This is a genomic window from Sedimentibacter sp. zth1, from assembly GCF_017352195.1.
GTDB lineage: Bacteria > Bacillota > Clostridia > Tissierellales > Sedimentibacteraceae > UBA1535.
On the sequence record NZ_CP071445.1, the window covers coordinates 173,015 to 403,700 of the forward strand.

Annotated in this window: 216 protein-coding genes, 1 tRNA gene, 1 other RNA gene, 1 pseudogene, 1 riboswitch and 2 other annotated features (2 of these 222 cut by a window edge); of the genes and pseudogenes, 183 read left to right on the plus strand and 36 right to left on the minus strand. The window is 29.3% G+C overall.

Going from position 1 to position 230,686, the window contains the following annotated elements:
• The 11 genes from zupT to JYG23_RS00950 form a co-directional block, all read left to right on the plus strand.
• Positions 1 to 650: the 3' portion of a zinc transporter ZupT gene (gene zupT / locus JYG23_RS00900; RefSeq protein WP_207236587.1), read on the plus strand. Its footprint begins 142 nt before the window's first position; 650 of the gene's 792 nt are visible here — the last part of the coding sequence; its start codon lies beyond the left edge, outside the window; the stop codon is at positions 648 to 650.
• A gap of 33 nt (positions 651 to 683) precedes the next feature.
• Positions 684 to 2,075: a sigma-54-dependent Fis family transcriptional regulator gene (locus JYG23_RS00905; protein ID WP_207236588.1), complete on the plus strand. Its 1,392-nt coding sequence runs from the start codon at positions 684 to 686 to the stop codon at positions 2,073 to 2,075.
• A 228-nt stretch (positions 2,076 to 2,303) separates the two neighbouring features.
• Positions 2,304 to 3,362, plus strand: coding sequence for a 2,4-diaminopentanoate dehydrogenase (gene ord, locus JYG23_RS00910; RefSeq protein WP_207236589.1), 1,059 nt, complete (start codon positions 2,304 to 2,306; stop codon positions 3,360 to 3,362).
• Between the two features lie 56 nt (positions 3,363 to 3,418).
• Positions 3,419 to 3,724, plus strand: a complete 306-nt coding sequence (gene ortA, locus JYG23_RS00915; protein ID WP_207236590.1) for a 2-amino-4-oxopentanoate thiolase subunit OrtA — start codon at positions 3,419 to 3,421, stop codon at positions 3,722 to 3,724.
• Positions 3,714 to 5,126, plus strand: a complete 1,413-nt coding sequence (ortB, locus tag JYG23_RS00920) for a 2-amino-4-oxopentanoate thiolase subunit OrtB (protein WP_371818614.1) — start codon at positions 3,714 to 3,716, stop codon at positions 5,124 to 5,126. Before ortA ends, ortB begins: the two co-directional genes overlap by 11 nt.
• 70 nt (positions 5,127 to 5,196) lie before the next feature.
• The gene (locus JYG23_RS00925) at positions 5,197 to 5,547 is read left to right on the plus strand and encodes an ornithine aminomutase subunit alpha (RefSeq protein ID WP_207236591.1); all 351 of its coding nucleotides are present in this window, start codon (positions 5,197 to 5,199) and stop codon (positions 5,545 to 5,547) included.
• An 18-nt stretch (positions 5,548 to 5,565) separates the two neighbouring features.
• A complete protein-coding gene (gene oraE / locus JYG23_RS00930) occupies positions 5,566 to 7,761 on the plus strand; it encodes a D-ornithine 4,5-aminomutase subunit OraE (protein WP_207236592.1) in 2,196 nt (731 codons plus the stop codon).
• Entirely contained in the window at positions 7,761 to 9,113 is a 1,353-nt protein-coding gene (locus JYG23_RS00935; RefSeq protein WP_207236593.1) for a GlmL-related ornithine degradation protein, read from the plus strand. The genes oraE and JYG23_RS00935 overlap by 1 nt, the downstream gene beginning before the upstream one ends.
• Before the next feature lie 89 nt (positions 9,114 to 9,202).
• A complete protein-coding gene (gene orr / locus JYG23_RS00940; protein ID WP_207236594.1) occupies positions 9,203 to 10,276 on the plus strand; it encodes an ornithine racemase Orr in 1,074 nt (357 codons plus the stop codon).
• A gap of 28 nt (positions 10,277 to 10,304) precedes the next feature.
• The gene (locus tag JYG23_RS00945; protein WP_207236595.1) at positions 10,305 to 10,775 is read left to right on the plus strand and encodes an HAD family hydrolase; all 471 of its coding nucleotides are present in this window, start codon (positions 10,305 to 10,307) and stop codon (positions 10,773 to 10,775) included.
• Between the two features lie 92 nt (positions 10,776 to 10,867).
• On the plus strand, positions 10,868 to 11,611 hold the full coding sequence (locus tag JYG23_RS00950; protein WP_207236596.1) for a peptidylprolyl isomerase: 744 nt from the start codon (positions 10,868 to 10,870) through the stop codon (positions 11,609 to 11,611).
• Positions 11,612 to 11,740: 129 nt separating this feature from the next.
• Here JYG23_RS00950 and JYG23_RS00955 read toward each other — a convergent pair whose 3' ends face one another.
• Complete coding sequence (locus tag JYG23_RS00955; protein ID WP_242631602.1) at positions 11,741 to 12,538, minus strand: LysR family transcriptional regulator; 798 nt, start codon at positions 12,536 to 12,538, stop codon at positions 11,741 to 11,743.
• A 151-nt stretch (positions 12,539 to 12,689) separates the two neighbouring features.
• Here JYG23_RS00955 and JYG23_RS00960 point away from each other — a divergent pair, with 151 nt between their 5' ends.
• The gene (locus JYG23_RS00960) at positions 12,690 to 13,736 is read left to right on the plus strand and encodes a YeiH family protein (RefSeq protein ID WP_242631603.1); all 1,047 of its coding nucleotides are present in this window, start codon (positions 12,690 to 12,692) and stop codon (positions 13,734 to 13,736) included.
• 99 nt (positions 13,737 to 13,835) lie between these two features.
• Here the strand turns inward: JYG23_RS00960 and ychF are convergent, their stop codons facing one another.
• Positions 13,836 to 14,927, minus strand: coding sequence for a redox-regulated ATPase YchF (gene ychF / locus JYG23_RS00965; protein ID WP_207236598.1), 1,092 nt, complete (start codon positions 14,925 to 14,927; stop codon positions 13,836 to 13,838).
• A 101-nt stretch (positions 14,928 to 15,028) separates the two neighbouring features.
• Positions 15,029 to 15,397 carry a metal-dependent transcriptional regulator gene (locus tag JYG23_RS00970; protein WP_207236599.1) on the minus strand — a complete coding sequence of 123 codons (369 nt, stop codon included), beginning with the start codon at positions 15,395 to 15,397 and terminating at the stop codon, positions 15,029 to 15,031.
• A gap of 179 nt (positions 15,398 to 15,576) precedes the next feature.
• Between JYG23_RS00970 and JYG23_RS00975 the strand changes: the two genes are divergently transcribed.
• Entirely contained in the window at positions 15,577 to 16,752 is a 1,176-nt protein-coding gene (locus JYG23_RS00975; protein ID WP_207236600.1) for an amidohydrolase, read from the plus strand.
• 748 nt (positions 16,753 to 17,500) lie between these two features.
• Here JYG23_RS00975 and JYG23_RS00980 read toward each other — a convergent pair.
• Complete coding sequence (locus JYG23_RS00980; protein ID WP_242631604.1) at positions 17,501 to 18,520, minus strand: IS30 family transposase; 1,020 nt, start codon at positions 18,518 to 18,520, stop codon at positions 17,501 to 17,503.
• Positions 18,521 to 18,670: 150 nt separating this feature from the next.
• On the minus strand, positions 18,671 to 18,820 hold the full coding sequence (locus JYG23_RS14730; RefSeq protein WP_242631605.1) for a helix-turn-helix domain-containing protein: 150 nt from the start codon (positions 18,818 to 18,820) through the stop codon (positions 18,671 to 18,673).
• Positions 18,821 to 19,912: 1,092 nt separating this feature from the next.
• On the opposite strand from JYG23_RS14730, the gene JYG23_RS00985 reads away from it, so the two are divergent.
• The 14 genes from JYG23_RS00985 (at position 19,913) to JYG23_RS01050 (ending at position 38,379) form a co-directional block, all read left to right on the plus strand.
• On the plus strand, positions 19,913 to 21,178 hold the full coding sequence (locus JYG23_RS00985) for an S-layer homology domain-containing protein (RefSeq protein ID WP_207236601.1): 1,266 nt from the start codon (positions 19,913 to 19,915) through the stop codon (positions 21,176 to 21,178).
• A gap of 13 nt (positions 21,179 to 21,191) precedes the next feature.
• Positions 21,192 to 26,351 carry an Athe_2463 domain-containing protein gene (locus JYG23_RS00990; protein ID WP_207236602.1) on the plus strand — a complete coding sequence of 1,720 codons (5,160 nt, stop codon included), beginning with the start codon at positions 21,192 to 21,194 and terminating at the stop codon, positions 26,349 to 26,351.
• Positions 26,352 to 26,459: 108 nt separating this feature from the next.
• On the plus strand, positions 26,460 to 26,741 hold the full coding sequence (locus JYG23_RS00995; RefSeq protein ID WP_207236603.1) for an autorepressor SdpR family transcription factor: 282 nt from the start codon (positions 26,460 to 26,462) through the stop codon (positions 26,739 to 26,741).
• Positions 26,722 to 27,363: an SdpI family protein gene (locus JYG23_RS01000; protein ID WP_242631606.1), complete on the plus strand. Its 642-nt coding sequence runs from the start codon at positions 26,722 to 26,724 to the stop codon at positions 27,361 to 27,363. Before JYG23_RS00995 ends, JYG23_RS01000 begins: the two co-directional genes overlap by 20 nt.
• A gap of 31 nt (positions 27,364 to 27,394) precedes the next feature.
• Positions 27,395 to 28,108: an ABC transporter ATP-binding protein gene (locus JYG23_RS01005; protein ID WP_207236604.1), complete on the plus strand. Its 714-nt coding sequence runs from the start codon at positions 27,395 to 27,397 to the stop codon at positions 28,106 to 28,108.
• Complete coding sequence (locus JYG23_RS01010) at positions 28,101 to 29,705, plus strand: hypothetical protein (protein ID WP_207236605.1); 1,605 nt, start codon at positions 28,101 to 28,103, stop codon at positions 29,703 to 29,705. The genes JYG23_RS01005 and JYG23_RS01010 overlap by 8 nt, the downstream gene beginning before the upstream one ends.
• Positions 29,706 to 29,732: 27 nt before the next feature.
• A complete protein-coding gene (aroF, locus tag JYG23_RS01015) occupies positions 29,733 to 30,746 on the plus strand; it encodes a 3-deoxy-7-phosphoheptulonate synthase (RefSeq protein ID WP_207236606.1) in 1,014 nt (337 codons plus the stop codon).
• 1,367 nt (positions 30,747 to 32,113) lie between these two features.
• The gene (locus JYG23_RS01020; RefSeq protein WP_207236607.1) at positions 32,114 to 32,650 is read left to right on the plus strand and encodes a hypothetical protein; all 537 of its coding nucleotides are present in this window, start codon (positions 32,114 to 32,116) and stop codon (positions 32,648 to 32,650) included.
• 350 nt (positions 32,651 to 33,000) lie between these two features.
• A complete protein-coding gene (locus JYG23_RS01025; RefSeq protein WP_207236608.1) occupies positions 33,001 to 33,411 on the plus strand; it encodes a hypothetical protein in 411 nt (136 codons plus the stop codon).
• A 29-nt stretch (positions 33,412 to 33,440) separates the two neighbouring features.
• A complete protein-coding gene (locus tag JYG23_RS01030; RefSeq protein ID WP_207236609.1) occupies positions 33,441 to 34,436 on the plus strand; it encodes a type II toxin-antitoxin system antitoxin SocA domain-containing protein in 996 nt (331 codons plus the stop codon).
• Between the two features lie 798 nt (positions 34,437 to 35,234).
• On the plus strand, positions 35,235 to 35,429 hold the full coding sequence (locus JYG23_RS01035; RefSeq protein WP_207236610.1) for a hypothetical protein: 195 nt from the start codon (positions 35,235 to 35,237) through the stop codon (positions 35,427 to 35,429).
• 28 nt (positions 35,430 to 35,457) lie between these two features.
• A complete protein-coding gene (locus JYG23_RS01040; RefSeq protein WP_207236611.1) occupies positions 35,458 to 36,156 on the plus strand; it encodes a hypothetical protein in 699 nt (232 codons plus the stop codon).
• 135 nt (positions 36,157 to 36,291) lie between these two features.
• Complete coding sequence (locus tag JYG23_RS01045; protein WP_207236612.1) at positions 36,292 to 37,527, plus strand: serpin family protein; 1,236 nt, start codon at positions 36,292 to 36,294, stop codon at positions 37,525 to 37,527.
• Between the two features lie 306 nt (positions 37,528 to 37,833).
• Positions 37,834 to 38,379, plus strand: a complete 546-nt coding sequence (locus JYG23_RS01050; RefSeq protein WP_207236613.1) for a phosphoribosyltransferase family protein — start codon at positions 37,834 to 37,836, stop codon at positions 38,377 to 38,379.
• A gap of 154 nt (positions 38,380 to 38,533) precedes the next feature.
• On the opposite strand, the gene JYG23_RS01055 is transcribed toward JYG23_RS01050, so the two are convergent.
• A complete protein-coding gene (locus JYG23_RS01055; RefSeq protein WP_207236614.1) occupies positions 38,534 to 40,492 on the minus strand; it encodes a translation factor GTPase family protein in 1,959 nt (652 codons plus the stop codon).
• Positions 40,493 to 40,718: 226 nt separating this feature from the next.
• Between JYG23_RS01055 and JYG23_RS01060 the strand changes: the two genes are divergently transcribed.
• From JYG23_RS01060 to JYG23_RS01100, 9 genes are all read left to right on the plus strand, one after another.
• Positions 40,719 to 41,975 (plus strand): serpin family protein, encoded by a 1,257-nt coding sequence (locus JYG23_RS01060; protein WP_207236615.1) that lies wholly within the window; start codon positions 40,719 to 40,721, stop codon positions 41,973 to 41,975.
• A 167-nt stretch (positions 41,976 to 42,142) separates the two neighbouring features.
• Positions 42,143 to 43,423, plus strand: coding sequence for a serpin family protein (locus JYG23_RS01065; RefSeq protein ID WP_207236616.1), 1,281 nt, complete (start codon positions 42,143 to 42,145; stop codon positions 43,421 to 43,423).
• A 182-nt stretch (positions 43,424 to 43,605) separates the two neighbouring features.
• Positions 43,606 to 44,664, plus strand: coding sequence for a 3-dehydroquinate synthase (gene aroB, locus JYG23_RS01070; protein WP_207236617.1), 1,059 nt, complete (start codon positions 43,606 to 43,608; stop codon positions 44,662 to 44,664).
• A gap of 8 nt (positions 44,665 to 44,672) precedes the next feature.
• On the plus strand, positions 44,673 to 45,938 hold the full coding sequence (aroA, locus tag JYG23_RS01075) for a 3-phosphoshikimate 1-carboxyvinyltransferase (RefSeq protein ID WP_207236618.1): 1,266 nt from the start codon (positions 44,673 to 44,675) through the stop codon (positions 45,936 to 45,938).
• Positions 45,916 to 46,998 (plus strand): chorismate synthase, encoded by a 1,083-nt coding sequence (gene aroC / locus JYG23_RS01080; RefSeq protein ID WP_207236619.1) that lies wholly within the window; start codon positions 45,916 to 45,918, stop codon positions 46,996 to 46,998. Before aroA ends, aroC begins: the two co-directional genes overlap by 23 nt.
• A 53-nt stretch (positions 46,999 to 47,051) precedes the next feature.
• Positions 47,052 to 47,873, plus strand: coding sequence for a shikimate dehydrogenase (gene aroE, locus JYG23_RS01085; RefSeq protein ID WP_207236620.1), 822 nt, complete (start codon positions 47,052 to 47,054; stop codon positions 47,871 to 47,873).
• The gene (locus tag JYG23_RS01090; RefSeq protein ID WP_242631607.1) at positions 47,866 to 48,372 is read left to right on the plus strand and encodes a shikimate kinase; all 507 of its coding nucleotides are present in this window, start codon (positions 47,866 to 47,868) and stop codon (positions 48,370 to 48,372) included. The genes aroE and JYG23_RS01090 overlap by 8 nt, the downstream gene beginning before the upstream one ends.
• A complete protein-coding gene (gene aroQ, locus JYG23_RS01095) occupies positions 48,369 to 48,797 on the plus strand; it encodes a type II 3-dehydroquinate dehydratase (RefSeq protein ID WP_207236621.1) in 429 nt (142 codons plus the stop codon). Before JYG23_RS01090 ends, aroQ begins: the two co-directional genes overlap by 4 nt.
• Before the next feature lie 32 nt (positions 48,798 to 48,829).
• Entirely contained in the window at positions 48,830 to 48,973 is a 144-nt protein-coding gene (locus JYG23_RS01100) for a hypothetical protein (protein WP_207236622.1), read from the plus strand.
• A gap of 17 nt (positions 48,974 to 48,990) precedes the next feature.
• Here JYG23_RS01100 and JYG23_RS14970 read toward each other — a convergent pair whose 3' ends face one another.
• From JYG23_RS14970 to fliD, 5 genes are all read right to left on the minus strand, one after another.
• Positions 48,991 to 49,116, minus strand: coding sequence for a hypothetical protein (locus tag JYG23_RS14970; protein WP_256440276.1), 126 nt, complete (start codon positions 49,114 to 49,116; stop codon positions 48,991 to 48,993).
• 273 nt (positions 49,117 to 49,389) lie between these two features.
• Positions 49,390 to 51,090: an ABC transporter ATP-binding protein gene (locus JYG23_RS01105; RefSeq protein WP_207236623.1), complete on the minus strand. Its 1,701-nt coding sequence runs from the start codon at positions 51,088 to 51,090 to the stop codon at positions 49,390 to 49,392.
• Complete coding sequence (locus JYG23_RS01110) at positions 51,087 to 52,817, minus strand: ABC transporter ATP-binding protein (protein ID WP_207236624.1); 1,731 nt, start codon at positions 52,815 to 52,817, stop codon at positions 51,087 to 51,089. The genes JYG23_RS01105 and JYG23_RS01110 overlap by 4 nt, the downstream gene beginning before the upstream one ends.
• A 27-nt stretch (positions 52,818 to 52,844) precedes the next feature.
• Positions 52,845 to 53,525 (minus strand): TetR/AcrR family transcriptional regulator, encoded by a 681-nt coding sequence (locus JYG23_RS01115; RefSeq protein WP_207236625.1) that lies wholly within the window; start codon positions 53,523 to 53,525, stop codon positions 52,845 to 52,847.
• A 158-nt stretch (positions 53,526 to 53,683) separates the two neighbouring features.
• Positions 53,684 to 54,985 carry a flagellar filament capping protein FliD gene (fliD, locus tag JYG23_RS01120; protein WP_207236626.1) on the minus strand — a complete coding sequence of 434 codons (1,302 nt, stop codon included), beginning with the start codon at positions 54,983 to 54,985 and terminating at the stop codon, positions 53,684 to 53,686.
• A 136-nt stretch (positions 54,986 to 55,121) separates the two neighbouring features.
• On the opposite strand from fliD, the gene JYG23_RS01125 reads away from it, so the two are divergent.
• The 10 genes from JYG23_RS01125 to pnuC all read left to right on the plus strand — a co-directional run bounded on the left by JYG23_RS01125 (position 55,122) and on the right by pnuC (position 66,496).
• Positions 55,122 to 55,790 (plus strand): single-stranded DNA-binding protein, encoded by a 669-nt coding sequence (locus JYG23_RS01125; protein ID WP_207236627.1) that lies wholly within the window; start codon positions 55,122 to 55,124, stop codon positions 55,788 to 55,790.
• A 256-nt stretch (positions 55,791 to 56,046) separates the two neighbouring features.
• Positions 56,047 to 56,763, plus strand: coding sequence for a DNA alkylation repair protein (locus tag JYG23_RS01130; RefSeq protein ID WP_207236628.1), 717 nt, complete (start codon positions 56,047 to 56,049; stop codon positions 56,761 to 56,763).
• 760 nt (positions 56,764 to 57,523) lie between these two features.
• Complete coding sequence (locus JYG23_RS01135) at positions 57,524 to 57,973, plus strand: 8-oxo-dGTP diphosphatase (protein ID WP_207236629.1); 450 nt, start codon at positions 57,524 to 57,526, stop codon at positions 57,971 to 57,973.
• A gap of 113 nt (positions 57,974 to 58,086) precedes the next feature.
• Positions 58,087 to 58,476 (plus strand): hypothetical protein, encoded by a 390-nt coding sequence (locus tag JYG23_RS01140; protein ID WP_207236630.1) that lies wholly within the window; start codon positions 58,087 to 58,089, stop codon positions 58,474 to 58,476.
• Positions 58,477 to 58,526: 50 nt separating this feature from the next.
• Entirely contained in the window at positions 58,527 to 58,940 is a 414-nt protein-coding gene (locus tag JYG23_RS01145; RefSeq protein WP_207236631.1) for an NUDIX hydrolase, read from the plus strand.
• Between the two features lie 243 nt (positions 58,941 to 59,183).
• Positions 59,184 to 60,572, plus strand: a complete 1,389-nt coding sequence (locus JYG23_RS01150) for an O-antigen ligase (protein ID WP_207236632.1) — start codon at positions 59,184 to 59,186, stop codon at positions 60,570 to 60,572.
• The gene (locus JYG23_RS01155; protein WP_207236633.1) at positions 60,538 to 63,768 is read left to right on the plus strand and encodes an S-layer homology domain-containing protein; all 3,231 of its coding nucleotides are present in this window, start codon (positions 60,538 to 60,540) and stop codon (positions 63,766 to 63,768) included. The genes JYG23_RS01150 and JYG23_RS01155 overlap by 35 nt, the downstream gene beginning before the upstream one ends.
• Before the next feature lie 242 nt (positions 63,769 to 64,010).
• Positions 64,011 to 64,748, plus strand: a complete 738-nt coding sequence (locus JYG23_RS01160) for a hypothetical protein (RefSeq protein ID WP_207236634.1) — start codon at positions 64,011 to 64,013, stop codon at positions 64,746 to 64,748.
• 170 nt (positions 64,749 to 64,918) lie between these two features.
• Positions 64,919 to 65,557, plus strand: a complete 639-nt coding sequence (locus JYG23_RS01165; RefSeq protein ID WP_207236635.1) for an HPP family protein — start codon at positions 64,919 to 64,921, stop codon at positions 65,555 to 65,557.
• A 177-nt stretch (positions 65,558 to 65,734) separates the two neighbouring features.
• Positions 65,735 to 66,496: a nicotinamide riboside transporter PnuC gene (pnuC, locus tag JYG23_RS01170; protein ID WP_207236636.1), complete on the plus strand. Its 762-nt coding sequence runs from the start codon at positions 65,735 to 65,737 to the stop codon at positions 66,494 to 66,496.
• A 60-nt stretch (positions 66,497 to 66,556) separates the two neighbouring features.
• Here pnuC and JYG23_RS01175 read toward each other — a convergent pair whose 3' ends face one another.
• Positions 66,557 to 66,712, minus strand: coding sequence for a hypothetical protein (locus tag JYG23_RS01175; protein WP_207236637.1), 156 nt, complete (start codon positions 66,710 to 66,712; stop codon positions 66,557 to 66,559).
• Positions 66,713 to 66,890: 178 nt separating this feature from the next.
• Here JYG23_RS01175 and JYG23_RS01180 point away from each other — a divergent pair, with 178 nt between their 5' ends.
• The 3 genes from JYG23_RS01180 to JYG23_RS01190 all read left to right on the plus strand — a co-directional run bounded on the left by JYG23_RS01180 (position 66,891) and on the right by JYG23_RS01190 (position 70,182).
• Positions 66,891 to 67,499, plus strand: coding sequence for a class I SAM-dependent methyltransferase (locus JYG23_RS01180; RefSeq protein WP_207236638.1), 609 nt, complete (start codon positions 66,891 to 66,893; stop codon positions 67,497 to 67,499).
• Positions 67,500 to 67,721: 222 nt separating this feature from the next.
• Positions 67,722 to 68,510, plus strand: coding sequence for a bifunctional 2-polyprenyl-6-hydroxyphenol methylase/3-demethylubiquinol 3-O-methyltransferase UbiG (locus JYG23_RS01185; protein WP_207236639.1), 789 nt, complete (start codon positions 67,722 to 67,724; stop codon positions 68,508 to 68,510).
• Positions 68,511 to 68,562: 52 nt separating this feature from the next.
• Positions 68,563 to 70,182 (plus strand): hypothetical protein, encoded by a 1,620-nt coding sequence (locus JYG23_RS01190; RefSeq protein ID WP_207236640.1) that lies wholly within the window; start codon positions 68,563 to 68,565, stop codon positions 70,180 to 70,182.
• Positions 70,183 to 70,382: 200 nt separating this feature from the next.
• Here JYG23_RS01190 and JYG23_RS01195 read toward each other — a convergent pair whose 3' ends face one another.
• Entirely contained in the window at positions 70,383 to 71,387 is a 1,005-nt protein-coding gene (locus JYG23_RS01195) for an ABC transporter substrate-binding protein (protein ID WP_207236641.1), read from the minus strand.
• 166 nt (positions 71,388 to 71,553) lie between these two features.
• On the opposite strand from JYG23_RS01195, the gene JYG23_RS01200 reads away from it, so the two are divergent.
• From JYG23_RS01200 to JYG23_RS01210, 3 genes are all read left to right on the plus strand, one after another.
• A complete protein-coding gene (locus tag JYG23_RS01200; protein ID WP_207236642.1) occupies positions 71,554 to 72,204 on the plus strand; it encodes a GntR family transcriptional regulator in 651 nt (216 codons plus the stop codon).
• A gap of 110 nt (positions 72,205 to 72,314) precedes the next feature.
• A complete protein-coding gene (locus JYG23_RS01205) occupies positions 72,315 to 73,445 on the plus strand; it encodes an ABC transporter ATP-binding protein (protein WP_207236643.1) in 1,131 nt (376 codons plus the stop codon).
• A 68-nt stretch (positions 73,446 to 73,513) separates the two neighbouring features.
• On the plus strand, positions 73,514 to 75,034 hold the full coding sequence (locus JYG23_RS01210) for a glycine betaine ABC transporter substrate-binding protein (protein ID WP_207237910.1): 1,521 nt from the start codon (positions 73,514 to 73,516) through the stop codon (positions 75,032 to 75,034).
• A 109-nt stretch (positions 75,035 to 75,143) separates the two neighbouring features.
• Here JYG23_RS01210 and JYG23_RS01215 read toward each other — a convergent pair whose 3' ends face one another.
• The gene (locus JYG23_RS01215) at positions 75,144 to 75,419 is read right to left on the minus strand and encodes a hypothetical protein (RefSeq protein ID WP_242631608.1); all 276 of its coding nucleotides are present in this window, start codon (positions 75,417 to 75,419) and stop codon (positions 75,144 to 75,146) included.
• Between the two features lie 176 nt (positions 75,420 to 75,595).
• Here JYG23_RS01215 and JYG23_RS01220 point away from each other — a divergent pair, with 176 nt between their 5' ends.
• Positions 75,596 to 75,793, plus strand: coding sequence for a DUF378 domain-containing protein (locus JYG23_RS01220; RefSeq protein WP_207236644.1), 198 nt, complete (start codon positions 75,596 to 75,598; stop codon positions 75,791 to 75,793).
• Positions 75,794 to 75,888: 95 nt separating this feature from the next.
• On the opposite strand, the gene JYG23_RS01225 is transcribed toward JYG23_RS01220, so the two are convergent.
• The 9 genes from JYG23_RS01225 to hflK (JYG23_RS01265) form a co-directional block, all read right to left on the minus strand.
• A complete protein-coding gene (locus JYG23_RS01225) occupies positions 75,889 to 77,226 on the minus strand; it encodes a TldD/PmbA family protein (RefSeq protein WP_207236645.1) in 1,338 nt (445 codons plus the stop codon).
• A 2-nt stretch (positions 77,227 to 77,228) separates the two neighbouring features.
• Positions 77,229 to 78,614, minus strand: a complete 1,386-nt coding sequence (locus tag JYG23_RS01230) for a TldD/PmbA family protein (RefSeq protein ID WP_207236646.1) — start codon at positions 78,612 to 78,614, stop codon at positions 77,229 to 77,231.
• A gap of 57 nt (positions 78,615 to 78,671) precedes the next feature.
• Positions 78,672 to 78,965, minus strand: a complete 294-nt coding sequence (locus tag JYG23_RS01235; protein WP_207236647.1) for a hypothetical protein — start codon at positions 78,963 to 78,965, stop codon at positions 78,672 to 78,674.
• A gap of 10 nt (positions 78,966 to 78,975) precedes the next feature.
• Positions 78,976 to 79,200: a DUF3343 domain-containing protein gene (locus JYG23_RS01240; RefSeq protein WP_207236648.1), complete on the minus strand. Its 225-nt coding sequence runs from the start codon at positions 79,198 to 79,200 to the stop codon at positions 78,976 to 78,978.
• 27 nt (positions 79,201 to 79,227) lie between these two features.
• Positions 79,228 to 79,734 (minus strand): hypothetical protein, encoded by a 507-nt coding sequence (locus tag JYG23_RS01245; RefSeq protein ID WP_207236649.1) that lies wholly within the window; start codon positions 79,732 to 79,734, stop codon positions 79,228 to 79,230.
• A gap of 71 nt (positions 79,735 to 79,805) precedes the next feature.
• Positions 79,806 to 81,707, minus strand: a complete 1,902-nt coding sequence (locus JYG23_RS01250; protein ID WP_207236650.1) for a cation-translocating P-type ATPase — start codon at positions 81,705 to 81,707, stop codon at positions 79,806 to 79,808.
• Positions 81,708 to 81,715: 8 nt separating this feature from the next.
• Positions 81,716 to 82,669 carry a protease modulator HflK gene (hflK, locus tag JYG23_RS01255; RefSeq protein WP_207236651.1) on the minus strand — a complete coding sequence of 318 codons (954 nt, stop codon included), beginning with the start codon at positions 82,667 to 82,669 and terminating at the stop codon, positions 81,716 to 81,718.
• Between the two features lie 8 nt (positions 82,670 to 82,677).
• Positions 82,678 to 83,556, minus strand: a complete 879-nt coding sequence (gene hflC / locus JYG23_RS01260) for a protease modulator HflC (protein ID WP_207236652.1) — start codon at positions 83,554 to 83,556, stop codon at positions 82,678 to 82,680.
• A 19-nt stretch (positions 83,557 to 83,575) separates the two neighbouring features.
• Positions 83,576 to 85,708 carry a protease modulator HflK gene (gene hflK, locus JYG23_RS01265; protein WP_207236653.1) on the minus strand — a complete coding sequence of 711 codons (2,133 nt, stop codon included), beginning with the start codon at positions 85,706 to 85,708 and terminating at the stop codon, positions 83,576 to 83,578.
• 537 nt (positions 85,709 to 86,245) lie between these two features.
• On the opposite strand from hflK (JYG23_RS01265), the gene JYG23_RS01270 reads away from it, so the two are divergent.
• The 11 genes from JYG23_RS01270 (at position 86,246) to JYG23_RS01320 (ending at position 98,173) form a co-directional block, all read left to right on the plus strand.
• Positions 86,246 to 88,144, plus strand: a complete 1,899-nt coding sequence (locus JYG23_RS01270; RefSeq protein WP_207236654.1) for an LTA synthase family protein — start codon at positions 86,246 to 86,248, stop codon at positions 88,142 to 88,144.
• A 39-nt stretch (positions 88,145 to 88,183) separates the two neighbouring features.
• Positions 88,184 to 90,343, plus strand: a complete 2,160-nt coding sequence (locus JYG23_RS01275; RefSeq protein ID WP_207236655.1) for a DUF5693 family protein — start codon at positions 88,184 to 88,186, stop codon at positions 90,341 to 90,343.
• Positions 90,340 to 91,395, plus strand: a complete 1,056-nt coding sequence (gene csaB / locus JYG23_RS01280; RefSeq protein ID WP_207236656.1) for a polysaccharide pyruvyl transferase CsaB — start codon at positions 90,340 to 90,342, stop codon at positions 91,393 to 91,395. Before JYG23_RS01275 ends, csaB begins: the two co-directional genes overlap by 4 nt.
• A 10-nt stretch (positions 91,396 to 91,405) precedes the next feature.
• The gene (locus JYG23_RS01285) at positions 91,406 to 92,173 is read left to right on the plus strand and encodes a WecB/TagA/CpsF family glycosyltransferase (RefSeq protein WP_207236657.1); all 768 of its coding nucleotides are present in this window, start codon (positions 91,406 to 91,408) and stop codon (positions 92,171 to 92,173) included.
• A 29-nt stretch (positions 92,174 to 92,202) separates the two neighbouring features.
• Positions 92,203 to 92,850, plus strand: a complete 648-nt coding sequence (gene fsa / locus JYG23_RS01290; RefSeq protein ID WP_207236658.1) for a fructose-6-phosphate aldolase — start codon at positions 92,203 to 92,205, stop codon at positions 92,848 to 92,850.
• Between the two features lie 24 nt (positions 92,851 to 92,874).
• The gene (locus JYG23_RS01295) at positions 92,875 to 93,687 is read left to right on the plus strand and encodes a transketolase (RefSeq protein WP_207236659.1); all 813 of its coding nucleotides are present in this window, start codon (positions 92,875 to 92,877) and stop codon (positions 93,685 to 93,687) included.
• The gene (locus JYG23_RS01300; RefSeq protein WP_371818619.1) at positions 93,687 to 94,616 is read left to right on the plus strand and encodes a transketolase family protein; all 930 of its coding nucleotides are present in this window, start codon (positions 93,687 to 93,689) and stop codon (positions 94,614 to 94,616) included. Before JYG23_RS01295 ends, JYG23_RS01300 begins: the two co-directional genes overlap by 1 nt.
• A 146-nt stretch (positions 94,617 to 94,762) precedes the next feature.
• Positions 94,763 to 95,197 carry a protease complex subunit PrcB family protein gene (locus JYG23_RS01305; RefSeq protein ID WP_207236660.1) on the plus strand — a complete coding sequence of 145 codons (435 nt, stop codon included), beginning with the start codon at positions 94,763 to 94,765 and terminating at the stop codon, positions 95,195 to 95,197.
• Positions 95,198 to 95,451: 254 nt separating this feature from the next.
• Complete coding sequence (gene ftsE / locus JYG23_RS01310) at positions 95,452 to 96,138, plus strand: cell division ATP-binding protein FtsE (protein ID WP_207236661.1); 687 nt, start codon at positions 95,452 to 95,454, stop codon at positions 96,136 to 96,138.
• Entirely contained in the window at positions 96,128 to 97,030 is a 903-nt protein-coding gene (gene ftsX, locus JYG23_RS01315) for a permease-like cell division protein FtsX (RefSeq protein WP_207236662.1), read from the plus strand. The genes ftsE and ftsX overlap by 11 nt, the downstream gene beginning before the upstream one ends.
• Before the next feature lie 9 nt (positions 97,031 to 97,039).
• Entirely contained in the window at positions 97,040 to 98,173 is a 1,134-nt protein-coding gene (locus JYG23_RS01320) for a murein hydrolase activator EnvC (RefSeq protein ID WP_207236663.1), read from the plus strand.
• Between the two features lie 74 nt (positions 98,174 to 98,247).
• On the opposite strand, the gene JYG23_RS01325 is transcribed toward JYG23_RS01320, so the two are convergent.
• Positions 98,248 to 99,798, minus strand: coding sequence for an ATP-dependent metallopeptidase FtsH/Yme1/Tma family protein (locus JYG23_RS01325; RefSeq protein ID WP_207236664.1), 1,551 nt, complete (start codon positions 99,796 to 99,798; stop codon positions 98,248 to 98,250).
• A gap of 159 nt (positions 99,799 to 99,957) precedes the next feature.
• Positions 99,958 to 100,084: a sequence feature (ribosomal protein L20 leader region), on the plus strand.
• Here JYG23_RS01325 and infC point away from each other — a divergent pair.
• The 42 genes from infC (at position 100,069) to JYG23_RS01535 (ending at position 143,427) form a co-directional block, all read left to right on the plus strand.
• Positions 100,069 to 100,605: a translation initiation factor IF-3 gene (gene infC, locus JYG23_RS01330; RefSeq protein ID WP_207237913.1), complete on the plus strand. Its 537-nt coding sequence runs from the start codon at positions 100,069 to 100,071 to the stop codon at positions 100,603 to 100,605. Its footprint overlaps the feature before it by 16 nt.
• Before the next feature lie 20 nt (positions 100,606 to 100,625).
• The gene (rpmI, locus tag JYG23_RS01335; RefSeq protein WP_207236665.1) at positions 100,626 to 100,820 is read left to right on the plus strand and encodes a 50S ribosomal protein L35; all 195 of its coding nucleotides are present in this window, start codon (positions 100,626 to 100,628) and stop codon (positions 100,818 to 100,820) included.
• A 27-nt stretch (positions 100,821 to 100,847) separates the two neighbouring features.
• Entirely contained in the window at positions 100,848 to 101,192 is a 345-nt protein-coding gene (gene rplT, locus JYG23_RS01340) for a 50S ribosomal protein L20 (RefSeq protein ID WP_207236666.1), read from the plus strand.
• Between the two features lie 341 nt (positions 101,193 to 101,533).
• A complete protein-coding gene (locus tag JYG23_RS01345; RefSeq protein ID WP_207236667.1) occupies positions 101,534 to 102,895 on the plus strand; it encodes a TrkH family potassium uptake protein in 1,362 nt (453 codons plus the stop codon).
• A gap of 13 nt (positions 102,896 to 102,908) precedes the next feature.
• A complete protein-coding gene (locus tag JYG23_RS01350) occupies positions 102,909 to 103,568 on the plus strand; it encodes a TrkA family potassium uptake protein (protein WP_207236668.1) in 660 nt (219 codons plus the stop codon).
• Between the two features lie 48 nt (positions 103,569 to 103,616).
• Positions 103,617 to 104,357, plus strand: a complete 741-nt coding sequence (locus JYG23_RS01355; protein ID WP_207236669.1) for an RNA methyltransferase — start codon at positions 103,617 to 103,619, stop codon at positions 104,355 to 104,357.
• Positions 104,358 to 104,447: 90 nt separating this feature from the next.
• Positions 104,448 to 104,664: a binding site (T-box leader), on the plus strand.
• Between the two features lie 84 nt (positions 104,665 to 104,748).
• Positions 104,749 to 105,771, plus strand: coding sequence for a phenylalanine--tRNA ligase subunit alpha (gene pheS, locus JYG23_RS01360; RefSeq protein ID WP_207236670.1), 1,023 nt, complete (start codon positions 104,749 to 104,751; stop codon positions 105,769 to 105,771).
• 12 nt (positions 105,772 to 105,783) lie between these two features.
• Positions 105,784 to 108,174 carry a phenylalanine--tRNA ligase subunit beta gene (gene pheT, locus JYG23_RS01365; protein ID WP_207236671.1) on the plus strand — a complete coding sequence of 797 codons (2,391 nt, stop codon included), beginning with the start codon at positions 105,784 to 105,786 and terminating at the stop codon, positions 108,172 to 108,174.
• A gap of 11 nt (positions 108,175 to 108,185) precedes the next feature.
• On the plus strand, positions 108,186 to 108,938 hold the full coding sequence (lgt, locus tag JYG23_RS01370) for a prolipoprotein diacylglyceryl transferase (protein WP_207236672.1): 753 nt from the start codon (positions 108,186 to 108,188) through the stop codon (positions 108,936 to 108,938).
• Positions 108,939 to 109,075: 137 nt separating this feature from the next.
• Positions 109,076 to 109,513, plus strand: coding sequence for a division/cell wall cluster transcriptional repressor MraZ (gene mraZ, locus JYG23_RS01375; RefSeq protein WP_207236673.1), 438 nt, complete (start codon positions 109,076 to 109,078; stop codon positions 109,511 to 109,513).
• A gap of 9 nt (positions 109,514 to 109,522) precedes the next feature.
• On the plus strand, positions 109,523 to 110,452 hold the full coding sequence (gene rsmH / locus JYG23_RS01380; RefSeq protein WP_207236674.1) for a 16S rRNA (cytosine(1402)-N(4))-methyltransferase RsmH: 930 nt from the start codon (positions 109,523 to 109,525) through the stop codon (positions 110,450 to 110,452).
• 9 nt (positions 110,453 to 110,461) lie between these two features.
• On the plus strand, positions 110,462 to 110,926 hold the full coding sequence (locus JYG23_RS01385) for a cell division protein FtsL (RefSeq protein WP_207236675.1): 465 nt from the start codon (positions 110,462 to 110,464) through the stop codon (positions 110,924 to 110,926).
• A 9-nt stretch (positions 110,927 to 110,935) separates the two neighbouring features.
• Entirely contained in the window at positions 110,936 to 113,068 is a 2,133-nt protein-coding gene (locus JYG23_RS01390) for a penicillin-binding transpeptidase domain-containing protein (protein ID WP_207236676.1), read from the plus strand.
• Between the two features lie 130 nt (positions 113,069 to 113,198).
• Complete coding sequence (locus tag JYG23_RS01395) at positions 113,199 to 114,683, plus strand: UDP-N-acetylmuramoyl-L-alanyl-D-glutamate--2,6-diaminopimelate ligase (protein ID WP_207236677.1); 1,485 nt, start codon at positions 113,199 to 113,201, stop codon at positions 114,681 to 114,683.
• Positions 114,684 to 114,702: 19 nt separating this feature from the next.
• Positions 114,703 to 115,680, plus strand: coding sequence for a phospho-N-acetylmuramoyl-pentapeptide-transferase (gene mraY / locus JYG23_RS01400; RefSeq protein ID WP_207236678.1), 978 nt, complete (start codon positions 114,703 to 114,705; stop codon positions 115,678 to 115,680).
• 59 nt (positions 115,681 to 115,739) lie between these two features.
• Positions 115,740 to 117,101, plus strand: coding sequence for a UDP-N-acetylmuramoyl-L-alanine--D-glutamate ligase (gene murD, locus JYG23_RS01405; protein ID WP_242631609.1), 1,362 nt, complete (start codon positions 115,740 to 115,742; stop codon positions 117,099 to 117,101).
• Positions 117,079 to 118,194 (plus strand): putative lipid II flippase FtsW, encoded by a 1,116-nt coding sequence (gene ftsW, locus JYG23_RS01410; RefSeq protein WP_207236679.1) that lies wholly within the window; start codon positions 117,079 to 117,081, stop codon positions 118,192 to 118,194. Before murD ends, ftsW begins: the two co-directional genes overlap by 23 nt.
• Before the next feature lie 23 nt (positions 118,195 to 118,217).
• Entirely contained in the window at positions 118,218 to 119,330 is a 1,113-nt protein-coding gene (murG, locus tag JYG23_RS01415) for an undecaprenyldiphospho-muramoylpentapeptide beta-N-acetylglucosaminyltransferase (protein WP_207236680.1), read from the plus strand.
• 69 nt (positions 119,331 to 119,399) lie between these two features.
• The gene (gene murA, locus JYG23_RS01420) at positions 119,400 to 120,662 is read left to right on the plus strand and encodes a UDP-N-acetylglucosamine 1-carboxyvinyltransferase (RefSeq protein ID WP_207236681.1); all 1,263 of its coding nucleotides are present in this window, start codon (positions 119,400 to 119,402) and stop codon (positions 120,660 to 120,662) included.
• 37 nt (positions 120,663 to 120,699) lie between these two features.
• Entirely contained in the window at positions 120,700 to 121,488 is a 789-nt protein-coding gene (locus JYG23_RS01425; protein WP_207236682.1) for a cell division protein FtsQ/DivIB, read from the plus strand.
• 1 nt (position 121,489) lies between these two features.
• Entirely contained in the window at positions 121,490 to 122,221 is a 732-nt protein-coding gene (locus JYG23_RS01430; protein WP_207236683.1) for a DUF881 domain-containing protein, read from the plus strand.
• 8 nt (positions 122,222 to 122,229) lie between these two features.
• Positions 122,230 to 122,973, plus strand: coding sequence for a DUF881 domain-containing protein (locus JYG23_RS01435; protein ID WP_207236684.1), 744 nt, complete (start codon positions 122,230 to 122,232; stop codon positions 122,971 to 122,973).
• On the plus strand, positions 122,974 to 123,318 hold the full coding sequence (locus JYG23_RS01440) for a DUF1290 domain-containing protein (RefSeq protein WP_207236685.1): 345 nt from the start codon (positions 122,974 to 122,976) through the stop codon (positions 123,316 to 123,318).
• Between the two features lie 69 nt (positions 123,319 to 123,387).
• Entirely contained in the window at positions 123,388 to 124,467 is a 1,080-nt protein-coding gene (gene ftsZ / locus JYG23_RS01445) for a cell division protein FtsZ (protein WP_207236686.1), read from the plus strand.
• A 142-nt stretch (positions 124,468 to 124,609) separates the two neighbouring features.
• Positions 124,610 to 126,208, plus strand: coding sequence for an ABC-F family ATP-binding cassette domain-containing protein (locus JYG23_RS01450; protein WP_207236687.1), 1,599 nt, complete (start codon positions 124,610 to 124,612; stop codon positions 126,206 to 126,208).
• Positions 126,209 to 126,306: 98 nt separating this feature from the next.
• Positions 126,307 to 126,858: a helix-turn-helix transcriptional regulator gene (locus JYG23_RS01455; RefSeq protein ID WP_207236688.1), complete on the plus strand. Its 552-nt coding sequence runs from the start codon at positions 126,307 to 126,309 to the stop codon at positions 126,856 to 126,858.
• A 71-nt stretch (positions 126,859 to 126,929) separates the two neighbouring features.
• Complete coding sequence (locus tag JYG23_RS01460) at positions 126,930 to 127,103, plus strand: hypothetical protein (protein ID WP_207236689.1); 174 nt, start codon at positions 126,930 to 126,932, stop codon at positions 127,101 to 127,103.
• 222 nt (positions 127,104 to 127,325) lie between these two features.
• A complete protein-coding gene (locus JYG23_RS01465) occupies positions 127,326 to 127,988 on the plus strand; it encodes a GntR family transcriptional regulator (protein WP_207236690.1) in 663 nt (220 codons plus the stop codon).
• A gap of 169 nt (positions 127,989 to 128,157) precedes the next feature.
• Complete coding sequence (locus JYG23_RS01470; RefSeq protein WP_207236691.1) at positions 128,158 to 129,894, plus strand: peptide ABC transporter substrate-binding protein; 1,737 nt, start codon at positions 128,158 to 128,160, stop codon at positions 129,892 to 129,894.
• A gap of 107 nt (positions 129,895 to 130,001) precedes the next feature.
• Positions 130,002 to 130,940, plus strand: a complete 939-nt coding sequence (locus JYG23_RS01475; protein WP_207236692.1) for an ABC transporter permease — start codon at positions 130,002 to 130,004, stop codon at positions 130,938 to 130,940.
• Positions 130,941 to 130,944: 4 nt separating this feature from the next.
• Complete coding sequence (locus JYG23_RS01480) at positions 130,945 to 131,874, plus strand: ABC transporter permease (protein WP_207236693.1); 930 nt, start codon at positions 130,945 to 130,947, stop codon at positions 131,872 to 131,874.
• Positions 131,875 to 131,881: 7 nt separating this feature from the next.
• Entirely contained in the window at positions 131,882 to 132,901 is a 1,020-nt protein-coding gene (locus JYG23_RS01485; protein ID WP_207236694.1) for an ABC transporter ATP-binding protein, read from the plus strand.
• 1 nt (position 132,902) lies between these two features.
• The gene (locus JYG23_RS01490; protein WP_207236695.1) at positions 132,903 to 133,868 is read left to right on the plus strand and encodes an ABC transporter ATP-binding protein; all 966 of its coding nucleotides are present in this window, start codon (positions 132,903 to 132,905) and stop codon (positions 133,866 to 133,868) included.
• An 89-nt stretch (positions 133,869 to 133,957) separates the two neighbouring features.
• Positions 133,958 to 135,061, plus strand: a complete 1,104-nt coding sequence (locus tag JYG23_RS01495; protein WP_207236696.1) for a serine hydrolase — start codon at positions 133,958 to 133,960, stop codon at positions 135,059 to 135,061.
• Between the two features lie 30 nt (positions 135,062 to 135,091).
• A complete protein-coding gene (locus JYG23_RS01500; RefSeq protein WP_207236697.1) occupies positions 135,092 to 136,471 on the plus strand; it encodes a TldD/PmbA family protein in 1,380 nt (459 codons plus the stop codon).
• The gene (locus JYG23_RS01505; protein ID WP_207236698.1) at positions 136,471 to 137,799 is read left to right on the plus strand and encodes a TldD/PmbA family protein; all 1,329 of its coding nucleotides are present in this window, start codon (positions 136,471 to 136,473) and stop codon (positions 137,797 to 137,799) included. The genes JYG23_RS01500 and JYG23_RS01505 overlap by 1 nt, the downstream gene beginning before the upstream one ends.
• A gap of 78 nt (positions 137,800 to 137,877) precedes the next feature.
• Positions 137,878 to 138,786, plus strand: coding sequence for a hypothetical protein (locus tag JYG23_RS01510; protein ID WP_207236699.1), 909 nt, complete (start codon positions 137,878 to 137,880; stop codon positions 138,784 to 138,786).
• Positions 138,787 to 138,908: 122 nt separating this feature from the next.
• Entirely contained in the window at positions 138,909 to 139,487 is a 579-nt protein-coding gene (gene pduL / locus JYG23_RS01515) for a phosphate propanoyltransferase (protein ID WP_207236700.1), read from the plus strand.
• 89 nt (positions 139,488 to 139,576) lie between these two features.
• Positions 139,577 to 140,485, plus strand: coding sequence for a bifunctional enoyl-CoA hydratase/phosphate acetyltransferase (locus JYG23_RS01520; protein ID WP_207236701.1), 909 nt, complete (start codon positions 139,577 to 139,579; stop codon positions 140,483 to 140,485).
• 7 nt (positions 140,486 to 140,492) lie between these two features.
• Complete coding sequence (gene buk, locus JYG23_RS01525; protein ID WP_207237915.1) at positions 140,493 to 141,560, plus strand: butyrate kinase; 1,068 nt, start codon at positions 140,493 to 140,495, stop codon at positions 141,558 to 141,560.
• 57 nt (positions 141,561 to 141,617) lie between these two features.
• Entirely contained in the window at positions 141,618 to 142,961 is a 1,344-nt protein-coding gene (locus JYG23_RS01530) for a GHKL domain-containing protein (protein ID WP_207236702.1), read from the plus strand.
• 34 nt (positions 142,962 to 142,995) lie between these two features.
• Positions 142,996 to 143,427 (plus strand): Lrp/AsnC family transcriptional regulator, encoded by a 432-nt coding sequence (locus JYG23_RS01535; protein ID WP_207236703.1) that lies wholly within the window; start codon positions 142,996 to 142,998, stop codon positions 143,425 to 143,427.
• Positions 143,428 to 143,474: 47 nt separating this feature from the next.
• Here JYG23_RS01535 and JYG23_RS01540 read toward each other — a convergent pair whose 3' ends face one another.
• Positions 143,475 to 144,701, minus strand: a complete 1,227-nt coding sequence (locus JYG23_RS01540) for a DHHW family protein (protein ID WP_207236704.1) — start codon at positions 144,699 to 144,701, stop codon at positions 143,475 to 143,477.
• Positions 144,702 to 144,712: 11 nt separating this feature from the next.
• A complete protein-coding gene (locus JYG23_RS01545; protein ID WP_207236705.1) occupies positions 144,713 to 146,137 on the minus strand; it encodes an MBOAT family protein in 1,425 nt (474 codons plus the stop codon).
• 156 nt (positions 146,138 to 146,293) lie between these two features.
• Here JYG23_RS01545 and JYG23_RS01550 point away from each other — a divergent pair, with 156 nt between their 5' ends.
• The gene (locus JYG23_RS01550; RefSeq protein ID WP_207236706.1) at positions 146,294 to 146,605 is read left to right on the plus strand and encodes a DUF1540 domain-containing protein; all 312 of its coding nucleotides are present in this window, start codon (positions 146,294 to 146,296) and stop codon (positions 146,603 to 146,605) included.
• A 10-nt stretch (positions 146,606 to 146,615) separates the two neighbouring features.
• Here the strand turns inward: JYG23_RS01550 and JYG23_RS01555 are convergent, their stop codons facing one another.
• The gene (locus tag JYG23_RS01555) at positions 146,616 to 147,047 is read right to left on the minus strand and encodes a DUF3842 family protein (RefSeq protein ID WP_207236707.1); all 432 of its coding nucleotides are present in this window, start codon (positions 147,045 to 147,047) and stop codon (positions 146,616 to 146,618) included.
• A 198-nt stretch (positions 147,048 to 147,245) separates the two neighbouring features.
• Between JYG23_RS01555 and JYG23_RS01560 the strand changes: the two genes are divergently transcribed.
• From JYG23_RS01560 to JYG23_RS01625, 14 genes are all read left to right on the plus strand, one after another.
• On the plus strand, positions 147,246 to 148,880 hold the full coding sequence (locus JYG23_RS01560) for a SulP family inorganic anion transporter (protein WP_207237916.1): 1,635 nt from the start codon (positions 147,246 to 147,248) through the stop codon (positions 148,878 to 148,880).
• A 169-nt stretch (positions 148,881 to 149,049) separates the two neighbouring features.
• Complete coding sequence (locus tag JYG23_RS01565; RefSeq protein ID WP_207236708.1) at positions 149,050 to 149,586, plus strand: ECF transporter S component; 537 nt, start codon at positions 149,050 to 149,052, stop codon at positions 149,584 to 149,586.
• A gap of 129 nt (positions 149,587 to 149,715) precedes the next feature.
• Positions 149,716 to 151,515 carry a YgiQ family radical SAM protein gene (locus JYG23_RS01570; protein ID WP_207236709.1) on the plus strand — a complete coding sequence of 600 codons (1,800 nt, stop codon included), beginning with the start codon at positions 149,716 to 149,718 and terminating at the stop codon, positions 151,513 to 151,515.
• 90 nt (positions 151,516 to 151,605) lie between these two features.
• Positions 151,606 to 152,883 carry a CapA family protein gene (locus JYG23_RS01575; RefSeq protein WP_207236710.1) on the plus strand — a complete coding sequence of 426 codons (1,278 nt, stop codon included), beginning with the start codon at positions 151,606 to 151,608 and terminating at the stop codon, positions 152,881 to 152,883.
• A 21-nt stretch (positions 152,884 to 152,904) separates the two neighbouring features.
• Complete coding sequence (cdaA, locus tag JYG23_RS01580) at positions 152,905 to 153,732, plus strand: diadenylate cyclase CdaA (RefSeq protein WP_207236711.1); 828 nt, start codon at positions 152,905 to 152,907, stop codon at positions 153,730 to 153,732.
• Positions 153,716 to 155,053 (plus strand): YbbR-like domain-containing protein, encoded by a 1,338-nt coding sequence (locus JYG23_RS01585; protein WP_207236712.1) that lies wholly within the window; start codon positions 153,716 to 153,718, stop codon positions 155,051 to 155,053. The genes cdaA and JYG23_RS01585 overlap by 17 nt, the downstream gene beginning before the upstream one ends.
• 23 nt (positions 155,054 to 155,076) lie before the next feature.
• The gene (locus JYG23_RS01590) at positions 155,077 to 156,492 is read left to right on the plus strand and encodes a sigma-54-dependent Fis family transcriptional regulator (protein ID WP_207236713.1); all 1,416 of its coding nucleotides are present in this window, start codon (positions 155,077 to 155,079) and stop codon (positions 156,490 to 156,492) included.
• A gap of 154 nt (positions 156,493 to 156,646) precedes the next feature.
• Positions 156,647 to 157,543 carry a phosphate butyryltransferase gene (locus tag JYG23_RS01595; RefSeq protein ID WP_207236714.1) on the plus strand — a complete coding sequence of 299 codons (897 nt, stop codon included), beginning with the start codon at positions 156,647 to 156,649 and terminating at the stop codon, positions 157,541 to 157,543.
• Between the two features lie 56 nt (positions 157,544 to 157,599).
• Positions 157,600 to 158,673 (plus strand): butyrate kinase, encoded by a 1,074-nt coding sequence (gene buk / locus JYG23_RS01600; protein ID WP_207236715.1) that lies wholly within the window; start codon positions 157,600 to 157,602, stop codon positions 158,671 to 158,673.
• A 40-nt stretch (positions 158,674 to 158,713) separates the two neighbouring features.
• On the plus strand, positions 158,714 to 159,388 hold the full coding sequence (locus JYG23_RS01605; protein WP_242631610.1) for an ATP-binding protein: 675 nt from the start codon (positions 158,714 to 158,716) through the stop codon (positions 159,386 to 159,388).
• 224 nt (positions 159,389 to 159,612) lie between these two features.
• Positions 159,613 to 159,828, plus strand: coding sequence for a ferredoxin family protein (locus JYG23_RS01610; RefSeq protein ID WP_207236717.1), 216 nt, complete (start codon positions 159,613 to 159,615; stop codon positions 159,826 to 159,828).
• Positions 159,829 to 159,846: 18 nt separating this feature from the next.
• Complete coding sequence (locus tag JYG23_RS01615) at positions 159,847 to 160,908, plus strand: 3-methyl-2-oxobutanoate dehydrogenase subunit VorB (protein ID WP_207236718.1); 1,062 nt, start codon at positions 159,847 to 159,849, stop codon at positions 160,906 to 160,908.
• Positions 160,908 to 161,654 carry a thiamine pyrophosphate-dependent enzyme gene (locus JYG23_RS01620; protein ID WP_207236719.1) on the plus strand — a complete coding sequence of 249 codons (747 nt, stop codon included), beginning with the start codon at positions 160,908 to 160,910 and terminating at the stop codon, positions 161,652 to 161,654. Before JYG23_RS01615 ends, JYG23_RS01620 begins: the two co-directional genes overlap by 1 nt.
• Position 161,655: 1 nt before the next feature.
• A complete protein-coding gene (locus JYG23_RS01625) occupies positions 161,656 to 162,198 on the plus strand; it encodes a 2-oxoacid:acceptor oxidoreductase family protein (RefSeq protein WP_207236720.1) in 543 nt (180 codons plus the stop codon).
• A gap of 250 nt (positions 162,199 to 162,448) precedes the next feature.
• Here JYG23_RS01625 and JYG23_RS01630 read toward each other — a convergent pair whose 3' ends face one another.
• Entirely contained in the window at positions 162,449 to 163,615 is a 1,167-nt protein-coding gene (locus tag JYG23_RS01630) for a cation:proton antiporter (protein ID WP_207236721.1), read from the minus strand.
• Positions 163,616 to 163,832: 217 nt separating this feature from the next.
• On the opposite strand from JYG23_RS01630, the gene JYG23_RS01635 reads away from it, so the two are divergent.
• From JYG23_RS01635 to JYG23_RS01645, 3 genes are all read left to right on the plus strand, one after another.
• Positions 163,833 to 163,919 (plus strand) — tRNA-Leu (locus JYG23_RS01635).
• Between the two features lie 256 nt (positions 163,920 to 164,175).
• Positions 164,176 to 165,681 carry a DUF1846 domain-containing protein gene (locus tag JYG23_RS01640; RefSeq protein WP_207236722.1) on the plus strand — a complete coding sequence of 502 codons (1,506 nt, stop codon included), beginning with the start codon at positions 164,176 to 164,178 and terminating at the stop codon, positions 165,679 to 165,681.
• A 96-nt stretch (positions 165,682 to 165,777) separates the two neighbouring features.
• Complete coding sequence (locus JYG23_RS01645) at positions 165,778 to 166,212, plus strand: methylglyoxal synthase (RefSeq protein WP_207236723.1); 435 nt, start codon at positions 165,778 to 165,780, stop codon at positions 166,210 to 166,212.
• A gap of 39 nt (positions 166,213 to 166,251) precedes the next feature.
• Here JYG23_RS01645 and JYG23_RS01650 read toward each other — a convergent pair whose 3' ends face one another.
• Positions 166,252 to 166,542, minus strand: coding sequence for a hypothetical protein (locus tag JYG23_RS01650; RefSeq protein WP_207236724.1), 291 nt, complete (start codon positions 166,540 to 166,542; stop codon positions 166,252 to 166,254).
• 159 nt (positions 166,543 to 166,701) lie between these two features.
• Here JYG23_RS01650 and JYG23_RS01655 point away from each other — a divergent pair, with 159 nt between their 5' ends.
• The 39 genes and pseudogenes from JYG23_RS01655 to JYG23_RS14740 all read left to right on the plus strand — a co-directional run.
• Positions 166,702 to 166,911 (plus strand): hypothetical protein, encoded by a 210-nt coding sequence (locus tag JYG23_RS01655; protein ID WP_207236725.1) that lies wholly within the window; start codon positions 166,702 to 166,704, stop codon positions 166,909 to 166,911.
• A 222-nt stretch (positions 166,912 to 167,133) separates the two neighbouring features.
• Positions 167,134 to 167,475 carry a DRTGG domain-containing protein gene (locus tag JYG23_RS01660; protein ID WP_207236726.1) on the plus strand — a complete coding sequence of 114 codons (342 nt, stop codon included), beginning with the start codon at positions 167,134 to 167,136 and terminating at the stop codon, positions 167,473 to 167,475.
• 1 nt (position 167,476) lies between these two features.
• Positions 167,477 to 167,905, plus strand: coding sequence for an ATP-binding protein (locus tag JYG23_RS01665; protein WP_207236727.1), 429 nt, complete (start codon positions 167,477 to 167,479; stop codon positions 167,903 to 167,905).
• Positions 167,906 to 167,939: 34 nt separating this feature from the next.
• The gene (locus JYG23_RS01670; protein ID WP_207236728.1) at positions 167,940 to 169,202 is read left to right on the plus strand and encodes a [Fe-Fe] hydrogenase large subunit C-terminal domain-containing protein; all 1,263 of its coding nucleotides are present in this window, start codon (positions 167,940 to 167,942) and stop codon (positions 169,200 to 169,202) included.
• On the plus strand, positions 169,199 to 169,531 hold the full coding sequence (locus JYG23_RS01675; RefSeq protein ID WP_207236729.1) for a DRTGG domain-containing protein: 333 nt from the start codon (positions 169,199 to 169,201) through the stop codon (positions 169,529 to 169,531). Before JYG23_RS01670 ends, JYG23_RS01675 begins: the two co-directional genes overlap by 4 nt.
• Entirely contained in the window at positions 169,528 to 170,232 is a 705-nt protein-coding gene (locus JYG23_RS01680; RefSeq protein WP_207236730.1) for a PHP domain-containing protein, read from the plus strand. The genes JYG23_RS01675 and JYG23_RS01680 overlap by 4 nt, the downstream gene beginning before the upstream one ends.
• Positions 170,233 to 170,288: 56 nt before the next feature.
• Positions 170,289 to 170,846, plus strand: a complete 558-nt coding sequence (locus JYG23_RS01685) for an ATP-binding protein (RefSeq protein ID WP_207236731.1) — start codon at positions 170,289 to 170,291, stop codon at positions 170,844 to 170,846.
• Positions 170,847 to 170,902: 56 nt separating this feature from the next.
• Positions 170,903 to 172,237: an electron transport complex subunit RsxC gene (rsxC, locus tag JYG23_RS01690; RefSeq protein WP_207237917.1), complete on the plus strand. Its 1,335-nt coding sequence runs from the start codon at positions 170,903 to 170,905 to the stop codon at positions 172,235 to 172,237.
• An 11-nt stretch (positions 172,238 to 172,248) separates the two neighbouring features.
• Positions 172,249 to 173,193: an RnfABCDGE type electron transport complex subunit D gene (locus JYG23_RS01695; protein WP_207236732.1), complete on the plus strand. Its 945-nt coding sequence runs from the start codon at positions 172,249 to 172,251 to the stop codon at positions 173,191 to 173,193.
• Entirely contained in the window at positions 173,193 to 173,783 is a 591-nt protein-coding gene (locus tag JYG23_RS01700; protein WP_207236733.1) for an RnfABCDGE type electron transport complex subunit G, read from the plus strand. Before JYG23_RS01695 ends, JYG23_RS01700 begins: the two co-directional genes overlap by 1 nt.
• Positions 173,784 to 173,815: 32 nt before the next feature.
• Complete coding sequence (rsxE, locus tag JYG23_RS01705; protein WP_207236734.1) at positions 173,816 to 174,415, plus strand: electron transport complex subunit RsxE; 600 nt, start codon at positions 173,816 to 173,818, stop codon at positions 174,413 to 174,415.
• Between the two features lie 15 nt (positions 174,416 to 174,430).
• Positions 174,431 to 175,006 carry an electron transport complex subunit RsxA gene (gene rsxA / locus JYG23_RS01710; RefSeq protein WP_207236735.1) on the plus strand — a complete coding sequence of 192 codons (576 nt, stop codon included), beginning with the start codon at positions 174,431 to 174,433 and terminating at the stop codon, positions 175,004 to 175,006.
• 18 nt (positions 175,007 to 175,024) lie between these two features.
• Positions 175,025 to 176,002: an RnfABCDGE type electron transport complex subunit B gene (locus JYG23_RS01715; protein ID WP_207237918.1), complete on the plus strand. Its 978-nt coding sequence runs from the start codon at positions 175,025 to 175,027 to the stop codon at positions 176,000 to 176,002.
• A 250-nt stretch (positions 176,003 to 176,252) separates the two neighbouring features.
• A complete protein-coding gene (locus JYG23_RS01720) occupies positions 176,253 to 176,501 on the plus strand; it encodes a DUF4321 domain-containing protein (RefSeq protein WP_207236736.1) in 249 nt (82 codons plus the stop codon).
• 60 nt (positions 176,502 to 176,561) lie between these two features.
• On the plus strand, positions 176,562 to 177,248 hold the full coding sequence (radC, locus tag JYG23_RS01725; protein ID WP_207236737.1) for a DNA repair protein RadC: 687 nt from the start codon (positions 176,562 to 176,564) through the stop codon (positions 177,246 to 177,248).
• A gap of 34 nt (positions 177,249 to 177,282) precedes the next feature.
• Positions 177,283 to 178,299, plus strand: a complete 1,017-nt coding sequence (locus JYG23_RS01730) for a rod shape-determining protein (protein WP_305848856.1) — start codon at positions 177,283 to 177,285, stop codon at positions 178,297 to 178,299.
• Positions 178,300 to 178,318: 19 nt separating this feature from the next.
• A complete protein-coding gene (gene mreC / locus JYG23_RS01735) occupies positions 178,319 to 179,161 on the plus strand; it encodes a rod shape-determining protein MreC (RefSeq protein ID WP_207236738.1) in 843 nt (280 codons plus the stop codon).
• A 4-nt stretch (positions 179,162 to 179,165) separates the two neighbouring features.
• The gene (mreD, locus tag JYG23_RS01740; protein WP_207236739.1) at positions 179,166 to 179,681 is read left to right on the plus strand and encodes a rod shape-determining protein MreD; all 516 of its coding nucleotides are present in this window, start codon (positions 179,166 to 179,168) and stop codon (positions 179,679 to 179,681) included.
• A 52-nt stretch (positions 179,682 to 179,733) separates the two neighbouring features.
• Positions 179,734 to 182,943 carry a penicillin-binding transpeptidase domain-containing protein gene (locus JYG23_RS01745; RefSeq protein WP_207236740.1) on the plus strand — a complete coding sequence of 1,070 codons (3,210 nt, stop codon included), beginning with the start codon at positions 179,734 to 179,736 and terminating at the stop codon, positions 182,941 to 182,943.
• Positions 182,944 to 182,977: 34 nt separating this feature from the next.
• Entirely contained in the window at positions 182,978 to 183,682 is a 705-nt protein-coding gene (locus tag JYG23_RS01750) for an AAA family ATPase (RefSeq protein ID WP_207236741.1), read from the plus strand.
• A 19-nt stretch (positions 183,683 to 183,701) separates the two neighbouring features.
• A complete protein-coding gene (locus JYG23_RS01755; protein ID WP_207236742.1) occupies positions 183,702 to 184,733 on the plus strand; it encodes an FAD:protein FMN transferase in 1,032 nt (343 codons plus the stop codon).
• 94 nt (positions 184,734 to 184,827) lie between these two features.
• Positions 184,828 to 185,460: a M23 family metallopeptidase gene (locus JYG23_RS01760; protein WP_207236743.1), complete on the plus strand. Its 633-nt coding sequence runs from the start codon at positions 184,828 to 184,830 to the stop codon at positions 185,458 to 185,460.
• 2 nt (positions 185,461 to 185,462) lie between these two features.
• Entirely contained in the window at positions 185,463 to 185,996 is a 534-nt protein-coding gene (locus tag JYG23_RS01765; protein ID WP_207236744.1) for a M50 family metallopeptidase, read from the plus strand.
• A gap of 10 nt (positions 185,997 to 186,006) precedes the next feature.
• Entirely contained in the window at positions 186,007 to 187,098 is a 1,092-nt protein-coding gene (gene queG, locus JYG23_RS01770) for a tRNA epoxyqueuosine(34) reductase QueG (protein ID WP_207236745.1), read from the plus strand.
• Positions 187,091 to 187,714, plus strand: a complete 624-nt coding sequence (gene nth, locus JYG23_RS01775; RefSeq protein WP_207236746.1) for an endonuclease III — start codon at positions 187,091 to 187,093, stop codon at positions 187,712 to 187,714. Before queG ends, nth begins: the two co-directional genes overlap by 8 nt.
• A 41-nt stretch (positions 187,715 to 187,755) precedes the next feature.
• Complete coding sequence (locus JYG23_RS01780; RefSeq protein ID WP_207236747.1) at positions 187,756 to 188,310, plus strand: methylated-DNA--[protein]-cysteine S-methyltransferase; 555 nt, start codon at positions 187,756 to 187,758, stop codon at positions 188,308 to 188,310.
• Positions 188,311 to 188,352: 42 nt separating this feature from the next.
• Complete coding sequence (gene trmL, locus JYG23_RS01785; protein WP_207236748.1) at positions 188,353 to 188,823, plus strand: tRNA (uridine(34)/cytosine(34)/5-carboxymethylaminomethyluridine(34)-2'-O)-methyltransferase TrmL; 471 nt, start codon at positions 188,353 to 188,355, stop codon at positions 188,821 to 188,823.
• A gap of 15 nt (positions 188,824 to 188,838) precedes the next feature.
• Positions 188,839 to 190,449, plus strand: coding sequence for a Na/Pi cotransporter family protein (locus tag JYG23_RS01790; protein WP_207236749.1), 1,611 nt, complete (start codon positions 188,839 to 188,841; stop codon positions 190,447 to 190,449).
• A 74-nt stretch (positions 190,450 to 190,523) separates the two neighbouring features.
• Positions 190,524 to 190,625: riboswitch (glycine riboswitch) on the plus strand.
• Positions 190,591 to 191,154 (plus strand): GrdX family protein, encoded by a 564-nt coding sequence (locus JYG23_RS14735; protein ID WP_242631611.1) that lies wholly within the window; start codon positions 190,591 to 190,593, stop codon positions 191,152 to 191,154. (Overlaps the previous riboswitch by 35 nt.)
• Before the next feature lie 71 nt (positions 191,155 to 191,225).
• The gene (locus tag JYG23_RS01800; RefSeq protein ID WP_207236750.1) at positions 191,226 to 192,506 is read left to right on the plus strand and encodes a glycine/sarcosine/betaine reductase component B subunit; all 1,281 of its coding nucleotides are present in this window, start codon (positions 191,226 to 191,228) and stop codon (positions 192,504 to 192,506) included.
• Positions 192,507 to 192,524: 18 nt separating this feature from the next.
• Complete coding sequence (grdB, locus tag JYG23_RS01805) at positions 192,525 to 193,829, plus strand: glycine reductase complex selenoprotein B (RefSeq protein ID WP_207236751.1); 1,305 nt, start codon at positions 192,525 to 192,527, stop codon at positions 193,827 to 193,829.
• Positions 193,830 to 193,856: 27 nt separating this feature from the next.
• Positions 193,857 to 194,792, plus strand: coding sequence for a thioredoxin-disulfide reductase (trxB, locus tag JYG23_RS01810; RefSeq protein ID WP_207236752.1), 936 nt, complete (start codon positions 193,857 to 193,859; stop codon positions 194,790 to 194,792).
• Positions 194,793 to 194,807: 15 nt separating this feature from the next.
• Complete coding sequence (locus JYG23_RS01815) at positions 194,808 to 195,125, plus strand: co-chaperone YbbN (RefSeq protein ID WP_207236753.1); 318 nt, start codon at positions 194,808 to 194,810, stop codon at positions 195,123 to 195,125.
• Between the two features lie 78 nt (positions 195,126 to 195,203).
• Positions 195,204 to 195,677 (plus strand): glycine/sarcosine/betaine reductase complex selenoprotein A, encoded by a 474-nt coding sequence (gene grdA / locus JYG23_RS01820; RefSeq protein WP_207236754.1) that lies wholly within the window; start codon positions 195,204 to 195,206, stop codon positions 195,675 to 195,677.
• 93 nt (positions 195,678 to 195,770) lie between these two features.
• The gene (gene grdC, locus JYG23_RS01825) at positions 195,771 to 197,300 is read left to right on the plus strand and encodes a glycine/sarcosine/betaine reductase complex component C subunit beta (RefSeq protein ID WP_207236755.1); all 1,530 of its coding nucleotides are present in this window, start codon (positions 195,771 to 195,773) and stop codon (positions 197,298 to 197,300) included.
• 11 nt (positions 197,301 to 197,311) lie between these two features.
• Complete coding sequence (gene grdD, locus JYG23_RS01830) at positions 197,312 to 198,484, plus strand: glycine/sarcosine/betaine reductase complex component C subunit alpha (protein WP_207236756.1); 1,173 nt, start codon at positions 197,312 to 197,314, stop codon at positions 198,482 to 198,484.
• Between the two features lie 192 nt (positions 198,485 to 198,676).
• A complete protein-coding gene (gene rpoN, locus JYG23_RS01835; protein WP_242631612.1) occupies positions 198,677 to 200,122 on the plus strand; it encodes an RNA polymerase factor sigma-54 in 1,446 nt (481 codons plus the stop codon).
• Between the two features lie 369 nt (positions 200,123 to 200,491).
• Positions 200,492 to 201,493, plus strand: a complete 1,002-nt coding sequence (gene gap, locus JYG23_RS01840; RefSeq protein ID WP_207236757.1) for a type I glyceraldehyde-3-phosphate dehydrogenase — start codon at positions 200,492 to 200,494, stop codon at positions 201,491 to 201,493.
• A 63-nt stretch (positions 201,494 to 201,556) separates the two neighbouring features.
• A pseudogene (locus JYG23_RS14740) lies at positions 201,557 to 201,798 on the plus strand (IS3 family transposase); the annotation flags it as partial.
• A gap of 583 nt (positions 201,799 to 202,381) precedes the next feature.
• Here JYG23_RS14740 and JYG23_RS01845 read toward each other — a convergent pair.
• A complete protein-coding gene (locus tag JYG23_RS01845) occupies positions 202,382 to 202,813 on the minus strand; it encodes a hypothetical protein (protein WP_207236758.1) in 432 nt (143 codons plus the stop codon).
• 214 nt (positions 202,814 to 203,027) lie between these two features.
• Here JYG23_RS01845 and JYG23_RS01850 point away from each other — a divergent pair, with 214 nt between their 5' ends.
• Entirely contained in the window at positions 203,028 to 203,744 is a 717-nt protein-coding gene (locus JYG23_RS01850; RefSeq protein WP_207236759.1) for a hypothetical protein, read from the plus strand.
• Positions 203,745 to 203,801: 57 nt separating this feature from the next.
• Here JYG23_RS01850 and JYG23_RS01855 read toward each other — a convergent pair whose 3' ends face one another.
• From JYG23_RS01855 to JYG23_RS01865, 3 genes are read right to left on the minus strand one after another with little or no spacing between them, the layout of a single operon-like run.
• Positions 203,802 to 204,320, minus strand: coding sequence for a hypothetical protein (locus JYG23_RS01855; protein WP_207236760.1), 519 nt, complete (start codon positions 204,318 to 204,320; stop codon positions 203,802 to 203,804).
• Between the two features lie 16 nt (positions 204,321 to 204,336).
• A complete protein-coding gene (locus JYG23_RS01860) occupies positions 204,337 to 204,492 on the minus strand; it encodes a hypothetical protein (RefSeq protein ID WP_207236761.1) in 156 nt (51 codons plus the stop codon).
• Between the two features lie 7 nt (positions 204,493 to 204,499).
• Positions 204,500 to 204,799 (minus strand): hypothetical protein, encoded by a 300-nt coding sequence (locus tag JYG23_RS01865; protein WP_207237922.1) that lies wholly within the window; start codon positions 204,797 to 204,799, stop codon positions 204,500 to 204,502.
• Between the two features lie 326 nt (positions 204,800 to 205,125).
• Between JYG23_RS01865 and JYG23_RS01870 the strand changes: the two genes are divergently transcribed.
• Complete coding sequence (locus tag JYG23_RS01870) at positions 205,126 to 206,142, plus strand: hypothetical protein (RefSeq protein ID WP_207236762.1); 1,017 nt, start codon at positions 205,126 to 205,128, stop codon at positions 206,140 to 206,142.
• Positions 206,143 to 206,173: 31 nt separating this feature from the next.
• On the opposite strand, the gene JYG23_RS01875 is transcribed toward JYG23_RS01870, so the two are convergent.
• Positions 206,174 to 206,887 carry a hypothetical protein gene (locus JYG23_RS01875; protein WP_207236763.1) on the minus strand — a complete coding sequence of 238 codons (714 nt, stop codon included), beginning with the start codon at positions 206,885 to 206,887 and terminating at the stop codon, positions 206,174 to 206,176.
• Positions 206,888 to 207,162: 275 nt separating this feature from the next.
• On the opposite strand from JYG23_RS01875, the gene JYG23_RS01880 reads away from it, so the two are divergent.
• The 17 genes from JYG23_RS01880 (at position 207,163) to JYG23_RS01955 (ending at position 227,468) form a co-directional block, all read left to right on the plus strand.
• Entirely contained in the window at positions 207,163 to 208,194 is a 1,032-nt protein-coding gene (locus tag JYG23_RS01880) for a sugar-binding transcriptional regulator (protein WP_207236764.1), read from the plus strand.
• 18 nt (positions 208,195 to 208,212) lie between these two features.
• Positions 208,213 to 209,220, plus strand: a complete 1,008-nt coding sequence (gap, locus tag JYG23_RS01885; protein ID WP_207236765.1) for a type I glyceraldehyde-3-phosphate dehydrogenase — start codon at positions 208,213 to 208,215, stop codon at positions 209,218 to 209,220.
• A 141-nt stretch (positions 209,221 to 209,361) separates the two neighbouring features.
• On the plus strand, positions 209,362 to 210,555 hold the full coding sequence (gene pgk, locus JYG23_RS01890) for a phosphoglycerate kinase (RefSeq protein WP_207236766.1): 1,194 nt from the start codon (positions 209,362 to 209,364) through the stop codon (positions 210,553 to 210,555).
• Between the two features lie 15 nt (positions 210,556 to 210,570).
• On the plus strand, positions 210,571 to 211,323 hold the full coding sequence (gene tpiA, locus JYG23_RS01895; protein WP_207236767.1) for a triose-phosphate isomerase: 753 nt from the start codon (positions 210,571 to 210,573) through the stop codon (positions 211,321 to 211,323).
• An 11-nt stretch (positions 211,324 to 211,334) separates the two neighbouring features.
• Entirely contained in the window at positions 211,335 to 212,870 is a 1,536-nt protein-coding gene (gene gpmI / locus JYG23_RS01900) for a 2,3-bisphosphoglycerate-independent phosphoglycerate mutase (protein ID WP_207236768.1), read from the plus strand.
• Positions 212,871 to 212,904: 34 nt separating this feature from the next.
• On the plus strand, positions 212,905 to 214,197 hold the full coding sequence (gene eno / locus JYG23_RS01905) for a phosphopyruvate hydratase (RefSeq protein WP_207236769.1): 1,293 nt from the start codon (positions 212,905 to 212,907) through the stop codon (positions 214,195 to 214,197).
• 146 nt (positions 214,198 to 214,343) lie between these two features.
• The gene (gene secG / locus JYG23_RS01910) at positions 214,344 to 214,577 is read left to right on the plus strand and encodes a preprotein translocase subunit SecG (RefSeq protein WP_207236770.1); all 234 of its coding nucleotides are present in this window, start codon (positions 214,344 to 214,346) and stop codon (positions 214,575 to 214,577) included.
• A 109-nt stretch (positions 214,578 to 214,686) separates the two neighbouring features.
• Positions 214,687 to 216,738, plus strand: a complete 2,052-nt coding sequence (locus JYG23_RS01915; RefSeq protein WP_207236771.1) for a sodium-translocating pyrophosphatase — start codon at positions 214,687 to 214,689, stop codon at positions 216,736 to 216,738.
• A gap of 278 nt (positions 216,739 to 217,016) precedes the next feature.
• The gene (locus tag JYG23_RS01920; RefSeq protein WP_207236772.1) at positions 217,017 to 217,787 is read left to right on the plus strand and encodes an alpha/beta fold hydrolase; all 771 of its coding nucleotides are present in this window, start codon (positions 217,017 to 217,019) and stop codon (positions 217,785 to 217,787) included.
• Between the two features lie 21 nt (positions 217,788 to 217,808).
• Positions 217,809 to 219,449: a UDP-N-acetylmuramoyl-tripeptide--D-alanyl-D-alanine ligase gene (murF, locus tag JYG23_RS01925; RefSeq protein ID WP_207236773.1), complete on the plus strand. Its 1,641-nt coding sequence runs from the start codon at positions 217,809 to 217,811 to the stop codon at positions 219,447 to 219,449.
• A 27-nt stretch (positions 219,450 to 219,476) separates the two neighbouring features.
• The gene (locus JYG23_RS01930; protein WP_207236774.1) at positions 219,477 to 220,634 is read left to right on the plus strand and encodes a D-alanine--D-alanine ligase family protein; all 1,158 of its coding nucleotides are present in this window, start codon (positions 219,477 to 219,479) and stop codon (positions 220,632 to 220,634) included.
• 27 nt (positions 220,635 to 220,661) lie between these two features.
• A complete protein-coding gene (gene rnr, locus JYG23_RS01935; RefSeq protein ID WP_207236775.1) occupies positions 220,662 to 222,788 on the plus strand; it encodes a ribonuclease R in 2,127 nt (708 codons plus the stop codon).
• Positions 222,789 to 222,964: 176 nt separating this feature from the next.
• A complete protein-coding gene (smpB, locus tag JYG23_RS01940; RefSeq protein ID WP_207236776.1) occupies positions 222,965 to 223,414 on the plus strand; it encodes an SsrA-binding protein SmpB in 450 nt (149 codons plus the stop codon).
• 11 nt (positions 223,415 to 223,425) lie between these two features.
• Positions 223,426 to 223,780: a transfer-messenger RNA gene (gene ssrA, locus JYG23_RS01945) on the plus strand.
• Positions 223,781 to 224,824: 1,044 nt separating this feature from the next.
• On the plus strand, positions 224,825 to 225,754 hold the full coding sequence (locus tag JYG23_RS01950) for an aspartyl protease family protein (protein WP_207236777.1): 930 nt from the start codon (positions 224,825 to 224,827) through the stop codon (positions 225,752 to 225,754).
• Between the two features lie 450 nt (positions 225,755 to 226,204).
• Positions 226,205 to 226,330 (plus strand): hypothetical protein, encoded by a 126-nt coding sequence (locus JYG23_RS14975; protein WP_256440282.1) that lies wholly within the window; start codon positions 226,205 to 226,207, stop codon positions 226,328 to 226,330.
• 40 nt (positions 226,331 to 226,370) lie between these two features.
• Positions 226,371 to 227,468 carry a DUF5050 domain-containing protein gene (locus tag JYG23_RS01955; protein WP_207236778.1) on the plus strand — a complete coding sequence of 366 codons (1,098 nt, stop codon included), beginning with the start codon at positions 226,371 to 226,373 and terminating at the stop codon, positions 227,466 to 227,468.
• A gap of 511 nt (positions 227,469 to 227,979) precedes the next feature.
• On the opposite strand, the gene JYG23_RS01960 is transcribed toward JYG23_RS01955, so the two are convergent.
• Positions 227,980 to 229,134, minus strand: coding sequence for a helix-turn-helix domain-containing protein (locus JYG23_RS01960; RefSeq protein ID WP_207236779.1), 1,155 nt, complete (start codon positions 229,132 to 229,134; stop codon positions 227,980 to 227,982).
• Positions 229,135 to 229,271: 137 nt separating this feature from the next.
• Entirely contained in the window at positions 229,272 to 230,129 is an 858-nt protein-coding gene (locus tag JYG23_RS01965; RefSeq protein WP_207236780.1) for an SH3 domain-containing protein, read from the minus strand.
• Positions 230,130 to 230,501: 372 nt separating this feature from the next.
• Here JYG23_RS01965 and JYG23_RS01970 point away from each other — a divergent pair, with 372 nt between their 5' ends.
• Positions 230,502 to 230,686 carry the 5' portion of a pyridoxamine 5'-phosphate oxidase family protein gene (locus JYG23_RS01970; RefSeq protein WP_207236781.1) on the plus strand. The gene runs 217 nt beyond the window's last position, so only the first 185 of its 402 coding nucleotides appear in the window; the start codon lies at positions 230,502 to 230,504; its stop codon lies off the right edge, out of view.

The window sequence follows — 230,686 nt, forward strand, 5'->3', positions numbered from 1 at the left end:
TTATGATTTGTGTATCATTTGTACAAATATTTCCTGAATCGGTTAACAATTTCAAATCTCACTATGGTCCTAAAATAGGATTACAGTTTGCAATGCTCATTTTTTTTCTTGGAATGCTTTTTTGTGCAATAATTGATAAAATTATACCAGAAAATAATTTTAGCCTTTTAAAAAACACAAAAGACATAAATAGTTTAAAACTATATAGAGCAGGAATTATTTCAACAATAGCAATTATCCTTCATAATTTTCCAGAAGGGGTAGCAACATTTATGTCAGCTATGGATAGTCCTAAGCTTGCGATACCAATAACATTTGCAATTGCAATGCACAATATACCAGAGGGAATAACGGTTGCTTCTCCGATTTATTATGCTACGGGTAGTAAAAGAAAAGCTGTAGTGTTTTCTTTTGTTTCAGGCTTATCTGAGCCATTTGGAGCAGTATGTGCATATGCAATATTGGAAAAATTTATGAGCCAAAAACTATTTGGTATTGTCTTTGGTTTAGTTTCGGGTATTATGATATATATATCTTTTAGAAACTTATTGCCTTTGGCATATAAATATGACAAAAGTGATAAAACTGTACTGTATGGACTGATTTTAGGTATTGCTATAATGTTAACTAGTCTTGTAATGTTTGCCTAGCTTTGGTATAATTAGTTATCAGGTGGTGATGTTATGAAAAGTAAGGATTACGTATCAATCATGCAAAATATTTTGCACCTTGTAGATGATGGTGTTCATGTAATTGATAAAAATTGTAATAGTATTATATATAATGAATTTATGGCTAATTTAGAGAAAATGGACGTAAAGGATGTATTAAATAAACCATTTACACAAGTTTTTAAGAATTTAGATGAAAATGATAGCACACTACTTAAGGCATTACATCATAATAAAAGTACCATAAAAAAAATTCAAACATATTCAAATAAGGATGGTAAGGAAATTACGACAATCAATACAACTATTCCGATATTTAGTGGAGATGATGTTATTGCAGCAATTGAGGTTTCTAAGAACATCACAGAAATTAAAGAAATGTCAAATACAATTTTAGATCTTAGGAAAGAAATAGTACAACCAAGTGAAGTTAAAAATTCAAAAATTAGAAAATATAGATTTAGAAATTTAATTGGGAAAAGTAGCAATTTTAAGCAAATTATTGATATTGCCAAAAAAGCCTCTAAAAGTAGTGCTTCAGTTTTTATTTATGGTGAAACGGGTACAGGTAAGGAGCTTATAGCACAAAGTATTCACTTTGATGGAATTAGGCAAAACAAACCATTTTTAGCACAGAATTGTGCTGCATTGCCCGAAAGCTTGCTAGAGGGCATTTTATTTGGAACTTCAAAGGGAGGTTTTACTGGTGCTATTGATAGGGTTGGACTTTTTGAACAAGCTAATGGAGGAACATTATTGCTTGACGAGATTAATTCAATGCCATATGAGCTTCAAGCAAAACTTTTAAGAGTATTGCAGGAAAATTATATTAGACGTGTTGGAGGAACAAGGGATATTCCAATCGATGTAAGAATTATAGCTACAGTTAATGAAAAAGCTGATTCTTTAATAAAACAAGGAAAATTAAGAAAAGATTTATATTATAGAATTAATATTATTCCTATTAATGTTCCACCTCTTAGAGAAAGAAAAGAAGATATTTTGCTGCTTGCTGATAGATTTATTGATAAGTATAATAGTAGGTATAATAAAAATATTTGGATGTTATCAGAAAATGCAAAAGAAAAGCTAATGAAATATGAATATCCAGGCAATGTAAGAGAACTTGAAAATATCATAATGGGTGCTATGTCAATGATTGATGATGAAAATGTTATTAGTGATAAGCATATTTTGATAGATGATGTTAATAATAAGACTAGTAATAAACATGATTTTTATGATATTGGAGTTACACAATATTTAGAGGATATAGAAAAAGAAATAATAATCAATACGATGAGAATATATAAAAATAATATAAGTAAAACTGCAGAACATTTAAAAATTAAAAGACAAACATTACAGCACAAATTAAAAAAATACAGTATTTTAGATAAATAGTGCAAATAAATTTGCAGTTGTATGCAAACTTATTTGCATTTTTTTTGAAAATTGTCAAAAAAATTATAATGTAATTAATAAATTTTAAAAATAATAAAAAAAATATTGTTGAAATTAATGGAAAAAATACAATAAAAACGAATAAAAGAAACGTTTTCACAAAAATGGCACAAAAATTGCTTGTAATATAATTATAAAAGTAAATGGAAAACTATAAGGAGGAATATTATGAAAAATGTAAAAGTAATTATTTGGGGACTGGGTGCTATGGGCACAGGAATGGCAAGAATGTTATTAACAAAAAAAGGTGTTGATATAGTAGGTGGTATAGATATAGGTCAAAAGTTAGGAAAAAGTATATATGAAATAGTTGGAGTTGATAGAGGAGACAGGGAAGAAGTTATCGTAGGAACAAGAGATGAAGTTATAACTGAAAAATCAGCTGATGTTGTATTATTATGCACTGACTCTTTTACTGCAAAAGCTTTTGATAAAATTAAATTTGTTCTTGAGAAAAAAATCAATGTTATTACAACAGCAGAACAAATGGCTTACCCAAAAGCTCAAGAACCGGAGATTACTAAACAAATGGACGAAATAGCTAAGGCAAATGGTGTTTCTGTATTGGGGACTGGTATTAATCCAGGTCTTATAATGGATTTATTGGTAGTAATTATGACAGGTTGTATGCAAAATGTTGAACACGTATTGTCTAGAAGAGTTAATAGTTTATCTCCATTTGGACCTGCTGTTATGGAAGAACAAGGCATTGGACTTAGCGTTGAAGAATTTAATGAATTGAAATCAAATGGTAAACTTGCAGGACACGTTGGATTCCACGAGTCAATCAATATGATAGCAGATGCTATAGGTTGGAAGGTTGATAAAATAGAACAAGATATGGAACCTATTGTAACACAAGTAGATAGAAAAGCACCTTATGGATTTGCAAAAGCGGGAGATGTTGCAGGTGTTGCTATGAAGGGTTGTGGTTATGTAAATGGAGAAAAACTAATTGAGATGGACCATCCACAACAAATAGAGCCTGAACAAGTTGGAGTTAATACTGGTGACTATGTTATTATAAAAGGTACTCCAAGTATCAATATGGTTAATTCACCAGAGGTAGAAGGTGGTATTGGAACTATAGCAATGGTTGTTAACATGATACCTCAAATTATCAATTCAAGACCAGGTGTTCAAACAATGTTAACATTGCCTGTTCCTAGAGCAATCATGGGAGATATGAAAGAATTAATTTTTGAAGATTGTAAAATAGTTAAATAAATAATTAGGACAAAAATAAATTAATAATAATTTAATAGAATAGGAAGTGACTTATTATGGTTAAAAAAGGAGAATGGGTCTTAATACATAATATTGTATTGACCAGCGAAGAAAGAGCACCTCAAGTACCAGAAGACACTAAAAAAGTTCCTTTAGAATTATGGGTAAAAGGTTATTTATTAGATGATGCGGAAATTGGTGATAACGTAACTGTTTTAACTAGAACAAAAAGAGTAGTAAAAGGTAAATTGTTGGAAGTTAATCCTTATTACAAACACAATTTTGGTAAATTTGTTCCTGAATTACTTAAAATAGGTGACCAAGTTAGAGAGATTGTCTTTGGAGGTGAGAATGTTGAATAAAGATTTAAGTTATGAATCAGTTATGAATAGAAAATCAGAAATAATGAAAAAAGCTGTAGGTATTGATTATAATGATTTTGAAAGCGGTACAATAGCATTTGATTATGAAAGTATGATGAGAGAAACAGGTTATAGTCTTGAAGAAATGCAAAAAATTCAACAAAGCTCTAGTGTTGGTAACACTCCAATTATTGAACTTAAAAATTTGACTAAGCTTGCACGAAAGGTATCGAATGAAGGAAAAGGAGCTAGAATATTTATAAAAGATGAGGCTGCAAATCCTTCTGGAAGCTTTAAGGCTAGACGTGCTGCAACAGCTATATATCATGCAAAAAGATTGGGATATAAAGGTGTTATAGCTGCAACAAGTGGAAACTATGGCGCAGCTGTTGCCCAACAAGCTGCAATGCAAGGATTAAAATGTATTATTGTTCAAGAATGCTATGATTCTAAAGGTGTTGGTCAACCGGAAATTATAGAAAAAGCAAGAAAGTGCGAAGCTTTAGGAGCTGAAGTTATTCAATTAACAGTAGGACCAGAATTGTTCTATACATTCTTGTTATTGTTAGAAGAAACAGGCTATTTCAATGCTTCGTTGTATACACCATTTGGTATTGCTGGAGTTGAAACATTGGGATATGAAATATCAATGCAATTTAGAGAAAAATATGGAAAAGATCCAGATGTAGTAGTATGTACGAATGCAGGCGGTGGAAATTTAACTGGAACAGCAAGAGGACTTAAAAAGGCAGGCTCAACATCTAAGGTAGTAGGTGCCAGCGTTAATCTAAAAGGGTTACATATGGCTTCTGATAGTCAGTTCAATAAAAAATCATTTACAACCGGTCATACTGGATTTGGTATTCCTTTTGCGACATGGCCTGATAGATCAGATGTACCACGTTCAGCAGCAAGACCATTAAGATATATGGATAGATATGTTACTATCAATCAAGGTGAGGTATTTTATATTACAGAAACATTAGCAAGCTTAGAAGGACTTGAAAAAGGTCCAGCAGGCAATACTGCACTTGCAGCTGCATTCTATTTGTCTCAAGAAATGGATCAAGACCAAATGATAGTAGTTCAAGAAACAGAATATACAGGAGCAGGCAAACATCTTCAACCACAGTTATCATTTGCAAGAGAAAATGGTATAGAAATATTTTTTGGAAATCCTCGTGATGAGGTTCCAGGTAAAAATATTATATTTCCTTCTCATCCATCACTTATAAAAGCAGTTGATATTGATATAGATAAGCTTAGAGTTTCTCATATTAAAAATGCTTTAGCTGCTTATAATATAAAACCAACAGAGATTAGTGATACTGACATTGAATTTTTGGCAGTAGAAATAAATAAAGATACTGACTATGTTAAAAATATTTTAATGATGTTATAATACTAATAATTTTATGAAATGATGATAAGAGTGGGTACGCTCACTCTTGTTTTTTAAATATGGAGGAAATATGAAAAGAGAAGATGATTTTGAACAAAGAAGGCAACATATAGCTAATTTAACAGATGAAGAATTAGAAAAGAAATTTTGGGATTTAGCTGAACAAGTAATTGATCCACTTATAGAATTAGGAAAGAAAAATACTACTCCTGCCGTTGAGAGAAGTGTACTTTTGAGAATGGGTTTCTCAAGCCTTGAAGTTAAACCAATAGTTGAAGGGGTTATGAATAAAGGTTTGATGGGAAAAGGAGCTGGAAATATAGTTTGGAGATTATCTAAAAAATTAGGTATATCAGTTAGAGAAGCAGGACTTGCACTTTCACAAGGAAAATACTGGGACGAAGTAGATTTGTTATTTTAAATTAAAGGGAGGTAAATTATGAAGCTTAATCCTAACGAGAAGATAGATATTAAGGAATTATTAAAAGATTTAGATAAATATGAACCAAGAAGAAGAGGCTGGCATTGGAGAGAAGGTCAATTTGAACCAAGAGTAGTAGGTGATTTTGAATATCATGAAATATCAGAGGGGTTGAAAAATTATATTCCTCTTCCTGGTAGTAGAGGATTTAACTATATAGACCCTCAACCGGATTGCGTTATAACAACAGAAATAGCATCTGGTAGATTTGAAGATGATATAAGGCGTATGAGAATGGCTGCTTGGCATGGTGCTGACCATATAATGGTTATTAGAACTGCAGGCCAATCTCATATTGATTCATTACTTGAAGGTACTAATCAAGGTATTGGTGGTATCATGGTTACTAGAAAACAAGTTAGAGCAAGTAGGAAGGCTATTGATATGATAGAGGATGAAGTAGGTCGCCCTATTAATTTCCACTCATATATTTCTGGTGTTGCAGGTCCAGATATAGCAGTTATGTTTGCTGAAGAGGGAGTTAATGGTGCTCACCAAGATCCTCAATATAATATACTTTATAGAAACATAAATATGATTAGAAGTTTTGTTGATGCTTGCGAAGCTAAAAAAGTTATGGTATGGGCCGATATGCTTCAAATAGATGGTGCACACAATGCTAATGCTACAGCTATGAAGGCTTGGAAGGTAAGACCAGAACTTATGGTACAACATGCTATAAACAGTATGTTTTCAAGAAAAGTTGGTATGAAACCATCTAATATCGCACTTTCAACAGTTCCACCAACTGCTCCACCAGCACCTTGTATGAGACTGGATTTACCGTATGCAGTTGCACTAAGAGATTTGTTTAAAGATTATAAAATGAGAGCACAACAAAACACAAAATATATGGAATCTGATATGAGAGAAGCTACAGTTACTCATACACTTAATCTTGTTATTTCAAGACTTACAAGTGCTGATATTCAATCAACTATTACTCCTGATGAAGGTAGAAACGTTCCATGGCATTATAATAATATAGCGGCATTAAGTACTGCTAAGCAAGCACTTAATGGCTTGGATGGATTCAGAGAAATGGTTAAAATAGATAGAGATGGCGTTCTTGGAAAAGATGTTAGAGAGCTAAAAGAAAGAGCAGTTCTATTTATGGAAGAGATTCTTGAAGTTGGTGGATATTTCAATGCTGTTGAACAAGGTTTCTTTGTTGATAGTGGATATTATCCAGAAAGAAATGGTGACGGTATTACAAGAGAAATTAACGGTGGTATTGGTGTAGGATATGTTTATGAAAGAGATGAAGATTATTTTGCTCCTGTATCTGTTCATTTTGGGTACAACAATATTCCTAAAGAGTTTTCAAATGCTAGTGAGGCTATAGGTGGAGATACTTTTGAAGACCATTCAAAAATCATATATATAGATGAGTTAGATGAAACAGATAATGTAAATGTAAGGTTAGAGGAAGCTGAAAAATACTATAATACTAATATTGTTAAGCCTGAGGTTGAATGGAGGGCTGATGGTATAGTTTGTACAACATTATTCCTTCCACTAGATGAAAGAACTGCTGAATTTGCAGCAATCAAATGTGGTGAAAAAATGGGACTTGAGGATGTTACAGTTGTTCACAAACAAGGGCTACATCCATGTGAAGGTACAATAGTAGAAATAAAAGGTAAAGTTAAATTTGATATTGATGTTAATGATTTAATTATACCAGAAAAAATACCAGTTATGTCATCAGCAGATATAAGAGAGGATATAGATAAAAAATCTATGTTTGTTGTAGCTGCAACAGTAGGTGAAGATGAACATTCAGTTGGACTTAAAGAAACTCTTGATATTAAACATGGCGGAATTGAAGGATTTGGTATCAAATATTCATACCTTGGAACATCATGTCCTGTTGAAAAACTTGTTGATGCTGCTATTGAAACTAATGCAGATGCAATACTTGCAAGTACAATAATTACGCATGATGACGTTCATATCAAAAACATGAAGAAAATTAATGATTTGTGTATTGAAAAAGGTATTAGAGATAAGGTAATTTTAATTTGTGGTGGAACTCAAGTTACAAATGAAATTGCAATAGAAGCTGGTATGGATGCTGGATTTGGTAGAGGTTCACATGGTATTGATGTAGCAAGTTATTTAGTTAAAAAAAGAAGGGAAATGAATAATTAATGCATATTAACGTATTGGTAGCTGAAATTGGAAGTACCACTACAGTAGTAAATGCATTTGATGGTATAGGTACACCTTGTCCAAAATTTATTGGGCAAGGTCAAGCACCTACTTCAGTTGTTGAAGGTGATGTAACTGTTGGTTTAAATGGTGCTATACAAGATTTAACAAGAAATCTCGACATCAAAGAATTAACATGGGATGACATGTTAGCTACGAGTAGTGCTGCTGGTGGATTGAAAATGACTGTACATGGTTTAGTTTACGATATGACGGTTAGAGCTGCAAAAGAAGCTGCTTTAGGTGCTGGAGGTATAATCAAAATGGTTACATCAGGTAGACTAAGGAAATTGGATTTAAAAAAGATACAAGAGATAAATCCTAACATAATTTTAGTTGCTGGTGGAGTTGATTATGGTGAAAGGGAAACTGCGATCAATAATATAGAAATGATTTTATCTATGGGTTTAAAAACACCAATTATTTATGCTGGAAATATTGAAAATCAAGAAGAAATAAAACTCATGTGTGAAGAAGCAGATGTGAAACTATATATAGTAGAAAATGTTTATCCGAAAATTGATACACTTGTTGTAGAGCCTACAAGAAAGGTAATCCAAGAAGCATTTGAGGAACATATTATACATGCACCAGGGATGACAAAAGTTAGAGACTTAGTAAAAGGACCTATTATTCCAACACCTGGAGCGGTAATGGAATCTGCAAAACTTTTAAAAGAAGATTTAGGAGACTTGGTTATATTTGATGTTGGCGGAGCTACTACAGATGTTCACTCAGTAACAATTGGTTCTGATGAGATAAACAGAATACTTATAAGTCCTGAACCTGTTGCTAAAAGAACTGTTGAAGGTGATTTAGGCGTTTATGTAAATGCAAACCATGTTATAGATAAAATAGGAATTAACAATTTAAAAATTGATTTTCCAGATATTGATAAAATAATAGAAAACTATAAGCCTATTCCAGATAGTGATAGAGAAAGAGAATTTGTTGAAAGACTTACAGAAGAAGCAGTTTTAACTTCTTTAGACAGACATGCTGGGAAATTAAGAAATTTGTATAGTACTTCAGGTAAAAAAACTGTTGCTGAAGGAAAGGATTTAACTAGTATAAAATATATTATTGGTACTGGTGGAGCATTGACTAGACTGCCACATAGAGAACAAATTTTAAAAAAAATTACTGAAGTCAGCAATAAGCTATCACTTAGTCCTACAAACAATGCCAAAATTTTGATAGACAACGATTATATATTTGCATCACTTGGTGTATTATCAAAAAAATATCCAATAGATGCTTTGAATTTAATGAAGCAAAGCTTACAAATTTAATAATTTTAACACAGGACTTCTTTATTTATAAGTTCTGTGTTGTGTTTTTGTAAAATGTTTAAGGAATTAAGTTTTGAAGGAGGGAAAATATGTATCCAAGATTATTGATTGACTTAAATAAAATCGAGCATAATCTTGAAATTATAACAGATAAGGTCACAAATGCCGGTTGTTCAATTATGATAGTTACAAAGGTTGTATGTGCAGATGAAAAGATAGCAAGAATTGTAGATAAAAACGAAAAGGTAGAATTTTTTGCTGATTCAAGAATAGAAAATTTAGAGAGCTATCAATATAGCAATAAGCAAAAAGTTTTGCTTAGGCTTCCAATGATAAGTGATGTTGAAAGAGTTGTAAAATATTCTGATATCAGTTTAAATTCAGAGCTTGAGATAATAAAATGTTTGAATATCGAAGCTAAAAAACAAAACAAAACTCACAAGATTATCTTGATGATAGATTTAGGAGATTTGAGAGAAGGCTTATATTATACAGATAAAAAAGAAATATTTAGAACTGTAGAAGAAATAATAAAACTTGAAAGCATTGAATTATATGGCTTAGGGGTAAACCTTTCTTGTTATGGTGCGGTAATTCCACAAGTTGATAATTTAAATGTTTTAGTTGGTATTGCTCAAGAAATCGAAGATAAATTCAATATGAAATTTAAAATGATTTCAGGTGGAAATTCAAGTTCCTTGTATTTAATTGACAAGAAATTATTGCCTAGAGGTATAAGTAATTTAAGAATTGGAGAGGCTTTCTTTTTAGCAAACGAAACAGCTTATTCAAATAAAATTGAAAATATGCATGATGATACGTTAATTCTTCAAGCGGAAATTATTGAGCTAAAAGAAAAACCTTCTATTCCAGTTGGTGAAATAGGTGTTGACGCATTTGGTAAAAAGCCACATTATGAAGATAGAGGAATAATTAAAAGAGCGATACTTGCAATTGGAAAGCAAGACATAGATATAGAAAGTATTGTTCCACTTGATTGTGATATAGACGTTTTAGGTGCAAGCTCAGACCATATGATATTGGATGTATCCAAGTCTAAAACTCAATATAAGCTTGGTGATATTATTAGCTTTAAATTAGGTTATATGGGTACACTAAGAGCTTTCACGAGTAAGTACATTGATAAACAATATATAGATTAACAATATACAAATAAATCTTGGAGGAAATATGATTAAAGTTCAAATATTTGGTCGAGAAACATTAACTATTGAGAATATAGTATTTGATTTTAACGGTACAATAGCAGTAGATGGACAAATTCCTAAAAAAATTAGAGAGAAACTTATTGAATTATCTCAAATGGTCAATATTTATGTTGCTACAGCAGATACCTATGGTAATGCGAAAAAACAATGTGATATGTTTGGATTAGACGTAATGCTTTTAACAAAGGGTGAAACAAGAATTGCTAAAAGAGAATTTGTTAAAAAATTAGGTTACGAACATACTGTTTCTTTGGGCAATGGATATAATGATGAAGAAATGCTTGAAAATACTAAGTTATCAATAGGTATTTTATCAGAAGAGGGTATTTATGCGCCATTATTAGCCAAATGTGATGTAGTGGTTAACAGTATAGAAAATGCCATAGATTTATTTTTAAAACCAAATAGATTAGTGGCAATATTAAGAGATTAGAAACTAAAAATACTAATAATATAAAAATAGCTTTGCAATTTGCATATTATTTGATATACTTATAAGGATAAAATATGTTTAAGGAGACAAATATGGAAAATAAAGTATTAGCAGTAGTTAATGGTAGAGAGATTAAGCAGTCAGATGTAGCTTTATTATATCAAAATCTTGGACCAAATGCAGCACAATATCAAGGGGAAAAAGGATATAAGCAATTAGTTGATCAATTAGTATTAGAAGAAATGTTATATTCTGATGCTAAAGAAAGCAACTTAGATCAAGAAGAAGGTTATCAAGTAGCTCTTGAACAATTGAAAAAATCATTATTAGCACAATATCTAGTTGGTAAAATAATGTCAGATATTAAAATTACTGAAGATGAAGCAAAAGAATATTATGAAAAAAATAAATCTACATTTGTAAATGGAGAAATGGTTAAAGCAAGTCATATATTAGTTAAAACAGTTGAAGAGGCTAATGATATATTAAAAGAAATAAATGAAGGTTTAACATTTGCAGATGCAGCTAAAAAATATTCAAGCTGTCCTTCTAAAGAAGCTGGTGGTAGTTTAGGTCAATTTGGAAAAGGTCAAATGGTTCCTGAATTTGAAAGTGCAGTATTTGCTATGAAAGTTGGAGAAGTAAGTGAACCTGTAAAAACTCAATTTGGCTTCCATATTATTAAATTAGATGAAAAAGAAGAACAAAAAGAACTATCATTTGACGAAGCTAAAACAGAAATTGAAAATAAATTAAAATATGAAAAACAAAACAAAGTATATACAGAAAAACAAAATGCTTTAAAAGAAAAATATACAGTAGAATATAAATTATAAATTTCTCATATTATGTGGGGAATAGTAAGAAAGTTTATGCTTTCTTGCAGAGTGGCACAGGATATTTTGGTATCCTGTGTTTTCTCTGTTTTATAGAAGTTTTTTCTATATGATTACATCGCTTTTATTTCAAAATAATGTGATGTATTTTTCTGCATTTGTATTTTTAAGATATACATAGTTAAATTCACGAGTAATGTTGTTATCACCAATTGTAAAAAATGACAGCTCATTGTCACTGTTTGCGACAGCTTCATACACAAACGAAATACTTTTTTCACTAAGCACAAGTTCTTTAATTAATTGAAAATTGCTGATGCAGATTTGCTTTTTGAAACAATCTAAAGTAAAATTGTGCTCAAAAAGAATTTGCTCAAAAATTGCTCTTGTTCCTGAACCCTCCTCTCGGACAATTATTGTTTCTTTAAACAATTCTTCAAAGGGGATGTTTTTATGTGCGAAAGGATGCGTTTTACTGCAAATACCAACAAAAGGTTCATTGCGATATAAAATATAATTATATTTCTGTTTATCAAAGAACCCCTCTATAAGTGCAAAATCAAGTTTGTTATGTTCAAGTAAATATAATAAATTCTCGGTATTATCTACAATTAAAGACAATGTATAGCTATCATTTTGAAAGAAACGTTTAACTTGTTCAGTGATTACATATTCACCAATGGTTTTTGTTGCACCTACACGCAATTCAGTTAGTGGTTTGCTAATAATCTCTTTTTTTAATATATTTTCGCTATATTTAGCAGAACGTGCATAAGATTCAAGTTTATATGCTGCTTTTGTTTTTTGTAGCTTTTTGCCGTTATAATTAAACAACTTACATTTATATTCATTCTCTAAAAAATGAATGTGTTGTGTTACTGCTGGTTGTGTCATATGCAGAAATTCTGCTGCTTTACGGTAATTCATTGTGTCGCACAGTTGTAGGAATGTATAAATTCTGTAATCTAACATATTTCCTCCGATAAATTATACTTATCAATAAATAACTATTGATTATTAGATTTTATCACAAAGCCATGATAAAATCAATGTACACAATATAAATGGAGGAATTATAATGATTAAAGAAAGCATGTTCAGTAAAATTGTAAAATTAATACCAGGAATTATTATTTCGTTGTTAATAGCACTAATAGCAAAGTACATAGAGGACTTATTGCCAATTCATCTTATTGGTGCATCTGTAATTGCACTTTTCATTGGTATGATTATCAATAGTTTTAGACAACCAAATCAAGTTATTAAACCGGGTTTGAAATTCACATCGAAAAAAATATTAAAATTTGCCATTGTTTTGCTTGGTGCATCATTAAGCATTGGCACAGTTTTAACGATAGGAAAAATGTCTATGATGGTTATGTGTTTCACTCTTTTAACTTGTTTTGGTGGTGGGTATGTGATTGGTCGTTTATTTGGGCTAAACTGGAAATTATCAAATTTGATTTCTGCGGGCACAGGTATTTGTGGTGGTTCTGCAATTGCTGCTATTGCACCTGTTATTGAAGCAGAGGATAAGGATATAGCTTATGCCATGTCAGCCACTTTTTTGTTTGATATGGTAATGATAGTTCTATTTCCTATTATGGGTAAATGGTTAGGACTTTCTGATATGGCCTATGGTCTTTGGGCTGGAACAGCCGTTAACGATACATCTAGTGTTGTAGCTGCTGGTTATGCGTTTAGCGAAGCGGCAGGAGATTTTGCAACTATGGTAAAGTTAACTCGTACACTAGCAATTATTCCTGTAGTTTTAATTTTTTCAATTATCAATGCTCGATTGAAGAAAAAAGAAGCACTTGCTTCAGGTAGTAATAAAAATACTGATGTAAAAGTAAATTTTGTATCTGTGTTTCCATGGTTTATTTTAGGATTTATAGTATTGGCAATTGTCAATAGTTTTGGGGTTATTCCTACTGTGATTTCAAGTACGGCAAAAGAACTTAGTAAGTTTCTAATGATTGCAGCGCTTGCAGCTATTGGTTTAAATACAAGTTTTAAAGAAATGCGAAAATCAGGAGTAGCACCAATGTTTCATGGATTTATTATATCCGCTTTAGTTGTAATTGTTGCGATTACTGTAGAGTATTTTATGGGTATTGTATAACTTTAAACAGATAAATTGTATCATCAAAAAAATCGCCTTGCTAGTTGTTTAGCAAGGCGTAAATTACATATATTAGTTTAAATACTGTATAGCTAGTTGTTACACATTAAATCTGAAAAGGACTACATCGCCATCTTGCATAACATAATCTTTGCCTTCAAGTTTTGTCAAACCTTTTTCTTTAACTATAACTTGTGATTTATATTCTTGTAAAGCTTCAAATGAAGTTACCTCAGCTCTAATAAAACCTCTTTCAATATCACTGTGTATTTTACCAGCAGCTTGTGGAGCTTTTGTTCCTTTTTTTATTGTCCAAGCTCTTGTTTCATCAGGTCCTGTAGTTAAAAAGCTTATAAGTCCTAATAAATGATAGCTAGCTCTTATTAGTTTATCAAGTCCTGATTCTTTAAGTCCTAATTCTTTTAAAAATTCAAGTTTTTCTTCTCTTTCAAGTTCACTAACTTCGGCTTCTATTTGACCACATACTACAATTACATCAGAATTACAACTTGCAGCATAATCTTCAACTACCTTAACATAAGGACATTCTTCAGGGTTAGTTATAAAATCTTCAGAAACATTTGCTGCATAGAGTACTGGCTTTGCAGTAATTAAGTTAAATGTTCTTAGAAGTTTAACTTCATCATCTGTGTATTCTAATGATCTTGCAGGTTGTTCTTTTTCTAATGATTCTAATACTCTTTGTGCTAGATTAAGTTCTCTAACTAAAGACTTATCATTTTTAGCTACTTTTGTTAATCTTTCAACTCTCTTTGATAATACTTCTAAATCTGCTAATATAAGTTCAAGTTCAATAATTTGTATATCTCTTAGTGGGTCAACAGTTCCCTCAACGTGAACGACATTTTCATCATCGAAACATCTAACAACGTGAACAACTGCCTCAACCTCTCTTATATGTGATAAAAATTTATTTCCTAAGCCTTCGCCTTTACTTGCACCTTTTACTAAGCCTGCAATATCAAAAAATTCAATAGCGGTAGGCGTATTCTTTTTCGACTTACTCATTTCTGCTAAAAAGTCTAATCTTTTATCTGGTACACTTACTACACCGATGTTTGGCTCTATTGTACAAAATGGATAGTTTGCAGATTCTGCTCCAGCAGATGTTATTGCATTAAACAATGTGCTTTTGCCAACGTTTGGCAATCCTACTATACCTAATTTCATCTATATTTTCCTCTCAATTTAGTTCATTAATTACCTAAAATATTATATATCATTAACATAAAAAAATCAAGTTATGCAAAAGACTTGATTTTCTATTAAAACTATTTGTTATTGTTATAATAATTTTTTATACATTTAAAGCTTTCTTCGCTTATATCATGTTCAATTTTACATGCATCTTCTTTTGCAATTTGTTCATTAACACCAAGTAAAACTAAAAATTTAGTTATATAGGTATGCTTATCATAAATATTGCTTGCTATTTCCATTCCTTTACTTGTTAGTTTTATAAATCCATCACTATCAACAGTTATGCACTCGTTTTCTCTTAATTTTTTCATAGCAATACTGACGCTTGGTTTAGAGTATCCAGATTCATTAACTATATCAATCGAGCGAACTTGCCCAAGCTTTTTACTTAATACAAGAATTGTTTCTAGATAATCTTCTGAAGATTCGTATATATTCATAATTACCTCCTTTGGTATTAATACTTTATTTTATCTACTGAATATTATTAAAAAGTTTAGTCTATTGATATTAGTATAGCATAAAATACAAATAATTCAATTATTAAAAGAGCATTTAATTGACATTTTTTTATAATATAGTTATAATTTTATATAAACAGACTTAGGAGGTAATTAATATGTTAATTATTAAAAATGCTGACTTGATAAATATGTCTGATATTTGTCACGAAAATAAAGACATTTTAATTGAAGACAGCAAAATTAAGGAAATAGGAAACATTGATGTAAGTAAGTATGAAAATGCTAAAGTTATTGATGCAAAAGGGAAATTAGTAACACCGGGTTTGGTTGATCCTCATTGTCACGTAGGACTATTTCAAGATATAGTAGGTGATGCAGGAAGTGATGGAAATGAAATGACAAGCCCGATAGTTCCAGAGGTTAGAGGTATTGATTCTGTTAAACCTCATGATCCGTCATTTGAACATGCTCTAAATAGTGGTGTAACTACAGTTGTTACAGGCCCTGGAAGTGGAGAAATTATTGGTGGAACATTCTGTGCATTGAAAACGTATGGTAAAACAATATTTGATATGGTTTTAAAAGAAGAAGTAGCAATGAAAATGGCTCTAGGAGAAAATCCTAAAAGAGTATTTGGTAGTCAGAATAAAGCTCCTTCAACACGTATGGGCAATGCAGCTTCTATGAGAGAAGCATTATTTAAAGCTAAAGAATACTATGAAAAGAAAAAAGAATATGAAAAACAGGTTGCATCAGGAAAAGAAGATGCTAAAAAACCGGAATTTAGCATGAAGTGGGAGTCATTATCAAGAGTATTTGATGGTATGATAGTAAAAATACATGCTCATCAAGAGGATGACATTACTACTGCTTTGAGAATTATTGAAGAATTTAAACTAAATGCGACTATAGACCATTGTACATCTGGTTGGAAAATTCCAGAGGTATTGAAAGAAAGAAATCAAAAAGTAATAATTGGACCTACATTTGGTACAAAAACTAAAATAGAATTAAAAGATAAGTCATTTGAAGCTGGCAGAGTAATGTATGAAAACGGAATTATGTTTGGCATTATGACAGACCATCCTGTTGTTCCACTTGAAAACACAACAACTCAAGCTGGTTTGTTTGTAAAAAATGGTTTACCATGGATAGAAGCATTGAAAGCATTAACAATCAATGCTGCAAAAGTAACAGGCATTGATGACAGAGTAGGAAGTATAGAGGTAGGCAAGGATGCTGATATAGTAATATGGTCAGGCGATCCATTCCACTATATGTCAAAAGCTGAAACAGTAGTATTAAATGGAAAAGTAGTAGTAGAAAATTAAATATACATAAAAAAGCAACAATTTAAAAATGTTGCTTTTTTTTATATAGCTAGTCTTGTGTGGTTGAATTAATAGTGTTATAGCTAGTTTTTGTAGTTATTGTTACAGCTAGTCAGTGAGGTCTTGCTATAGTCCGCCTTTGTGAGCATTTATTTGCAAGTTATACTACGATGCCCTTAATAAATGAAGAATAATTTTCTTTTCTCAGCTATGTTACGCATAGAGAATTGTAACTGCAGTTTCGTTCGCAAAAGTCAAATGCGTAGGATAAGTTTTTACAGCTAGGCTAAATTGACTTAGAACGCTTACTCCACTTTGTACAATTCTTTCTATGCTCCACAATGCTTCGACAGTGAAATTATTCTTTTTAGCTATAAAGCTAGTCTTGCGTTTGTCAATTTAATAATGTTGTAGCTAGTCTTTGAGGGTATTTTACAGCTAGTCTGTGAGGTCTTGCTACAGTCAGCCTTTGAAAGTATTTGTTTGCAAGCTATCCTATGATGTCATAAAAAAGGAAGACGTTGAATGAAAAAGTAAATTCCGCCTTTGCAGGAATGTGTATTTTGCACAACTAAATTCCGCTTTTTCACTTCACAAATGATAAAGACAAGCGTATAATCATAGATAACACATGGTAACAATATACTTTTTTGCATAGCAAACAAGCACCTGGATAATTTAGTGCACGACTAAATTCCACCTGCTGTAATGTTTTTTATGCATGGTTATTTAGCCTGTGCTATGTATTTTATTTTAGTAATGTAGGCTTTAAGACTACATTATCAGGAGCAATTTCCTGAAGTGATAATTTTTTATGTAAGGAATTATCAAGTAGCATTTGGGACAGTTGAAATGGAGTGCTTCCATTTAGACTGTCCCTTGCTGTACTATTGATATTATTAATCATTAGAGTAATATCATTCTTATTATACATGTCAAATGATCTACCTTTTGGTACAATAAAACGAATATACTCATGATTTTTTTCTATCATTCCTTTTTGCCATGAACAGTTGGAATCACAATAAAATACATTAGTTAGTTTATCTTTATTCTGTCCGTATTCTATAGATTTTGGATCTTGAAACTCACTTCCGTTATCAGTTAATATCACAGGAAAAAGCCTTTTGAAGACCTTGACTCCAAGTCTTTGAACTAACATACTAAACACATTATTAACGCACTGCTGCGTTTTATTATCCATTAAAAAGGCAAGCATAAATGTTGATTTCCTAAAGAGTAAGGTAAGAAGTACCTTGCCACCTTTTTGACCTTCTACAGTATCCATTTCAACAACAGAAATCTCAGGACTATTTTCTAAAAATTTATTGAAATCATCATACGTTCTACCAATTCTGTAGTTTCTGCTAATATTTCTTGAATTTGTACCTGATTTTCGTGGTTTGTATTTAACTTTCCTTGGAAGATCAATATTTTTAGCAGAAAATAGCTGCCTATCAATATATTTATATAATGTTCTTCTTGAACAGCATATATCTGTTTTATGATTAGCGTAAATATGCGAAAGAGACTGTCCCTTCTTAATTAAAGGAGATATTAAGGTATCAAGCTTTTGTATATCTTCAGGCATTTGATTAATACCTTCCCTTGAAGAACTAAGCAACTCATGATAGCAGTCATCAGAATATTTAGCTACATAAATCCATCTTTCATATGTGCAGCTACCTAAGCTTTTGCAGTTGTTGCAGACATAAGGAGCTTTATTAAGCTTTCCACATGTCTTTGGTTTGTAATCTTTACAAATCATCCTACAATTAATATATTTACTACAGTTTTTACATAAATCATTACAATTAGCTTTGCTACATAAATGTTTAATGTTACACTCCTTAGAATTATCACACTTTATGATTCTTGAAGTGTCTTTTCTTAACTTAATTGTTCTATGTTTTCTTACTTATTTTGAGATAGTTGTTGGGTCTTTATGTAGCTGATTTGCAATAGATTTAAAGGATTTACCTTCATTTAATGATTGTTCAATAATTATACGTTCACTTAAAGTTAGATGTTTTTGATTGTTTTTCATGATTAACCTCTTTATTTGCACAGGTAAACAACCAATTACATTATACTTCTATTTTTCTTTGTGCACTACTAAATTCCACTTATATTTTTGGGTGGAATTTAGTAGTGCATTGTGGAATTTACTATTTCATTTTACTTAAAGAAGAAAGAATAATTTTCTTTGCTCAGCTATGTTCCGCATAGAGAAATGTAACTGCAGTTTCGTTCGCAAAAGTCAAATGCGTGGGACAAGTTTTAAAGCTAGTCTAGATTGACTTAAAACGCTCACTCTGCTTTGTACAATTCTTTCTATGCTCCACAATGCTTCGACAGTGAAATTATTCTTTTTTGATATTTAGCTAGTCTTGCGTTGGTCGATTTAATAGGGTTATTGCTAGTCTTTGAAGTTTTTGTTAAATCCAGTCTCTGAGGGTTTGTTACAGTCAACCTCTGAGGTCTTCTTACAGTCAGTTTTTGTAGTTCTTGTTACAGCCAGCCTTTGGGTGCATTTATTTGCAAGTTATACTATGATGTCCTTAAAGAAGAAAGAATAATTTTCTTTACTCAGCTATGTTGCGCATAGAGAATTGTAACTGCAGTTTTGTTCGCAAAAGTCAAATGCGTGGGACAAGTTTTTAAAGCTAGTCTAAATTGACTTAGAACGCTCACTCCACTTTGTACAATTCTTTCTATGCTTCACAATGCTTCGACAGTGAAATTATTCTTTTTTGATATTTAGCTAGTCTTGCGTTGGTCGATTTAATAGTGTTGCTGCCGGTCTATGAGGTCTTGTTACAACTAGCCTCTGTCGTCTTGTTATAGCTAGAATGTTATAGTTGAAATAATAGTTTTTACAGTTATTCTTTGAAATATAGAAGTATAGGTGACCGTTTATAATGTGAAAATAATAAAACAAAATTACAAAAGTATGTATTCAAATACGTGTAAACTTTATGTTTGCAAACAAACTCATAATATGTTAAAATATGTAAAAAAAGCATGGAAATGTAATTCTTGGTACTTACCTATCAATTTTGCTTTTATATTCAATATAATAAAATAATTCAAATTAAAATCTAAAATTAATTCAAATATTTAAATTCAATTTAATAGTAAAAATAAGAGGGGTGCAAAAATGAAAAAGATATTAGTATTTATATTTGCTATAGCACTTGTTTTAGCAAATATGTGTATAGCTTATGGTGATGAAGAAGTAAATGAAGAAATAAAAGATTTGCAGTTTAGCGATGTAAAGGAAACAGATTGGTTTTACTCAAATGTAAAAGAAATGGTAGAAAAAGGAATAGTAAACGGGTATGGGGACGGCACTTTTCAATCTAGAAAAGCTGTAAAAGCCGATGAATTTATAAAAATGGTACTAGTAGCTTTTAACTATGATGTACCTGAAACAGATAGTACATATTGGGCTGATGGATTTATTCAAAAAGCTGAAGAACTAAAGATAGCTGATAAGACCTTTATAAATGACTACAGATATAATCTGACAAGAGAACAAGCTGCGAGAATAATAGTTAATACACTATATCTTAAAGAAAGTCATCCATCTAATAGTTATAATGAATATATTAAAAATGCTATATATGACTATCATTTAATAGCTGATAAATATAAGCAAGATATGATAGATTGCTATGCACTAGGTATAATGCAAGGTAACGATAAAGGCAAAATGAAACCCCAAGATACAATAACTAGAGCAGAAGCAACAACAGTAATACTTAGAATGATGAATAAGGATAGGAGATTGTCCGTTGATTTTGGCGAAACTAAGTCAATAGTAGTTAGAGATGGTTGGGGTGGTAATTATACCGTAGTAGCTCCTATGTATAATGGTAAACCTGTAAATGAGATTATAGAAATTGCAGAAGTTTTTAAAACAAATTCTTCTAAAGGTGCTGAAGATATAGGAGCGGGTGATGTTTCGATTTGTGTAGAAGGATATGAAACTATTGAGAGAATGGATTATGTTAGAGAAAGTAATGACAGCGGAGATCCTACTTGGGAAGATATTATAATGGGTACAAATTGGCTTGATTGGACTTTTACTACAGATTTAGTACAATTATCAGGAAAGTTCTACCCATATGACTTTACTACTTGGAATAAGACAGCTTTTATTGAAGATGAAACATATTTATTTAACAATGATAAGTGGGGAGAATATTTCTTGACTTACTACAAAGAACCATTTGAAAAAACTTTTAAAATTTTGTTTGAAGATGATTTTGATGAAGCTTGGAAGTATTTTGTTACTGCTTTAAATTATACAGGAAAAGAGTCAAAGGTTGTAGAGAAAGAAATAAATAGTAGATGGTTCTTTATAGCCTATGGAAATGATGGTATGCAAATGAGAATTTCATTAAAAGATGCTTGGAAATAAAGAGGTGTTATAGTTGAAAATACAGATTAATAAAACTGTATCAATAGCATTGATACTAACAATGCTATTGTCAAGTTTGATTTATGCTTTTGGAGTAGAATATGCAAATAAAGACACAGTGCCTTTTGGGTATCCTGTAGTAAATAAGGATAAGCTTAGATTTAATTTAACGTTATATAATGAAAAAGGTATAATATGCTATGGAACATATTCTAATGTACCAGGTAATCAATTTAAAAAGGGTACAGTAAAAGATACAAATTTGATCAATGGAACAGTTACAAAGAACGAGGGATATTATGAACAAGGTGGTTTAAAAGGTGAATACCGCTATCATGGATATGATGTTAATGGAAACCTATATACGAATATAAATTTCCCTGTTGATGAGGCAATGACAATGTCTCCAACAAGATATAACTGGGTGTACAGGATTTGGGAGCCTGGGAATCCATACTATAATGCTAATAGATTACGTAAATCAGGAGAATGGTTTAAAAGGGCGACTGATACATATAAACCAGCTTATACTACGAAAGTAAGAGAGCAAATAAAGTCAATCGCACCATTTGGTATGGATGATAGCAGAAGTACCTCTACTAACAAAGACATGTATAATTATGCCCATGTATTATCTTTATCAAATGAAAATACAGTTGGAGAGATAAGAATGGACCATGTTGCTAGTAACGGAAAGCTATGGTATGCCAATTTTTCAACTCCTAGAAAAGTTGTTCCAAAGAAAACCGATGAAGAATTAGTAAGCGTTATAGCTGAATTTGATGAAAGTACATTAAATATAGCTAATTTCGATAGTTTAAAAGATGGTGATGATGTTACTCTTAATGTAAGAATGGATGCAGCATTAATAGATAATAAGTTGTACGATAAAGTAGACGAAGATGTGCTGTTTGATGATGATGCATTAAGACAAATAGTAAATAATAGAAAAGATATAAAAGGTTGGGTTTATACAATACATAATGATATAACAGGAAAAAGCGAATCCTTTGATGTGACAGATAAAAACCCTAAAACAGCATATATGTTTAACATAACTATACCTTATTCTAAACTTAAAAACAGGATAGATTTTGAAACCAAAGAGGTTACAATAAAACTTACAGGAACTGCTAAAGTAATTTTTGATACTGATGTACCGTTACAAGACGATGATGTAATAGATGAAAAACTACGTTTTACTGGTAAGGATGAAGTAGAGAAAATTATACCTGAAGAAATACCTGAAGTTGAAATTCCGTTATATATTGATATAGATGCTCCATATTATATGCTAGATACTGAAAAATTTAAATTATATGATAATACGGATTTGGTGAATGGCGAGGAAAGAACTACTAAACTAAATGGAAGGCTATTGACGGGATATGAAGAACAACAGTTTTTAAATGGAGAGTGGTTGTTCCCACTAACAGGAAGAGATGAAATATATAACTATGAAATAACCTATATAAGTCCAAATGGGGTAACAAGTATATATAGTTCATTTGTAAAAGTTTATACAACAAAGCCTAAAACTCAAGTATTTGTTACAGGTAAACAAAAGGAGAATAGACTACTAACTGCAATAAATGATACTAGGTCTGTAAATACAAGCTACCTATTAGCACGCTCTACAATTACTCCAATTAATTTTGATGTAATGGGAGAGGCTATATATATAGGAAGTAAAGATGATAATTCAATTGAATTTATTTCAAAATCATATGAAACAGACATTAATGTGAATTTACAGGTATTATGTACTGTTAATCCTAGATATATTGAGAGGGATGATATTCCTAATAGTTACCATATAAGTAATGATTACACATATTGGTTACAAGTAGTACCAGATTATGAGCCTGCTGTGCTATGTAACATATGGAACTTTGTATTAACAAGAAACGAACAGCTTAGTATGACTTATGAGGCAGTATCTACAGATGGCGATAAAATAACAGTTGATACATATAAGTTGTATTACGATGAGGATAATGATGATATAGCAGAGAAATTAATTAAAAGTGGTAGTAGTAGTGAATTAGCCTCGTATACACCAACAAAATTAGGTACATATAAAATAGTATTTTATGTTGAAGAGACATTTGGTGATGGAGAACAAACACTTGAACAATTTATAACTGAGGCAGATAAAAAAACTAAAACATTAGAAAGAAATTTCTATGTAGATAATCTTGCTCCAAGTACTGAAATATATGTTGATGTTCCATTTGATTATCCGGAGGTAGATTTAATTGTTTTAAATGACGAGAATATTGCTAGAGAATTAAATAATGATATTGTTTCAACCAGAGTTAATTTTATGAATAACCTAATAAGAAAAAGCTTAAATCCAAGTGTTCAGATTTGGGATTTACATACATATATCTATGAACAAGGAGCAAGTTCAAGTAAACACACAGGTGGAAGTTATCCGCCAAGTAATATCTCTTACTCTAGCAATGGTTATAGTGGAACTTTAAGTAGGTATCGTGTAGTTAATAATGACTATCAAAAAGATATGGGTGAATATGTAACTAAAACAGAAACAAGAACAGAAACAGCTAGTCGTTCGCAATCTGGTAAAGTAATGTTGCCAAAAACAACCGATGGTAATAGGACCCCAACGTCTATTAGTTATAATAGTGGTGGATTTGTAGGAACGCTTAGTAGAAGTGGAGGTATAGCAAATTATAGTTCTACAGCTATAATGGACAATGGAACGTATCTAGGATATTCATATTCTTTTACTCAATATTATAGTGGAACAGTGAGAAAAACTACTCAAGTATGGGTGTCAGATTGGCAATGGTTTGATGATTACACAGGTTATTATAGTGGTACTATATATAAACCAGTTAAACAACAATTTAAACCGACCTATAGAGATACAAGTAATAAATATTTAATTTATTTTGCTAATGACAGAGTTAATAATTTAACTGATTATCAGACAATAATGAATTTAGCAGATAGTAAAGTAATAGTAATAGGAAATAGTACAGTTCGAAATGATACTAGAATAAAAAAAGATTTATTTATTGATAGTACAAAAGATTTACAGACAATACAACAAGAAATAATTGAATATATAAGTAATGACAATCCACAAGAAAGAGGTATCGTTGTATTAAAAGATGAAGTATTTAATGTCAGTTTTGCTGATGTAGACCTAGAAGGAGATGCGATTGTCCTTGATGGCTTTCAAGTAGTACATAACCAAAACTACTTTGATAATCCAATGGGACAAGAGGTTAATACGAGAATAGTATTTGATGAAAATGCATTTAATTTAAGTACATTGCCAAATAAGTTAACAAAGTCAGGTGAATACACATTTTACAGACGAGTTAAAGATAATCCAGCTGAAAAGCCGAGTGAAAGTGAGATATCAAATATAGCAGAAATTAAAATATATGTTCACAGAAAACCTATAGCAAAAGCAAAGCTTGATTGGACTTTCAATAATACAAATGGTACTTATAAAACTACATGGGTAGATAAATCATATGATCCTGATATGCAATATAAAGATCCAGAGGGTACAAAAGGTATAAGGGAAAGAAAAATCAAATATCATGAAGTAGGAGCAACAGAATGGATTTACGAAATACCAGACAATTTAAAACCTGCAAAATATGAGCTTGAATATATAGTTAAGGATAATTTTGGAGTATGGAGTGATCCGTTCATAATGAATTTTGAATTACCGACAATACCTCCTGCACAATTAGAAGCTAAACTAAAAACAGAACTTTCACAGTTTAGTTTAAACGGAGTGCCGGCAAGTGAAAATCTAATAGCATATGACATGCATACACGTTATCCATTTGATTTAAAACTTGAATTAACCTTGATGAAAGGCAGTAAAGAAATTGCACCAACAAAATCAGTAATTTATTCAACAAGTACAGCTACAAAAACAAACCAAGACATAAATTGGAATGATATAAAATACAACATTCCTGCAACACTCAAAAGTGATGATTATTCAATGAGAATAAGAGCTGTTGATACTGCAGTACCAACAAGATACAAAGATATATTTTTCAATGTCAAAGTTAAAACACCAATAAATTTGCAACCAATGTTACAAGGTAAAACAAAAGATATAAAAATTACAGCAGATAAAAATTACTCAATAACAGCAACAACAACCAAGTATGTAAATAAATCATATACAAATTCAAACGTAAAAGTAACTATGTTTAATGGAACACCATATGCAAAAACATATACTCTAAATGGTGTATATAATAATTGGAACTTGATTACTTCTACATCATCAGCAGCACCAGACGGAAATTACACAGCAAAATATGTAGCTACACTTCCAAGTGGGGAACAGCAAACAAAATATATAACTTATCAATATATTCACAATACTCCACCAGTAATTGATGATAGTGAAATAAAAGCAAATATCAATGATTCATACATATATGAAAATGATGATGTTTCGTTTTTACTTAAATTCCATGATGAAGACCTTACAAAATTAAATATAAAGGTTGAATTGTATAAACAGTCTGACTTAGTGCATCCATTCAAAATTATCTTAAAAGATGTTAATCCCAACGGTACAAGCTATGATGATTACAATATAAACTTAATAGATGACATACCTTTAGGAGACTATAGACTTGTTACAACAATAACTGATGATTATGGAGAAACTGCAGTTGCTACAAAAGATTTTACAGCACATGATTTATGGATAGAAGGACATGTAAAACATGCACCAAAATGGGACGAAAACAGAAGCATATACAATGAAAAATATCCAGATAAATTTAGGGATGACAATACATATTGGAATGGTGAAGCACTAATGACAAGTGCAGAGACAACAACAATCAATGAAAAAAGTTCAGTAGTATGTGAGCGTGTATCAGTAGAAATTATAAATGATGATAGACCGATAGATAAAAAATACAAGCAATGGCTTGGTGCAGATAATATAACTAACGAAGAGTGGAACTTAAGCTATTGGGATGAAGAATGGGTAAATGATAACGGTTATGTAATAATAAAATGGGGAAGTGATAAAAAACAAGAATTAACATTAAGATTTACAGCATACTTCAATAATGACTGGGTTGAAGCAAGCGATGTAAAGATATATATTGACAATCGTGATGATTTTTGGCAACTTCATAGATCGTGGTAGAAAACATATACCTATTTAGAAAAAAATCTAAATAGGTATTGACATATTTAATAAAAAGTTGCATAATCTATTTAGAAAGAATTCTAAATAGAAATACGAGGTGATTTGGTGGGATTTCCAGAAACATTTAAGGCGTTATCAGTTCCGATTAGAAGAGAAATCCTGGTAATGCTTAAGAAAGGTAAGATGTCTGCTGGAGAAATTGGTCAGAAGTTTGATATGACAGGTGCAACAATTTCATATCATTTATCTCAATTAAAAAAAGCAGGACTTATTTTTGAAACAAAGTATAAAAATTATATATATTATGAAATTAATGTTTCAGTATTTGAAGAAATTATGCTGTGGTTTTCACAATTTGGAGGTAATAATGATGAAGAAAAAGATTGATTTTACACTTATTATATCAACAATACTTTGCTTGTCGCCAATAATTTTAGGGATAACCTTATATGATAGGTTACCAGATAGTGTAGCAATACATTTTAATGTAAACAATGAGCCAGATAATTATGTTTCAAAAAGCTTTGCAGTATTTGCTTTACCAGCACTTATGGCTGCTTTAAACATTATTGTTAATATTTTTTTAGACAATGACCCTAAAAAAGCTCACTTTTCAACTAGAATGAGAAATTTATTTAAATGGTTCATTCCAGTTTTAACAATACTTTTAGAGTCCATGACATTGTTTATTGCTATTGGTGTGAAAATTGAGTTAAGTTTGTATGTACCATTATTTGTTAGCATCATATTTATAGTTATAGGTAATTATCTACCAAAGATAAAACAAAATTATACTATGGGTATAAAATTGCCTTGGACATTGCATAGTGAAGAAAATTGGAATAAAACACATCACTTAGCTGGATATTTGTGGATGATTGGTGGGGTTCTTATGGTTATCAGTTGCTTCATTGGTAATATTAGTTTTCCAATTTCAATTATAGTAATATTAATGTTAGTTATAATACCTATAATTTACTCATATGTGCTTTATAAAAAAGGAATTTAGAAGAAATATATATATAACAAGGAGGAGTAAAATGTTAAAAATTAATAATTTCACGAAAATGTATTCTAAGAATGTTAAAGTAGTTAATAACTTGACATTACACATTGAAAAAGGAGATATCTTTGGTTTTATTGGTCATAATGGTGCTGGTAAAACAACGACTATTAAATCAGTAGTTGGAATACTTGACTTTGAAGAGGGAGAAATATTAATCAATGGTAAGTCGATAAAAAAACATCCTATTGAATGTAAAAAAGAAATTGCATTTATACCAGACAATCCTGATATTTATCCATTTATGACAGGTATAAAATACCTAAATTTTATAGCAGATATATTTGATATTGATTCTGAATTAAGAGAGCAAAGAATAAAAAAATATGCTGATGCTTTTGAAATTACAAGTGATTTAGGAAGCCCTATTGCATCTTATTCACATGGTATGAAACAAAAACTTGCAATTATTTCTGCATTAATTCATGAACCTAAGCTTTTGATTTTAGATGAACCATTTGTTGGATTAGACCCTAAAGCTTCACATACCTTAAAAGAGTACATGAAGGAAATGTGTTCAAAGGGTTCTGCAATATTTTTCTCAACTCATGTATTAGAGGTAGCTGAAAAGCTTTGTAATAAAGTTGCTATAATTAAAAAAGGATCTTTAATGGCTACAGGAAGTATGGAAAAGGTTAAAGGTGATAGCTCACTTGAAGAAATATTTTTGGAGTTGATTGAAAATGAGTAAATTTTTATTATTATTAAAGGTTAATTTGACATCAATATTGAATCCATCTAAAATAGTTAAAAATGAGTATTCTAAGGATAAAAAAAGTGGATTATCCTCAAAACTATTAGTAGTAATTTTAGCTGGATGTTTGTTGTTTTCATGTGCGACAAATATTATTTTAGTAGCTAAAACATTGGCTGAAATGAATATGATTGATTTAATTTTACCAATTGGTTTGATTGCAACATCATTTGTTATATTATTTGCTACTATTTATCAAGCTCAAAGCTATTTGTTTAATGTAAAAGATAAAGATTTTTTATTGTCAATACCAGTTTCTAAATATACACTAATGATAAGTAAAATTTCTACATTGTATATTGAGAGCTTATTGTTTTCATTGTTGATAGTTTTACCTTTGGGTTGTGTGTATACATACTATACTAGTTTTTCAGTAGAGTTTTGGATAATGTATATAGTTGAATGGTTGTTTATTCCAATGATTCCTTTGATTATATCAGTGATTATTGGGTATTTGCTTGGTTTAATAAGTAATAAATTTAAACATAAAAATTTAGTAACTATAGTTATTAGCATTGGGTTGATATTACTGATTATGTATTCATCTTTCAATATGGAAGGCTTTATGAATTATATAACTGAGAATGTAAAATCAATACAGGAAATGTTTTTTAAATTGTACTTTCCATCACAATTTTTCTATAATTCATTAGTTAATTTTGAGATTTTAGATTTATTAAAATTTGTTTTAATATCTTTATTGCCTGCAATATTATTTACATACGTATTGTCATTACGCTATTTTAAAATATTGTCTAAATTTTCTGAATCATCAGCTAAGTCGAATTATACAATGAAGAAGTTAAAAAAATCTAATATTATTACAGCTTTGTATAAAAAAGAGATAAAAAGGTATTTGTCATCATATATATATGTGCTGAATACAAGTATTGGAATGATTATGTTACTTGCAATATCATTTATTTTGCTTTTTAGCGGTGGAGAAGTCTTAGAAAAAATGATTGAGATACCAGGTATAAGTGAAATTCTACCTATGTTTTCAATAGCTGCAATGTGTTTAATGGTATCAATGTCATCAACAACTTGTAGCAGTATTTCAACTGAAGGAAATAATTTGTGGATAGCTAAATCGTTGCCAATGGATATTAGTAATATATTTATATCAAAAATACTTGTAAATTTAACCATGATATTGCCAGCCTTATACTTAAGTATATTATTCTTTGTATTTAGTGTTGAATATACTGTAATTCAACTTGTTATAGCATTTGTTTTACCTACTATACTTGCTATACTTGTTTCAGTATTTGGATTGATGGTTAATTTAAAATATCCGCGTACGGATGCTTCGGATGTGGTTATTGTAAAGCAAAGTGCTAGTGTGTTTATAAGTATGATTGGTAGTATGTTATTAATGGTGGGATTTATTGCTTTGTATTTAGTCAAAGTTTCAGATTTAATTTCTTTTGAGTTTTACGCACTAATTCTTGGTTTAGTCTTGTGTTTGGCTACAGTTGCGTGTATAATCATTATAAATACTAAAGGGAAAGAAAAATTTCTTGAATTGCAATGATTAAGTTAACGTTACTGGAGGACTATAATGATAGTCGTATTAAAAAACAATGCTACAGATGTAGACGTAAATGAAATAAAAGATAAAATAACAAAATTAGGTTGTGATGTACATGAATCAAGGGGAAGTGATTATCACTTCCTAGTTTTGGTTGGAGATACAAATAGTATTGATGCAAGTTCGCTTACAATTTATGAATGTGTTGAAAAAATAATATTTGATAAAGAACCATATAAAAAATCTAATAGATTATATCACCCAGATGATACAATAGTAAAAATTGGTGATAAAAAAATTGGTGATAAAAAGCTTGCTATAATTGCAGGACCTTGTTCTGTTGAAAGTAAAGAACAGCTACTGTCCGTTGCGGAGAGCGTAAAAATGTCTGGGGCTGGATTTTTGAGAGGTGGAGCGTTTAAACCTAGAACATCACCATATAGCTTTCAAGGACTTGAGCTAGAAGGGCTTGATTTGCTTAAAATTGCTCGTGAAAAAACAGGTCTTCCAATTGTAACAGAGATAACATCAACTAATTATATTGATAGGTTTGTCGAAGAGGTTGATGTAATTCAGGTTGGGGCAAGAAATATGCAAAACTATGATTTGTTAAAGCAGCTTGGAAAAACTAATAAACCAATCCTTTTGAAAAGGGGATTTTCAGCAACTATAGAGGAACTTTTGATGTCAGCTGAGTATATTATGGCTGGAGGAAATGAAAATGTAATTCTTTGTGAAAGAGGAATTAGAACTTTTGAAAATTATACAAGGAATACACTTGATTTGAGTGCTATCCCTGTTATTAAGAAATTAAGTCATTTACCAGTTATAGTAGACCCAAGTCACTCAACAGGACTTTGGTGGCTAGTAGAGCCACTTGCAAAAGCAGCAATTGCTGTCGGAGCAGACGGACTTATTATTGAAGTTCATAATGATCCTGAGAATGCACTTTGTGATGGTGGTCAATCGATTAAGCCTAAAAGGTTTGATGAGCTTATGAAGACACTTTCTAAGCTTGCTGAAATAGAAAACAGAACAATTTAAAGCAACTATGTTTATGTAAGCCTCTGAGGTCATGGTAAAGCCAGACTGAAGAGGCTTTTTAATTAACAGCTAGTTCCTGAGGTTATGTTACAGTTAGTCTTTGAAGTTCTTGTTATAGCTAGTCTACGATGTCATGTTCAGTCAGTTACTATAGCTCATGTTATAGCCAGCCTCCGAAGTCATTTCTTATAGTCATTCTCCGAAGTTCTCAAAAGGAAGGAATAATTTTCTTTCTTTCGCTGTGTTGCGCATTGAGAATTATAACTGCAGTTCTGCTCGCAAAAGCCAAATGCGTGGATAAGTTTTTGAGGCAAGACTAAATTGGCTTAGAACGCTCGCTCCACTTTGTACAATTCTTTTAATGCTCCACAAGGCTTTGACAGTGAAATTATTCTTCTTGCTATTTAGCTAGTCTTGCGGTTGTCAATTTATTAGTGTTATTGCTAGGCTCTGTAGTTCGTGTTATAGCCATCCTCTGAGGTCATTCCTTATAGGTCACTCTCCGATGTCCTCAATAGGAAGGAATAATTTTCTTTCTTTCGCTGTGTTGCGCATTGAGAATTGTAACTGCAGTTCTGCTCACAAAAGCCAAATACGCGGGATAAGTTTTTGAAGCAAGACTAATTGGCTTAGAACGCTCGCTCCACTTTGTACAATTCTTTCAATGCTCCACAAGGTTTTGACAGTAAAATTATTCTTCATGCTATTTAGCTAGTCTCGCGGTTGTCAATTTTATTAGTGTTATTGCTAGGCTCTGTAGTTCGTGTTATAGCCATCCTCTGAGGTCATTCCTTATAGGTCACTCTCCGATGTCCTCAATAGGAAGGAATAATTTTCTTTCTTTCGCTGTGTTGCGCATTGAGAATTGTAACTGCAGTTTTGCTCGCAAAAGCCAAATGCGTGGATAAGTTTTTGAGGCAAGACTAAATTGGCTTAGAACGCTCGCTCCACTTTGTACAATTCTTTCAATGCTCCACAAGGCTTTGACAGTGAAATTATTCTTCATGCTATTTAGCTAGTCTTGCGTTTGTCAATTTTATTAGTGTTATTGCTAGGCTCTGTAGTCTTTGTTACAGCCAGTCTTTGAAGTCATTTTTTATATGTCATCCTCTGAGGTCTTCAAAAGGATTGAAACGTGGATAAATAATTATTCACACAAAATATTAGGGTATTATTTTGCAAATATAATTTATGAAAATAGGGTTGCTTAATTAAATTTAAATATGTGTGTATTACATATTGCAATTTTCATTTATATATAATTATGTTAAATATTTGAAATTGAATTTTATTTTCTGTATAATAAAATAAGTATGTAATGACATAAAATGAGAAGTTATTGATGAAAAATATTATAGGAGGTAGGAATGATAAACACAGAAAATCTTTTAACCTTTGTTGTACCGTATTATCAAAATAAAGACATAATGCATAATTTATCTCATATAGAAAGGGTACTTAAATATGTTAATAAATTATTAGAAGTGGGCAATTATAAAGTAGATAGAGATATTTTAACATATTCTGCATATTTCCATGGATTTATTTATAATAGTGAAGAATGTATAGTTGATTGGTTGAAAACACAGCAAATATCCAACGATATGATAGAAAGGATTATCAATATCGCATGGGAATCACAGAAAGATAAAATGGCAATAACACTTGAAGGCAAAATTCTTCATGACGCACATATGATTGAAGGAGGCAAAACCTATCTAATTGTAAAGTCTTTGATAACTGGTTCTGTTAGAGGACAAACATTAGAACAAACAATTAAGTATATAGAAGATAATGTATTAAGTAAGGGAATTTGTTATTTACCAGAAGCACAGAATGTTTATATTCAACAACAAGAATTTGCAAAAAGTTTTATCTGTGATCTAAAGGGAGGTTTAGATTAAGTAATCCTTGAGTATTTTTATAAAAATTTTTTTCTATAGTATTAAAATTGTTTATTAGTAAACATACTTTTATATATTTTAAATTATCATACAATAAATATTAATAAATGTAATATAACAAAATTAAAATTAGTAAAAACACTTATTTAAGAAGTGTTTTTTTAATGATTAAAATAAAATGAGATGTTGACTAACGGGATTTTTATTGCAAAAAATCAGAAAAAGTTGAATTAGAAATATTATAAAAAATAAATTTATATGAAAATTACAATTATTATGCACTAATTAGTGCATGATAATTGACAATAAGCATATAATAATGTATCATTGTATCGTAAAGGAGTGGTGCAATGAATCCTTATTATAACCATGAACATACTAAAGAAGAAGTTACTGCAATTTTGGGAAAAATTCAGGATTGTGTTAGAGAAGGACGATATATAATATCACAGAACGAAAATAGAAAGGAAAACATTGACTTAATTAATGAATATAACATCTCAACTAAAAAACAAAGTTCAATTTTGCTTGAGATTAAGCCAGAGGATTTTTGCTATTCGTTGCAAAATACCAATCTTGGATATGAACACGAAGTACTCTATGTTTTCGTTCCACAGGTAAAACTGTTCAATATCAACGATGAAGAAGAGATGGTTGACGTTTATACAAAATTCAATGTTATAGATAGAGTAAATGGCAATCGTGTTATTGTAATTTCTTTTCATAAACGAAACAAGCCAATTGATTATCTTTTTAGATAAGAAATTGGAATTTAAAAGGAGGGTTCACTATGAAAGATAATATGGTTTTCTGCGAAATATGTAGAGATGATGTATACTATAATGTCGAAGAACGAAAAATGGAAGGCACACTTAAGGGTGGTGTTTATGAATATACTGGTCGAGTAGCATATTGCGCTAAATGTGATGCAAATGTGTATATTCCGGAATTTCATGACAGTAATTTAAAAGCACTTTATGATGCCTATCGTGTTAAAAACGAAATCATTTCACTTGAGAAGATATTAGAGATACCTGAGAAATATGCAATCGGAAAAAGACCGCTGTCCTTACTGCTTGGTTGGGGTGAACATACCTTTTCACGTTACTGTGATGGAGATATGCCTACAAAGCAATATTCTGAAACATTACAGCGTATTTATGATGATCCACAATATTATGCAACGTTGTTGGAAGAAAACAAATCAAATCTAAAGACCGTATCTGCTTATGAGAAAAGCAAAAGAGCGACAGATGCTTTACTGAGAGTGTCTATTGATGCTGAATCTAAGATTGATTTGGTGATAGGATATTTATTAAATCAATGCGAGGACATTACACCTCTTGCGTTACAAAAAGCTTTGTACTACATTCAGGGCTTCTATTATGCATTCTACAATACGTTTTTCTTTAGTGAAGATTGTGAGGCATGGATGCACGGCCCGGTCTACAGAGAAATCTATAATCGATACTGTGGTTACCGTTTTAACCCGATTAAAAGCGCAGATAAATTTGATACATTGGTATTCTCTGCGTCTGAGAAAGCAGTGCTTGATAGTGTTGTGAGAAATCTTTGCTGTTACAGCGGAAAAGTTTTGGAAAGGTTCACGCATTCGGAGAATCCTTGGTTACAAACTCGTGGAAATCTACCCGTGGACACAGGTTTTAATAGAACGATTGATAAAGATTTAATTGGAAGTTACTTTGTTGCAGTAAAAGATAAATATGATATGCTTTCTCCTACTGACATCAAAGAATATGCGCAGACGATGTTTGAACAAATTTAATTGAAACTGACCTTTGGCTTTCCTGCTTATTTTGAAATTGTTAGTAAGTGGGAAAGTCAAGTAACACATATAGGAAGGAATAATTTTCTTTCTTCAGCTGTGTTACGCATTGAGAATTGTAACTGCAGTTTTGCTCGCAAAAGCCAAATGCGTAAGATAAGTTTCTAAAGCAAGACTAATTGGCTTAGAACGCTTGCTCCACTTTGTACAATTCTTTCAATGCTACACAAGGCTTTGAAAGTAAAATTATTCTTCTTTGCTATTTAGCTAGTCTTTCGGTTGTCAATTTTATTAGTGTTATAGCTAGTATCTGCAGTTTTTGTTATAGCTAGTCTTTACAGTCTTTGTTATTGCCAGTCTCTGTAGTTAATGTTACAGCTAGCTTCTGAAGTCATTCCTTATATTGTCACTCTTTGATGTCCTCAAAAGGAAGGAATAATTTTCTTTCTTTCGCTGTGTTGCGCATTGAGAATTGTAACTGCAGTTCTGCTCGCAAAAGCCAAAGGCGTGGATAAGTTTTTTAAGCAAGACTAAATTGGCTTAGAACGCTTGCTCCACTTTGTACAATTCTTGCAATGCTACACAAGGCTTTGAAAGTAAAATTATTCTTCTTTGCTATTTAGCTAGTCTTGCGTGTGTCGATTTATTAGTGGTATAATTATTTTACATTTTACAAATGCAAGAGATTCATAGTTGTGTATTGGAAATATGAGTTATATAATAACAATATTGTTAAATTAAAATTGTTAGAATTTGCAGATAGAAGATAATTATATTTAGATTTGCGAGGTAGTAGCTATGAAAATTTATATTCCTAAAACAGATAAATTAATATTACATCTTCTTTCAGTAGATGATGCGGAAGCAGTTTATGTTTGGGTGAGTGATGAGAGAGTAATTAAATATATGACTTATCTTAGTAATTTTGCATTTTTAGGTATAGAAAAATTTTACATAATAAGTGTTCTTTTATGTAACCAATTGTGCATATAATTTAAAGTTAAATAACTTTGGAGGGTTTATGAAGAAAAAGTATTTTATATTAATTTTTATATTAATTTTTGTATTATTTTTTATATTATTTACATTTAGAAACAAAGATAGTACTCAATTGAAATTTTCTTATGAAAACTATAAATATGAAGAACTTCCCTTATTTATCTATAATAATGATTCAAACAAAGCTAAGACTATATCGTCAGATGATATTAAACAAGTTTTTTATACAAAAAATGAACCTTCAGAATATTATAGTTATTTAATTGTTGATAATATAAAATATGATATAGGGTATGTAGGTTTTATCAATTTAGAAAAATCGGATTATGTACTTACAAAAACACAAATAATTAAAGATAATAATTCAATATATATATATTACATAAATGAAGGTGTAAATTATATTAAATCAATATACTTTCAAGTAATTAATAATAGACCAATTATACTAACAGAAATTGACAATGGGTTTGAATTTGAAAATGACGGAGAAGTTATGACATATAATTCAAATGGAGTTATATCTACTTCTTTTATTTACAAATGGGAAGATGATGGAATTGCTGTATGTGATTTAAACATTTTATTTGGAGCTGAGCACGTTCAATTTGAGCCTGAATCCAAAATAATAAGTGTTATAAAAAAAGTTGATTTTCAAAACCCTCAAAATAATAGAACTATAAAATATAGGCTTAAAGGGACTTCAATTTCTAATTATTAGAGAAATTAATTAAAAATTATTTTTTAGCTACTCCATAATTATTATTCGTAATTTTTCCAAAATTGGGGAACAATAAATTAAAACATACGTCTAAAATAGTAATAGATGTAAAATATTATTGAAAGGAAAAGTGATATGAAAAAAATAGTATGTATTATTATATTGATATTGTTAGGTGTAAATACTGTTGGTTGTGAGGATAGCAATGCTAAGACACTTGTCAAATATCCAGATAATACTAATATTGATTATGAAAGCGATGATGAATTTATTAAGTCAGCTAATGAATTTGCATGTAAAACTGCTTATGAGATACTTACTGATAATGTAAAAAATGAAAATATAAATTATTCTCCTATAAGTGTTTACTTTGCGTTGTCGCTTGCAGCTACGGGTGCCAACGACAGTTCAAAGGAGGAATTATTCGATTTATTGTGTATAAATGGTAAGGATAAAGATTATTTATCTGAGGAATGCTATAAATTGTTTAATAGTTTATATTTTGATAAAGGAAAGAGTAAATTAAAAATTGCAAATTCATTGTGGTTAAAAAATGGAATTGAGTTTAAGGATGAATTTATTATTAATGCAGTTGAAAAATTTTATGCTTCTTTATTCAATATAGATTTTAGCAGTAAAAAAGAACTAAAGAAGATGACTGAATGGGTTAGTGATAACACAAATAACCTTTTGAATCCGACATTTGAGCCTGATAAAGACAAAATATTAAGTATTATAAATACTATATATTTTTACGATACTTGGTTAGAGGAATTTAAAAAACAAGATAACACTAATGAAATATTTTATTTACCTAGTGGAGAAGAAAAAAATTGTGTATTTATGAATAAAAGTTTTTCTGATCATAAATATTATATAGGTGAAAACTATATCAGTTCATCTTTAGATTTTGAAAATTGCGGAAGCATTAAGTTTATTTTACCTAATGAAAATGTAGAAATAGCTGATTTGTTAGAATCAAATGATATTCTTAACAATATAATGAATCGTGAATTTATCGATAAAGCAACTGTGAATTTTAAATTACCTAAATTTCAGATAGAGAGTAAATTTGATATTAAAAAAACATTGCAGGATATGGGAGTAGAGAAGATATTTAATGAAGCTGATTTTTCTGATATGACAGATAAAGATATATTTATATCTGATATCAATCAGGGAACATACATATCTCTTGATGAAAAAGGTGTAGAGGCAGCTGCATATACAGAGATAGGAATGAAATTAACATCCGTTGATGATATAAAAATTATACAAATGACTCTTAACAGACCGTTTATTTATGTTCTAACAGCAAAAAATGGTACAATTCTATTTGTGGGTGTTTGCAGTGATCCTACTTTTCAATAACTAGATAAAAGTCCAAAGTAAAAATAAACTTTGGACTTTTGTTTTTACTCTCTTTTATCTGATGCAATATTTGATAACTTGCTCACTATCAATATCTTCATAACACTTGTGAGTTTAAAAAGATTTTAATTTTTTTAAATATTAGGATTCGAAATGTACATTACTTGAATCTCTTGGATTATAATTATAATAATGCATTAAAGCAGCCACAAATTTTACATAAGAATTTATATTGTAAAAATTTTGAAGCTACTATATAATTATCTTGAACATTAACAATACATAGCAAAAATTTAAGGAGATAGAATGAATTCTTATAAAATCAGTGTAGCGGGCGTAACACGTGAACTTCCAATTATACAGGTATCATCTGAACTGTCAATAGCGAGCTTTGTCATTTTAGGAGATTGTGAACTTGTTACAGCTGCAGCAATAGAACTTGAAAAGAAAATTCCCGAGGTTGACTACATATTAACTGCAGAAGCAAAAGGAATTCCAATAGCAAATGAAATATGCAGATTACGAAATATGCCTTATTACATAGTAGCAAGGAAAAGTATAAAACCATATATGGACAGTCCGATAGTAGAAGAAGTAATTTCAATAACGTCTCAGAAAAAGCAAATATTAGGTCTTGATGGTAAAGATGCAGATATAATTAGAGGTAAAAAAATAGTGATTCTAGATGATGTAATATCAACTGGAGAGTCATTATTGGCGATAGAACGTTTAGCAGAAAAAGCAGGTGCTAACATTGTTTGCCGTGCTGCAATTTTAGCAGAGGGTGATGCAAAAAATCGTGAAGATATTGTCTTCCTTGAAGCTTTACCCCTATTCCCAAACAACAAGTAATTTAAAAGTAAAAAGGATACATTTTTTATTTGTGTACCCTAAATTACTTACTTTATTATTCGGACATTAAAATAGCCCTTTGCCTTGTCAGGACAAGAACTTATTCAATTCTCACCTTAACTATTGACAAAGAGCCAATATTATTAATTCTAATCTATTCAACAGAAAAAGATTTACCGTTAGCACAGTATATTGAGTGAGATGTAAATTCTTTATCAGCTTTACTGTCATAGCCTATTTTTTCTATAATCTCTTTTGAGTTATGGCAAATGCCGTATCCTGAAAAACTAGAATTTAAAATAGCATTGCCTTTTGTAAGAGATAATAATTTGCTTGGATAATCTATAAATTCTGATACTGGAACATTGCCTACTATTGTAGTTTTATCTTTATTACAAGTTGGAGCTTCAAATGAACCACACATAGTAGTTATATCTGTCATAATTTTTCCGCTTAATTCATTTTGTACAGTTATACTAAAGCTATAGTAAGGTTCAAGAAGTATACTTTCTGTTTGCTCTATGGCTTTTCTGACTGCTCTGAATGTAGCTTCTTTAAAATCTCCGCTTGATGTATGTTTTATACTGTGTTTACCGTCAGTTAATTCTATTTCAATATCTGTCAGTTCTGAACCTGTTAAAACTCCTTTTTTACAAGCATATGGTATGACTCTTTCAACCATCTTTTGCCACCTAAGAGGTAATATATCTACATGGCACGAAGAACTAAAGCTGATGCCTGAATTTATTTTTGATGGTGTGATTTTTAAGGTAACCTCAGCAAAGTGTTTATAAGGTTCAAAATGCCCTATTGCTGAAGTTTCATCAAGTATAGTTTCCATATAAATAACCTCAGGCTTTTCGAAGTTTACTTCGACCTTAAATCTTTCGGCTATAACATCTTTCAGTATTTCAAGTTGAATAGTTCCCATAATATTAACATGAATTTCATTTAATTCCTTAATCCATGCAACATTTAATAGAGGGTCTTCATCAGTTAGAATTCTAAATATTTTATATATTTCATTATAATTATATTTTTCATCAAATACCACCTTTGATTTAAGAGTAGGGGTAAGAGAGTTTTCTGATACCATGCAGTCCCCAAAGCATTCACCGACATATGAGCTGTTAAGTCCTGGAATAGCACCGTATTCTCCTGCATACAGTTCATTTACCTGTTTAAAGTTGTTACCGTTATATATTCTTATTTGGTTTATTTTATCAATAGGCGTTTCATTAATACTTTTATGTTCTAGTGTATCCTTAACTTTGATTTTGCCGCTTATTACCTTTATATATGTTAGCTTTTGATAATTTTCATCATATCTTATTTTATATACAAACCCACTAAATTTTTTATTAGCTTCATATTTTGTACTTATGTACTCATCAATAAAGTCAAGTATTTCGTTAACTCCTATATTTCTCAATCCTACTCCGCAAAATACAGGGAAACTACTGCAGTTGTTTACTAATTTTTTTATACTATCATTTAATTCATCAGCTTTAATAGGTATTTCATTTAAAAATTTATCGAGTATATTATCATCAACATTAGCAAGTTGTTCTAATAATTCATCTTTATTGTCATTTTGACATAATACACATGAAATAGTATCAAAATTTATATCTTTATATTTAGGTTTTGTTATAGGAATTAAATTATCAGTTAAATTGTTTTTGATATCTTCAAAAACTTTTACATAATCTGTTCCAATTATATCAAGCTTGTTTATAAAAAAAAGTGTTGGTATGTTGTGTTTCTGAAGTAATCTCCATATTGTTTTTGTATGAGATGTTACTCCGCTTGCAGCTGATATTACTATAATACAACAGTCAAGCACCTGAATTGAACGTTCAAGTTCAGAAGAAAAATCAATGTGACCTGGTGTATCAATAATATGTAGTGTTGAATTTTTGTATTTTACATGTGCTTCTTCAGAAAATACAGTTATACCACGTTTTTTTTCAATATCATGATAATCTAAAAATGAACTTTTCTTGTCGACTCTTCCAGCTTCTTTTATAGTATTTGTATTATACAAAATTTGTTCAATCAATGTTGTTTTACCGGCATCAACGTGCGCAGCAACACCTATAGTTTTGTTCATGGCTTACTCCTGTAAATATTCTTTGGTTATAATTCTATCATACATTTGAATTAGCATAAAGATAAATAATCCAATATAATTAATAAATACTAAATCTAGCATTAAATTTTAAAATACTATTTATAACAATTGAAATGGTGTATAATGGAACAATAGTAAATAAAGTACGTCTATATAAGTAAAAGATAAAATAAAAAGGAGATGGGGCTTTGCCCTAAAAATAATTATGAAAAAAATAATGTGTTCAATTTTATTATTTGCGCTACTATTCAATTTTACTGCTTGTTCTAGTCAGTTAAGTAATAATGATGTAAGTAAGGTGAATTATCCATCACAAGGCGAATTAGAAAGATATAAAAACAAAGAATTCATAGATTGTATAAATAGCTTTTCAAGTAAAACTGCATATGAAATTTTTAATGATGAAGAATTTAAGTCAAAAAATATAAATTATTCTCCAATAAGTGTATATTTTGCAATGTCTTTATTGTGTACAGGTGCAAACAACCAAACTGAAAAAGAACTTTTAGATTTATTATGTTTAGAAGGAAAAGATAAAAATTACTTATCAGAAGAGTGTGCAAAGTTGTATAAAGGATTATATAGAGATAATGAAGAAGGTAAACTATTATTAGCAAATTCGTTATGGATGCAAAATAATATTGAATTTAAAAAAGAATATATAGAAAATTCAGAAAAATATTTTTACACTTCACTATATAACATTGATTTTGCTAATCAAAATGATGTAAATTTGATTAGCGAATGGATAAGTAATAATACCAATAATTTGTTAAAGCCTAAGTTTGAGTCTAACCCTGAAACTATTTTAGCTATTATTAATACAATATACTTTAATACGAGATGGAAATCTGAATTTAATAAAAAGAACAATTATAATGATGTTTTCAATATAACAGATGATGAAACAACAGATTGTGAATTTATGCATCAAAATTTTAATACTCATAGCTATTTAAAGGGAGAAGGTTATGTCAGTACTTGTTTATATCTTAATGAAGGAACTATGCATTTTATACTTCCAGATAAGAATGTTAAAGTTGATGATTTAATTAAGTCTGAAGATAAACTAAATTCTATGATGACAGATATTTTGAATAAGGACGAAAGAATATTTGCACAAGTTAATTTTGACATACCAAAATTTAAAATTAAAAGTGACATATATCTAAATGAAATTATAAAAAATTTAGGATGCGAATCTGTTTTTGTAAATTCAGATTTTTCTGATATGACAAATGGAATGGCATATGTATCTCTAATCAAACAGGGTAATTATTTAAGTGTAGATGAAGAAGGTGTAGAGGCAGCGGCTTATACAGCAGTGTGTGAAAATGGTTGTGCAATGCCTGCTGAAAATATATTTGATTTTAAGTTAGACAGACCATTTATTTATATTGTAACATCTGATAACGGAACAATATTATTTATGGGAATATGTAATAATCCATCTGTTGAATAAATTAATTAGATTAAAACGTTAAATACACTAGTAAATTCCACTTCTGTTTTGAGTGGAATTTTTTCTTGCAAAGCAAATTTAGTTTTGTATTTTAATTACTTAAAAATTATATATACCAAATATGCAAAATATGGTATAATGTGTATATAGAAGCTAGGAGGGGTAAAATGTTTAGAAAAATAGTAACAATATTATTAGTTTTAACCATGATTTTTTCTTTTTCTGGTTGTAAAAAGAATACTGGTACGTGCTTAATAAAAAAGGTTGAATATCCGCAATCAGTTGCATATGATGATAAAGATTTGAAAAATCAGATATTAGAAGAAAATAAGATAGATGAAGATTTTAAAAAATCATTAAATAGTTTCACAGCATTAACATCATCAATACTACTTAGCAGTAATTCTAAAAATGTAAGTTATTCACCTGTAAGTTTGTTTATGTCACTTTCACTTTTAAGTCAAGGAGCAAGTGTTGAGGTAAGAGATGAAATTTTAAATTCTATATTTTTAAGTCAAGAGAATAATGATTATATTTCTTCACAATGTTCTAAGCTCTACAGAACTTTATATACGGACAATAAAGTAGGAAAATTTCATATAGCTAATTCATTATGGCTCAATAAGTCTTATACTTATGATTATTATTTCATAAAAAATGCATTTGAAAACTATTATACTTCATCATATAATATTAATTTTGATGATATTGACCATCTTATAATTATGAGAGACTGGATAAAAGAAGCTTCTCATAATCTGCTAAGTAATACGGTCGCTAAAAAAAAGAGTCATATATTAACACAAATCAGTTCAATTTATGTTAAAGATGAATTTTTATATCAGTTTGATAAATCTAATACTGAAAAACATATATTTTATATGAATGATGGAGAAGAAATAGAACAAAAATTCATGAGTATATCTTTGCCATCTAGCAGTTATACAATAGGTGAAAGCTATGTAAGTACAGAGTTGCCGTTAAAAAATTTAGGAAGTATGTTAATTGTTTTACCTAATGAGGGTATTAGCACAAAAACTTTAATGACTGGTGCAGAAAATGTTAAAAATATTTTCTATTCTTCACAGGAAAATGTTGGACAAGTTAATTTGAAAATGCCACATTTTTCAATACCAAGTAAACTTCAGTTAGAAGAACTGTTGAGTTATATTGGAATTGAAAAAATGTTCAATACAACAGGTGGACTTGATGGTGTAAGTAATAGAGAAGCAAAAATGTCACTTGTAAGTCAGCATTCATGTGTTGAGGTAAATGAAAAGGGCATTAATACAAATTCAAAAACCAAATCTGATAAGGAACCTGTAAATAATGATAATACTAATGAAAATACAATAAATATTAATGTAAACAGACCTTTTATATATGCTATAAAAGCGAGTGATGGAACAATAATAAATATTGGTATTTGTAATTATCCTGGAGAGTAAACTTATCAAATGGGGACATATCTTTTTAGCAAACAATTAAGTCAGTTTGCAAAAGGGTATGTCCTTAAATTTTATTTGACTATTGAAATCTAAAATAATGTTATAAATTAATAAAAAATATGATAAAATAATATAAATTACTATTTATTAGTAATACATAAAGTTAAACAAAAGGAAAAACTATGAGGAATATAAAAATAAATTTAGATAAAAATTCATATGACATCATAATAAAAAAAAATTTGTTTGATGAAGTACCACTTTTTATCAAACAGGTTTATTCAGGTAAAAAAGTAATAGTTGTAACAGATAAAAATGTACAAAATATTTATGGAAAAATGCTCTATGAAAATTTATCTCAAAATGGGTTTGAGGTATATAATATAGTTCTTGAGCCAGGCGAAAAAAGCAAATCGTTTGATACACTTCAGTATATTTATACAAAATTGATAGAGTATAAAGTTACAAGAACGGATTTAATCATTGCTTTTGGAGGTGGAGTAGTAGGAGATATTGCTGGATTTAGTGCAAGCACCTATCTTAGAGGTATACCATTTGTTCAAATTCCAACAACACTCTTAGCACAGGTTGACAGTAGCATTGGCGGAAAGGTAGCAGTAGATTTACCACAGGGTAAAAATCTTGTAGGTAGTTTTTATAATCCTAAAATAGTCTTGATAGATACAAAACTGTTAAAAACTTTGCCACAAAGATTTATCAAAGACGGAATGGCAGAGGTTATTAAATATGCATGCATTTGTGATAATGGTTTTTTTCAATATCTTAATTCATTACATTTAAACAATTTACAAAATCATTTTGAAGAAATAGTATATACATGCTGTGATATAAAAAAAATATTTGTCGAACATGATGAGCGAGATAAAGGAAAAAGAATGATACTTAACTTTGGTCACACGATAGGTCATGCTATTGAGAGTTATTTTAATTATGAAACTTTCACACATGGCGAAGCTGTTGCAAAGGGAATGTATCAAATGACATTAGCAAGTGAAAGAATTGGTATAACAAAGCATGATACAGCACAAAATATAAAAAAAATATTAGAAATATTCGGACTGAATTGTGATTTTCCAACTATGGATAAACAAAAGGTTATTGATAAAATAAAATCAGACAAGAAAAATCTGTCTGGTATAATCAATATTATTCAACTAAAAGAGATAGGCAGTGCATTTATCAATAGTATAGGCTTTAATTCAATAGAAAAGTATTTATAGGAGTAATAATGGGAAAAATTTTAATCACACCTTCAAAATTATCTGGTGAAATATTAATTCCACCGTCAAAAAGTATAAGCCATAGAGCGATAATATGTGCTTCTCTTTGTAAAAAAAATAGAATAAGTATTGTAGATAATATTATTTTATCAGATGATATTAATTCTACAATCACTGGTATTGAAAATTTGGGTGTAAAAATTGAGAAATTAAAACAAGTTGATGATAGATATAAATTAATTATACAAAGAGAGAAAGATTTTATAGAGTTAGCTGATATTAATTGTTTAGAGTCAGGCTCTACACTTAGGTTTTTGATACCTATATCAACATTGTTTTCAAATAAAACTATTTTTGAGGGAAAGGGAAGACTGGCAGATAGATCACTTGATACTTATTATAAAATATTTGATAGGCAAGGTATAAGCTACTCTAATGTAGACGGTAGACTTCCATTGACTATAAAGGGTAGTTTGAAAAGTGGTGATTATTGTGTTGACAGTAATGTTAGTTCGCAATTTTTAACTGGTCTTTTGTTCACATTACCACTTTTAACAGGAGATTCAAAAATATATGTTTCAGGTAATCTTGAATCAAGAGGATACATTGACTTAACGATAGATACGTTAGATAAATTCGGTATAAAAGTTCAAAATGATAATTACAGTATTTTTAGTATTAATGGTAATCAAAAGTATCATAATTCAAATTTTATAGTTGAAAGTGATTATTCACAAGCAGCATTTTTCTTGATTGCAAATGAACTCGGAAGTAACATAGATGTGAAGGGACTTTTAGATACGTCAAAACAGGGTGACAAAAAAATAATCGAAATAATTAATGATATAAATAATTTGAAAACTGATTTATATGAGGTAGATGCATCTCAAATACCGGATTTAGTTCCTATTTTAGCAGTATATTTTTCTCTTCAAAATGGGCTTAAAACACATATAAAAAATGCAAAAAGATTAAGATTTAAAGAATCTGATAGACTTAATGCAATTGCAACACAGTTAAACTTACTTGGAGCGGATTTGACAGAGCTAGAGGATGGACTTATAATCAATGGTAAAGAAGCTTTAAAAGGTGGTTGCAGCGTAAGTAGCATAAATGACCATAGGATTGCTATGGCTTTAGCTATCGCAGCAACAAGATGTAATCAAGATATTGAATTAGATAGTTTCGAGGCAATAAATAAATCTTATCCAAACTTTTTTAATGATTACAGAGATATAGGAGGAATTTTTTATGAGCTCGATATGGGGAAATAAATTAAAGATTAGTATATTTGGTGAATCACATGGTACAGCTATAGGTGTGACAATTGATGGTTTTAAATCAGGTTTCGAGGTTGATTTTGAATATATCAATGAGCAAATGAAAAGACGTGCTCCAGGAAGAAATATTTTACAAACGTCAAGAAAAGAAGATGACGAGTATGAAATTTTGAGTGGAGTTTTCAATGGAATTACTACAGGGTCACCAATTTGTGCCATAATCCATAATAAAGACAGAAAATCAAAAGATTATGAAAAGATTAAGAACTTTCCCAGACCTAGCCATAGCGACTATCCAGCCTATGTAAAATATGATGGTTTCAATGATTACAGAGGTGGTGGACATTTTTCTGGAAGGCTTACAGCTCCTCTTGTATTTGCTGGGGCACTTTGTAAATCGTATCTTGAAAAAAAATATAATATTTTAATAGGAAGTCATATAAAAAAAGTGTACCATATTGAAGATGAAAAATTAACATTACAAAATATAAATGTAAATATGTTCAATAAGCTTAAATGTTTAGATTTTCCTACAATTAATGATGTAGCTTCTGAAAAAATGAAAAATGAGATACTTAAAGCTAAAGAAGAAAACAATAGTGTAGGTGGCGATGTTGAAGTATTTGTTTTAAATATGCCTGTAGGTATTGGTGAGCCAATGTTTGATTCTATTGAAAGCAGAATATCTCATATGATGTTTTCAATACCTGCAATTAAGGGAATAGAATTTGGAGATGGCTTCGATATTTCTAATTCAAAAGGATTTGATGCAAATGATAATTATTGTATGGAAAAGGATAAGATAATGACAAAATCTAATCACAATGGTGGTGTTTTAGGTGGATTATCAACATCTATGCCAATAATATTTAACACTGCTATAAAACCAACACCTTCAATTGCACAAGAACAAGATACAGTTGATTTATTGGCTAATAAAGATACAAGGCTATTGATTGAAGGTAGGCATGATCCATGTATTGTACAACGTGCTGTGCCTGTGATTGAATGTGCAACAGCAATTGTTTTACTAGATCTTCTATTGAACAAATAGCAATTAATTATAAATAAATATTTAAGAAAGGGATATGGTAGCAATACAGGAATATGAGCATTAAATTTGGTTTAATAGGTGAGAAGCTTGGACATACATATTCACCGTTAATACATAGTAAAATATTTGAATATTTGAATTTGAGCGCAACTTATGATACTTTAGAATATCAGAAATCGGAAGTTTCAAGCGTTATCACTAAACTTAATAACTTAAATTATAGAGGTGTTAATGTAACAATTCCATATAAAACTGAAATCATCCAATACCTTGATGATATAAGCAACGAAGCATCTAAAATAGGTGCGATAAACACAATTTCATTTAGAAATAATATTGCAATAGGTTATAATACAGATTATTTTGGATTTGAAATGCTATTAAAGTATAATCAAATTGATATTTCAAATAAAAAAGCATTAATTTTAGGAACTGGTGGTGTTTCGAGAGCAGTTCTACAATGTTTGCTTGATAATAATATTAAGGATATAGCTTTTGCATCTACTGATATCAAAAGTGCTAAAACAAAATATAATGATTATAAAATTTTATCATATAAACAGATTAAAGATATACACGACTTTGATATTTTGATAAATTGTACTCCTGTTGGAATGTACAAATTTAGTGATAGCATGGCAATTGACAAATGTTATATAAATAAATTCAAAATAGTTATTGACTTAATTTATAATCCTATAAGAACAACACTATTAAAAACAGCTGATGAATTCGAGATAAAAACTGCGAATGGTATGTATATGTTGATAGCTCAAGCAGTTAAAGCTGAGGAAATTTGGAACGATATAAAAATTGATAATAATATCATTGATAACATTAATGCTTTAATAACTAAGGAGATAAAAGGTGAATAAAAATATAGTTTTGATTGGCATGCCGGGTAGTGGTAAAAGTACGATTGGATATAGATTGTCAAAAATATTAGATGTTAATTTTGTTGATGTTGACAATTATATTGAAAAGAAAGAAAAAAATACAATAAGTGGTTTGTTTGAAAATGGTGAGAAATATTTCAGAAATATTGAAAGTAAGTGTATTGAGGAAATTAGTATATTGAATAATACTATTATTGCAACTGGGGGTGGAGCTGTAACAAATAAGGCTAACATGGTTTTACTAAAACAAAATTCTATCATAATATATATCAATAGAGATATTAAAACTATTATGTGTAGCATTGACGATAGTACAAGACCACTTTTAAAAAATAAAAAAGAAAAGCTATATGCTTTATATATTGAAAGAGAGCCACTTTATAAAAAGTATGGTGATTTTGAAGTAAAAAATGATAAAGATATTCAAAGTACAATAAATCAAATTTTAGAGATAATTAAAGAAGAGGAAATTATATGAGAGTATATGTTATAAATGGACCAAATCTTAATTTCTTAGGTATTAGAGAAAAAGATGTTTATGGTGAAAATTCATATGAAGCGTTATGCAATTACATAGAAAAAGAAGCAAAAAAACTTAACATAGAGGTTGAATGTTTTCAAAGTAATATAGAGGGTGAAATAATAAATTGTGTACAAGATGCATACCAAAATGCAGATGCAATAATAATCAATCCAGGCGCCTATACTCATTATAGTTATGCAATCATGGATGCAATTAAATCAGTTAATTTAAAAACAATTGAAGTACATTTGTCCAATATCTACAAAAGAGAAGAATTTAGACATAAATCAGTTACTGCAACAGTTTGTGTAGGACAAATTAGTGGCTTTGGATTTCTTGGATATAAACTAGCTTTAGAAGCTGTAGCAATGATAAATTAATAACAGATTTTCTTATCGAATAATTAGGTTGGATGAGAAAACATCCACAAGCAAAATATTTAAAACTTGAAATGCCATTCTTAGATTTTGTAGATAGAGGTTTTATAGTTGGACAAGGTAAGGAAGAAAGAATCTATTTCTTTACTGATAGAGGAAATGAATTTGTATTTAATTAAAGAATTTAATTTTAAAATTATTTGATTTTTTCCATGTTGTATTTTTCTATAAAATATTTGGAAATGTTTTCTTCTAAACTATAGTTTAAAGAATATATATTATTAAAATTATCATTAAATGTATCTAATTCTATTTGATTCAAATTTATAAATTCATTAGTTACTCTTTTTCTATTAAATGTACATTTTTACCGATAGCAATTAAACCTACTCTTTTACAAGGAAAAGAGTATTTTAAATTTTTATTAAAGATATTAAAAATTCATGATTTTTTCTTCTTTTATTATTAAATATCTCTATCCACAAAAGCACCATTTTTTTCAATCAATTACATTATAAACATTAGTAACGAGTATGTCAAAAGTTACAAACTAGACCGAGCGGTCAATAATTGTTTTAAAAAACACATGAAAGATTTAATTTATTTTTTGACTCTTTAAAAATCTAACTGCTTCTTCTAATGAAATATTTTCAACTAAAGATCCATTCTGTACCATGTTAATATGGTCTGCGATTTTTATTGTGGAAATACGATGAGTTACCACAATAGCTATTTTACCATTATCTGCAATTTTTCTTATGTTTTCAAGAAAGCGTTGCTCTGAAACACTATCAAGCGAAGCTGTCGGTTCATCCATAAGAATAACATCTGCATCCCTAAGTATAGCCCTTGCAATTGATACACGCTGACGTTGCCCACCAGACAACTTATTTCCGCGTTCTCCTACTTCACAATCCAAAATATTTTCTTGTGACAAAAACTCCGTTAGAGAAGCATCTTGCATTGCTCTTATAATCTGTTCTTCTTTTGCATCAGAATTGCCGAGTGAAATATTATATGTTAACGTTCCATCTATCAATTCATTATTTTCGGGCACATAAGCTACCATGTTTCGTAGCTTGTCCAATTCATAATCCTCAATATTTCGTCCTCTCAGTTTAATGTCCCCATGATATTCTACAATCTTAAGAATCGTTTTTAAGATACTGGATTTTCCACAACCACTTGCGCCTACTAAAGCAATAATCTCTCCTGGATGTACACACATATTTGCTTGACTTATAATTTGTTTATTATCGTAATTGATACTTAGGTTATTCAGCTCAAGCGTCCAATTTTCATTATCAATGAAGTCATTATGAGTACCGCTGTTTTCTAATGGAAGATCCATAAGTTCTTTTACTCTATTTAAGCCAATCATGTGATTTCCAATTGATGTAACAGCTACACCAAAAGAACTCGTAAAGCCAATTAGCGTTCCGCTCAGTTGTGCAATAAAAATCACATTTGGTAGATTTATCATATTTAAAGATGCCAATACACACGCAAATGGTAGAATCATAGTTGAACATATCATTGCAAAAACATTGCTTGTGAAAGCCTTTATCAATGTCAAGTGAATAAAGTGACTTTCATTTTCCTTTAATTTCATGGATGATTGATCTAAAAAACTGTTCATTTGTTCCTGTATTGACATCATTCTTATTGTCATCTTGCCTTGTAGGACTGAGTTGTTTGATTTGATAAAATCATCTCGTAACAACAGTTTTTCTTTCTCAATTCGTCTGAATCTTTTGACAAACAAAATATTAAGCCACGTTACGATAATAACAAGAAACGTTACAATAATACCAATTAGAAAATTTGTTACCATAATTGCAATACAATATCCTATTCCCATTACCAATGGAAACATGAAATTATACATATCTTTACTGATAATGGAAACTGCAGTTTCTACATCACGATTATAACGATTTGTGATTTCACCTGAATTAAATTTAAGGATATCTCCAATGTGGCTACCAGTTATTTTATCAAATAAATCATGCATTACGTTATTGTTTGTTAATATTGAAAATCGATTATAAATACATTTTGTAAAATAACACATTACCTCAGCACTAATCATTCCTAAAAACAATGCTCCTAAAATTACAAAAATATCTATTATTGTGGTATTTTCAATTAGTAATTTTGCAACAACCAATTTATTTGCCCATGCATATAGCAATCGGCAGATAAGTGTAAATATAGGAGGAAACAGTAGACCAATAACCCAGATAAAAGGGTGTTTCTTTACATAAGAAAAAATAAATCTTAACTTTTCTTTCAAGCTTGCTCACTCCCTTCTTTATATAATAGTTGTTCTAACAATTTCCTATAAACACAATTATTTTTCATTAAAGCATTATGATTATCAAAACCTATCACAATACCGTTTTCCATAACTAAAATCTTATCAAATAATTCTGGATTTGATAATCGGTGTATAATCATAATAATTGTTTTAGAAGTAGAATTATTCAAAAGGAGGTCCATAACATGATTTTGTAATGTAATATCAAGAGCAGAGGTTGGCTCATCAAGTAACATAACAGGCGAATTTTTTAGGAAAGCCCTTGCTAGATTAAGCCTTTGTATTTGACCTCTTGAAAATGATTTATTAATATTTTTGAAATTAGTGTCATATCCGTCTGGAAGGGACATTATAATGTCATGTATTTGCATTTTTTTGCAAATATGAATTACCTGTTCTTTTGAAATATTTAAGCATCCTACTGTAATATTGTTGTATATGGTATCTTCAAATAAAAATAGCTCTTGAGGAACTACAGATATTTTTTTAGCTAAAGTTGCAAGTGTTAACTTTTTCATGTCCTCTCCACAAAATGATAATTCACCATTTGAGGTTTTATATAATCCGCACAGCAATTTTAACATTGTCGTTTTTCCGCAACCGCTCATTCCAACAATAGCTATTTTCTCTCCCTCATGAATAGAAAAAGAAATATCTTTTAAGACATTCTCATTTTGATTGTAGGAGAATGATACCTGATTAAATTGATAAATGATGTTAGAAATAGATAGGTTATCAATTTTTTTCGTTTTTACAGACACTTGATTATTTTCTTCAATTACTGGAATTAATCGATCTTTTGCGGCACAACCATTACGATAACTGGTTGGTATGGTTTGAATAATATTAAGACCCTCACCAATCATATTTGCTAGAAGAGTCAACATAACCATATTGCCGAGTGATAGTTCTCCTTGTAAAACAAAAAATGAACCTGCCAGAAAAATCAACATAAAAGACAAATGACCAAGTGAACATCCAAAACAATGTACAAAATTGGTGCGATTTGCAGTTTTTTGCTTGATATTTGCATTTTGACTCAATAATTCATCATTTTGGTGAGCAAAATTTTTTTTAAGACAAAATGCCCTAACCACAATTGCAAAGTGAATTGCATTACTTAGTAACGTATTAATTTGTCCTCGTTTATCTTTTGATTGTTTATTTAGTCCATAAAGTTTTTTAGAAATTAACGTAGTAATTATTGCTATAATGGGTGCTATAGGAAACATTATCAGCATAAGTTTCCAATTGATTTTAAAACTTATCGCCAATGCAAGACCTACTTTAAGTGGAATATATCCAACTTGATAAACTGTATTTAGCCAATCCCTAATATCATCCATATCATTTGTTACAATGGATAAAACATCACCGTCTTTGAACATTTCAACTTTGCTATACTCCATATTACATATTGATTTGCTAACGTTATTTCGTAAACTGGTTAAAATGCAGTTTGTATATTTAAGCCTTAAATTTTCTGCAATAGCTTCAAAAAGTATGTAGGCAAGTAAAGATATAATAATAATCATAAAATAATGTGATATAGCACTAAATCCATATTTATATTCATTTATCATATTTGCGGTTAATGTAGTCAACACCAATTGACCCAAAGAAGCAATTGCACAGAAAAAGCCTACTATAAAAATTGATCCAACATATTTTTTACCATATATTTTTCGCAAAAATTTATTCATTAATATTTTCTCCTTTTAGATAACGAGTTAATCTATTAAATTAACATTTTTTACATAAGCGTGCATAATAGTGTCTAATGCAATATCTTTTGCGTTTTCTCGATCAATTGTAAAATCAGGAGCGGTTTGATAACGAATATTCATTGCCCACCATGATAAAATGCTTGAAACAAGGCTCATATGTTGTTTTAGCTGTTTTACTTGTCTTAAATAACCTCTTTGTGTATATAGAACAAAATAGTCATATAGTGTTTGAAATAAATCATGCATCACATGAGATACGACTTCAATAATATCTAGTGAAATATTGCATGATCCGCTAATATATACACCAGTTCCTACAGAAGAAATCTTATCAAAAATGCATGAAAGCATTTCTTTAAATGTCCAACATTCTTGATCTGGAACTGTAAGATTTTTGCGAAGTTCTTTAATAAAATTGTTCAACCGCAGTGAAATTAATCCGCAAATCTCTTCCTCATCCTGCTCATCAATCGGATAGGTTGGATTATCAAATCTATCTTGATAGCCAAAACCACATAAAATACCAAAATGATACATTGCTTTTTTACCTGTAAAAGTTTTATATACTGATCCAACGGAAATACCTAGTTTTTGTGCAACATCCTTTACTTGAGTTTCCTTATAACCCTTGCGGGCAAAAAGATCACTAATTGCAGTATAATACGATTCTAATATTTTTTGCATACTTATTTCTCCTAAACAAATATTAATTAATGAATGAACGGTTCATTCATTAATTAATATTATAACATATAATATTTTAGTGTCAACATTATTGAGAATATATTACTAAACTTATAGGTTAAATGACAAGCCTTCTTTTAAGGGGGTATAAATAATTTTTATATTATAAGGTTTAACAGTAAACCTATAGAATTATAATTCATCATTCCAAATTGTCCATTGCTATTATAAATACCCATAAGTTTCAACTTATTGAAAAAGCTATCATTAGATGCAAGATCATAAGGGTCTGTAGCTTTATTAGAAAATAAGGTGCTATTGATTAAATTTATTGATGGTTCTTTCAATGATTTAGATACATTTGTGTTAACAGTATTTGAAATACCAGAGGTGCTTCCAAAAATACTTTTAATTTCCTCAATATTTTTAGACACTGAAGTTTTTAACTTATTATTATCAATAATAATGCAACCCATATTGTCCATTGATAATCCAATGCTTTTAAGTTCTTTACAAAAATGTTCGGATATTTTTATATTATTAAGCTGTTTTTTTATACCAGTTCCTTTATCAATATTTTTGCTTAGAAATTTAATAGTATTGTTATAAGAATTTACAAATTCGTTTATTGAATTGATTACTTTTTTATCATCTACACCAGTAATTATTTTTGTTTTACCTTCATTATTTAGTGTAGCAGTAACGTTATAGCTGTCTATATCAACATTATTTGTGCTAGAATGGTGTAGAGTAGCTGATTTGTTATCACTGTTTTTTATAACACTAAACTCTGCATTTTGAGATGCTTGACTTTTTTTTGATAAATTAGTTGTTTCCATAAACTGTTGTGAGCCAGTTATTTCAAATTTTTCATTTTCACCTGTTTTATCTGATGCTATTTTTAAACATATTTTATTATAAATGTTTACTATTGATGAAAATACTCCTATGTTAGATTTGTTGATTTTTGAATCTATTTCTTTGAATATTTGCTTATTCGTTTTATTACTTACATCAATTTTGAATGTTGTAGATTTATCCTTAAAAGAAATTGTTAGTTCAATATTGTCTTCAAAAGTAGTTTCATTACTATTTAAAAGATTTGAAGTGTTAATTTGTTGTTTTGCAATTTTATTTACACTTATATTGTATATGGATTTTTCATTTTGTTTAAAAAAGCTTTCACTTTTTACTATTTGTTCATTTAATGAAAAAGTACTATAATCATTCCATAAATTATTTAATGACTCACTATTAAGCTTGTTAGAAAACCCTTTTAGTTTATTTAATGTACTTGAATATGAGTTAATAAAACTTGCATTGCTTTTATTATAAAGGGTATAGGTATCATTAATATTGTAGTAATTTTTTGTTAAATTAAAGTAGTTTGTTTTATAACTATTTGTAGAATAGATTTTATTATAATTATTATTATTACTTTTATTAATACGTTCTACCATTTTATTCACTCCTCAAAAATTATATCGGTATTTATACTATATAATTAAATAATTTGGAAAAAAATTATCATAATTTTTGAGATAATAGAATAATATACTATATACAATATACAAGTTATAGGGGGAAGAAATAAAAATGAACGATAAGCAAGTACAAGCAAATTACATTAGAGTTGTGGGAATAATTAATAGTGAAATGGAATTTAGTCATGAAGTGTTTGGAGAAAAGTTTTATGAATTTTATCTTGACGTACCAAGACTAAGTGAAACTACGGATTTGTTACCAGTTATTATATCAGAAAGATTGCTTAATGGTATCAGCATGGAAATTGGCAAGTACATATTGGTTGAAGGACAGTTTAGATCATATAATAGATATGAAGACAGTGCAAACAAACTATTGCTTAGAATATTTGTTAGAGATATTCAAGTACCAGATGATGAAAAAGTAGAAGAATTAAGAAAACGTCCAAACGAAGTTTTTCTAAATGGATTTTTATGCAAGGAAGCCAATTACCGAACTACTCCTTTCGGACGAGAAATTACAGATATGTTAATTGCAGTAAACCGCTCTTATAACAAATCAGACTATATTCCATGTATAGCTTGGGGACGTAATGCTAGGTATTGCGAAAATTTGGAGGTTGGCGATCATGTAAAGGTATGGGGAAGAATTCAAAGTCGTAAATATCAGAAAAAGCATTCTAATGATGAGTGCTTAACAAAAACAGCATATGAGATTTCCATAACAAAGTTAGAACATATCAAGACAGAAAACAATAGAAAAAAAGTTACCAATGAGTGAATAAATTAATTAAAAAGACCACACAAAATATTTTTCGAAAGATATTATGTTTGGTCTTTTTTAATTTTTTTGACTAAATAATGTTTATTTGATTTGAAATCAAGTTAATTACAAGTGTATACTAAAATATAAAAAAGTAGTATAATAATTAAAATTAATTATATGGGGGAATAAATCTATGATAAATAAAGTTGTTGGAAAATTGGAATTAAGTAAATTTATAGTAATGTTAGAAAAAGAAATGGTGTTTTAAAAAATGAGTGATAATACAAGTGATGTAGTTTTATGTGTAAGAAAAGAGTTAGAGGAATTAGCTGAAATTGATTATAAAAACTTTTCTTCATCTTTAATTCCAAACGTTGATAATTTGATGGGTGTTAGAATTCCAAATATTAGACTAGTAGCTAAAAAACTAAAAAAAAGTAGCAAGGACGTAGAAGAATATCTAAATTATTTTGATAATAAAGAAGAAAAATATTTTGAAGAAATAATGTTACAAGGTATACTTATTGGCATGTTAGATGAAGACATTAATGTTGTTATAAAAAGAATTCGTAAATTTGTGCCTAAAATAAACAATTGGTCTGTTTGTGATACGTTTTGCTGCGGTTTAAAAATAGTAAAAAAACACAGGACTTTTGTTTGGGAGTTTATAAAGCCTTATTTGCAATCAAAACATGCATATGATATTAGATTTGCAGTCGTTATAATGATTAATCACTATATGGTAGATAAATACATAGATAATATTCTGATAATTCTTGATAGCGTTAATCATGATGATTATTATGTCAAAATGTCAGTTGCTTGGGCAATTTCTATATGTTTTGTTAATGATTCAAGTAAAACAATGAAATTATTACACAGAAATCATCTAGATGATTTTACATACAATAAAGCATTACAAAAAATTAGAGAATCTCTAAGAGTAGATAAAGAAATAAAAGAAATAATAAAATCAATGAAAAGATAAACTTCATAAAAGTATCTTCCAAAATTATATATAATTGTTATTTATTAACATATTATAATAATAAAATATAAATTTTTACAGAAAAATTCAAAAATGATATAACTACTTAAATTTCAATGTAAAATGCATGTTTGCTATCATATGAAAAATATTTTAAAAGCCTTCAAGATAAGTCATCTCAATGCTTTGAAAGATTTCATGAAATTAAATAAAATTTTCCAAAAACGTCATGGTCTTTTGCGTGAAAATATTATATATTTATAACAACATAATACAAAATAAGACAAAGTAAATTATTAAATTCTAATTTGTCAAAATACATTTGCACTAGTTATATGGCAAAGACTTATTTGTTTCATAAAAATCTATTCTCAAAATGGGTTCGGTTTTTTTGTATATAATATTGTGGGGATATTACTTAGCACCTATCTTTAGGATTATTATGCTAAGGTATTTAATTTCATTTCTAAATGACAGCCTTGAATGCTTATAATAAGTGTAAATTTAACTTTATTTATGTAAATCAAAAAACGCAGTATGAAAAAATTAATACTGTGTTTTTTCTTGTATTATAATTTAAATTATTTAATGGTCTAATGATTATTTTGTGAATAATTGTTGATTTGGAACAACTGTTCTAATATAATATAATTATATTACTATTTGCTTCATTATTGGTTTACGCAAGATATCAGATAACATCTAGTCAAGCAATCAGTATATATAATTAAAATGACAAAAAAGAAAGAGAGTGATAGTCATGGAACAGGCAGTATTTACAAATATGTGTATGATTTATGATGATAAAGGAAATATATTAGTACAAGATAGATTAGATAAGAATTGGCCAGGAATAACTTTCCCAGGAGGGCATGTTGAGAATGGTGAATCGTTTGTTGAATCTACAATTCGGGAGGTAAGAGAGGAGACAGGTTTATCAATAAGCAATTTGCAACTATGTGGAATGAAACAATGGCAAACAGGAGAAGATGCTCGTTATGTGGTACTGTTTTTTAAAACAAATTGTTTTGAAGGAGAATTACAATCTTCTGAGGAAGGCAAAGTATTTTGGATAAAAGCTAATGAAATAAATAATTATAATCTTGCTAATGATTTTGATAAAATGTTTGAGATTTTTATAAATGAAAAAATAAGTGAGTTTTACTATTATAAAAATAATGAAAATACATATGACATAAAATTATTATAATTATTTACAAAAGAAAAAAAGGATTAATTAAATTAAAAGCTAATATTTTCATAAGAACATTTATATCAGTTACCAGCATATATTATATTAAATGAAATATAAGGGGTGAAAAAATGTCTGATGAAAATATGCAAATAAAAGAAATTTCCGTTTCAAGTCAAATCGACAGGCAAAACTTTATAGGAACTATTTTTGAAAATCCTAAAAAAGGAACTATGACTGTAACAAGAATATCAAAAGACGCAATTTATTTTATTAGTGGAAAATCTACGTTATCCTTATCATTGAATATTATTGACGAAACTTACAAAGCATTCAAAAGAAATTTATGTAGTTGCAATGATTTAAAGAGATATAAGCCTGATATTTATAGTTCAAAAGAAGGTGGAAATGATGAAAATTGTTTATTTTTCTTTCATGTGTTGAATGCATTAAACTTAATAAATGGTGATATAGGAGGAAAAGGCAAAAGAAAAAGTCCGTATTTTGCACATATCAAATAAACCAAAAATCATAATTTTAAAAAATAATATTAAATTTGACAGGAGAAAAAATGCAAGGATATAATTGTATTATAATTTACAGCAAAGATAAATCTAAGCTGTTATTTTGCAAAAGATTGAAGGATCCATACAAAGGTCTATATAATCTAGTTGGAGGCAAAATAGAGAAAAATGAAGATGGATTTATAGCAGCATATAGAGAACTTGAAGAAGAAACAGGAATAGCAAAAGAAGATGTAAACATAACTCACATGATGGACTTTGTTTATTACAATCAAGATTGTTATGTTGAAGTATATGTAGGGATTTTAAACAAAGAAATTATTTTAAAGCAAGAATTACACCCACTAATATGGCTTACTGAAAATGAAGATTTTTTTGACATGAATAAATTTGCAGGAGAAGGTAATATCGGGCATATGCTTGAGCAAGTTAAGCAATTTGGAATTGGTAAAATTATTTAATAAAAATTTTTTGGTATGATAAAAAATAAAGCGTGTTATAATTGCACACTTTATTTTTTCGGCTCTTTGTCAATAGTTTAGGTGAGAATTGAATAAATAATTATTAGTAATTTAACTAAATTTTACAACATTTAGACTTGTAAATAAACTAAATGATGGTATAATTGTAAAAGTGTATATGATATTTGTACTGGCTTTAGCAACAAGTAATAATGCTAAAGCAATTGGAGGAAAGTAGCTTTTATGATATTAAATGAAAAAAAAGATAAATGGTCAAATGTATTTGAAAAAATTACATCTATATATATTGTTCTAATGTTAACAATTTATTTACTCTATGTTGGTCATGAGGGGTACCAAAATATAACTAAAGTAAAATTTAATATGTTTTGTATTATCTCTTGCATATATTTATTATTAATTATATTACTATATGTTGAACTTTTATTTATTGGTCAAAAGAAGCTCTCTTCTTTATGGAGTAGTTTGAAAACTACGTCATGGACTCAAAAGCTGGTTTTAGTATTTTTTTTGTTTTCACTATTATCTGCAATTTTTTCTGATAATCATAGCGTTGCTTTCAAAGGTGGATCTCGTTTTGAAGGCTTATTAACTATTGCAATATATTGTATATGTTTTTTTGCTACATCAATATATGGTAAACCTGCTAAGTGGCAGATTTATATATTAGGTTTATCTATGACAATATTTTGTTGTATATCAATTATACAATTAATGGGCTATAATCCATTTTCATTATATCCTAAAGGATATAATTATTTTGATGGCAATGTTAAATATGCTGGTTTTTACATAAGTACAGTAGGTAATATTGATTTAGCATCTGCATTATTGTGTTTGACTACACCAATATTTTTAATTGGTGTTATTAGAATGTCTGAAAAAAGAAAATTTTTTTTGTTAGTTCCTTTAATATTGTGCATAATTGTCACTTTTGCTATAAAGGTTCAAGCAGGAATTTTGGGCGAAGTTGTTGGTTTAATACTAGTTATGCCCGTTGTATTACCAGTCAAAACTAAAATTAAAAAACTTTTATGTGTAGTTATACTTTTATTTATTATTTTAGGCATTTTTTTACTATGGAATTATGATTTTGAAGGAAATGAAACGCTGTTTGAGGCACATGAGCTGTTACATGGAAATTGGGAAGATGAATATGGTACAGGAAGAATATATATTTGGAAAAATGTTATTAATCTTATACCAGAAAAATTATTTTTGGGTGGTGGACCTGATACTTTATTAGATAGAATGGCCACACACTTTCAAAGATATGATGAAAAGCTAGACCTTACGATTTATGCGTTAGTTGACGTAGCACATAATGAGTATTTAAATATAATTGTTAACCAGGGTTTGTTTGCTCTAATATTTTACTTGTTAGCATTAGCTAGTTCAGCAATAAGATGGGTAAAAAACAGTACAAATATAGATGCTGCAATATGTGGTAGTGCAGTATTGTGTTATTGTATTCAAGCTTTTTTTGGAATTAGTATGTGCATAACCTCAATATTTTTCTGGTTAACGTTGGGCCTACTAGAAAAATCTATAAATGTAACTAGAAAGGAATATAAAAATGAAAAAAGAAGTAAAAAAGCTAGTATCTATTAATTTAGTACTATGCATGATGTTAGGAGCTGTATTTGCGCCTTTATTTACAATTAGTGTAGAAGCTACAGAGAATATTAACACTAGTGTATCTACATATAAAGATGTACTTATTGTAGATGGAAAGGAGTATGATGCTACAAAAAATCAAAGTGGTGATGGATGGGAGTATAATTATGATAATGATAGTTATGGATATTTAAGTTTAACTAATTATAATGGTGGTGCAATATATTGTCCTTACAGCCTTAGTATTGATGTGAATGGCAATGTTGAAATAACGTCATCAAATTCAGCTGGAATTGAAAGTTCGAAGGATGTTAGAATTTATAATGATAGTATAACCAAAAATCTTTATAGCGGTACATTTAAAATAAATGTAACTGGTGGTTTTCCTGCAATTAAAGCTGAAAATATACGTATATCAGGTCCTTTTGCAGCTACTTCAAAAGATTCAGCAGCTCTTATAGCTAATGATATCCAACTGAATAGATTTAGGCTATTCAAAATATTTGTTGGAAATACGGCTAGCGACTCTGTAGAGGGTGAATATACAAATCAATCATATATTTGTTGTGAACCAATAGAATTCAAATTGAATTTTATTGGAAATGGTGGAACAACATCTAATGGCGAAACTACAGTACCATATATTTTTAATGATTCTTATTCAGCATTAGTAGAATTAAATAACCATAGAAATTTATTTTCTAATAATGATAAAATTCAGGTAGGTTGGTCTAAAGATCAAAATAATTATGATCAAATAATTTTATTAACAAATAATTATCAATTTGAAGATAAAGATTACGAAGATGATTTGTATGCTGTATGGACTAACGATGACTTAAAAGCGGTTACATTATCAGGTTATATTGATAAATATCAAGGTGAGATAGATAAAGTTATTCCATATAGTACAAATGAAATTTGTTATCTACCAAATTCGCATAAGGCGGGATACAGATTCGAAGGTTGGCAGACAGAAGACGGAAAAAATATATATTTAGCTGATGATACTATAGAAGTTTTAGACAATATTAAATTAAAAGCGATATATACGCCATTAATAGCAGTTATTGATGGTAAGGAATATGATGCTAGTAAAAATTATGATAATAGAACATTAGGATGGAGTTATTATACTTCTAATGACGAAATTCATTTACATTTATATGACAACTATTCTGGTGGATTAATTTACATACCAGATAATGCAGAAATAAATTTTTTTGGAGTTACTAGTATTAGTGGTGTATCAAGTGAATCTGCAATATCGGCACAGGGATATATAAGTATTGATTCGTATAATAGCGTGGGGTGTACTATTACAGGAGGTACTAGTGCTTCAGCAATAAAAGCAGATGGTAAAATTACTATATCTGGTAGTTCAAAGACTGATCCAATTGTTATAATAGGTGGCGAAGGTAAGTCAGCATTAGAAAGTAAAAATAGTAATATATCTATTGACACTGATGTGTTTTGGGCAGGAAATGATAAAAACTCTGCTAGTTTATTAGGTGAATATACTAATGAGCATTATGTGAAAATTGCTGAACCAAATTACTCAATATATTTAAACGGAAATGCTAAAATTCCATATTTATCACCTACATCAAGAGGCGGGGAATCATATTTTGTAGGATGGAGAGCTGGCTCAGTATATGGCGAAACAAGATGGTTTTTACCAGGCGAGTCAGTTGATTTTTCTGAAAGCACAAAGCTAGATGCTCAATACTTTTCAAAAAATTTTGCTAAGACATTACGTTTAAATGGTAACGGTGGAATAACCGATAATGATTCTAAATGTTCAATATTCTTGGCACTAGCATCAGCACCAGATTTAAATGTATATCTAGGTGATACAGGTTATACTAAATCTGGGTATACTCTTACTGGATGGAATACAGCTAAAGATGAAAGTGGAATTTCATATACTGTAAATAGTTTTTTTAGATATTCGAATTTTATGCAAGACGAATACTTAGTGGATTTATTTGCACAATGGAAGAAAAATGAAACTCCAAGTATAGATGACGGTAACGAAACACCTAGTGTAGAAAATGGTGGTTCTATTAGTTCACCACAAACAAAATCAGAAGTGAAATTGGAAATAAAAACAAATGCAGATGGAAATAAAATTTTAGAAATAATTGCAACAGTAGATATGGATAATGATGGAAAATCAAATGTAATTATTGATAAAAGCGTAGCTGATAAAATAATAAAAGAAATTGAAAACAATAAAGTGGACCAAATCCTTTTAGTTCCAGAAATAAATAACAATGAACTTAATATAACTTTTACAATACCATCTGATGCAGCTAAAGTTATTGCAGAAAAAACAGGTGCTGACATTATCATAAAAACTGGTTTACTAGATGCTAAAATACCAAACACAGTATTGAATGATTCAAAGGAAGATATGTCAATATCAGTAATGAAAAATGATGACGGTAGTTATGTAATAGATAAGAGTTTTGATGATACATTAGATATTACTATATTTGATAAAGAAATAAATTCTAGTACAGTAGCAGTAATTTTAGGCTCCAATAGTACAGAGGAAATTATTAAAAAGTCTGTGACAAAAGATGGAAAAATTATCTTTATACTTTCGGATGATGCAAAAGTAGTTTTAAGAAATAATGAAAAAAAATATTCTGATGTTAATGAATCTAATCTTTATAAAACATCAATAGATTTTGTAGTTTCAAGAGAATTGTTTGGTGGAACAGGATTCGATAAATTTAGTCCTGATATATCGATGAATAGAGCTATGCTAGTAACTGTGCTACATAGATTAGAAAATATGCCTAAAGGCGGGGATTTGAAATTTGACGATGTGCCATTAAATGAATATTACAGTAATGCAGTAGCTTGGTCTACAAAAGAAGGTATAGTTAAAGGAAAAGGTAATGGTTTTGCTCCAAATGACGATGTAACAAGAGAGGAATTAGCAGTAATCTTATTTAATTATGCAAAAAGATATAAAATTGATACAATTCTAAATGTAGATTTAAACGAATTTAAAGATAGTAACAATATCTCAACATGGGCAAATGAAGCAATGCAATGGTCTATACAGACTGGTTTAATAGGTGGAAAAGGAAATAATATTTTAGATCCAAAAGGAAATGCTACAAGATTACAAGTTGCAATAATATTGCAAAGACTAATTGAAAAAGTAGTTCAATAGAAGTATTTAAGCTCCTTACTTTTAGTTAAGTAAGGAGCTTTTTTTGGCTCTTTGTAAATAGCTGGGGAGAGGATTTTAAAAATCCTTGATTTTACAAGGCAAAGAGCTATTTTGATGTTCAAATAATAAAGTGAAAATAGGGAAATTCAACAAATACAAATATTGACAATGATGGCATTTGAAATTATAATACTAAATATTGATAACTAATTAAAATAATATATAATAAGGAGAATGTAGCAATGGAAAATAATTCAATTAAGGTATCGAAAGCAGCGCTAATTCTATACATAATATTAGGTGCAATTGTGCTAGTTACGGTTTCAAGTTTTTTAACAGGTTATATAATAAATAAAAATAATGAAAAGTTAATTGCAGATATAGCTGTATCTACGATGAAAGATTTTAATGTTATACCGGGAGAAAAAGGAGAAACAGGACAACAAGGAATTAAAGGAGAAAAGGGAGATATCGGAGATCAGGGTCCAAAAGGAGAATCTGGTTCACAAGGTCTACAAGGAGAAACAGGAGAAACAGGGCAACAAGGAATTAAAGGAGAAAAGGGAGATGTTGGAGAGCAGGGTCCAAAAGGAGAGACTGGTTCACAAGGTCCACAAGGAGAAAAAGGAGAGACGGGACAACAAGGAATTAAGGGAGAAAAGGGAGATGTTGGAGAGCAGGGTCCAAAAGGAGAGATTGGTTTACAAGGTTTACAAGGTCCACAAGGTGCACAAGGTGAAGGATATACAGTATTTGAAGCAAGTAAAGCTAGTAGCTATGAAATAGGCTCGATTGTTTTTTTTGATAACATGGTATATATTGTAAAAAGCAAACCGTTGGATGGTTCAATGGAACCAGATAAAGATACTTATCATTATGTTAGTATATATGGTATGATAATGGATGTAAAAAAATTAGCATTTGAAGCAAAAGAAGAAGCATCTCGTGCTAACGATCGTATAGACAACATATGTGAATAAATCAGTTTAAAACTTATAACAGTTCGGATATGGAGTTTTGATTAAGAGGATAATGAAAAGAAATTCTCAATAGAAAAATTTGAAAATTTATGTTTATATTTGTAAAAAGTGTGTATATATAAGGATAGAAATAAAATTTATATTGCAAAAAATAAAGGGAAGGTGAAATTATGTTAGTAAAGGCAATAATGATTCCATTTAATCAACTAAGATGTCTTTCTGTTGATAACACATTGGAAGAAGCACTAATTATAATTGAAGAAAACAGACTTTTGTCTTTGCCTGTTGTTGATGGAAAACAATTTATTGGTGTTTTATCAAAAGAGAATTTATATGAAGAATACTTTAAGAACTATTGTGGACAATCTAAAATTGAATTTTTAAACAATAAAGTTAAGAATATGGTAAAAACAAAAATAATGACAATTAATCAAGAGCTACCAATACAGGACGCTGCTGCAATTTTCATTACTTCGAAATATCGATTTATTCCAATTATAGATAATACAAATAATTTATTAGGTATAGTAACTCATCAGTCTATATTTAAAGAATATCAAAAAATATTTGGAGATAGAGTAAATGAACTTACTATATACAATTGCAATTTTAAAGGAACTATTGCTAAAATGACTGATACAATTGCAAAAGCTGGTGGTAATATAAAAAATATTGTATTAATGGATTCAAATGTTATGAATTTGGAAGAAATTCACTTAAGCATTGATTGTAAAGATTTTGAAAAGGTTGTAAAAGCATTGAAGAAAAATAGTTTTAATGTTAGAACACCAAGAATAGATGATAAATAATTAGAATATAAAAGTAGTAAAAGCAGATACTTCATTTAAAGTATCTGCTTTTTAAATATTCGGTTTATTTTTTTTGATTTTTTGCATATATTATTTTTGTTATATAATATTATCTTGACAAATATGTTATATAGAATTAATATGTATAATTGTAAAATAAAGTTATAGGGGGACAACATGAAAAAAATAAAACAATTTCTAAAATTTTTTACATTATATGAAAAAATGTGGTTTTTAAGCATTGTTTTTTTATCAATTTTGTTTGCATTTATATTTCCTGAGGAAGAAACAAGAGGTATTAATGGTAAAATAATAATGGTGTTATATTTAGTTGATATATTTAGTAATGTAGCATGTGAGTTGTTGATTGCAAAGCAAAGTAAATGGAACTTTATAGTATCATTGCTTGTTGAGGTTACTGAAATTGCTATATGTATTATTTTAGCTTATAGGTTTGCAACTTTGGCAGTAACTTTGTTTTTCTGGATACCTATTGATATTATTAGTTTTATTACTTGGAACAGACATAAAGATACAGTTAATGAAGAATTAACTGTAGTAAGAAAGCTAAGCACTAAGCAAAGTATATTAGTTGTTTGCGGAATAGTGATATGGACTGTAGTAGTTGGATATTTACTAACAAAAATTGAAGTCGAGGGTATAATTTCTGATTATCCGCTTATAGAGCAAATTTGTTGCTACCTTGATGCATGTGCAAGTGCAGTAGGAATAGCAAATGGAGTGTTTATATTGCTAAGATACAGAGAACAATGGATAGCTTGGTATATATGTTCAGCTCTTGAAACAGCAATTAATATTATGGCTGGTCAATGGATATTATTAGTACTTAAAGCAGGATATTTTACCAATACAACATATGGATATATAAAATGGACTAAGTACATAGCAAAAAAAACAGTTGTGAAAAAATTGAATTAGTATTAAGTGTAAAGTGAATTTCAGCAAATGTTAAAAAATATAATAAAAATGTGCATCTGTTTAAATGATGCACATTTTTGTATTTACATAATAAGTAAGGGAGATATTATTTGATATTTTCATTGCTTCCTTTGCAAATTTGTTTACAAATACTTTGTCATAAGGTGCGCCTTCTTCTAATTCTGCTGTCATCATATCAAATTGTATATCAGCCAAGAATATTTTTGCCTTTCATGTCTTCAATTTCAAAGTCATCATTTTTTTCTCTGCCAACTATAAAAGAACCGTCTGTGACTAATAAATTAATTAAAAATTATTTACTAATTTTAGTAAAAATGTGATATAATTTAATTAGTTAGTCATAACTAACGTCAAAATTTAGGAGGTGATTCCATTGAATGATAATAAAAAGTGTTGGGATAGAAATGCTAAACATTATGATTTTGTAATTAAAAAAGATCAAAAATCCTATAAAAAAATATATGAATTGATTAGAAATAATGTTAATGATTTAGATGTTTTGGAAGTAGGAACAGGTACTGGAAATATTGCTGTAAATATAGCTGATAAAGCAAACAAAGTTATTGCAACTGATTTCTCAGAAGAAATGATAAAAACAGCACAGTTAAAAAGAAAGCCGGAAAATGTTAGTTTTGAAATTGCAGATGCAACTAAACTTCCTTACCAAAATAATAGCTTTGATGCGGTTATTATATCAAATTGTTTGCATATTATGCCTTATCCAGAAAAAGCACTTTTAGAAATTAAACGTGTTCTAAAAGAAGAAGGAACTTTATTTGCTCCGAATTTTTGTCACAAAGGAAGTTTGAAAGCAAAATTATTTTCCATAATGGGAATATTTACAGGTTTTAAAGCGTTTAAAGTATGGTCACCTGATGAATATAGAATGTTTTTGAATTCCAATGGATTTAATGTGATAAAACATGAAACGTTAAAATCTAGTTTTCCGATAGAAATGGTTATTTGTAAACAGTTGATTTAAATGTAAATATTTGGTATAATAGCTATTGAATATTTATTACTAATTAAGGAGGGTAAGAATTAATAGGAGTATTTGATAAAATGAAAGAATCTATGTTTTTGAAAGAAATAAGCAGTTCAGAAGAACAATTGGAGAAATTAAAACAAGTAGAACTAAAATTAATTGATAGACAAATTAGCTAGTATTTACAAAATATAATTAATAAATATTATGGGAGTAATTATGAATTTAGTAGAAGATTTTTATGATAATAAATATGATGAATGGTCAAGGCTTGACAGACACAGAATAGAATTTGAAATAACTAAGAAATACTTAGATAAATTTATTGTTGGAGATAATTTAGATATATTTGATATAGGTGGGGGACCTGGAAGGTATTCATTTTATTTATCAGATAAAGGTCACAATGTAACACTACTTGATTTATCGCAGCATAATATTGATATTGCTAAAGAAAAATCAAAAGAGTTAAATACAAATCTGGCTGGATATATAAAGGGAGATGCTTTAGAACTTGATGAACATAATAAAAAATATGATGTGGTTTTACTTATGGGACCTTTGTATCATTTAGTTAATAAAGCTGACAGACGAAAAGCTTTGAAGGGAGCTGTTAATTTATTAAAAGATGGAGGAATAATTGTAGCTTCATTTATATCTAACTATGCTCCAATTCAAGATAATTTTGCATACTTGAAGTTTGATAATGGTGAGGATGATGTTAGGGAACTATTAGGATATATTGAAAGCGGAGTAAATAATGTAGAAAGTGGTTTTACTACAGCATATTTTTCAAGTTCTGAAGAAGCTTTGAAGCTAATGGAGGAATATAACTTAAAACAGTTAGCATTTGCAGGAGTTGAAAATATTTTGGGTTGTAGGGAAAGAGATATCTTATTATTACCTGAAGAAGATATACAGAAATGGATAAGGGTTGGATTTGCACTAGGAGAGGATAAAAAGCTTCTCGGAGCTAGTCAGCATTATTTATATATAGGTAGAAAATAATGAATTAAGACAGTATACTTGATAATACTAGTATATGATTGGAGTTGATAATATGAAAAAACTACTACTCTTAATATTAATATTAGCCATAGCTGTGTTTGGAGGGTGTAATAAAGAAGATTTACCATACACTACTGAAAAAATTGAAGCACCAGAAGAATCTGAATCAAAATATGTCATGTATGACCCAATTGATAAGAGTGAAGACACAAGAGGAACTGATATGACTTTTGAATCATTTAAAACTTATAATATAACATACTGGTTTGACAGCACAGTTGAAATGGATAAAAGAGTAAAATATGTATCTGACACATATATGGTTATAAATTATTTAAGAGAAAAATATAATTTAACTGATATACCTGAGTACTACATAAGCCCTGATTTCTATAACCATATTGAAAAAGATGCTGTATACCTTAAATTAGATGAAGAAAGCAGTTGCATAGAAGAATTTATAATTCAGACCATGTTTAAATTAACAGATAAAAAATGTAACTATGGATTAATATATGGAATTTCAAAACAGCTAGAAAAGGAATTAAAAATTATTGATGATAAATCACAGGTTTTAGATAATTCTGAAATATTGACGTTTATAGAAAAGAACACAGAGGTTATGGATTTAACTTTGCCAGTATTTTTGACAGAATACTATAAAGAAGATGAAATAGAGAAATCAAGATACATAGCAAAAGAATTTGTAAACTATATAATTGAAAAGTATGGAGAGGACAAGCTTAAAGAGCTTCTATTAAGCTCATCAGAGTTAACACTTGACTTTGATAAGGAATATAAAAAATATTGTGATGAATGGTTAAAAAGTATAGGTTGCAATATAGCATTACAGGATGAAACATTGCCTGTAAGATATGAGATATATGGTGATGAGCATTATCCAATTGCAATAACAACAGAGTGGATGAAGTACTGTTTCCACCGTGGTTTTGAAGATGACAATACAGAAATCACAGGCTATGATGGAGCTTATATAGATGTAAAAGAATGTATACATACATTTGAAAAAGAAATGAAGGATGTAAGAGATTATTTACCTGTTGAATACACGAAAAAATATGTGGAAGGTTTAGTGTGTTATTTCGATAATAATTATGGAATTAGGTCAGAATACAATGCTTTTGAAGGTGTATTTTTGAAGCATATAGATAGTTTTGTACATGAGTATGCACATGTAGTATCGTTAGAACCAGTAGGTTATAGAGTGCCGAGCCTTTTTATGCGTGAAGGAATTGCACAATACTGTAAGTATAAGTTTGATATTTATTTTAAAAATACAGATATAAAATATCTTGAAAAATGTAAGAATTCAGATAATACAGATGCAAATAGGGTTTATGAAGTTTATAGTAAGTATCAAATAGATAATAATATTGGATATAATACATTTGATTCATATGAATTATTTTTTATAAGAGGCTATGAATATATTGGTCCAAAATTATTAGATGATGCTGATACTTATAATTATCTATTTTCACCGTTATTTGTAAATTACTTAATAAATCAGTCTGGAATAGATAAATTTATGACAGTATTTAATGATTATTCTAATACTTATTTCTATACCAATTATAAAAAATCATTTTCGAATATGAAGATTGAGTTTATAAATTATTTAAGAGAAAAATATAAAAATTATATGGAGTAAATTTATAGAAATTTCGCTGAATATGCACTTGAGAGTAAGCATTAACAATGAAAACATTGTAAGAATATAAATAACAACAATATAAACATCAGAATGTACAAAGTAAAAGCGCTTTAAATGATAAGTCATATATTAATTATACATTTAAAGTGCTTTTTAATTTTATTAAATTTTAAGTTATATATAAAACTAATATCTATCTATTTAGTATTTTTCATAGCTTCCTTTGCAAATTTGTCTACAAATACTTTGTCATAAGGTGCTCCTTCTTCTAATTCTCCTGCAGTTATTATAATATCTATCATTCTGTCATATCCGTCTTTACCTAAAATTAAATCAGGCTTCCAGGTGTCCTGATCTTTGTATCTTTGTACAACCTGAGTAAGGAGTTCTATATTGGAATCAGGAAATTGTGGAAGAATAGCTTCTGCAACTTCTTCCGCGGAATTGTTTTGTACCCAGATCATGCCTTTATATATTGCATTGGTAAAATTTTGAATTAGTTCTTCTTTTCCTTCAATGCTGCTAAGAAGTGTGCAGTAACATGTGTATGGAATATATCCTGCTTCTGCACCCAAAGAACCTACAATGTATCCTTTTTGTTCTGCCTCAAAATTTGAAGCCAATGGCTCGAAAAGAGTGGTATAGTCAGCCTCACCCGAAGCAAATGCTCCTGCCATCATATCAAATTGTATATCAGTTCTAACTGTTAAATCTACATTTGGTGTCAATCCATGCTGTTTAAGTACATATTCTAAAGTCATTAACGGCATTCCACCTTTTCTTCCGCCAAGAATAGTTTTGCCTTTCATGTCCTCAATTTTAAAGTCATCATTTTTTTCTCTACCAACTATAAAAGAACCGTCTCTTTGCGTGAGCTGTGCAAAGTTTACAACATAGTCTTCTTTGTCTTGCTTATAAACATATACACTAGCCTCTGGACCCATAAATGCAACATCTGCCTGATCACTTAGAAGGGCTGTCATACATTTATCTGCGCCACCACCGTTGATTAACTCTATTTCTATTTCATTATCTGTAAAAAAACCTTTTTCAATTGCTACATACTGAGGTGCATAAAAAACAGAATGAGTAACTTCTACTAATCTTACATTTTGTGTCATTCTGTTGTTTTGTTTATCACATCCACATGCAAGTATTAATACCATTATAACTGTTAAAAAAATAGCTAAAAACTTTTTCATTTTTACCTCCATATACAATAGTGTTTTTATTATATGCATTTATTAGATAAATTGTTACAAATTATAATTATCATACTTTAAATATATAATATTGTATTATTTATATTTATCCTATATACTAATTTCATAGACTATACAAATTTATTTGCAAAGGAAAGAATAATATATGGAAGATAAAACTAATAATAGAAGTAAAACTCAAATTCCGCGATATCAACAAATTGCAATTGAAATTGCCTCGCGAATTGCTAGTGAAGAATATCAGATAGGTGAAAAGGTCTACGCACGCTCAGCTATAGCAAGTCAATATGGTGTTTCATCAGAAACAGCAAGGCGTGCTATTTGTGTATTATGTGATCTGGGTATCGTTATATCAGAAAAAGGTAGTGGTGTCACAATTAAATCACATCAAAATGCGGTAACCTTTATTAAGCATTACAGGAAGCGTCAAACGATTGATAGTATAAAGGATAATTTAATGAAAAGTATTACTCGCCAGCAAAGTGAGATGAAGATACTAAATAATTGCTTATCAGATCTAATTACGGCATCAGAGCATTTTAGATCGATGAATCCATTTATGCCGTTTGAAACACGAATAACCTCTGAATGTATTTTTCTTAACAAAACCATTGCTGAAATTCAGTTTTGGGAATATACTGGAGCCACTGTACTTGCTATCCAAAGAGAAGATACTTTACTTAAATCTCCAGGTCCTCATGTTACACTATTAGAACATGATATTCTGTATTTTTTACCTCAGGAGGATTCTTCGCAGCGTGTTAAAAATTTTTTATATCCATTAAAAGTAAAATAAAATTATTAAGTTCTCGAAGCCAAAAACGGTTACGAGAACTTTTTTGTTGATTTGACAAAGTAACAACTTTATAATATAATAAGTTGTTACTTTGTAAGGAGGTATAGGAAATGATTAGATTTGAAGATGTTTCAAAAAGATACAAAAACAAACATGTCCTAACAGATATTAACTTCACAATTGAAAAAGGCAAGCTCGTAGCAATTATTGGAGAGAGTGGTTGTGGAAAAACTACATTACTTAAAATGATTAATCGCTTAATTAAGATTACAAGCGGTTCTATTTATATAGGGGGAAAAAATATTCAGTCTATTGATGAGGTTATGCTAAGAAGAAATATTGGATATGTTATTCAGCAAACTGGAATTTTTCCACATATGACTGTACGTCAAAACATCGAAATTATTCCCAAATTGCAAAATGTTGATCCTAAAAAAATAAATGAGAATACATTGAAACTGATGCAAATGGTAGGGCTTCACAGCGAAGAGTTTTTAGATTGTTATCCATCAGAACTAAGCGGAGGTCAACAGCAGCGAGTTGGGGTTGCTCGTGCTTTTGCAACTGATCCAGATATTATTTTGATGGATGAGCCATTCTCAGCGCTTGATCCTATTACAAGATCTGATTTGCAGGATGAACTGGTACAGTTGCAATCTAAGTTAAAGAAGACAATTGTTTTTGTTACTCATGATATGGACGAAGCAATTAAAATAGCGGACATGATTTGCATAATGAAGGATGGTGCAATTCTACAATACGATACTCCGGAGAATATACTGAAAAATCCGATTGATGATTTTGTTTCTGATTTTGTGGGTAAAAATAGAATTTGGTCTTCTCCTGAATATATGAAAATATCTGATATTATGATAGAAAGACCTATCACTGCTTTGAAGGATTTATCCATACTAAAGTGTATTGATAAAATGCGACAAAACAAGGTGGACAGCCTTTTAATTATTGATTCTGATGACCGAGCGCTACTGGGTGTGGTGAAAGCAAGACATATAAGAGCTGTCGAAGATAAGTCGCAAAGCGTAGAAAAGTTTATACGTACAGATTTTCCGGTATTATTACCTGAACAATGCATTTTAGATGCGTTGAAGATTGTAACAGAAAATCATACATCTACCGTGCCAGTCACAGATTCTGACAACCATCTAGTAGGTTTAGTTACACGTAGTAGCTTAGTTACAACTCTTAGTCAGCAATACTTTGATTATGAAGAGGAGGATTAATATTGAAATTTTTAGAACCTATAATTAAATTATTAGAATATTTTGCGGCTAACTATGAGCAGATTTTTATGCTTATTATACAACACATTAAATTGACTGCTATTTCAGTCGGATTAGCAGTTCTAATTGGTGTACCTTTTGGAATTTTGATTTCCTATTCCAGAAAAGCGAGTAAACCAATTTTATCTGTTGCTAATGTTATTCAGGCGATTCCAAGTATGGCGTTATTGGGATTTATGATTCCTATTCTCGGAATTGGTACATTGCCAGCAGTAGTTGCGGTTATTTTGTATTCCTTGCTTCCAATTATTAAAAACACCTATACTGGAATTGAAAATATCAACGCCCAGACTCTTGAATCTGCTAAGGGAATAGGTTTAACACGTTGGCAAGTTATTTCAAAGGTGCAGATACCATTGGCTCTGCCTGTTATAATGGCGGGGGTACGTATTGCCTCTGTTACTGCAGTTGGACTTATGACAATGGCCGCTTTTATTGGAGCAGGTGGTCTTGGATATCTTGTATTTTCGGGTATAAGAACAGTAAATAACTATCAGATTCTTGCAGGAGCTATACCAGCATGTTTATTGGCTTTGCTCGTTGATTTCTTGATAAGTTTGATTGAAAAGATGGTTACACCTATCAGTCTTCAAAAAGGGGACAATAATTTAAAAAAGAAAAAGCGCGCTATGCAAAAGATGATTCTGAGTGTTTCTGCATTAGCAGTTGTTGCTATTTTTATTTTTACCTCTATTGGTAATAAAGTGAGTAATTCTAGAACAATTTCAGTTGGGTCGAAAGATTATACTGAACAAGCGATACTCGGAAATATGGTTGCTGAGTTTATTGAGGCTAATACTGACATTGCAGTTGAAAGAAATATGGATTTAGGTGGAACACAAGTTTGTTTTTCAGCTTTAAGGGCTGGAGAGATAGATCTATATGTTGAGTATAGTGGAACGGCATACAGTGATACATTACAGCACCCTTCCAACAGCGATATGCAACAGGTGTACGATACGGTTAAAGATGAGTTTAAATCTCTCTACAATATAGAAGTATTAAAGCAAATGAGTTTTAATAATACGTATGTTTTAGCTGTAACACATGAGACAGCTGAAACATATCATCTGGAAAAGATAAGTGATTTTGCAAAGGTTGCGTCAAACTTAAAATCTGGAACTGATTTTGAATTTTCCAATCGTGAGGATGGATTACCAGGTTTACAAAAGGCATATGGTTTTAAAATGAGAGAAACCTTCACACTTGATGGTGCACCAAGATATACAGCGCTTATTAATAAAGAAGTAGATGTAATTGATGCCTTTTCAACTGATGGATTATTGAAAAAATTTGATTTGAAGGCGCTTAAAGATGATAAAAAATTCTTCCCTCCATATTATGCAATACCTATTATACGTTCTGAAGTTTTGAATGATTATCCTGAAATTGCGGTATTACTTGAAGAATTAGGACAAATATTGACAGATGAAGTTATGATGGAGCTTAATTATAAAGTAGACGAATTGCAACAAAACCCAAAAAGTGTAGCATTGGAATTTTTAAAATCAAAAGGAATGATTCCATAATATTTTAATAAAAAAACAGTAGCCCTGATGATTTTAGTATCATCAGGGCTACTGTCATAAATGAATTACAAACTTTTCTATTACATTACTTAATGCTGTCTATTTTTATTTAACAGCACATATCTTTGTCGCAATATTTGTTCATTAATACAACTAACAATAGGAAGAAGCATAATAAAGTGTCACAGCTAATACAACAATCAGAATTTTTAAATATGCAAACTAAAATTAAAAAGAAGAATAGAAGTGAACTATCAATATTAAAACAATTGTTACAACATAAATCTTCTATTATAGGGTTGCATTCAGGGTTGCATGCAGTTGCTTTTACAGTTTCATCTTGGGTTTCGTTGGATATGTTTCTATCACAAGGATTATATTTCATATGAATTTACCTCCTTAACCTTGCTTTTAAATTAGTATATTCAGTTATTTGTATTATGACACGATAAAAAATTAATCATTAAGTGAGTAAATAGAAAATAATTAATAAAAAATATGAATAATATAGTAAAAATTTGAAATAATAACTTTAGTTAATATGTATAGGAGGAATATTGAATGGATAAATTTGCACTTGTTCTAGTTATTATAGGAGCAATAAATTGGGGTCTTATTTCACTATTTCAATTTGATTTAGTGGCAGCTATATTTGGAGGTTCTGCAATGCTTTTGAGTAGAATTGTATATGGCGTAATTGGATTAGCAGGTTTATATTGTATAACACTTTTGTTTAATGAGTACGAAAAAACAAATTAGTTATTATCAAATTAAGTTTTCAAATCAAACGAGCACATAAATTATTATGTGCTCGTGGTTTATACTTTATTAACTATTTATGTTGTTTGTTACTATTATTCACCAGCAACAGCTAAACCTTTAAATTTGATAGAAGGACTTCCAATGTATGATTCACCAGGTAAACCAAATTTTAAATCATTAGCTATGTCTTCAATGCTTTTTATCATCTCAAAGAAATTGCCAGCAACAGTAATTTGTTCTACTGGATGCTTAATTGTACCATTTTCAATCAAATATCCAGATGCAGATAAAGAAAAATCTCCCGATATTGCATTAAGTCCAGCATGTAATCCATCAAGTCCAGTTATCAGCAAGCCTTCTTTAACACTATTCATTATATTTTCCAATGAATTATTACCATTTTCAATATAGAAATTAGAAGGACCTATCCTAGAACTACCAAGAGAGTTACCTGTTGTTTCAACATTATCTTTTTTAGCAGTTTTTAAATTATATAGATAGCTTTTTAATATTCCTTTGTCTATTAGTTTTTTATACGTACAAGCTGCACCTTCAGAGTCATATGATCTTGATGCAAGGCCACATTCCATAAATGGATCATCAACTATTGTTAACATGGAAGAAGCTATTTTTTTATTTAACTTGTCTTTAAGCAATGATAGATTTTTTTGAACATTTTCAGCTGAGAAAATAGATGTAAGTGAACTAAGCAAATCACCCATAGTTTCATTTTTAATGATAATTGGATAATTACCTGATTTAATACTTTTAGCACCAAGCATCGATAAAGCTTTTTTAACAGCTTCAGTAGCCATTTCTTCTGGGTCTAATTTTGAAAAATCTCTACCGCATGCAAAAGAATAGCTAGATTTTATTTGTTTTCCATCATTTGCAACAACACCTATGTAAGATAACACATAGTTACTTTTATTTTGTAAATTCAAACCTTTTGTGTTGGCAAGGATAGATTCTTCAGTCCCATCAATATACATACAATCTTGAACTTGAACAATTCTTTTGTCTAATGAGTATGCAATTTCTTCTGCTTTTTTTGCAAAGTTAATCTTGTCTATATCGGATACTTTTTCTGAATTTTCGTTATATGTATTAACACTTGTATAATTTTTGGAGCCTGCAAATATTTCAACCTCATCGCTTGAACTTATGATTTTTGCATTTTCTATAGCTTCATTTACAAGCATTTCAATAGATGTTTCATCAATTTTTTCTGTATATGAGTTACCTAATTTACCATTATATATTACTTTAAGAGATAGCTTGTTATTATCACTTAAACTGTAGTTATCAATTTCTTGCTTAAATATTCCTATGTCAAAAGAGGTATCACTATTATAGGATATTTCCATATCCTGAAGACCAAGTTGTTTTCCATATTGAAAAATTTTATCGATTAATATTTTCTTTTCCATAATTATTCCTCTCTTCCTCCTACAGTTATTTCTGAAACTCTAATAAGCGGCTGTCCAACATTTGTTGGTACACTACCACTTGATGAACCACACATACCTTGTCCATATGATAAATTATCAGATATCATATCTATTTTTTTAAGTATTTCGGTTCCTTTGCCAATAAGTGTAGCACCACGAACTGGAGTAGTTATTTTGCCATTTTCTACTAGATATCCTTCTAGTACTGAAAAGTTAAATTCACCTGTACTTGGGTTAACACTACCACCACCCATGTAACGAGCATAAATACCACGTTCAGTATTTGCAAACATATCTTCACGCTTAGAATTACCAGAAGCAATATATGTGTTAGTCATTCTAGAAGTAGGGGCAAACTTGTATGATTGTCTTCTTCCAGAACCAGTAGAGGCATGTCCCATACGTCTACCATTCAATCTATCAATCATATATCCTTTAAGTATACCGTTTTCTATTAATACATTTTTTTGAGAAGGAGTTCCTTCATCGTCTATATTTATTGAACCCCATTCATTTGGTAAAGTACCATCATCTATTGCAGTTACAACGTCTGATGCTATTTTTTCTCCAACTTTACCTGCAAATACAGATGTTCCTTTTGCAACACTTGTTGCTTCAAGGCTATGACCACATGCTTCATGGAATATTACTCCACCAAAACCGTTGTCTATAAGTACAGGAAATTTACCACTAGGACAGTAGGAAGCATTAACCATAGTTTTAGCTATACGTGATGCTTCTTTTCCTAATGCTTCTAAGTCATAATTTTCAATAAATTCAAATCCTCTCATAGCACCAGGTGCAAGATATCCGGTTTGCATTTCACCGTTTTTACTGGCTACTGAACTGACAACAATTCTATTTCTAACTCTTGTGTCTTCCTTCCATAATCCTTCAGAGTTTGCAACCATAATATGTTGGTTGTGGTCAAGGTGAGTTACAGAAACTTGGCTAATTACGTCATCATAATTTTTAGCAGCGTCATATACCTTTCTCATAGCTTCAACTTTTTTTAACTTAGAAACTTTATCTGGATATTTAAGGATTTTGTGATTGTTAATTACATCTGATTTTATTAAATTCAATGTTAAATCATTGTGGCAACCAATCATTGCTTGAGCGGCTTTTTTAGCTGTCTTAATAAGTGTTTCTCTATCAGATTTGTTCGTAAAAGCGTATACACTATTAAATCCTTTGTATATTCTAATACCTACACCATAATCTCTTCCTGAAATTGTATTTTCAACAATTCCACCAATTAGTGTTATTTGACTGTTTGTCCTATCTTCAACAAAAATTTCAGCGAAATCTCCGCTAGTAGACAATGCAGCGTTTAACACATCTTCAATAAGTTGTTTGCTTAACATAATTTTGCTCCTTTTGAATAATTTATGTAAAGTTTTATTACATACTAAATTATAAAGTTAGTTAGATTTTTTATGCTTTTTATCCGTTCCATCATCAACTAATTCTATTTCTAATTTATCAAAAAATACTTCGTCTACGAAATCATCTTTTTTAAAAGTTATTCTTTTAAACTCATCAAATTCTTGTGCATGCTTAGTAAGCCAAATAGGTGCACTAATGTCAAGTTTATAGTAAATTTGATTAAAGCATTTTTTTCTTTTTTCATTTAAGCTTATATTTTCATTGTTTTGTATATCTATTGAATCAATCATTTTATTATTTATGATTGTTTTAGCCCATAACCTATACATACATTACCACCTAATTATATTCGTAAACATTATCATAATTTACATTGTTATTTCTACATATTTTCATTATATTGTTTTTTATACTCATATCAAATTTTCCACACATGCCACAGCTTGTGCTTATTGACCTTGGTACAGGTATAATTTTTACTTCCATATTGTTTGTTTTCATAAGTTTTTCAAATTGCATAACAAACGTTATGGATTTAAATGTCATTAGACAATAGTTGTTCATTTATTTCTCCTAAGCTAAATATTAAAATTATTTCGTAACTATATAAGAACCTCTAACCATTAATATAGCATCGGTTTGTGCTAAAACACCACGACCGTCGTTACGTGGAACGATTATTAAGTGATTTTTTTGTATTTCTACGTCTTGTTTGATGTCTGAAGCCAATGTAACATCTGATAAACCACCAAGATCACTTGCAATTGCAGTTACTGTTCCAGCTCTAAGAATAATTTCAACTCCGGCACCAGCAATTAGCTTCTCACCAGCAGCTAAATTAACTACTTCCAATGTAGTAGTACTTTCATCAGAATTTTCTAATTTTTTATTAAGTTCATCAATTGTTGCTTGGTTTTCTTCAGTAGTCTTTTGTATTTCTTCAATTTTATCTAATTTGTACTGACTAACTAATTCATTAATTCTTTGATTTAAATAGCTTAAAACAATTATTGGATCGGTGTTATCTCCAGGGTCCGCACTTATTGGTAAACACAAAACTAAAGCAATTACAAGAACTAATAATATTATTTTTTTCAAATCTTTCCTCCAACTAATCTATTTTATAATATCTATTTTATAATAGAGCGTTCGTAAAAACAACATATAAATTATTTTATATCATTATCATTAATTATTCTACTACTATTTATTAGTACAATAAAAGCCCCTATATTGTGTAAAAATGCTCCGAAAATTGGTGTAACTATTCCTGCTCCAGCTAAAAAAATCATAATTAAACTGGTGGTAAAAGATAAAATAATATTTTGATAAATAATATTTTTAGTTTTTCTTGATAACTTTATTATAAAGGGTATATTATTTAAATTATTGTTCATTAAAGCTATATCTGAACTTTGAATGGCTGTATCTGAACCCATTGCACCCATAGCAATGCCAATATGTGCCTCAGACAATGCAAGAGCATCGTTTATACCATCACCAACTACTCCTACAATATAATTTTCCTTAGCTTCTTTTACAATAGATAATTTCTCCTCCGGCAATAGTTCACTATACATAATATCTGCACCAACTGCATTTTGGATTTTTTCTGCTGCTAGGTTATTATCGCCAGTTAATATACATGTCTTTTTTATTTCCAATTTTTTTAATTCTTGTATAGCTTCACTTGCTTCGTCTCTAGGAGTATCTTTAAATATGATACAACCTATTATATTTTTGTTTTTTATAACCCAATTTGTAGTTCCAGTAGATTCATATTCATCAGTTAAATCATAGCCCAATGACTTAATCCATCTATAATTGCCCAAAATAATTTCATTGTTGTTTTTAGTACCAATAACACCTTTCCCGATTATTTCATTGACTGTATAATCTTTATCAAAGTTTATATTTTTGCAAAGTTTAACAATAGATTTTGACACGGGATGCAATGAATTGTGTGCTACGCACGCTGCAATTGAAATAAGTTCATCAAATGTTTTTGCAGTTTGAAGATAATAACTATTTGCAAGCATGTCTCCATTTGTTATAGTACCTGTTTTGTCAAATACTATATAATTTACTTTTGATAAATACTCTACAAAAGATGAATTTTTTATTAGGATACCTTTTTTTGTGGCATTTGACAATGCAGCTATCATTGGAGCAGAGCTAATTAGCATATGACCACATGGACAGCTAACAACTAAAACTGCTATTGCTCTAGAAATATTTTGAGAAAAAATCCATACAATGATTGATACAACAATTGCTAGTGGAATATAGTATTTCATGAATTTATCAACTATGTGCGTTTCTGGTAATTTAATATTTTCACCATCTTCAAGTAGTTTAACTATCTTTTGAAACGAGGTATCTTCAAATTGTTTATTTACTTTTACTCTTATTACTCCTTGTATGTTTGTAGTACCTGCATAAACCTTATCTCCTACTACAACAGTTTTGGCAAGTGGTTCACCTGTTAAAGATTTTTCATCAATACTTGAAATTCCGTTAACAACTTCACCATCTATAGGCAAAGCCATACCTGGCATAATAACTATTACATCATCAATTTTCAATGATTTTGCATCAACATTATTTGTTTTACCATCTGTAAATAGTATAGCAGTAGATGATTGCATCTTTTTCAAACCTTCAATTGCTTCTCTGCCACCCATAATACTCTTTTCTTCTAAAAAGTGTACAAATGTCAATATTACAGGTATTAGTATTGCAACTGTATATTGATTATCTAAAATGGCAACAATTATGGCGATTGAAACAAGTATTTCCATTGAATGTTTCAGTTCTTTATCAATCAGTCCTTTGATTGCAGTAACAAAAATAGGTACACTTATAACTATTATTCCTAATATGTATATGAAACTTGTTACAACAGTTTGATCTTTAAATAATTTTGAATAAATTATTCCAGAAACTAAAAACATTAGGGCAAATAGCATACCGAGTATATCTTTCTTAAATTTTCTAATTTCTTTATTTGTCATATAATGTTTATCATAGTTTTTTAAAGAATCTCCAACCATGTTTTCTATATCTTTCATAACTCCTCCTAAGGCAATACTATAACTGGGGATTTACCATCTGGAACTATTATAGAAGTACCCATCTTGTCAAGTATTTTAATTACCCTTTGCCTGAAAACACTATTAATTACCGAGCTTTCATTTTTGGTATATTGTTGATATAATCCATTGAATTCTGCTATTTCTTTCTTTGCTTGTGATATTTTTTCAAATTGATTTGTTTTAGCTGTTTGTAAATAATTATTAGCATCTGCTTCAGATTTTAATATTGTAACCTCTCTATATTCCTTAGCATTTTGAATTAGAGTTTCTTTTTTAACTGAAGCATTATTTACTTGTTCAAAATACTCTTTTGCTTCAGCAGGAGGTATGATTTCAGTCAATTCAATATTTGTAACTGAAACTCCACAATCTAATTGGTGTAAAATCCTTTGCGTATTGTTGATTAAATCAGAAGACATTTGCGATTTGCCACTTGTCAAAACACTATCAATATCTAAGGATGATATTATTGATGTTAATTCACCACTTACAACGCCATCAATTAATTTATCTATATACTTATAATACAATGCATATCTAATTGGTTCATCTATAACATATTTTAATTTAGCATTTATAAATACGATATTTGAATCACCAGTTATTAAGTATCCATTACTTTTTATATCATCAGATATAGTTGCTCCATAAGAATAATGCGTTTTAATATTTTTTTCTTGTACAGTTTTAACTGGTACTTTTATTACTTCATCAATAAAAAAAGGTAAGGCAAAATGTAAACCTGGTTGTTTTATTTGTTGTTGTTGCGTTACACCTACTAATTTACCAAATCTTAAAACAACTGCTACTTCATTACTTTCAACTCTAAAAATACCTGAAAGCAAGATAAGCAAACATGCACCTGCTATAATCCATTTAAAATACTTTATTATATATACTATTATATTAGTAAAATTATCAAAATTTTTATTATCCATAACATCACCTAATTTAAATTTTCAATTATATCAAATGGAGAATCCTCTTGCCTCATTATGATAACTGTATTTGGATTCACTGAATTTTCAAGTGCTATCAGTTTTTTTAAGAATATAAATAGCTCTGAATTTTTATCATATGCTTCACCATAAAGTTGGGCAATTTGTTTCTCTGTTTCAGCATCTATTTGTGCTGCTTCTATTTGACCATTTGACAATATTTCTGCAGCATCAGCATTTGCTTGACCTTCTATTATAGCTGCATCTCTATTTCCTTCTGAAATAAATTTAGAAACATATTTTTGTCTATCGGCTATCATTTGGTCAAATACACTTTGAATATTTGCAGACGGTAATGCTAACCTTTTTATTTTTAATGTACTTATATTTATTCCATAGTTTTCTAATGCAGCAGTAGAAACTTGCTTTTCTATTTGCTTTGATATTTCATTTATTTTTATGCTTTCCAAATCTGTAGAAACCAAAGCAGATAATTTATAGTTTCCAAGTACACTGTTTTTTATATTTGCAACTAAATCATTCAAATGCTTTTGAGCGACAAAAGTATTTTCTACACTAGTATAATATTTTTCTGTATCACTAATATTCCATACTAAATATGTTTGTAAAATAATATTTATTTTATCATTAGTCAATGTTTCAGTAAATCCTGAATCCATATATTGATTTCTCTTGTCATATACAATAACTTTATCAATAGGTGCTGGTAATTTAAAATGCAATCCTGATTCTATATATATATCCTTTATTTCTCCAAATCTTGTTACAATCGCACATGAACCTTCTCTTACTGTAAATGTAAAACCAGTAACTATAACTATTAATATAAATAGAATTAAAAATATCCATTTTAGTTGTTTTTTCATTTTTATCTCCTTTTACATGTTATTCATTAAGTATAATTGGATTTTGTGAACCATATATATATCTGGACAAATCATCTCCTATATTGGGAGAAAACACATATACTTTTTTATTCTTAATAATTTTCTCATAAGTATTTAGATATTTGTTTAGCCTAAAGCTAGAAGGATTAATTTTGTACGCTTCTAATGCTGCATAGTACACAGCCATTTCTGTTGAGGCTTCTGTTACTCTTTCTTTTTGTTTTTTTTGTGCGTTAATAATTGATGTTTCACTAGCTTGTTTAGCCTCTATTATTATTTTTTCTGCTTCAGTTTCTGCTTTTGTTATAATTGCTTGTTTATCAATACTTGCATTGACAACTTTTTGGTATACATCAGCAATTTGAACTGGTGGATGTATACTTTCTATTATTACTTCATTAACTTTTAAACCAAGTTTGCTTTCTTTACTAAATTCAGACAATTCTTTCTGTAGAGACATTGATAAATTACTTCTATCTATAGTTAAAAATGTATCTAAAGTAGTATTAATAGTTCTATTCATTAATATTTCATATGCTTTTGCGTTTAACATTTCTTCAGGTTTTGAAAAATTTGTTAAATATGTGTATAAATCATCTATATAGTACATTAATTTAACATTGATGGATATTAACTCATTTCCGTTTCCCAAAAGCAAACTATATTCTCCTCCGTCATGTTGCTGTGTCCATAGAAAATCTGTTGATTCTGAGGATTCATATCCAATTTGCATGTTTTTAATTCGTTTCACATCGTAAATTTCCACTTTTTCTATGGGCCAAGGAAATTTAAAATGTAAACCCTCGTTTACAACAGAATCTTGTGAAATTTGTCCAAATCTATATACTATAGCATTTTGATATGGTTTTACGATAAACAATGATGTGGCTAATAAAATAGTTATGCATATGCCTATTGCAAATACTGGAATTGTTTTTGCTATGTACTTTAAGCTCCAAAGTGATTTTAGTGATATACTAGTGTAGCTTTGTATAACATCAAAGATATTTTCTTGAGTTTTTGAATTATTTGTTTGCAAGTTAATATCATGTCTATGTAAGAATGGTAAAATATTATAATTAAATTCTACCAATACATTTTTCTTTATTACTGATAAAACAAGTGATACAGTGAAAGAAAGTGTCAAATATGTTGCTATAATTGTAAAAATATAGGGTAATGCTTTTATAAAACTAATTTTCAACATAATATTTAATGATATTGTGACTGCTGTAATTAAACACATTACTCCGGAAATAAGCAATATATTTGAAATAAATGTATGTGCTTGCTCATCTTTTTTCTGAATAAAAATTTTTCTAATTACTAGCAATGCACAAGAAGAAATTAGTATAATAGAAACATGTGTGTATGAGTATGTAAAGTAACTTATGCTCCATTTTAACGGATAATCTATATAAAAATTTTTTATAAAATTCAAACTAACAAAAAATAATATTAACAAATATGCTATTACAATAATATTTTCTGCTTTTGATTTCTTGTCTGTATCAATATTTTGTTGCGTATCATCTTTTTCATATTGTATATTGTGCAAATTTGTAGCTACATCTTTAGCGTCGTTTTCGGTTTTAGTATCAATTGTTTTGGTTTTTTCTTCTATTTTTTCATCTGCAAAAATATCTTTCTCTTGTTTAGTAGCTTCGGTTTTTAATCTTGTAATTCTATCGATAAACTTAGTTATAATATTGTTAGTTTTATCTGTTTCATTAAAATTTTCTTCTTCGAATATACTACAATTATTTTTCTTTGCTTGTTCTTTACTCATATTGTCATGTGTATCTTTAGTTTTTATAGTCTCATAGTATTTTTTTTGATCTTTGCTATCTACATTAATTTTATTTTTACTATATTCATCATTTTTGTCATCTTCATCACCAAATAGTATTATATTTTTTAAATAAATGAAAAATGCTATTAATAAAAGCAATTTAAACATATAAAATAAAATACTTGATAATTGACTTAAAATTATTGATGTTCCACCATACAATGATATTATTTTAATAGTAGAAATAACAAAAGCTAAAATTATTATTGGAAGAAAATTAAGATTTCTAATTTTTTTATCTTTAGTTATTTCATTTTTATTATCATTTTCATTCTTCATAATTTATACCTTCACACCTTCTTTAAATATGTAAATATTATTGCTAGAATCATTGGGTTAGTACTCTCTAACTAAAATAATATAACATTATATAATATAAATGTCAATATAACTGATATATGCAAAAAAATTTTTAGTTAATAATATTCAGTTTTATATATCTAGATGTAATAAAACAAAAAATGTAGAATATTAGGGAAGATAGAATATGCTAAATGCAAAAGTAATAAAGATATGTATATATTGTTTAGCAGAGTAATGATATAATAGTATAAAAATATAAGTGTTAAGGTTACTAAAAAACAAAAATCTATCCATGCCCATAATATATATATATATAAATTAATTAGCTGAGGTATTTATAAAAATTAAATAAAACAAAAGTTTTTTTAATTGATTAAATCATTAGATTTATTAAAATCAATAATAATTCAACAAATAAATTTATTGATTTTTTAATGTTCGTATGGTAATGTATACTGTGTATATTTAGATATATTTACAAAAAAAGATGAATTCGAATGATTGGAGCGGGATATGAAAAAATTTAAACAGTTTATGATTAATAATAATTCTATTATTATAGATATTCTATATTATATTTACTTTATAATTTCAATTTGTGTAAAGGTATTTTATTTGCAATTTACTACAGGCTTAAGTATTAATAGTTCTTATTACCACGATATAAATGTAAATGCTATACGCGCAGCGATGTGTATTGTACTTATAATTTTTTCTTTGTTTTTCTTGATATTTAAGAAGAAAAGAAATGGTGCATTATTTGTAGTTAATATTATACTAAGTGTGTTGTTTTTAGCAGATACGTTGTATTTTAGATATTATCAATTACCTTTAAGTGTATCACTTCTATATCAACTAAAACTAATTAGTGATATTGGAGGTAGCACAGGAAGCTTATTTAAAATTAAAGATATTATATTTTTTATAGATTTACCTGTATATATAATTTTTGCATTAACAAAAAGAAAATTCAAGAAAAATTATCCTGTAAAAGTTATAAAAAGAAGATATGCCTTTGTAGCATCTATTATTATTTTTGCCGCTGCATCACTTATGTTTAATAATATTTATAAAAATGTTAATGTTTCATTGCATGCGTATGATAGAAACTATGCAGCAAAGGATTTAAGTATATTATATTATCATTACTATGATTTTAAAACATTTATGGATGATGAGATACAAAGAAAGAAGGCTGTGACTGATGAAGAAAAAGAAACAGTCACAAGTTATTTTAAAAATAAAAACAATGAAAAAATTAAAAATCCGTTGTACAATGGTATAGCAAAAGATAGAAATTTGATAATTGTTCAAGTTGAGGCATTGCAGAATTTTGTTATTGAAAAAACAATCAATGACCAAGAAATTACTCCATTTTTAAATGCTATGATAAACGATAAGGATACTATATATATGGATAATATTTACCATCAGGTTGCAGGTGGTAACACAGCAGATGCAGAGTTTTTGGTAAATAACTCCTTATATCCAGTTGGTTCGGGTGCTGTATACTTTAGATATCCAAATAATTTATATAATTCTTTACCAAAAGCCATGATAAAAAATGGTTACAAAACATATGCAGCACATGCTTATAAACCATCATTTTGGAACAGACAAAAATTCTATAGCAATGTTGGATTCGAAACGTTCTACCATTTATATTCATATGATTTAGATGAAATAATTGGTTGGGCTGTAAGTGATGAATCGTTTTTTAGACAAACACTAAATAAAATTAATATAGATGACAAGTTTTACTCTTTTAATGTAACACTAAGTAGCCATCATCCTTATGATGCTTTTATTGGTATGGATAACTTAGATGTTGGAGAATATCAAGGCAAACAGGTAGGAAATTATCTAAAGGGTGCAAGATATGATGATTATGCACTAGAAAAATTATTTGATATGTTAAAGGAAAAAGGATTATATGACAATTCTGTCATTGTAATTTACGGAGACCATTCAGCTATATTTGAAGATCAAGCTAGTGATTTAACTAAATTCTTAGATATAGAGTATAACGATTATAATTGGAAGAAAATTCAGCAAATACCTGTATTTATTCATGTTCCAGATAGTGATATAAACCAAAGAATATCTAATATTGGAGGTCAAATTGATATATTGCCAACAGTAAGCAATCTTTTAGGTATAGATATGCCTTATGCTTTAGGTAAGGATATGTTAAACCTACCAAATGGAGAGGGATACGCAGTATTGAGATATAGCTCAGTTATGACTGATAAATATATGTATTTGAACGAAACATCTACTGTTTATGATATGGAAACAGGAAAAGAGTTAAATAAAGACGAATATATTAATGATATTCGTAAAAAGTTAATTGACTTAAAGGTTTCAGACATAATAATTAATAAGGATTATTTTAGAAAAATTAACAAATAACAATTGACATTTTTTAAACATCGGTACTAAGGAGATATTATGAAGAAAATATTTAATTACAATAATTTTAATAAAGTTGCTATCATATTGATAGTTCTTAGCTTGGTAGTAGGTTTTTATACAGCTTTTCAAAGAATTTCTTTTGAAAGCAATTATAAAACTGTTGAAATTTCTATGGATTTTGAAGAAACGGAGAAGTTTGCAAATCAAACTGATTCAGACATAAAGTTTTGGTTAGACAAATTTAGTGAATTAGGGACAGAGTCAGTTGTTATTCAAGAGGAAACAATTAACTCACTTATAAAAGATGGAAAAAAAATTAAAACATATTTTGTGAGTGAATTGTCAAAAGATTTGAATTGGGAAGCTGATATGCCAACTAGACTAGTTCATGATATAGAAAATAATAAATTATCTGCTAATGATGTTATTGTTACTACAAAAGATAAAGAAGTTTTCGATTATATTGTAAAGGGATTGAAGTTGAGATATACATCGGAAATTTATGATGTTTATGAAGATAATGGTGTTAAATTTATTGTTCTTAAAGGAATTGTTGATGATGTATATTATAGTTCATCTGCAACTATATACAATGTTTTTGGTAAATCTGTTGCAAGTATTAAAAAAGTTGTAGATTCAAGACTTTTAAATATAGGTATTGGATATTCAGAAGAAAAAATTAATTTAGCAAAAGATAGTAACTTAGATGTTATTTTAAGACCGATAAATTATCCGAGATTTACTGGAAATCTAGTAGAGGCTTATCAATCGGAAAATGAAAAATACGGAATTATCCCAAGAGTATACTTAGCTTATGGTAAAGAAATTTTGGGATATCCTGAAAACACTGATGAATTTAAAGAATTTGTTAAAGAAAACAATATTAGCTCTGTTTTAGTTGAAACTGGAACTCAAAGAGAAAACTTAAAGCAAAAAGGGTTGAATGAGTTAGTTGAAGATACTAATTATGAAACTGTTAGAGCATTTACTATGTGGGACTGGATAAGACAAAAATATCAAGTCTATGGGTATAATGGAGCAGAAGAAATAGAAAATTCTCTTTACAGAGCTGTGACAGAAAGAAATATTAGATTTATATTGTTTAAACCGTTCTTTGAAGGTAGTAATAAGTATTTAACTGATGTTGATGAGTACGAAAGAACATTTAATTCATTATCAGATAGATTAGATGCTCATGACATGTCTTTTGGTAAAGCTAACCCTATAACTGATTTCCACGTTGGTAATTTAAGACTTGGAATATTGTGTGTCGGTGTTGCTTTAGCAAGTGTGTTCTTGTTTAATAGTGTTTTTAAAATCAAAAATTTATTTGGCAAAATATTATATTTACTAGCATTATGTTCTTTCTTTGCACCTTTTGTTTCAAGAAATTTATCATCAACTTTATTTGCTTTATTGGCAGCTATTGCATTTTCAGGGCTTGCAATATACTATTTTATGTCAATGATTAAAAAAATTAAAACAAGTAATAAAAACTTAGGCACTTTACAGGTTATACTAAAGTCTACTATTATTTTAGTTGTGACAAGTTTATTAAGTTTATTTGGTGCAATATTTATAGTTTCAATTTTAGCAGATGTAAAATATATGTTAGAGCTAGATATATTTAGAGGTGTAAAAGCGGCTCAATTGATGCCAATATTGATATTCTTATTGATTTTAATTATACAATTTATCAATAATAATTCTAAAAATAATAACTTAAGAAAAACACTAAGTCCAATTAAAAAGTTATTAGATGCTAATATAAAAGTCTATTATATCATATTGGCTGGAATATTGATGGTTATTGGTTATGTATACATTGCTAGAACAGGTCATGAAACTAATGTGCAACCATCTGAACTTGAGTTAATTATAAGAAACTTTTTAGAGAATGTGCTTATAGCAAGACCTAGAACCAAGGAATTTTTAATAGCATTTCCCGCTTTATTTGCTGCAGTATTTGCAGCGAACAAGAAAATTCCGTTTTTGACTGAAGTAAGTATGCTTTTAGCAGTTATTGGAACATCTTCAATAATTAATACATTCTGCCACATTAGAACGCCTTTATATCTTTCTATTGATAGAACATTTATTTCAATAGGTTTTGGTATAATTATTGGCTGTATTGCAATAATTATATTAAATGGTATTTATAAAATTTATACAAAGGTACAGGAGCGATTAAATTGAAAAATATACTGTTAGCAGGATATTATGGTTTTGGAAACTTAGGGGATGAAGCAATACTTGAAATGTTTTTAGAATTATTTAAGAATAGCAAAAACATTGATAAAGTTACCGTTTTATCTGGAAATGCAACAGAAACAAAAGATAAATATAACGTAAATGCAATTGGTAGATATGATATTGCTAGTGTGTTTTCAAATTTATTGAAATCAGATGTTCTAGTTTTTGGTGGCGGCAGTTTGCTGCAAGATGTAACTAGCAAAAGAAGTATCTATTATTACTTATCATTGATTGTTTTAGCTAAAATGCTAAGAAAAAAAGTTATATTGTTAAGTCAGGGAATTGGACCTATTCATGAGTCTAATTTCAAAAATGTTGGAAGAGTGTTAAAAAAGGCAGATATAATTACAGTTCGTGATTATAAATCTATAGAGATATTGGAAAGCATGAATGTTAAAAAAGAAAGAATAAAGTTTTCGGCAGACCCAGTTATTGATTTATGCTCTGAAAGTAAAATTTTTAAAACAAGTGGTAAGAAAAAGGTTTGTTTTTCACTTAGAAACTGGAAAGACCTAGATTTAAAAAATGATGTTTGCAATGTAGTTGAAAGATTATATAAAAATGATATCGAATGTACTTTTATATGTTTTCATCATAATATAGACTCTAAGCTTTTAGAGGAGTTAGAAGAAATATTAGGAGAAAAGGCAATATTTATTAAAAATAGATTATCCACAAAAAATGTATTAGATATAATTAAAAACATGGATGTACTTGTTGGAGTAAGATTGCATGCTTTGATATTAGCGGCATCAGCATTTGTACCATTTATTGCATTATCATACGATCCAAAGATTGATGAGTTCTTAAAATGCTTGGATTTAGAATCATTTACTGATATGAATCATGTAAACTCAATTGATAGCGATGCATTGTATGGTGAAATTATCAATAAAATTAACAATAAAGACGAAGAACAATTAAAGCTTGAAAAAAGTGTTAACGAATTAAGAAAAACATTGGATGTAAATGTTAAAATAATAGAAGATATTTAGTGGTGATGAGATGGATAAAATTAATATTATGGGTACTAGAATAAATAATATCAATATGGAAGAAGCAGTAAAAATGTGTGATGATACGATTGACAATAACGAGAAATTTATCATATATACACCGAATTCTGAAATTATAATGATTGCAAAAGATGATGATGAGTTTAGAAATTTACTAAATAATTCTGATATAAATATACCTGATGGTATAGGACTTATATATGCTTCTAAAATAAAAAAAATGCCTCTAAAAGAAAAAGTGGCAGGATATGATTTATCTTTTAACCTTATAAAATTAGCAAATAAGAAAAAATTAAAATTATATATAGTTGGTGGTAAACCAGGTGTAGCACAAAAGGCTGCTCAAAAGATAAATGAAAAGTACCCGAATGTTAATGTGGCTGGTACAAATGATGGATACTTTAAAGGAACACACTTAGGTATGCCAGGCCACGAAGAGGAAAAAAAAGTAATACAAGATATAAATTCTAAATCGCCAGATATATTATTTGTTGGATTCGGAGCTAAAAAGCAAGAGCAATGGATTGAGACAAATAAAGATAAAATAGATTGCAAAGTTTTTATAGGTAATGGTGGTACTATTGATGGTATAGCAGGAAATGTTAAAAGAGCACCTGATATTTTCATTAAGCTTGGTTTGGAATGGTTTTATAGATTAATGAAAGATCCATCTAGGATTAAAAGACAGATACTTTTACCTAAATTTATGTTAGCGGTTATGTTTGGCGGCAAAAATGTTGTAAAAGAATCAAAATAAATTAATTATAAATTATATTGGAGGACTTTATGAAACTATTTATTGATACAGCAAATATAGAAGATATTATAAAAGCAAATGATATGGGTATAATATGTGGAGTAACTACAAATCCTACGCTAATTGCAAAAGAGGGAAGAAATTTTCACGAAACAATAAAGGAAATAGCATCAATAGTAGATGGACCAATTAGTGCTGAGGTAATAGCTACTGAATCAGACAAAATGGTAGAAGAAGCGTTAGTATTAGCAGCGCTTCATAAAAATGTTATTGTAAAAATACCTATGACAGATGAAGGACTTAAAGCAGTAAAAATTCTTTCAGCTAAAAATATTAAAACAAATGTTACTCTTATATTTTCAGCAGCACAAGCTTTACTTGCAGCTAAAGCTGGAGCAACTTATGTTAGTCCATTTGCAGGACGTTTAGATGATATAGGATTTGATGGTATTAAATTAATTGAAGAAATAGTAAGTATATTTGAAAACTATAATGCTATTAATACTCAAATCATTGCTGCTAGTATCAGAAACCCTATACATGTAACACGTGCAGCTGAAGTTGGCTGTCATATAGCAACAGTACCATTTAAAATATTAAATCAAATGTTAATGCATCCTTTAACTGACAAGGGAATTCAACAATTTTTATCTGACTGGGAAAATAAATTTAATTAAATAAATACTATTTTGGAGGAAATTATGAGTTATACACAATTAGAAAACATAGCTACTAGTATTAGAAGAAGTATAGTTCAAATGGTACATGATGCATCAAGTGGACATCCAGGTGGTTCATTATCAGCTGTTGAAATTGTAACATATCTATACTTTAAAGAAATGAATATCAATACACCTGATGATGAAAACAGAGATAGATTTATACTATCAAAGGGTCATGCAGCACCTGTATTGTATTCGACGTTAGCTGAAAAAGGGTTTATAGATAAAGAATCTTTAAAAACACTTAGAAGAATTAATTCTAAGATGCAAGGTCACCCTGATATGAGAAAAGTTAGTGGAGTTGAAGTTTCAACAGGTTCATTAGGTCAAGGATTGTCAATTGGAAATGGTATGGCAATGGGATTTAAAATGGACAAAAAGCCTAACAGAGTATTTGTATTATTAGGTGATGGAGAGATACAAGAAGGCATGGTTTGGGAAGCAGCAATGTTTGCTGGACATAATAAACTAAACAATGTTACAGCTATTTTAGACCACAATGGTCTACAAATTGATGGTAAAAATGAAGATGTAGTAACTGTAGAGCCTTTAGATAAAAAATTTGAAGCTTTTGGATGGCATGTAATAAAAGTAGATGGACATGATTTTGTAGCTATTGAAAATGCTTTTGAAGAAAGAAAAAAAATAACTGATAAGCCTGTAATGATAATTGCACAAACAGTTAAAGGAAAAGGCGTATCATTTATGGAAAACAATCCAGGATGGCATGGTAAGGCTCCTAGTGATGAAGAATTACAAATTGCTTTAAATGAATTAGGAGGTACTAAATAATGGCTAAAGTAGCAACTAGACAAGCATATGGTGAAGCTCTGAAAATATTGGCAGAAAAAAATCCTAATATAGTAGTATTAGATGCTGACCTTTCAAAATCAACTAAGACAGCTGAATTTAAAAAGGTAGCACCTGAAAGATTTATAAATGTAGGTATTGCTGAACAAAATTTAATTGGTACAGCAGCCGGATTATCATTAAGTGGAAAAATACCTTTTGCAAGCTCATTTGCAATGTTTGCAGCTGGTAGAGCTTTTGAAATAGTTCGAAATACTGTTGCATATCCGAAATTAAATGTTAAAATTGCGGCTACACACGCAGGACTTACTGTTGGTGAAGACGGCGCGTCTCATCAAGCATTAGAGGATATAAGTATAATGAGAAGTATACCAAACATGGTAGTGTTAAATCCTGCTGATGGAGTTGAAGCTAAAAAAGCAGTTATTGCTGCAGCCGAATACCAAGGACCTGTTTATATAAGACTTGGTAGAGCTGCAGTTGAAGAAATATTTGATGATAGCTATGATTTCCAAATTGGCAAAGGTGTTGAATTAGTTAAAGGTGATGATGTAAGTATCATTGCTACAGGTATACTGCTTGAAAAAGCATTGAAAGCATCTGAAATATTAAAATTAGAAGGTATCAATGCAAGAGTAATTAATATTTCTACAATTAAGCCTATAGATGCACAATTAATAATCGATGCAGCAAAGGCAACAAAAAAAATAGTAACTTGTGAAGAACATAGTATTATAGGTGGACTAGGAAGTGCTGTTTTAGAAACTATTTCAGAAGAGTGTCCAGTTCCTGTTATTAGAGTAGGCGTGAAAGATACTTTTGGTGAATCTGGAAAGCCAAATGAATTATTAGAAAAATATGGTCTAACAGAAAATGATATAGTTAATGCAGTTAAGAAGTTATGTAAGTAATAAGAAGTATAAAGCTCATATACAAATTGAAAAACTTTGTATATGAGTTTTTTATTTTTGAAAATTGTACATAAATACCTTTAAATCGAATATAGATATTACTAGAATGTTAGTAGCATTACAAATAAATATTCGAGGGAGGATTTATGAAAAAAACTATTGGGATAGTTATAGTAATTGTTATAGTGATAGCACTCGTTTACTTCTTTATATTTTCAAAGGATAGACCGAAATCTATCGAATTTACACCTGTAGAAGAGGAAGATATTCCAGCACAAATAGCTGAGATACTTCCAAACTATAGAATGAAGGAAAAAGCTTTAGTATGTAAAGTAAATGATGAAATATATGTTGTAGTAACTAGGGGAGAAAAAGCTTCAGCAGGTTATGAAGTTGAAATTAAAAAAATATATTTAGAAAATGTTGATAATGAGATGACAGTTAGAGTTGTTGCAGAGTTTACTGACCCAAAACCAGGTGAAGTCCAGGCTCAAATATTGACATATCCTTATACAATTGTAAAGACAGAACTAGAAGAGTTACCAACAAAAGTTGTACTTGATAAGGAATACAAAAAATAGTGTACTTAATTCTTACAGAAAAATAAAACTATAGCTGTTTTAATATAGTTTTATTTTTTTGTAATTATATAAAATATTACTTTTTAATATATTTTTACGTTTTTTTTAATAATAAGGTAGAAAAAAATATTAAAATAAGGTAAAATAAATATAAAAGTAGAAAAAGTATTAATAATAAGTTTAAAAATGATATTAAGTAAAATTTTGGTGGTTGGTAAATTAATAATATATAATATTATAAGATGAGGTGTGGAATGTTTGAATTTATTGATGTTAGTAAGATATTTAAAAAAGAATTTCTTGCTATAAATAAGATAAATCTTAAAATTGAGCAAGGTGAATTTGTTTTTTTAGTTGGAAAGAGTGGAGCAGGAAAAAGTACATTAGTTAAATTGTTGTTGAAGGAAGAAAATCCAACAATGGGAACTATATTATATAAAAATGAGGATATAACGAAAATTAGAAGAAGAAACATATCAACGTATAGAAGAAACATAGGTTTTGTTTTTCAAGATTACAGATTGTTGCCCAAAATGACAGTTTATGAAAATGTTGCATTTGCAATGGAGATAATAGGTACAAGCCATAAAACAATTAGAAGAGAAATACCAACAGTTTTAAGCATGGTTGGACTTAGTGATAAATCCAAATCATATCCAGATGAATTGTCAGGTGGAGAAAAACAAAGAGTTGCAATTGCAAGAGCTGTAGTAAACAGACCAGAAATAATTATCGCAGATGAACCTACAGGAAATCTTGACCCTGAAACATCGCAGGAAATTATGAAGATATTTACAGAAATAAATAGAAGAGGAACGACTCTTATAATGGCAACACATGACAAAGATATTGTCAATAGGCTTCACAAGAGAGTTGTTGAGCTAAAGAAAGGTGCAATAATAAGAGATATCAAATCAGGAGGGTATGCAAATGAAGGCTAAAAAATTTAAATATATTATGAGACAAACCTTCCAAAGTATATGGAGAAACAAGCTTATGGGCATTGCATCAATAGGTTCGGTAACAGCTGTTTTGATAATACTTGGCTACATACTTATGATTGTATTAAATGTTAATAATGTTGCAATGGTTACAAAAGAGGAATTTGACCAAATTGTTGTATATATTAAAGATGAATCTACCGAAGATGAGATTAAAAAACTTGGAGAAGAACTAGAAAAAATAGATGGAGTCCTAACTACAGTATATAAGCCAAAGGAAGAAGCATTAGAAGAATTAAAGGGTGAATGGGGAGATGAGGCATCCCTTTTAGAGGATTTGAGAAGAAATCCCTTGCCAAATTCTTATATCATTCAAGTTAAGGATGTAATATATTCTGATTCTGTTATTTCAAAAGTTAAGCAGTTAGAAGGTATTGAGAGTACAAGATATTATCAAGAAGCAGTAAAAAGCTTAATATCTATTTCTAATATTCTTAAAAAAATAGGTGTTATTGTTACTTTAATACTTATTTTGATTAGTATATTTATTATTTCGAATACAGTCAAAATTACGGTTGTATTTAGAAGAAAAGAAATTGAGCTAATGCAATATATAGGAGCTACCAATGGGTATGTAAGAGGACCATTCTTAATTGAGGGTATAATATTAGGAATTCTAGGTTCTTTAATTGCAATAGGTATAATTGCTTTTAGTTACAATTACTTTACTGACTATATGACAAACTATTTCGCATTAGTATCAGGTTTTTCAAATTACATTATTAACTTTAATATGATTTTAAAAGATATTGTAATTATATTTTTGACTATTGGAACTGGCATAGGAACACTTGGCAGCTTGATATCACTTAAAAAATTCTTAAATGCATAGAGGTGGAAAATGAGATTTAAAAGAGCAGTTTCTTTAGCTTTAATTTCTGTATTTGTATTACTGTTATTCAATCCAATAGATGCAAATGCAAGTATTTCAAGCTTAGAACAGCAAATAAGAGAAAACAACCAAAAGAAACAAGAATTAGAGAAACAAAAGAAAGAGCTTAAAAATGAAAAAAATGAGACATTAAAAGAGATTAGGTCATTAGATATAGAAATTGACGGCCTAAATCTAGAGGTTGAAGGCTTGCAGCTTGAAATAGACGATTTAAGTAAAAAAATAGAAGATAATGGAGCATCTGTTATACAGCTTGGCAAAGAGATAGATGCTAATAACATAATATTGGAAAAGAGGCTTAGAGCTACATACAAGCAAGGCGGTACGGGATATTTAGAGCTTATATTAAAATCAGATAGCTTATCTGAAGCACTTACCAGAATTGATATGATACAATTAATTCTAAAAGATGATGTTGAGCTTCTAAAAAGCATTGAAGTGCAAAAAAGTAATGTAACCGCATTAAAGCTTCAACAAGAGGAAGAAAGAAAAGAAATTGAAACTATTAAACAAAATCTGTTGACTAAGCGAAATGAAATTTCTTCAGCACAAAACAAAAAAGAAAGTTATATGGTTAGTTTGGAGAGTAACATAAAGGAAATGGAAGCTCAAGAAGCAAGACTTGAACAGGTAAATGCAAAGTTTGAAAAACAAATTCAGAAACTTCAGCTTGAAATGGAGTATGCTGGTGGTGAAATGAGTTGGCCAGTACCTGGTCATTATAGAATTACATCACCTTTTGGAGGAAGACGTCACCCTTTATATGGCTATTGGTCTTTTCATAGAGGTATTGATATAGCTTGCTATTATAAGACAAATGTTGTAGCTGCTAACTCTGGAGTGGTAATGGTTGCTGGTTGGCACTATTCATATGGTAATTATGTAATCATAGACCATGGTGGTAAAATTTCTACTGTTTATGGTCATAACACAAAGCTTCTAGTTAAAGCTGGACAAAAGGTTACAAAAGGTCAGGTTATTGCACTTAGCGGTTCAACTGGAGAGTCAACAGGACCACATGTACACTTTGAGGTAAGAAAAAATGGAGCTGTAGTTGATCCAATGCCATATGTAAAAAAATAAACTATATAATAAATAATATAGCACACTATTGTTATGAAATAACAATTAGTGTGCTATTTAAATGTACTTATATTTTAATTTGCTTGTGCTTTGTGATTGAATTGGTCAAATATAGTATCTAACATTTTAGAATCAATTGTTTCATGTTTAAGTAAGTAGTTCGCTATATACTCTATTAGTGATTTATTGTTTTTTATTAAAATTAATGCTCTTGCATATAATTCTTTAGATAATTCAGTTGCTTCTTTTTTTATTGGTTCTGCAAAATATTTGAAAAGTTGTTCATCAACAAATACATTTTCTAATTCCTTGCTCATACCATAGCTGCAAATAATTTCATAGGTTATATTGGTTGCTTCTTTTAAATCACTTGAAGCGCCTGATGATATTTCCCCAATAAAAACTTCTTCAGATGCTCTGCCTGCCAAAAGTATAATAATTCTATTGTATAGTTCGTTTTTAGTGTATAAATATTTATCCTCAATAGGAAACTTTATAACATAACCTAATGCTTTATCTCTTGGAATAATTGATACTTTTTGAATTTTATCTATATCTAGTATTTTAGCTGCAATTGCATGACCAGCTTCATGGTATGCAACGGTTTTCTTCTCTATCTTGCTAATAGTTGGGTTTTTAATTTCTAACCCTGCTGCAATTTTTTCAATTGCAAACTCAAAATTTCCCTGTATAATTTTTTTGCTTTTATCTCTTATTGCTTTAAGAGCAGCTTCGTTTGCTATATTTGCAAGTTGTGCACCAGAAAATCCATGGGTTTTGTTGGCTATATCTGATAATGATACGTCTTTATCAAGTGGCTTGTTTTTAGTGTGAACTTCTAATATTTTTAATCTAGTGTTAAAATTTGGATTTCCAACATAAATTTTTCTGTCAAATCTTCCTGGTCTTAAAAGTGCTTCATCCAATAAGTCTAGTCTATTGGTTGCAGCTATAACTATTACATTATTTGAGTTATTAAATCCATCTAGTTCAACTAGAAGCTGATTCAAAGTTTGGTCTTTTTCATTGTTGCTTTCAGAGTTGCGCTTGCTGCCTAGAGCATCTATTTCATCAACAAAAATGATACTTGGAGATTCTTTTTTTGCCTTCTCAAATAGTGTTCTAACTCTTTTAGCTCCAACGCCTACGTATTTCTCAACAAACTCAGAACCACTTGCGTATATAAATGTAGCTTTTGCTTCACCTGCTATAGCTTTAGCAAGTATAGTTTTTCCAGTACCAGGCGGACCATGTAGTATAACACCACGAGGTACTTTTGCATCCATTGCTGTGTATTTTTTGTCGTCATTTAGGTAGTCAATTATGTCGTCAAAGTCTTCTTTTATTTCTTCCAACCCTGCAATATCATCAAAAGTAAATTTAGAAACTTCAATATCAGTTTTTTTCTTTTCGAAGTTATTGATAGAGACTGGTTGCTGATCAGAAATGTCGGTGTAATTATCATTACCTTTTTTTGATTTAAAGTAGTAACCTATCAGCATTATAGAATATACTAATAATGGTATAAATAATATTAGTGGTAATTCAAAAAATTTCGATAAAATAAATAAGATAATATTGTAGCAAACAAATATAAAAGATAGAAGGTAAAATCCTTTTTTCATTTTAGCTCCTTTTGATAATTATAGTATAATATTCTTTTATTTATAGAGTAAACAAAAATTGTTTAAATATTCTGTGTTTATTTTTACCGTTAAATGAAAAACTATTACAAAAATTAAAAATAATTATTGACAAGATAATATTGTTGCTATATAATTTAGTAGAGCAAGAAGAAGTGACCGCTTCTCACCTTACGACGTATTTATACTGTTAGTATGGTTATTCATAAAAGATACAAAAAAATTGTATGTTTGAGATAGCGGTGATAAGCTATCTTTTTTAATTATAGGAGGTGTATCTTTATTAAAGAACTTCAAATTAACGAACAGATTCGTGAAAAGGAAGTAAGAGTCATTGACTCGGAAGGAAATCAGTTAGGCGTGTTAAGTATTGATGAAGCATTAGACTTAGCTGATAAACAAAAGTTAGATTTAGTTAATATTTCACCTAATGCTAAACCACCTGTTTGTAGGATAATGAGCTATGGAAAATATAAATATGAATTAACTAAGAAAGAAAAAGAATCTAAAAAGAAACAAAAGGTAATTAATGTAAAAGAGATTAGATTAACTCCTAATATTGAAGAGCATGATTTATCAGTTAAAGCCAAGAATGCAACTAAGTTTTTAAAAGGCGGAAACAGAGTTAAAGTTTCTGTAAGATTTAGAGGAAGAGAAATGGGTTATTCAGAAATTGGTAGGAAAGTCTTAAAGAAATTTGCTGAAATAACAAGCGAGGTTTCAACTATAGATAAAATGCCTAAAATTGAAGGAAGAAATATGATAATGTTTTTAAATCCTAAAAATTAACACAATAAGGAGGAAGTGTAATGCCAAAGGTTAAAACTAACAGATCAGCAGCTAAAAGATTTACAAAAACAGGAAGTGGAAAATTCAAAAGATCTAAGTCAGGCTCAAATCACTTTACTGGAAAAAAAGAAAGTAACAGAATAAGAAATTTAAGAAAAAGTACTTTAGTATCTGATGCAGATACTCCAAAAATTAGAAAAATACTACCATACTAGTAGTTACCATAAAGGAGGAAATTAAAAATGGCAAGAGTAAAAAGAGCCGTTAACGCTAAAAAGAATCACCGTAAAATCCTAAAACTTGCTAAAGGATACTATGGTGCTAAAAGTAAACATTTTAAAATGGCAAATCAAGCTGTTATGAAATCATTAACTTATGCATATGTAGGAAGAAAATTAAAGAAGAGAGAATACAGACAATTGTGGATAGCAAGAATTAATGCTGCTACAAGAGCAAATGGTATTTCATATAGTAAATTCATATATGGATTAAAGCAAAATAATATAGAAATTAACAGAAAAATGCTTTCTGAAATGGCTATATATGATCCAGCAGGATTTACACAATTAGTAGAATTAGTAAAATAGATTTTTGATAAATTATTGAACAAGTAAACAAATGAAAGGCTGTAACTGAACAGTCTTTTTTTATTTTAGGGGCTATCACTCCTCTATATTTTGTTAATATATGTTTAGTAGCATAACAATATTACAGCTTTTTTGCTAAAATAAACATTAATTTAGTTTAATATTATTACAGTTTTAAAAAATATATTGAAAATTTTTTATAATATTGTATAATTGTATACATTAACATAAATTTTATATAAATTATATGTGTTTTGAATTGTTTACAATAAATATTAGGTAGTATAATATTTTGAATTAAATAAATATTATATTTCATTGATAAAAGTAGGTGAGTTAATATGAAAGTTAATAACGTTAATGGTAATCCTCTAAAAAATAATCCATCATTAATATTTATTATAGGTTTTATTGGGGTGGTTTTTATTGGAACAACCTTGTTAAATTTTCCATTTTCAAGTTTGAATGGTAGAAGTATAGGATTTACAGATGCTTTATTTACAGCAACGTCAGCTGTATGTGTTACAGGATTGACAGTTGTTACTACTGCAACACAATGGACAATTATTGGTAAGATAATTATTTTGTGTCTTATTCAAATAGGTGGGTTAGGTGTTATGACCTTATCAACACTTATAGCGTTTTTTTTAGGTAAAAAGATATCACTTAAAACGCGTTTGTTGATAAAAGAAGAAAGAAATACATATGAGCTTCAGGGTGTAGTTAGAGTAACTAAAAATGTTTTAATATATACATTTATCGTAGAATTTATTGGTGCTATATTGTTTTCATTTGTATTTTGTAAAGAATATGGGTTTATAAAAGGTATATGGTTTTCAATATTTCACTCAATATCATCATTCTGCAATGCTGGATTTGATATAGTTGGTAATACTAGCTTTATGAAATACGTAACTAATCCATTAATAAATTTTACAACTATTATCCTTATAGTTGTTGGAGGGTTAGGATTTTTCGTTTTTATAGAGATTATTAAAGTTAGAAAATTCAAGAAATTTAGTTTGCACTCGAAAATTGTTTTAATAATGACTGGTATATTGCTTTTATCTGGAACAATTTTGATTATGGTTTTAGAATATAACAATGCTAATACTATTGGCAATTTAGGATTTTTTGGCAAGTTACAGGCATCTCTATTCCAAAGTGTTGCAACAAGAACTGCAGGATACAGTACAATAGACATATCAGGTTTAAAGGATTCAACCTCGGTTATTATGTGTATATTGATGTTTATTGGGGGTTCTTCGGGTTCAACTGCAGGTGGTGTAAAGGTAACAACTATTGCAGTCGCTATTTTAGCAATGCATAGCACAATATATGGTAAAAAACATATAGATATATTTCAAAAACGCATTTCAAATTCTGTTATAATGAAAGCAATAGCAGTTATAGGTATAGCTTTTGGTGTAGTTACCGTTGTTTCCATAATACTTAGCATCACACAACATATACCCGCTATGTCCTATGTTGATGTATTGTTTGAATCTGTATCAGCATTTGGTACTGTTGGATTAACTAGAAATGTAACTCCTTATTTAAACTTTATAGGTAAAATACTTATAAGTGGTACAATGTTTATAGGTCGTTTAGGACCTTTAACAATAGCACTTGCAGTTGCATCTCGTCAAAATAGATTTGTTGGAAATATAGGTTACCCAGAAGGTAAAATAATAATAGGTTAGTGGAGGAAATTATATGAGACAATTTGTAGTTATTGGTTGCGGAAGATTTGGTGCTTCGGTTGCTAAAACATTATATAAATTAGGATATGATGTAATGGTGGTAGATAGTGACATAAATATTATACAAGAGATGTCAGAATACGTAACTCATGCTATTCAAGCAGATGCAGAAGATGAAAATTCTTTGAGAGCACTTGGTATTAGAAATTTTGATGTAGCTGTTATAACGATTGGTTCTAATGTTCAAGCATCTATTATGGCTACTCTGATCGTAAAAGAATTAGGAGTAAAAAAGGTAATTGCTAAAGCACAAAGTGAAATACATGGCAAGGTTTTATACAAAATAGGAGCTGATAAAGTAGTTTTTCCAGAAAGAGATATGGGTATAAGAGTAGCTCATAATTTAATTTCATCTAATATATTAGATGTTATAGAATTAATGCCAGATTACAGTATAATTGAAGTAATTGCATTGCAGGAATGGGAAGATAAAGCATTGATAGAATTAAAATTGCCTAATAGAATGGGTATAAGCATTATGGCTATAAAGACAGGCGATAAAATAAATGTAACACCATATGCAGAAGATGTTATTAAAAAAGGTGATGTATTAGTTTTACTCGGACATAATGATAATCTTAAGAAAATAGAGCAAAGTGAGACTAAAGAATAAATGTTAATAAAAAGCAGTTCTAATCAAAAAATAAAACTGATAAGAAGCTTGGAAACAAAAAAAAACAGAGATATCAATAGTGCTTATATTGTTGAAAGTATAAAGCTTATTAAAGAAGCAATAAATGAAAAAGTATTGTTTAAATTTGTACTTATCTCTGATAGTATAAAAGAAAAAAAAGATATAAAATATGTTGTGAATATATTAGAAAAAAGTAATATAGAATATTATTATGTTAAAAGTGATGTATTTAAAGATATTTCAAATACTGTTACATCTCAGGGCATAGTAGCTGTTGTAGATAAAAAGAAAATTGATATAAAAGATATACTCACAACAAACTTTTTAGTTTTTTGTGATAAGCTTCAGGATCCAGGAAACCTTGGTACTATAGTTAGAACTGCAGATGCCTTTGGACCATGTAGTGTTGTATTGTCACCATGCTGTGTTGATGCATATAATGCTAAAACAGTTAGAGCATGTGCAGGTGCAATTTATAGAGCAAATGTTTTTGAAATAAAGGACAGTGTTGAATTTTTAACAAAAATGAAAGCTAGTGGATATAAGGTCATTTCTACTGTAGTAGATTCTAATTTAGATTTTGATAATATAAAAGAATTAGAAAAGATTTGTCTTGTTATTGGGAATGAAGGCAATGGGGTATCAGATGAGGTTAAGCAATTGTCAGATTTAAAAATAACAATCAAAATGACTGGAAATACGGAATCTTTAAATGCTTCAATAGCAGCAGGTATTAGTATTTATGAAATAAGAAAAAAACTCTTGTAAAATTTATACACGTTTGATATAATATTTTTTATATATTAAACAAATAATTTTTTTGCGTAAATTTATATAAATATATATAACTAAAATATAATAAAGGCAATGAAAGAGAAAAGTAGATATTCCTATGCTTGTAGAGAGATTGTGTAATAGCTGAAAGCACTTTTAAGCTAATAATATCGAAGTTCACTCTTGAGCTGGTAGATTGAATTAGCAGTAAATTTACACGGTTAATATCGTTAATTAAATTGAGATTATCAATGAAATATTGTTGATAAATAAGAGTGGTACCGCGGACTTCGTCTCTTTACAGAGACGAAGTCATTTTATTTTTAGATATTATTTTGAATAGATAGCTATTCGTTATTTTAAATATTATAAAGGAGTTGTTAATATGAAAGAGAAATTATTGCAAGTAAAAAATGATGCTCTAGAGCAAATAAATAAGATTACAAACAATGATGATATTGAGAAAATTAGAGTTAAATTTTTAGGAAAAAAAGGTGAATTAACTTTGATTTTACGTTCTATGGGTGCTTTGTCAAAAGAGGAAAAACCTGTAGTGGGTAAATTGGCAAATGATGTTAGAAATATTATTGAAGAAAACATAGCAAAAATTAAAACTGATATAAACAACAAAATTAAGGAAGAAAAATTAAACAATGAAAAAGTTGATGTTACAATGCCTTCTAATTATTATCAAATAGGTAGAAGACACCCTTTGATGCAAACAAAAGAAGAATTGGAAAATTTATTCTTAAGTATGGGTTATGATGTTGTTGAAGGACCAGAAGTTGATACAGTGAAAAATAACTTCGATGATTTAAATGCACCTGAGGATCATCCATCAAGGGATATGTCAGATACTTTTTATTTAGCAGATGGGATAGTTTTGAGAACCCAAACATCTCCTGTACAAATAAGAATTATGAAAACGCAAAAACCACCTATTAAAATGGTTTCAGCTGGTAGAACATTTAGATTTGATGAGGTTGATGATACACATTCGCCTATGTTCCATCAAATGGAGTGCCTTGTTATAGATAAAGGAATTACAATGGCTAATCTTATAGATGCCATCAATCAATTCGTTAGGGAAATGTTTGGTGAAGAAATGAAAACTAGATTTAGACCTCATAATTTTCCGTTTACTGAGCCAAGTGCTGAGGTTGATGTATCTTGCTTAAAATGTAAAGGTAAAGGCTGTGAAGCTTGTAACGGAACGGGTTGGAGTATGGAATTGTTAGGCTGTGGTATGGTACACCCAAATGTGCTTAAAAATTGTGGTATAGATCCTGAAGTGTACAGTGGATTTGCATTTGGAATGGGTATTGATAGAGTTACAATGGTTAAATATGGATTGAACAACATTAGGCTTTTATATGAAAATGACGAAAGATTTTTAAAACAATTTTAGGAGGTAGAAATTATGTTAGCACCAATTAAGTGGATGAAAAATTATGTAAATATTGATTTAGATGCTAAGGATTTAGCGGATAAGATTACTTTAACAGGTTCTCATGTGGATTCAATAATTGATATAGAAAAAGATATAACAAATGTAGTAACAGGTAGAATAATTGATATTCAACAACACCCAAATGCAGATAAACTAATTGTAACAAAAATAGATATAGGTACTGAAATTGTACAAATAGTTACAGGAGCTAAAAATGTTAGTGTTGGTGACATAATTCCTGTATCTTTGATTGGAGCACATTTGCCAATTGGATTAAATATCAAACTTTCTAAATTAAGAGGTATTGAATCTCAAGGTATGATGTGTTCGTATGAAGAACTTGGGTTCGACGAGAAAGTTACGCCAAAAGGTGGAAACGATGGTATTATGATACTTGAAGAAAATACACCGATCGGTAAAGATATAAAAGATGTGCTTGGCATAAATGGTAAGGTTTTAGATATAGAAATAACATACAATAGACCTGACTGTTTAAATGTTACAGGTATGGCACGAGAAGTAGCTGCAACACTAAATGAAGAATTCCGTTTTCCAGAAATTAAAATACAAAATGAAGTTGATAATATTAATGACTATTTTGATAATGTAAAAATTGAAGCTGAAGAGTTGTGCGATAAATTTTGTGTTAGAGTTATTAAAAATATTAAAATAGGAAAATCCCCAATGTGGATGCAAAGGGCATTGATGGATGCAGGAATGAGACCTGTAAACAATATTGTAGATGTTACAAATTATGTAATGCTAGAATTAGGTCAACCATTGCATGCTTATGACTTAAATAAATTTGATGATAAAACAATAATTGCAAGGCGTGCTGAAAATGGTGAGATTTTGACAACACTTGATAATGTTAATAGAAAGCTTGACGAAAATATTTTGGTTATATCTAATACTAAAAGGCCAGTAGGTATTGCAGGAGTTATGGGTGGATTTGATACTGAAATAGATGAGAATACAACTATGATACTTTTAGAAAGTGCTTGCTTTAACAATAAATCAATTAGAGAGACTTCTAGAAAAATTGGTCTTCGTTCAGAAGCTAGTGCAAGAAACGAAAAAGTATTGCATTATAAAAATGCTGAAATAGCAAGTGTTAGAGCATGTCAATTAATTGAAATGATTGGTGCTGGAACTGTAGTTAAGGGATACTTAAATGCAGGAAAAGAAGAATATACACCAAGTAAGGTTTCTTTAAGACCAAGTAGAGTAAAAGAGATTCTTGGTGTTGAAATACCTGTGGATAAAATGATTGAAAGCTTAAATAAATTAGAATTGACAAGTTCATTTGATGGAGAAAAAATTGAAACATTAGTTCCATACTTCAGATGTGATATACTTCAAGAAATTGATTTGATTGAAGAAATAGGAAGAATGTATGGATTTGAAAATATTATTGCAAAACCAATAGTAAGTACACTTGTAAAGGGTAAAAAATCAAAAAAAAGAGTTACAGAGGATTATATTAAAAGTATAATGGTTTCGCTTGGACTTGTAGAAATAATGACTTATTCATTTATCAGCCCAAAATCTTTAGATAAACTTTGTATAAAAGATGATTCAGAAATTAAAAATTATATTAAGCTTATAAATCCACTTGGAGAAGATTTTAGTGTTATGAGAACTACACTTATGTCAAATATGCTTGATGCTATGAGTAGAAATAATAACAGAGGAATTAGTAGCGTTAAATTTTTTGAGGTTGGAAACACATTTTTTCCTAAACAAATACCTGTTGTTGAGTTACCAATAGAGAAAAGTAAGCTATGTATTGGTATGTATGGAGAATATGATTTCTTTAATTTAAAAGGAATTATAGAGCAAACCTTAGAGAGATTTGGAATTAAACTAGTTGTAAAAGCAGTAAAAGATAATCCAACATTTCACGGTGGTATATGTGCAGGAATATTTGTAAATAATGAACAAATAGGTGTGTTTGGAGAATTACATCCTGAGGTTGAAGAAAACTATAGCATAAATAAAAAAGTTTTAATCGCTGAAATAGACGTTGAAAAAATTGTAGAGTATAAAAATATAGTTAGAAAATTCAAAGCATTGCCAAAATATCCAGCCATGCAAAGAGATATTGCGGTAACTGTAAAAGAAGATATTTTAGTTGGAGATATGCAGGATGTAATATTAAAAGTAAATCCTCGTATCATTGAAGATGTTAAATTATTTGATGTTTACCAAGGTGAACATATTGAAAAAGGTTTCAAAAGTACAGCATTTTCAATAACTTATAGAAATAAAGAGCGTACCTTGAAGGACAAAGAGGTTGATAAGATTCACAATCGTATATTACAAAAGCTTAATGAAAATTTTGATGCTGTATTAAGATAATGGAGGTATTTATGGATAAAAATGCATTTACACTTTTAGGTATTGATATAAAGTGGTATGGTGTTATTATAGCTTCGGCATTTTTGATAGGAGTATTTTTATCTATCAAAGAGTGCAGAAGGATAGGCTTTAAAGAAGATACGTTGATTGACTTTTTACTAGTAATTGTTCCAGTAGGAATAATATGCGCAAGATTATATTATGTAGCATTTGAGTGGAGACAATATATTAATGACCCAATTCAAATATTAAATTTTAGAGCTGGTGGATTAGCTATACATGGAGGTATCATTGGCGGCGCAATAGCTGGTATGATTTTTTGCAAGGTTAAAAAGATTAGGTTTTTTCAAATAATTGATATTATAACTCCAGCAGTAGTGCTTGGGCAAGGATTAGGTAGATGGGGTAATTTTATAAATGAAGAAGCACATGGCGGTCCTACTGATTTACCATGGGGTATATTAGTAAATGGACAAAAAGTTCATCCAACATTCTTATATGAATCTATTGCAGATGTACTTATATTTTTATTTTTGATATGGTATAGAAAGCATAAACGTAAAAATGAAGGTGAAGTTTTAGCTCTTTATTTTATACTATATTCAGCAGTTAGATTCTTTATAGAAAGCCTAAGAACAGATTCTTTAATGTTTCTAGGATTGAAAACGGCACAACTTGTTAGTATAGGATTAATAATTATAGGTATAGGATTATTTATCTTTGTTAGAGTAAATGGAAAAACAAAAACCGATAGATTACAATAAATTAAAATTAAAAATGCACTTATTTCGATGAAATAAGTGCATTTTTAATTTATAAATATAATTTTTATAAATTATTTCAAAAAAAGTGGTGCATTTATCCCACGATGTGGTATAATATACCCAGAAGGTGGTAGAAAATGTTTACTGGTGAGTATATTCACTCATTCGATATGAAGGGTAGAGTAATTATTCCTTCAAAATACAGAGATGAGTTAGGAGAAGTTTTTTACATAGGAAAAGGATTGGATAGATGTTTATATGTTTATCCTATTCAAACATGGGAAGAATTCATTGGTAAGCTAAAAAATTTATCAACTTTCAATAAAGAAGAAAGATTTTTTTTAAGACAATTTATTTCAGGTTTTACTGAATGTAGTTTCGATAAACAGGGAAGACTATTAGTCCCACCTAATTTAAGAGAGTTTAGTAATTTAGTAGATGAAGTTGTAATAATTGGAGTTATAGATAAAATAGAAATATGGAATAAACAAAGCTGGGAAGCTTATTCTAATAACGAAGAGTTTGACTTTGATGGCATTGCAGAAAAAATGTCTGAATTAGGTATAGGGTTATAGGAGGAAAAAATGGAGTATATTCATAAATCAGTTCTTTTAGATGAATCGATTGAAGGACTAAAAATAAAAAAAGATGGAATATATGTGGATGCTACACTTGGTGGTGGTGGACACACATATCAAATACTAAAACGTGCAACTAAAGGAAAAGTGATTGGAATAGATCAAGATGATTTTGCTATTAATACAGCAAAAGAAAAGCTAAAAGAATTCGATAATTTTATTGCATATAAAAGTAATTTTAGCAACATAAGTGATGTATTAGATGATTTAGGTATAGACAAAATAGATGGAATAATGTTCGACTTGGGTGTTTCTTCATATCAACTAGATATGCCTGAAAGAGGTTTTAGTTATAACTATGATGCCCCACTTGATATGAGAATGGATAAGTCTCAAAAAACAAGTGCTTGGCATGTTGTGAATGGATATGATGAAAAGGAACTATCAAAGGTTATTTCTCAATATGGAGAAGAAAATTGGGCAGCAAGAATTGCTAAATTCATAATTGAAGAGAGAGAAAAAGAGTTTATTGAAACAACCGGTCAATTAGTAAGAATTATAAAAAAGGCAATTCCGGCAGGAGCAAGGCACGATGGACCTCATCCGGCAAGAAGAACATTTCAAGCAATAAGAATAGAAGTTAACAAAGAATTGGAAATACTAGAAAAAACAATTAGAGATGCAGTAGATAGACTTAATAAAGGCGGAAGAATATGTGTTATTTCTTTCCATTCTTTAGAAGATAGAATTATAAAGAGTACTTTTGTAGATTTAAATAAAGACTGTATATGTCCTAAAGAATTTCCTAAATGTGTTTGTGATCATAGAAGAAAGCTAAAATTGATAAACAAAAAACCTATAATTCCAAATAATGAAGAATTAGGAGAAAATATTAGAGCAAGAAGTTCTAAATTAAGAATAGGAGAAAAGGTGTAGGTGATTTAAATGTCAGCATTAACAAAGAGAAAGTATAATTATGATTATGAAGATGATAATAATTTTCAGCCAGTTAAGAAAAAAAGAGTTATAAAGAAGAAAAAGAACAATAAAATAACTTTAGGGGTAGTAAAAAACTGGATGCTTGTTTTTGTGATGTTTGGACTTGGTATAACTATAGTTTACAACTACGCAACTATTACTGAAAAGAAAATGGACATAAAAAATTTTGAAAATGAGATTTTGACTCTAAATAATGAAATAGACCAATATAATATATCGTTAGAAAGTCTATTAAACAATACAAATAAAATTGAAAATATGGCGAAAAGTTATTTAGGAATGAATTATCCTACAAGAAAACAAACAGTTTTTTTGGATGTAACATATGATGATACTAATAGCTCGACACAGAGTAACTCAAAAGACGAAACTCTAGGATTTTTGGAGAGAGTATTTAGATTATTTCGATAGGGTGGTTTTATGAAATTCAAGAATGATGGTACTGCTAATTTGCAAAACAAAAGAAGAATGCTAGTTTTTTTACTAGTTTTTTTTGCTATAACACTTGCCTTGATTGCTAAGTTAGGCTATATACAATTAGTAAAAGGTAATGAATACAAAAAAGGTGCTTATGAACAATGGTCCAAGGACGTTGTAATTAATGCCAAACGTGGAACTATATATGATTCAAAAGGTAAAAAACTCGCTGTTAGTGTTAACGCAAATACAGTTGTTTGTTATCCTCAAGATGTTAGAAAAGGTTCATCAGATAGACTTACAATAGAAGAAGAAACAAACGATGATGAAGGTAATTTTATAACTAATTTTTTCAACAATTTAAATAAAAAAATTACTAAGGGTAAACAAGAAGAATTACTCCAAGCCCAATTAGAAGATTTGAAGTCACTGGATGAAATAGCTCAAACATTATCTGAAATATTGGAAATGGATAAAGATGCTGTTTATAAAAAAATAACAGAAAAAAGTAAGTATAATTTGCTTAAAAAGTGGATTACCAAAGAACAAGTTGAAAAAATTAGAGAAGCAAATATAATAGGCATTAGCATAATTGATGATAATAAAAGAGTATATCCTTATGGCAATTTTGCACCTTATATATTAGGGTTTACTGACATAGACCAACACGGATTATATGGGGTAGAAGCAACATTTGATAGCTATTTAACAGGTGTACCTGGAAGAGTAGTAGTAAATACTGATGGTAAGGGTAGAGATCTTCCATATGGTTATAATGAATATTTTGAATCTGAAGATGGATATGGAATAGTTTTAACAATTGATGAAACTATTCAGCACTTTGCTGATAAAGCTGCAGAAGAAGCACTTGCCAATACTCAGAGTAAAAGAGTAAACATAGTTTTAATGGAACCTGAGACAGGCGATATAATTGCTATGGCAAGCAAACCAGATTATGATCCTAATAATCCGAAAGAAAATATAAATCCAGAAATACAAAAACAGTGGGATAACCTACCACAAGATGAGCTTATACAAAATTGGTATGATATGTGGAGAAATTCGATAGTTAATGATATATATGAGCCTGGTTCTACATTTAAACCACTGGTTGTTGCAATAGCACTTCAGGAAAATAAAACATCACCAGAAAGAACGTATTTTTGTGATGGTTATGCTAGACAAATTAAAAGTGCTAATATAAAATGTTGGAGATATTATAATCCACATGGACAACAAACATTAGCGGAGGTTTTACAACATTCTTGCAATGATGCTATGGTGGAAATAGGATTAGATATTGGAGCAGAAACTTTCTACAATTACTTAAGAGCATTAGGGTTTGGTGAAAAATCAGGTATAATGCTTAATGGTGAGGAAATAGGTATTGTAAATCATTATAAATATATGAAAGACGTTAATGTGGCTACTCAATCATTCGGTCAAGGTGTTTCAGTTACACCGCTGCAGTTAGTAACAGCTATATCTTGTTTGGCTAATGATGGAAATCTTATGGAGCCAAGAATTGTTAAACAATTGATAGATAGTGAAGGAAATATTATAAAAAACTATGAACCAGTTATGAGACGAAATGTTTTCACCGAGGAAGTAGCTAATATGGTTATAGATATGATGGGAACAGTTGTTGAAAAAGGTGGAGCAAAGGCAGCAGCTATATCAGGTTATAGGGTTGGTGGAAAAACTGGTACAGCACAGAAAGCTATTCCTGGTGGATATGCTCCCGCCGGAACATACATAAGTTCTTTTGTTGGTGTTGCACCTACCGATGATCCAAAGGTTGTATGCTTAATGACTTTAGATGAGCCTCAAGGAACATATTATGGCAGTATTATAGCTGCTCCAGTTGTAGGTCAACTAATCGAAGAAACACTGAAATATATGGAAATCGAACCGAAATATTCAGAACAGGAAATAGGTGCTATGAAAGCTGCATCTATTGAAGTCCCAGATGTTACAAATATGACAATAGCAGAAGCAAGTAAAACATTGCAAAAGTTAAAATTACAACACAATGTCACTATTGATGTTGAGGAAGATGCAATAGTAAAAGACCAGTTTCCACAACCTGGTACAAAAGTAACGAAAAATTCAATTATAACGCTAATATTAAATTAACACATAATGCAACTCATTATACTAATAAACTAAATAACATCATGTGTGTTATTTGATATAGTAGTATTTATTGAAGTTGCATTTTAAATATGATAAAATGAACAACGTAAACTATTTAAAGGAGATTGGCATGAATATATCAAGTGTTTTAAGTCAAATTGAGTATAAAAATTTTTCGGGCAATAAAGATACTATCATTGATAATATAACCTATGATTCTAGAAAGGTTTCAGATGGTTTTGTATTTGTAGCTGTGAAAGGTTTTATAGATGATGGGCATAAATATATCAAAAATGCTATAACTAATGGTGCTTCTGCAATTTTATGCGAAGAAATTCCAGAAGATTGTAAGGCATTATGCAATTTTATAGTTGTAGAAAATGCTAGAAAGTCTATGGCACACTTAGCAAGTGTAATTTATGATAATCCATCAGCTAACTTAGATGTTATTGGTGTTACTGGTACCAATGGTAAAACAAGTATAACATATTTATTAAATGCAATATTTGAACATGTAAATAAAAAATCAGCGACAATAGGTACATTGGGTGTAGTCATTGATAAGGAACATGTAAAAACTGAGCATACAACTCCAGAATCATCGGACATACAGTATTTGATGAATAAAATGTTGCAAAAGTCAATAGAATTATGTATGATGGAAGTTTCATCTCATGCTTTAGAATTAGATAGAGTTAGTGGAACAAATTTTAATATAGGTATATTTAGTAACTTAACTAGAGATCATTTAGATTTCCATAAAACTATGGAAAATTATTATCAAGCAAAGAAAAAGCTATTTTATTTGACATCAAATAACAATATAGTTAATGTTGACGATGAGTATGGAAATAGATTATATAAAGAGTTAAAACGGGACAATGTTAATGTATACTCATATGGTATAGACAGTGATGCAGATATAAGGGCTAGTAACTTGCGCACTACAATTAAAGGAACCAAATTTGATTTAAATATAAGTGGAATAAAAAAAGAAGTTTATGTAAAAACACCAGGTAAGTTTTCAGTATTAAACTCTCTTGCGGCTATTGGTTCTGCGTATTGTATTGGTATAGATATTGATTTAATCATTGAAGCTTTAGGGTTATACAAAGGAGTAGATGGAAGATTTGAAATTATTCATTCAAACCTTGATTCTACCGTTATACTAGATTTTGCACATACACCTGATGGCTTGGAAAAAATAATGGAAACTGTCAGTGAGTTTGCAACAAAAAGAAAGATTGTTATGTTCGGTGCAGGTGGGGACAGAGATATTTCAAGACGTGCGCCAATGGGAGAAATTGCAGGTAAATATTGTGATTTAACAATTCTAACATCAGATAACCCAAGATTTGAGAATCCTTATGATATATGTGAAGAAATTGCTAAGGGTGTTAAAAAGTATTCAAATAATTACAAAATTATAGTTGAAAGAGATGAAGCAATATATTATGCTATTAAGGAAGCAAAATTTGGTGATATAATAATTTTAGCTGGAAAATCAACTGAGCCTTATCAAGATTTAGGTATTGAAAAGGTACCATATGATGAAAAAAGCATTGCTATAAAAATGATTAAAAAGATAGAACATGAGTTAGAAAAAGATAAATAGTAGGTTATAGGAGATAAAAATGCATATAGATTTTCATATTTTAAGGATAATATTAGTATCATTTTTGGTTGTAGTATTGCTAGGACCAATAGTTATACCATTTTTAAAGAAGCTAAAGGTTGGTCAAAGTATTAGAGAAGAAGGTCCTAAATCTCATATAGCTACGAAATCAGGCACGCCAACGATGGGTGGTATAATAATAGTTTTGGGTATTTTTATTGCAACTCTTACGAGTGGCAATTATACAAAAGAAGTTGGTGCCTGTTTATTTGCAATAATAGGTTTTGGATTAGTAGGATTTTGGGATGATTATATAAAAGTAGTTCTTAAAAGAAATTTAGGATTTACTGCTTTGCAAAAAATTATTGTTCAACTTGTATTTGCACTTTTACTTTCTTTTTACGGTGCAAAGTATAGCATTGATGGGACAAAATTAGTTATACCATTTACATCTATTTACATAGATTTAGGAATATTTTATATACCTTTTACTACATTTGTTATTTTAGGTATAGTTAATGGAGTTAATTTAACTGATGGCTTGGATGGATTAAATTCAGGAGTTACACTTATAGTTATGGCTGCATTTGCACTTATTGCTAATAGTTTTAGCAAATTGAATTCTGAATATTATGGAGTCGTTGTTGTAAGTAGTGCGGTATCAGGTGCTTGCTTAGGATTTTTGAGGTATAATGCACATCCTGCAAAAATATTTATGGGAGACACAGGTTCGTTGGCATTGGGAGGAGCAGTAGCCGCTGTCTCAGTTGTAACAAGCTTGACACTTGTCGTTCCAATAATAGGTGGAGTATACTTAGCAGAAGTGTTATCAGATATCATACAAGTTTCACATTATAAAAGAACAAAGAAAAGAATATTTAAAATGGCGCCACTTCATCATCATTTTGAAATGTGTGGATGGAAAGAAACAAAAATAGTAGCTGTATTTTGGTTTGCAACAGTTATACTTGCCTTTATAGGTATATACTCAATATAATTTTCATATTATTATATTATGGATATATAAAAAACAGATGAGTTACATGGAGGAAAAAATTGAAAAGTAAAAGAGTTTTTGTAGTTGGATTAGGTATGTCAGGTATAGCATCCGTCAAAGCTTTAGATAAACTAGGGAAAAAAGTATCTGCATATGACTCAAAGGAAAAAGAAAGTATGGGCAATGTTCTTGAAGAGTTGAAGGGTATAGATGTAAATTATTATTTCAATTCTCTAGACTTTGATACGGAAAATATTGAATATGCGATAAAAAGCCCAGGTATTAAATATGAAACTCCAGTAATTCAAAAGCTAATAGAAAATAACGTAAAAATAATTGGTGATTTGGAAGCTGGTTTTATGGTAACAAAAAATGAATTCGTTGCAATTACGGGAACTAATGGTAAAACAACAATAACAACCCTTATTGGGCAACTAGCGCATGATGCAAATAAAAATGCTATGGTTACCGGAAATATAGGTTCAGGAGTATTTTTTGACGCTTTTAATGCTAAAAATAGTGAAATACTTATAGTAGAGGCAAGTAGCTTCCAACTTGATAGTACATTTACATTTAAGCCACACATAAGCATTATAACAAACCTTACACCAGATCATTTGGATTGGCACAAGACCGAAGAAAATTATTATAATGCAAAATTGAAGGTAGCAATAAATCAAAACGAAGAAGATTATTGTATTTTAAATTATGATGATGAGTTGTTGAAACAATATGCTAAAAAGCTACATACAAACATTTGTTATTTCAGCTCAACTAAGATTTTAGAAAGCGGAATATATGTGGAAAATGATATGATTACCTATAATTTTGCAGGTGAGAAATCAACTATTATGAATGTAAAAGAAATTTTTATTCCTGGTAAACATAATCTAGAAAATATTTTAGCAGCATGTGCAGCAGCAAAATTGATGAAAATTGACAATACTACAATTAAAAAAACAATAAAGAATTTTAGAGGCGTTGAACATAGATTAGAATATGTTGAAACTTATAATGGAGTTAAGTTTTATAATGACTCAAAGGGTACGAATCCAGACTCTTCTATAAAGGCTATACAAGGTATACAAGGACCTATAATTATTATAGCTGGTGGATATGATAAAAATTCTGATTATGATGGCTTTATTAATTCTTTTGATAACAAAGTAAAAGCAATGATTTTACTTGGTCAAACAAAAGAAAATATTAAAAATTGTGCATTAAATCACGGCTTTAACAAAATATATATGGTTGAAACTATGGATGAGGCAGTAAGAAAATCATATGAACTGTCAGAAAAAGGCGATACAGTATTATTGTCACCAGCATGTGCAAGCTGGGGCATGTATCTGAATTATGAAGTAAGAGGTAAGGATTTTAAAGAAAGAGTGAAATTCTATGGAGAAAATACAAACATCTAGAAAAAAAACTTGTGATTTAATTTTAGTGTTTATAGTTTTGATACTTTTATTAGTCGGTTTTTTTATGGTATACAGTTCTAGTTATCCTGATGGGTATTATAATTATGGTGATTCAATATTCTTTTTGAAAAAGCAAGTTATGGCCGGGCTGGCTGGAATTTTATTGATGATAATTACATCTTATATTCCTTATGTATTGTATAGAAAGTTATCAAAAATTATGCTTGCTGTATGTGTAATTTTGTCACTATTGACAGTTTTACTAGGTGTAGAGGGTAATGGTGCTACCAGATGGTTAATGATAGCGGGAATCAGTATTCAGCCTTCTGAAATCATCAAGATAGCAGCAGTATTATGTATGGCGGATTTTTTTGATAAAAGAAGAAACAAACTAACAAAGTTTGTAGAAGGTTACATATATTCAATTCTTGCAATAGTTGGTTTTGTTGCACTTATAATAATACAAAAGGACTTGAGTACATCTATTGTATTGACAATTGTTTTATTGATAATGTTTTTTTGTGCAGGTGCTAAATTTATACATTTGTTTTTAACTGCAATTTTAGGATGTTTGGCTGTTATACCATTAGTAGCAAAACATGCATATAGGATTGAAAGAATAGTGGTATTTTTAGATCCTTTTAAATATATAACAGGCAAAGGATGGCAACTGGTACAATCTTTATATGCGTTAGGTACTGGTGGACTATTTGGTCTTGGATTAGGTAAAAGCAGGCAAAAGTTTTTCTATTTACCTGAGGCATATAATGATTTTATTTTTTCTATTATTGGTGAAGAATTAGGCTTTATTGGTTGTTTAGGTGTTATAGTACTATTTATATTGTTTGCTTGGAGAGGACTAAGAATTGCTATGAATGCAAAGGATTTTTATGGCAGTTTGGTAACTATAGGAATTACTTCATTGGTGCTTGTGCAATTTTTAGTACACGTTGCAGTTGCAACATCATCAATACCACCTACTGGAAGAGCACTTCCTTTTATAAGTGCTGGCGGAACGTCTGTACTGTTTTTGTTAGCTTCCATGGGTATAATATTGAATATATCAAAAAGCGCTGATATATATAGAAATTAATAAATGGGTTAATCGGAGGAAATATGAGGGTTTTAATTACAGGTGGTGGAACAGGAGGACATATAAATCCAGCCTTAGCCATTGCACAAAAGATAGTAGAGGTTGATGATAAAAATTCAATTCTTTATGTAGGAACTAAGAGTGGTATGGAAAGTGATTTAGTTCCAAAGCAGGGTTTTGAATTTGAAACTATAAGTGCAAAATACTTAGAAAGAAAGATAAGCTTAGAAAATTTAAAAACTGTTGCAATATCAATTAAAGGTGTGGTACAGTCTATGAAGATTATAAAACAATATAAGCCTGATGTAGTAGTTGGAACTGGTGGTTATGTATGTGGACCAGTTGTTTTAGCTGCATCACTAAAGAAAATACCTACTATGATTCATGAACAAAATGTATTTCCTGGAATAACTAATAAATTGCTTTCAAGAGTTGTAAATAAAATAGCAATAAGCTTTGAGGAAGCATCAAAATATTTTAAATACAAAAATAAATTAACAGTTGTTGGTAATCCTGTAAGAAAAGAAGTTATAAATTCAAACAGATATGAATCAAGAAAAAAATTTAAACTAAAAACGAATGATGTTTTTATATATTCATTCGGAGGTAGCGGTGGTCAAAAAAGTCTTAATGATGCAATAATTAGATATATTAATACAATAAAAAATAGTCAAAATATAAGATTACTACATGTAACAGGGAAAAGATTATACAAAGATTTTTATGAAACACTAGAAAAAGAAAATGTTGTTATACCGTCTAATGTAACAGTAGTTGATTATATGTATGATTCGCCTAGTGCATTGAGTGCTAGTGATTTAGTTATTGGAAGTGCGGGAGCTATAACAATAGCTGAAATAACAAAAATTGGAGTTCCATCAATACTGATACCTAAGGCGTATACAGCAGAAAATCATCAAGAATATAATGCAAGAGCATTAGAAAATAAAGGAGCGTCAGTAGTTGTTTTAGAAAGAGAATTATCTGGAAATAAATTATCAGAAACAATTGATAAAATTGTAAACAATGAAAAACAGTTGAAAGCTATGTCATTAAACTCAAAAAAAATAGGAGTACTTAATTCAGAAGAAGAGATATTTAAAATTATATTATCGTTATACCAAAACAAAAAATAGCTCTGTAACAAGTACGATTATGTTGCATAAGATGTAGTTATATATACGTAACTTGTTCGGAGGGGTAAAATGGGAAGCCTAATTATAAATGGAGATAATAAGCTCGAAGGAGTAGTGAAAGTCAGTGGATCTAAAAACTCTGCTTTACCAATATTAGCTAGCACTATTTTAACAGGTAGAGAATATATAATTAAAAATGTACCAGATATTGATGATGTGAGAAGAATGCTTGAAATCTTAACTTTGCTTGGATGTAAGGCGAATTATGATAATGGTATATGTTATATCAATACTAAAGGTCTAGATACATACGATATAACAGATGAGTTATCTAAAAAATTAAGATCATCAATAATTTTTTTAGGACCAATGCTTTGTAGAAATAATATTGCAAAAATTACTTATCCAGGTGGATGTGATATCGGTTCAAGACCTATAGATTTACATTTGAGTGGATTAAGGCAACTAGGAGTTGATGTTAAAGAGGAAGGAGACTTTGTGTTATGCAAAGCTAATAATCCTCATAGCGGAGATGTGAAACTAAATTATCCTAGCGTTGGAGCAACTGAAAATTTGATGCTTTTTGCAGTAGGATTATGTGGTAAGACTAGAATATTAAATGCAGCCAAAGAGCCAGAAATCATAGATTTGCAAAATTATTTAAATAGTTGTGGATATAATTTGATAGGAGCTGGTACAGAGATAATAACAATATATGGCAACGATAATGAAGTTCCTGACAATGTTGAAGAGTATAGTATAATGAGTGACAGGATTGAAGCAGGGACTTATTTGGCAATTGCAGCAGCAACGAAAAGTAAAATTTGTTTAAAGAGTATTGAAAAAGAGCACATGAAATGTATTATAAATCTTTATAAAAAAGTAGGATGCTTGATAGATGATGTAGGAGATTATATTTATATCATAAATAACGGTAGAATTAATGCAATTGATAAGGTTGTTACAAGTCCTTATCCTGGTTTTCCAACAGATTTGCAGGCTCAGGTTATGTCTTCTTTATGCATAGCAAAAGGTATATCTATCATTGATGAAACAGTATTTGAGAATAGATTTAAACATGTGAAAGAGTTAAATAAAATGGGTGCTAATATTAAAGTAGATGGTACATTAGCAATAATTAAAGGGGTAAACAAACTACATGGAGCAAACGTTAATATAAGAGATCTTAGAGGAGGAGCAGCTTTGATTATAGCGGCTTTATCAGCAGAAGGAATATCAACTTTAACTAATATACATCATGTGTTCAGAGGGTATGAACACTTAATTGATAAGCTTACTGAAATTGGAGCAGATGTAAAAATAAGCGAATAACAACACTAATAACTAAAATAAATTTACGGGTAAAAATATGGGAAGAAAACGAAGGAAAAAAAAAGTCAAGAGAAAAGTTAATAAGCTATATATAAGTACAGTAGCTATCTTATTAGCTACTGTTACAGTTGTTTTTTGCACTAATTATATTAAAAATAGAACCGATATATTTAATATAGAGGCGATTAGTATAATAAACAATACGATTTATTCAGATGATTATATTATCAGTAAAGCATCAATTCAATTAGGCAAGAAAATATTTGATATTGATAGAGATAAAATTGAAGAAACTATTGAAAAAGAAATTTATGTAAAAAAATGCAAGGTAGTATATCAAATACCAAATAAAGTATGCATAAATATAGAAGAAAGAGAAGAAAAATATCTAATTTCATATAATGATGATATATTAATTACGGATTCTACAGGAACTGTGTTAGACGGAAATAAACAAAATAATGAACTTTTTCCTATTGAAAGTAAAGTGAATATAATATACAATATAGGAGACAAAGTAAATATTGAAGGACTTATAAATTTTGAAGCAATAAATGGATTGTTAGAATTTTCTGAAAAATTAGATGACATAGATAAAACACAAAAACTGTGTATATATGAAGACAATGTGATAGGTATTGATACAAAATATGGATTACATGTAAAAATGAAATTAGATGATGAAATACAATATAATTACTATTTTGCGTTAGCACTCATAAAAGACAGATTACAAAAAAATCAAGAGGTTATCGGTTGTAATTTAGATTTTACTAAAGGTGATAGCCCAGTATTTACTTTTGGATTAAAAAGGGAAGGAAATTAACATGAAAAATAAAAAAATAAATATTTTTATATTTTTTTTAAGCTTGATTTTAGCATTTTTAGGTATAATTCAATTTACGAGTGCATCTGTAATACTTGAAAATAATAATTATTCAGATAAAAATATCGCTACATTAAAAATGCAACTAGATAAACTAGAGAATGATAGAAAAGAATTAATTGCAACAGTCTCATCTTTAAACCAACAAGTTGATTCTTTTAATGAAACTAATGAAAAGATTAAAGAGAATAATGACAAATTGCAAGAAGAATTAAATAAATACAAGATAATGTCAGGTGGATTCGATGTCAAAGGAGAAGGAATTGTAATAACAATACAAGACCCAAGCGAAGAAAATACTGAGCTTTTTCAAAATTATACTATAGCAAACCATTATTATTTAATTCTATCGCTTATAAGTAATTTAAATTCTGCTGGTGCAGAAGCTATATCAATAAATGATCAAAGATATACATCATATACCGAAATAGTGCCTGTATCTAATTTTCTAAATATTAATGGTAAACATATTGTAGCACCAATAGAGGTAAAGGTTATTGGGGATAAGAGAACACTTGAATCAGCAATTAATTTTATTGGTGGTGTAGTGGATCAAATGAAATCCTTAGGTTTTCAAATTGATATTGAACATAATAATGAAATAATTATTCATGGGTTAACTAAATTGAAGACGTTTAAATATTTAGAGCCATTTGAAGATGAATTTGAGTAGGTGTATGTATGGTAAAAACTTATTTATTAAAATTTTTTTTTATGATATTTGTGTTTACACTTATAGTTTTATCAATGAACTATTTTGACATAGATGTAAATTTAGATAATTTATTTAAAGTTAAGGCTATTGATTCTTTAACAAATTCAATTAAGAAGGTTGAATTTGAAATTCAAGACATAAAGGAACAAATTATTTCTGATGAAAATAATTTGTTAAGTTGTCAAGCATTGCAAACTGATTATTATAATCAACGAATATCGCTTGTAGCAGGCATTGAGGATCTCAAAATGATTTGTGGGAATACTGATGTAAAAGGACCAGGTGTAACCCTGAGAATTGCCGATAACCTAACAGATGATAATTTTAGCTATAATGACAAAATAGTTCATGATCTGGACGTAAGGTTAATAGTAAATGATTTAAATAATTTAGGAGCTGAAGCAGTAGCTATAAATGGAAAAAGGATAGTTAACACTACAGAAATAATATGCAGTGGACCTGTTATTAGTATCAATGGAGAAGTTGTAGCAGCACCTTTTTTTGTAAAAGCAATTGGTGACCCAGACAAACTTATTGAAGCAGTGAATTTAGAAAATTCTTATGCTTATACAATTAAGAGAGATTATGGAATTGATATTACTGCAATGAAAAATTACATTATATCAATCTCAGGTAAAAAAGATAATCCTGACATTCAATACTCCGAATGTATTAAATGTGAAGAAAATGAAGATGAAGAAGGTGAGTAAGTGTTATATGTAATAACTGGTGGTTTGAGTGGTCTAGTATTAGGATTATCTGTACACAATATTTTTTTCTTTGATCCAATTTATTCAATTTATATTTATTTGTTAATTTTAGCAATAATAAATTCATTAGTAACTATAATAAGTAAAAAAAATATGGAAGATTTTCAAATTAAACATTGCTTTATATACGTATTTGTTGATATAATAATAGCGTTAATATTGGGATTCTTGGGAGAATATTTAGGACTTCCGTTATATCTTGTTGCAATATTTGCATTTGGAAATAATATATATAAAAATCTATACTTGCACATAAATAACTTTATTAAGAAAAAAAGAGTATAAATTTATTATAATATATGTTATACTATTTTATAAAATAACGAAAATAACTCTTGAGTAGGAGGTTAATATATGTTTGAATTCGACGCAAAAAATGAAGGACTAGCTAATATTAAAGTTATTGGTGTAGGCGGTGGGGGTAACAACGCAGTAGATAGAATGATTGAAGCTGGTGTAAAAGGTGTTACTTTTGTAGCTATCAATACTGATAAACAACAGTTAGAACGTTCAAAAGCAGAAGTAAAATTTCAAATTGGAGAGAAATTAACAAATGGACTTGGAGCAGGTGCTAAGCCTGAAATAGGTGAAAAAGCAGCTGAAGAAAATAAGTCTGATATAGTAGATTTAGTTACTGGAGCCGATATGGTTTTCATTACCGCTGGAATGGGTGGAGGAACTGGAACAGGTGCTGCTCCATTCATAGCTAATGTAGCGAAAGCACAAGGTATATTGACAGTAGCTGTTGTAACAAAACCATTTATGTTTGAAGGCATGAAGAGATCTAAAAATGCTGAAATTGGACTAAAAAAATTGAAAGATAATATTGATTCTTTAGTTATAATTCCAAATGATAAGTTACTTGAGATTTCTGATAAAAAAACAACTATGACTGAAGCCTTTAATTTTGCTGATGAAGTTTTGAGACAAGGTATATCTGGAATTTCAGACCTTATCGCAATTCCAGCAATGTTAAATTTAGACTTTGCCGATGTTAAATCTATTATGCAAGGTCAAGGTCTAGCGCATATGGGTATAGGTTTTTCTAGTGGAGAAAACAGAGCGGTTACTGCAGCTAAACAAGCAGTACAAAGTCCTCTTCTTGAAACTTCAATTAATGGTGCTAGAGGTGTTATACTTAACATCACTGGTGGCCTAAGCATGGGTATACATGAAGTTAATGAAGCTGCTAGGCTAATACAAGAAGCTGCAGATCCTGAAGCAGAGATTATTTTTGGTGCTAACGTAGAAGAAGAAATGGGAGACTCAATAAAAGTAACAGTTATCGCTACTGGATTTGGGCATGAGCAAGAAGATAAAGTTGTATTCAATGTAGATAATAAGGAAGATACAAAACAACAAAATCAGGATAGAAATGTTTCTAATGATAAAGATCCTTTTGATTTTGAGTTACCTGTATTTTTAAAAAAATAGAAATTAAATTTAAGTGTAAAGAAGTATAATATAGAAATAAATTATTATATTAATATATAATATGGGATACAATATGTTTATGTATCCTTTTATTATGAAAAAGAAAAATTACAATAAAGTACAAGATAAAGGATGAAAAATAATGATAACAGTAACAGAATTGAGCTTGCAGTTTGGCGGAAGTAAATTGTTTAGTGATGTAAACTTAAAATTTACAACAGGCAATTGTTATGGAATTATCGGTGCGAATGGAGCTGGTAAATCAACTTTCTTAAGAATATTATCAGGAGAAATTGAGAGTTATACAGGAGATATTTCAATACAAAAAAATATAAGAATGTCTGTTTTAAAGCAGGACCATTATCAATTTGATGAAAAACAAGTGCTTGAAACGGTTATTATGGGAAATGCAAGATTATATGAAATAATGAAAGAAAAAGATGCTCTTTATGCAAAAGAAGATTTTACAGAAGAAGATGGGATTAAAGCTTCTGAGCTTGAAGGTGAGTTTGCAGAAATGAATGGTTGGGAATCTGAAACAGAAGCAGCACAAATACTACAAGGATTAGGTATAGGTTCAAATTCACACTATTCGTACATGAAAGATCTAAATGGTGGAGAAAAAGTAAAGGTGTTATTAGCTCAAGCTCTTTTTGGCCAACCAGGGATAATTTTATTAGATGAGCCTACTAATAACCTTGATATTCAATCAATAATGTGGTTAGAGGATTTTCTATTTAATTTTAGTGGAACAGTTATAGTTGTATCGCATGATAGACACTTTTTAAATAATGTATGTACTCACATTGTAGACATAGATTATAAAAAAATCAAAATGTATGTTGGAAACTATGATTTTTGGTATGAATCAAGTCAGTTAGTGCAAAGACTTATCAAAGACCAAAATAGGAAAAATGAAGATAAAATAAAAGAACTACAAAACTTTATCCAAAGATTTTCTGCTAATAAATCTAAATCTAAACAAGCAACTGCGAGAAGAAAGATGTTGGATAAATTATCAGTAGAAGAAATGCCTTCTTCATCAAGAAGATATCCATTTGTTGGATTCAAACCTGATAGAGAGGTTGGTAACGAAATACTAACAGTAGAAGGATTGTCTAAAACAATAGATGGTATAAAAATAATAAATAATATTTCATTTAGAGTTAATAAGGGTGATAAAATTGCTTTTGTATGTGATACTGAACTTGCTCAAACAACATTGTTTAAAATTTTAGCAGGTGAGATTGAACCAGATGAAGGAAAATATAAATGGGGAACTACAACAACTACATCATATTTTCCTAAGGACAACTCAGCGTATTTTAATGAATGTGATCTGAATTTAGTTGATTGGATGAGACAGTATTCTGAAGAACAATCAGAAAGCTTTTTAAGAGGTTTCTTAGGTAGAATGCTTTTCTCTGGAGATGATGTATTTAAACATGCTAAAGTTCTTTCTGGTGGAGAAAAAGTACGTTGTATGCTTTCCAGAATGATGCTTTCAGGTTCAAATGTGTTAATGCTTGATCAACCTACTAATCATTTAGATTTGGAGTCAATAACAGCTTTAAATAATGGATTGCTTGATTTTAAAGAGATTATATTATTCTCTTCACATGACCATCAGTTAATACAAACAATTTCAAACAGAATTATAGAAATTACAAAAGAAGGTATTATTGATAGATTGATGTCATACGATGATTACTTAGAAAGAAAAGAAACAAATAGCTTATAAATATAATAAAAAACACAGATATAAATTCTGTGTTTTTATTGATTTTATTATCTTCATGGAGTAGAATTAATAAATAAGATATATAAAGGAAATTTTTTATGAATGGAAATAAATTACGTAATCTAAGAAAAGAAAAAGAATATACGATTGAGTATTTAGCAAATCTTTCAGGATTTACAGCTAGCTATATTTCACAAATTGAAAGAAATAAGATAGAGCCTTCTCTTAGTGCTTTAAATAAAATTTGTGACATTTTAAATGTGTCTTTATATTATTTTATAGAAGATGATAGTAAAAAAACTAATATTATAAGAAGTGAACAAAGAAAAGTTATTACTTCAAAAGATAAAAAAAGTTTTAGCTTTTTAACACCTTTAGGAGGTGAAGGTGGATTTAATCCCAAATTTTATGTTTATGAAATTAAGCTAAGTCAAAACGAGTGGGATAGTGAAACTGAACATATCTTAAGTTGTCATAAATGCATAATAGCGAAAAAAGGAACTGTTCTTATAGAATTTAGTGATCATAATGAATTGATTATTACTGGAGATAGTATTTATATTAATTCTAATATTCCACATAGGTGTTATAATCCTACTGATCAAGAAATAGAAGTTATGTGCATATTATCTGAATTAGATTTATCATAATATTAATGTATAAATATATTTTAAATATTAATAATAATAGATATAAACAATCTTTTAGAAGGAGAAATAACATGGTAAAAACCTTTGAAGAAATAAAAAATAATTTTATTAATGCTACACTTGATGAAAAAATAAAAATTTATACAACAACTGAGAACTTATCTGTCGAACAATTTAAGGAATTGCTTGGATACTACCCTTTAAAACATCTTGATAAATTAGAAAGAGCAGTGAATGGTAATTAAAATTAGACCGTATCATAAAAATTGATACGGTTTTTTGTTGTTTGAAAATAATTTTTTAGGGTATTAATTTAATGTAGCGCCTTGAAAATCAACACATAGCAGTGTATTGTAAATTGTTAACAATTTACAGATAACAATTAACTATTGACAACTCTTAATTATAAAGTATAATATGTATATAAGTTAAATATTTCTTTAACAAACTTTGTTGGGGGTGGATTATTGAAAATTCAAAACACATATAAAACTATAAGAGAAGAAGTTGCTATAGTTCTTAGGAACAAAATCTTAAGAGGTGATATACAACAAGGTGATCATATTATTGAATCTGATATTGCAGATGAGTTGGGTATAAGTCGTGGACCAGTTAGAGAAGCATTAAGACAATTAGAGCAAGAAGGATTAATATCTTATTCTGCACGAAGAGGATGTACTGTGAAAACTATTTCAGCGAAAGATGCAGAAGAATTATACATAATAAGAGCAGCTTTAGAAGTGCTTGCAGTAGAAAAGTGTTCTTGTAAATACAGTGAAGAAACACTAAAAAAAATGGAGCATTTGGTTAGTAAAATGGGTGAATATGCTAAAACAAATGATTTGATACATATAGTTGAGTGTGATCAACTATTTCATGAATGTATAGTTCTAGAAGCTAAAATGAGCAAATTACATGAAATGTGGTGTTCCCTTAATAGTTCTAATGCAATAATTTTTTATGCATTATATCATACCAAGTATTCACCAAATGAAAAACTACCGGACAATCATTCAATTATAATTGATTCTCTTAGAAGTGGTGATACTTATAAAGCAAGTAGAGATATTGAGGATAACTATATGGTGGTTTCAAAAAACCTTTATAAGAATGAAAAAGGTTTAGAATAATAATGAATTAAGAATTAAATTAATTTTTAAAAACCTTTACATTAAAAATATGAAATGAAAAAGGTTTGTTTAGTTGCGCCTGTGAAGTTAAAAAAATAACAAACAGGAAAAACATGGTTATAATATTAAATTATAATATAAATAGTAAAAAAATTCTTGGAGGCAGAAAATGAAAGCAAAGAAAATTTTAGCTGTTTTATTGGCAGTAGCAATGACATTTAGTATTGCTGGATGTGGTAAATCAGACAAAAATGACGAAAACAGTACAAACAATGATTCAAGTAACAATGTAGTCAATGAAGGAAATGATTCGAATGCAGGTGAAAAAACAACAGATCTTGATGGCAATCAATACTATAATACATATTTAGCTTCAGATCCTACATCACTTGATGTATCACTTCGTTCTGATTCTTACTCTAGTACAATTATATCTAACGTTAATGAAGGTTTAGTAAGATTAGAAGACAGAGATGGTGATTACTTTATGGCACCAGGAGATGCACAAACTTGGGAAACAAGTGAAGATGGCAAAGTTTGGACTTTCCACTTAGGTGATAATAAATGGTCAGATGGAGAACCAGTTACTGCACAACAATATGTGTATTCATTACAACGTAGTGCAAAACCTGAAACAGGATGTCCAAATGGTTGGTTCTTAACACCAGTTTTAAATTATGATGAAATTAGTAAGGGTGAAAAGGATGTATCAGAGTTAGGTGTAAAAGCTATTGATGAAAAAACACTAGAAATTACTTTATCAAATGTAACACCAGCTTTCTTGGAAATGTGTAATGGTACAATTTATTACCCACAAAGAGAAGATAAAGTAAAAGAGTGGGGAGAAAAATATGGTTCAGAAGCTGAATTTACCGTTTACAATGGACCATTCGTTCTTGATAGCTGGACACATAACAGTGCTTTAGTTCTTAAGAAAAATCCTAATTATTGGAACGCTGATGCTGTTAAACTAGATACTGTTAATTTAGCTGTCATGCAAGATACTACTACTATAATTAACGCATATAAAAGTGGTGATTTAGACGAAGTAGGTGTTAGTACTCAAGAGTGGTTAGAAGAGTTTAAAGGTGATGAAAATTCTAAATATAGTAACTATACAACTCAAGGATTAACATTTAACTTCTATAATACTAAAGATAAGTTATTTAAAAATGAAAACATACGTAAAGCATTTACATTAAGTATTAATCATGAAGATATAAACGAGATGTGTTTTGGTGGTTTAAGGGTTCCTACATATGGATGGGTTGTACCAACAATATCAGTTGGTGAAACTAACTTCCGTAAAGCTGCAGGTGATCCAATATTAGATCAAAAAGCAAAATTAGAAGCTGATGGAGAAACTCCAAAAGACTTATTAATAAAAGGTATGGAAGAATTAGGCTTAGGTGACGATCCTTCAACATTAGACGTAACATTATCTCTTGCTGGAACAAGTGATTGGTTCCGTACTTATGGTGAATATTTACAACAAGTATATGCTGAAGAGTTAGGTGTAAATATGAAAATCAGTTTTTCTGAGTGGGCAATATTTGAACCTAACATAAAAAATGGTAATTATCAAATTGCTTATATGAGTTGGGGTGCATATTACAATGACCCATATGATGTTTTAAGTGTATTTAAATCTAAATGGGACCAAGTTGGTACTGGTTGGGTAAATGAAAAGTATGACGAACTAATAGATCAGGGTGCTATTGAAATGGATGCTCAAAAAAGATTACAAAATTATATAGACGCTGAAAAAATTCTTATGGATGAAGCAATTGTTTGTCCATTAGCAGCAGGAACAGTAAACTCATTCTATCAAAACTATGTATATGGATATTCAAGCTTAGGATTTAGTAGCAATGGATTTAAAGATATGTATACAATGGGTAGATAATTAAGTATACAATGAGCAGATAATATAGTATTTAATAATTGGGCAACCTAATCGTTGCCCTTTTCATAACATTGGTTAGATTACGTAATTTTGAAGGGAGATTTAAGTTGAAAAAATATATATTCAAAAGAATTGCGTATATGATTTTGACTTTGTTTGTTATTATAACTTTAACATTTTTTTTAATGAGAAGTATGCCAGGTGATCCTCTTGCCAATATGGCACAGATGTTACCTGAGCAAACAAAAGCAAATTTCTATGCGAAGTATGGGTTGGATAAGCCTTTGATTGAGCAATATTTTATGTATATGAAAGGACTTCTAAAACTTGATTTAGGTGAAAGTTTAGTTTATGCAGGTAGATCAATAAGCCAAACAATTGCAACAACCTCTCCAGTTTCTGGTATTGTAGGTGGGATAGCTCTTGTTATAGGTGTCACCATAGGTGTTGTATTGGGTATTGTAGCAGCTTTAAATAAAAACAGATGGCCTGATTACATCGTTATGTTTATAGCGATATTAGGTGTTACAATTCCAGTATTTGTGCTTGCATCTTTAGTTCAGTTTGTGTTTGCAGTTAAATTAGATTGGTTTCCGGCTTCGGGCTGGGGAAAGGCTAAAAATTTGGTTCTTCCGGTATTAGTTTTATGCTTTGGACCTATAGCAAGTTATGCAAGATATTTAAAATCAAGTATGCTTGATACACTTGAACAAGATTATGTTCTTACAGCTAGAGCTAAGGGATTGTCTGAAGCAAAAGTTATAAAAAGACACGTGCTTAGAAATTCTATGTTACCTGCAGTAACAATGCTTGCAGGTAGTGTTGTAGGTATTTTTACAGGTGCTTTTATCACAGAAAAAATGTTTTCTATACCTGGCATAGGATTTTATTATATAAATTCAATAAATATTAATGATTATACAATGATTCTTGGTACAACAATTTTCTATGCAGTTTTATTCGTTGTAATGCAACTTATAGTCGATATTGTTTACGTATTGGTAGACCCTAGAATTAGAATATCAAGCGATAGTGTGAAGGAGTGATAACATGGCAAATAACGAAAATATAGACGTATCATCATTTGAGATAATTGGCATAGATGAAAATGAAGGAGAAGTTATTTCTCGTCCTAGAGTAAGCTATTTCAAAGATGCTTGGAGAAGATTTAAGCAAAATAAAGTCGCACTTCTAGCTTTATGCATATTGGTATTATTGATAGTTATGGTAGTGATAGGACCTGCTTTAAGTGGGTATTCATATCAAGCAGTTGATAAAACAGCTCGTAATGTATCTCCTAGCTTATCACATTGGTTTGGCACAGATAAACTTGGACGTGATTTATTTGCAAGAGTTTGGGTTGGTGGTAGAGTTTCTATAATTATAGGAATAGTAGGTGCATTAATTTCTACAGTTATAGGATGTATTTATGGAGGAGTAGCTGCTTATTTCGGTGGTAAGGTTGATATTATAATGATGAGAATACTTGAGGTATTGATTAGTATTCCTTATTTGATAGTAGTTATCTTGATGTCTATCATATTCAAAAGCAAAAGTTTAGCTATACTTATACTCGCTATGACAATTACTGGTTGGTGTGGTATGGCAAGACTTGTAAGAGGACAAATGCTTCAAATCAAAAATGAAGATTATATACTAGCTACTAAAGCAATGGGAGTTAGTCCTTGGAAAATAGTAACTAAATATATGATACCTAATACAATTAGTGTTGTTATAGTTTCAATAACATTTGATATCCCTGGTTATATATTCTCAGAAGCGTTTTTAAGCTATATTGGATTGGGTATTCAACCACCAGGAACAAGTTGGGGTGCTTTAGCTTCAGCGGCACAAGCGCAATTTACTCATTATCCATTTCAATTGTTTTATCCATCACTAATGATCGCATTAACTATGTTGTCATTTACTCTTATGGGTGATGGTTTACGTGATGCTCTTGATCCACGTTTAAGAAAGTAGGTGTAGTATGAACGAAAAAATATTAGAGGTAAAAGATCTTAAAGTTTCTTTTAACACTTATGCTGGAGAAGTAAAAGCTGTTAGAGGAGTTGACTTTGATTTAAATAGAGGAGAAACACTTGCATTCGTTGGTGAATCAGGTTGTGGAAAAACAGTTACTGCAAAAGCTGTTATGAGATTATTAAAGGATTCTATTGCAGAAGTTAAAGAAGGTTCAGTAATTTCATATAATGGTGAAAATGTATTAACAATGAATAAGAAAAGACTACAGGAATATAGAGGAAATGAAGTAAGCATGATTTTCCAAAATCCTATGAGTTCTTTAAATCCTACAATGACTTGTGGAAAGCAAGTTATGGAAAGTTTAATTTTGCATAGAGGATTAAAAAAGGATGAAGCTAGAAAAGAAGCTCTTAAAATGTTTGAGTTAGTGCGTATACCGGATGCTAAAAAAAGACTAGATTCATATCCTCATCAACTTTCAGGTGGAATGAGACAAAGAGTTATGATAGCTATAGCTTTAGCATGTAATCCTAGTATACTTATTGCTGATGAACCTACAACTGCACTTGATGTTACTATACAAGCGCAAATCATGGATTTATTAGCAGATTTAAAGAAAGAGCTTAATGCAGCTATTATACTTGTTACACATGATTTAGGTGTAGTGGCTAAATTTGCAGATAGAATTCAAGTAATGTATGCTGGACAAGTTGTAGAAAGAGGAACAGCTGAAGAAATATTTTATGATTCAAAACATCCATACACTTGGGCTTTACTAAGTTCAGTACCAAAACTTGCTAAAACTAATAAACAGCAATTATATGCTTTAAAAGGAACTCCGCCTGATTTGATTTTACCATTAAATCATTGCCCATTTGCGGATAGATGTCAGTATTGTATGAAAATATGTAAGGAAAGAATGCCATCAGAGGTTGAAATAACAGGTTCACATAAATTATCATGTTGGTTAATGCATCCTTCTGCACCACAAGTTGAACCATTATATAAGAGGGAGGACAATTAATATGTCTGAAAATATACTTGAGGTTAAAAACCTTAGCAAATATTTTAATGTTGGCAAAAATGCTACACTTAAAGCTGTAGATAATGTAAGTTTTAATATTAAACGTGGTGAAACACTAGGTCTTGTAGGTGAGTCAGGCTGTGGAAAAACTACTTGTGGAAGAACTGTGCTAAGATTATATGATCCTACTCACGGAGAAATAATATTTAATGGTGAAAAAATTAGCAATTATAATAAAAGAAATTTTTTGAAATTTAAAAAGAATGCTCAAATGATTTTTCAAGATCCTTATTCTTCTTTAAATCCAAGAATGACAATTTTTGAAATAGTATCAGAGGGTTTAAATGTTCACTACAATTTATCGAAAGAAGAAAAAAGTAAAAAGGTAAATGAAATATTATATGCAGTTGGTTTAACTGAAAGTTTTGGAAATAGATTTCCTCATGAATTATCAGGTGGACAATGTCAACGTATTGGTATAGCTAGATCGTTAATAGTTGAACCAGAATTTATAGTTTGTGACGAACCAATCTCAGCACTTGATGTTTCTATACAAGCTCAAATTGTAAACTTATTAATTAAGTTACAACAAGAACGCAAATTAACATACTTATTTATATCACATGATTTGTCTATGGTTAAACATATTTCAGATAGAATTGGAGTTATGTATTTAGGTAGTATGGTTGAATTAACAACAAGTGAGAGACTATTTGAACATACATTACATCCTTATACACAGGTTTTATTATCTGCAATTCCAGATGCAGAACCAGATCAGGAAAAGCAGAAAAACAGTATTAAGATTGAAGGCGAAGTTCCAAGTCCTATCAATCCACCGAAAGGATGCAAGTTTTCAACAAGATGTTGTTATGCTAATGATTTATGCAAAGCTGAACGTCCTGTCCTTAAAGAGGTTGAAAAAGGTCATTTTGTTGCATGTCATCAATATGAAAAATTTATGTAGCAATTAATTTGTACATTTAATATATTAAATAAAGTGTTTTCATAAGCCACGGGTAAACGCTCGTGGCTTTAGTTATAGGAGGAAATTAAATGAAACTATATAATAAATATTTTATTTTTAGCATTGTTATGGTTATGATGATTTTTGCTATGACAGGATGCCAAAATAATAATGAACTAGGTGAATTAAAAGAAAATGATTTATTAAAAACAGTTGATGGAATATGTGATGACTATTATATGCAAAAAGAGTTCGTTGGAATGTCAGTTGCTGTTATTAAGGATGGGAAAGTATCATATTTAAATTATGGTAATGTTAAAGAAGATGGTGAAGAAACAACTGAAAATACGATATATGAAATAGCTTCTATATCAAAAACATTTGCAGGGACTTTGCTTGCACAAGAAACAATTAAAGGTAAAGTTGCTTTGGATGATCCAGTTCAAAACTATATAAAGTATCCTATATCTAATGAATATAATGGAAAAACAATGACATTAGAAAATTTAGCTACACACACATCTGGTTTTCCAAGAATGCCGAATAATTGGAGAACAGGACCAAATCCATACAAAAACTATGATAGAGAAAAATTAGATAAGTATTTGAAAAAATTTGTGTTAGAAAGAAAACCTGGAGCATATTATGAATATTCTAATTTATCATTTGGACTATTAGGATGTATATTAGAAGATGTGGAAAATAAAACATATGAAGAACTTTTACAAGAAAATATAACCAATCAACTTGATATGAAAAGCACAAAAATATTTTTAGACGAGGAGCTTCAAGCTAAAAAAGCATTTCCGTATGCTACCAAGGATATAGAAGGATATGAGTGGGATTTTGATGCGTTACAAGCATGTGCAGGTATGAAGAGTACAACAAGAGATTTATCACGTTATATAGCAGCAAATATGAATCAATTAGAATGTAGTGATGAGTTAAAACAATCATTCGATATTGCACAAGATATTCATTATAAAGGAAATATGACAATTGGTCTTGCATGGAGATTTGTTAATGTAGGAAATAAAACTATACTAGAGCATGATGGTCTTGCTGCTGGATACACAAGTTATGCTGCATTTAACAAGGATGAAGGTGTAGGTGTAGTCGTTTTATGTAATAGCACTGATGGAGTAATTCCATTAGGACAGACAATTATGGATAAATTATTAAAAAGCAAATAAATTTTCGTAAATAAGAAAGTGGGCTATATTATGATTACTACTAATATAATAAATAAAATATTACAAACTGCCATTAAATATGGTGGGGATTTTGCTGAAGTTTTTGTAGAGGATAAATTTAATACTAATATTTCTGTTAGCAATTCTAATGTTGAAAAAGGAATAGTTGCAAACGATTACGGTATTGGTATTAGAGTTTTTTTTGGTAAAACTTTTGCATATACATATACAAATAATGATTCTGAAGAAAATTTGATTAAGATAACTAGAGAACTATGCTCTATTTATAAAAAAAATGGTACAACATTTGTTAAGCCAGTATTAGAGCCATTAAGTTATATTAAAGAAGCTAAGAAATACTTTAGTAAGACATCTTATAATCAAAAGATTGATGTTATTAATCAAGTTATATCATCAGGAAAATCATATGATAAAGCTATTGATAGAATGCTGGTAAGATATTTAGATGAAGAACAAAACGTTTTAATTGCAAATACGGATGGTGTTTTTGTTCAAGATAAAAGGAACAAAACTAGATTGTTAATAAGTGCATATGCCAATAAAAATGGAGTTGTTCAAAATGGTTATATAGGACCAGGCGCTATGATGGGATTTGAATTTTATGATACAATTGATTTAGATTATTTTGGTAGAGAAGCAGCACGTTCTGCATGTGATATGGTTGATGCAGATTATTGTGAGGCAGGTCAAATGAGTGTTGTTGTTGACAATGGTTTCGGTGGATTATTGTTTCATGAAGCATGCGGTCACAGTTTAGAGGCTAGTAGTGTCGCAAAGGGAAATTCAGAATTTTCAGGTAAATTAGGACAAAAGGTTGCATCTGATATAGTTACATTAGTTGATGATGGAAGTATAGAAAACGCTTGGGGTTCTTTAAATGTCGATGACGAAGGTACAAAAACCAAAAAGAATATATTGATTAAAAATGGTATACTAAATGGTTATATGATTGATAAGCTAAACAGCAGAATAATGAATATGGACGAAACTGGTTCAGGAAGAAGAGAATCATATAAATATGCCCCAACATCAAGGATGACAAATACATATATAGAGGCAGGGAAAAGCACAAGAGATGAAATTATTCAAAATACCGAAAGAGGATTATTTGTAAAAAATATCAATGCAGGTTCTGTAAATCCTGTTACAGGTGAATTTAATTTTTCAGTAGCTGAGTCTTATATGATTGAAAATGGTAAGTTAACAAAACCAGTAAAAGGAGCTACACTTATCGGTACTGGAGGAAGTATATTGAAATTAGTTGATATGGTTGGAGATAATTTAAGTATTGGACAAGGATATTGCTATTCAGCAAGTGGTGCTATATATATAGGTGCAGGACAACCTACGGTTAGAATATCAAATATGACGGTAGGAGGAATGAAATAATGATAATAAAAGAATATATAAATAAAGTAATTACAATGTTCAATAAAGAGGGAATTACTAATGTTGAGGTGTATTATAACAATACAATAACTAAACTTGTTAACATAGAAAACAATGATATTGAATCATTTAAAACTGCAAATGATAGTGGAATAAATATTAGTGGAAATTATGATGGATATAATAGTTCTACATACATAGAAAAATATGATGATAAATCAATATATGACGCAATTAAAAATATAAAAGATACTGCAAAAATTAATAACAAACCATTAAAATTGCAAATGTTTAGTGATATTGCTAAATGTAATAAGAATAACAATATTGTAAATACAGATTTAGACAATGTAAAGAAAGTATTAATTAATATTGAAAAAAGCGCAAAAAGAATTGATAATAGAGTAATTTCTGTAACTGATTGTTCTTATTATGAAGTTTTGAATAACATTTTATTAATAAATAACGAAGGTATAGAACTTGAAGATACATATAGCTATTGTATTGGAACAGTTTCTGTTGTAGTAGGCGAAAATGAAATAAAAAATAATGCTACTTCATCAGTTATAAAAAATAGATTTGATGATATTGATTACGATAAATTAATGCATAATGCTATAGGAGACGCAATTAATATGCTATCTGCATCACCAATAAAAAGTGGAAAATATAAAGTTGTTTTAAGAAATAATGCCGCAGCTGATATACTAACATGTTTTATGCCTATATTTAACATAGAAAATATAAACAAGGGTATTAGCAAATTTAAGGATAAGCTAAATACTAATGTAGCAAGCAAATGCTTTAGTTTAATCGATGATCCTTTGTATGAAAACGGCAAATTAAAACGTAATTTTGATGATGAAGGTACTAAGACGTGTAAAAAATATCTTATTAAAGAAGGCGTTTTAAATAGTTATTTATCTAAAAATGCAATTGATAACATATCAACAGGCAATGCATTTAGATATAGCTATAGAGAAAATATAGAGATTAGTCAAACAAATTGTTTTGTAGAAAAAGGTAGTCAAACTACAAAAGAAATTATTGAAAATATAAATGATGGCATAATTATTACAAGCTTTGATGGCTTGAATGCTGGTATTAATACTGTTACAGGTGATTTTTCATTAATTTCAAATGGATTTTATATAAAAAATGGTAGAATTGAAAAATCGATAAATCAAATAACTGTAGGCGGTAATATTTATGAAGTAATAAATGATATTGAATGTGTTTCTTCTGATGTCGAATGTGCTTACAGCTATGGAGATTATTTTGAATCGCCTTCAATATTGATTAACAATTTAATGATAGGTGGTTTATAGAATAGTTAATTTTTGCTAAGTAATATGTATAAAACATAGTAAAAAAGGAAATACTCCCATTAGGAGGTGTTTTTTACTATGTTTAAGTCTCAAAATAGGCATTTTAAAAAAATATATATTGATGAAACTTTAAATAAAAGAAAATATCTTGGATATAGGCTAGATATTGTACTTATAAAGTTTATTATCATAACATTTATTGCGCTGGTGGTTTATGTTAATACAGGAGATTTTCTATTTACAAGTATAATAATAATTCAAGTTTTTTGTATAATAACACTCATAAATAAGATTATTATAGACAAAAAGGCGTCAAGAGGGAAAGTGAAATTTTTAAAACGTATAAAAAAAGATAAGTTTAAAAAGAAAATTTTTTCCTCTAAATATAGTGAAATTGAGAGCTTTATATTTTTATACTTAAACCAAAATAGATATTATCATTTAAAGAAAACTAAAAATTATTGTTATAAAGCTTTGAAAAATGATGAAACTATACTTATAAATGTTGTAAAGTTTTATCAAGATGCCTTAATTGAGAAAATAGATTTGAGAAACTATATAACTAATGCATTAAATGTTAATATTGATAAGCTTATTTTGATTACAATCAATGATTTTAGCGAAGAAGCTAGCAAAATGTTGGAAAAAAGCGAAGAAGTAATAAAATTAGAAATTATTAATTTTGAAGATTTATATGAATTTGCTGATACAAATTTATTGTTATCATCATCGTATGAAATAATTTCAAATGAAGATATATGTACAAATACTAAAGTCAAAACTAGTGAAATTTTTAATAATATCTTTAATAGTGAAAAAATAAAAATATATTTAATTGCTTCTGTTACATTCTATATTATTCATAAAATTTTATTAATAAATAAAATTGGTGTGTATATTTCATATTATTTTTTATTTTTAACATTTATAAATATCGTGTATAATGTATATAATACATTTATAAAGAAGAAAGTTACAAGTAAATAATGTTCAATATATTTGTTGTTTTTACTATTTTTACATTTTTATATTGAAATAAATACTAAAGTGTCATATAATTTTATTATTACGTTATATAAATTAGTTTTTATTTAAAGGAGATATATAAAATGAGCAAAAAAATACCTGTAGGATTATCAAACAAGCATGTACATTTATCACAGGCGCATCTTAATATTCTTTTTGGTGAAGGACATGTTTTAACACCAATAAAGGATTTAGGACAACCAGGTCAATATGCTTGCGATGAGAAGGTAGATTTAGTTGGACCAAAAAGAACTATCAAAGGTGTAAGGGTTTTAGGACCTATAAGAAAAGAATCACAAGTTGAATTATCATTTAGTGATGGAATATCTTTAGGGTTAGGCAATATACCTGTAAGAGACTCTGGAATGTTAGATGGTACACCAGGGCTAAAACTTATAGGACCAAATGGTGAAGTTGTTCTTGAAAGAGGAGTTATAGCTGCAAAAAGACATATTCATATGCATACAACAGATGCAAAAGAGTATGGAGTTAAGGATAAAGATATAGTTCTTGTTCCAGTTGAAGGTGAAAGAGGACTAGTATTTGATAATGTTTTAATAAGAGTTAGTGATTCTTATGCTTTAGAAATGCATGTAGATATTGAAGAAGGAAATTCAGCTGGACTTAAAAATGGTCAAGTTGTAGATATAATTAAAAAGTAATTACTGATATATATATATATGAGGCAATATTTTATTGCCTCTATATTAATATAAATATAATTAAATCATTAAATTAAGAGGTGTTATAAATGAGATTGAAGGATTTACAGAGTTTATTACATAATGATAAAAAGATGAGATTGGCAGTAGTTGCTGCAGAAGAGGAAAATGTTTTAATTGCAGTGGATGATGCGTTCAAAAATGGTGTTTCAGTACCAATATTGATAGGAAATGAAAAAGCTATTAAAGAAATTGCAAAAAAAGCAGATATTAATATTGATTCTTATCAAATAATAAATGCTAATAGTTTAGAAGAGTCAGCTGAAATTGCTGTTAAAATGGTTAAACAAGGACAAGCGGATTTTCTAATAAAGGGGTTAATAGATACTTCTATTTTAGTTAAGCAGGTATTAAACAAAGAGTATGGATTAAGAACAGGAAAGACACTTAGTCATGTTATGGTTTATGACGTACCTCAATACCATAAGCTATTATTTTTAACAGATGGTGGTATAATGACATATCCGGACTTAGACAAAAAGAAAAATATATTAGAAAATGCTGTTGAAGTATTAGGTTCACTTAAATATGACGAAATAAAAGTAGCTTGCTTAGCTGCAAAAGAAAAGCTTAATCCTAAGATGCCTCCAACAGTTGATGGAGATGCATTGAAAAAAATGTACTTAGATGGTGAATTTGAAAAGGGTGTAATAGTTGAAGGACCAATTTCTTTTGACCTAGCAATTTCTAAAGAGGCGGCTAGCATCAAAAAGTATAATAGTCCAGTTGCTGGTGATGCAGACGTTTTATTAGTACCTAATATTGAAATGGGTAATGGGATTGGTAAAACTATGACATACTTTGGAAATGCTATAAGTGCAGGTGTTATAATGGGTGCAAGTGCACCAGTTGTTCTTGTATCAAGAGCGGATTCTTATGAATCTAAATATTATTCAATATTATTAGGTGCTTTAGTAGCACAAAAAAACAAAGAATAGGGAGCAAATTATGTACAAAATATTGTCAATTAACCCTGGTTCTACATCTACAAAGATTGCAATTTATGAAGATGAACATGAATTATTTGTTGAAAGTATCTTACATACTGATGAAGAACTTAGTAAATTTCATAGAGTTCAGGATCAATTTGAATTCAGAAAAAGTGCTGTGTTAAATTTTCTTAAGCAAAATAAATTTGATGTTGGAGAGTTATCAGCTATAGTTGGAAGAGGTGGACTTTTACCACCGGTTAAATCAGGGGCATATAAGGTAAATGAACTAATGGTTGATAGACTTATGAATAGACCTATTTTAGAGCATGCTTCAAATTTAGCAGCACTTATTGCTTATGAGTTATCTAATGAATTGCATATTAATGCATATATTTACGATTCTATTGCTGTAGATGAGCTTATGGATATTGCAAAGCATACAGGATTATATGAAGTAGATAGAGTTAGTTTGACTCATGCTTTAAACATGAGAGCTGCTGCAATGAAGGTTTCAAAAAAACTTGATAAAAAATATGTTGATTGCAATTTTGTTGTTGCACATTTGGGTGGAGGAATTTCGTTATCAGCACATCATCAAGGTAAAATGATTGATATAGTATCGGATGATGAAGGTCCATTTTCACCAGAACGTTCAGGAAGAGTCGCTGTCAAGGACTTATTTAAATATGTAACTTCAGGGAAATATACTAAAGATGAATTGAAGAAAAAGCTTAGAGGAAACGCTGGACTTAAAGGTCATTTAGAAACTGTGGATGCTAGAGAAGTTGAAAAAAGAATACATGATGGAGATGAAAAAGCCAAATTAATATATGAAACTATGGCTTATCAAATAGCAAAATCAATAGGAGAACTATCTGTTACACTATATGGTAATGTAGATAGAATTATATTGACTGGTGGTATTGCTTATTCTAAAATGTTAACTGATTTAGTTATTAAAAGAGTTAATTTTATTGCACCGGTAGAAGTTATTCCAGGAGAAAATGAAATGGAATCTCTAACACTTGGAGCACTAAGGGTACTAAGGGGCGAAGAAAAAGCAAGAGATTACTTCGAATAGATTTATATAGCAGATTATTATTCTAGCCTACTAAAATTTTTGGGGGGAGAAATTGAGATGTTAATGATTATTCTAAAAATTATAGATTATTTAATATATTCAATTTCGTCAGTTTTAATAATTGCTATCTTTGGTAAAGAGACAAAATTATTTAAAAAGAAGTTTATAGTGTTATCATTACTAACGTTTGTCATTGCTATATTATTGTTTGACAATGTAAATGATTTAAAAAAATTATGTATAGTTTTTTTAATTTTATTATTTGATGCTTTTATTATGTGTAGTAAAAAAATTTGGCAAAATTTAATTATAACAATTTTTACTGTTATAATATTTTGTATAGCAAGTTGTTCTGCTTCATACGTAACTCAGTATTTATTGAAAATAGAATTAAGTTCAATTGATAAAAGTTATGTTAATTATCTTATATATATTGTATTTTATTATGCTACAGTATTTGCAGTTACTAGTATTTTAGGAATTAAAAATATAACAGGAATTGTAAATAGAAAGATAAGTACAAAAACGCATATTTTGTTAGTTATAATGATTGTTTTACAGTTACTAAGAGTATGCACGGAATATATAATAAGTATTACTTTAGCTTCTATACCAAATCTTACCATAATACCACTTTTGTTTTACATTTTTTCATTGATATCAATTGTTCTTTTTTGTTATTGTATCAATTCAATAATAAACAAGGAAAATATTATAGAGCTTAATATTAAAAATAATGAAAAGCTAAAAACCTATAATGAAGTTTTAGAATATACTCTTGAAAATCAAAGAAAAATTGCACATGAGCATGGTAATAATTTAGCTGTTTTATCAGGCTACTTGGAAAACAAAAATTATGATAAGGCAAAAGATTATGTAACAAAAATCATTGGTCAATCATGTAATAAAGAAAATAGTGCTATAAATAATATTATAGAAAGTGGTTTAAAGGCATTAATATTATACAAAATTGCAATATTTGAGAAAAAGGGCATAGAATATGAAGTCGTAATTGATGAAAGTATTGCAGATTTAATAATTCCGTCAGAAGACATGTGTAGTATAGTAGGCATATTCTTAGATAATGCATTAGAAGCATCTATTGAATCAGATGAACCATATATTTCAATATCATTTATTAAAAATGATAATATGTTGATAGTTACGATTATGAATTCAATTAAAAGCTCCTTGATAGAAAAATCAAAAATATTCAACAAAGGTTATTCAACTAAAGGAGAAGGTAGAGGTTTTGGATTAAATATTGTCAAAGATATTGTTAACAGATATGATGAATTAGAACTTATTACAACTGTGAGAGAAAATTTATTATTTATTCAAGAACTTAAAGTAAACAAAAAAATAAATTTAAGTAAACAATCAGTAAACTCATTAGATTAAAATAAAAAAATATATATTCAAAGGATAAAAAATTATGGACAATTTAGACAGACAAATAATTAACATATTATTAAGAAATGGTAGAATAACTCATGAAGAAATTTCAAAAAAATTGAATATGTCTAGACCTGCTATTCATCAACGTATTTCAAAGTTGGAACAACAGGGTATCATTGAGGGGTATAGAACTAAGGTAGATTGGAGTAAGCTTGGTTATCATATTAGTGCATACATATCTATTAAGGTTAAAACTAACGATTTCAATAAATTGATGGATGAAATAGTCAACATCAAACTAGATAATTTTATAATTGAGGAGTGTCATAGAGTTACTGGAAGTTGGTGTTTAATTTCAAAGATTAGGACACTTACTCCAGATTATATTACTAAATTTCATGATTTGTTATTAAAAAATGAGAGTATCACTGATACTTCAACCGTTTTATTATTGTCATCTATTGAATAAAATAGCTAACATTAGTTAGCTATTTTATTTTTTAATTATTATAAATTTTATTTAATATCAAACATATTATAACTAGAAATACTTCCACTACCATAAAGCATAATTACAATGTCATAATCGCCATTTTCAATATATTCTTTAACAGATTCGTTTTTTACAAGTCTTAAATCAACCATTGTTACTTTTTTGCAGCTAAGTGATAAAAATGAAGCTACGGGTAAGGCATATGAGTCCTTTATAAGTAATATTTTATAGTCATTTTTCGCATTGATATTTTCTATTGTTTCAAAGCTATTGTCTTGACTAAAATATGTACCATATCTATTAGTTTCGATTGGTTCATTAATATCAGATAACGTTTTGTCAATTATTGAATCATTGAACTTCCCTTCTTTAACTAAGTTGTTTTGGTAGCCTAAAGAAATTTTAAAATAGGTATCAAATTTAGGTGTTATATATGTATAATCATCAATGCCCGAGTAAATTCGACCCATCCTTTTACCTAATGATCCCAAAAAGCTTTCTTTTAGTATGTGTGTGTCATAATTATCAATATTTGTGAAATATCTGTCCTTATCTAATTTAATCTTTAATTTATAATCTAAATAATCTACAATTTCCGTATAGGCCCAAAATGCAGTTTCAGTTTTCCAATGGTGGTCTGTTTTAAAAAACAATTCTTCTTTATTTAATTCACCTGTATCCAAAGTGTTTAAATTCAAATAGTTAATATTATTGCTTTTTAGTTCATTAAAAAATACATTAACATTTGTATTTGATTTACTATAAATATCTAAACCATTTTTGAATTCTGTATATCCCTCTATATTTTTAGATAAAGCACTAACAAAGACAAATGGTATATCTAAAGATTGAAGATAATTATTAAAGTTTATTAACTGTTGAGCATTTTTTTTAGTATCCACTAAATAACCTGCAAAATGTAGGAAATTATTATTGTCTTTTAAAACATAGCCTACACTTGAATCACTTATTAGTCTTTTGTTAAGCAGAAGTTGAGTAGCACCATAAGCTTCTATAAATACTTTCCGACCTGATAAATTACTGTTATATGCTTTATTTGTATTGTCTCTAAATATTTCAAATTTTGATGTTAGCTTATCTAAAATGCTTAAATCATTAGTCTCATCTAGTGGTAGTAATGTTTGTGTTGCAATTGGCCTAATATTGTTTATGATTGTTTTTGAACCAAATACAAAAGAAATTAATAAAAATATTATTGTTATAATTATGTATTTCAATTTATTTAACATATTATTCTCCATTAAAAATTAAAATATATAAAAGGATTGTATGTACCTTTTACAATATAACTCAAGCTAATTATATATAATAATAAAAATGACACAGTGTAAACCAAATTAAAGAAAAAGTTGTTATTCAGATTTTTAGCTGTAATTTGGTTTTTAATTAATCTAGTTATAGGAAATGAACCTATAATTGCAATAATAAAAAATGTTATTGAACCCTCAAATACCGAAGGTAAAAAATTATCTGTAATCAAGTTATTATTTAATCCAAGCATTGCCTTGATGTATATAAAAGCAGAGTTTATGTCATTGCTTCTAAATAATACCCATCCTAGCATTACGGCAACAAATGTATATAACCATTTAATATATTTTATATTTTTAAATTTGTTTTCAAAATCAAATAATTTTTCAATAGATAAAAGTATAAAATAATAGAGTCCCCATATGATAAATGTCCAATTTGCGCCATGCCAAATTCCTGTCAAAATCCATACTGTAAATAGGTTGAAAATAAGTCTTGATTTATGACTTACTCTACTTCCACCAAGTGGTATGTAAACATAATCTTTAAACCACGTTCCTAATGATATATGCCACCTTCTCCAAAATTCAGATATTGATCTTGAAATATATGGATAGTTAAAGTTTTCATTAAAATTAAATCCAAACATTTTTCCAAGCCCGATTGCCATATCTGAATACCCGGAAAAATCATAATATATTTGAAATGTATAAGATAAAGCACCTAACCATGCCATAGCAACGGACATTGATGATAAATTTGAATTAAATGCTTTATCGGCAAATATGGCAAAGGTATTTGCAAGTAATACTTTTTTGCACATACCTACTATAAATCTACAAACACCATCAGAAAAACCTTTGAATGTTTCTTTTCTATTTGAAATTTGCTTTGCAACAGTTTGGTATCTTACGATTGGACCTGCAATTAGCTGTGGAAAAAATGATATGTACAATCCGACATTCAAAGGATTTTTTTGTACTTGTCCATCTTTTCTATATATATCTACAACATATGATATTGCCTGAAAAGTAAAAAATGATATTCCTATTGGAAGAGTAATTGATGGAACATTAATTTCTAAATTAAATATGTTGTTTATATTGTTCATAAAGAACATTAAGTACTTGTAAATAAAAATGATTGATAAATTAAACACTACCATAGTTGTTAGTATTATTTTAGAGAGTATATTATGGTTTCTGTATTCATTAATAAGTAGCCCAAAAATATAATTTGCCAATATTGACAAAAGCATAATGAAAACGAATTTTGGCTCGCCCCAAGCGTAAAACATAAGACTTGAAAATAATAAAAATATATTTCTTGATTTTATGCTTCTTAGGAAAACAAAATAAATAAACAATACACATGGTAAAAAAAGAAAAATAAATATAGAACTAGAAAATAACATTTTGCCTCCATTACAAAATATTTATAACCTATAAATATTACTATAGATTGTTCTTAAAATCAAGCTATTATATATTTTATTAATATAATTACATTTGGAATATTATTGCTATAAATTGGTTAGAATAATATTAATCAATTTCAAAGGAGAATGTTTATGACAAAAATTATATGTGGTGTTACAAACTGTTATTTGAATAAAGATAAATGTTGCTGTGCTAGTAATGTAAATGTATTAGGTCAAAATGCAGTAAATAGAGGCTCAACCTGCTGTAGTACTTTTGGTGAAAAGGTAGATGGATTTTCAAATTCAGCTCAAACACCTCAAGATCAATCATATATAGCTTGCAATGCAACAAATTGTATTCATAATGAAAATAATAAATGTACATCCCAAACTATCCAAATACATGGCAATAGTTCAGCTAATAGCAAAGAGACATTTTGTACAACTTTTCACTGTAAATAAATAAGGGTGCTTATATAGCACTCTTATTTATTTTTTCTTTAATAAGCTCAATAGAGTCATTTATTAATTGCTGTAAAGATAAATCGGAAACTCCAGCAATATAAGCATTACATTTATGAGATGGAATTAAAATTTTCATAGCATCGCTATCACTGATAGCCTCAGCCATTTTAGGGGTTAACTCACCAAGCAAAGAATTAGGCATAATAATGGCTAAAACACCCACTATAATTGGAACTCTATATGCATTGTGTATGATTGCATTTTCTCCAGTTGCACCGTCATCTGCACCTGCCTTTATCATTTGAGTAGTCGCTACAGAATTTGTACCTAGTGCAAGAACTGTTAAATTTGGTATTTCTTTTTTTATACTTTCAACCAATATTTTACCGATCCCACCACCTTTTCCGTCAATTATAGCTATATCATAAATATGTTTCATAATTACTCCTACGACTGTATTTTATTATACAATTATACCATATAAACTAAATAAAGTCATTGAATTGAATTGTTAATATTTTGTTTATTTGGAACTTGACATAATTAATGATGAGGTGTAGAATCTACATTGTTCGAAAGCACACTTTGTGTGCTTTTATATTGCAAAAAAATACATACTAGGAGTATTATCATGAATATGCTTAAAGATTTTTCTACACAATTGCATACAGAATTTAAGGGCTATAATACAAAAAGATTAGGAAAAGATATTTTAGCCGGAATTACTGTAGCAGCAGTTGCTTTGCCATTAGCACTTGCTTTTGGAGTTAGTTCAGGTGCTGATGCTGCCGCAGGACTTATAACAGCAATATTTGCTGGACTTCTAATCGGAGGATTGTCAGGAGGTTCATACCAAATTTCTGGACCAACCGGCGCAATGACAGCCATATTAGTTTCATTGGTAGCACGTTTTGGATTGCAAGGAGTGTTTATAGCATGCTTTTTATCAGGAATATTGTTGTTAATTGCAGGAGTGTTAAAATTAGGAGGATTAGTGTCCTTTATACCATTGCCGGTTATTACAGGTTTTACATCAGGTATAGCAATAATAATAGTTTTAGGACAAATTAATAATCTAACTGGGTTTACTAGTTTTGGATTAACTACTTTATCAAAAATATCTAGTTATTTTACAACACCACAAAATTTAGATATTACATCTTTTTTGATAGGGTTAAGCGTAATTATATTTATGTTTATGTATCCTAAAAAACTAAATCAATTTTGCCCATCTTCATTGATGGCTATAATCTTAGCAACATTAGCAAATGCTATTTTTAAATTTCCAGTTGCTATTGTAGGAGAAATACCAAGAACTGTTTTTTTAGAAAATAGATTGGACCTTTCATCTATTAACTTTGATACTATTTCAATTTTCCTTGTTCCTGCAATAAGTATTGCCGCTTTAGGGTTAATAGAAAGTTTGCTGTGTGGTGCATCAGCGGGTAGAATGAAAAATGAAAAATTAAATTCAGATCAAGAATTAGTAGCACAAGGAATCGGCAATATGATTATACCTTTTTTTGGAGGAGTTCCGGCTACTGCTGCAATAGCACGTACTAGTGTTGCAATCAAATCAGGCGGACAAACTCGTTTAACAAGTATTTTTCATGCTATTGTGCTTTTATTGTCTATGTTTTTATTAGGTCCTATAATGTCAATAATTCCACTTGCATCATTGGCAGGTGTTCTAATTGTTACAGCTTGGAGAATGAATGAGTGGCATGTTATAAAAGATATTTTTTCTAAGAAAATTAAAACTGCAATATTTCAGTTCATTATAACAATGCTTGCAACTGTAGTATTTGATTTAACTATTGCAATACTTATCGGTGTATTATTCTCTATAGTTATGTTTGTAGTAAAAGTATCGAATATGCAAATTTGTGTTAGAAATATTGAAAAAGATAAACTTGATGATAGAATTACATATATTGATAAATTTGAAAAAACTGCTGTTATTTATGTTACAGGTCCATTGTATTTTGGAACAGCAAAATCTCTTGAAGAAAAATTACCATCCAAGACATCTAAAAGTATATTAATTTTTTCAATGAGAGGAGTAACAATGGCAGATATTTCAGGAGTTCAAGCATTAAGTGAAATGTGTGAAAAACTTGGAAAAGATGATACTGAAATATTATTTACTTGTGTTCAACCAGAAGTTAAGAAAATGTTTGAGCGTTGTGGCATGAAAGAAAAAACAGGAGAAAATTCATTTTTCTTCAGCACAAATTTAGCATTAGAATATTTAAGTAAAGAAAATTGCTAATATTTTCAAAGACAATAAAGCAACTAAATATAATAACTTTATTGTCTTGATTTTTATTGTTAGTTAAACTATAATATCAATAGACTTATTTCATTGAAATGATTTAAGATAAATACCTAGAAGGTTATTTTGTATCTGAAGATGCGCAACAAAATTTGGAGGAAATTAGATGCAAAATAAAAATAGTTTAAAAGATTTAATATTAACTGGCTTGTTTATAGCTATTGGACTTACACTTCCAATAGTTTTTCATTACTTTGGAGGGCTTGGTGCAATTTTTTTACCAATGCATATACCGGTTTTACTTTGCGGTTTCATATGCGGATGGAAATATGGATTAATCTGTGGTATTATTACCCCATTATTATCTAGTGTATTGACAGGTATGCCACCAATATTTCCTATTGGAGCAAGTATGAGTTTTGAGTTATTAACTTATGGACTATTGTGTGGTCTGTTATACAAAACATTACATAAAAATATATATGTTTCTTTGATTAGCGCAATGCTTGGTGGAAGAATAGTATCGGGTATAGCAAATACGATTTTTATGGGTGTAGCTGGAAAACCATATGGATTTAGTATTTTTATAACAAGTGCATTTATAAAATCATTACCTGGAATAATTATTCAAATAATTTTAATTCCTTTATTGATTATTGCACTGCAAAAAACAGGTCAATTAAAAACACAAACACAAAGATAAGTATTAAAAAACCGTATCCGAAGATACGGTTTTTTTTAAAGATATTAAGAAAATATTGTAAGATGCCATTTCTTGACTACTTTCAGTATTGAGTTTATAATAATAATATAAAAAATTGAGGAGAAACAAATGAGTTTTTTACCGATAGATAAAAAAGATTTAGAAATAAGAGGATGGGAACAGTGTGATTTTATATTTATTACAGGTGATGCATATGTTGATCATCCTTCGTTTGGAACTGCAATTATCTCTAGAATATTGGAGAGATTTGGATATAAGGTTGGGATTATAGCTCAGCCTGATTGGAATGACTTAGATGAATTTAAACGATTAGGTAAACCAAGACTTGGTTTTTTGATAAATTCAGGTAATATTGACTCAATGGTTAACCATTATACATCTATGAAGAAAAAAAGGAATTCGGATGCATATACACCAGGTGGAGTAGCTGGTAAAAGACCAGATAGAGCAGTAATTGTGTATTCAAATAAGGTGCGTGAAGCATACAAAGATAGTCCAATAATAATTGGTGGAATAGAGGCAAGTCTTAGACGTTTAGCACATTATGATTATTGGACGGACAAAGTTAGAAGGTCAATTCTTCTAGATTCTAGTGCAGATTTACTAGTTTATGGTATGGGAGAAAAACAAATTATCGAAATAGCAGAAAGCTTGGATTCGGGTATTCCAATAGAAGAAATAACATTTATAGACGGAACAGTATATAAAACTAAAGATAAAGATAGAGCGTATGAACCTATAATTTTACCAACTTATGATGATGTTAGTAAATCTAAGCAGGAGTATGCAAATAGTTTTAAGATACAACATGATAATACTGATTCATTAAATGCAAATCCTCTTGTTGAGCAATATGGAAATATATATGTTGTACAAAATACTCCAGCCAAGATACTTTCAATGCAAGAGCTAGATGATGTATACGATGTAGACTATGAAATGACATATCATCCTATATATGAAAAAGATGGTGGAATTCCATCACTTAGTGAAATTAAATTTAGTGTTACAAGTGTTAGAGGATGTTTTGGAGGTTGTTCGTTTTGTGCATTGAATTTTCATCAAGGTAGAACAATACAAGTTAGAAGTCATGATTCAATCATTCAAGAGGTAGAAAAAATGACTCATGATAAAGAATTTAAAGGTTATATACACGATATTGGTGGACCAACTGCTAACTTTAGAATACCATCATGTCAAAAACAATTAGAACATGGGGTTTGTAAGCATAAACAATGTTTGTCTCCTGTTAAATGCCAAAATTTACAGGTTGATCATAGTGACTATGTTTCATTGTTAAGAAAAGTTAGAAAGCTTCCAAATATTAAGAAGGTTTTTGTGCGTTCAGGTGTTAGATATGACTATGTTATGTATGATAAAAGTGATGAGTTCATAAAAGAATTGGCAGAACATCATGTAAGTGGACAGCTTAGAACAGCTCCTGAACATGTGTCCAATAATGTTTTGAAACTTATGGGTAAACCAAATATTGAAATATACGATAAATTTGTAGATAAGTTCAATAAGGTAAGTAAAAATCTTGGTAAAAACCAATATATAGTTCCTTATTTGATATCATCACATCCAGGCAGTACATTGAACGATGCAATTAAATTAGCTGAGTATATCAGAGATATGGGATATACACCTGAACAGGTACAGGATTTTTATCCAACTCCTGGTACATTATCAACTTGTATGTATTATACAGGAATAAATCCTTTAACTGGTAAAGCTGTATATGTACCAAAATCTATTGAAGAAAGAAAAATGCAAAGAGCTTTGATGCAATACAAAAAAAGAGAAAATTATGGATTGGTGTTAAAAGCATTACAAAAGTCGAATAGATATGATTTGATAGGATTTGACAAAAAATGCTTAATCAAGCCACCAAAAACAAAATATTAATTTATTATTAAGTATATGAAAAATATTGCAAAATATATAAAATTAAGTTAGTATTATATTGACAATAAAATTTATAAAAGGGAAAAGAAGATGCGAAAAAAACACACACTATCTTATGGTAGATTATTTCTAGTGATACTAATTATAGGTTTAATTTTAACTGTTAGTATTATGGTAGGAGTAAATTTAAAAGAAAAATTATTTGATAATCAACCTAAAGACAATGCGAACAATGAACAAAATACAGACATTAATGTTGTTGGCGATAACGACAAAGATAGTAACAAAGATAACGATTCAAATGTAGATGAACCAAATAATGTTGAAGACATAAATATCACAATGACAGCAGTTGGAGATATCATGTTTCATCCAAAAGAAATTTGGGGAGGATATGATGAGGAAACAGATACTTTTGATTATAAACCATATTTTCAATATGTAAAGCCAATTCTTGAAAAAGCAGATATTGCAGTTGGTAATTTTGAGGGTACAACCTGTGGCAATGACTTATATAAATATCAAGGATATCCTTTATTCAATGCCCCAAATGAAGCTTTAGATGCTCTTAAAGATGCTGGATTTGATGTGCTTTCAACTATTAACAACCACTCCTTGGATACAAGGAAAACTGGTGTTATTAGGACCATTGAAAGAATGGATGAAAGAGGCATTGTACATGTCGGAACATATAAAGAAAAACCTGAATCAAGAATTTTGATGCAGAATGTAAAGGGTATTAAAATTGCATTTTTAGCTTATACAGAGCTTTTAAATGGTTTAGAAGTAGTAATGACAGATGAAGATTTAGACACAATGATTAATAAAATTGATAAAGAAAAAATCAAACAAGATATTGCAGATGCAAAGAAAAATGAAGCAGATTTGATAGTTATGATTATACACTGGGGAAATGAGTACAATAGAAAACCTAATCAAATGCAACAAGAATTAGCTAAATTTTTATTAGATGAAGGTGTAAATATAATTCTTGGTAGTCATCCTCATGTTATTCAAGATTGTAGCGGGGTAATGCATGAAGGTAAGAAGGCATTTATTGCATATTCGACAGGGAATTTTATATCAAATCAAAGAATAGAAGAAGAGCTTGTTTCTCAAACAGAAGATGGTATCATAATTAATTTTAATATTAAAAAGGATGGAAAAACTGGAGAAACTACTTTAGAGACAGTTGAATATACGCCAACATGGGTATATAGAGAAAAACTAGCAGGTAATAAGTATACTTATAGAATACTACCAGTTATGGATTTTATAGAAAGTGATGAATTTTCTGAAAATTCAATAAAAAGAATGAAAAGGTCTTTAGAAGATACAATGTCAAAATTAGATACTAATTTTAATTAATAATTATAGAGGTGCCATATTATGAACCAAATTAAGTTAATTTTTTCAAATATGTCTATTGTAAGTTTAATTGATATAGTAGTAGTTTATTTTCTTATTTATCAAGGCTATGTACTTATAAAAAACATGAGAGCTAAACAACTTGTAAAGGGTATTGTTTTAATTTTAGTGATTACTCAACTTGCATCGTTATTTAAATTCTATACGTTAAGTTGGATTTTGGAGAATACTGTTCAAGTAGGCTTTATAGCATTAATTATTTTGTTTCAGCCTGAACTTAGAAGAGCTCTAGAATTTATTGGACGTTCGTCGATGTTTTCAATAAATACATTAGATAAAGATACTGCAACTTCAGAAAAAGTAATTAAAGAGATTTGTTCAGCTGTATCATCTCTTGCAAGGCAAAAGATAGGAGCTTTAATTATATTCGAGCAAAAAACTGGATTAAATGAAATTGTTGATACTGGTACATCTCTAGACTCAGCTATTTCAAGTGGATTGTTGATTAATATATTTATACCGAACACACCACTTCATGATGGTGCGGTTGTTGTTAGAAACTATAGATTAGCAGCTGCAGGATGTTTTTTACCTCTAACAGATAATAACACATTGAGTAAAGATATTGGTACAAGACACAGAGCAGCACTTGGAATTACTGAAAGATCAGATGCTATTGCAGTAATAGTATCAGAAGAAACAGGTTATATTTCATATGCTGTTGATGGTAGACTTTATAGAAATATTCAGGTCGATGAGTTAGAAAGAATATTATCTAGCGTATATTTTGAAGAAGAAAAACCAAAATTATTTGAAAAGTGGAGATATAAAAATGAAGGTAAAAAATGATAAATGGATCGTCAGAATACTATGTGCATTAGGTGCAATAACTCTTTGGGTATTAGTAATGATGAAAGTTAATCCTTTATGGAAAAATGACTTCAATAATATAAAAGTTAACATTAACGATCTAAGTTCATTAGAAAACCAAGGTTATGTTTTAATGAATGAAAAAAGTGATTTTAAGGTTGATGTAAAGATATCTGGGCTTAAAAACAACCTATTGAAATTTAATTCAAGGGATATTATAGCTACAATTGACTTGAATGATATTAGAGGTATAGATAAAGAAGGGATACATCATTTGCCAGTTAAAATTCAAGATATTGAGAATTTTGAAATAACAAGTTATAGCCCAATATATATAACTTGTAACGTGGAGAAAAGAATAACTAAATCAGTTGGTATTGAGGTAAAATATGAGGGTTCACAAGTTGCTGGATACTATGTAGGAAACGGAGTTTCAAATCCTGATTCTGTATTGGTTACGGGACCTAGAAGTGTTGTGGATTCTGCAAAAAGCGCTATTGCTGTAGTTAATGTAGAAGGAGAAAGCGAAATTTTAAGTAGGAGTGAGCCTGTTAGAATTGTAGATGAAAAAGGAAATGAATTGTCTGAAGTCTCAGTTAAACCGATAACTGTTGATATTGCGTTGCCTATATATCCGACTAAAGAAGTACCAATTGTGGTTGATTTTGTAGGAGAGCCACAAGAAGGGTATAGAGTGACTAATTTAAAAACTGAACTTGGTACAGTTACTATTGCTGCTCCTAAAGGGCTTTTAGAAACTATTAACGAGGTAAAAACGGAACCTGTAGATATATCAGGAGCAAATGTTGATATAGTTGTAGATAAGAATTTAATTACTGATGGAAAAATAAAAATCACTGATGGTAATCATAAAACTAAAGTAACTGCAACTATCGAAAGAATAATTGAAAAAGATTTTGAATTTACATTTGATGATATTGAATTATTAAATTTGGATGAAAATTATATTGTTACACCTATATTTGAAAATGAGGATAATCAAGAAGATAGTAATAATGGTGAGTCAACAGATACTGATGAGGTAGATAATACCAATTTACAAACCCCTAAAATAAAGATAAAAGTTAAGGATATAGCAACAACTATTGCAAAAATAAGTAAGTCAAATATTAAACTATCTTTAGATTTAAAAGATATTACACCAGGTGTATATGAGTTAGAATTAATTATTGATGTAGACCCTAAAGCGGAGACTGTTGCTAGTAATTATCAAGTAATTAAATTAAATGTTGAAATAAAAAGTACAGAAGATGACTCTAGTGAGGATGGACAAGAATAAATATTTTATTAAAGGAAAACTATATGAGTAAAAATATAAAAAAGGTCTTGAACTTAGTAGATAATCATTTAAGTAATTTGGAAGAATACCAAAGTTTGCTAGAAGCTATTTTTTCGAGTACACAAGATGCTATAAGTGTTGTTAACCATCTCGGTGAGCATATAATGATCAATCCTGCCTATACAAAAATAACAGGTATTAAAGCTGAAGATATTTTAGGAACTAATGCATATTTTGATGTAGGTGAGGGAGAAAGTGTTCATATGAAGGTTTTAAGAACTAGTACACCTGTAACTGGAGTTACTATTAAGTTAAGACCTTCTGGTAAAATTGTTATAGCACAAGCTGCACCGATTATTGTTGATAATAAATTGATTGGAAGCGTAGCTGGTTTAAAGGATGTAACTGAAATCAATAAATTGACAAATAAACTTCAAGATGCAAAGAAAAAAATCAGAGAATTATCTGCTAAATATACATTTGATGATATAATTGGAGAAAATAGCTTGTTTGTTGAAAGTAAATTAGAAGCTAAAAAAGCAGCAAAGGTTCCTGTAACAGTGCTATTAAGAGGTGAAAGTGGTACAGGCAAAGAATTATTTGCTCATGCTATACATGCTAAAAGTACAAGAAAAAATAATCAGTTTATTAGAGTGAATTGTGCAGCTCTAAATGAGTCTTTACTTGAAAGTGAACTATTTGGCTATGTAGAAGGAGCATTTACTGGAGCTAAAAAAGGTGGTAAAAAAGGATTATTTGAAGAAGCCAACAAGGGTACTATATTTCTAGATGAAATATCAGAAATAAATTTCAATACTCAAGTAAAATTATTGAGAGTATTACAGGAAAAGGAAATAACGAGGGTAGGTAGTACTAAAAGTATGCCTGTAGATGTAAGAGTTATTGCTGCTACAAACATTAATCTTGAAAAAGCTGTTAGACAAGGAAAGTTTAGAGAAGACTTATATTATAGAATTAATATATTTCCGATCAATATTCCATCTCTAAAATATAGAAAAGATGATATACCATTGTTAGTAGATGAATTCATAAAAAAATTTAATTATGAATATGGTAGAAACATAAAAGGTATTGAAGATGCAGCAATAAAGGTTTTATTTAGCTATGATTGGCCAGGAAACGTAAGAGAATTGGAAAATTACATAGGTAGAAGCATAATTACTATGAATTTTAATGAACAAATTATAAAAAAGGTTAATCTTCCACATAAAGATTTTGTTTTAGGCAAAGCAATAGCTATTAATGATCCTATAATTGGTAATATAGAATTATTAGAAAATATAACATCAAAAGCCGAAGAAGAGTATATTATAAAAGCTTTAAATTCTTTAAATAGCAATAAAACGGAGACAGCTAAAAAACTAGGAATATCGCTTAGAAGTCTTTATTATAAGCTTGATAAATATAATATTTTATAAGCAATATTGTGCAATAAATTGCATTATGCAAAATATTGCTTGCAAAATATTGCAATTAAACAAAAAATGAATTCTATAGCCATTGAAATTGTAAAATATCTTTAACAAAATAAATGGCATAAAATTTGCATAAATAATAATATGAGGTGATATAATGAAAAATTTTAATGATGTTTTAATGAAAGCAAAAGATAGAAATGTTTGTATTGCTGTGGCAGCAGCTCATGATAAGGAAGTCTTATCAGCTATAAAAATGGCAATTGATAATAAATTGATTGTTCCAATTCTAGTTGGTAACAAAGTTCAAATACAGGAGTATTCTAAAGAAATTAATCTTGATTTAACTAATATAGAAATTATTGATGAAACTGATATAAAAAAATGTTCAGAAATAGCTGTTAAACTTGTTCATGAAAAAAAAGCAAAAATATTAATGAAAGGTTTAGTAGATACGTCTATAATTTTAAAAGAGGTACTAAACAAAGAGTATGGTTTAAGAACTGATAGCTTGTTAAGTCATGCAGCTATATTTCAAACAGAAAAATACCACAAACTTTTATTTATTACTGATGCAGCAATGAATTTAGCACCAAATGCTAATGATAAGAAAAAAATAATTGACAATGTTGTTAAATTAGTTCATTCATTATCAATTAGTAACCCAAAAGTTGCTGTAGTATGTGCAAAAGAAAAGGTTAACCCTAAAATGATAGCAACTGTTGATGCACAAGAGTTGGTTGAGAGAAATAGAGCTGGAGAGATAAAAGGTTGTGTAGTTGGAGGACCTTTTGCACTTGATAATGCAATATCAAAAGAGGCAGCAACACATAAAGGTATTACTGATCCAGTAGCAGGTGATGCAGATATACTTCTAATGCCTGATATAGAAGCAGGTAACATATTGTACAAGTCACTTGCATTTTTATCAAATACAAAAAATGCGGGTATATTATTAGGTGCTGCTGCGCCAATAGTATTAACATCTAGAGCCGATACAGATGAAGCAAAATTAAATTCAATTGCATTGGCAGTAATGTATACTAGTTTATAATTAAATATAATTATATTTAACAATATAAGGCAAAATAAATTTAATTGAGGTGTAAAATGCAAAAATTAAGACAGTTAATTATTAACCCTGGTTCAACTTCTACAAAAATAGCTGTTTTTGAAGATGAAAAGGTGTTATTTGAAAAAACATTAAGACATACAACTGAGGAACTTGTTGGTTTTGAACGTGTTTCAGACCAATATGAGTTTAGAATGAACATTATTTTAGATGCACTTAAGGAAAATGGTATAGAATTATCTTCACTATCAGCAATTGTTGGTCGAGGCGGATTGTTAAAACCAATTGAGGGTGGAACATATAATATCAATGATTTAATGTATGAAGATTTGAAAGTTGGAGTATCTGGAGAACATGCATCAAACTTAGGTGGTATGATTGCTTATTCTATTGCTAATGCTCAAAACATTCCTTCATTCATAGTAGACCCAGTTGTTGTTGATGAATTTGATGACATTGCAAGAATTAGTGGACATCCTTTATTTGATAGAAAAAGTATTTTCCATGCATTGAATCAAAAAGCAGTTGCAAGACGTGCAGCAAGTGAATTAAGCAAAAAATACGAAGAATTAAACTTAATAGTAGTACATCTAGGGGGCGGAGTTTCAGTTGGAGCTCATAAGATGGGTAGAGTTGTTGATGTAAACAATGCATTAGATGGTGATGGTCCATTTTCACCTGAAAGATCAGGTTCTCTTCCAATTGGTGCAGTAGTGAAAGCATGTTTTAGCGGAAAATATACTCAACAAGAAATAGCAAAAATGATTAAAGGCAATGGTGGGCTTAATGCTTATCTAAATACTAATGATGCTAAGAGTGTAAGCGAAATGGCAGAGTCAGGAGACAAAAAAGCTAAACTTGTATATGATGCAATGGCTTACCAAGTAGCTAAATCAATTGGAGAATGTGCAGTAGTATTAGATGGCAATGTAGATGGAATAGTTATAACTGGTGGAATTGCATATTCAAAACCATTTGTTGAATATATTTCAAATAAAGTGAAATTTATTTCTAAGATATTTGTTTATCCTGGCGAGGATGAATTATTAGCTTTGGCACAAGGTGGTATAAGAGTTCTTAGAGGTGAAGAAAAGGCTAAAGTGTATAAATAAATTCTTTGCAACGTATTGATTGATGAAAGGGGAAATTAACTTGACAAATAGTAGATTAACAATAGTAACAGGTCATTATGGTAGTGGAAAGACTGAATTTTGTGTAAACTTAGCCAAAAAACTAAAAGAAACTAATGAAAAAGTTAGTATTGCAGATTTGGACATAGTAAATACTTATTTTAGAACAAGAGATAAGAAGGAATTCTTGGAGGGTTATGGAGTGCATGTTTGTGAGAGTAGTATTAAAAGCACAGCACTTGATTTACCGGCAATCTCTGCTGAAGTAATGGGTATTATACAAAATGAAAAAATAACTTCTGTACTTGATATTGGTGGTGACCCAGTTGGAGCAAGGGTTTTAGCAAGGTTTACTCCATTGATTCAGAAACATCAATATGATTTGTTGTTTGTAATAAATGCAAATAGACCAGAGACACAAACATTAGAAGATACGTTGAACTACCTTAGAGCAATTGAGATAACATCAAACTTAAAAGTAACTGGTATAGTAAACAGTACACATTTATTGAAAGATACAACTGTAGAAGATGTTATTAGAGGACATAAACTTTCAAAAGAGTTGTCAAAGGCTACCAATATTCCAATAAAATATGATGTGGCAATTGAATCAGTTGCTAACCGAGTAGAAGACGAAGAAATTAAAAAAACAATATTCCCTATAAAAATGTACATGAGGGAAGATTGGATGAGTTAATTTATTTAATTTAGTATATTTATAACATATATATATGTACAAGCATATTTATAAATGTTTACAATATAGATTTAGTATAGACAAACTATATTATTACAGTTTTGTTTTAGTAATAATTATTATCATTATTGCAATAACTTATATTAACGAAGTATGTAGTTGTTTTAACAATAAAATTATTTATATTTCGTTAGTGCTTATTTTAAAAAAATGGAGGTTTTACAATGGCTAAAGGTAAAGTAACATTTAATGAGGACATTTGCAAAGGCTGTGAACTATGTGTTATGGCATGTCCTAAAAATCTAATCAGTATGAATACTGAAAAAATTAATAAAAAAGGATACAATGCTGCTTATATAGCAAATCCTGAAGAATGTATCGGATGCGGAAATTGTGCAGTAATGTGTCCAGATTCAGTAATAACAGTAGAAAGAATATAAAAATGGAGGAAAACTAAAATGGCTAAAGTATTAATGAAAGGTAATGAGGCTATAGGAGCAGCTGCTATAAAAGCTGGTTGTAAATATTTCTTTGGATATCCTATAACTCCACAAAGTGAATTACCTGAGTATATGTCAAGTGAATTACCAAAAGTAGGTGGATGTTTTTTACAAGCTGAAAGTGAAGTTGCAGCTATAAATATGGTATATGGAGCTGCAGGTGCTGGTGTTAGAGTTATGACTAGTACATCAAGTCCAGGAATGGCTTTGAAACAAGAAGGTATTACATATGCAGCTGGTGCTGAACTTCCATGTGTAATTGTTAACGTTATGAGAGGTGGACCAGGTCTTGGTGGTATTCAACCTAGTCAATCAGACTATTTCCAAGCTACTCGTGGTGGCGGAAATGGAGACTATAGAACTATTGTATTTGCACCATCAAGTATTCAAGAAACTGTTGATTACGTTATGGAATCTTTTGTAAAAGCTGATCAATATAGAATTCCAGTTGTAGTTTTAGCTGATGGTATGATTGGTCAAATGATGGAAGCTGTTGAGTTTAAAGAACCTAAGAAAGTAGAATTAGAACCAAAAACTTGGGCTACTACTGGTACAAAAGGACAAAGAAAACCTAATATAGTTAACTCATTATTCTTAGATCCTCAAGAACTTGAAGATCATAACTGGAAATTAGATAGAAGATATAAAGAAATTGAAAAAAATGAAGTTTTAGTAGAAACTGTAGATATTGAAGATGCAGATGTTGTATGCGTTGCATATGGTACTACTTCAAGAATCGTTAAAAATGCTATTGCAGATTGTAAAGCAAAAGGATTAAAAGTTGGCTTGATTAGACCTATAACATTATGGCCTTTCCCAATGGAAGTATTTAAACAAATTAATCCAAATTGTAAGGGTATACTTACTGTTGAAATGAGTACTGGACAGATGATTGATGATGTTAAAATAGCTAACGAAGGAAGATTACCAGTATATTTTAATGGTAGAGTTGGTGGAATGATTCCTACACCAGCAAGTATATCTGCAGATATAGAAAAAATAGCTGGAGGTATAAAATAATGACAATTGTTTATGAAAAATCAAAAGGTTTGACAGATGCACAAACTCACTACTGCCCGGGATGTACTCATGGTATAATCCACAAATTAGTTGCAGAAGTATTAGTTGAATTAGGAGTATTAAATGAAGCTATAGGTGTTGCTCCTGTTGGATGTTCAGTTTTAGCATATAATTATTTTAATTGTGATATGCAAGAAGCTGCTCATGGTAGAGCTCCTGCAGTTGCAACAGGTATCAAAAGAGTAAGACCAGAAAATACAGTATTTACTTATCAAGGTGATGGTGACTTAGCATCTATAGGAACTGCTGAAGTTGTACACTCAGCTCATAGAGGAGAAAAAATCACAACAATATTCGTTAATAATGCTATATATGGTATGACAGGTGGACAAATGGCTCCTACTACATTGATAGGACAAAAGGCTACAACAGCACCACTTGGTAGAACAATAGAGCACAGTGGTAAACCATTAAAAATATCTGAAATGCTAGCAACAATAGATGGGGCTAAATTTGTTGAAAGAGTTGCAGTTAACAATCCAGCTAACATTAGAAAAGCTAAAAAAGCTATAAAAAGAGCTTTTGAATGTCAAATTCAAGGCAAAGGATTTGCTATAGTAGAAGTATTATCTACATGTCCTACAAACTGGGGCAAAACACCAGTAGATGCATTAAAATGGTTAGAAGATAATATGATGCCTTACTATCCTTTAGGAAATTTCAGAGACTTTGAGGAGGATAAATAACATGAATGAAAAAGTTATAATGGCAGGATTTGGTGGTCAAGGTATAATGGCTATAGGTAAAATACTTGCTTATGCTGGAATGCTTGAAAATAAAGAAGTTTCATGGTTACCATCATATGGTCCTGAAATGAGAGGTGGTACTGCTAACTGCGCAACTATCGTATCTGATACACCAGTAGGATCACCAGTTATCACAAATGATGCTACATCAGCAATAATAATGAATTTACCTTCATTAGATAAGTTTGAAAATGATGTTGTGCCAGGTGGTAAAATAATTATTAACAGTTCTTTAATAGATCAAAAAGCAACTAGAACTGATGTTGATGTATACTATGTAAATGCTAATGAAATAGCACGTGATCTAGGAAACGCTAAAGCAGCAAATATGGTTATGCTTGGTGCATATTTAGAGTTATTTAAACCTGTTAAGATGGATACAGTATTAAAAGCATTCTTAAAAGTTTTTGGTGAAAATAAAGCTAAATTTCTTCCATTAAATGAAAAAGCTTTATTAAAAGGTGGAGAAGCTGTTAGAAAATAGTTTATAATAAACAAATTATAAAACAAAGGATGTAGTTTTAACTACATCCTTCGTTTTTATCTATGAATAGGCAACTAAATTAGTAAAAAAACATATAAATAATAATTTTTAAAATAAATATGTTGAAAAATAATTTTCATGTAGTATAATTAAAATACATTTGTAAATTAAATTTATAAATGCCTCTTAAATTTTTTGCCTAAAGCCGTACGTAAAGTACGGCTTATTATTTTTATTTAGTCTATTTATTTTAATGCTCTTGTGCTTCTCCAGATTTAATTAGTATATATTTAGTTAAAACAGGTCCTACGAATTCGTAAACAAAAACGGAAGCCATAATCAAGTTTAATATTTTATTGCCCATAGTTGGAAATTTCGTTGCTGCTATTGCAGCAAGACCTATAGCAACACCTGCCTGAGGTAATAGTCCAAATCCTAAGTTCTTTTTGATCTTAGATTCAGCTTTTGTGACAAGTGTACCAATATATGCTCCTGAAATTTTACCCAAAGTTCTAGCAATTATATATATAATTCCAATGAATCCTAATCCTTTTATAACATTTAAGTCTAAGCTCATACCTGAGAATGTGAAGAATAACAAGTAAATGTGTGTAGACAAGTCTTCAGCAGTATCAAATATTTTAGCTTCAATAGGAGATAAATTAGCAATCATAGCTCCTGCAGTAACACAAGTTAATAATGATGACAATTCAAATTTAATAGATATACCAATTGATAATAGTATAATACTCATCGGTATCAATATTATTGACTCTTGTTTTGATTTTCTATTTACAGCAAAGTTTATTAATAATCCAGCAATACCTCCAACAAGGAATGAACCAATAATTTCAATCAGTGGTGATGCAATAGCTTTTACAATTGTTATAGAACCTGATAGTGCTATTTCTGCAATTGCATTTGCAATACTAAATAATATGATACATACTAAATCATCCATTGCAACAACTGAGATAAGAGTGTCTGTTAAAGTTCCTCTTGCTCGATATTCTTTGATAACCATTATAGTTGCAGCTGGAGCAGTTGCTGCAGATATTGCTGCAATAACTAAACTAAAAGGCATGTCCTTAGTAAATGCTAACAGTGTAACAAAAACAACTATAACCGTTATAAATGCTTGTAAAAATGTTATTGTTATAACACTTTTAGCTAATTTCTTTATTTGCTTTATTTGAAAACCTTTTCCTACGTGAAATGCAATTAGTCCTAAAGCAAAATCACTTATAAAACTTAAATCTTTAACATTTGTTTCTGAAATAATGTTTAATACATATGGACCTATTAGTAGCCCCGCTAAAAGATATCCTGTAACCGCTGGTAATTTTAGTTTGTTTATTAGTTTAGCTACTATAATACTAGTGATTGAGATAATTCCTAATGCAAGTATTGTGTTCATTTTGTCCTCCTTTTTATATAAATAATCGTCAAATACATTATATTACAAATTATGCAAAAAATAAAGTAAAATATAAAATATTCTAAATTATTAATATTTAGACATTATAAGTATACAATAGGAAAAAAAGAATGTAATTAAAATATCAATAAATAAAAGTGATAAAAATATATTGTAAAAAAATATAATTAATGATATCATAATTCTGTTGCATAAAGCGAGTGTGCTGAAATCGGCAGACAGGCATGCTTGAGGGGCATGTGTTTAAATAAACGTAGGGGTTCAAATCCCCTCACTCGCACCAATGATGAGTGTTTTTATTGCATTTGATAGAATGCTGTAATAACACTTGATTTTTGTGTTGATTGTTTTTATGTTATATGTATTAAAAACTATATTTGATTTATAATAGATTTAATAATTAATTTATCTAATAATTATAAATGAATTAAAAAAGATTATATAAAAAATAATAAAATTATTAAAATTTGTATTTACAGATTGACGAAAATGTTTAATAATATATAAGTTAAAAAAAATAATAAGTAAAGGGTTGCAAAATGAAAATTGGATTTGATCATGAAAAGTATTTACAAGAACAATCAAAATATATACTAGAAAGGGTAAATAATTATCAAAAGCTTTATTTAGAATTTGGGGGTAAATTAATTAGTGATTTACATGCAAAGAGAGTTCTTCCTGGTTTCGATGAAGATGCAAAAATTAAATTGTTGCAAAAATTAAAGGATAAGGTTGAAATTATTATTTGTGTGTATGCAGGTGATATTGAAAGAAACAAAATAAGAGGCGATTTAGGTATTACTTATGATTTAGAAGTGCTTAGAACTATAGATAATTTCAAATTTTACGGGTTAGAAGTTAATAGTGTAGTTATCACTAGATATGACGAGCAACCTTCAGCTACTATATTTATGAATAAGCTTGGTCGTAGAGGAATTAAGGTTTATACTCATACTTCCACAAAAGGATATCCTACAGATGTTGATACTATAGTAAGTGATGAAGGATATGGCAAAAATCCATACATAGAGACTAAAAAGCCAATAGTTGTTGTAACAGCTCCAGGACCTGGAAATGGTAAATTATCAACTTGCTTAAATCAATTGTATCATGAATATAAAAGAGGTAATATGGCAGGGTATTCTAAATTTGAAACATTCCCCGTTTGGAATATACCGTTAAAGCATCCATTAAACGTTGCTTATGAAGCAGCTACTGTTGATTTAAAAGATGTAAACATGATAGATTCTTTTCATTTAGATGCGTACAATGAAATAACAATAAACTATAATAGAGATATTGAATCTTTCCCTGTCCTAAAAAGAATAATAGAAAAAATAACAGGTGAAGAGTCTGTATATAAGTCTCCAACTGATATGGGTGTTAATAGAGTTGGATTTGGAATAATAGACGATGAAATTATAAAAGAAGCTTCTTTACAAGAAATCATAAGAAGGTATTTTAAAACTGCATGTGAATATAAAAAAGGATATATAGATTTTGAAGTGCTTCAAAGAATTCAATTAATTATGAATGAAATGAAGTTAAAGGAAGAAGACAGGGTAGTAGTAATGCCTGCTAGAGAATATGCAAGACAGATTGAAGAAAAATCTGATAATACAGAGATTTGTCCAGTTGCAGCTATTGAATTGGAAAATGGTACTATAATAACAGGTAAAGGCTCGAGTTTAATGTGTTCAACTGCCGCAGTAATATTGAATGCAATAAAGTATTATGCAAAAATAGATGATTCAATACATTTAATTTCACCTGTAATTTTAGAGCCAATTCTTAAACTAAAAAGAGACACATTAAAAATAAGGAATTCAGCATTGAATTGCCAAGAGGTGCTTACAGCTTTAAGTATATGTGCAGTAACAAACCAAATTGCTGAATTAACTTTAAAAATGTTAGAAAAACTTAATGGATGCATTGCACATTCAACTACAATAATAGAAAATAATGATGAGCAAACTTTGAGAAGACTTGGTATAGATATAACATGCGATCCAATATATTCTACTGATAATTTATATTATAATTAATTATAATATAAATTATCTTTATAAATATTATAGATGTAAGTGTTGTTAGTTGTTATAATGCAATTAATAAAATATATTATTTAGGAGAAAAACTATATGGTAGAATTGAAACCTATTGGTATTAAGAAAAATATAGCCTTGATAGCACATGATAACCTAAAGGATACTATGGTTAATTGGTGCATAAAAAATAAACATATACTTGAAAAACATATGCTTTGTGGAACTGGAACGACAGCAAAGCGTATAAATCAAGAAACAGGACTAAATGTTTATGGATACAATAGCGGCCCACTTGGAGGGGATCAGCAAGTAGGTTGCAGAATAGCAGAAGGATTGATTGATATGGTTATATTTTTTTCAGATCCATTGTCTGCACATCCACATGACCCTGATGTTAAAGCTCTATTAAGACTTGCACAAGTTTTTGATATACCTATGGCAAACAGTGAAGCAACAGCAGATTTTCTAATAACATCACCTTATATGGAAACAGAGTATACAAGAAATATTATGAATATAAAACTATAAAAAATAAAAGCCTTTTGGCTTTTATTTTTAAGTATAATATTAAATTATATGTTTTATATCTTTTATTTCATAATCGAATTTTCCTTCGATATTTTTGTTGGGTAAACTGTTTATTATCATTAATATTAAACTTTCTTGTGGAGGGTTTGTTTCAGTTACTTGACTACAAGTTATTGCATAATCAACACCAATAAAATTTTGCTTTCCATAATAAAGTATAGGTTTAAAAGTAATTCCATGAAAATTTTTAGTTGCACTTATAAATGCAATTCGTACCTCATCAGGTAAATTACATTCTTCTAAGTTATTAGTCTCCCATTTCTTTAACATATTAACACATCCTAACTCTTTTTTATTTAATTATATAATTTTTAAGCAAAAATTTAAATTGTTATATTCCGTCAAATTAAAACAAAAAACGACACAAAGATTTATAATTATTTGTTATTTTTCTGTTATCAATGAATACTTTTTAAAGAGGCGTTATTTATGATATGTCCGGAGGAGTTAGTAGCAATTGTAAATGCATTGTGTGTTGCCATTGCTAAGAATTTAACAATTGACGAATTAGAAATACTATCAACTGTTTTAGAGCAAGCATCTTATACCTTTAGAGCAATAGTTATCCAAAGGATAAATATAAAAAATAAAACAGACAAATACAAAGATTCAGAAGAAATAGATAGAAAGTATAGGTAATTATACAAATATAAAATAAACAATACATAAATAATTAAAAATTTAACAAAGTTTTTTATAAAAAAAACTTTTTTTATTTATTAATTTGAGATATAATTAGATGTAATAAAAATGATTTCTATGCAAATTAGTTTTGTACAATAACTTAATATTCATCCCAGTATATACATAAGAAATATATTATATATTAAATTAAATTTATTATATTGTAGGGAGGAAAAAATGAAAGTTACAGAATTTATAAAGGTACTAAATGCTGAATGTGTTACAAGGCTAATAACCGATGATAAAAATTATAATTTTGCATTTGCAAGTGATTTAATGAGCGATGTTTTAGCACTTGCTGATAGTTCAACAGTATTGATAACTGGGCTGAACAATCCACAGGTTATTAGAACGGCTGAAATGATGGATATTTCTCTAATAATATTAGTTAGAGGGAAAATACCAAGTAAAGAAACAATTGAGCTTGCTACAGAAGCTAATATAACTATATTAACAACACATTCAATTATGTTTGAAACATGTGGAATATTATATAAGTCCGGATTAAGGCCAATTTAGTATGGACAAAGAGAATTTCCTAAAAAGATATAGTTGTGATGTTGTCGCGAATAATTTTAGTAATGCTGGTAAAGGTTCTAGTGATATTAAAAAGAACTTAAAATTGCTAAATATTGACCCTGCTATCATAAGAAGAATTGCTATTGTTTCATATGAGGCAGAGATAAATTTGGTAATACACTCTTTAGGTGGAAAATTACACTGTGATATATATGAACATAAGATAATAATTATATCGGAAGATATTGGACCTGGTATTCCCAATGTTGAACTTGCAATGACAGAAGGATATTCTACAGCTTCAAGTAGTGTTAGAGAATTTGGATTTGGAGCAGGTATGGGGTTGCCTAATATGAAGAAATGGTCAGATGATTTTAACATAACAACAAAAAAAACTGGTACAGAAATTTCTATGACAATTAATATATAGCATACAAAAAAATAGTTATAGAAAGGAGTTTTATATGGATTTTTCAATTCTACTAGATTCAGATAAGTGTAGAGGCTGTACTAATTGTATGAAGAAATGTCCTACACAAGCAATTAGGATTAAAAATGAAAAAGCAGTTATTGATAAAAACAAATGCATATATTGTGGTGAATGTATAAAAGCATGCCCATATAATGCATATTCTCCATATGAGGTTAACAAAAATGATTTTGTAGAAACAAAGTTTTCGATTGCTATTCCATCTACAGCTTTGTATGGTCAATTTCCTAAAGGAACAGAAATATGTAATATTCAAAATTCAATTTTAAAATTAGGATTTGATTATGTATATGATGAAAGTTATGCTGCTGAGTTAACATCAAAAGCTATAGCAAGAAAAATATCTGAAAGTGAAGGTGTTAAGCCAATTATATCAACTAATTGTCCAGCAATTGTTAGGCTAATAAAGATTAGATATTTATCTTTATTAGATAATCTTATAACTGTAGAATCACCAATGGAGATAGCAGCAAGACTTGCAAAACATAATGCACATGAAAATTTTGATGTATGCTCTGAAGATATTAAAATTTATTACATTTCTCCATGCCCTGCGGAAATGCTTAGTATTACAAATCCTATTGGGACGAAAAAATCTAGTATAGATAGTGTTATTCCGTTAAATTCAATATATGGAGATATATATAGAGAAGTATGTAAAAATACAAAACTATGCAATTCAACACCATCTATAAAGGGTATAAAGTGGGCTATTGCAGGTGGTCAAAGCGAGACAATTAATGTATCATCATATATTTCTGTTTATGGTATAGAAAATATAATTGATATACTTGAAGAAATTGAGAACGGTAAGTTGCACGATATAGATTATGTTGAGCTATCAGTGTGTACAGAAGGCTGTGTAGGTGGTATTTTCAATGTAGAAAATCCATTTATTGCGAAAAGAAATATTGATTATATAATAAAAAATACCAAAGAAACATTCAATGCAGGTATATCAGACGAAGTATTTAATGATTTGTATGAAAAGAATTTTTTTGATATTGAAATTATAAAAGAAGATACAAATAAAAGAAAATTAACCTTGGCTGAAGCAGTAGAAAGAATGGAAAGAATAGAACAAATAACTGCTCTTTTGCCAGGCTTAGATTGTGGTTCATGTGGTTCGCCTACTTGCAGAGCATATGCTGAGGATATTTGTGATGGACATGCAGATTTATATGGTTGCATTTTATTAAAAGCTAATAAAAAAAGATTAAATTCGGAGGAATTATGAAAATATTAGAATTATCTAAGATTTTAAACTGCGAAATTATTGTTGGCACAAGTGAAACTAAGGATATAGATATAAAAAATGTATATATTGGAGATTTATTAAGTATAGTCATGTCAAAAGCACAAGCTGGTTGTGTTTGGATAACAATTCAGACACACTTAAATATTGTAGCTGTTGCTGAATTGATTGAAATGTCATGCATAATAGTAGCGGAAAATATGGAGATTGAAGGAAGCACAATATTAAAAGCAGAGAAACTTAATATTCCAATATTAAAAAGTAAACAAACTTCTTTTGAACTTGCATGCTTAATTAATAATATTAAATGAAATACTATTATGATTTTCATATTCACTCGGATTTATCACCATGTGGTGATAGTGACATGACTCCAAACAATATAGCAAACATGGCTCTAATAAAAGGCTTGAATTTCATTGCTGTAACAGATCATAATTCAGTAAATAATAGCAAAGCGGTTGAAATTGTAGCGAATAAATTAGGATTAAATACATTGTGTGGTATGGAAATTACAACTAGAGAAGAAATTCATTTATTAAGCTATTTTAAAAATTATGAAGATGCTAAGGTAGTGAGTGATTTGATTTATGAATCATTGCCTAATATTAGAAATAAGCCAGAATATTTTGGTGAACAGAATATCTACAATGAATATGATGAAATTATAGGAACTGTTGATAAACTTCTATTGAGTGCTAGCAAATATACATTAAATGAAATAAGTAATTTAGTGTTTAAATATGATGGTATCATAGTACCAGCTCATGTTAATAAATTGAATAATGGAATTTTAGGAGTTTTAGGCTTTTTTCCTAGTGATTTAAAATGCAATTTTATAGAAATATACAAAAACAATGTAAATAATGACAATAAATTATTAAACGAAAGTGCATATAAAGTATTGTATAATTCAGATGCACATTACTTAAAAGATATTTCAGAACCAATTAATTATATATATATAGATAAAAACAAAAGCATTTATGATTATTTATGTTTTAGTATGTAGATTGTTTAAAATGCTTAATTAAATAACAAAAATATATATTTAGGAGATAGTTAATTATGAAAGAATTATCATTACATATATTAGATATTGTTCAGAATTCTATTAAAGCTAGTGCAACCTTGATTATTGTCACGTTTTCTGATAATATAGTGAGTAATTCTGTAAAAATTACTATAGAGGATAATGGGGTTGGTATGGATGAAGATACGTTGCAAAATGTGCTAAATCCATTTTATACTACTAGAACTACCAGAAAAGTCGGATTAGGACTATCATTGCTAAATGAAGCAGCTAATAGGTGTAATGGGTTTCTAAATATTACTTCAAAAATTGGCATAGGTACTAAGGTTGAATGTATGTTTGAAAAAAATAATATTGATACAGCACCACTTGGGAATATTAGTGAAACTATCATTACTATTGTCAATTCAATGTGTACAAGCTGCGATTTGATTTATAGACATACAGTAAATGATAATATGTTTGAGTTTTCAACAATCAAAATAAAAGAAATACTACAAGAAGTTGATATAAATAGTCCTGATGTTTTAAAATGGATTAGAGAGTATATCAATGAAGCTTTATTTGATTTAAATAGTAAAGCAACTAATTAGTTATAAAATGTATGTTGTTACATTTATATATAAAAATATTTAGAGAAGGTGATGTCATGGACACAAAAGGATTTACTTTTAAAGGTGGTATTCATCCTCCACACTTTAAAAAGTTAACAGAACAAAAGGCAATTGAAAAGGCAATTGAACCTAAAGTAGTAGTTGTTCCTTTGCAGCAACATATTGGGGCTCCTTGCGAAGCACTGGTAAAAGTTGGAGAATTGGTGAAGGCTGGACAAAAAATAGGTGAGTCAAAGTCATTTGTATCTGCTAATATACATTCGAGCATATCAGGTGTTGTAAAAAACATTGGTATGTATAATACAAGCGGAGGTTCAAAGGTAAATTGTATCGTTATTGAGTCGGACGGTAAATTTACAGTACATGAATCAGTAAAACCAATGGGAAATATTGATGAATTAAAAAAAGAGGATATCATTAATATTATAAAAGAATCTGGTTTTACAGGTATGGGAGGAGCAGGTTTTCCTACTCATGTTAAATTAAGCCCACCGAAAGATAAAAAAATAGATTTTGTAATTATTAATGGTGCAGAATGTGAACCATATTTAACTGCTGACCATAGAATAATGCTTGAAAAATCAGACGATGTAGTAGTTGGTGCTAAAGCTATAATGAAAGTACTTGATGTTGATAAATGTTATATAGCTATAGAAAAAAATAAACCTGATGCTATTGAAACTATGAAAAAGGCTGTAGAATCAATTGACAATATTGAAGTAGCACAATTAGAGCCAAAATACCCACAGGGTGATGAAAAAAGGTTAATAAATGCTGTAACTGGAAGGGTTGTTCCTTCAGGTGGACTACCTATGGATGTAGGAGCAGTTGTTCAAAATGTTGGTACTACTGCAACATTGGGCAATACAATTAAAACAGGTATGCCTGTAATTCAAAGAGTTGTTACAGTAACAGGAAATGCAATAAAAGAACCTAAAAATTTGCTTGTAAGAATAGGTACAAGCTTTAAAGAAGTTATAGAACAATGTGGAGGATACTCTGAGGAACCAGGAAAAGTAATAAACGGTGGACCAATGATGGGTATAGCTCAATTTACAACAGATATTCCTGTTATAAAAGGTACATCTGGAATATTGGTTTTAACTAAAAAAGAATCAGAAGTTGAAGAACCTAAAAATTGTATAAGATGTGGAAAATGTGTTGAAGCATGTCCAATTCATTTACAACCTTTAATTTTGAGTAAATTATCATTGTTAAATAAGTTTGATGAAACTGAAGAGTATCATGTATTAGATTGTATTGAGTGTGGCTCTTGTTCATATGTATGCCCATCAAAACGAAAACTAGTTGAATCTATTAGAGTTGCTAAGCGTGAAGTAGCAGCAAAACGTAGAAAAGCAAGTAAATAGGAGGAAAAACAATGGAAGAAAATAGACTTAAAGCCTCGTCATCTCCTCACATTAGGTCAGATGAAAGTGTAAATAAAATTATGCTTGATGTTTTAATAGCTTTATTGCCTGCATTTATAGCAAGTATTTTTTATTTTGGGGTTAAATCTTTAATATTAGTGGTAGCTTCTGTATTATCTGCAGTTATAACAGAAGCACTTTGTCAAAAAATTATGAAAAGACCAATAACAATTGGTGATCTTAGTGCAATTGTTACAGGAGTATTATTAGCATTTAATTTACCATCAACTACACCAGTATGGATGCCTGTTATAGGTAGTGCTTTTGCAATAGCTATAGGCAAACAAGTATTTGGCGGATTAGGACAAAACTTTATTAACCCTGCATTAGCAGGACGTGCTGTATTGTTTGCATGTTGGCCAGCACTTATGGGAAATTATGTTGCCCCTCTTGGAATTGATGCTGTCGCAACAGCTACGCCACTTGCAATTTTAAAAGGTACAGCAGATGCTGGATTGCAAATGCCAGGACTTTTAGAAATGTTTATTGGTAGAATTCCAGGCTGTATAGGTGAAACTTCAGCGGTTTTACTTATTATAGGTGGTATTTATTTAATAGTTAGAAAAGTAATTTCATGGAGAATTCCAGTAGCTTATATAGGAACAGTTGCTGTTATAGCTTTGATCTCAGAAGGTAATTTAACAGGAATGTCTTATTATTTATTTGCTGGTGGTCTTATGCTTGGTGCATTCTTCATGGCAACTGATTATGCAACTAGCCCAGTTACGCCAAAAGGTAAAATCATATATGGTATTGGTGCTGGAGTATTAACAATGTTGATTAGAAAATTAGGAGGCTATCCTGAGGGAGTTTCATATTCTATTTTACTTATGAATGTAGCCACACCTTTAATTGATAAATACACTAGTCCAAAGATATTTGGAGGTGCTAAATAATGAAAAATGAAATAGTTAAATTAGGGCTTATTCTATTAATTATTACAGCGCTTGCCGGAACATTTCTTTCTGTAGCTAATCATTTTACAAAAGATATTATAGATAAAGCAATTGAAGATGCTAAATCTGGAGAAGAAGTTGTTAAAGCTGTATTTCCAGAAGCTAAATCAATGGACGTATTTGACGAAGCGTTAGAAGTTAAAATTAAGGAACAAAACGAAAAATTTATTAGTCTTAAAATCTGTAAAGATGAAAGTGGTAATGATTTAGGTTATGCTATTCAAACACTTAGTACAAGAAAAGGATATGATGGAGATATAGAAATTATAGTTGGTATTTCTTTAGAAGGTAAAGTTGTAGGTATTAAAGTAACTCAGCATGCTGAAACTCCAGGACTTGGTTCTCATATTGAAGATGCTGAATATCAACAACAATTTATAGGAAAAAGCACAGATACAGAGTTAAAAGTATCAAAAACACCTAAAGATGAAACTGAGGTTGAAGCATTGGGTGGAGCAACTTATTCTTCTAAATCATTCACTAGCGCAATCAATAACGCAATGGCAATTTATAATGAATTTCTTAAATAGTTGTCAAAATATTATAAATTATGGAGGTTATAATGGATAGGTTAAAATATATTAAAAATGGCATCGTAACAGAAAATCCTATTTTTGTCCAATTATTAGGTATGTGTCCAACACTTGCTATTACTACTTCGTCTATAAATGGTATGGGTATGGGACTTGCAGTTACAGCTGTTTTAATTTGTTCAAATGCAGTAATATCACTTATTAAAAATTTAATACCAGATAAAATTCGTATTCCTGCATTTATTGTTGTTATTGCAACATTTGTTACATTGATAGATATGTTAATGCATGCTTATGTTCCTGCATTATATGAACAATTAGGATTGTTTATTCCATTAATAGTTGTTAACTGTATCATTCTTGGTAGAGCAGAAGCTTTTGCTTCTAAACATGGAGTATTTGATTCTGTTTGTGACGGATTGGGTATGGGAATTGGATTTACTATAGCACTTACTTTACTTGGTTCAGTAAGAGAAATTTTAGGAGCTGGAAGTATTTTTGGGTTTGCTTTATTTGGTGAAGCATTTGAACCAGCTTTGATAATGATAATGCCTCCGGGAGCATTCATTGCACTTGGATTATTAATCGGTTTAGTTAATTTTATCAATATAAAACGTAAGAAAGCATAGGAGGGAAGATAAATTATGAATTTATTTAGTTTGTTTATAGGAGCATTATTAGTTAATAACATCATTTTTGCAAAATTCATGGGTATCTGTCCATTCCTTGGCGTATCCAAAAAAATTAATACAGCAATTGGTATGGGTGTTGCCGTAACATTTGTAATCACTCTATCATCTATCATTACTTGGTTGTTACAAAACTTTGTATTGAATAAATTAGGACTTGGATATTTACAAACTATAGCATTTATATTGGTTATAGCTGCACTTGTTCAGTTTGTTGAAATGTTTCTTAAAAAATCTAGTCCTTCATTATATGAAGCATTAGGTGTTTATCTACCTTTAATCACTACAAACTGTGCTGTTTTAGGGGTAGCTTTATTAAATATTAAAGATAACTATAATTTAGTTGAAACTATTGTAAACTCATTAGGTTCTTCGTTAAGTTTTTTGTTAGCAATAGTTTTGTTTGCTGGTATAAGAGAGAGATTAGCACTTGCAGATATTCCTGAATCACTTCAAGGATTTCCAATTGCACTAATTACTGCTGGACTAATGTCTATAGCGTTTTTAGGATTCTCTGGCTTAGCTATATAGGGAGGTGAAAATATGTTAATTGATATATTAAAAGCAGTAGGTGTTTTAGGTGCTTTAGGTTTAGTATTTGGTATAGTATTGGGTATAGCCGGTAAGATTTTCGAAGTTAAGGTAGATCCAAAAGTAGCTAAAATTAGAGAATTATTACCAGGTGCAAACTGTGGAGCTTGTGGATTTCCAGGATGTGATGGAATGAGTAAGGCTATGGCAAGTGGTGAAATGCCAGCTACAGGATGTCCAGTTTCAAATGCCGATGCTGTTAAAAAGATAAGTGAAGTTTTAGGAGTGGAAGCTGTATCAGGTGAAAAAATGGTTGCGAAAGTTTTATGCAAGGGTTGCGAAGGCAAAGCAGTAAAAAAATTCGATTATGATGGAATTAAAGATTGTAAAGCTGCAATGATTGTACAAGGCGGAGATAAACTTTGTGCTCAAGGTTGCTTAGGATATGGTAGTTGTGTAAAAGTTTGTGATTTTGATGCTATTAAAGTTGTTAATGGTGTAGCGGTTGTAGATAAAGAAAAATGTACATCTTGTGGCAAATGTATCGAAGAGTGTCCAAAACACATTATAGAGCTTGTACCTTATAAGCAAGAAGTAATTGTAGAATGTAAAAACACAGATTTCGGTAAAGCTGTTAAAGAGGAATGTAAAGTAGGCTGTATCGGTTGTAAAATGTGTGAAAGAAGCTGTCCGTTTGGAGCTATAAAAGTTGAAAATAATATAGCAAAAATAGATTATACTAAATGTAAACAATGTTTAGTATGTGTTGCTAAATGTCCAACGGGTGCTATTTCTGGACAATTAGATAAAAGAGTTAAAGCTCACATCAATGATGATTTATGTGTAGGATGTGGAATTTGCAAAAAAAATTGTCCTGTTGAAGCAATTGATGGTGAAATGAAGCAAAAACATATAGTGGATGAAGCAAAATGTATAGGATGCAGTGTATGTTTCGAAAAATGCCCTAAAAAAGCAATTGAGATGCTACCTCGTTAATTACATAAAATATAAAAAGACTGTGAAAATAATTCACAGTCTTTTTTGATTACTAAATTATATTTGCTTGAAAAAAAATTATATAAATGATAATATTATTCTAATAGTTAAAATTTTATAAAAATGCTATAAAAACAAAGCACTATTTTACAAAATGTGATATAATTTTAATTGATTAAATATTTATTATACGAGCAATATCAGCATTTATTTTTGATATAAACAAATAAATAAGAGGAAGGAAAAACAATTGAAAAGAGGAAGTTCTATTGCTTGGATTATTGTAATTCTAGCAGGTTCAATATTTGGCAATATTATAGGTACTGCATTCTCTAAATATGCTCCTCTTCTTACATTTGGAGAGAGTATAGGATTTGGACCGATGACTGTAGACTTAAATATTATAAAATTCACAATTGGGTTTAATGCATCTTTGACAATATCAGCTATAATAGGCATAATTTTAGCAATTTTAATTTATAAAAGAGTTAGTAGATAAGGAGTTTGGATAAGAATATAAGAAAATGTAATTAATGTTTAAAATCGGGGGATATTAAATATGCAAGGTAATTATACGATTAGTAAGATACCAAAAGAAGAAAGACCAAGAGAAAAGCTATTAAAGCATGGTGCTTCTGTACTTACAAATTCGGAGTTGTTGGCATTGATAGTTGGTGTTGGTAGTAAAGAAGATTCAGCAATAACATTATCACAAAAAATACTCAATAATAATAACAATGGATTACATAATTTAGTGGAATTAGATGCAATTGCGTTGAAATCGTACAAGGGTATAAACGATGCAAAAGCTGCAAAAATATTAGCTGTGGTTGAGATAAGTAAAAGAATAAGTAGACTTAAAATAAATAAAGTCAAGATTTCTTCACCTGAGAGTGTAGCAGTATTGCTTCTTGAAGAGATGAGATATTTGAAAAAGGAATATTTTAAGGTTGCACTTTTAGACACAAAAAACAATATTTTAGCTATTAAGGATATATCAATGGGTTGTTTGGATAGCACTGTTGTACATCCTCGGGAGGTTTTTGTAGAAGCAATAAAATTAAGCAGTGCTTCAATTATTTTGGTGCATAATCATCCTAGTGGGGAAGTTGAACCAAGTAAGGAAGATAAAAACATTACTAATCGCATAATAGAATGTGGTAAAATAATAGGTATTAGGGTTTTAGATCATATTATAATAGGAGATGGAATATTTTTAAGCTTTAAAGAGCATGGATATATGTAAGGCTTAAAGGCATTTGATTTTACAGGAGGAAAAAATGAGTTTTGCAGGAAATAATATAGGTATTGATTTAGGTACATCAAACACACTGGTATATGTTAATAAAAAAGGTGTCATAATAAATGAACCGTCAGTTGTGGCAATTAATACGAATAACAATGAAGTAAAAGCAATAGGTATGGATGCTAAGGAAATGCAAGGTAAAACACCTTACAATATAGAGACAATAAGACCATTAAGAGATGGAGTTATTGCTGATTTTAATGTTGCAAAAGTTTTAATAAAATATTTTATTGATAAAGCACTAAATAACAATAAATTTGCTAGACCGAAAATATGTATATGTGTTCCAGTTGGTGTTACATCAATAGAAAGAAAAGCTGTTGAAGATATTGCACAAAATGCTGGAGCAAGAGTCATACAGTTAGTTGAAGAACCAAAAGCGGCGGCTATAGGTGCGGGAATTGATGTTGCAGCAGCTATAGGAAATATGGTAGTCGATATAGGTGGCGGAACTACTGAAATTGCAGTTATTTCACTTGGAGGAATTGTTGTAAGTGATTCTTTAAGATTAGCTGGAGATAAAATTGACATTGAAGTTAAAGAGTATGTTAAAAGAAAGTATAAATTAGATATTGGTATTAAATCTGCTGAAATTATAAAAACTAAACTTGGAAATGCTTGTGAAGAATATTATACTACTAATATTGAAGGTATAGATAATTCTGAAAAGATTACAACTATTAATACTACAGGTATAGATATGGTTACCGGTCTTCCAAGAACTATTGAACTAACTGCAGAGGAAATCAGAGAATCAATGTCTGAAACTATAAACAATATAGTGAGTGGTGTTAAACGCTGCTTAGAGAGAACACCTCCTGAATTATCATCTGATATTTATTGTAATGGTATTTATTTAACAGGTGGTGGTGCACTTATAAAAGGCTTAGATTTATTTATGCAAAAAGAAACAGGATTAATTGTTAGAGTAGCTGAGAGTCCTTTGGAATGTGTTGCTTTAGGAGCAGGTAAAATTTGTGAAGATATGTAATTAGTGATTGGGAGAAGTTATGAAGATTTCACAACGAAGTATTAAAAAATTTGTTATTGTTTTAGTAATTTTAGGATTAATTATTTTAATTGGAATAACAGCTAATCCAAACAAAGATATCAACAGTGCTGAAAATGCTGTTGGTAGCTCTGTTTCTTTTTTGCAAAAAACAGTATATAATATCGGACAAACAGTTAAAAATGCTTTTAAATCAGTGCAAGATATTTCAAAGATAAATAAGGAAAATGAAGTGTTAAAGGAAATGTTATACAAATTGAAGGAAGATAATAGAATTTTGAAAAACATTGTAAACACTTCTAATGTTCTTGAAGCAGAGTATAAGCTTAGAAATAGTTTAAAGTATGATTATGTTGTAGGTCAAGTTATTGCAAAAGATGATTCTAATTGGTTTTCTAGATTTACTATTGATCAAGGTAGAGATGATGGTGTCAAAAAAAATGATATTGTTATACAAGCGATTGAAACAGAAGAAGGAATTGTTCAAATAGGACTTGTTGGTGTAATTTCTGAAGTTGGACATAATTTTGCAAAAGTTATAACAATAATTGATGAAAACTGCAAGGTAAGCTTTAAGAACATTGAGAATAATGAAAGTGGTATAATAACTGGAAATACCGATGGTAAAATCTCAGGATATTTTCTAGATAATAAAGCTACAGCAAATGTAGGAGATGAGTTGTTTACGTCCGGTATAGGTAATGTATATTTAAAAGATATATTTATTGGCAAAATAAGTAAGGTTATTGACACAACAGATGCTTCATCAAAGAAAATATATGTTAAACCAATAATTGAGTTTAAAAATATTTATAAGGTATTTGTACTTAAAATTGATAGGTGATAATATGAAAAGAATGTATATGTTTTTAATAGTATTTATTAATCTCATTTTACAAGTATCTTTATATAATTTTTTGAAGATATTTGATGTAATACCCAATATAGCTTTAATTTTGGTTGTCATTTTTTCTTTATCAACAGATGATATAACTGGAGGACTTATTGGTTTAATTACAGGACTTTTATATGATGTGTTAATTATGGATGTAATAGGTATAAATGCACTAATTTATTTTATAGTAGGAGTATCGTTAGGTAGTCTTAGTGAAGATGTTAATAGAGAAAATAAAATGTTATTTGCATTAATAACAGCTATAGCAACAGTTTTTTATCATCTGTTGACATTCATAGCATTATTCTTTTTAAAGGTGAATGCGTCAAGTGTTGCCTTGATATTTAATAAAATAATTTTGCAAATTGTGTTAAACACATTGTTTTGTATTTTATTATATAAATTACTTGAATTGTTATTTAACTTATTTAAGATAAAATTATTTGACGATTTTTATAGGGGTGAGTGATATAGGTATATTAAAATTTTTCAAGAACAGATATAATATTTTGTACATAGTGGTGATAGTAATTATAACTATTCTTTCGTTTAAACTTGCTACATTAACTGTTGTTGAAGGTGAAAAATATAGAGAAGTTGCAGATGTAAAGAAAATAAAGGATATTCCAATAAAGGCACCAAGAGGTAAAATTTACGATAGAAATGGTGTTGTTTTAGCAGATAATCTTACTAGCTTTACAGTTCAAATATATAAAAATAAAGTTAGGAGTGGTAATTTTATAGACACTGCTTTTGCTTTAACTAAGATTTTAGAGGAAAATGGTGAGTCTTTGATAGATGAGTTTCCTATTTTATTAGATACTTTTGAATTTGTAAATGAAGAAGATGGTGTTACACAATCTGAAACAGAAAGTGTTATAAGTATTATAAGAGATAACAATCTATTTAATGAATGGATAAATGCTAAAGTAGATATTGACAATATTACCTTAAGTATAAAAGAAAAAGTATCTATTTTGTTGAATAAAGAAATGAAATTGTTGCCTATTAAATTAGAAAATGATATGTTTTTATATACATTAGATGATGAAGGTATAAAAAAATGGCTAGTTGACAATAATTATTCAGAAAATTTAACATGCGATGAATTAGTTCATGATATTATATCAAGAGATAATAGATTTATGTTGAATTTACTTTCTAATTCAAGAATTAGAAAAATAACATATAATATGTTAAATAGTAAGGGTTTGATAGATAGCATTAAGTTAGTACCATTTTCGTTCATTTATGATAGAAAATACAAAACAATAAAAAGCAATTTAATTGAAAAATATGATGGTATTACAAATGAAACAACTGCAAAAGAAGATTTCATTTATTTAACAAAACTTGAGGTTTTTGATTACTTATTTAGTTCTGCATATGGAGAAGATAAACAAGTGGTTCCAGCAGAATTATTGCTAAATAAGCTTAAAGAAACATATAGTGACTTACCTGTTCAAATAAAAGTCGAAAATGGTATTGCTGAATATGAATATATTGAGGATTTTGACAAAGATAAATATATTAAAGATTTAAACTTAGAAAGCACTGTTTCTGCATACCATTTAATTAAAATCTTGTCCTTGAAGGAAAATACAATTGTTGATAATGTTATTACGAGTATTGATGTTGCTCCGTATGCGCAGATTGAACTTTTAAATAGAGAAATTAATCCTAATATATCAATAGCTTCGTGGAAATATTCACCTATCAGAGATAAATATAATTGGATTTCTAATAATTTAGGAAAATCTGATAAAAACAAAAGTGTCGAAGAAATATTTAAAATTCTAAAAAAAGATTTAAAATTAGATGAAGAAATGAGCAACTATGATGTTAGAAATATTTTAGTTGTTAAGGATAGATATAATAAACAAGGTTATTTGTCTTATTACCCAATTGATATTTGTTATAATATTTCAGAGAAATCGGTAGCAATGATTTCAGAAAGAAATTATGAGCTTGAAGGTGTAAATATTGAAATAGAGCCAATAAGATACTATCCTGAGAAAAGTTTGGCGGCTCATGTTTTGGGGTATTTAGGCAAAATTTCTCAAGAATATGAAATTGAAGAGTATATCGAAAATCAAGGATATAGCTTAGATGATATCATAGGAAAAACGGGTATAGAAGAAAAGTTTGAAAGCTATTTATGTGGTTTAAAAGGCAAAAAAACAGTTGCGGTTAATTCTACGGGCAATACAATTGAATCAGTTGATGAATTAGCACCCCGTCCTGGTGATGATGTATATTTGACTATAGATGCAAGGCTTCAAGCTAAGGCTCAAGAAGCATTAGAAAAAGGGCTTAAAACTTTGCAAGTTGGTGGAACGTATGAAAGTGAGTGGGGAAAGTATAAATTTTCTGATGCTTACAAGAATGCAACATCAGCCTCTTTGGTAGCATTGGATGTAAAAACAGGAGAGGTATTAGCACTTGCAAATTATCCTTCATATGATTTAAATATGTTTGCAACAGGTATATCCTCTGAAGACTGGAACAGCTTGCAAAATGACTCGAAAGATCCACTTTCACCAAGACCACTTTATAATACAGCATTATTAACGGCAATACAACCCGGTTCTACTTTTAAAATGATTACAGCTCTTGCAGCACTTGAAAAAGGCGTTAATCCAAATGAAAAAATATACTGTGCAGGTGTTATGGAAGTCGGAGGTAGAAATTTTGGTTGTTGGATTTATAATCTTAGACGTGGTGCACATGGTAATCAAGATATTTATCAAGCAATAAAAAATTCATGTAACTTTTATTTTTTCACAACAATGCTTGGTGAAAATCCTGCAACAGGTCAAAAGCATAGTATAAAGCTTGATTTTGAAGATGTAACAAATATGGCAGTAAAATTTGGTCTAAATGACCCAACTGGAATAGAAATTGATATACCTAAAGAGTACTCTGGAGGAGTACCAAACTTAGATAGTAAAAAATCAACTATAAGAATGTATCTTAGGTTTTTCTTAGAAGATAAACTGAAGAACTATGTAATAGATGACTATGATATGGATGATGATGAATTGAAAAATGTTATTGAAGAAATTGTTAGTTGGATTAATGCAGAAAATGTACTTACAAGAGGTGAAGTATATGAAAAGCTTGATAAACTAAATATTAATCCTGAAAAAACGTATGGTGATAACATTCCAATTGTAGATATTTTAAAATATACTTATATCAACCAAGCTGCGTGGAATAGTGGTGATAGTCTAAACCTTTCAATTGGTCAGGGTAGTAATGCTTATACACCTATTCAAATGGCGAATTATGTTGCAACAATTGCAAATGGCGGATATAAGCATAATGTGAGTGTCATTGATAAGATTTTGTCTTATGATAAATCTAAATTGACATATTTAGGTGAAAGAGTTTCTGAAAGAGTAGAATTAAGTGATTATTCGTATTTAGATATAGTAAAAGAAGGCATGAAGTTAGTTGCAAATGACAGCTCAGTTTTTAGATCGTTTCCTGTTCAATGCGCAGTAAAAACAGGTACTGCACAAAAAGATGGAATTAATCCTGAAACTGGAGAAGAATATGATGATTTTGCTTGGTATGTAGCATATGGACCATATGAAGATGCACAAATAGCAGTAGCATGTGTTATATTTCAAGGAGGATCAGGACTCTATCCAGCACCAATTGTAAGAGATGTAATAGGAGAATATTTAGTGTTAAATGGTAAACTAGAAAGACCAACTAAAGAATAATTTTATAAAAATTTTATAGTAAAGGTGTTTGATTATGAATAAAAAAATACTGGTAACTTCTGAAAAAGATAATATTGGAAAAAGTCTATTTAGTGTCAAACTTGCTATTTCAATTGCAGAAAACGAAAAAAAAGTAGTTATTGTTGAATATACTAACAAAAATAAAAGTATTGCTGATTATTTGGGTTTTGAAGAAGAGATTATTTATGATTTAAAAGATGCATTAGAAAAAGTATGTACTCTTGAACAAAGCTTGAAGCAAATAAGCGAAAGAGTTGATTTATTACCTGCACCAAGACTTAAAAATAAAAAAATTGAAACAGATTCACTTAAATTTGCTGATTTGTTAAACACACTATCAAAAACATATGATTATATTATTGTTGAAACTTCATCTATTTCAGCATGTGTAAGTATTGATTTAAAATTAATAAATTCTATTTTAATAATGAATAATAATGATTTTTCTTCAATAAGAGAAATAAATAATGATTTTTTGATATCAAATGAATACAAAATTATTAATAAATACATTATAATTAATAAATTTGATAAAAGTGGTGCAAAAACTAGCAAAAAATTAAAAGTAAAGGATTATACTAAAGTGTTCCCACAACCTTTATTGACTATAGTTCCTTATAAGCATAAGTATGATAATTTTAAAACAGCATATTTATTAAATGAAAGAAAAGATAAACTTTCTAACTGTATAAAGGAGTTAGCACAAAAGGTTTTATAACTTTATAAAAGGTGGATATATGGTTAAAAAAAGAATATTTAGTGCTACTATATTTATCTTGATTTTGTCTATTACTACATCATGTAGTATAATGGGTAAGGATTTATCAATTTCAAGAGATGCTTTTATGCTTGATACATTAGTTACTATAACCATTTATGGTCAAGATGATCAAGAAATTATTAGTGGTGCTCTAAATAAAATTAGTGAGTTAGAAAATATATTAAGTGTTCATAAAGAAGGAAGCGATTTATATAACATTCGGCTAAACGCAGGTATTCAAGGAACAAAAGTTACAGATCATACTATGAATGTAATAAAAAGATCTATGGATTATTACAAATTAACATCTAATGATTATGATATCACACTTGGACCCGTTATAGAATTATGGAAAAAAAGCAGTGAAACAAAATCATTGCCAGATGTGAAAAGAATCAATGAATTATTAAAATTAGTTAATTCTAATTTAATTCAAATAGATGAAGATAATAACATGGTTTATGTAAATAAAGGAATGTTTATAGATTTTGGAGCAGCAGCCAAAGGTTATATAGCAGACCAAGTAAAAGAATACTTAATAGGGAAAGGCGTTAAAAATGCCATCATTAATTTAGGTGGCAATGTAGATATAATAGGTTCAAAAGTTGATGGTTCAAATTTTAATATTGGTATAATAGATCCATTTGCAAATGAAGCTAGTTTCCTGGGTATATTAAATGTTTCTAACACGTCTATTGTTACATCTGGTGATTATGAAAGATATTTTGAAGTTGACGGGAAAAGATATCATCATATTATTAATCCAAAGACGGGTTATCCAGCAAACAGTGATTTGACGTCAGTTTCAATAGTAACAAATAATGGATTAAATGCTGATATACTTTCAACTAAAACTTTTATCTTAGGATATGAAAAAGGTATTGAACTAATTGAGAGCTTAGATGGAGTTGAAGCGTTGTTTATAAAAAAAGATAAAACTATTTATTTAACAAAAGGTTTGAAGGATAGATTTAAGATTGTTAATGATAATTATAAAATAATAAATTAATAAATATATACAATAAAATTTAGTTACCCCTTTAATATTATAGTAATAAAGCTTGTAACATTTTAATACAATAATAAAAAAGGGGTGTCTTTAATTGAGCAAAGTATTTAATAAAAAAATAAATATTAAAAGAAAAGAAAATATTAATAAAAAACTTGTCATACAAATTGTATTAAGCATTGTTTTAGTTATAGCAGTTGTTATCACAAAACAACTGAATAACATATATACAATAAAATATACCAATCTAGCAAAAGAGAAAATAGTTGAAACTATAGACTACAAAAATATTTTTACTAATATCAAATCAAATTTTACCAATATTGGGCAAAGGATATCTACAAGTGTATTTCAAAGTAAAGAATATGCAGCACCGGTTAGTGGCAAAATAACAAAAAACTATGGTATTGATAACTCTGTAAACAATTCCGAATATAATCATGGCATAGATATAATATCAAACTTGGCATCTGTGAAATCAATATCAGATGGCAGTGTTCTTTCTGTTGGTGAAAATGATAATATGTTCAATTATATTATTATAAAAAAAGATGGTAAAACTATAATTTATAGCAAACTAGAAGAAGTCTTTGTCAATAAAGGAGATAATATTGAAATAGGTCAATTAGTAGGAAAATTAGATGAAAAAGACAAACAACTACATCTTGAAATATGGGAAAATGGTGAATCAATTAATCCTACTAAATTATTTAAGCTATATGAATAAAATTGAAGCTTAAATATTTATTAATTATATATATATCTTTTATATTGCATGAGATAGGGCATTTTATAACTGCACATTTCATAGGAGCTAGAGTAGTTTGCTTTAAGTTAGGTTTATATGGTGTTAATATGCAGATTAATACTAATGATTTATCATATAAAAAAAAGATGTTATTGTTTTTCTCAGGTCCATTAACAAATGTATTTATTGCTTTGTTTGCATATAAATATCAATTGGTAAGCATATTAGAGGTTAATATGCTGTTAGCAGTGATTAATTTGATACCTGTAGTTCCATTGGATGGTGGAAATATTTTAAAAACAATATTGGAGATCTTTTTAAAGAAAAAATATGTGTGTATATTTAATATAATTATTAATCTTATATTTATGTTAATTGCGTTGTGGTGTTTATATAAATCACATAGCATTATTTATTTAGCAATAGGGTACATTGCAATTAAAGGTATCATAACAGAAAAAAATATGTTATTATTTGATAAAATGAAAAACACATATAAAAAGTTAATTTATTAAAAGGTATAAGATGAAAGATAAAATATTAGAGATAGCAAAAAATATAGGTATAGATGAAATAGGATTTACTAACACATTGAATTTGGACTACCTTAGACCTGTTTTAGAAAAAAGGATAAGCAATAATTTTTCTTGTGAATTTGAAGAGAATAATATTGATAAAAGACTTAATATAAAAGATTATTTTGTTGGTTGTAGGAGTATTATTTGTGTTGCCTTTCCATATGCACAAGGCTACAAAATTCCTAATAAATCGAATATGGGAAATTTAAGTGTTTCTTCTTTTGGAATTGATTATCACAGGATAGTAAAAGAAAAGTTAAATGAGTTAGCTGAAAAAATAAAAGAAATAAAGTCATTTAATTATACTATATGCGTAGATACTACTCCTCTTGTCGATAGAGCAATATGTAAAAATTCAGGATTAGGATATATTGGAAATAATAGCATGCTTATCAATAGTAGGTATGGTTCTTTTGTTTTTTTAGGATATATTTTAACAGATTTAGATATTTCACAGGATGAAAACAAGGTGAACGATAGTTGCGGAAGTTGTAATATTTGCAGAATAAAATGCCCAAACCATGCAATACAACCAGATGGAACTATAAATACAAAAAGATGTGTATCTTATTTAACCCAAACAAAGGACTATATAGAAATCAAATATAGAAAAGCGTTAGGTCATCAAATATATGGTTGTGACATTTGCCAATATTATTGCCCTAAAAATAAACACATACTAGATTTAGATACACAATGCAATTATGAAGAGTTACTTGTTGAATTAAAAGAATTATTTTATATTTCTAATAAAGAGTTCAAAATAAAATATGGGCATTTAGCAGGTAGTTGGCGAGGAAAAAATATTTGGAAAAGAAATGCTATCATCGCTAGTGCAAATATGAAATTATATGAAATGTTCGATATTATAAGTGAAGAGCTAAAATATGATAATGATATGATTAAACTATATGCATCATGGGCATTATTAGAAATAGATAGAGATAAAGCAAAAGATTTGATATTTAAGAGAATTAAATATGAAAACGAAATAGTACAAAATGAGTACAGAAAACTTTTGGAGGTGAAAAATGAATAGAGCTACCAATGTTTATTTAATGTTAAGTGAAGAGTATCCAAATGCTAAATGTGAGTTATTATATGATACCCCATTTCAACTTTTGATTTCAACTATTTTGAGTGGTCAGTCAACAGATAAAAGTGTAAATAATTTAACTAAAGATTTATATAAAGAGTGTCCAGACCTAGATTCACTTTCTAAATTATCAATTGAAGAGTTAGAAGAAAAGATAAGAAAAATTGGATTATATAAAAATAAATCAAAAAGTATATATAAGTTATGTAAAGAATTAATAGCATTATATGATGGTGAAGTACCAAAAACTATGGAAGAACTTATAATACTTTCAGGAGTTGGCAGAAAAACTGCATCCGTAGTTTTAGCAGAGGCGTTTAAAATACCTACTTTCCCAGTTGATACTCATGTCTATAGAGTAACAAAAAGATTAGGACTTTCAAAATCAAATACAGTTGATAAGGTGTCAGATGATATGATGAAAAAGTTGCCTAAAAAATATTGGATAAATGCGCATCATTTATTTATAACTCATGGAAGAAAAATTTGCAGCTCAAGAAATCCAAAATGCGATATATGTATATTGAAAAAAATATGCAATTACAGTACAGATGATTAAATCTAAATAAAATTGTTCTTGGTAAAAATAAAGGAGTAATTATGGCTACTGTATATTATGAATATATTTTAATAAAGAAGTACAAAATTTTTCTTGCTTATACTAAAGACTTTGTTATACAAGCAAAATTTTTTGCAAATGATTCGTCGATAATAAATTATAATTGTTTTTTGAAAAGGTACTATACAAAAGTTGTACACAATAGATTTAGAAGTGATTATGGATTAATTTTAGAAAATTTTTTATTGGGAAAGTGTCAAAACATTGATTTGCCCATAAAATTTTTAGGAACTGATACTAATAAAAATGTATGGTCTAAAATTATGGACATACCTTTTGGAAAGCTTATAACATATGATGATTTAGTATCTCAATTAGGGGATAGTATAACAAATAAATTGGTTATTCAAGCAATAAACAAAAATAATTTTGATATAATCGTTCCATGCCATAGAGTTATTAATAAAAATAAAACCATATCTGTGGGTGCAGGAATATGTAGTGAGAAAATTGAACTTTTAAAACTTGAAGGGCATATTATTTCAAAAAAAGGGAATAATTTTTGTAAAAAAAGCCTTTATATTGTTGAGAAATAATGATATAATCACCATGATAAAAATATAATGAGGTGTTTATAATTGTCAATAAATATTGTAATGTTTGAACCAGAGATTCCACAAAATACTGGTAATATAGCGAGAACATGTGCAGCAACAGGTAGTAAACTACATCTAATTAAACCACTTGGATTTTCTGTAAGTGACAAGTATTTAAAAAGAGCAGGTTTAGATTATTGGAGTTTGGTAGATATTACATACTATGAGGATCTTGAAGATTTTTTAAGTAAGCATAGTAAAAAGAAGATTTTTTTATCTACTACACATGCAACAAAGTTTTATACAGAAGCAAAGTATGAAGATGAATGTTATATAATTTTTGGTAAGGAAACAAAAGGTCTCCCAGACAATTTGCATGATATGTATCATGAAAATAGGATTAAAATACCTATGATTGATAATGAACATGCGAGATCATTGAATTTAGCTAATTCAGTAAACATTGTGTTATTCGAAGCACTTAGACAAATTAGATTTCCAAATTTAATTTAGTATAATGGAGGAAGTATGGATATAGTAATTAGTCTTATAGGCGGATTAGGGTTGTTTTTATTTGGTATGAATTATATGGGGGATGGGTTACAAAAGGCTGCTGGCGAAAAAATGAAAAATATTTTAGCAGTACTAACAAAAAATAAATTTCTAGGTTTATTAGTTGGAACTCTTGTAACAATGGTAATTCAGAGTAGTAGTGCTACTACCGTTATGACAGTAGGTTTTGTTAATGCGGGCTTAATGAATTTGCAACAAGCTATAGGAATTATAATGGGTGCAAATATTGGTACGACGGTTACTGGATTTTTAGTATCGTTAAGTATTGATAAATTAGCACCATTATTTATAGGCATAGGTGTTTTCGTATACATCGCAACAAAGAAAAAGAAAGTTAAAGATGCAGCACAAATAATCATTGGCTTTGGTATTTTGTTTTTAGGTATGGATCTAATGAAAAATGCAGTAAATCCATTAAAAAATTCACCAGTTTTCATAGATGTTCTATCAAATTTAGAAAATCCGGTACTTGGAATTTTTGCTGGCTTTGCGATAACTGCTTTATTGCAAAGTAGTAGTGCAACAACAGGTCTTTTAATAGCTGTTGCAGCAAGTGGCTGCATTACTATAGATATGGCTTTTCCAATTCTTTTTGGACAAAACATAGGTACATGTGTTACAGCATTATTGTCAAGTATTGGTGCAAATAAAGTAGCTAAAAGAGCTTCAGTTATGCACTTATTATTTAATGTTATCGGAACAGCTATTTTCCTAATATTTTTGGCTAAGCCAGTATCTTTATTGGTTGTTAATCTAGTTAAGACAGATATAAAAATTCAAATAGCTGTAGCCCATATATTGTTTAATATCATTAATGTAGTTATATTATTTCCATTTTCCAATTTAATTGTTAAGGCAGCAACATTCTTAGTTAAAGGCGATGATGATATAATTGATGACAATATTAAATATATAGATACAAGATTACTTGCTACACCATCAGTTGCATTAGCTCAAGCTAGTAGAGAAACATTAAGACTTGGAAAAATAGTAACAAAACAATTAGAATACTCAATTGAGGCATTAATTAATAGAGATGAAAATATTGCAAAAAAAGTATTTGAAATTGAAAGACAAGTTAATTTATTAAATAGTACAATATTGAATTATGTAGTTAAAGTAGACAAAGTCTCTCTAAATTATGAAGAAGAAGATAAGGTGGCAAAGTTATTTAATATACTTAATGATATTGAGAGAGTAGGAGACCATGCAGATAATATAGCAGAGCTTGCAATATATATGTATGAAAATAATGTGTCTTATTCAGATTATGCAAGAAAAGAATTAGAGCAACTTATTAGATTAACACTTGATGTATATAAAAATTCTATAAACGTTATCAAAAGTGCAGATAAAGAAATTGGAAATCAAGTTATAACTAATGACCATAAAATAGATGCTTCTTTTAAAGCATTAAGAAAAAATCATATACAAAGGCTAAATGATAGAGTATGTGAACCTAGTGCTGGAATTATTTTCTTGGACGTAATTAACAATCTAGAACGTATAGGAGACCACGCTTCGAACATTGCAATTACAATGATTGAAGGATTTGGTAATAATTAATAAAAAATATTGAAAAAAATGCTTGCTTTATATGAAAAACTTTTATATAATGAATTTGTAATTAATAAGATTGAATGAAAGTTGCGGGAGAGACTCATAGTGAGCGCCGAAGGAATAAGTTATATAAAGCCAATATATATAATGATGATCTCAGGCAAAAGGACCGTAACTGGACAATACTCTGGAAAGCATAGCACCGAAGGAGCAACTCTTGCAAAAGAAGAATCTCTCAGGTTAATAACAGAGCATAGGGGGCTTAAACTCTATGCTATTTTTGTGCAAAAAAATAGTATTATAGTTAATTATAATAAATTTGAAGGTGATATAGTTATGGGCTTTATAATAATTACAAACAATGATACTGTTTACACTGAATACAAAGATACATATAATGTTGAGTTGTATGAATGCTCAATAAAAGAAGTAATGGTTAAGGTTAGAGACCGTATACATGCAGGTTACAAGCTGCTTACACATCCTTTATCTAGTAGTGTTAAGCCAAACGAATCATTATTTAAATCAATTGTTATATCAGATGAAAGTGGAACACTGGATATGGATTCTTTATTAATTATAGAAAATGCAGTTCAAACATGTGATAAATTTAACAAAATTAAGTATAATATTGAGTATACAGAGCGTATCGTTGAAGATTTTAAATTAATTGATTTAACTGTGCTTAAAAGCGCGTTAGATAGGGTATAATATTCAATATGAGTTTATACTCGCATAGATAATAATAAAAAAAATAACAAAATTATTTGGAGGTGACTTTTTTGAAGTTAGAATTAGGTTTAATTCATATTAATGACATGCAATTTTCTGATGTTACTAAATTAGAGAATGGTGTTATATATGTTAATAAAGAAGAATTAAAAAACATAATCTTAGAAGATAAGAATATTAAATCAGTTGACTTTGAAATAGCAAGACCTGGTGAAAGCATTCGTATTACACCAGTTAAAGACGTAATTGAGCCAAGAACAAAGGTTGAAGGACCTGGTGGAATATTCCCAGGAATGATGGCAAAAGTTGATACAGTAGGTTCAGGAAAAACTAACGTATTAAAAGGATCAGCAGTTGTTACTACTGGTAAAATAGTTGGGTTCCAAGAAGGTATCATAGACATGTCAGGAGTAGGTGCTGAATACACACCATTCTCTAAATTAAACAACTTAGTAGTAGTTTGCGAACCAATTGATGGTTTAAAACAACATGACCATGAAAAAGCTGTTAGATTTGCTGGATACAAAGCTGCTTTATACTTAGGAGATTTAGGTAAAACTGTAACTCCTGATGAAGTTAAAGTTTATGAAACTTTATCAGTATCAGAAGGTATGAAACAATACCCTGAATTACCAAGAGTTGCTTACGTACAAATGTTACAATCTCAAGGCTTATTACATGATACATATGTATATGGTGTTGATGCTAAACAATCATTAACTACTTTGATTTATCCAACTGAAACAATGGATGGAGCAATTGTAAGTGGAAACTGCGTATCTGCTTGTGATAAAAACACAACATATCATCACTTGAATAACCCAGTAGTTCAAGATTTATTTGAACAACATGGAAAAACTATTAACTTTGTTGGTACAATTATTACAAACGAAAATGTTTACTTAGCTGATAAAGAAAGATCTTCAAACTTCACAGCTAAATTTGCTGAATTCTTAGGATTAGACGGAGCTATTATTTCACAAGAAGGTTTTGGAAATCCTGATACAGACTTAATAATGAACTGTAAAAAAATTGAAGAAAAAGGTATTAAAACTGTTATTATAACAGATGAATACGCTGGACAAGATGGAAAATCACAATCACTTGCTGATGCTCACGTTAGTGCAAATGCTGTTGTTACTGGAGGAAATGCTAACCAAGTTATTACTTTAGCTCCTATGGACAAAGTAATTGGAAACATTGACGTTGTAACTACAATAGCAGGTGGTAATGAACATTCATTAAAAGAAGATGGCTCAATTGTAGCTGAACTTCAAGTTATAACAGGAGCTACTAATGAATTAGGCTTCAATAAATTAAGTGCTAGATAGGAAGGAGGAGAATAAGAAATGATAAAAGTTGTTCAATATATAAATCAATTCTTCGCACAAATTGGTGGAGAAGAAATGGCTGGAATTAAGCCAGAATTAAGAGAAGGAATTGTAGGACCTGGTATTGCATTTAACACTGCATTTAATGGTGAAGCAGAAATAGTAAATACTATAGTATGTGGAGACTCATACTTCAATGAAAATTTAGATTCAGCTAAGGCTGAAGTATTAGAAATGGTTAAATCTATAAAACCTGATTTATTCATTGCTGGACCTGCATTTAATGCTGGTAGATACGGAGTTGCTTGTGCTACTATAGCAGAAGCAGTTCAAAGTGAATTAAATATTCCAGTTTTAACTGGTATGTACAAAGAAAATCCAGGCGCTGATATGTTCAAAACTAAAGTTTACATTGTTGAGACTAAAAACAGTGCAGCTGGTATGAGAGGTGCTGTTAAGAAAATGGCTCCTTTAGCATTAAAATTAGCTAGAGGAGAAAAAATTGGTTCTTCTGCTGAAGAAGGATATATGCCTAATGGTGTAAGAGTTAACTTCTTTGAAAATGAAAGAGGATCAAAAAGAGCTGTAAATATGCTTCTTAAAAAATTAGCAGGAAAAGAATTTGTTACAGAATTCCCAATGCCAAACTTTGACAGAGTAGAACCTAACAAAGCAATAAAAGATATTACAAAAGCAAAAATTGCTTTAGTAACTTCTGGTGGTATCGTTCCAAAAGGAAACCCAGATCACATTGAATCTTCAAGTGCTTCAAAATATGGTAAATACGATATTTCTGGATTTGATGATTTAACAGAAGCAACTCATGAAACAGCTCATGGTGGATATGATCCAGTATATGCTAATGAAGATTCTGATAGAGTTTTACCAGTAGATATTTTAAGAGAATATGAAAAAGCTGGCAAAATTGGTTCGTTACACAAATATTTCTATACTACAACAGGTAATGGAACAGCAGTTGCTAGTTCAAAAGCTTTTGCTACTGAATTTTCAGAAGAATTAAAAGCTGACGGAGTAGATGCAGTTATCTTGACTTCTACATGAGGTACTTGTACACGTTGCGGTGCAACAATGGTAAAAGAAATTGAAAGAGCTGGTATCCCAGTAGTTCATATTTGTACAGTAGTGCCAATATCATTAACAGTTGGAGCTAACAGAATAGTTCCTGCTATAGCTATTCCTCACCCACTTGGAAATCCTGCATTAACTATGGATGAAGAGAAAGAAATCAGAAGAGGAATAGTTGATAAAGCTCTTAAAGCTTTAACAACTGAAGTAGATAAGCAAACTGTATTCGAAAAATAGTCAAGTATTAATAAAAAGGAGGCAGCTATGAGTAAATTATACGATGTAATTGTTATAGGTGGAGGACCTGCAGGCCTTTCAGCATCATTATACGCTGGTAGATCAAGATTAAGTGTATTAATGTTAGAAAGAGCAAAAGATGGTGGACAAATCGCTATGACTTCTGAAGTAGAAAACTACCCAGGATGTTTAGAAGGTGAGTCTGGACCTACCTTAATAGACAGAATGTCTAAACAAGCTGAACATTTCGGAACTGAAAAAGTATATGATGAAATAGTTGAAGCTAAACTAGAAGGAGCTGAAAAAGTATTAGTTGGTAAAAAAGGTGAATATAGAGCAAAATCTGTAATCATTGCAACTGGTGCATCAGCAAGACCAATAGGATGTAAAAATGAGAAAGATTTCGTTGGTAAAGGAATATCATTCTGTGCTACATGTGATGCTTCTTTCTTCGAAGATTTTGAAGTTTATGTTGTAGGTGGTGGAGACACTGCTGTTGAAGAAGCTATGTACTTAACTAAATTTGCTAGAAAAGTAACTGTTATTCACAGAAGAGATGAGTTAAGAGCAGCTAAATCAATACAAGAAAAAGCATTTAAAAACGAAAAATTAAACTTTATGTGGGATTCTGTTGTAGAAGAAGTTAGCGGAGACGGTATACTTGATACTATGATAGTTAAAAACAAAAAAACAGGTGAGCTAACAACAATTAAAGCTGACGATGAAGATGGAACATTTGGTTTATTCGGATTTATTGGATACTTACCAAAAACTGACATATTTGTTGATAAAATAGAATTGCAAAACGGATATATCGTAACAGATGAAAACATGAAAACTAATGTACCAGGAGTTTTTGCCGCTGGAGATGTTAGAGTTAAAAGTTTAAGACAGGTTGTTACAGCAGCTGCTGATGGGGCTATTGCAGCAACACAAGCAGAAAAATATATTGAAAATATGTAATTGGAGGAAATGAAAATGTTAGAATTAGATAAAAGTACGTTTGAAGCAGAAGTTTTAAAAGCTGAAGGATACGTTCTAGTTGATTTCTTTGGTGACGGATGTGTTCCTTGTGCTGCATTAATGCCACATGTTCACGCTTTCGCTGATCAATATGGTGATAAATTAAAATTCACTCAATTAAACACAACTAAAGCAAGAAGACTTGCTATAGGACAAAGAATATTAGGTTTACCAGTTATAGCAATCTACAAAAATGGTGAAAAAGTAGAAGAATTAATTAAAGAAGATGCTACACCAGAAAATGTAGAAGCAATGATTAAAAAATATATTTAATAATATATTTTAAAAATTATAATTAAAGATTAATAAACAGCAAATAAATAAATTAATTAATTAAATAGGAGGATTACAATGAGCATATTAAATGGTAAAAAAGTTATCATAATAGGCGATAGAGATGGTATTCCAGGACCAGCTATCGAAGAATGTGTTAAATCAGCAGGAGGAGAAGTAGTATTCTCTTCAACTGAATGTTTTGTCTGAACTGCTGCTGGCGCAATGGATTTGGAAAATCAAAAAAGAGTAAAAGAATTAACAGAAAAATATGGTGCTGAAAACACAGTAGTTTTACTAGGAGCATCAGAAGGTGAAGCAGCAGGTCTTGCAGCTGAAACTGTAACTAATGGAGATCCTACTTTTGCAGGCCCATTAACAAATGTTCAATTAGGATTAAGAACTTATCACATCTGTGAACCAGAAATGAAAGCTGAAGTAAATGAAGCTATTTACGAAGAGCAAATTAGTATGATGGAAATGGTATTAGATGTAGATGATATAGTATCTGAAATGTCATCTGTAAGAGAACAATTCTGTAAATTCAACTAATAAGTTAATATATTAAAAAAGGTGATTAATATCACCTTTTTTAAAATTTAAATTTAGTTACAAAAGTAACAATGAACAATTCAGGAGGAAATAATGAATAGTGTTTTAAAAGCTACTGGATATGTATTAGTTCATACTCCAGATATGGTTTTACATCATGGAACAACTCAAACAACTGAAAGAAGAGTAAATCCAACTTCAGATTATTTACAACAATTACCAAAACATTTAAGAAGCTTTGAAGAAGTGGTTGCATATCCACCAAATCAAACTTATATAGGAAATATCACACCTCAAGATTTAGCTAAAATCGAAGCTCCTTGGGTGGATAAAAAAATCGAGGGTGCTACAAGAGATGGTAAATTCGGCGAAATAATGCCTCAAGATGAATTTATAGGCTTAATGCAAGTTTGCGACGTATTTGACCTAATAAAATTAGAGAAAAACTTTGCTGCAAAATGTAAAGAAACATTCTTAGCGCATCCATTACTAAAAGATTTAGCTGACAAAATCAAAGAAGGCGAAGAATTAGAAACAATTATGTCGTTTATAAATGATGAACACTCAGAATCATTTATACATGAAGGAAAAGTTGTTGGTTGTGTAAAAAGAGCACATGATATTGATGAAAACTTATCAGCTCATATTATGTTTGAAAACTTAGTATCAAAAGCATCAGCAGTTTTATCATTATTAAACTTAACTGCTAAAAATGATGTTAACAAAGAAGATATTGATTACGTTATAGACTGTTGCGAAGAAGCTTGTGGAGATATGAACCAAAGAGGTGGCGGAAACTTTGCAAAAGCTTGTGCTGAAGTTGCTGGCTTTGTAAATGCTACTGGTTCTGACGTAAGAGGATTCTGTGCTGGTCCTGCTCATGCTTTAATTCATGCTGCTTCATTGGTAGCTTCAGGAACATTTAAAAATGTTGTTGTAAGTGCTGGTGGATGTACTGCGAAATTAGGTATGAACGGTAAAGATCACATTAAAAAAGGTCTTCCTATATTAGAAGATTGTTTAGGTGGATTTGCAATACTTGTTAGTGAAAATGATGGAATTAGTCCTGAAATTATTACAACTGTATTAGGTAAACACGTATGTGGTACTGGTTCATCACCACAAGCTGTTATAACAGCATTAGTTACTGATGCATTGGATAGAGCAGAACTTAAAATAACAGATGTAGATAAATATTCTGCAGAAATGCAAAACCCTGATATAACTAAGCCAGCAGGAGCAGGAGATGTTCCAGCAGCTAACTATAAAATGATTGCTGCATTAGCAGTAAAAAGAGGCGAATTACAAAGAGCTGAAGTTGCTACTTTCGGAGCAAAACATGGTATGCCTGGTTGGGCTCCAACTCAAGGTCATATTCCATCAGGAGTTCCTTATTTAGGATTCTGTAGAGATGAAATATTAGCTGGAACTACAAAAAGAGCAATGATTATCGGAAAAGGTAGTTTATTCTTAGGTAGAATGACTAACTTATTTGATGGTGTATCATTCTTAATTGAAACTAATAAAGGAAATACTCCAGAGCAAACAGTGTCAGAAGAGCAAATCAAAGGATTAATTGCTAATGCACTTAAAAACTTCGCTTCAAATCTTTTAGCAGAATAGGAGTGGAAAAAATGTCTGAATTACAATTAAATAAAATTATAGGTAAAGTGTTTTCAGAGTTAGCTGATACACTTGAAACTGGTTCTTATGGCAAAAAACCGAATATTGGTATTACTTCTATGGGAAGCGAACATGGAGAAGATAATGCAATTAATGGTGCTTTAAAAGCTATAAAAAATAATATAGATGTTACAGTTATAGGAACAAAAGCTGCTGAAGGTTTGAATTTAGCAGAGATTACAAATGAAGACCAATCTCACAAAAAAATGGAACAGCTTTTAGATAATAAGGAAATTGATGCTGCAGTAACAATGCATTACCCATTCCCTATAGGTGTTTCTACAGTAGGTAGAGTAATAACACCTGGAACTGGTAAAGAAATGTTCTTAGCAACAACTACTGGAACTTCTTCAACTGATAGAATTGAAGGAATGATTAAAAATACTATCTATGGTATAATCACAGCTAAAGCTTGTGGTATCAAAAACCCAACAGTTGGTATTTTAAACATTGATGGAGCAAGACAAGTTGAAATAGCACTTAAAAAATTACAAGAAAATGGATATGATATAACATTTTCAGAATCAAAAAGAGCTGACGGTGGTGCAGTTATGAGAGGTAATGATTTACTTATGGCATCTGCAGATGTTATGGTACTTGACTCTTTAACAGGCAACTTGATGATGAAATTGTTCTCAGCATATACTACTGGTGGTTCATATGAATCATTAGGATATGGTTATGGACCTGGAATCGGTGAAGGCTTTGATAAAATTATAATGATTATTTCAAGAGCTTCTGGAGAACCAGTTGTAGAAGGTGCAATCAAATATGCAGCACAACTTGTAAAAGGAAACTTACTTAATATTGCTAAAGAAGAATTTGCTAAAGCAAAAAAAGCAGGTTTAAAAGAAATATTAAAAAGCTTAAAGCCAGTAAAAAAAGACGATGCTTCTGATGAAGATGTAAAAGCACCAGCAAAAGAAGTTGTTACTGCACAAATACCTGGTATCGAAATCATGGATTTGGAAGATGCAGTAAAAGTTTTATGGAAAAATGGAATATATGCTGAAAGCGGAATGGGTTGTACAGGACCAGTCGTTTTAATGAGTGATGCTAATCACAAAAAAGCAGTAGACCTATTAATCCAAGCTGGCTATGTTTCAAAAGACCAAGCTGAATAAAATTAAATATGATTAAATATTTAAGTAGTTTAATTACTATTGTGTCGTGAAGTATAAAGACATCCTAAGCATTAATTTGTTTAGGATGTTTTTATTTTTTGAAATATAACATTAATATTTGGTACTATTATATAGGTTAGCAACCTAGTAGTGAAATTCTTTTGCTTTTTATCATGAATTTTGGTATAATTAATGCATAAGAAAAACTTTTATAATGGAGATATAACCATGAAGATGGGATTTGAATTAAATTTATCACAAACACAGAAGTTAATAATGACACCAGAGCTTAGACAGGCAATACAAGTATTACAATTTAATAATGTAGAACTTATGGAATATATTAACAATGAATTAGAATCTAATCCTTTTTTAGAAGTAGATGATAAAAAAAAGGAGACAAATAAAGAGGATAATGAGAACTTAGAATCTTATAAGGATGATTCTAAGAATGAAATAGATTGGAAAGAAGTTATAGAAAAATACGATGATATAAGCTATAAGTCTAATAATTACAATAATGATAAAGATAATAGGCAATCGTTTGATAGTTATGTATCAAAAAAAATATCACTAAAAGAACATCTGATGTTTCAATTAGGGTTAAGTGTGACTAATAACAAAGAAAGAAAAATCGGTGAGTTTTTGATAGAATCTTTAGATAATAAGGGATATTTATCTTCTACTATACAGGATATTAGTTTTCAAATAGGAGAAAATGCAGTAGATGTAGAAAAGGTTTTACATCTTTTACAATCATTTGATCCTGTTGGAGTAGGTGCAAGAAATTTAAGTGAATGTCTTATGATACAGCTTAAAGAAAAAGGAATTCAAGACAGAAATGCATATATTATAGTTGATAGATATTTAGATGATATAGCTTTTAATAAGATGCAAAAAATTTCTAAAGAATTGCAAATACCAGTGCAAAGAGTACAAAGTATATGTGATATCATAAAAATGCTTGAACCAAAACCTGCAAGAGGTTTTATAGTTGATAGTGACAATATTAGGTACATAGTACCTGATGTAACAATAGAAAAAATTAATGGAGAATATATCATTATCGTTAATGATTCTAATTTTCCGATGCTTTCTATAAGCGGTTATTATAAGCAAATGGCTGCAGATATAAATGATAAAGAAGCTAACAAGTTTTTGACAGATAAGCTTAATTCATCATTGTGGCTAATTAGGAGCATTGAGCAAAGACGATTGACACTATACAAAGTTGTAAAATCAATACTTGAATTTCAGAAAGATTTCTTTGAATTTGGTATTGAGGCACTAAGACCATTAGTTTTGAAAGATGTAGCAGAAGATATATCAGTTCACGAATCAACAGTAAGCCGTGCAACTAATGGAAAATATGTTCAAACTCCAAGAGGAATATTTGAGCTTAAATATTTCTTTTCAAGTAGTGTTAAAGATGATAACGGTGGAGATGGTGTTTCATCACTCAGCGTGAAATCACAAATTAAAGAGCTTATAGATAATGAAAATACCTCTAAGCCATTGAGTGATCAAAAAATTGCTGATATATTAGAGAACAAAGGTATAAATATATCGAGACGTACAGTAGCTAAATACAGAGATGAAATGAGAATTCCAGCATCCTCTATGAGAAGAAGATTTTAATAAAAATTAATATAGAAAAACACAGTTTAGATAATATTCGACTAAAATTGTGTTCTTTATGGCTCTTTGTCAATAGTTGGTGTAAGAATTGAATAAATTCTTGTACTGACAAGGCAAAGGGCTATTTTAATGTTCAATAATAAAGTAAGTAATTTAGGGTACACAAAAAATTAGTTTAAATGAGTAATTCCAAGATAAATTAATATGACTGCATATAATGCGGTCTTTTTTTTGATAAACTATATTATTAAAGCATAATATCTTTTTAATTAATAAAATATGTTGCATAAATTAAAATATATGCTATAATATAAAAGAAATATAGCTATATATTACATACTACTTATTTGTGTTTATTAGGAGGATATTATGATTAAAGTAGCAATAAATGGATTTGGAAGAATAGGAAGACTTGCATGCAGATTAATGTTAGATTCTAACGATTTTGATGTTGTTGCAATAAATACACACTCAGGAGCAGATACATTATCATATTTACTTAAATATGATTCTGCACAAGGAAGTTTTAAAACTGATAAAATAACTAATACAGAAAATGCTATACTAGTTGATGGAAAAGAAATAAAAGTTTATGCTGAAAGTGACCCTTTAAACTGTCCTTGGAAAGCATTAGATATAGATATAGTATTAGAATGTACAGGAAAATTCATAAAAAAAGAAGACGCAGAAAAACATATCACTGCTGGAGCTAAAAAAGTTGTAATTTCTGCACCAGGCAAAGGTGATTTGAAAACTGTTGTATATAATGTTAATCAAAATGTTTTAACAAATGATGATAAAATCGTTTCTGGAGCAAGTTGTACAACTAATTGTTTAGCACCGGTTGCTAAAGTATTAAATGATAATTTTGGTATTGTAAAAGGATTTATGACAACAGTTCATGCATATACAAAAGACCAAAATTTGCTTGATAACTCACATAAAAAAGGTATTAATGCAAGACGTGGACGTTCAGCTGCTACTAACATTGTACCAACATCAACAGGAGCTGCTGTAGCTGTAGGATTGGTATTACCTGAATTGAAAGGTAAATTGGATGGTATGGCTCTAAGAGTTCCAACAGTTACTGGTTCAGTAGTAGATTTAGTAGTTGAATTAAAGAAAAATGTAACAGTTGAAGAAATAAACAAAGCATTTAAAAATGCAGCAAATGAAACATTAGGATATACAGAAGACCCAATAGTATCAAGCGATGTTATAGGAAGCCATTTTGGTGGAATAGTAGACGCATTGTCAACAAACTTAATTGAAGTAGAAGGAAAACAAATGGTTAAAATTATTTCATGGTATGATAATGAAATGTCTTATACATCACAATTAGTTAGAACAGCTAAATATATGTGTAAATAAATATAAAAATTAAAAATTTGAAAAAAAGGTAGCATTTCTTAGAATGCTATCTTTTTTTTGTTGTTATTAGTTTATGAAAAATTTACTGAAATTAAATATATTGTAGAAAAGTATAAATTAAAAATAAGATTAGTTACTTATGTAAATTGTCAGGAGTTTCGCGTTCTGGTTATTATAATTATTTTTCAAGAGCATCTATTTCTAACTGTTGTATCAAGATGAAAGAGATTTAGAAATATAATAATGTAATAGCTGCACTTAATTTTAATAATCGTAAAAAAGGTGCTAGACAAATAAAGATGACTCCTGTTGAATAAAGAAATCATCTTCTTAATTGCGCCTAGGCTTTTTAAAATTGTCCTTGACAAAGGGTACATTTACTTATAAAATATATTAACCTATTGCCAAAAACTCATAATGCTTAGATTAAATTTCTTTTTCTCCTCATGGGAGGGCAAGACGCTTTAATATATTTTTATAAAAAATTTATCCAGGCAAATAACAAATGAAACTGAAAATTATGACAAATAGTAGAAGAAATAAAAGGTGATGTTAAAAATCGCCATAAATCGTTTTTAAGAAGAAACAAGTTTATTGACATACTCACATACATAAATCTATTTATTACACCAATATTATTTATAATTATCGTTTACATAATTAAATTTAAGTAAAGGAGATATTAAAAAATGAAGAAAAAAGTAAATTATCCATGTCTAATTATATCTGATGAAAAAGGAACTTTTAGTGTAACATTTCCAGCTTTAAAAATACTAAAGATATGAAAAGGATTGTTTAAAACTTGTTTTTGAATATTGTCAAGAGATGGCATGATATCACCTGAATCTATTAATATCATTAAAATTGAAGTTAAAAAAAATAGCAGGTTTAATCAATGGAATTTTTTATTGATATTTCATTTTCTTTTAATAAATCTAATAATTTATTTTTATAAGTAGAATCTAAATAACCATATTTTAATTTGCTATCTGCATTATGAATAATAAGTACATCATTTTTAGTATCACAAAAAAACACTATATTATATACTATATTTTTATTATTTTCTAGTCTAATTTTACATAGAAAATTTTCATTATAGGTACTTAAATTAGATATTAATTTTTCATTAGTATATTTTATGTTGGAGATTATATTATTAATATTTTTTATAGTTTCTTTGTTTTTTATAGAAATTACTCCTATTCTGCTATTTACACTAATTTGTAAGATTTGTTTATTTTTATTTAAGTTAAATAAAATCATTAAACTTGTTACTAAAAAAATAGCAATAATAATAAGCGTTATTTTTTTTTTCATAATTAAATTCCCCTCTAAAAATTTAACAAATATAATACAATTTAATTAAATAAAAATTATTTTATATTTATTATCTAATATTGATAATTTTAAGTTATCAATATATTATAACATAAATTTATAAAAATAATAAAAAAAAAAAAACACAAATTTCGACAAAAAAATCTATTAAAATATATTATAATAAAAAAAAGCATAAAAAGGAGTAAAAAAAATGAAAAAAATATTATCTTTTGTATTAGTAATATTAATACTAGTATCCTCTATGACAATTAATGTTTTTGCTGATGAAAACAATAGTACAAAAATTAAATTAGGGGATGTATTTGTTAATGTACCTTATAATGAAAACGACATAATAGTAGAGTATGAAAAAAATGAAATTGAAATAAGAGCAATAATAAAAGACAAGCATACAGGTGAAATATTAGACATACATGGAGAATATATTCAACCTTTGGACAAGTTACCTCAAAGTATAATAGAACAATTCCCAGATGAGTTAAAAACTAGAGCAAATAGCTTGAAAGAATCTAATGATATTAATATGGTATCAAGTCAAGGTGATTTTTTTGTTAAAGTTGTTTACAATGATAAAGTATTTGGTTCTATTGTAGCTAGATTATACTGTGAATTTGAATATTATAGTGAATATAATTATAGAAATGTTACAAAAATAGTTGATACATATTGGAGAGAAGCTTCAAGTGGTACATTTAAAATAGAAAGAGAAACAAGTAATGCAACAGTATCTGAAGACAAAACAGGAGTAACAGTTTGGGGTGGATGTAATATAGTTTTAACAGTTACAAAAGATACTAGTGCTTCTATTGGTATTCCAGCTGTATTTGAATTTAGTCATGAAGTAGGAGAAACACAATATTATAGAACTACTATTGATGATTTTAGATATTCATATAGTATATATTAAGTTTAGTTTCTGTGGATATGAATTGCATGTCTTACTATATTAATAAATTTTTATATTTTATTTTCTAAATTTACCCAAAAATCTCTTTTTATTCTTAACTTCCTTTTGTTGTTCTTTAGAATAACTTTGAGTTGTTAGAAGTTGTATATTCTTAGCTTGTAATGTTTGACTTGCTTGTAATGACATATTTGCATTTTCAATCTGTCTATCTTTAATTTTAAGTTGCTCTTGCAAACTCTCAATTTGCTTATCTTTTTGTTTTAATTGCTCTTGTAAAAGCTTTGTGTTATCTTCCAACACATTGATAATACTTGATAATTTTAAAAAATCGGAAACTTCGCAAACAGTTTGCGATTTGGTTTGCGATTGTTTTTCGGTAACTGTTTGCGATTGGTTTTCATTTTTAGTTAAAAACATAGCTTTTATAATGCTTTCACCTTTTGATGATATGTATAAAGTGTTTCCGTTTTTAATCGCAAACTTAGTTTTTATTTCATCATTTAGCTTATTTCTTATAGCTGTTTTTGATACTCCTATTTCATCGGCAAGCTGCTTAATAGTTTTTCCTTTTTTCATACATTAACCCCTTAATTTAAATATCTTCACTAGCAATTAAGTATTTTAAAAATCCACAATCTGATTTAACCTCTTGATTTTCCTTGATTTTTAGCAATTTAGTAACACAATGGTCTAAAAATTCATATTGAGTAGGTATGCTCATATCTTCCTCAAATTTGAATTTTAACACTTATGCTCTATATACATCTTTCTGATATATTTAATCTATCAAGTAAACCCCAAAATTTAGTGTCTTTATATTTAGGTTCTTGGTTCTGCACTTCATTAAGAGATATTTGTTCCTCTAAAATATCATTATTTGGTTGTTCATATTGAGCTGATGAAGTGTTGTTAGTATTTTCTTTGTCAAAAGAAAACTCATAAGCTACAATAGGCTGTCCTCTTTTTCTTGCTTTTATCTTATAGCAAGTTAGATTTTCAAAGTATTGTTTTAATTCTTTAATGCAAGGGTTCAAAATTTTAGCACCTATTTTCATATTCGTATAACTTTTAGGAACGTCTAAAATTCTATTAAATTCTTCAACTTAATTTTATAAGAAGACAAGTTCTTTTTATAAATCAATCAATCAAACTATAATAATTTTATATTTAAAAAACATTTAATAATATAAATAATTTATGTAAATATAAACAAAAAATATATACAAAAATAATATTAATTTAGACATAATGGTAAAATTTTTAAAAAATATAAACAGTGGGTTTACAAAATCGAAATAAAAATGTTTTTAATATATGTACGTACAAAAAATAAAAATTCAAATAAAAAATTTAAAATGATAACAATTATGGAGGTGTTATTATGAAAACAGGTGTTTTTTTAATTAAACATATTGTATCTGGATTATATCTAAATGTATATGGTGACGAAACAATTGAAGAAGGAAGAAAACTATGTCTTTATTCTTATGTTCCAAATGTTAAAGCTGAACAATGGAGAATAGATAAAGGTAGTTATAGGTTTCATTTAAAATCAGAATTAGATAATCGCTATCAAATTAGTTCTATTAAAACAGGTCTTTACGAAGATAAACCAACAATTGTAGAGATAATTGAAAACAATACGTTAACATTCGTGCAAACAGACCCTAACAATGATAATGTTTTTATGTTATACGGAAATGGTGGATGGTTAAGACCTGTGGCTAATCATTCTTTAGCTGATGTATTTTGGAAAGTTGTAAAAGACGATGCAGATCCTAACAACAAATGGGAATTGATAGATGTTAATTCTCCACCCCCTCAACCAGAAGGATCTAAAATTTTAAACCTTAATTTCCGAAATATAAATCAAAGATTTGATGGTTATTATAAAGGAAGTGAGTTTAATCCAGGAGGTGCAAATGATCCGATGTATCAATGGGGATGTAGTAGATGTTCAGTTGCTTGTATACTTTCAAATATTGAAGGTGTTGAGATTGATCCAAGAGATGTTCCGACAAATCTCAACTATGAAGTTGTTTTCAGTAATATATCATCTGAAGGAGTTATATCTACAAATGTAACTCACGATGTTTTAGCAGTTAAAGGAAGTTCCGAACAGACTTGCCTATCAGCTATAAAGCAAAGTATAGACAACGGTATACCAGTTATTGTAAGAGTAGTTTCAGCTGGATCAAATCATTTTTGTATAGCATATGGTTATGAGAATGGTGGAGCTACTAGAGGAGATATTATAACTTACGATACCATTTGGACAGGAAACACTAAATATGATAATAATACAAATAAATTGTATGGAGAAAAGGCTAATCTCGGAAGAGTTATAAGTCTTAACTTTGGAAGTGGAAGTTTTAATGAGGTTTTCACTTATATTTAAACAAACATTTAAAGGGCAGATATTCTGCCCTTTATTTAAGTTTTACTGATTGTATAATATGTAATAATGTAGATCTTCGTTCGTGATCATCGTATATTGTCATCCTTAGAATATAATCTTCCACTTTTAAATATACTGTACAGCTCTGATGAGGATTAAGAAACAATATACCTTCCAAATCATTAAGCGTTTTTATACGTATAGTTCCGTAATTAGAATCACTGTCAAAATTACCTTTATTAAAGAATCTAAAAAAAGGGCTTAAATTTTCATTAAATGGCATTAAATCGCTAATTTTGTACAATCCAGATATTATAATTATAGAATTCTTACCTGTTGTAGGATTTTCTCCTTCAACATGATACCCTCCAATAGTATCTACTACACCGTCAGTAGGATTTACATGTGCTGGCAACAAAACACTTATGCTCAATGGTTCCTCAAGCTCTACATCCTCTGCTGGATATGTAAAATCGTCTTGGTAACTGTTTTTAAAGGTAACATTCACTTCTTTATAATAATCTTGTACATCTTCTGATAAAGAAAATTCTAATTTAACATTTTCTTCAGAATCATTTTTATTATTTTTATTTGTTTCATTACTATGATCTATATTGCATACTTCTGAATCTATATTAGCATTGTTATTAACATTTGAAGTATCATTATCAACAAACTCTGAAGAGCAACTTGTTCCAACAGTAATAATAGTTATTAATATTAAAAATAATATAAATTTTTTCATTGTATTCACCTCTCAAAGGATTAGTTACATTTTTATTAATTATATACAATTATTTACAATTTATCAATAATAAATTTATTGAATGTTTATATTATTTATAATATTAATAAATAATAAACGGAATTATTTATGTGAAATATCTATAAAAAGATAGGAACTAATTAAGATTTATTATAGATTTTAAATAAAACTCCACTTTTTATATTTTTAGTGGTATAATGATAAAGCGGGACAAAAAAAGTAAATATGGACAATATACGTCCCAGAGGTGATATATGGATTGTAAAAAAATGTTTGAACTACAAAAAAATATAGTTCCAGAAATAGTGAGTACTTTAAATGAAAGATACAATATTTTGAAATGTATTGAAAGTAATCAACCAATTGGAAGAAGGTTATTATCTACTAAGCTTGATAAAACAGAAAGGATAATAAGAACAGAGATTGACAAGCTAAAAAATATGGAATTAATTAATTCTATAAGTTCAGGTATGATATTGACTGATTTGGGGAAAAATTTATTAATTGAATTAGATGATTTAATGTTTGATTTAAAAAATATAGCTAATTTAGAAAGTAAACTTAAAAATAAATTGAAAATTAATGAGGTTTTCATTGTTTCGGGTAATACAAGTATAGATGAGCATGGAAGTACCAAGTTTGGTAGAAAAGCAGCAGATATAATACTCAAAAAAATTAAAAATAATGATATTGTGGGTATAGCTGGTGGAACAACTATGGCTTTGATAGCAGATCATATGAAAAGAAATGACAATATAAGCAATATCACGATTGTTCCTGCAAGAGGAGCGTTAAATGAAGAGTTGAAATTACAAGCTAATACCGTTGCATGTAATTTTGCTCATAAAATAAATGCAAATTACAAACTTTTGCATATACCTGATGATTTAAGTGAAAATGAACTTCAGGTAGTAAAAGAAAATGAAACCATACATGAAGTTTTTGACTATATAAACAACGTAAATGTTTTAATATTTGGTCTTGGAAATGCACATGATATGGCTATAAGACGAAAAGCAAATAATGATATATTAAATACTATTGAAAAAGAAAAACTAGTAGCAGAAACTTTTGGTTATTTTTTTAATAGTAAAGGTGAAATGAAGCTGCAGATGAATTCTGTTGGTATAGATTTAATTAAAATTGAAAATGTTGAAAATTCTATTGCAGTTGCTGTTGGTAAAGAAAAAGCTGACGTGATTTTAGCATTTTCTAATTTTCATAAGAATTTTAGTCTAATTACTGATGAATCAACTGCACGCGAAATATTAAACATAAACATTTAAAAATTCGGAGGAATAGAAATGACTAAAATAGCAATTAATGGATTTGGAAGAATAGGAAGACTTGCATTTAGACTAATAAGCGAAATTGAGGAAATTGAAGTAGTAGCAATAAATGATTTAACAGATGCAGAAACTTTGGCATATTTATTAAAGTATGATACTGCACAGGGAAATTTTAAAATGGATGGTATCTCAAATACTGAAGACAGCTTATTAATAGATGGAAAGCAAATTAGAATATATGCACAAAAAGATCCTGAATTATTACCTTGGAAAGAATTGGGTATTGATATAGTTATAGAGTGCACAGGAAGATTTACATCACAAGAAAAAGCTAGTAAACATATAACTGCGGGAGCAAAAAAAGTTATTATTTCTGCACCAGCAAGTGGCGATGTAAAAACAATAGTATATAATGTAAATCACGAAGACTTAGATGGAAGCGAAACTATTATATCAGCAGCAAGTTGTACTACAAATTGCTTAGCTCCTGTTGTAAAAGTTTTAAATGATAATTTTGGTTTAGTAAAAGGATATATGACAACTGTTCATGCTTATACAAATGACCAAAGAATTTTGGATTTACCACATCCAAAAGGAATTTATTCGAGACGTGGTCGTGCAGCAGCAGTTAATATAGTTCCAACATCTACAGGTGCTGCAGTAGCAGTTGGTAAGGTATTACCTGAGCTTAAAGGTAGACTAGATGGTATTGCATTGAGAGTTCCGACTATAACAGGCTCAGTTGTTGACTTAATAGTTGAGCTTAAGAAAAACACAACAGCAGAAGAAATAAATAAAAAAATAAAAGAAAATTCTAATGAAACTTTAGGATATACTGAAGATCCAATAGTTTCTAGTGATATAGTAGGATGCAGATATGGAAGTTATTTTGATGCTTTATCTACTAATATTATGGATGTTGACGGTGAACAATTGATTAAAATATTAGCATGGTATGACAATGAAATGTCATATACAGCACAACTCGTTAGAACAACTCAATATATTGCAAAATTCATATAGAAAACTCAATGTGACATACTAATAATAAATAGTATGTAATAAAGTGCAATAATATCATATTTAATGTTGCACTTTATTATATAAAGAGTTAAAATATAATTGTATGCGGATTAAATAATTATAAAAATCAAGGAGTTTGAAATGAATAAAAAAGGACTAAAGGATATTAACATTAAAAATAAAAAAGTATTGGTTAGATGTGATTTTAACGTTCCAATTGATTCAGATGGAAATATCACAGATGATATAAGAATTGTAAGTGCTCTTCCTACTATTAATTACTTATTGGAAAATGGCGCTGCAGTTATATTAATGTCTCACTTGGGAAGACCAGCTGGAGAACCAAATCCTAAATATTCTTTGTTACCTGTTGCAAAAAGACTTGAACAATTAATGAAAAAAGAAATTATTTTTGAAGATTGTGATGTTGTAGTTGATGAAAGTGTTAAAAATGATGCTAAAAAATTAATGCCCGGTCAAATTATGCTGTTGCAAAATACCAGATACAAAAAAGAGGAAACTAAAAATGGCGAAGAATTAGCCGAAAATTTAGCATCTCTTGCCGATATATATGTTAATGATGCTTTTGGTACAGCACATAGAGCACATTCTTCGAATGTTGGTGTATGTAAATTCTTGCCTTCATCTGTAGGGTTCTTAGTGGAAAAAGAGATTTCTATCATGGGTAAAGCAATTTCAAATCCTGAAAGACCTCTTACAGCTATACTAGGTGGATCAAAAGTTTCAGATAAAATAAATGTTATTGAAAACCTATTAAATATAGCTGATAATGTTATTATTGGTGGAGGAATGTCTTTTACATTTTTGCATGCTATGGGCAATAACGTTGGAAAATCTTTGCTAGAAGAAGATAAAGTTGAATTAGCAAAGAATATTTTAGCTAAAGCAAAAGAAAAAAATGTTTCTTTATATCTACCATTAGATGTAGTAGTAGCAAAAGAGTTTAAAAACGATACAGAATTTTATAATTGTGATGTAAATAGTATTCCATCGGATTATATGGGATTAGATATAGGACAAAAGACAATTGAATTATTTAGTGATGTTATAAAGAAATCTAAAACTATCATTTGGAATGGACCTATGGGAGTCTTTGAGATGGATAATTTTGCTAAGGGTACAAATGAATTAGCATTAGAAATTTCAAAAAATTCACAAGCCGTATCAATTATCGGTGGTGGAGATAGTGCAGCAGCTGTTGAAAAAGCAGGATTAGCTGATAAAATGACACACATATCAACTGGTGGAGGAGCATCACTTGAATTTTTAGAAGGTAAGGTATTACCAGGAATTGATGCAGTAAATGATAAATAATAATTTGGAGGAAATATGAGAAGACCGTTAATTGCAGGAAATTGGAAAATGAATACTACTATTAATGAAGGGGTAGCTCTAGCAAAAGGATTAGTAGATTTCTCTAAAACCTTAAACAAGGATAGAGATATATTGATTTGTGTACCTTTTACAGCATTATATGCTATCAAACAGGTTGTAGATGGTAGCAAAGTAAGGCTAGGTGCTCAAAATATGTACTTTGAAGAAAAAGGTGCATTTACGGGAGAAATATCTCCAGTTATGTTACAAGATATTGGAGTGGACTATGTATTAATTGGGCATTCAGAAAGAAGACAATATTTTAATGAAACTGATGAACTATTAAATAAAAAAATAAAAGCAGCTTTGAGTCATAATCTTAAACCAATTTTGTGTGTTGGTGAAACTCTGGAACAAAGAGAGAAAAAAATAGAGAAAGAAACTATCAAAAAGCAAATTGTAAATGGATTATTGGGTATTAGTGCTGATGAAATGAAAAAGATTACAGTAGCCTATGAGCCTATTTGGGCTATTGGCACTGGAAAAACAGCTACAAGTGAGCAGGCACAAGAAATGATATTATATATTAGAAATATTTTAAAAGATATTTATGGAGAAGAAATAAGTGATAATACTATTATTCAGTATGGTGGTAGTGTTAAAGGTCAAAACGCTTCTGAAATAATGTCAAAATCAGATATAGATGGTGCTTTAGTTGGTGGTGCTAGTTTAAAACTGGAAGATTTTATACAAATTATAAGCTACTAGGAGTTGATACAATGAGAAAATTAACAGCTTTAATTATTTTGGATGGATGGGGAATAGGAAAAGATTATTATGGAAATGCTGTTAGTAAAGCAAATACATATAATTACGATTTTCTTATTAGAAAATTTCCAAATACTGCACTTGAAGCAAGCGGGCTATCTGTTGGATTGCCAGAAGGCCAGATGGGGAATTCAGAAGTTGGTCATACAAACATTGGTGCTGGTAGAATAATTAATCAAGAATTAGTTAGAATTACTAGGCAAATAGAAAATAAAGAGTTTTTTAAAAATTCTACTATTAATAATTTGGTAGACTATGTAAATGAAAATAATAAAACATTGCATTTATTTGGTTTGCTATCAGATGGTGGGGTACATAGTCATATTAAGCATTTATTTGGTATACTTGAACTTTGCAAGCAAAGAAATGTTAAGGACGTGCAAATTCATTGTTTTATGGATGGTAGAGATGTTTCTCCAATAAGTGGAATTAGCTATATAAAGATGCTTCAGGACAAGATTAATGAGCTAGGTGTGGGCAAAATATCTACTATTATGGGAAGATATTATGCAATGGATAGAGACAAAAGATGGGAAAGAATAGAGGAAGCGTACGATGCTTTAACAAAAGGCGTTGGTATAGTTAGATGTGATGCTTGTAAAGCTATAGAAGAATCATACGATAAGAAAATTACAGACGAATTTATAAAGCCAATTTTAATCGAACAAGAAGATTCAAGGCTTGGTATTGTTAAAGAGGACGACGGAATTATATTTTACAATTATAGACCTGATAGAGCTCGTCAAATTACCAGAACTTTTGTAGATGATGAGTTTGATGGCTTTGAAAGAAATAAGCTTAATGTAAAATTTGTTTGTATGACACAATATGATAAAACTATTGAAAATGTAGAAATAGCTTTCAAACCACAACCTGAAATAGAAAATACTTTAGGTGAATATGTTAGCAAAATGGGATTGCAACAGCTTAGAATAGCTGAAACAGAAAAGTATGCTCATGTAACATTTTTCTTTAATGGAGGAATAGAAGCGCCTTATGAGAATGAGGATAGGATTTTAATTTCTTCACCAAAGGTTGCAACATATGACTTGCAGCCAGAGATGAGTGCTATTGAAGTTAAAAACGAAATCATAAAGCAAATAGAAAAATCTAAATATGATTTAATGATTATAAATTTTGCAAATCCTGATATGGTTGGTCATACAGGAGATATAAATGCTACTATGGAAGCAATTGAAATAGTAGACAAGTGTTTAGGTGAAATTGTTAATTTGATAATAAAAACAGGCGGGAAGGCTGTAATTACAGCTGATCATGGTAATTGTGAAGTTATGATTGATGAAAGTACTGCATTGCCAATTACAAAACATACTACAAATAAAGTACCGTTGATTATTGTAGATAGAAATAAAAAATTTAAATTAAGACAAGATGGAGTTTTAGGAGATATTGCTCCTACTGTTTTAGAACTTTTAGGTTTAAAAAAACCTGTTGAAATGACAGGAAATTCATTGATTATTCATTAAATAATAAAATAAATTAATCTTTTGGAGGATAAAAATGTCAATAATAACAAACATTCATGCTAGAGAAATATTAGACTCAAGAGGAAATCCAACTGTTGAAGTTGAAGTTTGGACTGAAAGTGGTGGATTTGGTAGAACAGGTATACCATCAGGTGCATCGACAGGTATATATGAAGCTGTTGAGTTAAGAGACGGAGATAAATCAAGATATTTAGGTAAAGGCGTTACAAAGGCTGTTGCAAATGTTAATGACCTTATAGCTCCTGAAATAATAGGCATGGATGCATTAGAACAAGTAGAAATAGATCAAAGACTTATTGAATTAGATGGAACTTCTAATAAAGGAAAATTTGGTGCTAATGCTATTCTTGGAGTTTCAATTGCTTGTGCAAAGGCTAGTGCTAATCTTTTAGGATTACCATTATATAAATACATAGGTGGAGTAAATGCGAAATTATTGCCAGTACCTATGATGAATATACTAAATGGTGGAGATCATGCTGACAATAATGTTGATATACAAGAGTTTATGGTTATGCCAGTTGGAGCATGTTGTTTCAAAGAAGCTCTAAGAATGGGAGCTGAAGTATTCCATAACTTAAAAGCTGTTTTGAAATCAAAAGGTCTTAATACTGCTGTTGGTGATGAAGGTGGATTCGCTCCAAACTTATTATCTAATGAGGAAGCGTTCAAAAATATAGTTGAAGCTATTGAAAAAGCTGGATATGTACCTGGAAAAGATATTATGCTTGCAATAGACACTGCTTCAAGTGGATTATATGATGAAAAAACTAAAACATATACTTTATCTGGTGAAGGCAAAACATATACACAACAAGAATTTGTTGATTTTTACGCTGATTTAGTTAGTAAATATCCAATTATTTCAATTGAAGATGGTATGGCAGAAGATGACTGGGAAGGATGGAGTTTATTAACTCAAAAATTAGGTAAAAAAGTACAAATAGTTGGTGACGATTTATTTGTTACAAATACTGAAAGATTAAAAAGAGGTATCACAGAAGGTGTTGCTAATTCTATACTAATAAAATTAAATCAAATAGGAACAATTACTGAAACTTTAGATGCGATAGAGATGGCTAAAAGAGCTGGATACACAGCAGTTGTTTCACATCGTTCTGGAGAAACAGATGACACAACTATTGCTGACTTGGTTGTTGCAATCAACGCAGGACAAATAAAAACTGGAGCTCCATCAAGAATAGATAGAGTTGCTAAATATAATCAATTATTAAGAATAGAAGAAATGTTGGATTCAACTTCTCAATATAATGGATTAGATGTTTTTTATAACTTAAATAAATAAATTACTTATATTATAAGACACAATTATAGTTATAATTTGTGTCTTATAAAATTTATTGAAATTAAATATTTTTATTGATTTTATAATTTGTGTATGGTATAATCCATATGTTAAAACGAAGATTTTTTAGGAGGTGGGTAAATAATATGCTAAAAATTATTGTAATAATATTATTACTTCTTGCTAGTTTAGTTCTAATTGCAAGTATTTTACTTCAATCAGGTAAACAAGCAGGGTTATCAGGTGAAATCGCAGGTGGCGCGGAATCATTATGGGGAAGAAATAAAGGAAGAAGTTTTGAAGGAAAATTAGAAAAAGCTACAACAATATCTGCCATAATATTTGTTGCTGCATCATTGATTTTAGTTGCAATTCAATAATTAATATATATTAGTTAAGACGAAAAAACTATATAGTTTTTTCTCTTTTTTAATGTACATATAGTTAATTATAAATTAAATTATTAAATATTTTTGGAGGATTCATAAAATGGAATCATTGCTTTTTATAGCTCCAATTATTGGAGTTCTTGCATTGCTTTATGCATATTATAAAGCTGCAACAATTAACAAGGTAAGTGCGGGTACTGACAGAATGAAAGAAATTTCCTCTTACATTCATGAAGGTGCTATGGCATTTTTAACAAGAGAATATAAAACATTATTTATATTCGCAATCGTTTTATTCGTTATTTTAGGATTTGGTATCAACTGGCAAACAGCTATATGCTTCGCAATAGGAGCAATATTCTCAGCTTTAGCTGGATTCTTTGGAATGACTGTTGCTACAAAGGCAAATGTTAGAACTGCTAATGCAGCTAAAGAATCTGGAATGAACAAAGCATTAAATATCGCCTTTTCAGGTGGTGCTGTTATGGGAATGGTTGTTGTTGGATTAGGATTATTAGGACTTGGAACTCTATGGTTAGTATTTACTAGAGTATTTGGAGTAAGCACAGATACTGTTGCTACATATTTAACAGGTTTTGGACTTGGTGCTTCATCAATAGCTTTATTTGGACGTGTTGGCGGTGGTATTTATACTAAAGCAGCAGACGTTGGAGCTGACCTAGTTGGTAAAGTTGAAGCTGGTATTCCAGAGGATGATCCAAGAAATCCTGCAGTTATTGCTGATAATGTTGGAGATAATGTTGGAGACGTTGCAGGTATGGGCGCTGACTTATTTGAATCATATGTTGGTTCAATCATTTCTGCTATAACATTAGGATCTATCGCATTTGCTGATGGTGGAAAAGGTATAATATTTGCATTATTATTACCAGCAGTTGGTATTGTTGCATCTATTATAGGAACATTATTTGTAAGAGGAAAAGAAGGTGGAAATCCACAGAAAGCTTTAGATGCGGGTACTTATATAAGTTCAGCAATTGTTATAGTAGCAGCTTTCTTCTTATCTAAGTATGTATTAGATGATGTTAGACCATTTGGAGCTATTGTTATAGGATTAGCTGTTGGTTTAATTATTGCAAAAATAACTGAATACTATACTTCACAAGAGTATAAACCAGTTAAAGGAATAGCTGACCAATCTGAAACAGGTGCGGCTACAACAATTATAAGTGGTTTATCAGTAGGTATGATGTCAACTGCATTGCCAATTATAGTTTTAGCAGCAGGTATCATCGGTGCATTCTTTGTTGCTGGTGGAGCTTCAAGTGCTTCTTTAGGATTGTTTGGTATCTCTTTAGCAGCAGTAGGTATGTTATCAACAGCTGGTATGACAGTTGCAGTTGATGCTTATGGTCCTATCGCTGATAATGCTGGTGGTATTGCAGAAATGTGTGAATTACCTCACGGCGTTAGAGAAATAACAGACAAACTTGACTCAGTTGGAAATACTACAGCAGCTATAGGTAAAGGATTTGCAATAGGTTCTGCAGCATTAACTGCATTAGCATTGTTTGCATCTTATACACAAGTTGCTAATATTGCATCAATCAACTTAACTGATCCTACAGTTATTGCAGGTGTATTTATAGGTGGTATGTTACCATTCTTATTCTCAGCTATCACTATGAGTGCTGTTGGTAAAGCAGCTTTTGCTATGATAGAAGAAGTTAGAAGACAATTTAAAGAACTTCCTGGAATAATGAAAGGTACTGACAAACCTGATTATACAAGATGCGTTGATATAAGTACTACAGCAGCATTAAGAGAAATGGTTATACCAGGTCTTTTAGCAGTTATTGTTCCATTATTAGTAGGTTTCTTACTTGGTAAAGAAGCATTAGGTGGATTATTAGCTGGTGGTTTAGTTTGTGGTGTATTGATGGCTATTATGATGGCTAACGCTGGTGGCGCTTGGGACAATGCTAAAAAATACATTGAATCAGGTGTTCATGGTGGAAAAGGCAGTGATGCTCATAAAGCAGCAGTAGTTGGAGATACAGTAGGTGATCCATTTAAAGATACTTCAGGACCATCTATCAATATTCTAATTAAACTTATGACAATAGTTGCTTTAGTATTCGGTACAGTTATTGCTGAACATGGTGGAATACTAATTAATTTAATTAAATAATTATTTTAGATAATAAATAATTTATAAGGAGAAGGCTAGTTTTTCTAGCCTTCTTTTTTTATATACTGGGAAAATTCTACTCCTAGTATATAAAAAAAGAGGATTGCAAAGGACGGGACGTTCTTGCCTTTAAGGGGGGTGCTCAGTAAAATGCTTATGAAGTAGGCATTTTTACGCCGAAGGGGGACATAGGTCCCCCTAGCGGAGTTGCATAGCAACTTTTTGTGCAAATTTTTAACTAATTAATAAAGTTAACATATAATAGTAAAGGGGTAAATATGATATTAAATATTGATGGAATTAATGTTAATTACATAGATGAGGGAAATGGCACAAATATATTATTACTACATGGTTGGGGAGCAAATATTCAAACAATGCTACCCATATTTAATATGCTTAAAAGTAAATGTAGGGTTATAGCACTTGATTTGCCTGGCTTTGGTGAGAGTGATAGACCACCTTTACCATGGAATAGTAATGATTATGCTATTTGTGTTAAAAAATTTATAGATGTCTTAGGTGTAAAAAAAGTAATTTTATTTGGTCATTCACATGGTGGCAGAGTTTCCATAATATTATCTTCGCTGTTTTGTGATCTAGTAGATAAGCTTGTACTTATTGATAGTGCTGGTGTTAAACCAAAAAGGAAAATTGGATATTATTTTAAAATTTATAAATATAAGCTGCTTAAAAAAATATATTTACAATTTTTAGGTAGTGAAAACAGAAAAAACAGATTAGAAAAATTCTATAGAAAATATGGTTCAAATGATTATAAAAATACAGATGGTGTTATGCGTAAAACAATAGTAAAGGTTATAAATGATAATGTTGAGTCTTTGCTATCTAATATTTGTTGCCCAACACTTCTAGTATGGGGTGAAAACGACAGCGATACACCACTTTATATGGGTGAAAAATTGAATAAAAAAATTAAAGACAGCGGATTAATAATTTTAAAAAATGCAGGTCATTATTCATATGTGGATGATTATAAAACCTTTAGGGCTGTTATACAATCATTTTTAAGTAAAGAATTAAGTTAATTATTGATAGGGGGAAAAAATGTGAGTATAATTATATTTTTATTTACTACTGTAGCATGGTTTTTTTTGATTTTTAAGAGTATTCTGAATTATTTGCACATATTACAGCTAGAAGGATATAGTATTAGTAAATTTCAAAAGTGGGCAGATTCAAACCAAAAAAAAATATATTCAAAGTTAAGTATAAGTTTTATCAATATTTCGTTTTTTTTAACGCTTATGTTTATGTTATTTTATAATTCAGTGATAGTTAGAGAACTTACGTTGCTATCATACGTAGTATTATATTTTGTAACTTATATTAGATTAAAATACAACAAAAAGAATACAAAAAAGCCTTTTATATATACTAAGAGAGCAAAAAGATTGGTTGTAATATCAATTTCAAGAATAATTATATTGTATATGTTGACATTGGTACTTGTATATATTTTTTGTGATAGTGTTATTGAATACCTTCCAGTAAGTGCTTCGTTACTAAGTATCATATATTTTTTTAATATAAATATAGCAATATCTAGTAATAAAATAGCTTTACCTCTAGAAAATAGAATAAATAAGCATTTTTTCAATCTTGCTTATAAAAAAATAAGGAGCTTCGATAAATTAGTTGTAGTTGGTATTACAGGTAGCTATGGAAAAACAAGTACAAAGTTTGTAACATCTACAATTTTGCAGGAAAAATATAAAGTGATAAAAACACCGGAAAGTTATAATACACCTATGGGTATTAGTAAAGTAATTAATAACGATATACATGAGAGTCACCAAATTTTTGTAGCAGAACTTGGTGCTACAAAAATTGGTGATATAAAGGAGATAGCTGAGCTTACTAACCCTAATATAGCTATAATTACATCAATAGGACCTTGCCATTTGGAATCTTTTGGTTCTATTGAAAACATTAAAAAAACTAAATACGAAGTTATAGAAAATCTATCTGATGATGGAATTGCTATTTTCAATTACGATAATGAATACTTAATAGATTTGGCTGATAAAACTAAAAATAAAAAATTGTTGTACGGAACTGAAAATATTGATAAATTAGATGTTTATGCTTCGGATATAATAGTGGACGATGGAGGTTCAACATTTATGTTGAATATTAGGAATTTTGGTAGCATACAATGTCATACACAATTACTTGGAAAGCATAATATACTAAATATACTTGCTGGTGTTTGTGTTGCTACTATTTTTGAGATGAGTTTATTAGAGATAAAAATGGGTATTTCTAGAATAATATCAGTTAAGCATAGATTACAGCTTATTGACCCGAAAACTGGTATTTTGGTTATTGATGATGCTTTTAATTCTAACCCTGATGGAGCATCTGCAGCACTTGAAGTGTTGGGTCAATTTGAAAATAAAAGAAAAATTATAATTACACCCGGTATGGTTGAGCTTGGTAGTGTAGAATATGAAGAAAATTATAAATTTGGAGAGAAAATATCTACAATTTGTGATATAGTTATATTAGTTGGTAAAAAAAGAACTATGGCTATATTAGCTGGACTTCGCAAAAATAATTTTAATCTTCAAAATATATATTATTCTTTATCACCTCAACAGACTTCATCAATAATCAAAGATGTTACAAGACCTGGCGATGTAATATTGTTTGAAAATGATTTGCCAGATACATATGACGAGAATTAATTGAGTTATGTATATGGGGGTTATATATTGAAAAAAATAATTGGAATTTTAATAGGTGGAAAATCGGTTGAGCATGAAGTTTCTATTGTTACAGGTTTACAAGTATTTGATAATATTGACAGAGAAAAATATGAACCAGTTATGATATATATTAATAGTGATGGAAAATGGTTCATTGGAAAATGCTTAAATAATATCAATAATTATAAAAGTAAGTCATTGGATGATGCAATAGAAGTTATACCATATGGAGTTAATCAAAGACTTGTATTAGTAGAAAATTGTAAAAAAAGGCGAAGTTTGTTTTCAAAGAATTCTAAACAAGTAGTTATAGACATTGTATTTCCAGCCGTTCATGGAACAAATTGTGAAGATGGAACATTACATGGCTTTTTCCAAATGAACAACATACCATGTGCTTTTGGAAATACACTTAGCTCTGCAATTGGTATGGATAAGGTAATAATGAAAAAAATATTTAAATCAGATGGATTACCAATACCTGATTTTACTTGGTTTTATAATAATGAATATATAGATAATGCACAAATAGTATTGGATAATGCAGAAAAACTTGGGTATCCACTAATTGTTAAACCTTCAAATTTAGGATCTAGTGTTGGTATTAATAAAGCTAGCAATAGAAATGAGTTGATATTTGCTATTGAGGTTGCATTGTCATATGATAAAAAAATTATAATAGAAGAGTGTATTGAAAATGCAAGAGAAATTAATTGTGCTATACTGGGATATGAAAATTATCTTGTATCTTCAATGTGCGAAGAACCTCTTGGCTGGAAAGATTTTCTGACATTTGAGGATAAGTATATGAGTGGAGAAAAAAATAGCGATATTGAAAAAAGAAAAATACCAGCAGATATAGACACAAAAGCAACTGAAAATATTAAGAAATATGCAAAACAAGCTTTTAAATCAATTGATTGCGAAGGAAATGCTAGAATAGATTTTTTGTATGATGGTAATAATATTTATATTAATGAAATTAATACAATACCAGGTTCAATAGCATTTTATATGTGGGAATATTCACAAATTAAATTTAGTGAACTAATTACTAAAATACTTGATATTGCAGAAATTTGCAACAATGATAGAGCTTCAAAAATAATAAATTATGATATAGATTTGTTAAACAATATGACAAAGTATAATAAATGCAAGTAAATTTGCATTAATATAACGGAGGAAAAAATGAATTTTAAAGAAAAAATATTAGCTTTTATGTTAGACGAAGAATATAGGCCTTTAACTTTTAAGCAGCTGTGTGATTTGCTTGAGGTTGAAAGTAGTATGAGAAAAGAATTATTAAGACTTCTAAATGAGTTGGAAGAAGAGGGTAAAATCCTACTGACAAATACAGAGAGATATGCGATTCCAGAAAAAATGGGATTAATAATGGGTGTTATAGAGGGAAATCAAAAGGGATATGGATTTTTGATTCCTAATAATAAAGATATTAGGGATATATTCATATCTCCTGTTGACTTAAATGGTGCTATGCATGGTGACAAAGTTTTTGTTAAAAGTGATGGAAACTCATATGATGACAAAAGTCCAGAAGGTAAAGTTGTCAAAATACTTGAAAGAGTGAATAAAACAATTATTGGTGCATTCCAACAAAGTAAAAGTTTTGGGTTTGTTGTTCCAGATGATAATAAAATAGGTGGCGATATCTTTATATCCAAAGGAGATTTTAATGGCGCAAAAAATAACCAAAAAGTAGTAGTTAAAATTACCGAATGGCCTAAAGGAAGAAGAAGTGCAGAAGGTGAAATCATTGAAGTCATTGGAAATCAAGAAGATACAAAAACGCATATAGATGCAGTACTTATAAGACATAAAGTAAGACAGTTCTTTTCGGCTGATGTATTGTCTCAAGCTAAAGGAATAGAAAAAGAAATACCAGATTCAGAAATAAAAAGGCGTAAAGATTTAAGAAATGAAATAATTATAACTATTGATGGCAAAGATGCTAAAGATTTAGATGATGCAGTATCGGTAGTTAAAATTGATGATAATAAATATAAACTTGGTGTACACATAGCAGATGTTACTCATTATGTTAAAGAAAATAGCAAAATAGATAAAGAGGCATTAAAAAGAGCAACGAGTATTTATCTCGCTGATAAGGTTATACCAATGCTTCCAAAAGAATTATCTAATGGAGTTTGTAGCTTGAATCCTAATGAGGATAAACTTACTCTTTCTTGTGAAATGATTATAGATACAAAAGGTAAAGTAGTTGATTATCAAATATTTGAAAGTATAATCAAAACAAAATTTAGAATGAATTATACTGATGTTTCAAATATTATTGAAAATGATGATGAAGAATTAAAAGTTAAATATAAAGAAATATTGACTATGATTGATGATATGAAAGAGCTTAGTTATATACTTAAAACTAAAAGAGAAAATAGAGGCTGTATTGACTTTGATTTTGACGAGACTAAGCTTATAGTTGATAAAGATGGAAAGATAACAGATGTAACTAAGTATGAGAGAAGAACATCAAATAGAATTATTGAAGAATTTATGTTAGCAGCAAATGAAACAATTGCAGAAAATTATTATTGGCTTAACATACCGTTTGTGTATCGTATTCACGAAGAACCAGATGAAGAAAAAATGATGGAATTTAGTAAATTTATATTTAATTTTGGGTACACATTAAAGGGAAGTCAAGAGGTACACCCTAGAGAATTACAACAATTGCTTGCTAAAGTATCAGGTAAAAAAGAAGAAACTGTTATCAATACTATGATGCTTAGATCACTGAAAAAAGCAAGATATGCAAATGAGTGTGCAGAACATTTTGGGTTAGCTGCAACATATTATTGCCACTTTACTTCACCAATTAGAAGATATCCAGATTTGCAAATTCATAGAATTATTAAAGCTCAGCTTAACAATAAAATTTCTTTAACTGATAATGCAAACTTGATGGAAAGATGTGCTTTAGTAGCAGATCAATCATCAAAACAAGAAAGGTATGCAGATGAAATTGAAAGAGATACCAACAAAATCAGAATTGCAGAATTTATGGCAGATAAAGTTGGCGAAGAGTATGAAGGTGTCATTTCGGGTGTAACTGGTTTTGGAATTTTCGTTGAGCTTGATAATACAGTTGAAGGGCTAGTTCATATATCTAATTTAGATGATGACTACTATATTTATGATGCTAATAACAAAGTGCTTAACGGTAGAGTTTCACACAAAACTTATAAAATAGGTGATGTAGTTAAAGTAAGACTTGATAGAGTAAGTATACCAAATGCAGAAATTGATTTTGCTATAATAGATAAAATGAGTAATTAAGTAAAAATTTAAATAATAATTGTGCGATGGGATATAATAATATTATATCCCATTTATAAATAATAGCTTAAATTGATTAAAATAGAGCAATTGTAATAAATTTGTAATTTACAAATGATAAAAAGCATGTATAATATATATATAGGCAAATTATAAATAAAGGGTGGGCAGTGAGCATGGCTGATAATGTTAAATCTTTAGCTAAAAATAGAAAAGCTACATTTGAGTATTTTATAGAAGATAAATATGAAGCTGGGATTGTGCTAGTTGGAACTGAAGTAAAATCAATTCGACAAGGTATGATGAATATTAAAGATAGCTATGCAGAAGTCAAAAACGGCGAAGTTTTTGTTAACAACATGCACATAAGCCCTTATGAAAAAGGAAATATTTTTAATGTTGAACCACTAAGACCTAGAAAGCTTTTATTGAATAAAAGAGAAATAAGAAAACTTATTGGATTAACAACATTGAAGGGATATTCTCTAATACCTTTAAGCGTTTATTTAAAAAATGGTCTTGTTAAGGTTGAACTTGCAGTAGCAAAGGGCAAGAAGAATTACGATAAACGTAATGATATTGCTAAAAAAGATGCTGAAAGAAGAATGCGACGAGGCAATGAATAATCAATAATCCTGGGGCCGTAAATGGTTTCGACGGGGGTATAGAAGTAAGATAAGCGAGTCGTTGTCGCCAAACAACGATAAAAGTGGCAAAAAATATAAACGCAAAAGAAAATAATAATTTAGCATTTGCTGCGTAGTCAGCTAGCTTGTTCCCTTTAGACCACCTGCAGTCTAAAACGGAGCATCAATTGAAGCAGGACACTGTTTTAGGGGTTTCTCGACCTATTATAGTATAATTGGGGATAGCAAGACGTATAGCTTGCTTATAGGCGATACGTTAAGCGAAATTTAAAGTATAGGCTGCACTCGGAGAAAGTCTTATGGAAATATTTTCGGACAGGGGTTCGACTCCCCTCGGCTCCACCAAAAAAACAAAAATAACACCTTTATGGTGTTTTTTTATTTTTTTTGAGGAATTAAGGGAGTCGAACCCTGAGAGGACTTTTTGCAAGCCTTTGAGGTCTTGTTGTTGCGAGACTCTGTTGTCTTGTTGTAGCAAGGCTTTGTGGTCAAAAGAAAAATAATTAAACTTTTTAGACTGATGTTCCGCATTGAGAATTGTAACTTCAGCTACATTCGCAAAAGCCAAATGCGTAGATGAGTTTTTAAAGATAGACTAAATTGGCTTAAACCGCTCGTTTCGCTTTGTACAATTCTTAGCAATGCTCCACAATGTTACAAAATTTTGAATTATTTTTCTGTTTTGCAAACTAGTCTATGCTAGGTTAATGCAATGTTTTTTAAAGGCATTTTTAGCAAGCCTATGTCGTATTGTTGTAGCAAGGCTTTGTGGTCATGATATAGCTAATCTTTGTAGAAAGAAAAATAATTAAATTTTTTAGACTAGTGTTCCGCATTGAGAATTGTAACTTCAGCTGCACTCGCAAAAGCCAAATGCGTAGATGAGTTTTTAAAGATAGACTAAATTGGCTTAAACCGCTCGTTTCGCTTTGTACAATTCTTAGCAATGCTCCACAATGTTACAAAATTTTGAATTATTTTTCTGTTGTGTAAGCTAGTCAATGCTAGGTCAATGCAATGTTTTTCAAAAGACGTTGTAGCAAATCTCTGTGGTCCTGATATAGCCATCCTTTGTAGAAATAAAAATAATTAAACTTTTTAGACTAATGTTCTGCATTGTAAATGGTACACTAGAAATGTAATAAAGTTCCGAAATAAAAATGCATTAAAATAAGGAGATTTGATTGTTTTTCATAATTAACCTCTTATATTGGCACAGGTAACAACCAATTACATTATACTTTTATTTTTCTTTGTGCACTACTAAATTCCACTTTACTTTATTTTAATATTTTGTTCAACGTTGACTGTGAAAAGAAAGATGTATATAATATAAGTAAAAAATGTAATAATTTTGGAGCATGTTGTTATATAAATAATTAGAAAGGAATGGTATTGTTGAAAAAGCTTTTATCTAGAATTATTTTATGCATTGCTCTAGCTTTAATTACATATTGTATAATTAAACATGTCAAAGTGATAACAACAGATATATCTTGGATTAAAGAATTGAACTTTGATGAAAACGAGGTGCATAAGCTTTCGTTCCATTTTCCTGGAATTAGAGGTTGCCCACAAATACCTGTTACTATTAATGACAAGAATTATACGTTTATTTTTGATACTGGTTGTGGTGCAGGATTTTCTATTACTAATGCTTTAGAAAATAAAATGCAATATGATATTTTAGGTAGAACTGAAGAATACAATAGAGACGGCGGTTATAGAGGGTGGACTAATGTAATTAAAATTGAAGACGATATAACTTTTTTTGATCAGTCATTGCATAATGTTGTAACAACTATAGCTAATTGGAAAATGTATAGTGTTACTAAATTTAATGGACTCATAGGACTAAAATATTTTGATTCAAAAGTTATTGCATTAGATTATAAAAATAAAAGAATAGCAATCACAGATAAAAAAGTTGATTATAGTAAATTAGGTAATGAATATATTTGCATTCCGTTATTAAAAAGCACAGAACAAGGGAAAAATGATTTGGTTTTCTTTGAAGCAAAATATGAAAATAAACCTGCTTGTATTTATCTTGACACAGGTACAAATCATTCTTTCCTCTGGAATAAAAATAGTGAATATAGCTTTGCAAGTAAACAAAGAAACTATAAAGATATAACAATTGAAATAGGCGATAATACTTTTAATTTAGAAGGAGTTATAGAGATTAATGATTTGGCACAAAATGATGGATTGCCACATCCGATAGCTGTTGCTTTAAATTCAGATAAAATAAAAAAATTAAAAATATTGGTTGTTTTTGATCTAATTGACCAAAAGCTTATACTTAAAAAGCTGTGATAACTCAGAACGGCCCTATATTGTCAACCTTAGAATGTATATGTAAATTTAACAAAAATTCGAAATAATATACAAAATAAATTATAATTAACTAAATGTAATTATAATATATTTTTTTTAGGGAAAACATGGGAATGAAAGCAAGAGTACTAAGTAATAATGGAATATATAATGTTATATTTAGGGGAGTTAATAAATACGATATATTTCAAGAAAATAAGGGTTATTAGAAATTTGAAAGACAAATTAGAATATAAAATATATGCATATTGCTTGTTGAGCAATCATGTACATATACTTATGAAAGAGAAAAAGCAAGGATGGTAGGTAGCTTAAGTATTAGAGATGGAGTAGTTACAATGAATATTTATGTACTGCTGACTTAGTAAACAGGGAATACGTATTAAATATGTAGTAATGAAAAGACTTAATGGTGCACAACTGTAGGAATTGGAAACATATGATAAACAAAAGAGAAACGAAATTATTAGAATGTTAAGAAGTCTTTATAAATTATCCATAATGCAAATAGAAAGAGCAACTGGAATATCTAGAGGAATAATAGCAAAAAGTTGACAAAACAGGACCGTCCCCGAATAAAAAACATGGAGGTTATATGAAAGTAAAGAATTTTATTAAAATAATAATTGTTTTAGTTTTGACTGGTATTTTAGCAGGATGTAACACCCAAAATAATATTCCAAATGAGTCAAGTAATAGCTCTGTTATATCGATAAAAGATTCTACAATAAGTATTGATGAATTAAATATAGGTAATCGAAAAAAAATTGTTGTTGATAATGAGTATATTTATTATGTAGATTCTAATAATGATTTCAAATTATGTAAAATAGACAAGGATTTAAAAACTAAAAATGTAATTTATGATAAGGCGGTATTAGAAATAATAAGTGTTATTGATGATAATATATTTTTTATTGATAAAATTAAAAATGATGATGGTCGATATACATATAATGTATGCTCTATAGATAAAGAAAACTTCTCATCTACTGTTATTTTGAACGATGTGAGTTTCAGTGTTTTGGTAAATAACAAATTATATTATTATAAAAATTCGGGTGAATTGTCTGGAAAACCATTTAACTATGAATTATTAAATTTTTGCTGTTATTACCTAGATAAAAAAGAAGAGCATATAATTGATGAAAAAATAATACTTGCAATACCTGAAGTAGCGTATAAAAATAAAATTTATTATTGTGGCCCTAATGATAAATTCGTTGAATATAATCTGGATAAAGAAGCTAAGAGAGAATTAAATACATCAATTGGATTTTCCTATAGATATTCTAATGATAATATATATTCATATAAGGGAAGTACAATTGAAAAAACAAATATATTAGACAATACTAAGTCAGTAGTCATGCCTGTAAATGATAAAATATATAATATATGGGAAATGAACGTAACAAAAGAATATATATTCTTTTTGGCCGAGGAAACAAAAGAACAAAAAAGCGATTTAAACAGACTTAATTTATATAGAATGAAAAAAGATGGCAGTGAATTTTGTAAAATATATGCAACTGATTATACAACCAGTATTATTCATGCAACTCACTTGTTATATTGCATAGGAGATAATCTTCTATTATTATACGATTTTAATTTTGAAAGCTATACAATTAACAGAAATAAAATACAAGTAATAGATTTTGATGGTAATACTATAGTGTCAAATTTTTAGATTTATTTAAGGGCACATATTTATTTCTGTTTTTTCAGAAAAAAATTCAATGTTCTGTATTATAGTGTGGATTAATAAGTCCTGAAAGGGCTTTTTTGCAAGCTTTTGTGGTCTTGATTAGCCATCCTTTGTAGAAAGAAAAATAATCAAACTTTTTAGCCTAATGTTCCACATTGAGAATTGTAACTTCAACTGCACTCGCAAAAACCAAATGCGTAGATGAGTTTTTAAAGATAGACTAAATTGGCTTAAAAGCTCGTTTCGCTTTGTACAATTCTTAGCAATGCTCCACAATGTTACAAAATTTTGAATTGTTTTTCTGTTGTGCAAGCTAGTCTATGCTAGGTTAATGCAATGTTTTTAAAGATGTTGTAGCAAGGCTTTGTAGTTGGGTCTTCCATTCTAGTGATAATAGTAGTACATTTATATTTTATAATATTATTTAAGATAATTATCAATTATTTCTTGAATTAAGCACATTAATTTCTCTAGCTTTTGTCTTATATATTCTTTATCTTCGCAATTTAAATCGCCCAATTGACTTGTGAGACAATCTATATATATACTCATTTGTTTTAATTGTTTTAAAGTATATTATATTAGATATGTAATATAATATAACATACAGTAAAAAAATCGCTTTAAGATTATAGAAATCAATAAAGCAAGAATTATTTACATCATTCATAATATATGAAACGCTTTTATATGATAAAATAATCATTAAGTTTTCAACTAAACTTATAGAAAACAATATTATCTTGCCCTTTAATGATATCTTTTTTAAAAATAAAAAATAAATACTTAACGATAGTGCTATAACTAACAATATCACCAAGAAAATTATATTTGGATAAATCAAACGACTTAAAGAAATTTTAACAAAAGGATTTATCAGTTTTATATATACTCTAAAAAAAATCATAATTACACAAAACAGAAAGTTTATACACAAATTAATTATGATAAAGTGATTTACTTTAATAATATATTTATTATATTTAAAAATAACAATCCAAAGGGTTATAGTATTAATTAAATATATATATAACATAAATGGATGACTATGCATAAACCAAACCTGAACATTATTAATTTTTATAATAATTGGAGTAATATCAATCATAAAAAACATTACAAAACACTGCATTGCAAAAACAATTAATATTTGGTAATAATTTTTTCTCTCTATTATTATATTAGAATTTATAATATTATATCTATTCATGGACATTTGAAACTTTTTATCTATAAAATAAAATAATCCTAATAATAATAGTGGCAAAAAAATTTCTAGAATTATATTTAAATTATATGGCAAAGTAATAAATCTTGAAAAAAAAGCTAATGTCATTAAGCATAGGATAAAAAAGCGATTTCTATCAAATTTAAGTTTACAATCTTCCAATAAAGATTTATAAGCATTTTTAGTGTCAACATCCATTTCTTCATCGACTACCTTTTTTGTACATAACAGTTTATCAATTGATATTTCTAATATTTCTGACAAAGCAGGAAGTAAACCAACATCTGGATAACCTTCTCCTCGCTCCCACTTAGAAACTGCCTTATCCGAAACATTTAATAAAGCAGCTAAATCCTTTTGTGTCATATTTTTTTCTTTACGTATTTTAAAAATAATACTACCAGTTTCTATTGAGCCCATATCATTCTCCATTTCTATAATATTATATTTTAATTCTAATTTATTAAGAAATCTAACAAAAAGCAATCCACTATCTTTTGATTAAGGTAAACTAAAAGTAGAGTCATATAAATACAATTGAATTTTGGAGCTATCACTCAACCAGCAAAATAAAGGTTATTAAATATTAATCTACTATCTACAGGTATACCATTAATCAATATATTGCTATAATCCTCCATGTAAAGCCAACCTTCTGTTCCATCATCTGTTTTTATACTAACCCAATGCTTATTATCTGTTGATACTAAAGTAACGGTACTTCCTGCAGGTATAAATATTTGTTCTGAAGTCAGTTCTGGTTTCTTATATATAAAAATATCTTTGTTTACCTTTTGCCTAAGCGCATTGGATTTATAAGGATAGTATATATCTTCATTTTCTCTAATCAAAAATCCACTTTCATCCAACTTCCATGTAGTTGGAGCAGTCCAAGTTTGAAGAATAGTAAGATGAAAACTTGAAATAATAGTTCCATTTTCATTAAATTTGAATCTTTCATAATGTGGAAAACCAGATATTGAACCAATATATATTAGCTCATGTCCATCATATCTAAAAAAATAAGTTTGTGGATCGGCACTTGGACCATCATCTAAAATAGCAATTTCTTTGTAATCATCAGCCACATCAATATCCACAATATAATACCACTGTGAATTTGGATTGCACATATATAATTCTAACTCACCATATAATTTGTCTTTATATTCAATATTATCTATTTTAAATGAATTAACTCTAGCTTTATTTATATTTTTTGATTTATCCACTATGTATGATATGCTTTCTTTAGCGCCATCATTGTTTAAATCTACTACAATATTTGTATCTATTGGAATTTGCACAGGATAGGTAGATTCATCTATTGTATTCAACTCATCATCACCGCTACATGAAGCTAAAGTAAAAGTTAACGCAAATAGTATTGTTACCAAAAAACTTTTTTGTTTCATCGTATATCTCCTTATAATATTATTCCTTATATTACAAATATTGTAACACAAACCCATTGTTTCCTCAAGAAAAAGCAATATAAATCAACAATTTCATTTTACTAATTTTTCAAATGGGGGTAAAAATCAAAAAGTATCATTTCAAAATTTCTATAAATTAAAAGGTTATGTTAAAAAAGATGTTAAATTTAATACTAAAAGAAAAAAAGTATCTTAAAAGGGTTGACAATCCAACAGCATTGAAAGCAAAATACAAGAAAATATGAAATTTATTAATTACCAATAGCAACAATAGTTATTGACATATGACAGAAAAGCAGTATACTAATTGTATTAGGTAAATATTAAAAATAAGAGAGGAAGTCGATTTAAATGACTAAAATGAATGAAGATGTAAAAAAAGTTATTTCTAATATGAAAATTTTCCCTGTTTCAACATCAACAAAAGAAGGAATACCAAATGTTATACCTATTGCTTTTGTAAAAGTTTATGATGAAGATACACTATTAATTGCAGATAACTATTTGGACAAAACATACAAGAATATTGAGGAAAA

Excerpts from the sequence above, each read along its gene's own strand:
- JYG23_RS00905 (WP_207236588.1), top strand. The coding sequence starts at position 684 with ATGAAAAGTAAGGATTACGTATCAATCATGCAAAATATTTTGCACCTT.
- ord (WP_207236589.1), top strand. The coding sequence starts at position 2,304 with ATGAAAAATGTAAAAGTAATTATTTGGGGACTGGGTGCTATGGGCACA.
- ortA (WP_207236590.1), top strand. The coding sequence starts at position 3,419 with ATGGTTAAAAAAGGAGAATGGGTCTTAATACATAATATTGTATTGACC.
- ortB (WP_371818614.1), top strand. The coding sequence starts at position 3,714 with ATGTTGAATAAAGATTTAAGTTATGAATCAGTTATGAATAGAAAATCA.
- JYG23_RS00925 (WP_207236591.1), top strand. The coding sequence starts at position 5,197 with ATGAAAAGAGAAGATGATTTTGAACAAAGAAGGCAACATATAGCTAAT.
- oraE (WP_207236592.1), top strand. The coding sequence starts at position 5,566 with ATGAAGCTTAATCCTAACGAGAAGATAGATATTAAGGAATTATTAAAA.
- JYG23_RS00935 (WP_207236593.1), top strand. The coding sequence starts at position 7,761 with ATGCATATTAACGTATTGGTAGCTGAAATTGGAAGTACCACTACAGTA.
- orr (WP_207236594.1), top strand. The coding sequence starts at position 9,203 with ATGTATCCAAGATTATTGATTGACTTAAATAAAATCGAGCATAATCTT.
- JYG23_RS00945 (WP_207236595.1), top strand. The coding sequence starts at position 10,305 with ATGATTAAAGTTCAAATATTTGGTCGAGAAACATTAACTATTGAGAAT.
- JYG23_RS00950 (WP_207236596.1), top strand. The coding sequence starts at position 10,868 with ATGGAAAATAAAGTATTAGCAGTAGTTAATGGTAGAGAGATTAAGCAG.
- JYG23_RS00955 (WP_242631602.1), bottom strand. The coding sequence starts at position 12,538 with ATGAATTACCGTAAAGCAGCAGAATTTCTGCATATGACACAACCAGCA.
- JYG23_RS00960 (WP_242631603.1), top strand. The coding sequence starts at position 12,690 with ATGATTAAAGAAAGCATGTTCAGTAAAATTGTAAAATTAATACCAGGA.
- ychF (WP_207236598.1), bottom strand. The coding sequence starts at position 14,927 with ATGAAATTAGGTATAGTAGGATTGCCAAACGTTGGCAAAAGCACATTG.
- JYG23_RS00970 (WP_207236599.1), bottom strand. The coding sequence starts at position 15,397 with ATGAATATATACGAATCTTCAGAAGATTATCTAGAAACAATTCTTGTA.
- JYG23_RS00975 (WP_207236600.1), top strand. The coding sequence starts at position 15,577 with ATGTTAATTATTAAAAATGCTGACTTGATAAATATGTCTGATATTTGT.
- JYG23_RS00980 (WP_242631604.1), bottom strand. The coding sequence starts at position 18,520 with ATGATTTGTAAAGATTACAAACCAAAGACATGTGGAAAGCTTAATAAA.
- JYG23_RS00985 (WP_207236601.1), top strand. The coding sequence starts at position 19,913 with ATGAAAAAGATATTAGTATTTATATTTGCTATAGCACTTGTTTTAGCA.
- JYG23_RS01000 (WP_242631606.1), top strand. The coding sequence starts at position 26,722 with ATGATGAAGAAAAAGATTGATTTTACACTTATTATATCAACAATACTT.
- JYG23_RS01005 (WP_207236604.1), top strand. The coding sequence starts at position 27,395 with ATGTTAAAAATTAATAATTTCACGAAAATGTATTCTAAGAATGTTAAA.
- JYG23_RS01010 (WP_207236605.1), top strand. The coding sequence starts at position 28,101 with ATGAGTAAATTTTTATTATTATTAAAGGTTAATTTGACATCAATATTG.
- aroF (WP_207236606.1), top strand. The coding sequence starts at position 29,733 with ATGATAGTCGTATTAAAAAACAATGCTACAGATGTAGACGTAAATGAA.
- JYG23_RS01020 (WP_207236607.1), top strand. The coding sequence starts at position 32,114 with ATGATAAACACAGAAAATCTTTTAACCTTTGTTGTACCGTATTATCAA.
- JYG23_RS01025 (WP_207236608.1), top strand. The coding sequence starts at position 33,001 with ATGAATCCTTATTATAACCATGAACATACTAAAGAAGAAGTTACTGCA.
- JYG23_RS01030 (WP_207236609.1), top strand. The coding sequence starts at position 33,441 with ATGAAAGATAATATGGTTTTCTGCGAAATATGTAGAGATGATGTATAC.
- JYG23_RS01035 (WP_207236610.1), top strand. The coding sequence starts at position 35,235 with ATGAAAATTTATATTCCTAAAACAGATAAATTAATATTACATCTTCTT.
- JYG23_RS01040 (WP_207236611.1), top strand. The coding sequence starts at position 35,458 with ATGAAGAAAAAGTATTTTATATTAATTTTTATATTAATTTTTGTATTA.
- JYG23_RS01045 (WP_207236612.1), top strand. The coding sequence starts at position 36,292 with ATGAAAAAAATAGTATGTATTATTATATTGATATTGTTAGGTGTAAAT.
- JYG23_RS01050 (WP_207236613.1), top strand. The coding sequence starts at position 37,834 with ATGAATTCTTATAAAATCAGTGTAGCGGGCGTAACACGTGAACTTCCA.
- JYG23_RS01055 (WP_207236614.1), bottom strand. The coding sequence starts at position 40,492 with ATGAACAAAACTATAGGTGTTGCTGCGCACGTTGATGCCGGTAAAACA.
- JYG23_RS01060 (WP_207236615.1), top strand. The coding sequence starts at position 40,719 with ATGAAAAAAATAATGTGTTCAATTTTATTATTTGCGCTACTATTCAAT.
- JYG23_RS01065 (WP_207236616.1), top strand. The coding sequence starts at position 42,143 with ATGTTTAGAAAAATAGTAACAATATTATTAGTTTTAACCATGATTTTT.
- aroB (WP_207236617.1), top strand. The coding sequence starts at position 43,606 with ATGAGGAATATAAAAATAAATTTAGATAAAAATTCATATGACATCATA.
- aroA (WP_207236618.1), top strand. The coding sequence starts at position 44,673 with ATGGGAAAAATTTTAATCACACCTTCAAAATTATCTGGTGAAATATTA.
- aroC (WP_207236619.1), top strand. The coding sequence starts at position 45,916 with ATGAGCTCGATATGGGGAAATAAATTAAAGATTAGTATATTTGGTGAA.
- aroE (WP_207236620.1), top strand. The coding sequence starts at position 47,052 with ATGAGCATTAAATTTGGTTTAATAGGTGAGAAGCTTGGACATACATAT.
- aroQ (WP_207236621.1), top strand. The coding sequence starts at position 48,369 with ATGAGAGTATATGTTATAAATGGACCAAATCTTAATTTCTTAGGTATT.
- JYG23_RS01100 (WP_207236622.1), top strand. The coding sequence starts at position 48,830 with ATGAGAAAACATCCACAAGCAAAATATTTAAAACTTGAAATGCCATTC.
- JYG23_RS01110 (WP_207236624.1), bottom strand. The coding sequence starts at position 52,817 with ATGAATAAATTTTTGCGAAAAATATATGGTAAAAAATATGTTGGATCA.
- JYG23_RS01115 (WP_207236625.1), bottom strand. The coding sequence starts at position 53,525 with ATGCAAAAAATATTAGAATCGTATTATACTGCAATTAGTGATCTTTTT.
- fliD (WP_207236626.1), bottom strand. The coding sequence starts at position 54,985 with ATGGTAGAACGTATTAATAAAAGTAATAATAATAATTATAATAAAATC.
- JYG23_RS01125 (WP_207236627.1), top strand. The coding sequence starts at position 55,122 with ATGAACGATAAGCAAGTACAAGCAAATTACATTAGAGTTGTGGGAATA.
- JYG23_RS01130 (WP_207236628.1), top strand. The coding sequence starts at position 56,047 with ATGAGTGATAATACAAGTGATGTAGTTTTATGTGTAAGAAAAGAGTTA.
- JYG23_RS01135 (WP_207236629.1), top strand. The coding sequence starts at position 57,524 with ATGGAACAGGCAGTATTTACAAATATGTGTATGATTTATGATGATAAA.
- JYG23_RS01140 (WP_207236630.1), top strand. The coding sequence starts at position 58,087 with ATGTCTGATGAAAATATGCAAATAAAAGAAATTTCCGTTTCAAGTCAA.
- JYG23_RS01145 (WP_207236631.1), top strand. The coding sequence starts at position 58,527 with ATGCAAGGATATAATTGTATTATAATTTACAGCAAAGATAAATCTAAG.
- JYG23_RS01150 (WP_207236632.1), top strand. The coding sequence starts at position 59,184 with ATGATATTAAATGAAAAAAAAGATAAATGGTCAAATGTATTTGAAAAA.
- JYG23_RS01155 (WP_207236633.1), top strand. The coding sequence starts at position 60,538 with ATGAAAAAAGAAGTAAAAAAGCTAGTATCTATTAATTTAGTACTATGC.
- JYG23_RS01160 (WP_207236634.1), top strand. The coding sequence starts at position 64,011 with ATGGAAAATAATTCAATTAAGGTATCGAAAGCAGCGCTAATTCTATAC.
- JYG23_RS01165 (WP_207236635.1), top strand. The coding sequence starts at position 64,919 with ATGTTAGTAAAGGCAATAATGATTCCATTTAATCAACTAAGATGTCTT.
- pnuC (WP_207236636.1), top strand. The coding sequence starts at position 65,735 with ATGAAAAAAATAAAACAATTTCTAAAATTTTTTACATTATATGAAAAA.
- JYG23_RS01185 (WP_207236639.1), top strand. The coding sequence starts at position 67,722 with ATGAATTTAGTAGAAGATTTTTATGATAATAAATATGATGAATGGTCA.
- JYG23_RS01190 (WP_207236640.1), top strand. The coding sequence starts at position 68,563 with ATGAAAAAACTACTACTCTTAATATTAATATTAGCCATAGCTGTGTTT.
- JYG23_RS01195 (WP_207236641.1), bottom strand. The coding sequence starts at position 71,387 with ATGAAAAAGTTTTTAGCTATTTTTTTAACAGTTATAATGGTATTAATA.
- JYG23_RS01200 (WP_207236642.1), top strand. The coding sequence starts at position 71,554 with ATGGAAGATAAAACTAATAATAGAAGTAAAACTCAAATTCCGCGATAT.
- JYG23_RS01205 (WP_207236643.1), top strand. The coding sequence starts at position 72,315 with ATGATTAGATTTGAAGATGTTTCAAAAAGATACAAAAACAAACATGTC.
- JYG23_RS01210 (WP_207237910.1), top strand. The coding sequence starts at position 73,514 with ATGCTTATTATACAACACATTAAATTGACTGCTATTTCAGTCGGATTA.
- JYG23_RS01215 (WP_242631608.1), bottom strand. The coding sequence starts at position 75,419 with ATGAAATATAATCCTTGTGATAGAAACATATCCAACGAAACCCAAGAT.
- JYG23_RS01220 (WP_207236644.1), top strand. The coding sequence starts at position 75,596 with ATGGATAAATTTGCACTTGTTCTAGTTATTATAGGAGCAATAAATTGG.
- JYG23_RS01225 (WP_207236645.1), bottom strand. The coding sequence starts at position 77,226 with ATGGAAAAGAAAATATTAATCGATAAAATTTTTCAATATGGAAAACAA.
- JYG23_RS01230 (WP_207236646.1), bottom strand. The coding sequence starts at position 78,614 with ATGTTAAGCAAACAACTTATTGAAGATGTGTTAAACGCTGCATTGTCT.
- JYG23_RS01235 (WP_207236647.1), bottom strand. The coding sequence starts at position 78,965 with ATGTATAGGTTATGGGCTAAAACAATCATAAATAATAAAATGATTGAT.
- JYG23_RS01240 (WP_207236648.1), bottom strand. The coding sequence starts at position 79,200 with ATGAACAACTATTGTCTAATGACATTTAAATCCATAACGTTTGTTATG.
- JYG23_RS01250 (WP_207236650.1), bottom strand. The coding sequence starts at position 81,707 with ATGAAAGATATAGAAAACATGGTTGGAGATTCTTTAAAAAACTATGAT.
- hflK (WP_207236651.1), bottom strand. The coding sequence starts at position 82,669 with ATGGATAATAAAAATTTTGATAATTTTACTAATATAATAGTATATATA.
- hflC (WP_207236652.1), bottom strand. The coding sequence starts at position 83,556 with ATGAAAAAACAACTAAAATGGATATTTTTAATTCTATTTATATTAATA.
- hflK (WP_207236653.1), bottom strand. The coding sequence starts at position 85,708 with ATGAAGAATGAAAATGATAATAAAAATGAAATAACTAAAGATAAAAAA.
- JYG23_RS01270 (WP_207236654.1), top strand. The coding sequence starts at position 86,246 with ATGAAAAAATTTAAACAGTTTATGATTAATAATAATTCTATTATTATA.
- JYG23_RS01275 (WP_207236655.1), top strand. The coding sequence starts at position 88,184 with ATGAAGAAAATATTTAATTACAATAATTTTAATAAAGTTGCTATCATA.
- JYG23_RS01285 (WP_207236657.1), top strand. The coding sequence starts at position 91,406 with ATGGATAAAATTAATATTATGGGTACTAGAATAAATAATATCAATATG.
- fsa (WP_207236658.1), top strand. The coding sequence starts at position 92,203 with ATGAAACTATTTATTGATACAGCAAATATAGAAGATATTATAAAAGCA.
- JYG23_RS01295 (WP_207236659.1), top strand. The coding sequence starts at position 92,875 with ATGAGTTATACACAATTAGAAAACATAGCTACTAGTATTAGAAGAAGT.
- JYG23_RS01300 (WP_371818619.1), top strand. The coding sequence starts at position 93,687 with ATGGCTAAAGTAGCAACTAGACAAGCATATGGTGAAGCTCTGAAAATA.
- JYG23_RS01305 (WP_207236660.1), top strand. The coding sequence starts at position 94,763 with ATGAAAAAAACTATTGGGATAGTTATAGTAATTGTTATAGTGATAGCA.
- ftsE (WP_207236661.1), top strand. The coding sequence starts at position 95,452 with ATGTTTGAATTTATTGATGTTAGTAAGATATTTAAAAAAGAATTTCTT.
- ftsX (WP_207236662.1), top strand. The coding sequence starts at position 96,128 with ATGAAGGCTAAAAAATTTAAATATATTATGAGACAAACCTTCCAAAGT.
- JYG23_RS01320 (WP_207236663.1), top strand. The coding sequence starts at position 97,040 with ATGAGATTTAAAAGAGCAGTTTCTTTAGCTTTAATTTCTGTATTTGTA.
- JYG23_RS01325 (WP_207236664.1), bottom strand. The coding sequence starts at position 99,798 with ATGAAAAAAGGATTTTACCTTCTATCTTTTATATTTGTTTGCTACAAT.
- rpmI (WP_207236665.1), top strand. The coding sequence starts at position 100,626 with ATGCCAAAGGTTAAAACTAACAGATCAGCAGCTAAAAGATTTACAAAA.
- rplT (WP_207236666.1), top strand. The coding sequence starts at position 100,848 with ATGGCAAGAGTAAAAAGAGCCGTTAACGCTAAAAAGAATCACCGTAAA.
- JYG23_RS01345 (WP_207236667.1), top strand. The coding sequence starts at position 101,534 with ATGAAAGTTAATAACGTTAATGGTAATCCTCTAAAAAATAATCCATCA.
- JYG23_RS01350 (WP_207236668.1), top strand. The coding sequence starts at position 102,909 with ATGAGACAATTTGTAGTTATTGGTTGCGGAAGATTTGGTGCTTCGGTT.
- pheS (WP_207236670.1), top strand. The coding sequence starts at position 104,749 with ATGAAAGAGAAATTATTGCAAGTAAAAAATGATGCTCTAGAGCAAATA.
- pheT (WP_207236671.1), top strand. The coding sequence starts at position 105,784 with ATGTTAGCACCAATTAAGTGGATGAAAAATTATGTAAATATTGATTTA.
- lgt (WP_207236672.1), top strand. The coding sequence starts at position 108,186 with ATGGATAAAAATGCATTTACACTTTTAGGTATTGATATAAAGTGGTAT.
- mraZ (WP_207236673.1), top strand. The coding sequence starts at position 109,076 with ATGTTTACTGGTGAGTATATTCACTCATTCGATATGAAGGGTAGAGTA.
- rsmH (WP_207236674.1), top strand. The coding sequence starts at position 109,523 with ATGGAGTATATTCATAAATCAGTTCTTTTAGATGAATCGATTGAAGGA.
- JYG23_RS01385 (WP_207236675.1), top strand. The coding sequence starts at position 110,462 with ATGTCAGCATTAACAAAGAGAAAGTATAATTATGATTATGAAGATGAT.
- JYG23_RS01390 (WP_207236676.1), top strand. The coding sequence starts at position 110,936 with ATGAAATTCAAGAATGATGGTACTGCTAATTTGCAAAACAAAAGAAGA.
- JYG23_RS01395 (WP_207236677.1), top strand. The coding sequence starts at position 113,199 with ATGAATATATCAAGTGTTTTAAGTCAAATTGAGTATAAAAATTTTTCG.
- mraY (WP_207236678.1), top strand. The coding sequence starts at position 114,703 with ATGCATATAGATTTTCATATTTTAAGGATAATATTAGTATCATTTTTG.
- ftsW (WP_207236679.1), top strand. The coding sequence starts at position 117,079 with ATGGAGAAAATACAAACATCTAGAAAAAAAACTTGTGATTTAATTTTA.
- murG (WP_207236680.1), top strand. The coding sequence starts at position 118,218 with ATGAGGGTTTTAATTACAGGTGGTGGAACAGGAGGACATATAAATCCA.
- murA (WP_207236681.1), top strand. The coding sequence starts at position 119,400 with ATGGGAAGCCTAATTATAAATGGAGATAATAAGCTCGAAGGAGTAGTG.
- JYG23_RS01425 (WP_207236682.1), top strand. The coding sequence starts at position 120,700 with ATGGGAAGAAAACGAAGGAAAAAAAAAGTCAAGAGAAAAGTTAATAAG.
- JYG23_RS01430 (WP_207236683.1), top strand. The coding sequence starts at position 121,490 with ATGAAAAATAAAAAAATAAATATTTTTATATTTTTTTTAAGCTTGATT.
- JYG23_RS01435 (WP_207236684.1), top strand. The coding sequence starts at position 122,230 with ATGGTAAAAACTTATTTATTAAAATTTTTTTTTATGATATTTGTGTTT.
- ftsZ (WP_207236686.1), top strand. The coding sequence starts at position 123,388 with ATGTTTGAATTCGACGCAAAAAATGAAGGACTAGCTAATATTAAAGTT.
- JYG23_RS01450 (WP_207236687.1), top strand. The coding sequence starts at position 124,610 with ATGATAACAGTAACAGAATTGAGCTTGCAGTTTGGCGGAAGTAAATTG.
- JYG23_RS01455 (WP_207236688.1), top strand. The coding sequence starts at position 126,307 with ATGAATGGAAATAAATTACGTAATCTAAGAAAAGAAAAAGAATATACG.
- JYG23_RS01460 (WP_207236689.1), top strand. The coding sequence starts at position 126,930 with ATGGTAAAAACCTTTGAAGAAATAAAAAATAATTTTATTAATGCTACA.
- JYG23_RS01470 (WP_207236691.1), top strand. The coding sequence starts at position 128,158 with ATGAAAGCAAAGAAAATTTTAGCTGTTTTATTGGCAGTAGCAATGACA.
- JYG23_RS01480 (WP_207236693.1), top strand. The coding sequence starts at position 130,945 with ATGGCAAATAACGAAAATATAGACGTATCATCATTTGAGATAATTGGC.
- JYG23_RS01485 (WP_207236694.1), top strand. The coding sequence starts at position 131,882 with ATGAACGAAAAAATATTAGAGGTAAAAGATCTTAAAGTTTCTTTTAAC.
- JYG23_RS01490 (WP_207236695.1), top strand. The coding sequence starts at position 132,903 with ATGTCTGAAAATATACTTGAGGTTAAAAACCTTAGCAAATATTTTAAT.
- JYG23_RS01495 (WP_207236696.1), top strand. The coding sequence starts at position 133,958 with ATGAAACTATATAATAAATATTTTATTTTTAGCATTGTTATGGTTATG.
- JYG23_RS01500 (WP_207236697.1), top strand. The coding sequence starts at position 135,092 with ATGATTACTACTAATATAATAAATAAAATATTACAAACTGCCATTAAA.
- JYG23_RS01505 (WP_207236698.1), top strand. The coding sequence starts at position 136,471 with ATGATAATAAAAGAATATATAAATAAAGTAATTACAATGTTCAATAAA.
- JYG23_RS01510 (WP_207236699.1), top strand. The coding sequence starts at position 137,878 with ATGTTTAAGTCTCAAAATAGGCATTTTAAAAAAATATATATTGATGAA.
- pduL (WP_207236700.1), top strand. The coding sequence starts at position 138,909 with ATGAGCAAAAAAATACCTGTAGGATTATCAAACAAGCATGTACATTTA.
- JYG23_RS01520 (WP_207236701.1), top strand. The coding sequence starts at position 139,577 with ATGAGATTGAAGGATTTACAGAGTTTATTACATAATGATAAAAAGATG.
- JYG23_RS01530 (WP_207236702.1), top strand. The coding sequence starts at position 141,618 with ATGTTAATGATTATTCTAAAAATTATAGATTATTTAATATATTCAATT.
- JYG23_RS01535 (WP_207236703.1), top strand. The coding sequence starts at position 142,996 with ATGGACAATTTAGACAGACAAATAATTAACATATTATTAAGAAATGGT.
- JYG23_RS01540 (WP_207236704.1), bottom strand. The coding sequence starts at position 144,701 with ATGTTAAATAAATTGAAATACATAATTATAACAATAATATTTTTATTA.
- JYG23_RS01545 (WP_207236705.1), bottom strand. The coding sequence starts at position 146,137 with ATGTTATTTTCTAGTTCTATATTTATTTTTCTTTTTTTACCATGTGTA.
- JYG23_RS01550 (WP_207236706.1), top strand. The coding sequence starts at position 146,294 with ATGACAAAAATTATATGTGGTGTTACAAACTGTTATTTGAATAAAGAT.
- JYG23_RS01555 (WP_207236707.1), bottom strand. The coding sequence starts at position 147,047 with ATGAAACATATTTATGATATAGCTATAATTGACGGAAAAGGTGGTGGG.
- JYG23_RS01560 (WP_207237916.1), top strand. The coding sequence starts at position 147,246 with ATGCTTAAAGATTTTTCTACACAATTGCATACAGAATTTAAGGGCTAT.
- JYG23_RS01565 (WP_207236708.1), top strand. The coding sequence starts at position 149,050 with ATGCAAAATAAAAATAGTTTAAAAGATTTAATATTAACTGGCTTGTTT.
- JYG23_RS01570 (WP_207236709.1), top strand. The coding sequence starts at position 149,716 with ATGAGTTTTTTACCGATAGATAAAAAAGATTTAGAAATAAGAGGATGG.
- JYG23_RS01575 (WP_207236710.1), top strand. The coding sequence starts at position 151,606 with ATGCGAAAAAAACACACACTATCTTATGGTAGATTATTTCTAGTGATA.
- cdaA (WP_207236711.1), top strand. The coding sequence starts at position 152,905 with ATGAACCAAATTAAGTTAATTTTTTCAAATATGTCTATTGTAAGTTTA.
- JYG23_RS01585 (WP_207236712.1), top strand. The coding sequence starts at position 153,716 with ATGAAGGTAAAAAATGATAAATGGATCGTCAGAATACTATGTGCATTA.
- JYG23_RS01590 (WP_207236713.1), top strand. The coding sequence starts at position 155,077 with ATGAGTAAAAATATAAAAAAGGTCTTGAACTTAGTAGATAATCATTTA.
- JYG23_RS01595 (WP_207236714.1), top strand. The coding sequence starts at position 156,647 with ATGAAAAATTTTAATGATGTTTTAATGAAAGCAAAAGATAGAAATGTT.
- buk (WP_207236715.1), top strand. The coding sequence starts at position 157,600 with ATGCAAAAATTAAGACAGTTAATTATTAACCCTGGTTCAACTTCTACA.
- JYG23_RS01610 (WP_207236717.1), top strand. The coding sequence starts at position 159,613 with ATGGCTAAAGGTAAAGTAACATTTAATGAGGACATTTGCAAAGGCTGT.
- JYG23_RS01615 (WP_207236718.1), top strand. The coding sequence starts at position 159,847 with ATGGCTAAAGTATTAATGAAAGGTAATGAGGCTATAGGAGCAGCTGCT.
- JYG23_RS01620 (WP_207236719.1), top strand. The coding sequence starts at position 160,908 with ATGACAATTGTTTATGAAAAATCAAAAGGTTTGACAGATGCACAAACT.
- JYG23_RS01625 (WP_207236720.1), top strand. The coding sequence starts at position 161,656 with ATGAATGAAAAAGTTATAATGGCAGGATTTGGTGGTCAAGGTATAATG.
- JYG23_RS01630 (WP_207236721.1), bottom strand. The coding sequence starts at position 163,615 with ATGAACACAATACTTGCATTAGGAATTATCTCAATCACTAGTATTATA.
- JYG23_RS01640 (WP_207236722.1), top strand. The coding sequence starts at position 164,176 with ATGAAAATTGGATTTGATCATGAAAAGTATTTACAAGAACAATCAAAA.
- JYG23_RS01645 (WP_207236723.1), top strand. The coding sequence starts at position 165,778 with ATGGTAGAATTGAAACCTATTGGTATTAAGAAAAATATAGCCTTGATA.
- JYG23_RS01650 (WP_207236724.1), bottom strand. The coding sequence starts at position 166,542 with ATGTTAAAGAAATGGGAGACTAATAACTTAGAAGAATGTAATTTACCT.
- JYG23_RS01655 (WP_207236725.1), top strand. The coding sequence starts at position 166,702 with ATGATATGTCCGGAGGAGTTAGTAGCAATTGTAAATGCATTGTGTGTT.
- JYG23_RS01660 (WP_207236726.1), top strand. The coding sequence starts at position 167,134 with ATGAAAGTTACAGAATTTATAAAGGTACTAAATGCTGAATGTGTTACA.
- JYG23_RS01665 (WP_207236727.1), top strand. The coding sequence starts at position 167,477 with ATGGACAAAGAGAATTTCCTAAAAAGATATAGTTGTGATGTTGTCGCG.
- JYG23_RS01670 (WP_207236728.1), top strand. The coding sequence starts at position 167,940 with ATGGATTTTTCAATTCTACTAGATTCAGATAAGTGTAGAGGCTGTACT.
- JYG23_RS01675 (WP_207236729.1), top strand. The coding sequence starts at position 169,199 with ATGAAAATATTAGAATTATCTAAGATTTTAAACTGCGAAATTATTGTT.
- JYG23_RS01680 (WP_207236730.1), top strand. The coding sequence starts at position 169,528 with ATGAAATACTATTATGATTTTCATATTCACTCGGATTTATCACCATGT.
- JYG23_RS01685 (WP_207236731.1), top strand. The coding sequence starts at position 170,289 with ATGAAAGAATTATCATTACATATATTAGATATTGTTCAGAATTCTATT.
- rsxC (WP_207237917.1), top strand. The coding sequence starts at position 170,903 with ATGGACACAAAAGGATTTACTTTTAAAGGTGGTATTCATCCTCCACAC.
- JYG23_RS01695 (WP_207236732.1), top strand. The coding sequence starts at position 172,249 with ATGGAAGAAAATAGACTTAAAGCCTCGTCATCTCCTCACATTAGGTCA.
- JYG23_RS01700 (WP_207236733.1), top strand. The coding sequence starts at position 173,193 with ATGAAAAATGAAATAGTTAAATTAGGGCTTATTCTATTAATTATTACA.
- rsxE (WP_207236734.1), top strand. The coding sequence starts at position 173,816 with ATGGATAGGTTAAAATATATTAAAAATGGCATCGTAACAGAAAATCCT.
- rsxA (WP_207236735.1), top strand. The coding sequence starts at position 174,431 with ATGAATTTATTTAGTTTGTTTATAGGAGCATTATTAGTTAATAACATC.
- radC (WP_207236737.1), top strand. The coding sequence starts at position 176,562 with ATGCAAGGTAATTATACGATTAGTAAGATACCAAAAGAAGAAAGACCA.
- JYG23_RS01730 (WP_305848856.1), top strand. The coding sequence starts at position 177,283 with ATGAGTTTTGCAGGAAATAATATAGGTATTGATTTAGGTACATCAAAC.
- mreC (WP_207236738.1), top strand. The coding sequence starts at position 178,319 with ATGAAGATTTCACAACGAAGTATTAAAAAATTTGTTATTGTTTTAGTA.
- mreD (WP_207236739.1), top strand. The coding sequence starts at position 179,166 with ATGAAAAGAATGTATATGTTTTTAATAGTATTTATTAATCTCATTTTA.
- JYG23_RS01750 (WP_207236741.1), top strand. The coding sequence starts at position 182,978 with ATGAATAAAAAAATACTGGTAACTTCTGAAAAAGATAATATTGGAAAA.
- JYG23_RS01755 (WP_207236742.1), top strand. The coding sequence starts at position 183,702 with ATGGTTAAAAAAAGAATATTTAGTGCTACTATATTTATCTTGATTTTG.
- queG (WP_207236745.1), top strand. The coding sequence starts at position 186,007 with ATGAAAGATAAAATATTAGAGATAGCAAAAAATATAGGTATAGATGAA.
- nth (WP_207236746.1), top strand. The coding sequence starts at position 187,091 with ATGAATAGAGCTACCAATGTTTATTTAATGTTAAGTGAAGAGTATCCA.
- JYG23_RS01780 (WP_207236747.1), top strand. The coding sequence starts at position 187,756 with ATGGCTACTGTATATTATGAATATATTTTAATAAAGAAGTACAAAATT.
- JYG23_RS01790 (WP_207236749.1), top strand. The coding sequence starts at position 188,839 with ATGGATATAGTAATTAGTCTTATAGGCGGATTAGGGTTGTTTTTATTT.
- JYG23_RS14735 (WP_242631611.1), top strand. The coding sequence starts at position 190,591 with ATGATGATCTCAGGCAAAAGGACCGTAACTGGACAATACTCTGGAAAG.
- trxB (WP_207236752.1), top strand. The coding sequence starts at position 193,857 with ATGAGTAAATTATACGATGTAATTGTTATAGGTGGAGGACCTGCAGGC.
- JYG23_RS01815 (WP_207236753.1), top strand. The coding sequence starts at position 194,808 with ATGTTAGAATTAGATAAAAGTACGTTTGAAGCAGAAGTTTTAAAAGCT.
- grdC (WP_207236755.1), top strand. The coding sequence starts at position 195,771 with ATGAATAGTGTTTTAAAAGCTACTGGATATGTATTAGTTCATACTCCA.
- grdD (WP_207236756.1), top strand. The coding sequence starts at position 197,312 with ATGTCTGAATTACAATTAAATAAAATTATAGGTAAAGTGTTTTCAGAG.
- rpoN (WP_242631612.1), top strand. The coding sequence starts at position 198,677 with ATGCATAAGAAAAACTTTTATAATGGAGATATAACCATGAAGATGGGA.
- gap (WP_207236757.1), top strand. The coding sequence starts at position 200,492 with ATGATTAAAGTAGCAATAAATGGATTTGGAAGAATAGGAAGACTTGCA.
- JYG23_RS01845 (WP_207236758.1), bottom strand. The coding sequence starts at position 202,813 with ATGAAAAAAAAAATAACGCTTATTATTATTGCTATTTTTTTAGTAACA.
- JYG23_RS01850 (WP_207236759.1), top strand. The coding sequence starts at position 203,028 with ATGAAAAAAATATTATCTTTTGTATTAGTAATATTAATACTAGTATCC.
- JYG23_RS01855 (WP_207236760.1), bottom strand. The coding sequence starts at position 204,320 with ATGAAAAAAGGAAAAACTATTAAGCAGCTTGCCGATGAAATAGGAGTA.
- JYG23_RS01865 (WP_207237922.1), bottom strand. The coding sequence starts at position 204,799 with ATGAAAATAGGTGCTAAAATTTTGAACCCTTGCATTAAAGAATTAAAA.
- JYG23_RS01870 (WP_207236762.1), top strand. The coding sequence starts at position 205,126 with ATGAAAACAGGTGTTTTTTTAATTAAACATATTGTATCTGGATTATAT.
- JYG23_RS01875 (WP_207236763.1), bottom strand. The coding sequence starts at position 206,887 with ATGAAAAAATTTATATTATTTTTAATATTAATAACTATTATTACTGTT.
- JYG23_RS01880 (WP_207236764.1), top strand. The coding sequence starts at position 207,163 with ATGGATTGTAAAAAAATGTTTGAACTACAAAAAAATATAGTTCCAGAA.
- gap (WP_207236765.1), top strand. The coding sequence starts at position 208,213 with ATGACTAAAATAGCAATTAATGGATTTGGAAGAATAGGAAGACTTGCA.
- pgk (WP_207236766.1), top strand. The coding sequence starts at position 209,362 with ATGAATAAAAAAGGACTAAAGGATATTAACATTAAAAATAAAAAAGTA.
- tpiA (WP_207236767.1), top strand. The coding sequence starts at position 210,571 with ATGAGAAGACCGTTAATTGCAGGAAATTGGAAAATGAATACTACTATT.
- gpmI (WP_207236768.1), top strand. The coding sequence starts at position 211,335 with ATGAGAAAATTAACAGCTTTAATTATTTTGGATGGATGGGGAATAGGA.
- eno (WP_207236769.1), top strand. The coding sequence starts at position 212,905 with ATGTCAATAATAACAAACATTCATGCTAGAGAAATATTAGACTCAAGA.
- secG (WP_207236770.1), top strand. The coding sequence starts at position 214,344 with ATGCTAAAAATTATTGTAATAATATTATTACTTCTTGCTAGTTTAGTT.
- JYG23_RS01915 (WP_207236771.1), top strand. The coding sequence starts at position 214,687 with ATGGAATCATTGCTTTTTATAGCTCCAATTATTGGAGTTCTTGCATTG.
- JYG23_RS01920 (WP_207236772.1), top strand. The coding sequence starts at position 217,017 with ATGATATTAAATATTGATGGAATTAATGTTAATTACATAGATGAGGGA.
- rnr (WP_207236775.1), top strand. The coding sequence starts at position 220,662 with ATGAATTTTAAAGAAAAAATATTAGCTTTTATGTTAGACGAAGAATAT.
- smpB (WP_207236776.1), top strand. The coding sequence starts at position 222,965 with ATGGCTGATAATGTTAAATCTTTAGCTAAAAATAGAAAAGCTACATTT.
- JYG23_RS01950 (WP_207236777.1), top strand. The coding sequence starts at position 224,825 with ATGGTATTGTTGAAAAAGCTTTTATCTAGAATTATTTTATGCATTGCT.
- JYG23_RS01955 (WP_207236778.1), top strand. The coding sequence starts at position 226,371 with ATGAAAGTAAAGAATTTTATTAAAATAATAATTGTTTTAGTTTTGACT.
- JYG23_RS01960 (WP_207236779.1), bottom strand. The coding sequence starts at position 229,134 with ATGGGCTCAATAGAAACTGGTAGTATTATTTTTAAAATACGTAAAGAA.
- JYG23_RS01965 (WP_207236780.1), bottom strand. The coding sequence starts at position 230,129 with ATGAAACAAAAAAGTTTTTTGGTAACAATACTATTTGCGTTAACTTTT.